Annotated in this window: 195 protein-coding genes, 1 tRNA gene and 2 pseudogenes (2 of these 198 only partly in view); 113 read left to right on the top strand and 85 right to left on the bottom strand. The window is 71.4% G+C overall.

Features of this window, described 5'->3' with window-relative positions:
* The 6 genes from AC4BEG_RS07075 to AC4BEG_RS07050 all read left to right on the top strand — a co-directional run.
* Positions 1-979, top strand: the 3' portion of a protein-coding gene (locus tag AC4BEG_RS07075; protein ID WP_490705050.1) for a protein kinase domain-containing protein. 1388 nt of this gene lie to the left of the window's left edge; only the last 979 of its 2367 coding nucleotides appear in the window; its start codon lies beyond the left edge, outside the window; the stop codon is at positions 977-979.
* 42 nt (positions 980-1021) lie between these two features.
* Positions 1022-3292 (top strand): protein kinase domain-containing protein, encoded by a 2271-nt coding sequence (locus tag AC4BEG_RS07070; protein WP_490705049.1) that lies wholly within the window; start codon positions 1022-1024, stop codon positions 3290-3292.
* A gap of 128 nt (positions 3293-3420) precedes the next feature.
* A complete protein-coding gene (locus tag AC4BEG_RS07065) occupies positions 3421-4167 on the top strand; it encodes an amino acid ABC transporter ATP-binding protein (protein WP_490705048.1) in 747 nt (248 codons plus the stop codon).
* 17 nt (positions 4168-4184) lie between these two features.
* A complete protein-coding gene (locus AC4BEG_RS07060; protein WP_490705047.1) occupies positions 4185-5102 on the top strand; it encodes a glutamate ABC transporter substrate-binding protein in 918 nt (305 codons plus the stop codon).
* Between the two features lie 9 nt (positions 5103-5111).
* Entirely contained in the window at positions 5112-5756 is a 645-nt protein-coding gene (locus AC4BEG_RS07055) for an amino acid ABC transporter permease (RefSeq protein ID WP_490705046.1), read from the top strand.
* Entirely contained in the window at positions 5753-6613 is an 861-nt protein-coding gene (locus AC4BEG_RS07050; RefSeq protein ID WP_490705045.1) for an amino acid ABC transporter permease, read from the top strand. The genes AC4BEG_RS07055 and AC4BEG_RS07050 overlap by 4 nt, the downstream gene beginning before the upstream one ends.
* A 32-nt stretch (positions 6614-6645) precedes the next feature.
* On the opposite strand, the gene AC4BEG_RS07045 is transcribed toward AC4BEG_RS07050, so the two are convergent.
* Together AC4BEG_RS07045 and AC4BEG_RS07040 are read right to left on the bottom strand one after the other, a co-directional pair.
* Complete coding sequence (locus AC4BEG_RS07045) at positions 6646-8292, bottom strand: CocE/NonD family hydrolase (RefSeq protein WP_490705044.1); 1647 nt, start codon at positions 8290-8292, stop codon at positions 6646-6648.
* Positions 8293-8515: 223 nt separating this feature from the next.
* On the bottom strand, positions 8516-9271 hold the full coding sequence (locus AC4BEG_RS07040; RefSeq protein ID WP_490705043.1) for a hypothetical protein: 756 nt from the start codon (positions 9269-9271) through the stop codon (positions 8516-8518).
* Between the two features lie 238 nt (positions 9272-9509).
* Here AC4BEG_RS07040 and ggt point away from each other — a divergent pair, with 238 nt between their 5' ends.
* From ggt to AC4BEG_RS06995, 9 genes are all read left to right on the top strand, one after another.
* Positions 9510-11309, top strand: a complete 1800-nt coding sequence (gene ggt, locus AC4BEG_RS07035) for a gamma-glutamyltransferase (RefSeq protein ID WP_490705042.1) — start codon at positions 9510-9512, stop codon at positions 11307-11309.
* 172 nt (positions 11310-11481) lie between these two features.
* Entirely contained in the window at positions 11482-12900 is a 1419-nt protein-coding gene (locus AC4BEG_RS07030; protein WP_490707006.1) for a hypothetical protein, read from the top strand.
* Between the two features lie 161 nt (positions 12901-13061).
* Positions 13062-13904 carry a nitrilase-related carbon-nitrogen hydrolase gene (locus AC4BEG_RS07025; RefSeq protein WP_490705041.1) on the top strand — a complete coding sequence of 281 codons (843 nt, stop codon included), beginning with the start codon at positions 13062-13064 and terminating at the stop codon, positions 13902-13904.
* On the top strand, positions 13901-15229 hold the full coding sequence (locus AC4BEG_RS07020; protein ID WP_490705040.1) for an aspartate aminotransferase family protein: 1329 nt from the start codon (positions 13901-13903) through the stop codon (positions 15227-15229). The genes AC4BEG_RS07025 and AC4BEG_RS07020 overlap by 4 nt, the downstream gene beginning before the upstream one ends.
* Entirely contained in the window at positions 15226-16629 is a 1404-nt protein-coding gene (hydA, locus tag AC4BEG_RS07015) for a dihydropyrimidinase (RefSeq protein WP_490707005.1), read from the top strand. The genes AC4BEG_RS07020 and hydA overlap by 4 nt, the downstream gene beginning before the upstream one ends.
* 22 nt (positions 16630-16651) lie before the next feature.
* Positions 16652-17653, top strand: a complete 1002-nt coding sequence (locus AC4BEG_RS07010) for a TIGR03842 family LLM class F420-dependent oxidoreductase (RefSeq protein WP_490705039.1) — start codon at positions 16652-16654, stop codon at positions 17651-17653.
* Positions 17654-17965: 312 nt separating this feature from the next.
* Complete coding sequence (locus AC4BEG_RS07005) at positions 17966-19492, top strand: NCS1 family nucleobase:cation symporter-1 (protein WP_490705038.1); 1527 nt, start codon at positions 17966-17968, stop codon at positions 19490-19492.
* A gap of 129 nt (positions 19493-19621) precedes the next feature.
* Positions 19622-20449, top strand: coding sequence for an inositol monophosphatase family protein (locus AC4BEG_RS07000; protein ID WP_490705037.1), 828 nt, complete (start codon positions 19622-19624; stop codon positions 20447-20449).
* A gap of 47 nt (positions 20450-20496) precedes the next feature.
* A complete protein-coding gene (locus AC4BEG_RS06995; RefSeq protein ID WP_490707004.1) occupies positions 20497-21906 on the top strand; it encodes a phytoene desaturase family protein in 1410 nt (469 codons plus the stop codon).
* A 39-nt stretch (positions 21907-21945) separates the two neighbouring features.
* Here the strand turns inward: AC4BEG_RS06995 and hemC are convergent, their stop codons facing one another.
* Both hemC and AC4BEG_RS06985 read right to left on the bottom strand, forming a co-directional pair.
* Entirely contained in the window at positions 21946-22881 is a 936-nt protein-coding gene (gene hemC / locus AC4BEG_RS06990; RefSeq protein ID WP_201879613.1) for a hydroxymethylbilane synthase, read from the bottom strand.
* A gap of 87 nt (positions 22882-22968) precedes the next feature.
* Entirely contained in the window at positions 22969-23364 is a 396-nt protein-coding gene (locus AC4BEG_RS06985; protein WP_490705036.1) for a CU044_2847 family protein, read from the bottom strand.
* Positions 23365-23505: 141 nt separating this feature from the next.
* Between AC4BEG_RS06985 and AC4BEG_RS06980 the strand changes: the two genes are divergently transcribed.
* Both AC4BEG_RS06980 and AC4BEG_RS06975 read left to right on the top strand, forming a co-directional pair.
* The gene (locus tag AC4BEG_RS06980; RefSeq protein WP_490705035.1) at positions 23506-24981 is read left to right on the top strand and encodes an AlkA N-terminal domain-containing protein; all 1476 of its coding nucleotides are present in this window, start codon (positions 23506-23508) and stop codon (positions 24979-24981) included.
* A gap of 155 nt (positions 24982-25136) precedes the next feature.
* Entirely contained in the window at positions 25137-25673 is a 537-nt protein-coding gene (locus AC4BEG_RS06975; RefSeq protein WP_490705034.1) for a methylated-DNA--[protein]-cysteine S-methyltransferase, read from the top strand.
* Positions 25674-25692: 19 nt separating this feature from the next.
* Here AC4BEG_RS06975 and AC4BEG_RS06970 read toward each other — a convergent pair whose 3' ends face one another.
* Entirely contained in the window at positions 25693-26439 is a 747-nt protein-coding gene (locus AC4BEG_RS06970) for an SIR2 family NAD-dependent protein deacylase (RefSeq protein WP_490705033.1), read from the bottom strand.
* Positions 26440-26638: 199 nt separating this feature from the next.
* On the opposite strand from AC4BEG_RS06970, the pseudogene AC4BEG_RS06965 reads away from it, so the two are divergent.
* Both AC4BEG_RS06965 and AC4BEG_RS06960 read left to right on the top strand, forming a co-directional pair.
* Positions 26639-27168 (top strand): annotated as a pseudogene (locus AC4BEG_RS06965) (helix-turn-helix domain-containing protein).
* A complete protein-coding gene (locus AC4BEG_RS06960) occupies positions 27165-27359 on the top strand; it encodes a DUF397 domain-containing protein (protein WP_490705032.1) in 195 nt (64 codons plus the stop codon). The pseudogene AC4BEG_RS06965 and the gene AC4BEG_RS06960 overlap by 4 nt, the downstream one beginning before the upstream one ends.
* Here the strand turns inward: AC4BEG_RS06960 and AC4BEG_RS06955 are convergent.
* Positions 27341-28429, bottom strand: coding sequence for an ADP-ribosylglycohydrolase family protein (locus AC4BEG_RS06955; protein WP_490705031.1), 1089 nt, complete (start codon positions 28427-28429; stop codon positions 27341-27343). The genes AC4BEG_RS06960 and AC4BEG_RS06955 overlap by 19 nt on opposite strands.
* A 201-nt stretch (positions 28430-28630) precedes the next feature.
* Between AC4BEG_RS06955 and AC4BEG_RS06950 the strand changes: the two genes are divergently transcribed.
* A complete protein-coding gene (locus tag AC4BEG_RS06950) occupies positions 28631-29761 on the top strand; it encodes a glycerate kinase (protein ID WP_490707003.1) in 1131 nt (376 codons plus the stop codon).
* A 358-nt stretch (positions 29762-30119) separates the two neighbouring features.
* On the opposite strand, the gene pssA is transcribed toward AC4BEG_RS06950, so the two are convergent.
* The 9 genes from pssA to AC4BEG_RS06905 all read right to left on the bottom strand — a co-directional run bounded on the left by pssA (position 30120) and on the right by AC4BEG_RS06905 (position 40904).
* Entirely contained in the window at positions 30120-30980 is an 861-nt protein-coding gene (gene pssA, locus AC4BEG_RS06945) for a CDP-diacylglycerol--serine O-phosphatidyltransferase (RefSeq protein WP_201879629.1), read from the bottom strand.
* Positions 30967-31623, bottom strand: coding sequence for a phosphatidylserine decarboxylase (locus tag AC4BEG_RS06940; protein ID WP_490705030.1), 657 nt, complete (start codon positions 31621-31623; stop codon positions 30967-30969). The genes pssA and AC4BEG_RS06940 overlap by 14 nt, the downstream gene beginning before the upstream one ends.
* 169 nt (positions 31624-31792) lie before the next feature.
* Entirely contained in the window at positions 31793-32998 is a 1206-nt protein-coding gene (locus AC4BEG_RS06935) for an acyl-CoA dehydrogenase family protein (protein ID WP_490705029.1), read from the bottom strand.
* Position 32999: 1 nt separating this feature from the next.
* Positions 33000-33506 (bottom strand): MaoC family dehydratase, encoded by a 507-nt coding sequence (locus AC4BEG_RS06930; protein WP_201879821.1) that lies wholly within the window; start codon positions 33504-33506, stop codon positions 33000-33002.
* 2 nt (positions 33507-33508) lie between these two features.
* A complete protein-coding gene (locus AC4BEG_RS06925; protein ID WP_490705028.1) occupies positions 33509-34486 on the bottom strand; it encodes an HpcH/HpaI aldolase/citrate lyase family protein in 978 nt (325 codons plus the stop codon).
* Complete coding sequence (locus tag AC4BEG_RS06920) at positions 34483-36501, bottom strand: protein meaA (RefSeq protein ID WP_490705027.1); 2019 nt, start codon at positions 36499-36501, stop codon at positions 34483-34485. The genes AC4BEG_RS06925 and AC4BEG_RS06920 overlap by 4 nt, the downstream gene beginning before the upstream one ends.
* Positions 36501-37838, bottom strand: coding sequence for a crotonyl-CoA carboxylase/reductase (ccrA, locus tag AC4BEG_RS06915; protein ID WP_490705026.1), 1338 nt, complete (start codon positions 37836-37838; stop codon positions 36501-36503). The genes AC4BEG_RS06920 and ccrA overlap by 1 nt, the downstream gene beginning before the upstream one ends.
* 422 nt (positions 37839-38260) lie before the next feature.
* Entirely contained in the window at positions 38261-39082 is an 822-nt protein-coding gene (locus AC4BEG_RS06910; RefSeq protein ID WP_490705025.1) for a TetR family transcriptional regulator, read from the bottom strand.
* An 85-nt stretch (positions 39083-39167) separates the two neighbouring features.
* Complete coding sequence (locus AC4BEG_RS06905) at positions 39168-40904, bottom strand: 3-hydroxyacyl-CoA dehydrogenase family protein (protein WP_490707002.1); 1737 nt, start codon at positions 40902-40904, stop codon at positions 39168-39170.
* Positions 40905-41379: 475 nt separating this feature from the next.
* Here AC4BEG_RS06905 and AC4BEG_RS06900 point away from each other — a divergent pair, with 475 nt between their 5' ends.
* Positions 41380-42021, top strand: coding sequence for a HEAT repeat domain-containing protein (locus tag AC4BEG_RS06900; protein ID WP_490705024.1), 642 nt, complete (start codon positions 41380-41382; stop codon positions 42019-42021).
* Between the two features lie 38 nt (positions 42022-42059).
* Here the strand turns inward: AC4BEG_RS06900 and AC4BEG_RS06895 are convergent, their stop codons facing one another.
* A complete protein-coding gene (locus AC4BEG_RS06895; RefSeq protein ID WP_490705023.1) occupies positions 42060-42641 on the bottom strand; it encodes a GNAT family N-acetyltransferase in 582 nt (193 codons plus the stop codon).
* A 3-nt stretch (positions 42642-42644) separates the two neighbouring features.
* A complete protein-coding gene (locus AC4BEG_RS06890; RefSeq protein WP_490705022.1) occupies positions 42645-43676 on the bottom strand; it encodes an Rv2578c family radical SAM protein in 1032 nt (343 codons plus the stop codon).
* Positions 43677-43845: 169 nt separating this feature from the next.
* Between AC4BEG_RS06890 and AC4BEG_RS06885 the strand changes: the two genes are divergently transcribed.
* From AC4BEG_RS06885 to AC4BEG_RS06870, 4 genes are all read left to right on the top strand, one after another.
* Complete coding sequence (locus AC4BEG_RS06885; RefSeq protein ID WP_490705021.1) at positions 43846-44301, top strand: SRPBCC family protein; 456 nt, start codon at positions 43846-43848, stop codon at positions 44299-44301.
* 237 nt (positions 44302-44538) lie between these two features.
* Positions 44539-47058 (top strand): MFS transporter, encoded by a 2520-nt coding sequence (locus tag AC4BEG_RS06880; protein WP_490705020.1) that lies wholly within the window; start codon positions 44539-44541, stop codon positions 47056-47058.
* Between the two features lie 251 nt (positions 47059-47309).
* Complete coding sequence (locus AC4BEG_RS06875; RefSeq protein ID WP_490705019.1) at positions 47310-49799, top strand: ATP-binding SpoIIE family protein phosphatase; 2490 nt, start codon at positions 47310-47312, stop codon at positions 49797-49799.
* Positions 49800-49933: 134 nt separating this feature from the next.
* Positions 49934-50668, top strand: a complete 735-nt coding sequence (locus tag AC4BEG_RS06870) for a class I SAM-dependent methyltransferase (RefSeq protein ID WP_490705018.1) — start codon at positions 49934-49936, stop codon at positions 50666-50668.
* On the opposite strand, the gene AC4BEG_RS06865 is transcribed toward AC4BEG_RS06870, so the two are convergent.
* A complete protein-coding gene (locus tag AC4BEG_RS06865) occupies positions 50571-52358 on the bottom strand; it encodes a glycosyltransferase (protein WP_490705017.1) in 1788 nt (595 codons plus the stop codon). The genes AC4BEG_RS06870 and AC4BEG_RS06865 overlap by 98 nt on opposite strands.
* A 128-nt stretch (positions 52359-52486) precedes the next feature.
* Between AC4BEG_RS06865 and AC4BEG_RS06860 the strand changes: the two genes are divergently transcribed.
* Positions 52487-53164, top strand: coding sequence for a response regulator transcription factor (locus AC4BEG_RS06860; protein ID WP_490707001.1), 678 nt, complete (start codon positions 52487-52489; stop codon positions 53162-53164).
* Positions 53154-54437 carry a sensor histidine kinase gene (locus AC4BEG_RS06855; RefSeq protein WP_490705016.1) on the top strand — a complete coding sequence of 428 codons (1284 nt, stop codon included), beginning with the start codon at positions 53154-53156 and terminating at the stop codon, positions 54435-54437. Before AC4BEG_RS06860 ends, AC4BEG_RS06855 begins: the two co-directional genes overlap by 11 nt.
* A gap of 108 nt (positions 54438-54545) precedes the next feature.
* Here AC4BEG_RS06855 and AC4BEG_RS06850 read toward each other — a convergent pair whose 3' ends face one another.
* From AC4BEG_RS06850 to AC4BEG_RS06840, 3 genes are all read right to left on the bottom strand, one after another.
* The gene (locus AC4BEG_RS06850) at positions 54546-55034 is read right to left on the bottom strand and encodes a carboxymuconolactone decarboxylase family protein (RefSeq protein WP_490705015.1); all 489 of its coding nucleotides are present in this window, start codon (positions 55032-55034) and stop codon (positions 54546-54548) included.
* A 150-nt stretch (positions 55035-55184) separates the two neighbouring features.
* Positions 55185-58178, bottom strand: a complete 2994-nt coding sequence (locus AC4BEG_RS06845) for a helix-turn-helix transcriptional regulator (RefSeq protein WP_490705014.1) — start codon at positions 58176-58178, stop codon at positions 55185-55187.
* A gap of 116 nt (positions 58179-58294) precedes the next feature.
* The gene (locus AC4BEG_RS06840) at positions 58295-58468 is read right to left on the bottom strand and encodes a hypothetical protein (protein ID WP_490705013.1); all 174 of its coding nucleotides are present in this window, start codon (positions 58466-58468) and stop codon (positions 58295-58297) included.
* A gap of 250 nt (positions 58469-58718) precedes the next feature.
* On the opposite strand from AC4BEG_RS06840, the gene AC4BEG_RS06835 reads away from it, so the two are divergent.
* The 6 genes from AC4BEG_RS06835 (at position 58719) to AC4BEG_RS06810 (ending at position 66763) form a co-directional block, all read left to right on the top strand.
* Positions 58719-59552: a M55 family metallopeptidase gene (locus tag AC4BEG_RS06835; RefSeq protein WP_490705012.1), complete on the top strand. Its 834-nt coding sequence runs from the start codon at positions 58719-58721 to the stop codon at positions 59550-59552.
* Complete coding sequence (locus AC4BEG_RS06830) at positions 59545-60900, top strand: M20/M25/M40 family metallo-hydrolase (protein ID WP_490705011.1); 1356 nt, start codon at positions 59545-59547, stop codon at positions 60898-60900. The genes AC4BEG_RS06835 and AC4BEG_RS06830 overlap by 8 nt, the downstream gene beginning before the upstream one ends.
* Positions 60901-60903: 3 nt before the next feature.
* The gene (locus AC4BEG_RS06825; protein WP_490705010.1) at positions 60904-62925 is read left to right on the top strand and encodes a S9 family peptidase; all 2022 of its coding nucleotides are present in this window, start codon (positions 60904-60906) and stop codon (positions 62923-62925) included.
* Between the two features lie 116 nt (positions 62926-63041).
* Entirely contained in the window at positions 63042-63782 is a 741-nt protein-coding gene (locus AC4BEG_RS06820; RefSeq protein WP_490705009.1) for a 4'-phosphopantetheinyl transferase family protein, read from the top strand.
* 101 nt (positions 63783-63883) lie between these two features.
* Positions 63884-64435 carry a GNAT family N-acetyltransferase gene (locus AC4BEG_RS06815; protein WP_490705008.1) on the top strand — a complete coding sequence of 184 codons (552 nt, stop codon included), beginning with the start codon at positions 63884-63886 and terminating at the stop codon, positions 64433-64435.
* A gap of 111 nt (positions 64436-64546) precedes the next feature.
* Positions 64547-66763, top strand: a complete 2217-nt coding sequence (locus AC4BEG_RS06810; RefSeq protein ID WP_490705007.1) for a DUF5107 domain-containing protein — start codon at positions 64547-64549, stop codon at positions 66761-66763.
* 54 nt (positions 66764-66817) lie between these two features.
* On the opposite strand, the gene AC4BEG_RS06805 is transcribed toward AC4BEG_RS06810, so the two are convergent.
* The 3 genes from AC4BEG_RS06805 to AC4BEG_RS06795 all read right to left on the bottom strand — a co-directional run bounded on the left by AC4BEG_RS06805 (position 66818) and on the right by AC4BEG_RS06795 (position 68769).
* Positions 66818-67171 carry a VOC family protein gene (locus AC4BEG_RS06805; protein WP_490705006.1) on the bottom strand — a complete coding sequence of 118 codons (354 nt, stop codon included), beginning with the start codon at positions 67169-67171 and terminating at the stop codon, positions 66818-66820.
* A 228-nt stretch (positions 67172-67399) separates the two neighbouring features.
* On the bottom strand, positions 67400-68209 hold the full coding sequence (locus AC4BEG_RS06800) for a class I SAM-dependent methyltransferase (protein ID WP_490705005.1): 810 nt from the start codon (positions 68207-68209) through the stop codon (positions 67400-67402).
* A 176-nt stretch (positions 68210-68385) separates the two neighbouring features.
* Complete coding sequence (locus tag AC4BEG_RS06795; RefSeq protein ID WP_490705004.1) at positions 68386-68769, bottom strand: DUF2795 domain-containing protein; 384 nt, start codon at positions 68767-68769, stop codon at positions 68386-68388.
* Between the two features lie 361 nt (positions 68770-69130).
* On the opposite strand from AC4BEG_RS06795, the gene AC4BEG_RS06790 reads away from it, so the two are divergent.
* Both AC4BEG_RS06790 and AC4BEG_RS06785 read left to right on the top strand, forming a co-directional pair.
* Positions 69131-69622: a phage holin family protein gene (locus AC4BEG_RS06790; RefSeq protein ID WP_490705003.1), complete on the top strand. Its 492-nt coding sequence runs from the start codon at positions 69131-69133 to the stop codon at positions 69620-69622.
* A gap of 41 nt (positions 69623-69663) precedes the next feature.
* Positions 69664-70239: a TIGR03086 family metal-binding protein gene (locus AC4BEG_RS06785; RefSeq protein WP_490705002.1), complete on the top strand. Its 576-nt coding sequence runs from the start codon at positions 69664-69666 to the stop codon at positions 70237-70239.
* A 74-nt stretch (positions 70240-70313) separates the two neighbouring features.
* Here the strand turns inward: AC4BEG_RS06785 and AC4BEG_RS06780 are convergent, their stop codons facing one another.
* The 5 genes from AC4BEG_RS06780 to AC4BEG_RS06760 all read right to left on the bottom strand — a co-directional run bounded on the left by AC4BEG_RS06780 (position 70314) and on the right by AC4BEG_RS06760 (position 77100).
* Complete coding sequence (locus AC4BEG_RS06780) at positions 70314-72413, bottom strand: catalase (RefSeq protein ID WP_490705001.1); 2100 nt, start codon at positions 72411-72413, stop codon at positions 70314-70316.
* The gene (locus AC4BEG_RS06775; RefSeq protein WP_490707000.1) at positions 72410-72958 is read right to left on the bottom strand and encodes a type 1 glutamine amidotransferase domain-containing protein; all 549 of its coding nucleotides are present in this window, start codon (positions 72956-72958) and stop codon (positions 72410-72412) included. The genes AC4BEG_RS06780 and AC4BEG_RS06775 overlap by 4 nt, the downstream gene beginning before the upstream one ends.
* Before the next feature lie 144 nt (positions 72959-73102).
* Positions 73103-74224: an enolase C-terminal domain-like protein gene (locus AC4BEG_RS06770; RefSeq protein WP_490705000.1), complete on the bottom strand. Its 1122-nt coding sequence runs from the start codon at positions 74222-74224 to the stop codon at positions 73103-73105.
* Positions 74225-74237: 13 nt separating this feature from the next.
* A complete protein-coding gene (locus AC4BEG_RS06765; RefSeq protein ID WP_490704999.1) occupies positions 74238-76130 on the bottom strand; it encodes a thiamine pyrophosphate-requiring protein in 1893 nt (630 codons plus the stop codon).
* Between the two features lie 4 nt (positions 76131-76134).
* Positions 76135-77100 (bottom strand): TIGR03557 family F420-dependent LLM class oxidoreductase, encoded by a 966-nt coding sequence (locus tag AC4BEG_RS06760; RefSeq protein WP_490704998.1) that lies wholly within the window; start codon positions 77098-77100, stop codon positions 76135-76137.
* Between the two features lie 234 nt (positions 77101-77334).
* On the opposite strand from AC4BEG_RS06760, the gene AC4BEG_RS06755 reads away from it, so the two are divergent.
* Positions 77335-78129: a SigB/SigF/SigG family RNA polymerase sigma factor gene (locus AC4BEG_RS06755; protein WP_490704997.1), complete on the top strand. Its 795-nt coding sequence runs from the start codon at positions 77335-77337 to the stop codon at positions 78127-78129.
* 106 nt (positions 78130-78235) lie between these two features.
* Here the strand turns inward: AC4BEG_RS06755 and AC4BEG_RS06750 are convergent, their stop codons facing one another.
* On the bottom strand, positions 78236-78772 hold the full coding sequence (locus tag AC4BEG_RS06750; protein ID WP_490704996.1) for a hemerythrin domain-containing protein: 537 nt from the start codon (positions 78770-78772) through the stop codon (positions 78236-78238).
* Between the two features lie 115 nt (positions 78773-78887).
* Here AC4BEG_RS06750 and AC4BEG_RS06745 point away from each other — a divergent pair, with 115 nt between their 5' ends.
* The 4 genes from AC4BEG_RS06745 to AC4BEG_RS06730 all read left to right on the top strand — a co-directional run bounded on the left by AC4BEG_RS06745 (position 78888) and on the right by AC4BEG_RS06730 (position 83464).
* Positions 78888-80105 (top strand): aminotransferase class I/II-fold pyridoxal phosphate-dependent enzyme, encoded by a 1218-nt coding sequence (locus AC4BEG_RS06745; RefSeq protein WP_490704995.1) that lies wholly within the window; start codon positions 78888-78890, stop codon positions 80103-80105.
* A 57-nt stretch (positions 80106-80162) separates the two neighbouring features.
* A complete protein-coding gene (locus AC4BEG_RS06740) occupies positions 80163-81248 on the top strand; it encodes an MBL fold metallo-hydrolase (RefSeq protein WP_490704994.1) in 1086 nt (361 codons plus the stop codon).
* Between the two features lie 72 nt (positions 81249-81320).
* Positions 81321-82409 carry a right-handed parallel beta-helix repeat-containing protein gene (locus AC4BEG_RS06735; protein WP_490704993.1) on the top strand — a complete coding sequence of 363 codons (1089 nt, stop codon included), beginning with the start codon at positions 81321-81323 and terminating at the stop codon, positions 82407-82409.
* Between the two features lie 11 nt (positions 82410-82420).
* Positions 82421-83464 (top strand): methyltransferase, encoded by a 1044-nt coding sequence (locus AC4BEG_RS06730; RefSeq protein ID WP_490704992.1) that lies wholly within the window; start codon positions 82421-82423, stop codon positions 83462-83464.
* 83 nt (positions 83465-83547) lie between these two features.
* On the opposite strand, the gene AC4BEG_RS06725 is transcribed toward AC4BEG_RS06730, so the two are convergent.
* The 15 genes from AC4BEG_RS06725 to AC4BEG_RS06655 all read right to left on the bottom strand — a co-directional run bounded on the left by AC4BEG_RS06725 (position 83548) and on the right by AC4BEG_RS06655 (position 96310).
* Positions 83548-84294: a class F sortase gene (locus AC4BEG_RS06725; protein WP_490704991.1), complete on the bottom strand. Its 747-nt coding sequence runs from the start codon at positions 84292-84294 to the stop codon at positions 83548-83550.
* Positions 84295-84390: 96 nt separating this feature from the next.
* A complete protein-coding gene (locus AC4BEG_RS06720) occupies positions 84391-84888 on the bottom strand; it encodes a hypothetical protein (RefSeq protein ID WP_490704990.1) in 498 nt (165 codons plus the stop codon).
* Between the two features lie 162 nt (positions 84889-85050).
* On the bottom strand, positions 85051-86439 hold the full coding sequence (accC, locus tag AC4BEG_RS06715) for an acetyl-CoA carboxylase biotin carboxylase subunit (protein ID WP_490704989.1): 1389 nt from the start codon (positions 86437-86439) through the stop codon (positions 85051-85053).
* A 5-nt stretch (positions 86440-86444) separates the two neighbouring features.
* The gene (locus tag AC4BEG_RS06710) at positions 86445-87074 is read right to left on the bottom strand and encodes an acetyl-CoA carboxylase biotin carboxyl carrier protein (protein WP_490704988.1); all 630 of its coding nucleotides are present in this window, start codon (positions 87072-87074) and stop codon (positions 86445-86447) included.
* A 2-nt stretch (positions 87075-87076) separates the two neighbouring features.
* A complete protein-coding gene (gene accD, locus AC4BEG_RS06705; protein ID WP_490704987.1) occupies positions 87077-88798 on the bottom strand; it encodes an acetyl-CoA carboxylase, carboxyltransferase subunit beta in 1722 nt (573 codons plus the stop codon).
* 12 nt (positions 88799-88810) lie between these two features.
* Positions 88811-89155, bottom strand: a complete 345-nt coding sequence (locus tag AC4BEG_RS06700) for a TcmI family type II polyketide cyclase (RefSeq protein WP_490704986.1) — start codon at positions 89153-89155, stop codon at positions 88811-88813.
* 3 nt (positions 89156-89158) lie between these two features.
* Positions 89159-89623, bottom strand: coding sequence for an SRPBCC family protein (locus tag AC4BEG_RS06695; protein WP_490704985.1), 465 nt, complete (start codon positions 89621-89623; stop codon positions 89159-89161).
* Between the two features lies 1 nt (position 89624).
* Complete coding sequence (locus AC4BEG_RS06690) at positions 89625-89882, bottom strand: acyl carrier protein (RefSeq protein ID WP_490704984.1); 258 nt, start codon at positions 89880-89882, stop codon at positions 89625-89627.
* Entirely contained in the window at positions 89882-91132 is a 1251-nt protein-coding gene (locus tag AC4BEG_RS06685) for a beta-ketoacyl synthase N-terminal-like domain-containing protein (RefSeq protein WP_490704983.1), read from the bottom strand. The genes AC4BEG_RS06690 and AC4BEG_RS06685 overlap by 1 nt, the downstream gene beginning before the upstream one ends.
* On the bottom strand, positions 91129-92388 hold the full coding sequence (locus AC4BEG_RS06680; RefSeq protein ID WP_490704982.1) for a beta-ketoacyl-[acyl-carrier-protein] synthase family protein: 1260 nt from the start codon (positions 92386-92388) through the stop codon (positions 91129-91131). Before AC4BEG_RS06680 ends, AC4BEG_RS06685 begins: the two co-directional genes overlap by 4 nt.
* Positions 92385-92792, bottom strand: a complete 408-nt coding sequence (locus tag AC4BEG_RS06675; RefSeq protein WP_490704981.1) for a cupin domain-containing protein — start codon at positions 92790-92792, stop codon at positions 92385-92387. Before AC4BEG_RS06675 ends, AC4BEG_RS06680 begins: the two co-directional genes overlap by 4 nt.
* A 56-nt stretch (positions 92793-92848) precedes the next feature.
* Complete coding sequence (locus tag AC4BEG_RS06670) at positions 92849-94030, bottom strand: SchA/CurD-like domain-containing protein (protein ID WP_490704980.1); 1182 nt, start codon at positions 94028-94030, stop codon at positions 92849-92851.
* 291 nt (positions 94031-94321) lie between these two features.
* The gene (locus AC4BEG_RS06665; protein ID WP_490704979.1) at positions 94322-94981 is read right to left on the bottom strand and encodes a DedA family protein; all 660 of its coding nucleotides are present in this window, start codon (positions 94979-94981) and stop codon (positions 94322-94324) included.
* A gap of 5 nt (positions 94982-94986) precedes the next feature.
* Positions 94987-95769, bottom strand: a complete 783-nt coding sequence (locus AC4BEG_RS06660; protein WP_490704978.1) for an MBL fold metallo-hydrolase — start codon at positions 95767-95769, stop codon at positions 94987-94989.
* Positions 95770-95830: 61 nt separating this feature from the next.
* Positions 95831-96310, bottom strand: coding sequence for a GNAT family N-acetyltransferase (locus AC4BEG_RS06655; protein ID WP_490704977.1), 480 nt, complete (start codon positions 96308-96310; stop codon positions 95831-95833).
* 218 nt (positions 96311-96528) lie between these two features.
* On the opposite strand from AC4BEG_RS06655, the gene AC4BEG_RS06650 reads away from it, so the two are divergent.
* On the top strand, positions 96529-96954 hold the full coding sequence (locus AC4BEG_RS06650) for an ATP-binding protein (protein ID WP_490704976.1): 426 nt from the start codon (positions 96529-96531) through the stop codon (positions 96952-96954).
* Between the two features lie 16 nt (positions 96955-96970).
* Here the strand turns inward: AC4BEG_RS06650 and AC4BEG_RS06645 are convergent, their stop codons facing one another.
* Positions 96971-97777, bottom strand: coding sequence for a thioesterase family protein (locus AC4BEG_RS06645; RefSeq protein WP_490704975.1), 807 nt, complete (start codon positions 97775-97777; stop codon positions 96971-96973).
* 165 nt (positions 97778-97942) lie between these two features.
* A complete protein-coding gene (locus AC4BEG_RS06640) occupies positions 97943-100312 on the bottom strand; it encodes a collagenase (protein WP_490704974.1) in 2370 nt (789 codons plus the stop codon).
* A gap of 205 nt (positions 100313-100517) precedes the next feature.
* Here AC4BEG_RS06640 and AC4BEG_RS06635 point away from each other — a divergent pair, with 205 nt between their 5' ends.
* Together AC4BEG_RS06635 and AC4BEG_RS06630 are read left to right on the top strand one after the other, a co-directional pair.
* Positions 100518-101462 carry a MurR/RpiR family transcriptional regulator gene (locus AC4BEG_RS06635; RefSeq protein WP_490704973.1) on the top strand — a complete coding sequence of 315 codons (945 nt, stop codon included), beginning with the start codon at positions 100518-100520 and terminating at the stop codon, positions 101460-101462.
* Between the two features lie 383 nt (positions 101463-101845).
* On the top strand, positions 101846-102238 hold the full coding sequence (locus AC4BEG_RS06630) for a hypothetical protein (protein ID WP_490704972.1): 393 nt from the start codon (positions 101846-101848) through the stop codon (positions 102236-102238).
* Positions 102239-102266: 28 nt separating this feature from the next.
* Here the strand turns inward: AC4BEG_RS06630 and AC4BEG_RS06625 are convergent, their stop codons facing one another.
* Positions 102267-104726: a SpoIIE family protein phosphatase gene (locus tag AC4BEG_RS06625; protein WP_490704971.1), complete on the bottom strand. Its 2460-nt coding sequence runs from the start codon at positions 104724-104726 to the stop codon at positions 102267-102269.
* Positions 104727-104952: 226 nt separating this feature from the next.
* On the opposite strand from AC4BEG_RS06625, the gene AC4BEG_RS06620 reads away from it, so the two are divergent.
* The 6 genes from AC4BEG_RS06620 (at position 104953) to AC4BEG_RS06595 (ending at position 112845) form a co-directional block, all read left to right on the top strand.
* Positions 104953-107478, top strand: a complete 2526-nt coding sequence (locus tag AC4BEG_RS06620) for a SpoIIE family protein phosphatase (RefSeq protein ID WP_490704970.1) — start codon at positions 104953-104955, stop codon at positions 107476-107478.
* On the top strand, positions 107475-108593 hold the full coding sequence (locus tag AC4BEG_RS06615; protein WP_490704969.1) for a substrate-binding domain-containing protein: 1119 nt from the start codon (positions 107475-107477) through the stop codon (positions 108591-108593). The genes AC4BEG_RS06620 and AC4BEG_RS06615 overlap by 4 nt, the downstream gene beginning before the upstream one ends.
* Before the next feature lie 38 nt (positions 108594-108631).
* Entirely contained in the window at positions 108632-109414 is a 783-nt protein-coding gene (locus AC4BEG_RS06610) for an ATP-binding cassette domain-containing protein (protein ID WP_490704968.1), read from the top strand.
* Positions 109411-110712, top strand: a complete 1302-nt coding sequence (locus AC4BEG_RS06605) for a sugar ABC transporter permease (protein ID WP_490704967.1) — start codon at positions 109411-109413, stop codon at positions 110710-110712. The genes AC4BEG_RS06610 and AC4BEG_RS06605 overlap by 4 nt, the downstream gene beginning before the upstream one ends.
* A 208-nt stretch (positions 110713-110920) precedes the next feature.
* Entirely contained in the window at positions 110921-112078 is a 1158-nt protein-coding gene (locus AC4BEG_RS06600; RefSeq protein ID WP_490706999.1) for a methyltransferase domain-containing protein, read from the top strand.
* A gap of 140 nt (positions 112079-112218) precedes the next feature.
* Positions 112219-112845, top strand: coding sequence for a hypothetical protein (locus tag AC4BEG_RS06595; protein WP_490704966.1), 627 nt, complete (start codon positions 112219-112221; stop codon positions 112843-112845).
* Between the two features lie 85 nt (positions 112846-112930).
* On the opposite strand, the gene AC4BEG_RS06590 is transcribed toward AC4BEG_RS06595, so the two are convergent.
* Together AC4BEG_RS06590 and AC4BEG_RS06585 are read right to left on the bottom strand one after the other, a co-directional pair.
* Positions 112931-113227 carry a DUF397 domain-containing protein gene (locus AC4BEG_RS06590; protein ID WP_490704965.1) on the bottom strand — a complete coding sequence of 99 codons (297 nt, stop codon included), beginning with the start codon at positions 113225-113227 and terminating at the stop codon, positions 112931-112933.
* Complete coding sequence (locus AC4BEG_RS06585) at positions 113224-114045, bottom strand: helix-turn-helix domain-containing protein (protein WP_490704964.1); 822 nt, start codon at positions 114043-114045, stop codon at positions 113224-113226. Before AC4BEG_RS06585 ends, AC4BEG_RS06590 begins: the two co-directional genes overlap by 4 nt.
* Positions 114046-114165: 120 nt before the next feature.
* On the opposite strand from AC4BEG_RS06585, the gene AC4BEG_RS06580 reads away from it, so the two are divergent.
* Positions 114166-114579: an ATP-binding protein gene (locus AC4BEG_RS06580; RefSeq protein ID WP_490704963.1), complete on the top strand. Its 414-nt coding sequence runs from the start codon at positions 114166-114168 to the stop codon at positions 114577-114579.
* A 97-nt stretch (positions 114580-114676) separates the two neighbouring features.
* Positions 114677-115135 (top strand): hypothetical protein, encoded by a 459-nt coding sequence (locus AC4BEG_RS06575; protein WP_490704962.1) that lies wholly within the window; start codon positions 114677-114679, stop codon positions 115133-115135.
* A 50-nt stretch (positions 115136-115185) separates the two neighbouring features.
* Here AC4BEG_RS06575 and AC4BEG_RS06570 read toward each other — a convergent pair whose 3' ends face one another.
* Positions 115186-115761 carry a hypothetical protein gene (locus AC4BEG_RS06570; protein ID WP_490704961.1) on the bottom strand — a complete coding sequence of 192 codons (576 nt, stop codon included), beginning with the start codon at positions 115759-115761 and terminating at the stop codon, positions 115186-115188.
* A gap of 204 nt (positions 115762-115965) precedes the next feature.
* Between AC4BEG_RS06570 and AC4BEG_RS06565 the strand changes: the two genes are divergently transcribed.
* From AC4BEG_RS06565 to AC4BEG_RS06505, 13 genes are all read left to right on the top strand, one after another.
* The gene (locus AC4BEG_RS06565; protein WP_490704960.1) at positions 115966-116376 is read left to right on the top strand and encodes a RidA family protein; all 411 of its coding nucleotides are present in this window, start codon (positions 115966-115968) and stop codon (positions 116374-116376) included.
* 34 nt (positions 116377-116410) lie between these two features.
* The gene (locus AC4BEG_RS06560) at positions 116411-116974 is read left to right on the top strand and encodes a GNAT family N-acetyltransferase (RefSeq protein WP_490706998.1); all 564 of its coding nucleotides are present in this window, start codon (positions 116411-116413) and stop codon (positions 116972-116974) included.
* Between the two features lie 255 nt (positions 116975-117229).
* Entirely contained in the window at positions 117230-118360 is a 1131-nt protein-coding gene (locus tag AC4BEG_RS06555; protein WP_490704959.1) for a methyltransferase domain-containing protein, read from the top strand.
* A gap of 104 nt (positions 118361-118464) precedes the next feature.
* Positions 118465-118836 carry a hypothetical protein gene (locus AC4BEG_RS06550; protein WP_490704958.1) on the top strand — a complete coding sequence of 124 codons (372 nt, stop codon included), beginning with the start codon at positions 118465-118467 and terminating at the stop codon, positions 118834-118836.
* Positions 118837-118897: 61 nt separating this feature from the next.
* Positions 118898-119284, top strand: a complete 387-nt coding sequence (locus AC4BEG_RS06545; RefSeq protein WP_490704957.1) for a hypothetical protein — start codon at positions 118898-118900, stop codon at positions 119282-119284.
* Positions 119285-119344: 60 nt separating this feature from the next.
* Complete coding sequence (locus tag AC4BEG_RS06540) at positions 119345-119878, top strand: hypothetical protein (RefSeq protein ID WP_490704956.1); 534 nt, start codon at positions 119345-119347, stop codon at positions 119876-119878.
* On the top strand, positions 119875-120345 hold the full coding sequence (locus tag AC4BEG_RS06535; RefSeq protein ID WP_490704955.1) for a GNAT family N-acetyltransferase: 471 nt from the start codon (positions 119875-119877) through the stop codon (positions 120343-120345). Before AC4BEG_RS06540 ends, AC4BEG_RS06535 begins: the two co-directional genes overlap by 4 nt.
* A gap of 757 nt (positions 120346-121102) precedes the next feature.
* Positions 121103-121933, top strand: a complete 831-nt coding sequence (locus tag AC4BEG_RS06530; RefSeq protein WP_490704954.1) for a S1 family peptidase — start codon at positions 121103-121105, stop codon at positions 121931-121933.
* A gap of 165 nt (positions 121934-122098) precedes the next feature.
* Positions 122099-123154: a permease gene (locus AC4BEG_RS06525; protein WP_490704953.1), complete on the top strand. Its 1056-nt coding sequence runs from the start codon at positions 122099-122101 to the stop codon at positions 123152-123154.
* Positions 123151-124074: a TIGR03943 family putative permease subunit gene (locus AC4BEG_RS06520; RefSeq protein ID WP_490704952.1), complete on the top strand. Its 924-nt coding sequence runs from the start codon at positions 123151-123153 to the stop codon at positions 124072-124074. Before AC4BEG_RS06525 ends, AC4BEG_RS06520 begins: the two co-directional genes overlap by 4 nt.
* Before the next feature lie 133 nt (positions 124075-124207).
* Positions 124208-126391 (top strand): phage holin family protein, encoded by a 2184-nt coding sequence (locus AC4BEG_RS06515; protein ID WP_490704951.1) that lies wholly within the window; start codon positions 124208-124210, stop codon positions 126389-126391.
* Between the two features lie 36 nt (positions 126392-126427).
* Entirely contained in the window at positions 126428-127828 is a 1401-nt protein-coding gene (locus AC4BEG_RS06510) for an amino acid permease (protein WP_490704950.1), read from the top strand.
* A 136-nt stretch (positions 127829-127964) separates the two neighbouring features.
* Positions 127965-128336 carry a nuclear transport factor 2 family protein gene (locus tag AC4BEG_RS06505; RefSeq protein WP_490704949.1) on the top strand — a complete coding sequence of 124 codons (372 nt, stop codon included), beginning with the start codon at positions 127965-127967 and terminating at the stop codon, positions 128334-128336.
* Here AC4BEG_RS06505 and AC4BEG_RS06500 read toward each other — a convergent pair.
* Entirely contained in the window at positions 128326-129129 is an 804-nt protein-coding gene (locus AC4BEG_RS06500; protein WP_490704948.1) for a helix-turn-helix domain-containing protein, read from the bottom strand. The two genes, AC4BEG_RS06505 and AC4BEG_RS06500, sit on opposite strands and share 11 nt — an antisense overlap.
* A gap of 117 nt (positions 129130-129246) precedes the next feature.
* On the opposite strand from AC4BEG_RS06500, the gene AC4BEG_RS06495 reads away from it, so the two are divergent.
* Both AC4BEG_RS06495 and AC4BEG_RS06490 read left to right on the top strand, forming a co-directional pair.
* Positions 129247-129558: a 4a-hydroxytetrahydrobiopterin dehydratase gene (locus tag AC4BEG_RS06495; protein WP_490704947.1), complete on the top strand. Its 312-nt coding sequence runs from the start codon at positions 129247-129249 to the stop codon at positions 129556-129558.
* Positions 129559-129666: 108 nt separating this feature from the next.
* The gene (locus tag AC4BEG_RS06490; protein ID WP_490704946.1) at positions 129667-130902 is read left to right on the top strand and encodes a class I SAM-dependent methyltransferase; all 1236 of its coding nucleotides are present in this window, start codon (positions 129667-129669) and stop codon (positions 130900-130902) included.
* 269 nt (positions 130903-131171) lie between these two features.
* Here AC4BEG_RS06490 and AC4BEG_RS06485 read toward each other — a convergent pair whose 3' ends face one another.
* From AC4BEG_RS06485 to AC4BEG_RS06475, 3 genes are read right to left on the bottom strand one after another with little or no spacing between them, the layout of a single operon-like run.
* Positions 131172-132548: a cryptochrome/photolyase family protein gene (locus tag AC4BEG_RS06485; RefSeq protein WP_490704945.1), complete on the bottom strand. Its 1377-nt coding sequence runs from the start codon at positions 132546-132548 to the stop codon at positions 131172-131174.
* A gap of 19 nt (positions 132549-132567) precedes the next feature.
* A complete protein-coding gene (locus AC4BEG_RS06480; protein ID WP_490704944.1) occupies positions 132568-133383 on the bottom strand; it encodes an anti-sigma factor in 816 nt (271 codons plus the stop codon).
* Entirely contained in the window at positions 133380-133964 is a 585-nt protein-coding gene (locus AC4BEG_RS06475) for a sigma-70 family RNA polymerase sigma factor (RefSeq protein ID WP_201879912.1), read from the bottom strand. Before AC4BEG_RS06475 ends, AC4BEG_RS06480 begins: the two co-directional genes overlap by 4 nt.
* Positions 133965-134147: 183 nt before the next feature.
* On the opposite strand from AC4BEG_RS06475, the gene AC4BEG_RS06470 reads away from it, so the two are divergent.
* A complete protein-coding gene (locus tag AC4BEG_RS06470) occupies positions 134148-135038 on the top strand; it encodes a class I SAM-dependent methyltransferase (RefSeq protein ID WP_490704943.1) in 891 nt (296 codons plus the stop codon).
* 7 nt (positions 135039-135045) lie between these two features.
* On the opposite strand, the gene AC4BEG_RS06465 is transcribed toward AC4BEG_RS06470, so the two are convergent.
* From AC4BEG_RS06465 to AC4BEG_RS06440, 6 genes are all read right to left on the bottom strand, one after another.
* Positions 135046-136221: a S1 family peptidase gene (locus AC4BEG_RS06465; RefSeq protein WP_490704942.1), complete on the bottom strand. Its 1176-nt coding sequence runs from the start codon at positions 136219-136221 to the stop codon at positions 135046-135048.
* Between the two features lie 249 nt (positions 136222-136470).
* Positions 136471-137304: an aldo/keto reductase gene (locus AC4BEG_RS06460; protein WP_490704941.1), complete on the bottom strand. Its 834-nt coding sequence runs from the start codon at positions 137302-137304 to the stop codon at positions 136471-136473.
* Between the two features lie 150 nt (positions 137305-137454).
* On the bottom strand, positions 137455-138132 hold the full coding sequence (locus tag AC4BEG_RS06455) for a hypothetical protein (RefSeq protein WP_490704940.1): 678 nt from the start codon (positions 138130-138132) through the stop codon (positions 137455-137457).
* Positions 138133-138231: 99 nt separating this feature from the next.
* The gene (locus AC4BEG_RS06450; RefSeq protein WP_490704939.1) at positions 138232-140055 is read right to left on the bottom strand and encodes an AMP-dependent synthetase/ligase; all 1824 of its coding nucleotides are present in this window, start codon (positions 140053-140055) and stop codon (positions 138232-138234) included.
* Between the two features lie 441 nt (positions 140056-140496).
* The gene (locus AC4BEG_RS06445) at positions 140497-142461 is read right to left on the bottom strand and encodes an exo-alpha-sialidase (RefSeq protein WP_490704938.1); all 1965 of its coding nucleotides are present in this window, start codon (positions 142459-142461) and stop codon (positions 140497-140499) included.
* A 253-nt stretch (positions 142462-142714) separates the two neighbouring features.
* Complete coding sequence (locus tag AC4BEG_RS06440) at positions 142715-143647, bottom strand: quinone oxidoreductase family protein (protein ID WP_490704937.1); 933 nt, start codon at positions 143645-143647, stop codon at positions 142715-142717.
* A 139-nt stretch (positions 143648-143786) separates the two neighbouring features.
* Between AC4BEG_RS06440 and AC4BEG_RS06435 the strand changes: the two genes are divergently transcribed.
* Entirely contained in the window at positions 143787-144263 is a 477-nt protein-coding gene (locus tag AC4BEG_RS06435) for a MarR family winged helix-turn-helix transcriptional regulator (RefSeq protein WP_490704936.1), read from the top strand.
* Between the two features lie 26 nt (positions 144264-144289).
* On the opposite strand, the gene fdhD is transcribed toward AC4BEG_RS06435, so the two are convergent.
* Both fdhD and AC4BEG_RS06425 read right to left on the bottom strand, forming a co-directional pair.
* Entirely contained in the window at positions 144290-145168 is an 879-nt protein-coding gene (gene fdhD / locus AC4BEG_RS06430; RefSeq protein WP_490704935.1) for a formate dehydrogenase accessory sulfurtransferase FdhD, read from the bottom strand.
* Positions 145169-145303: 135 nt separating this feature from the next.
* Positions 145304-145582 (bottom strand): hypothetical protein, encoded by a 279-nt coding sequence (locus AC4BEG_RS06425; protein WP_490704934.1) that lies wholly within the window; start codon positions 145580-145582, stop codon positions 145304-145306.
* A 333-nt stretch (positions 145583-145915) separates the two neighbouring features.
* Here AC4BEG_RS06425 and AC4BEG_RS06420 point away from each other — a divergent pair.
* Both AC4BEG_RS06420 and AC4BEG_RS06415 read left to right on the top strand, forming a co-directional pair.
* Positions 145916-146000: transfer RNA gene (locus AC4BEG_RS06420), tRNA-Leu, on the top strand.
* Positions 146001-146184: 184 nt separating this feature from the next.
* Positions 146185-148254 (top strand): phosphocholine-specific phospholipase C, encoded by a 2070-nt coding sequence (locus tag AC4BEG_RS06415; RefSeq protein WP_490704933.1) that lies wholly within the window; start codon positions 146185-146187, stop codon positions 148252-148254.
* A 397-nt stretch (positions 148255-148651) separates the two neighbouring features.
* Here AC4BEG_RS06415 and AC4BEG_RS06410 read toward each other — a convergent pair whose 3' ends face one another.
* The 3 genes from AC4BEG_RS06410 to AC4BEG_RS06400 all read right to left on the bottom strand — a co-directional run bounded on the left by AC4BEG_RS06410 (position 148652) and on the right by AC4BEG_RS06400 (position 151900).
* The gene (locus tag AC4BEG_RS06410) at positions 148652-149053 is read right to left on the bottom strand and encodes a hypothetical protein (RefSeq protein ID WP_490704932.1); all 402 of its coding nucleotides are present in this window, start codon (positions 149051-149053) and stop codon (positions 148652-148654) included.
* Positions 149054-149393: 340 nt separating this feature from the next.
* A complete protein-coding gene (locus AC4BEG_RS06405; RefSeq protein WP_490704931.1) occupies positions 149394-151394 on the bottom strand; it encodes an AAA family ATPase in 2001 nt (666 codons plus the stop codon).
* Between the two features lie 71 nt (positions 151395-151465).
* Positions 151466-151900 (bottom strand): ATP-binding protein, encoded by a 435-nt coding sequence (locus AC4BEG_RS06400; protein ID WP_490704930.1) that lies wholly within the window; start codon positions 151898-151900, stop codon positions 151466-151468.
* A 163-nt stretch (positions 151901-152063) separates the two neighbouring features.
* Between AC4BEG_RS06400 and AC4BEG_RS06395 the strand changes: the two genes are divergently transcribed.
* The 3 genes from AC4BEG_RS06395 to AC4BEG_RS06385 are packed head-to-tail and all read left to right on the top strand — an operon-like array spanning position 152064 to position 153303.
* Entirely contained in the window at positions 152064-152924 is an 861-nt protein-coding gene (locus tag AC4BEG_RS06395; protein ID WP_490704929.1) for a helix-turn-helix domain-containing protein, read from the top strand.
* A complete protein-coding gene (locus AC4BEG_RS06390; RefSeq protein WP_490704928.1) occupies positions 152921-153106 on the top strand; it encodes a DUF397 domain-containing protein in 186 nt (61 codons plus the stop codon). The genes AC4BEG_RS06395 and AC4BEG_RS06390 overlap by 4 nt, the downstream gene beginning before the upstream one ends.
* Before the next feature lie 11 nt (positions 153107-153117).
* Complete coding sequence (locus tag AC4BEG_RS06385; RefSeq protein ID WP_490704927.1) at positions 153118-153303, top strand: DUF397 domain-containing protein; 186 nt, start codon at positions 153118-153120, stop codon at positions 153301-153303.
* A 62-nt stretch (positions 153304-153365) separates the two neighbouring features.
* On the opposite strand, the gene AC4BEG_RS06380 is transcribed toward AC4BEG_RS06385, so the two are convergent.
* From AC4BEG_RS06380 to AC4BEG_RS06365, 4 genes are all read right to left on the bottom strand, one after another.
* Entirely contained in the window at positions 153366-153908 is a 543-nt protein-coding gene (locus AC4BEG_RS06380) for a hypothetical protein (RefSeq protein ID WP_490704926.1), read from the bottom strand.
* A gap of 16 nt (positions 153909-153924) precedes the next feature.
* Positions 153925-156105: a hypothetical protein gene (locus AC4BEG_RS06375; protein ID WP_490704925.1), complete on the bottom strand. Its 2181-nt coding sequence runs from the start codon at positions 156103-156105 to the stop codon at positions 153925-153927.
* A 59-nt stretch (positions 156106-156164) separates the two neighbouring features.
* Positions 156165-156626: a hypothetical protein gene (locus tag AC4BEG_RS06370; RefSeq protein ID WP_490704924.1), complete on the bottom strand. Its 462-nt coding sequence runs from the start codon at positions 156624-156626 to the stop codon at positions 156165-156167.
* Positions 156627-156866: 240 nt separating this feature from the next.
* A complete protein-coding gene (locus tag AC4BEG_RS06365; protein ID WP_490704923.1) occupies positions 156867-158336 on the bottom strand; it encodes an aldehyde dehydrogenase family protein in 1470 nt (489 codons plus the stop codon).
* Between the two features lie 316 nt (positions 158337-158652).
* Here AC4BEG_RS06365 and AC4BEG_RS06360 point away from each other — a divergent pair, with 316 nt between their 5' ends.
* On the top strand, positions 158653-162084 hold the full coding sequence (locus tag AC4BEG_RS06360) for a hypothetical protein (protein WP_490704922.1): 3432 nt from the start codon (positions 158653-158655) through the stop codon (positions 162082-162084).
* 52 nt (positions 162085-162136) lie between these two features.
* Here AC4BEG_RS06360 and AC4BEG_RS06355 read toward each other — a convergent pair whose 3' ends face one another.
* Entirely contained in the window at positions 162137-163657 is a 1521-nt protein-coding gene (locus AC4BEG_RS06355) for a helix-turn-helix domain-containing protein (RefSeq protein WP_490704921.1), read from the bottom strand.
* 563 nt (positions 163658-164220) lie between these two features.
* Between AC4BEG_RS06355 and AC4BEG_RS06350 the strand changes: the two genes are divergently transcribed.
* On the top strand, positions 164221-164904 hold the full coding sequence (locus tag AC4BEG_RS06350; protein WP_490704920.1) for a GOLPH3/VPS74 family protein: 684 nt from the start codon (positions 164221-164223) through the stop codon (positions 164902-164904).
* A gap of 90 nt (positions 164905-164994) precedes the next feature.
* Here the strand turns inward: AC4BEG_RS06350 and ssgD are convergent, their stop codons facing one another.
* The gene (gene ssgD, locus AC4BEG_RS06345; protein WP_490704919.1) at positions 164995-165414 is read right to left on the bottom strand and encodes a spore wall synthesis regulator SsgD; all 420 of its coding nucleotides are present in this window, start codon (positions 165412-165414) and stop codon (positions 164995-164997) included.
* Between the two features lie 229 nt (positions 165415-165643).
* On the opposite strand from ssgD, the gene AC4BEG_RS06340 reads away from it, so the two are divergent.
* Entirely contained in the window at positions 165644-167113 is a 1470-nt protein-coding gene (locus AC4BEG_RS06340; RefSeq protein WP_490704918.1) for an RNA polymerase sigma factor, read from the top strand.
* A 16-nt stretch (positions 167114-167129) separates the two neighbouring features.
* On the opposite strand, the gene AC4BEG_RS06335 is transcribed toward AC4BEG_RS06340, so the two are convergent.
* Entirely contained in the window at positions 167130-167573 is a 444-nt protein-coding gene (locus tag AC4BEG_RS06335) for a (4Fe-4S)-binding protein (protein ID WP_490704917.1), read from the bottom strand.
* Between the two features lie 127 nt (positions 167574-167700).
* Here AC4BEG_RS06335 and AC4BEG_RS06330 point away from each other — a divergent pair, with 127 nt between their 5' ends.
* A complete protein-coding gene (locus AC4BEG_RS06330) occupies positions 167701-168789 on the top strand; it encodes a WD40/YVTN/BNR-like repeat-containing protein (RefSeq protein ID WP_490704916.1) in 1089 nt (362 codons plus the stop codon).
* Between the two features lie 58 nt (positions 168790-168847).
* On the opposite strand, the gene AC4BEG_RS06325 is transcribed toward AC4BEG_RS06330, so the two are convergent.
* Positions 168848-169147 carry a YciI family protein gene (locus AC4BEG_RS06325; RefSeq protein ID WP_490704915.1) on the bottom strand — a complete coding sequence of 100 codons (300 nt, stop codon included), beginning with the start codon at positions 169145-169147 and terminating at the stop codon, positions 168848-168850.
* Between the two features lie 27 nt (positions 169148-169174).
* Here AC4BEG_RS06325 and AC4BEG_RS06320 point away from each other — a divergent pair, with 27 nt between their 5' ends.
* Positions 169175-169897, top strand: coding sequence for an endonuclease V (locus tag AC4BEG_RS06320; protein ID WP_490704914.1), 723 nt, complete (start codon positions 169175-169177; stop codon positions 169895-169897).
* 37 nt (positions 169898-169934) lie between these two features.
* On the opposite strand, the gene AC4BEG_RS06315 is transcribed toward AC4BEG_RS06320, so the two are convergent.
* Positions 169935-170462 carry a DUF1203 domain-containing protein gene (locus AC4BEG_RS06315; RefSeq protein WP_490704913.1) on the bottom strand — a complete coding sequence of 176 codons (528 nt, stop codon included), beginning with the start codon at positions 170460-170462 and terminating at the stop codon, positions 169935-169937.
* Positions 170463-170883: 421 nt separating this feature from the next.
* Here AC4BEG_RS06315 and AC4BEG_RS06310 point away from each other — a divergent pair, with 421 nt between their 5' ends.
* The 7 genes from AC4BEG_RS06310 to AC4BEG_RS06280 all read left to right on the top strand — a co-directional run bounded on the left by AC4BEG_RS06310 (position 170884) and on the right by AC4BEG_RS06280 (position 179834).
* Positions 170884-171822 carry a dihydrodipicolinate synthase family protein gene (locus AC4BEG_RS06310; protein WP_490704912.1) on the top strand — a complete coding sequence of 313 codons (939 nt, stop codon included), beginning with the start codon at positions 170884-170886 and terminating at the stop codon, positions 171820-171822.
* On the top strand, positions 171819-173312 hold the full coding sequence (locus AC4BEG_RS06305; RefSeq protein ID WP_490704911.1) for a sialate:H+ symport family MFS transporter: 1494 nt from the start codon (positions 171819-171821) through the stop codon (positions 173310-173312). Before AC4BEG_RS06310 ends, AC4BEG_RS06305 begins: the two co-directional genes overlap by 4 nt.
* A gap of 32 nt (positions 173313-173344) precedes the next feature.
* Positions 173345-173722: an MmcQ/YjbR family DNA-binding protein gene (locus AC4BEG_RS06300; RefSeq protein ID WP_490706997.1), complete on the top strand. Its 378-nt coding sequence runs from the start codon at positions 173345-173347 to the stop codon at positions 173720-173722.
* Positions 173723-173892: 170 nt separating this feature from the next.
* Entirely contained in the window at positions 173893-175119 is a 1227-nt protein-coding gene (locus AC4BEG_RS06295; RefSeq protein WP_490704910.1) for a CaiB/BaiF CoA transferase family protein, read from the top strand.
* Positions 175120-175130: 11 nt separating this feature from the next.
* On the top strand, positions 175131-176276 hold the full coding sequence (locus AC4BEG_RS06290; protein WP_490706996.1) for an acyl-CoA dehydrogenase family protein: 1146 nt from the start codon (positions 175131-175133) through the stop codon (positions 176274-176276).
* Positions 176277-176353: 77 nt separating this feature from the next.
* Complete coding sequence (locus AC4BEG_RS06285) at positions 176354-177568, top strand: acetyl-CoA C-acetyltransferase (RefSeq protein ID WP_490704909.1); 1215 nt, start codon at positions 176354-176356, stop codon at positions 177566-177568.
* Between the two features lie 76 nt (positions 177569-177644).
* Positions 177645-179834 (top strand): 3-hydroxyacyl-CoA dehydrogenase NAD-binding domain-containing protein, encoded by a 2190-nt coding sequence (locus AC4BEG_RS06280; RefSeq protein WP_490704908.1) that lies wholly within the window; start codon positions 177645-177647, stop codon positions 179832-179834.
* A 71-nt stretch (positions 179835-179905) separates the two neighbouring features.
* On the opposite strand, the gene AC4BEG_RS06275 is transcribed toward AC4BEG_RS06280, so the two are convergent.
* Positions 179906-180676, bottom strand: a complete 771-nt coding sequence (locus tag AC4BEG_RS06275; protein ID WP_490704907.1) for a MerR family transcriptional regulator — start codon at positions 180674-180676, stop codon at positions 179906-179908.
* A 203-nt stretch (positions 180677-180879) separates the two neighbouring features.
* Here AC4BEG_RS06275 and AC4BEG_RS06270 point away from each other — a divergent pair, with 203 nt between their 5' ends.
* The gene (locus tag AC4BEG_RS06270) at positions 180880-184698 is read left to right on the top strand and encodes a glycoside hydrolase family 2 TIM barrel-domain containing protein (protein ID WP_490704906.1); all 3819 of its coding nucleotides are present in this window, start codon (positions 180880-180882) and stop codon (positions 184696-184698) included.
* A 216-nt stretch (positions 184699-184914) separates the two neighbouring features.
* On the top strand, positions 184915-185772 hold the full coding sequence (locus tag AC4BEG_RS06265; RefSeq protein ID WP_490704905.1) for an oxygenase MpaB family protein: 858 nt from the start codon (positions 184915-184917) through the stop codon (positions 185770-185772).
* Positions 185773-185830: 58 nt separating this feature from the next.
* On the opposite strand, the gene AC4BEG_RS06260 is transcribed toward AC4BEG_RS06265, so the two are convergent.
* Positions 185831-187321: a M1 family metallopeptidase gene (locus tag AC4BEG_RS06260; protein WP_490704904.1), complete on the bottom strand. Its 1491-nt coding sequence runs from the start codon at positions 187319-187321 to the stop codon at positions 185831-185833.
* 187 nt (positions 187322-187508) lie between these two features.
* On the opposite strand from AC4BEG_RS06260, the gene AC4BEG_RS06255 reads away from it, so the two are divergent.
* The 3 genes from AC4BEG_RS06255 to AC4BEG_RS06245 all read left to right on the top strand — a co-directional run bounded on the left by AC4BEG_RS06255 (position 187509) and on the right by AC4BEG_RS06245 (position 192847).
* Positions 187509-189530 (top strand): Xaa-Pro dipeptidyl-peptidase, encoded by a 2022-nt coding sequence (locus AC4BEG_RS06255; RefSeq protein ID WP_490704903.1) that lies wholly within the window; start codon positions 187509-187511, stop codon positions 189528-189530.
* Between the two features lie 71 nt (positions 189531-189601).
* Positions 189602-190948 carry a M14 family metallopeptidase gene (locus AC4BEG_RS06250; RefSeq protein WP_490704902.1) on the top strand — a complete coding sequence of 449 codons (1347 nt, stop codon included), beginning with the start codon at positions 189602-189604 and terminating at the stop codon, positions 190946-190948.
* Between the two features lie 123 nt (positions 190949-191071).
* Positions 191072-192847: a BCCT family transporter gene (locus tag AC4BEG_RS06245; RefSeq protein WP_490704901.1), complete on the top strand. Its 1776-nt coding sequence runs from the start codon at positions 191072-191074 to the stop codon at positions 192845-192847.
* 345 nt (positions 192848-193192) lie between these two features.
* On the opposite strand, the gene AC4BEG_RS06240 is transcribed toward AC4BEG_RS06245, so the two are convergent.
* Positions 193193-194140 (bottom strand): FAD-dependent oxidoreductase, encoded by a 948-nt coding sequence (locus AC4BEG_RS06240; protein ID WP_490704900.1) that lies wholly within the window; start codon positions 194138-194140, stop codon positions 193193-193195.
* 160 nt (positions 194141-194300) lie between these two features.
* On the opposite strand from AC4BEG_RS06240, the gene AC4BEG_RS06235 reads away from it, so the two are divergent.
* From AC4BEG_RS06235 to AC4BEG_RS06225, 3 genes and pseudogenes are all read left to right on the top strand, one after another.
* Positions 194301-195341 carry an oxidoreductase gene (locus tag AC4BEG_RS06235; protein WP_490704899.1) on the top strand — a complete coding sequence of 347 codons (1041 nt, stop codon included), beginning with the start codon at positions 194301-194303 and terminating at the stop codon, positions 195339-195341.
* A 119-nt stretch (positions 195342-195460) separates the two neighbouring features.
* Positions 195461-195646 (top strand): annotated as a pseudogene (locus tag AC4BEG_RS06230) (helix-turn-helix domain-containing protein); the annotation flags it as partial.
* A 220-nt stretch (positions 195647-195866) separates the two neighbouring features.
* A complete protein-coding gene (locus AC4BEG_RS06225; protein ID WP_490704898.1) occupies positions 195867-197504 on the top strand; it encodes an ABC-F family ATP-binding cassette domain-containing protein in 1638 nt (545 codons plus the stop codon).
* A gap of 81 nt (positions 197505-197585) precedes the next feature.
* Here AC4BEG_RS06225 and AC4BEG_RS06220 read toward each other — a convergent pair whose 3' ends face one another.
* The 3 genes from AC4BEG_RS06220 to AC4BEG_RS06210 all read right to left on the bottom strand — a co-directional run bounded on the left by AC4BEG_RS06220 (position 197586) and on the right by AC4BEG_RS06210 (position 202069).
* Positions 197586-200003 (bottom strand): Tex family protein, encoded by a 2418-nt coding sequence (locus tag AC4BEG_RS06220; RefSeq protein WP_490704897.1) that lies wholly within the window; start codon positions 200001-200003, stop codon positions 197586-197588.
* 375 nt (positions 200004-200378) lie between these two features.
* Positions 200379-201242: an SCO6745 family protein gene (locus tag AC4BEG_RS06215; protein ID WP_490704896.1), complete on the bottom strand. Its 864-nt coding sequence runs from the start codon at positions 201240-201242 to the stop codon at positions 200379-200381.
* Positions 201243-201307: 65 nt separating this feature from the next.
* The gene (locus tag AC4BEG_RS06210) at positions 201308-202069 is read right to left on the bottom strand and encodes an enoyl-CoA hydratase/isomerase family protein (RefSeq protein ID WP_490704895.1); all 762 of its coding nucleotides are present in this window, start codon (positions 202067-202069) and stop codon (positions 201308-201310) included.
* 264 nt (positions 202070-202333) lie between these two features.
* Between AC4BEG_RS06210 and AC4BEG_RS06205 the strand changes: the two genes are divergently transcribed.
* Positions 202334-202840, top strand: coding sequence for an ATP-binding protein (locus AC4BEG_RS06205; protein ID WP_490704894.1), 507 nt, complete (start codon positions 202334-202336; stop codon positions 202838-202840).
* Here AC4BEG_RS06205 and idi read toward each other — a convergent pair.
* The 3 genes from idi to galE all read right to left on the bottom strand — a co-directional run bounded on the left by idi (position 202815) and on the right by galE (position 205510).
* Positions 202815-203426 carry an isopentenyl-diphosphate Delta-isomerase gene (idi, locus tag AC4BEG_RS06200; RefSeq protein ID WP_490704893.1) on the bottom strand — a complete coding sequence of 204 codons (612 nt, stop codon included), beginning with the start codon at positions 203424-203426 and terminating at the stop codon, positions 202815-202817. The two genes, AC4BEG_RS06205 and idi, sit on opposite strands and share 26 nt — an antisense overlap.
* An 86-nt stretch (positions 203427-203512) precedes the next feature.
* Positions 203513-204436 carry a cation diffusion facilitator family transporter gene (locus AC4BEG_RS06195; protein WP_490704892.1) on the bottom strand — a complete coding sequence of 308 codons (924 nt, stop codon included), beginning with the start codon at positions 204434-204436 and terminating at the stop codon, positions 203513-203515.
* Between the two features lie 90 nt (positions 204437-204526).
* Positions 204527-205510 carry a UDP-glucose 4-epimerase GalE gene (galE, locus tag AC4BEG_RS06190; protein WP_490704891.1) on the bottom strand — a complete coding sequence of 328 codons (984 nt, stop codon included), beginning with the start codon at positions 205508-205510 and terminating at the stop codon, positions 204527-204529.
* 270 nt (positions 205511-205780) lie between these two features.
* Here galE and AC4BEG_RS06185 point away from each other — a divergent pair, with 270 nt between their 5' ends.
* From AC4BEG_RS06185 to AC4BEG_RS06155, 7 genes are all read left to right on the top strand, one after another.
* Positions 205781-207676, top strand: a complete 1896-nt coding sequence (locus tag AC4BEG_RS06185; protein ID WP_490706995.1) for a DUF5941 domain-containing protein — start codon at positions 205781-205783, stop codon at positions 207674-207676.
* The gene (locus tag AC4BEG_RS06180; protein ID WP_490704890.1) at positions 207673-208425 is read left to right on the top strand and encodes a phosphocholine cytidylyltransferase family protein; all 753 of its coding nucleotides are present in this window, start codon (positions 207673-207675) and stop codon (positions 208423-208425) included. Before AC4BEG_RS06185 ends, AC4BEG_RS06180 begins: the two co-directional genes overlap by 4 nt.
* A complete protein-coding gene (locus tag AC4BEG_RS06175) occupies positions 208413-209486 on the top strand; it encodes an iron-containing alcohol dehydrogenase family protein (RefSeq protein WP_490704889.1) in 1074 nt (357 codons plus the stop codon). Before AC4BEG_RS06180 ends, AC4BEG_RS06175 begins: the two co-directional genes overlap by 13 nt.
* On the top strand, positions 209452-210243 hold the full coding sequence (locus AC4BEG_RS06170) for a CDP-alcohol phosphatidyltransferase family protein (RefSeq protein WP_490704888.1): 792 nt from the start codon (positions 209452-209454) through the stop codon (positions 210241-210243). The genes AC4BEG_RS06175 and AC4BEG_RS06170 overlap by 35 nt, the downstream gene beginning before the upstream one ends.
* Before the next feature lie 11 nt (positions 210244-210254).
* Positions 210255-211127 carry a glycosyltransferase family 2 protein gene (locus AC4BEG_RS06165; RefSeq protein WP_490706994.1) on the top strand — a complete coding sequence of 291 codons (873 nt, stop codon included), beginning with the start codon at positions 210255-210257 and terminating at the stop codon, positions 211125-211127.
* Between the two features lie 79 nt (positions 211128-211206).
* On the top strand, positions 211207-212139 hold the full coding sequence (locus AC4BEG_RS06160) for an ABC transporter permease (protein WP_490704887.1): 933 nt from the start codon (positions 211207-211209) through the stop codon (positions 212137-212139).
* Positions 212132-212983, top strand: coding sequence for an ABC transporter ATP-binding protein (locus AC4BEG_RS06155; protein WP_490704886.1), 852 nt, complete (start codon positions 212132-212134; stop codon positions 212981-212983). Before AC4BEG_RS06160 ends, AC4BEG_RS06155 begins: the two co-directional genes overlap by 8 nt.
* Before the next feature lie 475 nt (positions 212984-213458).
* On the opposite strand, the gene AC4BEG_RS06150 is transcribed toward AC4BEG_RS06155, so the two are convergent.
* A complete protein-coding gene (locus tag AC4BEG_RS06150) occupies positions 213459-214178 on the bottom strand; it encodes an RNA polymerase sigma factor (protein WP_490704885.1) in 720 nt (239 codons plus the stop codon).
* A 514-nt stretch (positions 214179-214692) separates the two neighbouring features.
* Between AC4BEG_RS06150 and AC4BEG_RS06145 the strand changes: the two genes are divergently transcribed.
* From AC4BEG_RS06145 to AC4BEG_RS06090, 12 genes are all read left to right on the top strand, one after another.
* Positions 214693-215433, top strand: a complete 741-nt coding sequence (locus tag AC4BEG_RS06145) for a TetR/AcrR family transcriptional regulator (protein ID WP_490704884.1) — start codon at positions 214693-214695, stop codon at positions 215431-215433.
* A 435-nt stretch (positions 215434-215868) separates the two neighbouring features.
* Positions 215869-216732: a squalene synthase HpnC gene (gene hpnC, locus AC4BEG_RS06140; RefSeq protein WP_490706993.1), complete on the top strand. Its 864-nt coding sequence runs from the start codon at positions 215869-215871 to the stop codon at positions 216730-216732.
* Positions 216729-217694: a presqualene diphosphate synthase HpnD gene (gene hpnD / locus AC4BEG_RS06135; RefSeq protein WP_490704883.1), complete on the top strand. Its 966-nt coding sequence runs from the start codon at positions 216729-216731 to the stop codon at positions 217692-217694. Before hpnC ends, hpnD begins: the two co-directional genes overlap by 4 nt.
* Positions 217691-219190: a hydroxysqualene dehydroxylase HpnE gene (gene hpnE / locus AC4BEG_RS06130; protein ID WP_490704882.1), complete on the top strand. Its 1500-nt coding sequence runs from the start codon at positions 217691-217693 to the stop codon at positions 219188-219190. The genes hpnD and hpnE overlap by 4 nt, the downstream gene beginning before the upstream one ends.
* Complete coding sequence (locus AC4BEG_RS06125; RefSeq protein WP_490704881.1) at positions 219187-220284, top strand: polyprenyl synthetase family protein; 1098 nt, start codon at positions 219187-219189, stop codon at positions 220282-220284. The genes hpnE and AC4BEG_RS06125 overlap by 4 nt, the downstream gene beginning before the upstream one ends.
* A gap of 107 nt (positions 220285-220391) precedes the next feature.
* Positions 220392-222335 carry a squalene--hopene cyclase gene (gene shc / locus AC4BEG_RS06120; RefSeq protein WP_490704880.1) on the top strand — a complete coding sequence of 648 codons (1944 nt, stop codon included), beginning with the start codon at positions 220392-220394 and terminating at the stop codon, positions 222333-222335.
* Positions 222335-223072, top strand: coding sequence for a phosphorylase family protein (locus AC4BEG_RS06115; protein ID WP_490704879.1), 738 nt, complete (start codon positions 222335-222337; stop codon positions 223070-223072). Before shc ends, AC4BEG_RS06115 begins: the two co-directional genes overlap by 1 nt.
* Positions 223023-224045, top strand: a complete 1023-nt coding sequence (gene hpnH / locus AC4BEG_RS06110; RefSeq protein ID WP_490704878.1) for an adenosyl-hopene transferase HpnH — start codon at positions 223023-223025, stop codon at positions 224043-224045. Before AC4BEG_RS06115 ends, hpnH begins: the two co-directional genes overlap by 50 nt.
* Positions 224046-224049: 4 nt before the next feature.
* On the top strand, positions 224050-225216 hold the full coding sequence (ispG, locus tag AC4BEG_RS06105) for a flavodoxin-dependent (E)-4-hydroxy-3-methylbut-2-enyl-diphosphate synthase (protein ID WP_490704877.1): 1167 nt from the start codon (positions 224050-224052) through the stop codon (positions 225214-225216).
* 22 nt (positions 225217-225238) lie between these two features.
* The gene (dxs, locus tag AC4BEG_RS06100) at positions 225239-227176 is read left to right on the top strand and encodes a 1-deoxy-D-xylulose-5-phosphate synthase (RefSeq protein WP_490704876.1); all 1938 of its coding nucleotides are present in this window, start codon (positions 225239-225241) and stop codon (positions 227174-227176) included.
* Positions 227173-228573, top strand: coding sequence for an aspartate aminotransferase family protein (locus tag AC4BEG_RS06095; RefSeq protein WP_490704875.1), 1401 nt, complete (start codon positions 227173-227175; stop codon positions 228571-228573). Before dxs ends, AC4BEG_RS06095 begins: the two co-directional genes overlap by 4 nt.
* Positions 228574-228592: 19 nt before the next feature.
* Positions 228593-229359 carry the 5' portion of a serpin family protein gene (locus AC4BEG_RS06090; RefSeq protein WP_490704874.1) on the top strand. Its footprint extends 472 nt past the window's final position, so only the first 767 of its 1239 coding nucleotides appear in the window; it begins with the start codon at positions 228593-228595; the stop codon falls past the right edge of the window.

The following is a 229359-nucleotide window of genomic DNA, read 5'->3' as shown; positions in this document are numbered from 1 at the left end:
CACCGCCCGGGAGCACCCGAGGGCGAAGGCCTCGTACAGCGCCCGGGGCACGCTCACCATCCCGGGCGACGGCACCAATCCGGTGCTCCTCGACGGGCTGGTGGTCTCCGCCGAGTCCGGGTGGCTGCGCGCCCGCGGCACCGAGGACGGCTCGGTGCGGTGGGAGCGACGGCGGACCGCGGACAGCGGGGGAGGGCGGGGACGGATCCTCGCGGCCGACGGACGGGTCTTCCTCACCACCACCGGGAACGACGGGAGCACCGAGGTCCTGGCGTACGACGTGCGCCGTGGGCGCCGGCTGTGGTCGCACACCCTCCCGGCGCAGGACGTCGGGGAGGCGGCCCGGGTTCCCGTCACGGTCCAGGCGTTCAGCACCGGGCTGGTCTATGTGCTGGCCCAGGAGGGTCTGACGGCGTATGACGCCAGGACCGGGAAGCGGGTGGCCGTCTCGAAGCTGCCCGCCGAGCGCTGCCAGGGGGCGCGGCTCAGCGGTGGTGAGGTGCTGTGTCCGGGCGGCAACGAGGGGGTCGCCGCCCTGGACTCCCGGACGCTGGAGCGCGCCGACGACCCGGCCGACCCGCGCTATCCGGGGGTGGCCCCGGGCCGGGGCGCCGTGGGCGCGTTGGGGACCTACGGGGCACTGACCACGGAGGCCGACGCGGTCATGCTGCGTCGTACGGACGACACGGCGCGCAGGGTCGGCCCGGTGGCCCGGACGCCCGACGGAGAGCCGACGGCCGTCTCGACGGCGGTCTTCGTCGGAAGCACGGCTGTCTACGCGGACAACGCCGCGCTGTACACCCTGCCGTCGGGCGGCACCGCGCACCGGACCCCGGTGAAGGGCGCTCCCGGCATCCGGTCCGACCCGGGCACGCGGAACGTCAGGAAGGCCGTCCGGGCGCCCGAACTGCTGTCGGTCGGAGGAACCGTCGTCCTCGTCTACTACGACGGCACGGTCCGCTCGCTCGACCTGCCCTGACCGAAACGCCCCACACCCAGCAGGAGAGGAGACGAGGGAGCGGTGCTGCGACCCCTCGACGAGCACGCCCCGCGCCGGATCGGCCCGTACCGAGTGCTGGCCGGACTGGGGTCGGGCGGCATGGGAACGGTGTACCTCGCCGTCCCCCAGGGCGCTGCGCACGGCTCGGCCGGTGACGCCTTCTCCTCCTTGGTCGCCGTCAAGACCATGCGCCAGGATCTGGCGGGGGACCGGGAGTTCGGCATCCGCTTCCGGCGCGAAGCGGAGGCGGCCCGCGCGGTGCGCGGCCCCCATACCGTGGCGCTGGTGGACGCCGACCCAACCGCCGCCCCGCCCTGGCTGGCCACCGAGTACGTGGTCGGCCCCTCGCTGCACGAGGCGGTGGCCCGGTGCGGCCCGCTCCCGGCGGCGGCCGTGCGGGCCATGGGCGCGGATCTGGCACGGGGCTTGCGCACCATCCACGGCGCGCGGGTGCTGCATCGCGATCTGAAGCCCGCGAACGTGCTTCTGACGGCCGATGGGCCGAAGATCATCGACTTCGGCATCGCCCAGGCGTACGACGCCACGGCGCTGACCACGGCCGGGGTGGCGATCGGCTCGCCAAGCTTCATGTCGCCCGAGCAGTTGATGACCGGCCGGCCGGTGACGGCGGCCACGGACGTCTTCGCCCTCGGCGCGCTGCTGTGCCTCGCCGCGCGTGGCGCGGGCCCGTTCGACGACGAGGAACTGGCCGCCGTCATCCACCGTGTGGCCCGGGGCGAGGCCGACCTCGACGGCGTACCGGACGATCTGCGCGAGGTCGTCGCGACCTGCCTGGACCGGGATCCCGGGGCGCGGCCGACGCCGGACGCCCTGATCCGCTCCCTCGACGCCTCGGCCGCCGACAGCAGGCCGGGGCGGGAGCCGGCCCGCAGGACCGGGCCCTTCCTCTGGCCCGAGGGGATCGCCCGGCTCATCGAGAGCTATGGCGAAGAGGCGGACCGGGTGCTTCAGGCGGCCCCGCCCTCGGCTCCGCCGTGGCACGGGCCGACCATGCCCGCTGTGCCGCCGCCGGATCCCGCTCCGGACGAACGGCGCAGGCCGCGTGCGATCGTCATCGCCCTGGCCGGGGCGGCGGCGCTGACGGCCGGGATACTGATATCCGCCCTGCTTCCCGGATGGCTGGACGACGACCGCGGCAGCTCCGATGCGGCTGCCGCCGCGCCGCCCGCGGCCGGGCCGGTGGTGACGGGCCGTACGGACATCGGCGCCCGGGCCGTGGAGCTGGCCGATGATCACAAACGGCGGCCCGCGGACTGGTCGCCCTGGCACGCCCGGCTGTCGGACGGCTCGCCCACCGCATGCCAGCTGTCGGGCGCCTTCCTGATGTGCGGCGTCTCCGGGGGAGTGGAGGTGCTGGAGGCGGCCACCGGCAAGCGGGTTTGGCGCTATGAGGACAAGGGCGGACGCACGGAACAGGGCACGAGCCTTTTCTACCCCGTCATCGGCGGTGACGTCGTCTACACCGCCGAGGGCGACGGCATCGTGGGCCTGCGGCTCACCAACGGCAAGCCCGTGTCCCACTGGCCCGGCGCCGCCGGATACGAGCCCGCGAGGGCGGCCGCGGCGAACGGTGTGGTGTACGTGGTCTACGAGGGGCCGTCGGGCGCGGGCACCAGCTCCAGCATGCTCTTCCGCGCCTACCGGGCCGCCGGCGGACAACGGCTCTGGGAGAAGGTCCACCGGGGTGTCTTCCCACAGAGCATGGAACTGGCGGGTGACCGGCTGTACGCCCAGGGCAACACCCATGGAGTCGCGCTCGACATCGCCGACGGCCGGGAAACGGGCGAGGCGGCGCCCTGTTCCCCGCTGGTGGTGAGGGGCGACCGGCTCTACTGCGACACCTTCCAGGGCACCACGACGGTGCGCGACGCCCGCACGCTCAAGACGCTGCACACCGTGCCGGGCGCCATCGTGACGGCGAGCGCGCGCGGGACCGCGGTCACCCGCACCGCCGACGCCGGTGGCACCGACGACAGGGTGACCCTGCGCGGTATCGACCTGTCGACCGGGAAGACACGCTGGACCAGGCGGAACGGCACCGGGCAGGACACGGTGCTGATGCACGGGAACCGGTTCCTGGTCATCGACCGGACGGGACTGCGCGCCTTTTCCGCCGCTGATGGACGGCCGGCCGGGGCACCGATCAGCTACCCGGGCTGGCCGTCGCCCGAGGACCCCCTGAAGGCGACCCAACCCCTGGTGCTCGGCAGCGGCGGGGTGCTGTATCTCGTCTTCGACGACGGCACGGTGGTCTCCGGCGCGATGCCTTGAGGCGCCGCTCCCCACCGGTCTCGATCGAGGGTTATCCACCCTTCGGTTTGCGTGTCATCAGCGAAGTGCCGCTTTTGTCTGGATAGCTTGCGCTGACGCGACACAGGCGAAAGTGGGTGGGGCCGGGTATGGCCGTCGGCGAACCGTTGATCGAGCTGCGTGAGGTCAACAAGTACTTCGGCGCGCTGCATGTGCTCCAGGACATCGACCTCACCGTCGGCCGCGGTGAGGTGGTCGTGGTCATCGGGCCCTCCGGCTCCGGGAAGTCGACGCTGTGCCGGACGATCAACCGGCTGGAGACGATCCAGTCCGGCGCCATCGCCGTGGACCGCAGACCGCTGCCCGAGGAGGGCAAGGAGCTGGCGCAGCTGCGGGCCGAGGTGGGGATGGTCTTCCAGTCGTTCAACCTCTTCGCGCACCGCACCGTGCTGGCCAATGTGATGCTCGCCCAGCAGAAAGTCCGCAAGCGCGGCAGGCAGGAGGCGGAGCGCCGGGCGCGGGAGTTGCTGGAGCGGGTGGGGCTCACGGATCAGGCCGACAAGTATCCCGCGCAGCTCTCCGGCGGTCAGCAGCAGCGGGTGGCCATCGCGCGGGCGCTGGCGATGGATCCGAAGGTGATGCTCTTCGACGAGCCGACCTCGGCGCTGGACCCGGAGATGATCAACGAGGTGCTGGAGGTCATGCGCCAGCTCGCCCGCGAGGGCATGACGATGGTGGTCGTCACCCATGAGATGGGCTTCGCGCGCTATGCCGCGAACCGGGTGGTGTTCATGGCCGACGGCCGGATCGTGGAGGACCGCAGTCCGGAGGAGTTCTTCGCGGCACCGGCGACCGAGCGGGCCCGGGACTTCCTCTCCAAGATCCTCAAGCACTGAGCCGGGTGGTGACGGAGATGAGGCGCATCCGCCGGGCGATCGCCGCCCTGGCCCTGGCTCTCGCCCTGCTTCCGGCGGCGGCCGGGTGCGGGAAGGAGGGCAGCCCGCCCGCCAAGGGGCCGAAGGCCGGGCAACTGCCCACGTACGAGGTGAACACCGGCTTCCGGCTGCCGGCGTCGCCGACCTGGCGCAGGGCCGAGCGGCGTGGCCATCTCACCGTCGGGGTCAAGGAGGACCAGCCCTATCTCGGCGAGAAGGACCCGGCCACCGGCCGCTACTCCGGCTTCGATATCGAGATCGCCAAGATGATGGCGGCGTCGCTGGGCTTCAAGCCCAGCCAGATCCGCTTCCGCACCGTCGCCTCGGCCAACCGGGAGACCGCGCTCCAGAACGGCCAGATCGACTACTACGTCGGCACCTACACCATCAATCCGCTGCGCAAGCGCCTGGTGGGCTTCGCCGGGCCGTACTTCATGGCGGGACAGTCGCTGCTGGTGCGCACCGACGAGCACGACATCCACGGCCCCCAGGACCTGGCGGGCAAGGCCGTGTGCTCGGCGGCCGGTTCGACCCCGCTCCAGCGGATCCAGACCGACTACCCCAAGGCCCGCGCGGTGGCCTACGACACCTACTCGGTCTGCGTGGACAACCTGCTGAGCTATCAGGTCGACGCGGTCACCACCGACAACGTGATCCTGCTCGGCTACGCGGCCAAGGTCCCGGAGGAGCTGAAGGTGGTGGGCAAGCCGTTCTCCAAGGAGCCGTACGGCATCGGGGTGCCGCGGGGGGACAACGCGCTGCGCTTCGCGCTGGACGAGGCGCTCCTGATCCATGAGCGCAACGGCGACTGGAAGAAGGCGTACAACGCGACCCTCGGGCTGTCCGGGGTGCCCGCCCCCAAGCCGCCGCCCATCGACCGCTACCAGACGCGCTGAGGCCGCCGTATGTATGTGCTCACCGAAAACTTCGCCCTCTACGGCAAGGGGTTCCTCGGCACGGTCGAACTGACCGTGTACGCCTCGCTGCTCGCCCTGGCCGTGGGCATCCTGATGGCCGCGTTCCGGGTGGCGCCGGTGGCCTCGCTGCGGACCTTCGGCACCGTATGGGTGACGGTGCTCCGCAACACCCCGCTGACCCTGCTGTTCTTCGCGGTGATGCTGGGGCTGCCGCGCTTCGGCCTGGTGCTGCCGTTCACCACCTTCGCGGTGCTGGCACTGGGCTGCTACACCTCGGCGTTCATCTGCGAGGCGGTGCGCTCGGGCATCAACACGGTGCCGGTCGGACAGGGCGAGGCCGCGCGCAGCCTGGGGATGACGTTCGAGCAGACGCTGGGCGCGGTGGTGCTGCCGCAGGCGTTCCGCTCGGTCATCCCGCCGATCGGCTCGACCCTGATCGCGCTCGCCAAGAACTCCGCGATCGCCGGGTCGTTCAGCGTCACCGAGCTGCTGGGCACCTACAAGCCGCTCAACGAGATGGGCTACAGCATCATCTGGACCTTCATCTGGATCGCCGTCGGCTATCTGATCGTGACGCTGGCCATCAGCGCGATCTTCGCCGTTCTGGAGAAGCGCTGGGGAGTGCCGCGATGACCACCACCGCCCTCTACGATGTGGCCGGGCCGCGGACGCGGCGCCGCCACCGCATCTACGGGATCGCGGCCACGGCCGTGCTGCTGGCGCTGGTCGCCTGGATCGTCCATCTCCTGGTCGAGACCGGCCAGTTCGCGTACCAGAAGTGGATGCCCTTCGAGTACAAGGGCATCCAGGAGCTGTTGCTGCGCGGGCTCGCCAACACCCTCAAGGCGTTCGCTCTGGCCGCGGTGTTCTCGCTGGCATTGGGCGCCGTGCTGGCCGCCGGGCGGCTGTCGGAGCACCGTCCGGTGCGCTGGCTGTCCACGCTGGTGGTGGAGTTCTTCCGGGCGATGCCCGTGCTGGTGATGATCTTCTTTGTGTTTGTGGCGCTGAAGGTGCAGCCGCTGCCCGCGCTGGTCACCGGGCTGACGCTGTACAACGGCTCGGTGCTGGCAGAGGTGTTCCGCGCGGGGGTCAACGCGGTGGACCGCGGCCAGCGCGAGGCGGCGTACTCCCTCGGCATGCGGAAGACGGCGGTGATGACGTACGTGCTGGTGCCCCAGGGCGTACGCGCGATGCTGCCCGCCATCATCAGCCAGTTGGTGGTGGCCCTGAAGGACACCTCGCTCGGCTTCCTCATCACCTACGAGGAGTTTCTGCACGCCGGAAAGCTCATCGCGTCCAATCTCGACTACGACCTTCCGTTCATTCCGGTGGTGATGGTGATCTCGCCGATCTACATCGGGATGTGCATGCTGCTGTCGTGGTTCGCCAACTGGGTGGCGAAGCGGGAGCGGCGCAGTGTGAAGACCGGTCAGGTGAAGGTCGCCGCCCCCGAACCGGCCGCCCCCATGCCCGGCGACACCCGCACCTGACACGGGGGCGGCACCTGATCAGGGGAGCGGGATCACTCGCGGACCGGTACCGACAGCGATGACGGGTCGTCCGCGGGCGAGGAGAAGGTGAGCCGTGCCCCGTCCGGGTTGTGTTCGTTGTAGAGCGGGTCCTTGGCGTCGACGACCAGGGCCAGCCGGTGTCCGGCCGGGAGGTCGTAGGCGGTCGAGAACAGCTCCAGGTCCACGCCGAACGGCGTTCCCGGGGTGCGGTCGTGGAAGGTGACGGGGGCGTGGGTGATGAGCTTGCCGACGCCGAGCGCGCCGACGTCGTAGAGGTACGCCACCGCCGTACCGCTGGACTTGTTGCTGCTCACGGTGGTGTGCAGGGTCACGGTGCCGCGGATGCGCTGCTCGGTGGCGTAAGCCGCGCTCTGCCAGACGGCCGCGTAGGAGCGGGGCAGCAGCGGGATCGAGGCGAGCGGCGGGAGTTTGAGGAACTGGTCCAGGGCGCCGCTGAGGATCGCGGTGCCGCCGTCGGCGCCGGAGTTGTGGTCGGCGCTGATCTGCTCGGTGCTGTCCAGGGCGAGCCGGCGGTGGCCGGTGGGCACGGCCGACCAGCTGGGATAGCCCTCGTAGCCGTCCTTGGTCCGCGAGGCGAGCTGGACCGGCTGCTCGCGGTCGATGCCGTTCCGGTCGCCCTTGAGATAGCGGTCCAGCCAGCGGCGGGAATGGTCCCAGGTGTCGTTGGGCAGGCCCAGCAGCCCGGTGAGCTCGGGGGTGGCATGGTCGCCGGGCCGCAGCTCCAGCCGTTTGGGCCCGGTGAGCTTCTCGTAGAAGCGGGCGTAACTGTTGGGCGGGAAGATGGAGTCGCCCCAGGCGTTGCCCAGCATGACGGCCGCGCCGTTGGCGTTGATGCGGTCGAGGTAGGTGGCGGGGGAGCGCTTACGGCCCCACTCGATCAAGTCCTTTTCCCTGGCCATGTTGGAGCCGAGGAAGTCCTTGAGCATCTGCTGCATCTCTTCGCTCGGACGGCCGGTCAGCGTTCCCAGCCCGCCGAGCAGACCGGCGGCCTGGCGGTGCTGGGTGCGCTCGCTGTAGATGGACTCGATCAGGTCCGCCCAGCCGCTCATCGCCACAACGGCCTTGACACGCGGGTCGAATGCCGAGGCGAGCAGGCTGATCCCGGCGCCGTAGGACACCCCGGCCATGCCGATGCGGCCGGGGTCGGCGCCGGTGTGGGCCAGTGCCCAGTCGATGACCTTGGAGGCGTCGGCGACATCGGGCGGCCCGGCCGTCTCGATCCGTCCGCCGGACTGCCAGAAGCCGCGGGGGTTGTAACTGAGCACCACATAGCCGGACTCGGCCAGCTTTCTGGCCTGGGCGAGATATTCCACCTGGGGCATGGCCCAGCTGGTGGGCAGGACCACCAGCGGATAGCGGTGCCCGGCGCCGGCGTCGGCCGGGGCGACCACATTGGCGGCGAGGGACACGCCGCCGTCGCCGGGGATGTCGACGAAGCGTACGGATGTCGAGGATGCCGACGACCCGGACGAGGCAGCCGAGGCGGACGAGGCCGACGAGGCGGCCGCGACGGCGCTCGCCGGTTCGGCGGCCGCGGCCGGTGCCGTGGCGGCGGGGCCGAAGGTGGCACCGGCCAGCACGGTCGCCGAGACGGCGGCGGCCGCCGCCGCGCGCAGGTATTTGCGGGCAGGGGTCACTTGTCGCTCCTGTGGGGAATGCCGTGGGGGGCAAAGGGAGCGCGCGCTCAAGTGACTTGACGGTAACCCGGGTTGTTACCTCTGGTAATGGTGCGATAAGTTACGCCTGGGTAACGATAGGAGCCGCTCCTGGCTGCCGGGGCCGGGAGCGGTTCGGGGCGTTGCCCGGGGGCCGGACCCCGTCCGGGTCCGGCCCCGCGAAACTTCCTCGGGTGGGCCGCGCTCAGCCCTCCTTGGCGGCCTTGGCCGCGGCCCGCGACCCCACCGGCGCGGAGGTCGCGGCCTTGGTGACATCGGCCACCAGCTCGACCACATCCGGGCCGTACGCCTGGGAGTTGACCACCTTCAGCAGCAGACAGAACGAGCCCTGCGCCCCGTACTTACGGGCCAGCCGGGCGCGGTTGCGCACCAGATGGTTGACCGCCGCGCGATGGGTCACCGGGCGCTGCCCGGCGGCCAGGAACACCGGACGCTCGCCCTCGCCCGCCGTCAGCCGGGCCAGCAGGACGTACTCGACCGCGCCCGGTTCGGGGCGGTAGGCGGTGCCGCCGATGGTGAAGGTGCCGCGGTCCGCCCCGGACTCATCGCCCGGACGCACGGTCACCCCCGGCAGCAGATTCGACAGATGGGCGGCCAGCCTGCGGTGTGCTATGGGGTCGCCGATGCAGAACTCCGTCCGCGCGCCGAACCCCTGCAACCCGGTGTCATGCGGTGCGACCTCGGGGTGGGCGCCGCAGATCTCCACGACGGAGGCGAGTCCGAGCAGCGCGAGCGCGTCATGGCGCGGAATGCTCCAGTGCGCCGAGGTGCTGTCCCGATGAGTGACCAGCACACACTCCGAGCCGTCCGGCAGGCCGAAGAAGCGCTGCTCGCGGGCGCGCTTACGGCGCACCAGCGCCGAGTGCACGGCCCAGCCGAGGGCCAGGCCCACGATCAGAGCCGCCGCGGAGGCGATCAGGTCCTGCAGGGTGTCGTTCATGGCCGCGCATCGTAGCGGCGAACCGGGTGGGTGTTCGAGGCCGGGGTTATGGGGGACCCGTCGTCCGTCCTGACCGGCGGGGACGAGCGGCCCCCTGTCGTGACCACGTCGGGCACCGGTAGGCTCCGGCCCTGTCGTCCGCTTGGAGGTATGGATGGGGCCCACCGCGCGACCAGCCGCATCGTCAACCACGTCCACCACGTCCGGCGCCGTACCGCCCCGGCGTCGGCTGCCCGCGATGGCCGCAGCGGCCGCGCTGGCCGCGGTGCTCGGCATCGCCCCGGCCGGGGCGGCGCAGAGCGGTCCGGCGGACGCCGCGAAGCCCGGCACCCCCGCCAAGACCCCGGTGGCCGAGGGCTACGGCGGCGCGGTCTCCAGCGTGGACGCCGACGCCTCGGCGGCCGGGATCGACGTGCTGCGGCACGGCGGGAACGCGGTCGACGCGGCGGTCGCGACCGCCGCCGCGCTCGGGGTCACCGAGCCGTACTCGGCGGGTGTCGGCGGCGGTGGGTACTTCGTCTACTACAGCGCCAAGAAGCACAAGGTGTACACGCTGGACGGCCGGGAGACCGCACCGCTCAGCGCCGACAAGAGCCTGTTCCTCGACAAGGACGGCAAGCCGCTGCCGTTCGCCGACGCGGTCACCAGCGGACTGAGCGTCGGCACCCCCGGCACCCCCGCCACCTGGGAGGACGCCCTCGGCGCCTGGGGCACCGAGCCGCTGGCGCAGGTGCTGAAGCCCGCCGAGCGGCTGGCCCGCGACGGCTTCACCGTGGACCCCACCTTCCGTCAGCAGACGGCCGACAACGAGGCCCGCTTCAAGGACTTCCCGGCCTCGGCCGAGCTGTTCCTGCCCGGCGGCAAGCTGCCGGTGGTGGGCGCCACCTTCACCAACCCCGATCTCGCCCGCACCTACGCCCTGCTGGCCAAGAAGGGCACCGGCGCGGTCTACAAGGGCGAGCTGGGCCGCGACATCGTCGACACGGTGCGCAAGCCCCCGGTGGACCCGAAGGCCGAGCGCACCGTGCGGCCCGGCGATCTGACCGCCCGCGACCTGCGGGCGTACACCACCAAGCGGCAGGCGCCCACCCGCACCGGCTACCGGGGCCTGGACGTCTACGGCATGGCGCCCTCGTCCTCGGGCGGCACCAGCGTGGCCGAGGCGCTCAACATCCTGGAGAAGACCGACCTCTCCCAGCTCAGCGAGCGCGACTACCTGCACCGCTACATCGAGGCCAGCCGGATAGCCTTCGCCGACCGTGGACGGTGGGTGGGTGACCCCGCCGCCGAGGACGTCCCCACCAAGGGACTCACCTCGCAGCGGTTCGCGGACTCCCGCGGCTGCCTGATCAAGCCGGACGCGGTGCTCAAGAGCCCGGTGAAGCCCGGCGACCCGAACCGCCCGGCCGGGCCCGGTGCCTGTGACACCCGTGGCCACGCCGCCCCCACCACCTACGAGGGCGAGAACACCACCCATCTCACGGTGGCCGACAAGTGGGGCAACGTCGTCGCCTACACCCTCACCATCGAGCAGACCGGCGGCAGCGGGATCACCGTCCCCGGCCGCGGCTTCCTGCTCAACAACGAGCTGACCGACTTCTCCTTCGCGCCCGCCGACCCGGCCGTCCACGACCCGAACCTGCCGGGCCCGGGGAAGCGGCCCCGCTCGTCGATGTCGCCGACGATCGTGCTCGAGCACAACAAGCCGGTGCTGGCGCTCGGCTCACCCGGCGGCGCGACCATCATCACGACCGTGCTGCAAACCATGCTCAACCATCTCGACCGGGGAATGCCGCTGGTCGACGCCATCGCCGCACCGCGCGCCAGCCAGCGCAACGCCGACCGGACCGAACTGGAACCGGGGCTGTGGAACAGCCCCGAGCGCGCGGAACTGGAGGCGCTCGGCCACTCCTTCAAGCAGAACCCGGAGATCGGCGCCGCGACCGGCGTCCAGCGGCTGTCCGGCGGCCGCTGGCTGGCCGCGGCCGAGACGGTACGCCGGGGCGGCGGCTCGGCGATGGTGGTCAGCCCCGGCTGACGGCCCCCGGCTCCGCTTGGCCTGCCGTGCGGCGGCGATCGCGCGCCGGCACGTTCGGCTGCTGTGTGCGCACCCGGAAAACTGTCCGTAGCACGCCCGTAACCGGTTCCGTAACACGCGGGGTGTCGAATGCGGGCCATGGGGTGAAGGGTGCGAGGGGAGAGGGGTGGCGATGTCGGGCGGGCAACTCCCAGCCGCGATCGGGGAGTTCGCGGACTTCCTGCGTGCGCTGACACGGCGGCTGGACCGGGAGGCGGGGTGGTACGGCGTCTTCGCGCGGCGCGACCCCGAGGGTCTGCAAGCCTGTCTGGACGGTCATGAGGTGCCGCCCTGGGATGTGGTCCAGGCGCTGCTCCAGGACCTCTCCGCCCGGCACGGCCCGGAGGCGGCACGGGAGGCCGCGGCCCGCGCCGCCACCCTCTACCGGGCGTCGGTCATCGTCTACGACGTCGAGGTCGGTGGGCGCGCGGCGCTCCAGGACCGGCTGGAGGCGATGCTCGGCGAACAGCGGCGCGCGGCCCGGCGGGAACGCCGTCTCCGGGAGGCCGTGCACACCGCCGGGGACACCACGGCGCGGGAGGGCCTCGCCGCCGATCTGGCGTGGGCGCACGACGACTGGGAGCGGGCGACCGCCCGCTGCGAGGAACTGCGCGCCCGCCTCGACGCACTGCCCCCTGCCGCCGGGCCCGACCGTCCCCCGGGGCCGGAAGGGGCGCGCGCCGGTGCCACGGGCGAGGCCCAGCCCGTGCCACCGGAGCCACCCGCCGAGCGCCCCGCGTCCGCCCCGCCCGCACCTCCGCCCGCCCGTACCCGCCGCCCCCGTGGCGCACGGTTCGCCGGGGTGGAGCCCGACGCCGACGCGGCGGGAGCCGGGGGAGCGGCCGGGCCGCTGCTCCCGGACCCGGCCCCCGTGGCGGACCCCGGGGCACAGCCCGTGGCCGACGCGCCGGCGACACCCCGGGGCGCCAGGTTCGCCGGGGCGTACGGCGCCGTGGACGGCCTCCGGCGCCACCGCCGCGGCCGCCGGGAGGAGAGCGCCGCCGTACGGGAGGCGGCCCGGCGCGGCGAGGCACACCGCGCCGCCGCCGAGGCCGTGACCCGGCTCGGCGGACTGCGGGCGCAGGGGCGTGGCGGCGAGGCCCATGTGGTGCTGTGCGAAACCGCCGCCTGGCCCGCCCCGCGGCTGCCGGTGCTCGCGGCGGAGCTGGAGCGCGCCGGACTCGGCGCGGATGTGGCCACCCTGCTCTGGGAAATGGCGTGTCTGCCGCCCCCGAGGCTGGCCGCCGCCGCGGAGGCCCTGATGAGGGCGGGTCGTCAGGCCGACGGTGAGCGGCTGCTGCGGCAGAGCGTCTCCCGGCCGGTCGAGGAGATCGCGCACACCGCGCTGGCGCTGCTCGAGGCGGGTGCCGACGATGAGGCGGGCCTGCTGCTGCGGGCGCTGGTGCGGGCCCGGAGCCCGGAGGACGCGGCGGGCGCGGCCGGTGCGGATCCGGCCATTCTGGTGCCGCTGCTGCTCGACGCCGCGGACCGGGTGTCCTCCAGCAGTCATCACGATCTTGCACTAGCACTTCGTGTGGCCGGTCTGGCCTGACACAACGCGAAAACTGAACGTCTTCGTTGAGTAACGGCGGCGGTATTGCCAGAGTGGTCAGTGCGCTTCTACGTTCTTCAGCACAGCCGGATTCTACGTGCGTAGACACAGGTTGACGACGGGGATACACCCTCCGGAGCACTGCTGTGAAGGAGCTGATCATGGCCAATGTCGTACGTGCCGCGCTCGTCCAGGCCACATGGACCGGCGATACCGAATCGATGATCGCGAAGCATGAGGAGTACGCCCGGCAGGCGGCCGCCCAGGGCGCCAAGGTGATCGGCTTCCAGGAGGTGTTCAACGCCCCGTACTTCTGTCAGGTGCAGGAGGCGGAGCACTACCGGTGGGCCGAACCGGTGCCGGACGGGCCGACCGTCCAGCGGATGCGGGAGCTGGCCCGGGAGACCGGGATGGTGATCGTGGTGCCGGTCTACGAGGTCGAGCAGTCGGGCTTCTACTACAACACCGCGGCCGTGATCGACGCGGACGGCAGCTACCTCGGCAAGTACCGCAAGCACCACATCCCCCAGGTCAAAGGCTTCTGGGAGAAGTACTACTTCAAGCCCGGCAACATGGGCTGGCCGGTGTTCGACACCGCCGTCGGCAAGGTCGGCGTCTACATCTGCTACGACCGGCACTTCCCCGAGGGCTGGCGGGAGCTGGGGCTCTCCGGTGCCCAACTGGTCTACAACCCCTCGGCGACCTCCCGCGGTCTGTCCGCGTATCTGTGGCAGCTGGAACAGCCCGCCGCGGCCGTCGCCAACGAGTACTACATCGCGGCGATCAACCGCGTGGGTGTGGAGGAGTACGGCGACAACGACTTCTACGGCACCAGCTACTTCGTCGATCCGCGCGGCCAGTTCGTCGGCGAGGTGGCCAGTGACAAGGAGGAGCAGCTGATCGTCCGGGACCTCGACTTCGATGTCATCGACGAGGTGCGCCAGCAGTGGGCCTTCTACCGCGACCGACGGCCCGACGCCTACGAGGGGCTGGTGAAGCCATGAGTGAGCAGCCCTCGGGCGTCCACGCCGCGCTGCACCGGCGCCACCGGGCCGTGCTGCCCGACTGGCTGGCCCTGTACTACCAGCGGCCCATCGAGATCACCCACGGCGAGGGGCGGCACGTCTGGGACGCCGAGGGCAACCGCTACCTCGACTTCTTCGGCGGCATCCTCACCACGATGACCGCCCACGCCCTGCCCGAGGTCACCAAGGCGGTCAGCGAGCAGGCGGGCCGGATCCTGCACAGCTCCACGCTCTACCTCGACCGCCCCATGGTGGACCTGGCCGAGCGTGTCGCCGCCCTGTCCGGCATCCCCGACGCGCGGGTCTTCTTCACCACCTCCGGCACCGAGGCCAATGACACCGCCCTGCTGCTGGCCACCACCCACCGCCGCTCCAACCAGATCCTGGCGATGCGTAACAGCTACCACGGCCGGTCGTTCTCGGCGGTGGGCATCACCGGCAATCGCTCCTGGTCGCCGACCAGCCTGTCCCCGTTGCAGACCCTGTACGTCCACGGCGGGGTGCGCGGCCGGGGACCCTTCGCCGACCTCGGCGACGCCGAGTTCATCCAGGCGTGTGTGAACGACCTCGAGGACATCCTCGGCCAGGCGCACGGCAATGTCGCCGCCCTGATCGCCGAACCGATCCAGGGCGTCGGCGGGTTCACCTCGCCGCCCGACGGACTGTTCGCCGCCTTCCGCGAGGTGCTCGACCGGCACGGCATCCTGTGGATCACCGATGAGGTGCAGACCGGGTGGGGCCGCACCGGTGACCACTTCTGGGGCTGGCAGGCCCATGAGGGATCCGGGCCGCCGGACATCCTCACCTTCGCCAAGGGCATCGGCAACGGCATGTCCATCGGCGGAGTGGTCGCCCGCGCGGAGGTCATGAACTGCCTGGACGCCAACTCCATCTCCACTTTCGGCGGCAGCCCGGTCACCATGGCCGCGGGCCTCGCCAACCTCAACCACCTGGTCGAACACGACCTCCAGGGCAATGCGCGGCGCGTCGGCGGACTGCTCATCGAGCGGCTGCGGGCCGCGACCGTCGGTCTCGACACCGTCCGCGACGTACGCGGCCGGGGTCTGATGATCGGCATCGAACTGGTCGAGCCGGGCACCGACCGGCCGTCCCCCGAGGCCGCCTCCACCGTCCTGGAGGCCGCCCGCGAGGGCGGACTGCTCATCGGCAAGGGCGGCGCGCACAACAGCAGTGTGCTGCGTATCGCCCCGCCGCTCAGCCTCACCGTCGCCGAGGCGGAGGAGGGCGCGGAGATCCTCGAGGCCGCCCTCCAGGCCACCCAGTCCGGAAGGAGTGCGAGCTGATGCCCCGTACCGTGATCCGTGGTGGGCTTGTCATCACCGCCGCCGAGGAGACCCACGCCGACGTCCTGATCGAGGACGAGAAGATCGTGGCCCTGGCCGCGTCCGACAGCGAGTGCGCCCGCGGCTGGACCGCCGACCGCACCATCGACGCCACCGGGAAGTACGTCATCCCCGGCGGGGTCGATCCGCACACCCATATGGAGATGCCCTTCGGCGGCACCTTCGCCGCCGACACCTTCGAGACCGGCACCCGGGCCGCGGCCTGGGGCGGCACCACCACCATCGTCGACTTCGCCATCCAGACCAAGGGCCACGCGCTGCGCGAGGGCCTGGACGCCTGGCATCTGAAGGCGGGCGGGAACTGCGCCATCGACTACGGCTTCCACATGATCCTCTCCGATGTCGACCAGGGGTCGCTGAAAGAGATGGATCTGCTGGTGGAGGAGGGCGTGACCAGCTTCAAGCTGTTCATGGCCTATCCGGGCGTCTTCTACAGCGACGACGGCCAGATCCTGCGCGCCATGCAGCGCGGCGCCCACAACGGCGGGCTGATCATGATGCACGCCGAGAACGGCATCGCCATCGACGTCCTGGTCGAACAGGCCCTCGCCGAGGGCCGGACCGACCCCCGCTACCACGGTGAGGTCCGCAAGGCGCTGCTGGAGTCCGAGGCCACCCACCGCGCCATCCAGCTCGCCCGGGTGGCCGGCGCCCCGCTGTACGTGGTGCACGTCTCCGCCGAGGAGGCCGTCGCCGAGCTGACCCAGGCCCGGGACAAGGGGCTGCCGGTCTTCGGCGAGACCTGTCCGCAGTACCTCTTCCTGTCCACCGACAACCTCGCCGAACCGGACTTCGAGGGCGCCAAGTACGTGTGCTCCACTCCGCTGCGGCCGCGGGAGCACCAGGCGGCGCTGTGGCGGGGCCTGCGCACCAACGACCTCCAAGTCGTCTCCACCGACCACTGCCCCTTCTGCTTCAGCGGTCAGAAGGAGCTTGGCCGCGGGGACTTCTCGAAGATTCCCAACGGAATGCCGGGTGTGGAGCACCGGATGGATCTGCTCCACCAGGCCGTGGTGGACGGCCATATCTCCCGCCGCCGCTGGATCGAGATCGCCTGCGCCACCCCGGCCCGGATGTTCGGCCTCTACCCGAAGAAGGGCACCATCGCCCCCGGGGCCGACGCCGATGTGGTCATCTACGATCCGGGCGCCGAACAGACCCTCTCGGTGGAGACCCACCACATGAACGTCGACTACTCGGCGTACGAGGGCAAGCAGATCACCGGACAGGTCCGGACCGTGCTGTCGCGCGGCACCACCGTCATCGACCAGCGGGAGTACACCGGCCGCGCCGGACACGGCCGGTATGTGCCGCGCGCCACCTGTCAGTACCTCTCCTGAACACCCCGAACCTGGAGCAAGCATGGACTTCGGACTCGTCCTTCAGACGGATCCGCCCGCGTCAGGGGTGGTCGACCTGATGCAACGCGCCGAGAACAACGGCTTCCGCTACGGCTGGACCTTCGACTCCGCCGTGCTGTGGCAGGAGCCCTTCGTCATCTACAGCCGCATCCTGGAACACACCGAGCGGCTGATCGTCGGCCCGATGGTCACCAACCCCGGCACCCGCACCTGGGAGGTGACCGCCTCCACCTTCGCCACCCTCAACGACATGTACGGCAACCGCACGGTCTGCGGGATCGGCCGCGGCGACTCCGCGATGCGGGTGGCGGGCCGCAAGCCCAACACCCTCGCCCGGCTGGGCGAGGCCATCGACACCATCCGCGATCTGGCCGAGGGCCGCGAGGCGGTCGTGGACGGCAACCCGCTGCGCATCCCGTGGATCAAGGACGGCCGGCTCCCGGTGTGGATGGCCGCCTACGGCCCCAAGGCACTGGCGCTGACCGGGCAGAAGGCCGACGGCTTCATCCTCCAGCTGGCCGATCCGTTCCTGACCGAGTGGATGGTCAAGGCGGTGCGGGACGCCGCCGCCGAGGCCGGGCGCGACCCGGACGCGGTCACCATCTGCGTCGCCGCGCCCGCGTACGTCGGGGACGACATCGCCCACGCCCGTGAGCAGTGCCGCTGGTTCGGCGGGATGGTCGGCAACCACGTGGCCGACCTCGTCTCCCGTTACGGCGCGCACTCGGCGGCCGTCCCCGAGTCCCTGACCGCGTACATCAAGGACCGGCAGGGCTACGACTACAGCCACCACGGCCGCACCGGTAACCCCGACACCGCGTTCGTCCCCGACGAGATCGTGGACCGCTTCTGTCTGCTGGGCCCGGCGGAGGCGCATATCGAGAAGCTGGAGCGGCTGCGGTCGCTGGGCGTCGACCAGTTCGCCATCTACGCGATGCACGACGCCAAGGAGTCGACCATCGACGCCTACGGCGAGCGGATCATCCCCGCCCTCGCCGGATAACTCCTTCCGCGGGCCGGTCGGTTCAGGCCGGTCCGCGGTTCTCTCCCCCTTGTCCGGCCGACCGTGGCCTAGGTCCTGTCCTGTCGATCTTCGTGGATCAGGCCGCGGCGTCTGGTGCCGTGGATCGCAAGGCGGAGGGTCGTCCTCGTACTGGGCGTACTCGGAAGATCCCGACAACGCGGCGAGGCGCGGTGCCAGGCGTCGCGGGCCCGCGAAGATCGGCAGGACAGGGCCTAAGAGCCGCGCACGGCCGCGTTCCCTTCTCCGCGCCCCGCGTTTCCCCTCTCCCCATCTCGAACGAACAGGGTCGTCATGACCGGTACCGCACCTCCCCCCGCCCAGACCACCCACCCCGACGGCCGCGTCGAGCTGCTGCCCGGCACCTCCCTGGCCGACAGCCGCTTCAGCAACGAGGATCTGCGCCCGGTGCCGGTGGCCGAACGCCGCTGGACCACCTACAACTTCACCGCGCTGTGGGTCGGCATGGCCCACAACATCCCTTCCTGGACCCTCGCCTCCGGTCTGGTCGCCCTCGGCATGGACTGGAAGCAGGCCGTCTTCACCATCGCCCTGGCCAATGTCATCGTGCTGCTGCCGATGCTGCTCACCGGCCACGCCGGGCCCAAGTACGGCATCCCGTTCCCGGTGCTGGCACGCGCCTCGTTCGGACTGCGCGGCGCCAACCTCCCCGCGCTGATCCGGGCCGCCGTGGCCTGCGCCTGGTTCGGGATCCAGACCTGGATCGGCGGACAGGGCATCTACGTCCTGCTGGGCAAGGTCTTCGGCGGCGGCTGGGCGAAGGCCGGGGAGATCGGTGGCTACCCCTGGACCCTGTGGCTGTGCTTCATCGTCTTCTGGGCGCTGGAACTGGCCATCATCTACCGGGGCATGGAGACCCTGAGGCGGTTCGAGAACTGGGCCGCGCCCTTCGTGCTCGTCGGGGCCGTGGTGCTGCTGGTCTGGATAGCCGTCAAGGCGGGCGGTTTCGGCTCGCTGCTCGACCAGCCCTCCAAGCTGGGCTGGGGCAGCGACTTCTGGCCCGTCTTCTTCCCCGCCCTCATGGGCATGATCGGTTTCTGGGCCACCCTCTCCCTCAACATCCCCGACTTCACCCGCTTCGGCGCGGGCCAGCGGGCACAGGTGTGGGGCCAGTCGCTGGGCCTGCCCACCACCATGACGGCCTTCGCCCTGCTGTCGGTCCTCGTCACCTCGGGCTCCGAGGCCGTCTACGGCGAGGCCATCTGGGACCCGGTGGCACTCGCGGGCAAGACGGACAATGTCTTCGGTCTGCTCTTCGCGCTGGTGACGGTGCTGATCGCCACCATCTCGGTGAACATCGCGGCCAATGTCGTCTCGCCGGCCTACGATCTGGCCAATCTGGCGCCGAAGCTCATCACCTTCCGCACCGGGGCGCTGATCACCGGCATCGTCGGTGTGGTGATCTTCCCGTGGAAGCTCACCTCCACCCCGGAGCTGTACATCTTCACCTGGCTCGGGGTGGTCGGCGGCCTGCTCGGCACGGTCGCCGGGGTGCTGATCGCCGACTACTGGATCATCCGTCGTACGGTGCTGGACCTCGCCGATCTCTACCGGCCCGGTGGCCGCTACTGGTACACCTCCGGCTGGAACTGGCGGGCCGTGGTCGCCTTCGCGGTCGGCGGGGTGCTCGCGGTGGGCGGCTCGTACTCCCAGCCCGGGAAGGGCCCGTTCCCGCAGGACGGGATGATTCCGTTCCTCCAGCCGCTGGCCGACTACGGCTGGGCGGTCGGGCTCGGGGCGTCCCTGGTGCTCTACACCGCGCTGATGCTGCCCGGAGCCGCCCGGCACCGCACCGGCTGACGCCCGAATCCCCCGGGTCTCCGACGGGCGGTCAGGGGCGGTCAGGGGCGGTCAGGGGGTTCACCTGGGTGTCACCGTCCGGCCGCCGCCGGTCCACCGGCTGTCGGAGCGACATGGTTCGATGAGCGCATGATCGAGCAATTTCTCGCGGGTGATCTCTCCGCGGTCGAGGAGGCGGTCCGCAAGGCGGCCGCCGCCGAGATCATGCCGCGCTTCCGGCAGCTCGGCGATCACGAGATCGTCGAGAAGAACGGCCCGCACGACCTCGTCACCACCGCCGACCGGCTGGCCGAGGAGCATCTGGCGGCATCCCTGACCAGCCTGCTGCCCGGCTCGGCCGTCGTAGGCGAGGAGGGTGTGCACGCCGACCCCTCGGTCCTCGACGCGCTCGGCGGAGACGCCCCGGTGTGGATCGTCGACCCGGTCGACGGCACCCGGCAGTTCGTCCACGGGGACCCGGGCTTCTCGACCCTCGTCGCCCTCGCCCACCACGGTGAACTGCTGGCCTCCTGGACCTTCGCCCCGGCCCTGGACGAGATGGCCGTGGCCCGGCGCGGCCAGGGTGCCTGGCTCAACGGCGAGCCGATACGCTCCGGCTCCCCGGAGCCCGGCACGGTCCTCGAAGTGGCCATCTCCCACTACGACTTCACCACGGACGCGGAGAAGCGTGCCCTGTCCGGTCTGGCCACCCCGGGCGCCCGGCCGCGGCCCTGCGGTTCGGCCGGTCTGGAGTATCTGAAGGTGGCCCGCGGTGAGCTCGACGCCCTCGCCTTCACCTGGGAGAACGCCTGGGACCACGCCGCGGGGCTGCTGCTGGTCGCCGAGGCGGGCGGCGCCAGCGCCACACTGACCGGCGAGCCGTTCCGTATCACCGGCGGAAACGCCCTTCCTTTCGCAGCGGCCCGGGACGAGGCGACCGTACGGCATATCCTGGGCCTGCTGGCCACGGCCGGCTGATCGTTTCACTGATCCTCACAGGCGAGGAGGAGGCCGACGTGCCGTCGATGCTCGACGCGGTTGTGGTGGGTGCCGGACCGAACGGGCTGACCGCGGCCGTCGAACTCGCCCGCCGCGGCTGTGCGGTGGAGGTCTTCGAAGCGGCCGACACGATCGGCGGCGGCTCCCGCACCGAAGAGCTCACCCTCCCCGGCTTCCGCCACGACCCCTGCTCCGCCGTGCATCCCCTCGCGGTCGGCTCCCCGGCCTTCGACCGGATGCCGCTGGCCCGGCACGGCCTGGAGTGGCTGCACCCCGAGCTGCCGCTGGCCCACCCCTTCCCGGACGGCTCCGCCGCGGTGCTGGCCCGCTCGGTCGGCGAGACGGCCATGTCGCTCGGACCGCGCGACGCCGGGACCTACCGGCGGCTGATCGCGCCCTACCTCGGCACCTGGCACACCTTCGCCCCCGACATCCTGCGCACCCAGTGGGACGGGGTGCCGCGCGACCCGGTCACCTGGGTCCGCTTCGGGCTGCACGCCCTCCAGTCCGTCGCCCTCCTCACCCGCCGCTTCCGCGACGAGAAGGCGAAGGCCCTGTTCAGCGGGCTCGCCGGACATGCCATCGCGCCGACCAGCGCCCTCACCACGGCGGGCCCCGCGCTGATCTTCGCGATCGCCGCCCATGAGGTCGGCTGGCCGGTGCCGCGCGGCGGCTCCCAGTCCATCGCGGACGCCCTCGGCTCGTATCTGCGGGAGCAGGGCGGCGCGATCCATGTCGGCACCCCCGTCAAACGGCTCGACGAGCTGCCGCCCGCCCGCGCGTATGTCTTCGACACCTCGCCCACCGCGCTGGCCCGGATCGCCGGACTGGGCAACGCCTTCGGCCGCTACCGCTACGGGGCCTCCGTCTTCAAGATCGACTACGCGCTGGACGGCCCGGTGCCGTGGACCGCGCCCGACGCCCGCCGCGCCGGGACCGTCCACATCGGCCCCACCGCGGGCGAGATCGGCGCGGCGCTTCGGGCGGCCACCGAGGGCCGCGATCCGAGCGTGCCATTCTTGATCAGTGCCCAGCCCTCCCTGCTCGACCCCTCCCGGGCCCCCGAGGGCAAGCACACCTTCTGGGTCTACGGCCATGTGCCCAGCGGCTGGAAGGGCGATGCCACGGAGGTCATCGAGCGGCAGATCGAGCGCTTCGCGCCCGGCTTCCGCGATCTCGTCCTGGCCCGTGCGGTGGCCGGACCGCCCGAACTGGCCGCGCGCAACGCCAACTACGTGGACGGCGACATCGCCTGTGGTGCCTTCGAGGGCATCCAGGCGGTGATACGGCCCCGGCTGGCCCGCGTTCCGTACGCCACCCCGCACCCCGCCGTCTTCCTGTGCTCCTCGGCCACCCCGCCCGGTCCGGGCGTCCACGGGATGTCCGGGCACCATGCGGCGCGGGCGGTGTGGCGGAGGCTGCGGCAGCGGCGGTAGCACCGTCCGCACGGCGATGACCGCCGTGCCCCCGGTCCGTCAGTGCGGAATGGTGTCGATGACCTCGCGGGCGCCCTGGCGCAGCAGCGCCACCGCCACCGAGGTGCCCAGGGTGGCCGGGTCCAGCGGGCCCGCCCACTCATGGGCGTCCAGCACCGTCTTGCCGTCCGGGCTGAACACCCGGGCGCGCAGCGACAGGCGCCCGTCGCGCTCGGCCTTGGCGAAGCCCGCGATGGGGGAGTTGCAGTGCCCCTGGAGGACATGCAGCAGCATCCGCTCCGCGGTGACCTCCTTCCACGCGTCGGTGTCACCGAGCCCGGAGACGGCCTCGATCGTGGCGGTGTCGTCCTCCCGGCACTGGAGTCCGAGCACCCCGGCCCCGATCGGCGGGCACATGGTGTCGACGGAAAGGATCTCGCTGATCCGGTCGGTACGGCCGATGCGCTCCAGCCCGGAGACGGCCAGCAGCAGCGCGTCCGCGTCGCCCGCGTCCAGCTTCTCCAGCCGGCGGTTGGCGTTGCCGCGCATCGGCACGCACTGGACATGCGGGTGGGTGACGGCGAGTTGGGCGACCCGCCGCACCGAGGAGGTGCCGATCCGGGCGCCCTCGGGCATCTGGTCGAGGGTCAGCCCCTCAGGGTGGATCACGGCGTCGCGGATGTCGTCCCGCTTGAGGTAGGCGGCGAAGACGGTGCCCGCGGGCAACGGCCGGTCGGCGGGGACGTCCTTGATGCAGTGCACGGCCAGATCGGCCTCGCCCGCCAGCAGCGCCGCGTCGACCTCCTTGGTGAACGCGCCCTTCCCGCCCAGCTTCGACAGATCGCCCATCCACCGGTCGCCGGAGGTGGTGACCGGCACGACTTCGGTACGGATTCCGGGGTGGAGGGCCGCGAGCTCGGCGCGGACCCGCTCGACCTGGGCCAGGGCCATGGGGGAGGAACGGGAGACGATGCGGATGAGGTCGGTGGACGACATGGCGTACACGATAGGGCGTCCGGGCCGACTGCCTGACCACGATGCGGACGGGGTGACGAGCCGCACGTCCGTGCCGGACTGCGGCGGTCAGGCCGTACGGGGCCGCGAGAGCTGCCAGGTGGCGGAAATCGTCATGCTGGCCTGTCCGTTGGCACCGACGATGCCCAGTTTGAGGTCCTGGCCGACCTGCACCCCGAACTGCACCTGGATCTCGTCGGGCGGGTTCGGCGCGGCGGACACCGCGTCATGGACCTCCTGCAACAGCGGGCCCAGCGGCCGCAGTACGGTCCGCAGCCCCTCCGTCACCAGCACCGTGGTCGGACGCCGGGCCCGGGACACCGGTGTCACCCCGCCGAACCCGCCGGGCAGCGGGTCCGCCGCCGTCGTACCGGCTTCGGGGCTGCCGTTGGCGGTGGCCACGGGGGTCAGCTCGAGGCGTACGGGGGTGCCATCGGGAAGCGGGATCTCGGCGTAGTCCGTCACATGGCCATGATGCCGACCCCGGCGCCCCCGGTCTGCCCGTTTCACACAACATCCCTCGTCGGACGGGCGGCTCCGTCCCCGGCCGACGTCCATGTCGGATTTCCGCGAGCACCGTCCCATCCGTCGGCGGATGCTTGAGACATGCACACCGACACCGACCGGTGCCTGCGCGCGGCGCAGGCCAAAGACGCCCGCTTCGACGGGTGGTTCTTCATCGCCGTCGTCACCACCGGTATCTACTGCCGTCCGAGCTGCCCGGTCGTCGGTCCGAAGCCCGAGAACATGCGGTTCTACCCCAGCGCCGCCGCCGCCCAGCAGGCCGGATTCCGGGCCTGCAAACGGTGCCGTCCCGACGCCAGCCCCGGCTCTCCGCAGTGGAACGAGCGCGCCGACCTGGTGGCCCGCGCCATGCGGCTGATCGCGGACGGCGTGGTGGACCGGGACGGGGTGCCGGGTCTTGCCGCGCGGCTCGGCTACAGCACCCGCCAGATCGAGCGCCAGCTCCTCGCCGAGCTGGGCGCGGGGCCGCTGGCGCTGGCCCGCGCCCAGCGGGCGCAGACCGCGCGGCTGCTCATCGAGACCAGCCCGCTGCCGATGGCCGACATCGCCTTCGCCGCCGGGTTCGCCAGCATCCGTGCCTTCAACGAGACCGTGCGCGAGGTCTTCGCGCTCACCCCGACCGAGCTGCGGCAGCGGGCCAGAAGCGGTCCGCAGTCCGCCGTCCCCGGCGCGCTGACCCTGCGGCTGCCCTTCCGGGCGCCGCTGTGCCCGGACAACCTCTTCGGACATCTGGCCGCCACCGCGGTCCCCGGTGTGGAGGAGTGGCGCGACGGCGCCTACCGGCGCACGCTGCGGCTGCCGTACGGGCCCGGGGTGGTCGCCCTGAGCCCGCGCCCGGACCACATCGCCTGTCAGCTCTCGCTCGCCGATCTGCGGGACCTGGCCGGGGCGATCAACCGCTGCCGCCGCCTGCTGGACCTCGATGCCGACCCGGCCGCCGTGGACGAACTGCTGCGCTCCGACGAGCAGCTCGCCCCGCTGGTCGACAAGGCCCCGGGGCGGCGGGTGCCGCGCACGGTGGACGCCGAGGAGTTCGCGGTGCGCGCCGTCCTCGGCCAGCAGGTGTCCACGGCGGCGGCCCGTACCCACGCGGGCCGTCTGGTGACCGCCCACGGCGAGCCCGTGGCGGACCCGGCGGGCGGACTGACCCATCTCTTCCCGACCGCACGGGCCCTGGCCGGACTCGACCCGGAGGCACTGGCCATGCCGCGCACCCGCCGCGCCACGCTCACCGGTCTGATCGACGCCCTCGCCGAGGGCCGTGTCGCGCTCGGCGTCGGCACCGACTGGGACGAGGCCCGTGCCGGTCTCGCCGCGCTGCCCGGCCTCGGCCCGTGGACCGTCGAGGTCATCGCGATGCGCGCGCTCGGCGACCCGGACGCGTTCGTCCCGACCGACCTCGGGGTACGGAGGGCGGCCGGGCACCTGGGCATGCCCGCCACCCCGGGAGCCCTCACCCGTTGGTCCACGCGGTGGCGGCCGTGGCGGGCGTACGCCGTCCAGTACCTGTGGGCGACGGACGAGACGCATGCGATCAACCGGCTGCCGACGCCCTGAGGCAGGGAAGGGCAGGGGATCCCGAGCTCCCGGCGCGCCCGGGGGATTCCACCACCCCCCGGGAAGCTTGCGGGAAGCCCTCGCGAACGCCCTGAGAAGGCCCCGGATCAGCCCTCAGGAACAGCCCCAGCAACCACCCGAGGAAGACACCGACCATGACCACGACCACCCGCACGACGGCGATCACCCACACCGTCATCGACAGCCCCTGCGGCCCGCTCACCCTGGTCGCCACCGGCGCTGTGCTCAGCGGTCTCTACATGACCGAGCAGCGGCACCGCCCGCCCGAGGAGAGCTTCGGCGCGCCCGGCGACCCCGACGACGCACCGTTCACCGAGACCGCCCGTCAGCTCGCCGCCTACTTCGCGGGCGACCTGACCGACTTCGACCTGCCCCTGAAGCTGACCGGTACGCCTTTCCAACGGCGCGTCTGGGAGGAGCTGTGCCGTATCCCGTACGGCGAGACGCTCTCCTACGGGCAGCTCGCCGACCGCATCGGGCAGCCCACCGCGTCCCGTGCCGTCGGTCTGGCCAACGGCAAGAACCCGGTGGGCATCATCGTCCCCTGCCACCGTGTCGTCGGCTCCTCCGGCAGCCTCACCGGCTACGGCGGCGGCCTCGACCGCAAGCGCCGGCTCCTGGACTTCGAGAGCGGATCCGGACTCGTCGGCATCTGGGACCTCGTGGGCTGACGCGGCGCGGCGCGCCGCGTCAGCCGCCTGCCGCGATCCGGTCCAGCAGGGCCGGAAGCGCCTCACCGATGGGGTCGCGGACGACCTCGTCCGCGATTTCGTCGTACGGGGTCGGCTCGGCGTTGACGATGATCAGCCGGGCGCCGCTCTCCGCCGCCATCCCGGCGAGGGAGGCCGCGGGCTGCACCTGGAGGCTGGTGCCGACCGCGATGAAGATCTCGCAGGCCCGCGCCACCGCGACCGCCTCGGTCAGCACCTCGGGGTCCAGGCTCTGCCCGAACATCACCGTCGCCGACTTCAGGATCCCGCCGCACTCCTCGCACGCCGGGTCCGGATCGCCGGACTCCACCCGCTCCAGCGCGTCCGCCATCGCCGAGCGCGCGTGGCAGACCGTGCACTGGACGACCCGTGCGGTGCCGTGCAGTTCGAGCACCTTGCGCGCGGGCAGCCCGGCGAGCTGGTGCAGTCCGTCCACGTTCTGGGTGATCACCCGGACCGGCACCCCGGACCGCTCCAGCCGCACCACGGCCTCGTGCGCCCCGTTCGGCCGGGCGTGCATCGCCTTGCTGCCGCGCCGCATCTGCCAGGAGCGGCGCCGGATCTCCGGGTCGGTCATGTAGTAGTCGTACGTCACGAGCTTCTCGGCCTCCGGGTCTTGCCGCCACAGCCCCTGCGGGCCGCGGTAGTCGGGGATCCCGGAGTCCGTGGAGATGCCCGCCCCGCTCAGGATCGCCACCAGGGGCCGGTGCTGTGTCTCGCTGCTCATGCCGCCGAGCGTACGCAGCCGACGCGACCAGCGGCGACCGCGTTTGCCGGTAAACCGGAAGCGGCGTTCACCCACGCGGTGGGGATTCGCCGATTCCGGTCACATGGCGTGACCGGCCAGTCCTACGCTGCCCGAAAATCATTCCGACGCAGCGGAGGGGACCTATGGCGGATCCGCACGACGAGGACGCGGGCGCGCGGTGGACCTGTTCCGCGCGCTGGGACGGCAGATCAAGGTGTTACGGGAGCGGGCCGGGCTGAAGCAGAAGGAGTTGGGGGAGCGGCTCGGCTACTCGGAGGCGACCATCTCGTCGGTCGAGCGGGGGCTGCGGGTTCCGCAGCCGGAGCTGTTGGAGGCGGTGGACGACCTACTGGACGCGGGCGTGAGCGCGATCATCCAAGAGGCCGTACTGAGCCATCCCTTCGGGGGCCGGGACGTTCAGCGTGGCCAGTTGGAACGCTTGCTCGAGACAGCACGGATGCGTAACGTCGAAGTGCAGATCATGCCGACGGACAGCGAAGAGCACGCGGGAATGGGCGGTCCGTTCACGCTTCTCACTCCCAAAAGACGTTCGCAGGTTGCCTACTTGGAAGTGCAGAACCTCAGCCGACTGATCACAGACGCCGAGGAAGTGCGCATCCTGGCAGCGAAGTAGGAAGCATCCGCTCGCAGGCACTCACACCACGTGAGTCTCTGCTCTTGCTCGAGAAGATGCTGGGGGAGCTATGAACATCGAGAACGGCACGCCGCTCGACTGGTTCAAGAGCAGTTACAGCGGTGACGAGGGCGGTGAGTGCGTCGAGGTCGCTGTCAGCGAACGAATAGTCCACGTGCGGGACTCCAAGAACGTGAGGCGCCCTCATCTCACCGTCGGCCGAGCCGACTGGACCCGCTTCGTGCGCTACGTCGCGACGAGCTGAGCGCCCGCCACCGCCAGGCGGTGGGTGCGGGCCGCCAGGTCGCTGATGCGGGCGTTGTCGAAGCCGAAGACCGCGCTGCGCAGGCGGTCTTCGAGCGGGTCGGTCCACTGCCGTGGGATCGCCTCCGCACCGCACAGGACGCCCGCGACCGAGCCCGCCGTCGCGCCGTTGGAGTCGGTGTCGAGGCCGCCGCGGACGGTCAGGGTGATCGTGGAGGTGAAGTCCCCGGCGCCGTAGAGCAGTCCGGCGGTGATGACGGCGGCGTTGGGGACGACATGGATCCAGGGGAGGCCGATCGTCTCCCGTTCCAGCTGGTCCAGGGCGTCCGCCCAGCTCACGCCCGCGTCGTACAGGGACGCCGCGCGGCGGACGACGCGGGCCAGGCGGCAGCGCGGGGGGATGGGGGTCAGGGCCTCCTCGACGGCGGCGCGGGGGCTGTCGGCGGTGAAGGCGGCGGCGATCAGGGCGGCCGCCCACATCGCGCCGTACACCCCGTTGCCGGTGTGGGACAGCACGGCGTCTCGTCGTGCCATCCCGGCGGCGCGGCGCGGATCGCCGGGGTTGGCCCAGCCGTGGATGTCGGCGCGGATCAGGGCGCCGATCCACTCCTGGTACGGGTTGTCGAGCGTGGCACTGAGCGGCGGTTTCACCCCGGCCGCGAGATTGCGGTACGTGGCGCGCTCGGCGGTGAACGTCTGGAGATACGGCAGGCACAGCAGCCACACCTCGCCGACCTGCTCGGTGGTGAAGCCGAAGCCGTGGGTCTCCAGCAGATGCAGCCCCAGTACGGAGTAGTCCACGTCGTCGTCGCGGCAGCTGCCGTGGATCCGGCCGCGGGTGCACTCCTGCCACTCGGGGCGCAGCTCGAACTCCACCGGGTCCGGTGGCGGCTCCAGCGCGGGCAGGTAGTCGGTCAGCGGCAGGGCTCCGGCGCGGCGCAGATAGCGGTCGATGCGGTCACGGGTCCAGTGATCGCCGCGCTCGACGGGTTTGCCGAGCATGTTCCCGGCGACGCGGCCGAGCCAGCCGCCATGGATCCGGTCCGCGAGTGCGCTGCCGCTGAGGCCCATGTGTCAGGTGTACCGGAGTCCAGGGCGAAGCGCTCGGGAAAGGCGTCCGGGAAAGCGGTGGTGGGCAAGGGGCTTGGCGGCGGATAAGGTCGCAGCGGCGCGACTGCCTGTTCGGAAGCAAGGGGTTACCACGTGACGGACGAGGATAAGGCAGAGCCGACGAAGACATGGGCCGAGGGGCAGGCCACCCGGCCGACACGCGTGCTGATCGCCGCGGACAAGTTCAAGGGCTCGCTCACCGCCGTGCAGGTCGCCGAGCATGTGACGGCCGGGCTGCGCCGGGGCGCGGCGGACGGCGCCGAGCTGGAGATCGTGTCGCTGCCGGTCGCCGACGGCGGTGACGGCACGGTGGACGCGGCGGTCGCGGCCGGATTCCAGCAGCGCGAGGTGACGGTCACCGGGCCGCTGGGCGCCCCGGTGACGGCCGCGTACGCGCTGCGCGGGTCCACGGCCGTGGTGGAGATGGCCGAGGCGTCCGGGCTGCGGCACCTCCCGTCAGGGGTGTACGCACCGCTGACCGCGACCACCCACGGCAGCGGTGAGCTGCTGCGCGCGGCCCTGGACGCGGGGGCGCGCCGCATCGTCTTCGGCGTCGGCGGCAGCGCCACCACCGACGGCGGCGCGGGCATGCTCGGCGCGCTGGGGGCGCGGCTGCTGGACGCCGACGGCGCGCCCGTCGCCCCGGGCGGCGGCCCGCTGCGCGACCTGGCCACCGCGGATCTGACCGGTCTCGACCCGCGGCTGGCGGCCACCGAGATCGTGCTGGCCAGCGATGTCGACAATCCGCTGACCGGTCCGAAGGGCGCCGCGGCGGTCTACGGCCCGCAGAAGGGGGCGGGCGAGGAGGACGTCGAGGCGCTGGACGCCGCGCTCGCGCACTACGTACGGGTGCTGGAGCGCGCGGTCGGCTCCCGAGCCACCGACTGCGCCCAGGCGCCCGGCGCGGGCGCGGCGGGCGGCGTCGGCTTCGGCGCGCTCCTGGGCCTGGGCGCGGCCTTCCGCCCCGGTATCGACGTGATGCTGGAGGTGCTCGGCTTCGCGGCGGCGCTGGAGGGCGCGGACCTGGTGATCACGGGCGAGGGTTCGCTCGACGAGCAGACCCTGCACGGCAAGGCCCCGGCGGGCGTGGCCACGGCGGCGCGGGCCCACGGCGTCGAGGTCGTGGCGGTCTGCGGCCGCCTCGCCCTCTCCCCGTCGGCCCTGGGCAACGCGGGCATCCGCCGCGCCTACCCACTGACCGATCTGGAACCGGACCCGGCCCGCTGCATCGCCCACGCGGGCCCCCTCCTGGAACGCACCGCGGAACGCCTGGCGGCGGACTTCCTGGTCTGACTCCAGCGTTCCGGCGGAATTGGGTACGGGTACGGGGACGTACGCCCCGGGACGGCTGAGCACATCGCTGCCCTGCCCAGCCTGACGGTCCTCGACCTGGACCTGCCTGCTGTCCTTTCGGTGGCGCGCGACACTGCCGGATGGGCGATTGCCCACGCCGCCTACGTGGCCCACCCAACCCTGAGCGCCCTGATGGGACGAGGGTCGCGACGGCTGCGGCGGACGAGTGGAAGGGACGGCCGGTGCGCATCCTCGACGTGGGGCCGTAACGTGGGCCGTGACCCAAAACGCCGTGGGGCCCGAGCGGGAAGCTCGGGCCCCACGGCGTTTTGCCCAAGGGCGGGTGGCCTGGCGGCCGCTACGGAACCTGCGCCGCCCTGGCCTCGCGGCGGTTGTCGCGGAAGGCGTTGACCCGGCGGGCGGTGGCGAAGAGCGGGATCACCGCGCCCATGACCACCTGGAGGGCGCAGGCCGACTGGAGCAGCAGCTCGCCGCCGGGGGCCTCGAAGGCCCAGGCCGCCAGGAGGGCCATGCTGGTGACGATCCAGCCGAGCATGGCCACCGCGAGGCGGCCGCGGGGCTTGGGGTACTCCACCCGGCTCACCATCAGCCAGGCGACACCGATGATCGCCAGCAGGGTCGGTACGAAGGGCAGGCCCAGCAGGACCACCGAGACGACCGTCAGCGCGCCGAAGGGGCTCGGCATGCCCTGGAACACTCCGTCACGGAGTGTGACACAGGAGAATCTCGCCAGCCGTAGCACCACCGCCAGCAGCACCACGATGGCGGCCACCGCCGACACCCGCTGATAGGCGTGATTGTCGACCATGCCCCAGACCAGCACGAAGTACGCCGGGGCGAGACCGAAGCTGATCAGGTCCGAGAGGTTGTCCAGCTCCGCGCCCATCGCCGAACTGCGCAGCTTGCGCGCGACAAGCCCGTCGAAGAGGTCGAAGACGGATGCCAGCAGCATCAGCATCACCGCCGAGGCGGCGCTGTGGCGCGTCATACCGCCGTCCTCGCTGCCCGTCAGATGCGGGATGAGAACGCCGGTGGTGGTGAAGTACACCGCCAGGAAGCCACAGGTGGCGTTGCCGAGGGTGAGGGTGTCGGCTATCGACAGTCGTGTCGACAGCGGCATGTCGTCCGTCTCGTCGATGTCGTCCACCTCGGCTTCGGGAACCCAGGAAGCCTGTGTATCCGGATCAATCACGGTCAAGGCGAGTCACCCCCGCGGTGGTGGCCTGGCCGACCTCGACCGCTACGTCGACACCTTCGGGGAGGTAGATGTCCACGCGCGAGCCGAAGCGGATGAGACCGATCCGCTCACCCTGTTCGACCTTCGTGCCCTGTGGCACATAGGGCACGATACGCCGGGCGACGGCACCGGCGATCTGGACCATTTCGATGTCACCGAGCTCGGTGTCGAAGTGCCACACCACGCGCTCGTTGTTCTCGCTCTCCTTGTTGAAGGCGGGAACGAAGCCACCGGGGATGTGCTCGACCGAGGTCACCGTGCCGGCGAGCGGGGCCCGGTTGACATGGACATTGAGCGGGCTCATGAAGATCGCGACGCGGGTGCGTCCGTCCTTCCAGGGCATGATGCTCTGCACCACACCATCGGCGGGGGAGATCACCCGGCCTTGGGCGATCTCCCGCTCCGGGTCGCGGAAGAACCACAGCATGCCCGCCGCGAGCGCGGTGGCGGGCACGGCGGCCGCCGCCCAGCGGCCGGAGCGGCGAGCGCGGGTGAGACTGACCGCCGCGGTGGCGACGGTCGGGAGGAGCCACGGCGATGCTCCGCGTGCGAGGCGTACACCGGCCAGGCTGTCGCGATGTGCAGAGGAATGGCTGTGGGGCATGGATGACCTTCGTAGCGGAGGATGCCGCGACGCAAGACTGGGGACGGCGGCTTTCCGGGATGGTATCGGTTGCGAGCGGTAACTGGGCAAGCGCCAGGGCCTGTCGGTGGCCGAAGACCCCTGGCGCGGTGTGACCTTCTTCTCTCGGATACCACCCCAAAAGGGACGTTCAGCCTTGGGTTCGGTATTCCTCCAGGAGTCGTCGGCCAATAATCATTTTCTGGATCTCAGCGGTACCTTCGCCGATGAGGAGCATCGGCGCCTCCCGGTAGAGGCGCTCGATCTCGTATTCCTTGGAGAAGCCGTAGCCCCCATGGATGCGGAAGGCGTCCTCTACGACCTCTTTGCAGTACTCCGACGCCAGGTACTTCGCCATTCCCGCCTCGAGGTCGTTGCGTGCGCCCGCGTCCTTCTTGCGGGCCGCATTGACCATCATCGCATGGGCCGCCTCGACCTTTGTTCCCATTTCGGCCAGTTTGAACTGGATGGCCTGGTGCTGAGCGATCGCCTTACCGAAGGTATGCCGTTCTTGTGCGTATGCAACGCCCAGCTCAAATGCGCGTTGTGCCACGCCACAGCCACGGGCGGCCACATTGACCCGGCCGACCTCGACTCCGTCCATCATTTGGTAAAAACCGCGATTGGGGGAGCCGCCGAGGACCCGATCGGCCGGAATGCGCAGTCCGTCCATGATCAGCTCGGTGGTGTCGACGCCCTTGTAGCCCATCTTCTCGATCTTGCCGGGGATGGTCAGACCCGGCCTGACCTCGCCGAAGCCCGGCTCCTTCTCGACCAGGAAGGTGGTCATCGACTTATGCGGGGCGGCGCCCTCCGCGGCCCCCTCGGGGGTCCGGCACAACACCGCCACCAGCGTTGAGCTGCCGCCGTTGGTCAGCCACATCTTCTGCCCGTTGAGGACGTAGTCGTCGCCGTCCCGCACCGCCTTGCTGGTGATCGCGGACACATCGGAGCCCAGCCCCGGCTCCGACATCGAGAAGGCGCCCCGGATCTCGCCCAGCGCCATCTTGGGCAGGAAGTAGTCCTTCTGCTCCTGGGTGCCGTGCTGCTTGAGCATGTACGCCACGATGAAGTGGGTGTTGATGATGCCGGACACGCTCATCCAGCCGCGCGCGATCTCCTCCACACACAGTGCGTAGGTGAGAAGCGACTCACCCAGACCGCCGTATTCCTCCGGGATCATCAGCCCGAAGATGCCGAGATCCTTCAGGCCCTCGACGATCGCGGTCGGGTATTCATCGCGGTGCTCCAGCTCGGTGGCGACCGGCAGGATCTCCTTGTCGACAAAATCCCTGACCGTGGAGAGGATCTCCCGCTGGATGTCGGTCAGGCCCTCGGTCTGCGCGAGACGGCTCATGTCACTGCTCTCCCAGCTCCGGGCGGCCCGGCTGCTCGCCGCCGCGCTCCTTGATGTACGTCGCGGTGGGCACCATCACCTTGCGGCGGAAGACACAGACGAGCGTGCCGTCCTGCTTGTAGCCCTTGGTCTCCACATACACGATGCCCCGGTCGTTCTTGGACTTCGACGGCGTCTTGTCCAGCACCGTGGTCTCGCCGTAGATCGTGTCGCCGTGGAAGGTCGGCGCGACATGCTTCAGTGACTCGATCTCCAGATTGGCGATGGCCTTTCCGGAGACATCCGGCACCGACATGCCCAGCAGCAGCGAGTAGATGTAGTTCCCGACCACGACGTTCTTGCCGAAGTCGGTCGTTTTCTCGGCGTAGTTGCTGTCCATGTGCAGCGGGTGGTGGTTCATGGTGAGCAGACAGAAGAGGTGGTCGTCGTACTCGGTGACGGTCTTCCCGGGCCAGTGCTTGTAGACCGCCCCGACCTCGAACTCCTCGTAGGTGCGCCCGAACTGCATGCTCACGCCTCCGGGATCTCGAACGTGCTGGTGCGCTTCATCCCGGCGGCGCGGCCCTTGCCGGAGATGACCAGGGCCATCTTGCGGCTGGCCTCGTCGATCATCTCGTCGCCGAGCATCGCCGAGCCCTTCTTGCCGCCCGCCTCGGACGTGTAGTAGTCGTACGCGTCCAGGATCAGCTCGGCGTGGTCGTAGTCCTCCTGGGAGGGCGAGAAGATCTCGTTGGACGCCTCCACCTGGCCGGGGTGCAGCACCCACTTGCCGTCGAAGCCCAGCGCCGCGGCGCGCTGCGCCACCGCGCGGTAGCCGTCGATGTTGCGGATCTGGAGATAGGGGCCGTCGATCGCCTGGAGGTTGTTGGCGCGGGCGGCCATCAGGATCTTCATCAGGATGAAGTGGTACGCGTCCGCCGGGTAGCCGGGCGGCTGCTCACCCACGACCAGCGACTTCATATTGATGGACGCCATGAAGTCGGCCGGGCCGAAGATGATCGTCTCCACCCGCGGAGAAGCCTGCGCGATCTCGTTGACGTTGTTCAGGCCCTGCGCGTTCTCGATCTGCGCCTCGATGCCGATCCGCCCGACCTCGAAGCCCATCGTCTTCTCGATCTGGGTCAGCAGCAGATCCAGCGCCACCACCTGCTGGGCGTCCTGCACCTTCGGCAGCATGATGCAGTCGAGGTTCGGGCCCGCGCCCTCGACGACGGTGACGACATCGCGGTACGTCCACTCGGTCGTCCAGTCGTTGACGCGCACCACGCGCGTCTTGCCGGTCCAGTCGCCCTCGTTGAGGAACTTCACGATCGTGTGCCGCGCCTCGGGCTTGGCCAGCGGGGCACAGGCGTCCTCCAGGTCCAGGAAGACCTGGTCGGCCGGGAGCCCCTGCGCCTTCTCCAGGAAGCGCGGGTTGCTGCCCGGCACGGCCAGACAGGAGCGGCGCGGACGCAGCCGGTTGGGCGCGGAGCCGTCGGGGGCGGTCATACGGGAACCTCCAGAGCGGGAAGCGTGTTCGCGGTACGGATTTCATCGACAATACGGCCGATGATCTCCGTGATACCGAAGTCCTTGGGAGTGAATACGGCGGCGACACCCGCCGCGCGCAGCGCCGCGGCGTCCGCGGCCGGGATGATGCCGCCGACGATGACGGGGATGTCCTGGGCGCCCGCGGCGCGCAGCCGCTCCAGGACGTCCGGTACCAGCTCGGCGTGCGAACCGGACAGGATCGACAGACCCACGCAGTGCACGTCCTCGGCGACCGCCGCCGCCACGATCTGCTCCGGAGTCAGTCTGATCCCCTGGTAGACCACCTCGAACCCGGCGTCCCGGGCCCGTACCGCGATCTGCTCCGCGCCGTTGCTGTGGCCGTCCAGACCGGGCTTGCCGACCAGCAGCCGCAGCCGCCCGCCGCCCAGCTCCGCCGCGGTCTTGCCGACCTTCTCGCGGACGGAGGCGAGCAGGGAACCCGCCTCCGCCGCGACCGCGAGTGGCGCGCCCCCCACCCCCGTGGGGGCGCGGAACTCGCCGAACACATCGCGCAGCGCCCAGGACCATTCGCCCGTGGTGACGCCCGCGCGGGCGCATTCGAGGGTGGCCGCCATCAGGTTCTCGGTGCCCGCGGCCGCCTTCCGCAGCGCCGAGAGGGCCTCCTCGGCCCGGGCGGTGTCGCGCTGTTCGCGCCAGGTGTGCAGGGCCGAGACCACCCGCGCCTCGTTGGCCGGGTCCACCGTCATGATGGCGGTGTCCAGGTCGGCGGTGAGCGGGTTGGGCTCGGTGCCCTCGTAGCAGTTGACGCCGACGATCCTCTCCTCGCCGGTCTCGATCCGCGCCCGGCGCTCCGCGTGCGAGGCCACCAGCTGCGCCTTGAGATAGCCGGACTCCACGGCGGACATCGCCCCGCCCATCCCCTGGATCCGCTCGATCTCGGCCTCGGTCTCCTCGACCAGCGCGGCGACCTTGGCCTCGATCACATGGGAACCGTCGAAGACATCGTCGTACTCCAGCAGATCGCTCTCATGGGCGAGCACCTGCTGGATGCGCAGCGACCACTGCTGGTCCCAGGGGCGCGGCAGCCCCAGGGCCTCGTTCCAGGCCGGGAGCTGGACCGCGCGGGCGCGGGCGTCCTTGGAGAGCGTCACGGCCAGCATCTCCAGCACGATGCGCTGGACGTTGTTCTCCGGCTGCGCCTCGGTCAGCCCGAGCGAGTTGACCTGGACGCCGTAGCGGAACCGGCGCTGCTTGGGGTTCTCGATCCCGTACCGTTCCCGGGTGACGCGGTCCCAGATGCGGCCGAAGGCGCGCATCTTGCACATCTCCTCGATGAACCGGACACCCGCGTTCACGAAGAAGGAGATGCGGGCGACCACATCGCCCTTGCGGTCCTCGGGCACCTGTCCGGAGTCGAACACCGCGTCCAGCACCGCGATCGCCGTCGACATCGCGTACGCGATCTCCTGGACCGGGGTGGCCCCGGCTTCCTGGAGGTGGTAGCTACAGATGTTGATCGGGTTCCACTTGGGGATGTGGTTGACCGTGTACGCGATCATGTCGGTGGTCAGCCGCAGGCTCGGCCCCGGCGGGAAGACATGCGTCCCGCGCGACAGGTACTCCTTGACGATGTCGTTCTGGGTCGTCCCCTGGAGCTTGGAGACATCGGCGCCGTGCTCCTCGGCGACCACCTGATACAGCGCCAGCAGCCACATGGCGGTGGCGTTGATGGTCATCGAGGTGTTCATCTGCTCCAGGGGGATGTCCTGGAACAGCCGCCGCATGTCCCCCAGATGGGAGACGGGGACCCCGACCCGGCCCACCTCGCCACGGGCGAGGATGTGGTCGGGGTCGTAGCCGGTCTGGGTCGGCAGGTCGAAGGCGACCGAGAGACCGGTCTGGCCCTTGGCCAGATTGCGCCGGTACAGCTCGTTGGAGGCCTCGGCCGTGGAGTGACCGGCGTACGTCCGCATCAGCCACGGGCGGTCCCGTTCGCGAGGTGAGCCGCTCATCAGATGTCCCGGAAGCGGTTAATGGCGTCGATGTGCTTGGCCCGCATCTCCGGGTCGCGCACCCCCATGCCCTCCTCGGGCGCGAGGGCGAGCACGCCGACCTTGCCCTGGTGCAGATTGCGGTGCACGTCGTACGCGGCCTGGCCGGTCTCGTCGAGCCGGTAGGTCTTGGACAGGGTGGGGTGGATCTTGCCCTTGGCGATCAGGCGGTTGGCCTCCCACGCCTCGCGGTAGTTGGCGAAGTGCGAGCCGACGATCCGCTTCAGCGACATCCACAGGTAGCGGTTGTCGTACTCGTGCATATAGCCCGATGTGGAGGCGCAGGTGGTGATGGTGCCGCCCTTGCGGGTGACGTAGACGCTGGCGCCGAAGGTCTCCCGGCCCGGGTGCTCGAAGACGATGTCGATGTCCTCGCCACCGGTGAATTCGCGGATGCGCTTGCCGAACCGCTTCCACTCGCGCGGGTCCTGGGTGCGCTCGTCCTTCCAGAACTTGTAGTCCTCGGCGTTGCGGTCGATGATCGCCTCGGCGCCCATCTTCCGGCAGATCTCCGCCTTCTGCGGCGAGGAGACGACACAGATCGGGTTGGCGCCACCGGCCAGCGCGAACTGCGTGGCGTAGGAGCCGAGTCCACCACTGGCGCCCCAGATCAGGACGTTGTCGCCCTGCTTCATCCCGGCGCCGTTGCGGGAGACCAGCTGTCGGTAGGCGGTGGAGTTGACCAGCCCCGGCGCGGCCGCCTCCTCCCAGCTGAGGTGTCCGGGCTTGGGCATCAGCTGGTTGGACTTGACCAGGGCGATTTCGGCGAGGCCGCCGAAGTTGGTCTCGAAGCCCCAGATGCGCTGCTCGGGGTCGAGCATGGTGTCGTCGTGGCCGTCGGCGCTCTCCAGCTCCACCGACAGACAGTGGGCCACGACCTCGTCGCCCGGCTTCCAGGCGTTGACTCCGGGGCCGGTGCGCAGCACCACGCCCGCGAGGTCGGAGCCGATCACGTGGTACGGCAGGTCATGCCGCTTGGCGAGCGGGGAGAGCTTGCCGTACCGCTCCAGGAACGCGAAGGTCGAGAGCGGTTCGAAGATGGAGGTCCACACCGAGTTGTAGTTGACCGAGCTGGCCATCACGGCGACGAGGGCCTCACCGGGGCCGAGTTCCGGCACCGGGACCTCGTCCACGTGCAGCGACTTGCGGGGGTCCTTCTCCTTGGTGGTCAGGCCGGCGAACATGTCGGCCTCGTCCTTGCGCACGGTCACCGCGCGGTACGACTCGGGGATGCGCAGTGCGGCGAAGTCCTCGGGTCCTGTGTCCGACGCCAGGATCGCGTCAAGTATTTCGTTCATCGGTGCCTCCGGCGAAGCGTCGCATGGGGACGCTTGAGGGAACGCTGGGCTCGTGACGGGTGATGCTGCTGCTGTGCCGTCGGTTCGGCGGAGGTGCTGCTCGATGGGCGCGGGTAGCGCCGGGGACGCCTGGTGACGCAGACGCTGTCCGGACGCGCAATACGGTTTGCGGGGACAGCCGGCGCGCGGGGTGTGCAGCACGCCGGCCGTCCGGACACCTTCACCGTATGGCACCCTGTGCCACCCCGCAAGACACTGCGTGCCAACAATTTCTCTCAGTTGTCATCCGTGGTGCACGCATGAGCAAGAACGGCCGCCCCGGATGGGGCGGCCGTTGCTGATGGTGTTCGGTTATGTGCGTTTGGTGAGGGCGACGCGGCCGCGGACGAAGGGCGACACCTCGCGGCACGTCCCGCGGAGCGTCAGCGCTTCAGAGCCCGCTCGATGGTGCGCATGACCTCGTTCAGCGGCGCGTCGGTGCGCGCCACCATCACCACTACGTCGTCCTCCTCCTGGGTCGTCACCGCCGCCGACTGGCGCCCCGGGGCGGGGCGTCCGGCGCCGATGCCGGTGCCGAAGGTCTCCCGGACGATGGCGAAGGCGTGGTCGAGCTGGGTCTCCACATCCCCCTCGCCACCAGCCCGCAGCCAGCGCCGCAGTACGTGGTTGTGCGCCGTGACCACCGCAGAGGCGGCCACCTCCGCCAGCAAGGGGTCGTCATCGCCGTCGTGGTGGGCGCCCTCGTCGAAATGGCCCAGCAGATAGCGGGTGAACAGCCGCTCGTAGCGGGCCACCGAGGCGATCTCCCGCTCCCGCAGCGCGGGTACCTCACGGGTCAGCCGATAGCGCTCCACGGAGACCGCGGGGGAGGCCGCGTACATCCGCATGACCTCCTTGATCCCCCGGCACACCGTGTCCAATGGGTTCTCGTGCGGCGGGGCCGCGTCCAGCACGGCCGCGGCACGCACCAGCGTGTCGTCGTGGTCCGGGAAGATCGCCTCTTCCTTGGAGCGGAAGTGACGGAAGAAGGTACGCCGGGCCACGCCCGCTCTTGCCGCGATCTCATCGACCGTCGTCGCCTCGTACCCCTGCGTCGCGAACAACTCCATCGCCGCCGCGGCCAGTTTGCGGCGCATGGTCAGACGCTGGGCGGCGGCGCGGCGGCTTCCCGCGCTCTCACCGCCCTCGGAGGAGTGCGACGAATGCGCGGGCTTGCTACGAGCGGCCTTCACGGGCTGGGACATGTGGGGAACGTAACACGCTTGTGAGTGCCGGTGCGGGGGCGGACTGACAGAGGGCTCCAGCAGGCCGCCCCACCCCGGGTCGTACTCAGCGCCTCGCATACTCGCGGAAGCCGCGCCCGGTCTTGCGCCCCAGGCAGCCCGCCGCGACCAGATGCTCCAGCAGCGGCGCCGGGGCCAGGCCCGGATCACGGAACTCGCGGTGCAGCACCTTCTGGATCGCCAGCGAGACATCGAGGCCGACGACGTCGAGCAGTTCGAAGGGGCCCATCGGATAGCCGCCGCCGAGCTTGATCGCGGCGTCGATGTCATCGGGGGTGGCGTAGTGCTCCTCGACCATCTTCACGGCGTTGTTGAGGTACGGGAACAGCAGGGCGTTGACGATGAATCCGGCCCGGTCGCCGCAGTCCACCGGGTGCTTGCGCACCGCCTTGCAGACCGCGTGCGCGGTCGCCCGGACGTCGTCCGCGGTCAGGACCGTACGCACCACCTCGACCAGCTTCATCGCGGGCGCCGGGTTGAAGAAGTGCATACCGATCACGTCCTGCGGACGCGAGGTGACCCGGGCGCAGGCGATCACCGGAAGCGAGGAGGTGGTCGTGGCGAGCACCGCACCGGGCTTGCAGACCTTGTCCAGCACCCGGAACAGCTCCTGCTTGACGTCCAGGTCCTCGGCGACGGCCTCGACGGCCAGATCCACTTCGGCGAAGGCGTCGAGCGCATCGGCCGGGGTGATCCTGGCCAGCGCGCCGTCCCGGGCCTCCTGGGTCATCCGCCCCTTGCTGACCGAGCGGTCCAGGGACTTGGCGATCCGGGCCTTCGCCTTGTCCGCCTTCTCCTGGGTACGGGCGGCCAGCACCACATCGAGCCCCGCCTTGGCGAAGACCTCGGCGATCCCGCTGGCCATCGTGCCCGAGCCCGCGACGCCGACCGCGCGCACCGGGCGCGCGCCGTCCGTGGCGTGCTCCTCGTCCGCCGTCGCGGCGTCCGGGACCACGGTGCCGCTGCCCGGCGCCTCGTAGGTGTAGAAGCCGCGGCCCGCCTTGCGGCCGGTCAGCCCGGCCTCGGAGAGCTGCCCCAGGATGGGCGCGGGCGCGTGCAGCCGGTCGCCGGAGGCGGCGTACATCGCCTCCAGGACGGTCCGGGCGGTGTCGACGCCGATCAGGTCCAGCAGCGCCAGCGGGCCCATCGGCAGCCCGCAGCCCAGCCGCATCGCCGCGTCGATGTCCTCGCGCGCCGCGTACTTGGCCTCGTACATCGCGGCGGCCTGGTTGAGATAGCCGAACAGCAGCCCGTCGGCCACGAAGCCGGGCCGGTCGCCGAGCGCCACCGGCTCCTTGCCCAGCTCGCGGGCGAGTTCGGTGACCGCCGTGACGGCCGCGGGCGCGGTCAGCACGCTGGAGACGATCTCGACCAGCTTCATGGCGGGTGCCGGGTTGAAGAAGTGCAGGCCCAGGACCCGTTCCGGACGGGCGGATTCGGCGGCCAGCCGGGTCACCGACAGCGCGTTGGTGCCGGTCGCCAGGATGGTGCTCGGGCTGACGACGGCGTCCAGCTCGGTGAAGACCTCGTGCTTGATGCCGTAGTCCTCGGGCACGACCTCGATCACCAGCTGCGCATCGGCCGCGGTACGCAGATCGGTGGAGACCCGGAACCGGGACAGGATGCCGGTCCGCTCCTCCTGGCTGATCCGCTCGCGCTCGACGGCGCGTGACGTGGCGACCTCCAGTGCGGTCACCGCCCGTTGACAGGCGTGCTCGCTGATGTCGATGCCGATCACCTCGCGCCCCGCACGGGCCAGGATTTCGGCGATGCCGGTGCCCATCGTGCCGAGACCGACGACGGCGACAGTAGTGAGCGGGGCCGCAGAGGGGGAGAGATCAGAGGACGGCGTGGTGCTGACGCCGGTGTGTGGGAGACGGTCCATCGCGGACTCCAGAGGGTGTTCCCCGCGGAAGCGGGGATGAAGTGACGACTTGAGGGGAGCTGGCGGTCATGCCGCTGATGCGCTGGGCTCAGGAACGGATGACACACAACTCCGACGGAAGGGCTTGCACGCTCCCTGGCGGACAGCGCCGCACGGAGGAAACTGCCCGTGGGAGACACATGGCGGGCCCTGTCCCGGGGCCATGCCGTGCTGCTGGTACTGCCGAACCGACGTCACACAAGGCGGCTGCGTCACCAGGCCGCCCGAGCAGGGGTACTGCTCGTGTCGTCATATTAACTCTCGGGTAACCAAGATGCCAGAGCGGATGACGAGTCGTTGCGGTGGCGCGGCTCACGGGGAGGGGAGACCTCGCATGGACGACGAATTCCGGACGCTGACCGAGCGGGTACGGGCCTCGCTCACCACACCGCAGGAGGCAGCGGCCCATGCCTCACTGCTCTCGCTGGTACGCAAGGGCACCCCCGCCGCGCGGGAACAGCTCGCCCGCATCCTGGTCGCGCCGGAGCAGCCGCTGTGGGCGCGGGAGACCGCGGCCTTCGTCCTCGGCAGCGCGGGCGACCGCCGGGCCTTCGAAACGCTCGTCCTGCTGCTCAACTACCGTGAGCCCGCCCGCTGTGCGACCGCCGCCCGGGTGCTGGCCCGGCTCGGCGATCCGCGCACCGCGCGGGCCGCCGCCGCCCTGGCCACCAACCCGCTGCGCACCGCCTACTCCCTGCACCCCATCCGGCTGCTGGTCGAGCTGCGCGCCCCCGAGTCGGTGCCCGCCCTGGTCGCCGCGCTGGAGCGGCAGTTGGCCGCCCGGGATCGCCACTGGCCGATCGCCCGGGCCTGTGTGGAGGGGCTGGGCGCGATCGGCGACGAGCGGGCCATCCCGGCCCTGACCGCCGCGGGCACGTACATACGGCTCAGCGCGGCGGCGGCCGCGGCGCTGGCCCGGATCAGCGGGGGAGGGGGCGGACCGGCCGGTGCGGCGGACAAGGCGCACGCACGATGACGGCGTGGCGTGGCTCCGCGTTCCCGCTCCGGCGGCCCTCAGCCGGCCGCCGGGTCCAGCCGCAGTGTGTAGCGCACCTCGGGTACGGACACCCCGTCCACCTCGTACGCCTCCGCTCCGCCGTCCGGTGCGAACCCGGCCCGCTCGTAGAAGCGGCGGGCGCGGGCGTTGTCCCGCAGCACCCACAGCCGCAGCCGGGGGAAGCCCCGCTCGCCGACCCGGTCCAGGGACTCACCGAGCAGGGCGCGGCCGAGACCGGTGCCCACCAGCGCGGGGCGTACGTAGAGCGCGTACAACTCGGCGTCCCCGGTGGGCACATCGCCGTCCCGGTACGGGCCGAAGCAGCACCAGCCCACCACCGCACCGCCGTTCGCCTCCGCCACCAGGTTGACCACGTCCCCCACACCCCGTGAGAAGAACTCCCGCCGCCGCTCGGCGTCCTCCTCGACGCTCATTCCGTCCAGATACGACTGCGGCATCAGCCCCGCGTACGCGTCCTGCCAGCCCCGCACCCGTACCGCCGCCACGGCGTCGATGTCCGCCTCGGTCATCTCCCGTACCCGTACCCCGTTCATGGCGTCCACCGTAGGCGGCATGAGTGCGTCGTTCACCGGGACCATCGCTCACAACAGGGTCAGCTGGGCCGGTTCCGGTGCGGCGGGCGGCTCGGGCTCATGTGCGGGGAGATTGCGGTGCGCGCCCGGTTCGTAGGGCCCGATGCCGTACTCGGCGGCCAGGTCGTGGACCATGCCGGTGATCCGCCGCTGGTACCACTTCGGGGCGTAGGCGCCGCCCTCGTACAGGGCGTCGTACCGGCGCAGCAGCCGTGGGTGGTGCTCGGTGAGCCAGGCGGTGAACCACTCGCGGGCGCCCGGCCGCAGATGCAGCACCAGCGGGGTCACCGAGGTCGCCCCGGATTCCGCGATGGCCCGCACGGTGGCGCGCAGCTGCTCGGGGGAGTCGCCGAGGAACGGGATCACCGGGGCCATCAGCACCCCGCACGGGATGCCGTGGGAGGTCAGGGTGCGCACCACGTCCAGCCGCCGCTCGGGGGAGGGGGTGCCGGGCTCGACGGTGCGCCACAGCTCGCGGTCGGTGAAGCCCACCGAGACCGAGACGCCGATGTCGGTGACCCGCGCGGCCCGGCGCAGCAGCTCCAGATCGCGCAGGATCAGCGTGCCCTTGGTGAGGATCGAGAACGGGTTGGCGCGCTCGGCCAGGGCCGAGAGGATGCCGGGCATCAGCTGATAACGGCCCTCGGCCCGCTGATAGCAGTCCACATTCGTGCCCATGGCGATGTGGTCGCCGCGCCAGCGGGGCGAGGCCAGCTCCCGGCGTAGCAGCTCCGGGGCGTTGACTTTCACCACGATCTGGGAGTCGAAGCCCAGCCCGGTGTCGAGATCCAGATAGCCGTGGGTCTTGCGGGCGAAGCAGTAGACGCAGGCGTGGGTGCAGCCGCGGTACGGATTCACCGTCCACTCGAAGGGCATCCGGGAGGCGCCCGGCACCCGGTTGACGATCGAGCGGGCCCGGATCTCGTGGAAGGTGATGCCGCGGAACTCCGGGGTGTCGAACGTGCGGGTGGTGACCGCGTTCGCCGCGAACAGGGCCGGAGCGCCCGCTTCGGTGTCGTTGGTCAGGTTGTCCCAGCGCATGGCACGCACCTCCGGGTCTCGCTCGTACCGTAATAGAACACATGTTTCATTCGGTTCCGTCAACCCTGGATTTGGGTGGTCGCCCCGGAGGTGGTTGGCTTGCCGCAGCCAGGGGCGCGGCGGTCAGCCGGGCGCCGCACCGGTTCACGGTCGACACGGAGGAAGAGCAATGGGGCAGGTCGAGGCCACCACGGAGCGCATCGTCACGGGCAAGCCCGAGGATGTGTTCGACGCACTCGCCGACTACCGCGAGACCCGCCCTCGGCTGCTTCCGCGGCACTTCAGTGAGTACGAGGTGCGCGAGGGCGGCGACGGCGAGGGCACCGTGGTCCACTGGAAGCTCCAGGCCACCAGCAAGCGGGTGCGCGACTGTCTGCTGGAGGTCTCCGAGCCCACCGACGGGCAGTTGGTGGAGAAGGACCGCAACTCCTCGATGGTGACCACCTGGACGGTGACCCCGGCGGGCGAGGGCCGCTCCCGGGTCGTTGTCACCTCGGTCTGGAACGGGGCGGGCGGCATCGGCGGCTTCTTCGAGCGGACCTTCGCCCCCAAGGGCCTCGCCCGTATCTACGACGAGCTGCTGGAGAAGCTGGCGGCGGAGGCCGTCGCCCAGGGCTCCGAGTAACGCCCCGCTTTCACGCCTGGATTCATGTGGCCGCGGCCGGTCCGCCTCGTCAGGGGACGGCTGCCGCGGTCACCGGTTCGGGTGGTTTCCCCCTCGGTGCGGCATAACGCCCGCACACACTCTCACCGGGGAGAATGTCCCCTCATCCCCCTCATCGACGATTCGTCGTGGTTTGCCGGTTGTGACGCGTAATGCGAGAAATGGGCGGCGGCGCAGGCGTGATGAGGGGAGCAGGACGTGGGCCAGACCACCGGGACCACCTTGGCGAAAGGGGCGGGCGGGGCCGGGGAGGCCGACGGGCACGGGCCCGCGGACACTCCCGCCTCCGGCTACGCGCCCGCCCCGGTCCTCGAGGCGGACGGCCCGCCGCCCCCCGCGGCTGATGGCCCTGCCGCGGCGGCCCCGCTCAGTCCGGCCCGGGTCCGGACGGTCTTCTTCGGGCTGATGCTGGCGCTGCTGCTCGCGGCGCTCGACCAGACCATCGTGGCCACCGCCCTCCCCGAGGTCGTCGGTGAACTCCACGGTCTGGACAAGATGTCCTGGACCGTCACCTCCTACCTCCTCGCCGTCACCATCGTGCTGCCGCTTTACGGCAAGCTGGGCGATCTCATCGGCCGCAAGAGCGTCTTCATCTTCGCGATCGTCGTCTTCATCGCCGGGTCCGCGCTGGCGGGCTGGTCGCGCACCATGGAGGAGCTGATCGTCTTCCGCGCGGTCCAGGGCGTGGGCGCGGGCGGGCTGATGATCGGTGTTCAGGCGATCATGGCCGATATCGTGCCGCCGCGGGAACGCGGTCGCTACATGGGGCTCATCGGTGCCGCGTTCGGCCTCGCCTCGGTGGCCGGACCGCTGATCGGCGGCTTCTTCACCGACCATGCCTCCTGGCGCTGGTGCTTCTATGTCAACGTCCCCTTCGGCCTGGTCACTTTGGCCGTGGTGGCCATGGTCCTCCGGGTGCCCGAAGCGCCCCGCCGGGCCCGTTTCGACTTCCTGGGCGCGCTGTTCCTGTCGGTGTTCTCCACCTGCGCGGTGCTGCTGACCAGTTGGGGCGGTACGGAGTACGCCTGGGGCGACCGCGTCATCCTCGGGCTCGCGCTCGGCGCCCTCGGCTCGGCGGTCCTCTTCGTCGTCGTGGAGTGCATCGCCCCCGAACCGATCATCCCCATGCGGCTGTTCCGCGATGCGGTCTTCTGCGTCAGCGGGCTGATCGGCGCGGTCATCGGGGTGGCCCTGTTCGGCGCCGCCAGCTATCTGCCCACCTTTCTCCAGATGGTCGACGGGGTCTCGGCCACCGAGTCCGGTCTGCTGATGGTGCCCATGATGGGCGGCATGGTGCTGGCCTCGATCCTCTCCGGCCAGCTCATCAGCGCCACCGGTCGGTACAAGGTCTTCCCCGTCCTCGGCGGTGCGATCTCGGTGGGCGGCATGTGGCTGCTGTCCCGGCTGGACGAGGACACCTCCCGGCAGGACTACAGCCTGTGGATGGGCATCCTCGGACTCGGCATCGGGCTGGTGCTGCCGGTGCTGGTGCTGGCCGTCCAGAACTCCGTGCCCGCCGCCGACCTCGGCTCGGCCACCAGCGCCAACAACTACTTCCGGCAGATCGGCGGCAGTGTCGGCGCGGCCGTCTTCGGCACGCTCTTCGCCAACCGCCTCGCCGACCGGCTCACGGTCGAGCTGCCCTCCGGGGCGGCATCCGGCCGGGGCGGGGACGCGGCCGGACTGCCCGACCCCGAGTCGGTCACCCCGCAGGTGGTGCACGCCATGCCGGGTCCCCTCCGCGACGGGTACATCGCGGCGTACGCCCACGCCATGCCGCGGATCTTCCTCTATCTCGTGCCGGTGCTCGTCCTGGGCTTCCTGCTCGCCTTCCTGCTGAAGGAGAAACCTCTGGTGTCCCACACCGACTTTGCCGTCCAGCCAGACCCCGTCGTACCGGCGGCGCGCACGGGCACGGCGCCGCGGCACGCCGCCGCCTCCGCCGCGCCGCCGCCCACCGCGGGCGTCCCGGTCTGCGGCACCGTCCAGCACCACGACGGCACAACGGTTCCGCGGGCCGCCCTCACCCTCATCGACGTGGGCGGCCGTCAGATCGGGCGCGGTGCGAGCGGCGAGGACGGCCGGTACGCGCTGAGCACACCGGGCAGCGGTTCGTACGTCCTGATCGCGGCGGCCGGCGGGCACCAGCCCCGGGCGGTCAGTGTCACGGTCGGCGAGCGCCCGGTCGAGCTGGACGTGGTGCTGGGCGGCGCGGGACGGCTCGCCGGGGCCGTACTCACCGCGGACGGCACCCCGGTCCGGGAGGCCACGGTGACCCTGACCGACGTACGCGGCGAAGTGGTCGCCTCCACCCGCAGCGGCCGCGAAGGCGGCTATGTGATGGCCGAGTTGGTGGCGGGGGAGTACACCCTCGCCGCGAGCGCCCCCGCGTTCCGCCCGGCGGCCCTGCCGGTCACCGTGCAGGCCGCGCGGGAGACCCGGCAGGACATCGAGCTGGCGGGCGGTGCGGTGCTGCGCGGTGTGGTCCGCGCGGGCGGCGGCCGCCCGGTGGAGGACGCGCGGGTCACGCTGCTGGACGCGGCGGGCAATGTCGTCGACACGGCCACGACCGGAACCGACGGCGCCTTCCGCTTCATCGACCTGTCGGCGGGCGAGTACACGGTGATCGCCGCGGGCTATCCGCCGGTGGCGACGGTGCTCCAGGTGGCGGGCGGCGGCCGTACCGAACGCGACCTCCAGCTGGGTCACGAGGACTGACGTCCCGTCTTCGACGGCTCGTCGGCGCCGCCGGGAAGCGACCCCCGACCGGGGTGCCCCGGCGGCGTTCGCGTTCCCCGGATGCCGGGGCCCCGCGCGGACCGGGTCCGTATTCCGGGCACGGCGCCGGACGGTCCGGGGCGCTCCCCCGCACATGACACCTATTCGGGTATTGCCCCCCACGGGCGGCCATCACGGTCGTACGGTGAGGAGCGGTGTCGGAGATCTTGCGTGCGAAGGAGCTTGCGCCGATGGAGCATGGCACGTCGCACGGCGACGACGAGCGGGGCGGCGCGCCCGCCGTGCCGCGGCGGCGTGGCGCCGTACCGGGGAGGATGCCGCTCGCGGTGGTCGTGGTGGACACCGAGGGGCTGGTCACCCACTGGAGTTCGGGGGCGCGCAGGCTCTTCGGACGCGCCCGTGACCAGGCCGTCGGCCGTCCCGCGGCGGATCTGATGCCGGTCTCGGGCGCGTTGCGCGGCGTGGACGTCCCCGGTGACCACCCCGGTCTCGAGGAATCGCGACACGGACCGGTCCGCTATCCGACCGCGGGCCGCGCCCGGATGGGGGACCCGGCGCGGCATCGGGCCGATCTGCTGTGGTGGGCGTATCCGCTGGTGGGGCCGGGGCCTGAACGGCTGCTGGTGCTGGCGGCCGACACCGCCGCGCTCGGCGCGGAGGCGGCGGGATCCGGCGCGGACACGGCAGGGGAGCAGCAGCGGTTCACGCCCGGCTTCGCGCTGCACACCGAGTTCCCGGACGCCGAGCGGCTGGCGGGCCGACTGCCGGACATCCTGCCCAATATGGGCCCGGCCGCGATCGGCCGGATCGTGTCCCAGGTCCTTGACCTCGGCTATCCCGTCCTGGAGATCAGCCACCATGAGCGGGTGCCGGTGACCCCGGACTGGGGCATGCCCCGCTACCGCGAGCGCCAGGCGCGCCAGGAGGCGGTCCGGCAGCGCGTGGAGATCACGGACGGCGCACGGCCCCATCCACACAGCCTCGTTGACTCCCAGGCGCCCGCCCCGCTCGCCGAAGCCGAGGAGATCGACCTCGAACACGCCGCGGTCCGCGAACGGTTGGAGTTCCTCAACGAGGTCAGCGGCCGCATCGGCAGCTCCCTGGACCTCTCCCGTACCATCCGCGAGGTCACCAGCGCCGCCGTCCCCCGCTTCGCGGACTTCGCCGGGACACATCTGCGTGCCCAGGTGCTCGCGGGCGAGGGCTTCCCCGACGGCCCGCCCGACGTCACCACCGTCTGGCACCGCGTCTGGGTCGAGCACAACGACGAACCGGGCCGCTGGGACGACACGGTGCCGGTCGGCGAGAGCATCGCCTTCCCCGAACACACCCCGTTCTTCCAGTGCATGGTCACCGGTGAGCCGGTGCTGATCCCGCACCTCGGCGAGGAGATCGGGGACCGGATCGCCGGACAGTTCGAGAAGCGCGATCTGCGACCGCTGATCAACGGCCGATCGGTGCTGATCGTGCCGCTCAAGGCGCGCAATGTGGTGCTGGGCTTCATGGTGCTGCTGCGCCGTCCCGGGCGGGAGCTGTTCGACGACATGGACCGGACGACCGGCGCCGAACTCGCCGCCCGCGCCGGTCTTGTGCTGGACAACGCCCGGATGTACACCTTCCAGGAGAACGTCGCCGAGACACTCCAGGACAGCATGCTGCCGCAGGTCACCCCGCGGATGGCGGGCTGCGACACCGCCACCCGCTATCTGCCCGGCACCCGGCTCGGCCGGGTCGGCGGTGACTGGTTCGACAGCATCAAGCTGCCCGGTTCGCGCACCGCCCTGGTGGTGGGCGACGTCATGGGACACGGGCTGAACTCGGCCGCGATGATGGGCCAGTTACGCACCGCCGTGCAGACCATGGCCGCCCTCGACCTGCCGCCCGCCCAACTGCTGCGCAACCTCGACGACCTGGCGCAGCGGCTCGGCGAGCACTATCTCGCCACCTGTCTGTACGCCGTCTACGACCCGATCCGCTCCGAGCTGCTGATCGCCAACGCCGGTCATATCCCGCCGGTGCTGGTGCGCGCCCGGGACGGCCGCAGCGAGCTGCTGGAGCTGCCGACCGGGGCGCCCATAGGGGTCGGCGGAGTGCCGTTCGAGACGGCGCGGGTCACGGTGGCGCCCGGCGACCGGCTGGTGCTGTGCACCGACGGGCTGGTCGAGGTGCGCGGCCAGGACATCGGGGCGGGGCTCGCGGCGCTGTGCGAATCCGCCGCGCATCCGGCCGCGTCCATGGACGACGCCTGCGACACCATCATCCGCGCCCTCAACCCCCGCGATGGCCGCAAGGACGATGTGGCGCTGCTGATGGCCCGGTTGAACGGCATCCCGGCCGACCATGTCGCCCAGTGGCGGCTGGCGCTGGATCCCCAGGAGGTCGGGCGGGCCCGTCGGCTGGTCCGGGAGCGGCTGGACCGCTGGGGGCTCGGCGAGGCCGCGGGGACGGCCGAACTGCTGGTGAGCGAGGCGGTGACCAATGCGATACGGCACGCCCACACCCACCATGTGGTGCTGCGTCTGGTGCGTACCGAGGCGCTGCTGTGCGAGGTCTCGGACGACGACCACGAACTGCCCACGCTGCTGAGCGCGGGCCGCGAGGACGAGTGCGGCCGGGGGCTGCGGGTGCTCAGCGCGCTGGCCCGGGAGTGGGGCACCAGCCGTTCGGGGCGCGGCAAGACCGTGTGGTTCGAGCAGGCGCTGCCGCGCCCGGCGGTCTGAGCGTGCGGACATGGCGTGAAGGATTCCGGGGGAGCGGACCGTTGTGCGCCGCAACACTTGTCCGCTCCGGGCGGTGGGAGTAGGCAGCGGGCAGCACGTCATGGTGTCGGCCGAGTCGGACCCGGGGAGCGGCGATGAGCGTGTCGGAGCGCTACAGGCAAGCGTGGGAGAGCTACTGGAAGGAGACCTCGCAGGAGCCGGGGGAGGCCATCTGGGACGCGGATCCGTCGCTGAGCGCGGCCCCGCACATGGAGCTGCTGGAGCCGTACGCGGACCTCTCGCTGCCGATCGTCGACCTCGGCTGCGGCAACGGCACCCAGACCCGCTATCTGGCCACCCGCTTCCCCCGCGCCATCGGCGTGGACCTGTCCAGGGCGGCCATCGAACACGCACGGGGCGCCGATACGGAGCAGGTGGCGGAGTTCGACCAACTCAACCTGACCGACACCGAGCGCGTACGGGAACTCCACGAGCGGCTGGGCGACGTCAACGTCTATATGCGCGCCGTCATCCACCAGAGCGACCCGCCCGACCGGCGGCCGGTCGCCGAGGCGGTGGCCACCCTGCTGGGGCGGCGCGGCCGGGCGTTCGTGGCCGAGCTGACCGAGGAGTCCAAGACCGTTCTGCGGAAGGCCGCGCAGGCCCCCGGCGGCCCGCCGACGAAGCTCCGCCGGGTGTTCGACCACGGCCTGCGCCCCGCCGACGCGCGAACCGCGGAGATACCGGAGCTGCTGCGCGAGGCGGGCCTGACGGTGCCGGCCCACGGGCTCACTACCTTGCCGCAGACCGAGTACTGGCCGGACGGGACACGGATCGACCTGCCGGCGCAGTGGTTCGTGGTCGCCCCGGCCGCTCGGCGCGCAGGGTGATGACCGTGGCCGCACCGAGGGAGCCCTCGGTGGGAATCTCACGGACCGTGGTGGCACGCCCGCCGATGAGGCGCCGCAAGGAGGCCGGGCCGGGCTGTAGCCGACCCCGCTCGAACAGGATGAGGCTCACCTCGGCCCCGGAGGCCGGCGCCATCCGCCGGTACTGGCCGAAGGTGACCGCGTCGCAGCCGGAGTACCAGCCCATGTCGGGCTCGTAGCCGGTGACCAGCAGACAGGGGCGGTCATCGGCGAGCTGCCGGGCCACGGCGAGGGTCGAGACGCGTTGGGCGGTCGGGCCCGGCATCGCTTCGTGCGCCACGTACTGGGCGGTCGCCGGCACGGTGACGGCGGCGAGGGCGGCGAGGGCGGTGAGCAGGGTCGCGGACCAGCGGCCGGCCGACTCGGCGAGGGTCTGTACGCCGAGGACGGTCAGCAGGACGACGGGCAGGTAGACGAAGCGGGGCTCGCCGTCCGTGGCCAGGCCGAGCAGTACGAAGGTGAGGACCGCGGCCAGGCCGAGAAACACCCGGCGCCGGTCGCCGGGCCGCGACGTGGCCGCCCCCGTACGCCGGGCGCCGCGACGCCGCCGGATCGCGGCGCCCAGGCCCCACAGCCCCGCGGCCATGACGACGCCGCCGAGGTCGCCGGCCAGCCGGTACGGGAAGACGGCCAGGTAGTACACGAGACCGTCGCCCACATAGGCCCGGCCGGCATGCTCGGTCGCGGAGAAGATCAGGCCGAGGGGGCTGCCGGTGACCTCGGTGGCGTAGATGAAGTGCGGTACGAGCCCGGCGAGCAAGACGCCCGCGCCCAGGGCCAGTCGACGCCCTTGGGCCAGCCAGGCCCGGGGACCGTAGGCGAGGACCGCGGCGACGGCGACGGCCGCGAGGGTGCCCACCACGCCGTACCGCAGATAGAAGGCCGCGAGTGCGGGGAGGGGCACCAGCGCCAGTGCGCGTGAACCGGGCTTCTCCTGTGCGCGGACGAGCAGCCAGACCACGATCAGGAGCAGGCCCGTGGCGCCGATGTCATTGAGGAACAGTGGGACGCGGCGCAGGAAGCCCAGCCCGCTGAGGAGCAGCAGCGCCACCACCACGGCCCGTCGGGGAGTGGTCAGCCGAGCGGCGACCACATACGTCGTGGTGAGGGTGAACAGGGTCAGGAGCAGTGCCGTCACCCGCAACGCCCCGACGTCGTGGTGCACGGCCAGGGCGATCCGGCCGAGCGCGGGGAGCCCCACCGGGCGGTAGCTGCCCCAGCCCGCGTCCGGGGTGCCGTCGAGCCAGGAGCGGGCCTTGTTCGCGTACACCGCCTCCTCGTGACCGATCAGCGGCTCGTGGTCCTGAAGACCGGCCCACACGGCGGCGGCCAAGGCCAGGACCGCGGCGGCACCCGCCCACGCGGGTATCCGCCTCAGCCGGTCGATGGCCCGAGTGACCACGGGCGGTGGATCGTTCGCCGCCCGCGGGCCCCTTCCGACGAGCAGCCACGCCGGGGCCGCGACCGGCAGCCAGGGCCAGGGCTGCCCGCCGGCGACGCCCACCGCGTGCAGCACCTGCTGTACGACGGCGGCGAGCGTCGTCACCACGGCCACCACCAGAGCCACCCGTCGGCCACGGGGCCGCGGCCGCACGGAGGTCTCCGGAGCGCCGCGGACCGAATCGGGGCTGAGGACAGGGGCGGTGGTCATAGGTCACCTCAAGGGCCGTAAGGGCAGGCGGGGAACGGCCCGATGCTCACCCGGAGCTGCTGAGACGACGCTGAAGGATCCTGAAGTCCTCTTCAGGGACGGCGGGAACGGCTGTGGATACTGAGGCGGTGCGGCTACTGGTGGTGGAAGACGAGGAAGGGCTCGCGGTCGCCCTGAAAAGGGGCCTGGCAGCGGCCGGATACGCGGTGGACGTGGCCCATGACGGCCTGGTCGGCCTGCACATGGCGCGCCAGAACCCGTATCAGGCGATCGTGCTCGACATCATGCTGCCCGGCCTGAACGGATACCGGGTCTGCGCCAGGCTCCGGGCGGAGGACATCGAGACGCCCATCCTCATGCTGACCGCCAAGAACGGCGAGTACGACGAGGCCGAGGCGCTGGACACCGGCGCCGACGACTTCCTGGCCAAGCCCTTCTCGTATGTGGTGCTCGAGGCCCGGCTGCGGGCCCTGCTCCGCCGCGGAGGAGCCCGGACCCGCACCGTGCTGCGCATCGGCGACCTGTGGATCGATCCCGCCAACCGGTCCAGCGGCCGCGGCGATGTCCGGATCGCACTGACCGCCAAGGAGTTCGCGGTGCTCGAATGCCTCGCGCGGCGGGCCGGTGAAGTCGTACCCAAGATAGACATCGTCGATCAGGTCTGGTCGGCGGATTTCGAAGGCGATCTCAACATTGTCGAGGTGTATGTGAGCGCCCTGCGCCGAAAGATCGACACACCCTTCGGCCGCGCGTCGATCGAGACGGTCCGGGGCATCGGCTACCGGATGACCGGCCATGGCGTCTGAAGCGCCGGACAGCCGGGCGGCACGCCCGCGGCGCAAGGCGATCACGCCGCGGGTACACGCCGCCGTCCGGGCCGGACTCACCGCGACCTGGCTGCTGATCGCGGCCACCGTGTGTCTGCCGTCCGTGGATGTCATGGAGCTGGTACGGAGGCCCGAGGTCGGGGGTCCGGCCGTCATGCTGATCGTCGGTGCCGCGGTGTGGGCGTTCACGCGGCCCGCCCGACGGGCGCTGTCCCTGCGACTGCGCTTCGCGCTCGTGGTCGCCGCCGCCACGGCCTTCCTCTTCGCCGCCGAACTCTGGTGGTCGGTCGAGACCGGCGGATCCGCGTTCGGGTACCTGGCCGGCCTCGGGTGGGGCCTGGCGTTCTGGGGATCCCTCGTCGTCGTGACCCTTGCCGTCACCGCGTGGACAGCGGCGGACCGGGCGCTGCGCCCCGTCGAGGCCATCCGCCGGGATCTCGAGGACATCACGGCCCGGTCGCTGGGCCGTCGGGTGCCGGTCTCGGATTCGGCCGATGAAATCGCCCGGCTCGCCCGCAGTATCAATACGACCCTGGACCGGCTGGAGCGGGCGGCCGAACTCCAGCAGCGGTTTGTCGCCGACGCCTCCCACGAACTGCGCAGCCCCCTCGCCGGGCTGCGGGCCTCCCTCGAATCGTCCCTGACGCACCCGGACGGCGTCGACTGGGAGGCCCGGGTACGCGACGCCCTGCGGGACATCGTGCGGCTTCAGAACCTCAGCCACGACCTGCTGCTGCTGGCCCAGTTGGACGGCGGCGCGCCCGCCGCCGACATGAAGGTGAACCTCACCGACCTCGCCCACGATCTGGTCGTGGAACACCGGCATCTGCGCCACCCCCGCCCGCTCGACATCCGCTGCGCCGTCGACGACCCGTCGGCCTGGGTCCGGGGCAGCGACCCCCAGCTCGAACGGCTGCTGCGCAATCTGCTGGGCAACGCCTGTCGTTACGCCCGCACCACGGTCGAGGTCACGGTCGGTACCGAGTGCCGCGAGGGCGGGGAAACCGTTGTGTTCGAGGTCCGCGACGACGGCCCCGGAATCCCCGCGGCGGACCGGGAACGGGTCTTCAAGCGCTTCAGCCGGCTGGAGGACGCCCGCACCCGGAAGTCCGGCGGAGCCGGGCTCGGCCTGGCCATCGCCCGCGAGATCGCGGTCCGCCATGGCGGCACCCTCCACTTCGCGGACACCACGCACGGGGCATGTGCCGTCGGGCGACTGCCGTCGGCCACGGCCCCGAGCGGCGACACATGAGTCCGGTGTCTGCGCGGGCCGCAACCATGGCGAAGGGCGTCTGTTGGTTCGTCGACGACCATGTGGCCCCCCGCGTCGCCGGATCGGCCGACCCCGCTGACGGTCAGGTCAGTCCCACTGCTCGTCCGCGAGGGAGCTGACCGGCTGCGGCTTGCCGATGACGGCCAGGGCGATGAAAAAGTTGATCTGGCCGATCGCGATGGTCAGGGTGGCCAGCGCCTTCTCGTCGTAGTGCTTCGCCACCTCGGTGTACAACTCGTCGGAGACGCGCTCCTTGCCGTGCGGGGCGGGCTGGAGCGTGGCCTCCACCAAGGCGAGGGCGGCGCGCTCGGCGTCGGTGAAGTACGGGGCGTCCTGCCAGGAGGACACGGCGGTGATGCGCTCCTCGAACTCTCCGGCCTTGCGCAGGAAGCCGGTGTTCAGGATCGTCAGGTAGGTGTTGCCGACGATCTGTCCGGCGCGCAGGTGGACGAGGTTCATCGTGGTGCGCGGCACCGACTGGTTGCCCGTGGCCCGGAAGAGGGCGGCGCTGATGTCGTTCAACTCGGGCACGAACTCGGCCGGGTTGGGCATCCGGGAGATGGAGGTGTTCGTCATGGCTGCGCTCCTTCGTTTCCGCCTGGTTGGCGTCTTCACCACACTGACGGAGCGGCGTACGCAGATGTGACAGGAATCCGGAAGAGTTCTCCGGCGTGCTCCGGACCTGGTGACAACCCGTCCTTCTCGGGGAGAGAGCGTCCTGCGCGGCTACTCGAAGGCCCCCAGCCGGTGCGCGATGGCCGCGGCCTCCCCTCGGCCTGAAGCGCCCAGCTTGGCCAGGATGTTGGAGACGTGCACGCTCGCTGTCTTCGGTGAGATGAACAGCTCCTCCGCGATCTGCCGGTTGCTCCGCCCGGCGGCGACCAGCCGCAGCACGTCCCGCTCCCGGGCGGTCAGGCCCAGCGCCGCCGCCGGCGTCGGGGGCGGGGCCGTCTCCGCGTCGGCCTGCCGCAGCGGGATCCGGGCGCGGCCGGCCAGCGTGGTGATCTCCGCCTCGAGTGGCGCTGCGCCCAGCTCGCGCGCTACCGCCTCGGCCTGCCGCAGCAGATCACCGGCCGTTTCGCGGGACCCGGTGCGGCGCTGGGTGATCAGGGCCTCCGCGAGTCGCAACCGGGCGGTGGCCAGCAGCAGCGGGGCCTCCAGCTGCTCGGTGGCGGCGACGGCCTTCGTCCAGCGGGCGGTGGCGTCCCGGCCCTCGGCGGTGAGCAGCTCGGCCTGGATCATCAGGGCCTGCGCGGCCCACAACGGTACGAATTGGGGCTGGCCTTCCATCGCCTTGCGGATCCGCTCCACCGCCGCCTCGCGCCCCGGCTCGGCCACCGTGAGCCCGCGGGCCCGCGCCTCCGCCGCCGCAGCCTCGTACAACAGGGGCCAGCCGTAGCGGTGATGGCCGAAGGGGATGGCCTCGCCGACCGCCGTCTCCAGCAGGGAGCGGACGTCGAGAATCCGGCCGTCGGCGGCCGCCAGCGCGATGGCCATGCGGCCGACGGCCAGGGTGTGCTGTGGCTCCGGGTAGGGGCCGGTGGTGCTGCTGCCGGCCTCCTCCATCCGGCGCCGGGCTTCGTCGTAAGCACCCCGGGCCAGAGCCAGTTCGGCCCTCCGCTCGGCGATCAGCGCCCGCATGCGGACGCTCACCCCACGGCGGCCGAGGGCCCGCTCGACGACTTCGTCGGTGTCGGCCCAGCGGCCGAGGTGGATGAGGGATTCGGCGAGGTTGCTGTCGATGTACGAGGCGGTGTTCGGCAGCCCGTGCCGCTCGGCCAGGCCACTGCCCTCCTCGGCGGTCTCGACGGCCTCTGCGTAGCGTCCGAGGCCGTGCAGTGCCGTGGCCAGGTTGCCGTAGCCGCGCAGCAGGACGTTGGCGTTGCCCGGCTCCAGGTCCCGGGCGCACACCTCGCGGGCCCGCTCGAGCCCGGCCTCGACGTTGCCCGAGTGGATGGTGAGCCAGGCCAGGGTGTGCTGGGCGGCGAGTCCGATGATGTCGGCGCCCGTTATCCGGCAGAGCTCCACCGCCTGTTCCGCGGTCTCGAGGGCGCTCGGCGCCGGCTGGTGCACGATGTACCAGTGCGCCGCATACGTCAGTACCTCGGCGTGTACGACGGACGGCGGCAGGTCTTTGACCAGCTTCTGGGCCTGGGAGATCTCGTCCCAGCCGTCGGAGCGGGACAGGTCTCGCACCAGCTGGTACCGCTCCATCCAGAACCAGGCCGCCCGCAGGGGGTCGCCCTCCAGCTCGCGCAGCGCCCGCTTGCCGAGGGCGAGCGCCCGCTCCCGCTCGCTCGCGAGGCGCGCGGCGACGCTGATCGCGGCGAGCAGGTCCACGAAGTCGCCCGGCATGTCCGGGTAGCTGGCCGACGCCAGCCCGTTCTCGATGCCCTGCCGCATCGTCTCGCGGCGCAGCTCCTCGGGGACGTCGTCCCACAACTCCATGGCCCGCTCCAGCAGCTGGTGCTGCTCGGCGAACGCGTGTCGGCCGCGGGCGGCGGCCGCGGCGGCGATCACGGCGGGCAGCGCCCTGGCGGGGTCGCGGGCGTCGAACCAGTAGCCGGCCAGCCGCCCGGCCCGCTCCTCGGACCGTACGAGCGTGGGGTCGGCCTCCAGCGCCTCGGCGTAGCGGCGGCTGAGCCGGGAGCGCTCGCTGGGCAGCAGGTCGCCGGCCACGGCCTCGCGCATCAGGGCGTGCCGGAAGCGGAAGGACTCGCCCTCCTCGGAGGGCTGGAGGACGGCGGCGCCCACAGCGGTACGCAGGGTCTCGATCAGCTCGTCCTCGGTGAGGCGCGTGACAGTGGCCAGCAGCCGGAATTCCACCTCGGAGCCGCCCTCGGCGGCGATCCGCACCACGCGCTGCACCTCGTCCGGCAGCGCCTCGACGCGGACCAGCAAGAGGTCGCGAAGGGAGTCGCTGATGCCGCCCGGTGAGCCTTCGAGGATGCCGTAGGCCAGCTCCTCGACGAAGAACGCATTGCCCTCGGAGCGTTCGAAGACCCGGTCCAGCACCTGCTCGGGCGGGGCCTCGCCGCGGATGGCGGCGAGCTGGCGACGGACCTCGGTGCGTTCGAAGCGGGGCAGTTCGAGGCGGGTGACGGTGCGCAGCCGCTCGTACTCGGCGAGGGCGGGGCGCAGCGGGTGGCGGCGGTGCAGGTCATCGGCGCGGTAGGTGGCGACGATGAGCAGGCGGCTGTGGGTGAGGGCGCGCAGCAGATAGCTGAGCAGCTCGCGGGTGGAGCGGTCGGCCCAGTGCAGGTCCTCCAAGGCCAGAACGAGGGTCCGGTCCGCGGCGAGGTGCTCGAGGAGGCGGACGGTGAGCTCGAAGAGCCGGGCACGGCCCTCGGTTTCGGGGCGTCCCCGGTCCATCTCGCCGAGCTCGGGCAGCAGCCGGGCCAACTCGCCTTCCTGGCCGGCGATGGCGGCGTCAAGCTCCGCGCCGAGCCGGCGGCGCAGGGAGCGCAGGGCGGTCGAGACGGGGTGGTACGGCAGGGCGTCGGCGCCGGTTTCCACGCAGCCGCCCAGGGCGACGACGGCCCCGCCCGCGGCGGCCCGGCCGAGGAACTCCTGCATCAGCCGGGTCTTGCCGACGCCGGCCTCGCCGCCCACGAAGAGGGCGCGGGGCTCTCCGGCGTTCGCCCGGGAAAGGGCCTCGTCGAGAGCGGTGAGTTCGGCGCTGCGGCCCACGAAAACAGGGCTTGTGTGACTGCTGTGCACGGTGCCGAGCATCGCATGTCGTACGAGGTGAGGGACAGTGACCGCCGCAGCATCCGGGTGCTCGGCCACGCGATGCCCGTGCTCCGTCACACGGCGCGGGGTCGGCGACGGACGTCTCACGCGCGTCGCCAGAGTCGGAAGTAGTGCTTGCGGCTGTCGGCACCGCAGGTGCTGTCGGCGGTGGTACGTACCGCCTTCGCGGCCTGCTGGGCCGCACGGACCAGGCAGCGCTGCCTGGCGCGGGCGAGGACGGCGGCCTGGCGGGCAGCCTGGAATTCGTGGTGCAGCATGACGGTCTCCTTGGACGAGCTGGTCTCTTGCTGTGCTGCTTCCAGCGTCGTGTCCAAGGTGGGGGTGCCACATGGGGAGGCTTGCGCATCTTGCCGCCCAGGAGGGGCCTTAGGTCCGAGGTAAGGAGACCTTAGGAGTTCCGTGATCATGACAAGAAGACACAGGGAGCAAAGTTGGCAGCGTGCCCCGGGCATGTTGGGGGGCAGGTGAGAAGGTGAGCGCAGTGACCTGGGAGGAGCGGGGACAGTCGTGAAGATCCTCATCAGCGCCGATATGGAGGGCGCCACGGGCGTGACCTGGCCCGCGGATGTGCTGCCCGGCACCCCGCAGTGGGAGCGCTGCCGCCGTCTGTTCACGTCCGATGTGAGCGCAGCGGTCGCCGGGTTCCTCGACGGGGGCGCGGACGACGTCCTCATCAACGAGGCGCACTGGACGATGCGCAATCTGCTGCTGGAGGAGCTGGACGAGCGGGCCCAGATGCTCACCGGCCGGCACAAGAGCCTGAGCATGGTCGAGGGGGTGCAGCACGGCGATGTGGACGGGATCGCGTTCGTCGGCTATCACACCGGCGCCGGCACCGAGGGCGTCCTCGCCCACACCTATCTGGCCAACTCCATCACCGGGGTGTGGGTGGACGGTGTGCCCGCGAGCGAGGGCCGGCTCAATGCCCTGGTCGTCGCCGAGTACGGGGTGCCGGTGGTGCTGGTGACCGGGGACGACCGCACCTGCGAGGACGCCAAGGGCTATGCGCCCGCGGCCCGTTCGGTCGCCGTCAAGGACTATGTGTCGCGCTATGCGGCGGTGTGCCGCACCCCCGCCCGCACCGCCGCGGACATCCGGGAGGCGGCACGGGAGGCGGCGGCGCTGGCGGTGCGCCATGTGCCCGTGCGCGGTGGTCCGTTCACGGTGGAGCTGGAGTTCGACGCCGCGCATCTGGTGGGCGCGGCCAGTGTGGTGCCGGGGGTGGAGCCCAGCGGTGAGCGCCGCGTCGCCTACACCTCACCCACCATGTACGAGGGCATCCGCTGCTTCAAGGCGGTCACGACGGTCGTCTCGGCCGCGGTGGAGGAGCAGTATGGCTGACACCGACCGTCCCCAGGCGATCGAAGCGATCGATGCACAGGCGCTCGAGGAGGTGGTGCGGTTCACCTCCGAGCTGATCGCGATCGACACCACCAACCGCGGTGGCGGCGACTGCTCCGAGCGCCCGGCCGCCGAGTACGTGGCGGAGATGCTCAGCGATGTGGACATCGACCCCACCCTGCTGGAGCGCTCGCCGGGGCGCACCAATGTGGTCGCCCGGATCGAGGGCACCGACTCCGCCGCGCCCGCGCTGCTCGTCCACGGCCATCTGGACGTGGTGCCCGCCGAGCCCGTCGACTGGACCGTGCACCCCTTCTCCGGCGAGGTCCGCGACGGGGTGGTGTGGGGCCGCGGCGCGATCGACATGAAGAACATGGACGCGATGGTGCTGGCGACCGTGCGCGCCTGGGCCCGGTCGGGGGTGCGGCCGCGCCGGGACATCGTGCTGGCCTTCACCGCCGACGAGGAGGACAACGCCGTGGCGGGCTCCGGCTTTCTCGCCGATCAGCACGCCGAGCTGTTCGAGGGCTGCACCGAGGGCATCAGCGAGTCGGGCGCCTTCACCTTCCACGCCGGATTCGGGATGCGGCTCTACCCCATCGCGGCGGGCGAGCGCGGCACGGCCTGGCTCAAGCTCACCGCACACGGCCGGGCCGGACACGGTTCGAAGGTCAACCGGGCCAACGCGGTCAGCAGACTGGCCGCGGCCGTGGCCCGGATCGGTGAGCACCAGTGGCCGGTACGGCTGACGCCCACCGTGAAGGCCGCGCTGGCCGAACTGGCCGCGCTGCGGGGCCATCCGGCCGATCTGGACGCGCCGGATCTCGACATCGACGCGCTGCTGGCCGCGCTGGGCCCCGCCGCGGCCCTGGTCGAGCCGACCGTGCGCAACAGCGCCAACCCCACGGTCCTGGAAGCCGGTTACAAGATCAATGTGATCCCGGGGAGCGCCACCGCCTATGTGGACGGCCGGACGCTGCCGGGCGCGGAGGAGGAGTTCCGCACCACCCTCGACCGGCTCACCGGGCCGGAGGTGGACTGGGAGTTCCATCACCGCGAGGTTCCGCTCCAGGCGCCGGTCGGACCCGGCGCCCCGACGTACCAGGCGATGCGCGCCGCCGTGGAGCGGTTCGACCCGGGCGGCCACGTGGTGCCGTACTGCATGTCGGGCGGCACCGACGCCAAGCAGTTCTCCCGCCTCGGCATCCTGGGCTACGGTTTCTCACCGCTGCGGCTCCCCGAGGGCTTCGACTACCAGGCGCTCTATCACGGCGTGGACGAGCGGGTGCCGGTGGACGCCCTGCACTTCGGCGTCCGGGTGCTCGACCACTTCTTGCAGAGGGCGTGAGCGATGCGGCAGCAGCAGACGACGACCGTGTCCGCCCCCTACGGCACCTGGCACTCCCCGGTGGACGCCGCGCTCGCCGCCTCCCACGACGGTCATCCGGAGTATCTGGGCAGCGTCGGGGAGGAGGTGTGGTGGACCGCGCCGCGCCCGGCGGAGGGCGGCCGCCGCACCCTGGTGCGGCGGCGGACCGACGGCACGGAGCGCTCGGTCCTGCCCGCGCCGTGGAATGCGCGCAGCCGGGTCATGGGGTACGGCGGCACCCCGTGGGCCGCGGTGCCGCGCTCGGCCCGGGGCCCGCTGGCGGTCTTTGTCCACTTCGCCGACCAGCGGCTGTACGCGTTCGAGCCCGATGCCCCGGAGAGGGCGGCACCGCGCCCGCTGACCCCGGTGTCGCGGGTGGGCGGCGGGCTGCGCTGGGCGGATCTCCGGATCCACCCCGAGCGCGGCGAAGTGTGGGGAGTGCTGGAGGAGTCCACCGGCGAACGGCCCGGTGAGGTACGGCGGGTGATCGCCGCCGTACCGCTGGACGGTTCGGCCGCCGGGGACCGCGCGGCGGTGCGGGAGCTGACCGACGCCCGCCATGACTTCGTCACCGGCCCCCGGCTCTCGCCCGATGGGCGCCGGGCCGTCTGGATCGCCTGGGACCATCCGCGGATGCCCTGGGACGGCACTGTCGTGATGCTCGCCGACATCACCGCGGAGGGCGTGTTCACCGCGGTACGGCCGGTGGTCGGCGGGACCGGGGAATCGGTGCCACAGGCCGAATGGGCGCCCGACGGCTCGCTGTTGTTCGTCTCCGACCGCAGCGGCTGGTGGCAGCTCCAGCGCATCGACCCCGACGCGGTGGGCGGCGGCGCCCCTGCGCGCACCACCCTCTGCGACCGGCAGGAGGAGTTCGCCGGTCCGCTGTGGAAGCTGGGCCACCGCTGGTTCGCCCCGCTGCCCGACGGGCTGATCGCCGTCACCCACGGCCGGGGCGCCGCCGTGCTCGGCATCCTCGACCCCCGCACCGGCGAACTGGCCGATGTCCCCGGGCCATGGACCGAATGGGAGCCGACGCTCGCCGTGGCCGGCACCCGGGTGAGGGGTGTCGCCGCGAGCCCCCGCAGCGGCTATGAGGTGGTCGAGCTGGACGCCCGCACCGGTCACGCCCGGGTCATCGGCAGCCCGCACACCGACCCCGTCGACCCCGCCTACTACCCCCAGCCGCGGGTCCGCACCTTCACCGGGCCGGACGGCCGGGAGGTCCACGCCCAGATCCATCCACCGCACCATCCCCACCACACCGCGCCCGAGGGCGAGCTGCCGCCCTATGTGGTCTGGGCCCACGGCGGCCCCACCTCCCGCGCCCCGCTCGTCCTGGATCTGGAGATCGCCTACTTCACCTCGCGCGGTATCGGGGTCGCCGAGGTCAACTACGGCGGTTCCACCGGCCACGGCCGCGCCTACCGCAACCGGCTGCACGGCCAGTGGGGTGTGGTCGATGTCGAGGACTGCGCCGTCGTCGCCCACGCCCTCGCCGACGAAGGCACCGCCGACCGCGCGCGGCTGGCGATCCGCGGGGGCAGCGCGGGTGGCTGGACCGCGGCCGTCTCCCTCGCCACCACCGGGCTCTACGCCTGCGGCACCATCAGCTACCCCATCCTCGACCTCACCGCCTGGGCCACCGGCGGTACCCATGACTTCGAGTCCCGCTATACGGAGTCGCTGGTCGGACCGTTGGCCGAGGTCCCCGAGCGCTATCGCGAGCGGTCCCCGATCCATCGCGCCGACCGGATCCGCGCGCCCTTCCTGCTGCTCCAGGGGCTGGAAGACACCATCTGCCCGCCCGAGCAGTGCGAGCGCTTCCTCGAGGTCATCGCCGGGAGCGGCATTCCGCACGCCTATCTCTCTTTCGAGGGCGAGGGCCATGGCTTCCGGCGCTCCGACACCATGATCCGCGCCCTGGAGGCCGAACTCTCCCTCTACACCCAGACCTTCGGGATCGCCCGCACCGATGTCCCCACTCTGGATCTGAAGACATGACGCCGGCCCACGCCCCATGACTTTTCCGGGGCTCCGCTGCCCCGGGCCCCGCGGTCCCGGTAGCGTGATCACCGCAACACCGGGCATTTCGCCATCACCCCTTCTGGAGGAGCGAGTTGACACCCCCACGGGCCCCGCGCATCGTCGGCCGTGAGCCGCTGCCCGCCGCCCTGTCCGGCACCTGGCCGCACGGCGGGCCCGAGACCTGGCTGCTCAGCGTCTCCGCCTATACCTCCGCCCCCGAGATGGAGGCACCCGACAAGATCCTGGACGCCGAGGAGCGGGAGCGGGCCGCGAAGTTCATGCGCGAGGAGGACCGCCTGCGCTACACCGCTGCCCATATGGGGCTGCGTCAGCTGCTCGGCGGCTATCTCGACCTGGAGCCCGCCGCCGTGCCGTTCACCCGTGAGGCATGCCCCGGCTGCGGCGGTCCGCACGGCCGCCCCGCGGTGCCCGGCCACCCCCTGCACTTCAATATGTCCCACGCCGGTGATCTGGTGCTGTTCGCCTTCGCGGGCTCCCCGGTCGGGGCCGATGTGGAGCAGCTCCAGCCCGCCTCCGTGGTCGAGACGGTCGCCGGGAGCCTGCACCCCTCGGAGCGCGCCGAGCTGGACGCGCTTCCGCCGGGGGACCGGCCCGCGGCCTTCGCCCGCTGCTGGACGCGCAAGGAGGCGTATCTCAAGGGCATCGGCACCGGGCTGTCCCAGGACCCGTCGATCAGCTATGTCGGCACGGGCCCCGAGCCGGTGCCGGTCGGTCCCTGGACACTGCTCGACGTCCCCCTGGCCGACGCGGTCCCCTCCGGCTCCGGGTACGCGGCGGCCCTGGCCCTGCTGGACCCGACGCAGCCGGCCTGACCCCGCTCGGCGGCCGCCACCGCGGACCCGGCGGGGCCGGTTCCGCGGTACGGGGCGGTGAACCGCTGGCGCGGTCCACCGCCCCGTACCATCATGAGCCCATGCCTGATCATCCGTATGTCGCCGAGGGCGCCCGCGTGGCCATCCGGCCCCACCGGCGCGAGGACCGCGCGGAGTTCATCCGCCGCGCCCGCGAGAGCGCCGGTTTCCACCGCCCCTGGCTGACCCTGCCCACCACCGAGCAGGCGTACGAGCCCTTCATCTCCCAGCTGGAGCGCGAGGACCGCGAAGGCTTCCTCGTCTGTGTCCGGGAGACCGGCGCCCTCGCCGGATTCATCAACATCAACACCATTGTGCGCGGCGCCTTCCAGTGCGGATCGATCGGCTACGGGGCCTTCGCACCCCATTCCGGACAGGGCTATATGTCCGAGGGGCTCGGACTGGTCCTGCGGCACGCCTTCGGCCCGCTCGGACTGCACCGCATCGAGATCAACATCCAGCCCGGCAACAAGGCGTCGCTCCGGCTGGTGAAGCGGCACGGCCTCCGGCTGGAGGGCTTCTCGCCCGACTTCCTCTACATCGAAGGGGCCTGGCGCGACCACGAGCGCTGGGCCATCACCAGCGACATGCTGGACGACGCCCGGGGCGAATGAGCCATCCGCGGTGTGCGGCCGCTCTGTTCACCGGGCCCGCGACGCGGTTCCATGGTCATCGGACGGTCGCCACAGCAGAGGTGACCCGAGGCAGTCGGAACGAGGCAGCCAGTGGCCGCGACCGTGCGACGTACCACCCTGACCCTTCCCGCCGCCCCGCTCGGGCTCGGGAACCCCCTGCCCGCGCTGCGCCCGCGCGACGAGACCCACCGTGTCGACGAGCGGGTCCGCGCCACCCTCCCCGCCGATATGGCCCGTCAGGTCGCCTACCGCCCGCTGCGCTCGGTGCTCCCGGTGCGGCTGCGCGACGGCTACGGCCGTGACCGCGTGCCCACCGCACTCGACGCCCTCATCCTCGAGAACGACCACCTCCGCGCCACCGTGCTGCCCGGTCTCGGCGGCCGGGTGCACTCCCTCCACCACAAGCCCACCGGCCGTGAACTCCTCTACCGCAACCCGGTGTTCCAGCCCGCCGACTTCGCGCTCAACGGCGCCTGGTTCTCCGGCGGCATCGAGTGGAACATCGGCGCCACCGGCCACACCACCCTGTCCTGCGCGCCCCTGCACGCCGCCCGGGTACCCGCGCCCGACGCCGCCGACGGGGGCGCGATGGTGCGGCTGTGGGAGTGGGAGCGGCTGCGCGACCTGCCGTTCCAGGTCGATCTGTGGCTGCCGGCCGACTCCGCGTTCCTGTACGTGGGCGTACGGATCCGCAATCCGCACCACCACCCCGCCCCCGTCTACTGGTGGTCCAACATCGCCGTCCCCGAGGACGAGCGCACCCGTGTCCTCGCCCCCGCCGACGAAGCCTGGCACTTCGGTTACACCCGCACCCTGACCCGGGTCCCGGTCCCGGAGTGGAACGGCGCCGACCGCAGCTATCCGCTGCGCGGCAGCCATCCCGCCGACTACTTCTACGAACTCCCCGAGGGCGCCCGGCGCTGGATCGCCGCGGTGGACGACCGGGGCCATGGCCTCGTCCAGACCTCCACCGATCTGCTGCGCGGCCGCAAGCTCTTCCTGTGGGGCGCCGGGCCCGGCGGGCGTCGCTGGCAGCGGTGGCTGACCGAACCCGGCACCGGTGGCTACGCCGAGATCCAGGCCGGACTGGCCCGCACCCAGCTGGAGCACGTACCGCTGGGCGCGGGGGAGGAGTTCGCCTGGCTGGAGGCGTACGGACCGCTGTCCGCCGACCCGTCCGCCGCGCACGGCGAGGACTGGGCGGCGGCCCGGCGGGCGGTCGAGGAGCGGCTCGAAGCGGAGCTCCCGCGCGCCACCGTCGAGGCCGCGTACGACGACTGGCGTCCGTACGCCGACGCCGAACCGGAACAGCGCCTCTGCACCGGTTCGGGATGGGGCGCGCTGGAGGTCGAGCGCGGTGGCCACCGGCTGCCCGGCACCCCCTTCGACCCGGACACCCTCGGCGCGGAACAGGAGCCCTGGCGACGGCTGCTGCGCACCGGCGCCCTCCCCGCCTGGGAGCCGGGCCCCTGCCGGGCCGACCCCGGCCCCTCCCTGGTGGCCCCGGCCTGGCGTGATCTGCTGGAGGCCGCACCGGCCACCGCCGCCGCCGAATACCACCTGGGTGTCGCCCAGTGGCATGCGGGCGACCGGGCCCAGGCCGAGCGCAGCTGGGAGCGGTCGCTGCGCTGTGCGGAGTCCCCCTGGACGCTGCGCTGTCTCGCCGTGGCCGACAGCGAGGCGGGCCATCCGTCCCGTGCGGCCGAGCGGCTGCTGCGCGCGGTACGGCTGGTGCTCGCCGCCACCGACCGGGCCACCGAGGCGGCGGCCGTCGAGCCAGTGGCCACCGAACCGTCCACCGGACCGTCCGCCGCCCCGACTCCGGCCGTCCCGACCCTGGCCGGCCCGGCGCTGGATGCCGCGGGTGCGCCGGGCGCGCGCGCCGCCGTTTCACTCGCCGCGCCGCCCGCGCCCGCCGACCCCGAGCCAAGCGCCATGGAGGCGGCCGAAGCGGCACTGGGCCGTGAGGCGGTCGTCGCCCTCCTCGCCGTCGATCGCGCCGATGACGCCCGCGCGGTGCTCGACGCACTGCGCCCGGCCGTCCGCGCACGCGGCCGCTTCCGACTGCTGCGGGCACAGGTGCAGCTCGCCCAGGGCGACCCCGAAGCCGCCCGCGCCGTCTTCGACGAGGGGTTCGAGGTCTGCGATCTGCGCGAGGGCGACGAGGCGTTGAGCGATACGTGGTACGCGATCGCCGAGGCGCTGACCGCGCGGCCGGGCGAGCCGCGGACGGAAGCGACGCGGGCTCGGGCGAGGGCGGAACATCCCCTGCCCGAGCCCTATGAGTTCCGTATGCGCCCCGCCTAGGCTCAGGGCCGCCGGGCCGGAACGGACCCCGCGGAGCGCAGGGTTACGGCGCCGTCAGCCCGTCGGGTTGCGGTCGACGTATTCGAAGACCGATCCGTCAGGGTGACGGGCCACCAGGGTGCGGCCCACGGGGGCGGGCAGGGGGCCGGCGACGATCTGCGCGCCCACGGCGGTCAGATCGGCCGCCGCCTCGTCCACATCCTTCACCGCGAGTGTCGCCTGGATCTTACGGAGGATCGACAGTTCCGACTCCGGGCCGCTCATCAGGAAGAAGCAGCCGACCGCCGCGACCGAGACCCCTCCCCGCTGGAAGCGGAACGCCTCGGCGCCGGTCAGTCGTTCGTAGACGGGGATCGCCGAGTCCAGGTCGTCGACGCACACGCGCAGGGAAGTCCCGAGAATGTCCATGCGGGCGAGCCTAGTTGACCTGCCGAGCCCAGGCCCTGTCCTGCCGATCTTCGCGGGCCCGCGACGCCTGGCACCGCGCCTCGCCGCGTTGTCGGGATCTTCCGAGTACGCCCAGTACGAGGAAGCCCCTCCTGCGATCCTCCCCCAGCTACCGCTGGGAGGTGCCCCCTCACCAGACGCCGCGGCCTGATCCACGAAGATCGACAGGACAGGACCTAGTTGAACTGCTCAGCCACGGCAGAGGAGTTCACCGTGCAGCACACTGAACCACCCGTCGGCGCACTCCCCCCACGCCCGCCACGCGTCCGCGATCCCCCGCAGTTCGGCCTCGGTCGCATGGCCGCCGTCCACCGTGAGACGGGCGTAGGAGGAGGCGACCGTACGGTCCGCCCACAGCCCGCTCCACCAGGCCCGCTCCTCGGGGGTGGCGTAGCACCACGTGCCGGCGGTCGCGGTGATGTCGGTGAAGCCCGCCGCCAGCGCCCAGGAGCGCAGTCGGCGCCCGGCGTCCGGCTCACCGCCGTTGGCACGGGCGACCCGGCGGTACAGATCCAGCCACTCGTCCATCCCGGGCACCGACGGATACCAGGTCATGGCGGCGTAGTCGCTGTCCCGCACCGCCACCAGCCCGCCCGGACGGCATACCCGGCGCATCTCGCGCAGCGCCCGCACCGGGTCACCGACGTGCTGGAGCACCTGGTGGGCGTGGACCACGTCGAAGGAGTCGTCCGGGTGGTCCAGCTCGTGGACGTCGGCGACCGCGAAGCGGACATGGGACAGCCCCCGCTCCTCCGCCACCGCCCGCGCCCGCTCCAGTACGCCGCTGTCGGCGTCGACCGCGATGACCTCGCCTCCCGGGACCAGTTCGGCCAGATCCGCGGTGATCGTGCCGGGGCCGCAGCCGATGTCCAGGATCCGCATCCGGGGTTCGAGATGACCGGTCAGATAGGCCGCGGAATTGGCCGCCGTGCGCCAGGTGTGCGAGCGCAGCACCGATTCATGGTGTCCGTGGGTGTAGACGGCGGTGTCCTTCGGCATGGCGGAACTCCCCTTCGAGCCCTGGAGGTTGATGAGCCGACCGGTGGCCGGCAGTGGTTCCACCCTAGAACCGCATCTCGTATTGCGAGAGTGGCGTCTCACTATGCAGAACGTCGTGCGCCCGCGCAAAAAAAGGGGGGAGGGGTCGTCGCCCCTCCCCCCCCAGCCCCGCGGCTCTACGTCTCCGGGTGCAGACCGAGCGCCGAGACCACCTCCCCGACCGTGTGGTAGGTGCGGTCCGAGGGCAGCTCCTCGGCACGGGCGATCAGCCGATCCGGGGCGTGCCGCTCCCGCAAGGTGCGCAGCACGGTGCCGCGGTCCGCGGGGAACGTCGTACGTCCCAGACGCCGGGCGAACTCGAACCGCAGGGCCTCCGCCTCGCCGCCCGTCCCGCGAGAGGGCACCGGTCCGGTCATGACCGGCGGGTCGTCGTCGGCGGCGGGTTCCGGGTCGTGCCACTCCTCGACCCGCGTGGGGTGGCCGGAGCGGATCAGTCCCTGGAGTTCGTGCTTCATCTCGTCGTCCCTGCGGACGCTCACCCGGTTGCTGCCTCGCTGCATGTCGGTCCCCTTCCTGGCGGGTCCGTCGCACCTCGGGATGGTCGGTGGCCCCGAGGTCTGTTCTTTCCTCTTTCACCCCCGTTGCGGCGGTACGGCCGGTTCCGGCCGACCCGCCGTCCCCCTTGCGTACCCGCCGCCGCGTCATCAACACGAGGTTTCCCTGATCGGGTGCGACGACCGTTCGCGGCAGGTTTGGCGGTCGCCGGGCGGGGCACCCGGAGGCTGGCCGAGCGGCCCGCAGGGAGTGAGGAGCGGCGCCGGGCGCGGGAAATCAGGGGCCCGCGTCCGGTGCCGCGGCCCTGCACACGCGTCGGGGCCCGGCCCGGTGTTAACAGCGGTGGCGCACGGGTACCCGGCGCGCATGACTGATAAATCGGCCTATCCGAGATCGGGCGACCAGGGAGGCGGGCCGTCGGCCGGGGAGTCCGGGCCGGTCGCGCGGGCCGTCCGCGAAGAAGTCCGCAAGGAACTGCGCGTCCTGCGGGATGAGATGCGGGACGAGCTGTGCGCGCAGTCCCGGAGCCGTACCGTCCGCCTGTGGGGCGGTGCGGCGGCGATCGCGTTCTACGCCGGGGGTGTGCTCACCGCGTGTCTGGTGCTGCTGTTCGCCCTCGTGATGCCGGGCTGGGCGGCGGCGCTGATCGTCGGCGCGATGCTGATGGTGCTGGCCGCGGTGGTCAAGAACGCCGCGGGCCAGCCACCGCACGCGCCGCACTGGCCCACCTGGCCCCCGCGGGGACCGAAGGCTCCGTCGTCGGCGCCCTCCGCTCCCGCCGCCCCGTCGGCCCCGTCGGGCGCACCGACACCGCCCGAGCCGCCCACCGAGCCACCGGCCCCGCCCCAGCGCGGATGACCGCCGCCAGACCGCCGGGGACGGCACGATGAGGGAGCACCATGGCTGATCAACCGCTGCTGGCCCGCTACGCCGAGGCGCTGGAGCTGTTCACCGAGCGGGTGCACACGATCACCCCCGATCAGTGGGACGCCCCGACGCCCTGCACCGAGTGGACCGTACGCGACCTGGTGAACCACCTGGCCGTGGAGCAGATGTGGGTGCCACCGCTGGTACGGGAGGGGGCCGGTCTCGCCGAACAGGGCGACGCCCTGGAGGGCGATCTGCTCGGCGACGACCCCGTGGCCACCTGGGACGCGGCGGCGGCCGCGGCCCGCGAAGCCTTCCGCGAGCCCGGTGCCCTCGACCGGACCGTCGACCTCTCCTTCGGTGAGACCCCGGCCGCGCACTACTGCGCCCAGATGACGGCGGACGCCGCCGTGCACGCCTGGGATCTGTCCCGGGCCATCGGCGCGGACGAGCGGATCCCGAAGCCGCTGGTCGACTTCTCGGTGCGGGAGGTCGCGCCGTACGCCGCCGATCTGGAGGAGAGCGGTCTGTTCGCCGCCCCGGTGGAACCCCCGCCCGGCGCCGACGCGCAGACCAAGCTGCTGGCACTCCTCGGCCGCGAGGCATAGCCGACGGCACAGGCGTGTGGGGCACGGCCCGTGCCGTGCCCCACACGCCTGCGACGACGCCCCGCCGCCGTGGCTCAGCAGCGCACCGAGGGCCGGTCCCAGTACCGGTGGTTCGCGACGGCCTCGGCGAAGGCCCGGGTGAACTCCTCGCTCGCCGCGCCCGTCGTGGTGTCCGTGACCACCCCGCGGTCCGCGCACACATGGCCGTGTCCCGAGGCGATGTGCAGCCCCTCCGGCTCCAGTGCCGCCAGGATCCCCACGCCCGAGCCCAGCGCGCCGATCGGCTTGCCGTGCCGGTACGCGTCCCGGACGAACCGCATCGCCGTGCTGTCGGACGACAGGTCCGGGGTCCCGACCGGGCCGCCGGGCAGCAGCACCGCGTCGTAGAGCACCGAGGCGACGGTCGGCAGCGCACGGTCCACCGGACAGTCGTCGCCGTCGCTGCTCCGCACCGTGCCGTCGTGCGGGGCCAGGGCCTCCACCACGGCGCCCTGGGCGGACAGCGCCTCCTTCGCCTGGCCGAGCTGGACGGTGTCCACCCCGTCGGTGACCAGCACCGCGATCATGCGGGTGCGGATGGAGTGGTCACCGCGCAGATTGTCGAGGCTGAGCGCGGGGGAGGCCACCGGCTTGTGGTCGTTCCCACCGGGGCTCGGCATGGCGACCCCGATGCCCTCGGCGACCGAGGTCGCCAGGCTGTAGTCGATATGCGCCAGCTCGCCGACCGTCCGTTCCCGGATCTCCACCGCCCCGACCTTGCCCAGCTCGAAGCGGAAGGCGTCGACGATATGCCGCCGCTCCCAGTCGCTCATGCTGTTCCAGAACAGCGCCGCCTGACTGTAGTGGTCCTGGAAACTGGCGCTGCGCTTACGGATCTTGGCGCCGTCGACCCGTTCCGCGTAGTGGGTGAAGGCATAGCCGTCCGGTCCGGCGATGGCCGGGCAGCCGCCGCCCAGCGAGTTGGGGGAGTAGTTGGTGCCGGTGTGGATCGCGGTCTGGTGGTAGCCGTCGCGCTGGTTGGTACGGACCGGGGCGATCGGCTGGTTGACCGGGATCTGCGCGAAGTTGGGGCCGCCCAGACGGATCAGCTGGGTGTCCAGATAGGAGAAGTTACGGGCCTGGAGCAGCGGGTCGTTGGTGAAGTCGATGCCGGGGACCACGTTCCCGGTGTGGAAGGCGACCTGCTCGGTCTCGGCGAAGAAGTTGTGCGGATTGCGGTCCAGCACCATCCGGCCGATCGGCCGCACCGGTACCTGCTCCTCCGGAATGATCTTCGTGGCGTCGAGCAGATCGAAGTCGAAGCTGAACTCCTCTTCCTCCGAGACCAGTTGGACGCCCAGCTCGTACTCCGGGAACTCGCCCGCCTCGATGGCCAGCCACAGATCGCGCCGGTTGAAGTCCGGGTCCCGGCCCTGGCACTCCTGAGCCTCGTCCCACACCAGCGAGTGCACCCCCAGCTTCGGCTTCCAGTGGAACTTGACGAACGTGCCCTTGCCGCGCGCGTCCACGAAGCGGAAGGTGTGCACCCCGAACCCCTGCATCATGCGGTAGCTGCGCGGAATCGCCCGGTCCGACATCAGCCACATCATCATGTGCATGGTCTCGGGCTGGAGCGAGACAAAGTCCCACAGGGTGTCATGGGCGGACGCACCGGTGGGCATCTCGTTCTGCGGCTCGGGTTTGAGCGCGTGCACGAAGTCGGGGAACTTGATGCCGTCCTGGATGAAGAAGACCGGCATGTTGTTGCCGACGAGGTCGTAGTTGCCCTCCGAGGTGTAGAACTTCGTCGCGAAGCCCCGGACGTCTCGGACGGTGTCCGCCGATCCGCGCGGCCCCTGCACGGTGGAGAACCGTACGAAGACCGGGGTGCGCACGGACGGGTCCTGGAGGAAGGCGGCCCGGGTGAACTCCGCGCAGGACTCGTACGGTTCGAAGTAGCCGTACGCGCCCGCGCCCCGGGCGTGCACCACCCGCTCGGGGATGCGCTCGTGGTCGAAGTGCATCAGCTTTTCGCGGAAGTGGAAGTCCTCCATCAGCGTGGGGCCGCGTTCACCCGCCGACAGCGAGTCGTCGGTGTGGTCCACCGCCACGCCCTGGTCAGTGGTCAGCGGGCCCTCGGCCGGATCGGCGGCCCGGTACGCCTCGCGCTGACGCTCCTTGCGGTCGTCCGTCATGGTCCGGCTCCCTTCTTCGTGAACTCCTCCAGGAACGCCTCGTCGAAGGCCTTGAGGTCATCCGGCTTACGGCTGGTGATCAGCGTGTTGGGGCCACTGGTGCAGACGCTGACCTGCTCGTCCACCCAGGTCCCGCCCGCGTTGGCGATGTCGGTGCGCAGGCTCGGCCATGAGGTGAGGGTGCGGCCGCGCACCACGTCCGCCTCCACCAGCGTCCAGGGGGCGTGACAGATGGCGGCCACCGGTTTGCCCGCGTCCACAAAGCCTCTGACGAAGGCCACGGCCTTGCTGTCCAGCCGCAGCAGATCGGGGTTGGCCACCCCGCCGGGCAGGACGAGCGCGTCGTACTCCCCGACCGCCGCGTCCTTCACCACCTGGTCGACCTCGAAGGTGTCCGCCTTGTCGAGGTGGTGGAAGGCCTGGACGCGGCCGGGCCTGGTGGACACCAGCCGGGGGGTGCCGCCGGCATCGCGGACCGCCTGCCAGGGATCGGTGAGTTCGACCTGCTCGACACCCGCCGGGGCGACGAGAAAGGCGACCTTCATATGTGTCACGTCCTTCCCTCTTCTCCCTCGGAACCGTTGCGCCCGGCTGAGCGGGTAGCCAGCGGGGCAGGGGGCGAAACCGGGAATACCGGATGGGTGAGGGGGAGGTGATCAGCGGGTGCGGGACGAGGTGGTGGGCCGTGGTCACAGGACGCGGTACGGCGCGGCGGTCTGGTGCCGGAAGCTCATCCCGTGTCCCGGTTCGCCGCCCGCGCCCGGACGCACCGACCCACCGGTCGGGACCAGAGCGCCCGCGAAGAGCGTGGACTCGATACGCGCATGATCGTGAAACCATTCTAGGTGGCGCAGATTGGGCACGCACGCGGCGGCGTGGGCATGCGCGTGGGGCGCTCCCTGGCCGGAGATCTCCAGGCCCATGGCCTCGGCGAGGGCCGCGGCGCGCAGCCAGACGGTGAGCCCGCCGCAGTGGGTCGCGTTGGCCTGGAGGCAGTCCACCACCGGGATCAGCCGGGCGAAGTCGGACAGCACGGAGCCGTGGCCGCCCGCCGCCACATCGCAGACCACCAGATCGCGGACGATCCGAAGCCCCTCCGGATCGTCGGCGGGGACCGGCTCCTCGAACCAGCCCACCCCGTGCTCGGCGGCGGTATGGCCCACCCGTACCGCCTGTTTGCGGGTGTACGCGCCGCCCGCGTCCACATAGAGCTCGGCATGCGGGCCGATGGCGTCCCGGGCGTGGCCCACCCGCCTCAGATCGTGTTCCACGGCCCGTCCCCGCGCCTCCCCGATCTTGATCTTGACGCGTTCGATGCCCTGTCCGTGCACCCAGCCGCTCAGCTGGCCGGCCAGATGGGTGTCGTGGTAGGTGAGGAAGCCGCCGGAGGCGTAGATGGGCACCGTCTCGCGTACGGCGCCGATCAGCCGGGCCAGCGGCAGCCCCAGCAGCCGCGCCTTGAGGTCCCACAGCGCGATGTCCACGGCGGACACGGCGCGGGCGACCAGACCGGGGCGGCCCGCGGTGTACGCGGCGTGGCCCATGGCCTCGTACGCCCCCGCGATGTCCAGCGGGGAGCGGCCGACGACGGCGGGGCGCAGCAGATCGCCGGCCACCGACCCGGCGTCGGCGGGCGCGTAGGTCCAGCCGAGGCCGGTGGCCCGCCCGCTGCGGGCCTCCACCACGACCACGGTGGTCTCGTGCCAGGCGAGTCCGGCGTCGGCCTCCGGAGCCTCGGTCGGCACCGTGTACGCCGTGACATCGAGCCGGTCGATCAGCGGGTCGGCGGTCATGCCGCGCGCGCCCTTCATGGTGCACACACCGTCATAGGCCGTCTCCCTCGGGTGTGGTACCGCGGTCCGGGTGGTCCGGGTGGTCGGGGTGGTCGGGGCCGTCGGAACGGTCCGAGGCGTCCGGGCGGTCCGGGCGATGCCCCCGGTGCGGCAGGAACTCCCGCGCCCTGGCCCCGAACCCCCGGCGGACCGTGCCCTCCCGGTCCGCGCCCTCCTCGGCGACCGGCTCCACCGGGGCCTCCATCCGCTCCCAGCCGGTGTCCGGCGGGAGCAGCGGCACCCCCGGGTCGGTGACGAACTCCACGACCACGGGGCCGTCCGCACCCAGCGCCTCGCGCCACGCCGGTTCGACGCGCTCGGGCTCCGCCACCCGGATACCGGTCATCCCGAGGGACTCGGCGAACCACGCGTAGGGCACCTCCGGCAGCGTCCGCGGGGTCGGGAACCGCGATGTGTCGCCCAACGCGCCCGTCCCGCATGCCGGTTCGTCTACGTCATGGTCGCGCCAGACGCCGATGACCAGCCGCGGATTCTCCCAGACGTCGCGGTACGCGGCGGCGGTGATCAGCTCGGCCATGCCGTTCATCCGCATCGCGCCGTCCCCGGCCAGCGCCACCACCGGCCGCTCGGGCCGGGCGAACTTCGCCCCGATCGCGTACGGGACGGCGCAGCCCGTGGCGCCGAGCGTGCCCGACAGCGAGGCGCGCAGCTCGCCGCGCATCCGCAGATGGCGTGCGTACCAGTGGGTGACGGCCCCGGAGTCGCAGGTGACGATGGCGTCCGGGGGCAGCAGCGGATCCAGGCAGTGGGCCACGTACTCGGGGTTGACGGGATCGGCGGGCAGCCCGGCACGGTACTCCAGCACCCGGCGCCACCGCTGGACGCCCGCGATGATCTCCTCCTGCCAGTCGCGGGACTCGGTGCGGTGCAGCAGCGGCAGCAGCCGCAGCAGGGTCTCCCGGGCGTCACCGACCAGATTGACCTCGTACGGATAGCGCAGCCCGATCCGCTGGGGGTCGAGGTCGATCGATACGGCGCGCACCGTGCCGAACTCCGGGAGGAACTCGGCGTACGGAAAGCTGGAGCCGATGGTCAGCAGGGTGTCGCAGCCCCGCATCAGCTCATAGGAGGGGCGGCTGCCCAGCGGTCCGATCGGCCCGGTGACATAGGGGAGTTCATCGCTGAGCGCGTCCAGGCCGAGCAGTGCTTTGGCCACGCCCGCGCCGAGCCGTTCGGCCACCCGCTGGACCTCGGCGCGCGCTCGGGCGGCGCCCTGGCCGATCAGCACGGCCACCCGCTCGCCCGCGTTCAGCACCTCCGCGGCCCGCTCCAGGGCGGTGGCGGACGGCACCGCCGACCAGCCGCTGCGGTCCAGGCTGGAGGGCACGTTCCCGAACTCCTGGGCGGGCGGGGTGTACTCCAGCTCCAGTACATCGGCCGGGACGATCACCGCGGTGGGGGCGCGGCGGGCATACGCGGAGCGGATCGCCCGGTCCAGGACGTTGGGCAGTTGCCCGGGGACGGTCACCGTCTCCAGGAACGCGGAGGCGACGTCCCCGAGCAGACTGTGCAGATCCACCTCCCGCTGGTACGAGCCGCCCATCGCGGTGCGGGGGATCTGCCCGACCAGCGCCACCACCGGGACATGGTCCAGCTTGGCGTCGTACAGCCCGCCCAGCAGTTGGGCCGCACCGGGGCCCGAGGCCGCCGCGCACACCCCCAGCCGCCCGCTGAACTTGGCGTAGCCGACGGCCTCGAGGGCGGACATCTCCCCGTGCCGGGACCGGATGAACCGCGGTTCGCCCGCGGCCCGGCCCCAGGCAGCGAGCAGTCCGCCGATGCCGTCGCCGGGGCAGCCGAAGACATGCGACACGCCCCACTCACCGAGCCGGGCGAGGAGATGGTCGGCCACATTCCCGGTCATGGCCTCAACCCGGCAGCTGCGGCAGCACTTTGGTGCGGTAGAAGTCGAAGAAGCCTCGCTGGTCGGGGCCGATCTGGTTGACGAATACGGTGTCGAAACCGGCCTCCGCGTAGGCGGCGAGCGCCTGGGTGTGCCCTTCCGGATCGTCGCCGCAGGTCACCCGGGACGCCAGATGTTCGGCGGTGACCAGCTCGACGGCCTGCTCGAAATGGGCCGGGGTGGGCAGCAGTTGGACGAGTTCCCCGGGGAGAGCCAGATTCGGCCACAGCCGGTGGGCGGTGCGCAGCGCCTCGTAGGAGTCGGTCGCCCAGCACACCTTGAGCCCGCCGCGCACCGGCTTGGAGTTGCCGCTCGCACCGCTGCCGCGCCGGAACCGTGCCACGATCTCCGCGTCCGGGACCATGGTGATGAAGCCGTCGCCGACCCGTCCGGCCAACTCCGCGGCGGCCGGTCCGGAGGCGGCGATGTCGATGGGCACCGGCTCCTCGGGCAGGGTGTAGAGCCGGGCGTTCTCCACCGTGTAGTGCTTGCCGTGGTGGGTCACCTCCTGCCCCACCAGGAGCCGGCGCATCACCGAGACGGCTTCCTCCAGCATCTCCAGCCGCATCGAAGCCTGGGGCCACCGGCCGCCCAGCACCTGTTCGTTGAGCGCCTCCCCGATGCCCACCCCCAGCCGGAACCGGCCCTCCAGCAGCACCGCGCTGGTCGCCGCGGCCTGCGCGACGACGGCGGGGTGGATGCGGGCGGTGGGGCAGGTGACCGCGGTCTGCACGGGCAGGCTGGTGGCCTGGGCCAGGGCACCGATGACCGACCAGACGAAGGGGCTCTGGCCCTGGGCACCGGTCCAGGGGTGGTAGTGGTCGGAGATCCACAGGGCGGTGAATCCGGCCTGCTCCGCCATCCGTGCCTGTTCGACGAGTGCGGCGGGTCCATGTTCTTCGGTGGCCAGGAAGTAGCCGTACTCGGTCATAGGCCCTCCTCGAGGCGGGCAGCCGGTGCGACGGATGTCCGGGGTGCCGGGAAGAAAACCTGGTTCGGGCTTGTTTGGCAGGGCTCGTGACGGGCAGGCGCCCGGTGTGCTTCGGACCGGAGGCACGCCATGGGAGCAGCCTGGCTGCTGGAGGCGTGACTCGAATGGTCGCCGATTCTGTCCGGTTCTGCTCCTTTTGGTGATCCGACCATAGCTCAAGGGAGAGATCGGCGCATGACATCCGTACGAGCACAGCCCCGGCATTCGCACGACGACGCCCCCGACACCAGGGCCGCCTTCCGCCGGATCGCCGACCTGCCCGACGGCGCGTCCAAGGACGCCCTGCGGGATGAGGTGGTCCGGGCCTGGATGCCGATGGCCGAACGGCTGGCCCTCCAGTTCCGCAACCGCGGCGAGGCGACCGAGGATCTGCGCCAGGTCGCCATGGTGGGCCTGGTCAAAGCGGTCAAGCGGTACGACCCCGACCACGGTTCGGCCTTCGAGAGCTATGCCGTGCCGACCGTCGTGGGCGAGGTCAAACGGCACTTCCGCGACCATCTGTGGGGACTGCACGTCCCGCGCCGGGTCCAGGAGCTGCGCAACCGGGTGCGTAGCGCCGTCCAGGAGCTGACCCGCACCCCGGACGACCGCGTCCCCGGCGCGGCCGAGATAGCCGCCCACACCGGGATGAGCGAGGAGGACGTCCGCGCCGGGCTGGAGGCCCTGGGCAGCTTCACCACCCTCTCCCTGGACGCCGAACTGCGCGGCACCGACGGCGGATACGCGCTGGTGGACACCCTCGGCTCGACGGAGCCGTCGTACGAGCGGGTGGTGCAGCGCGAATCCCTCAAACCCCGGCTGCGGGCACTGCCCGAGCGCGAGCGGGAGATCCTGTATCTGCGGTTCTTCTGCGATGAGACCCAGAGCCGGATCGCCGACCGGATGGGCATCTCCCAGATGCATGTCTCCCGGCTCATCTCCCGCACCTGTGCCCGGCTGGGCGAGGAGGTCGGGGCCGACGCGGCCTGACCGGCCCCGGGACCGGCTCCGGCCTCGACTGGCGTCCCCGGCGGCCTCAGGACCCGGCCGGCCGGGACGGTGGTGCGCACCCGGGGCCGCGGTCTGGAGCAGAAACTCATCGCCCTCGGCCGGTCAGCTGCTTCCGGACGCGATCGGCGAGGGTCCGCCCCGGACCCGGACCCTCCGCGGCGCCGAGCGACGGCGCCGCCCGCGCCGCGGCCGTCGTCTCCCCGACGCGCAGGCCCAGCGCCAGCAGCTCCTCGGGGGTGAGCCGCTCCCGCAGCTCGGGGAAGACCAGGTCCTCCTCGCCGCGGATATGCATGGACACCACGTCCATCAGCCGCCGCACCAGCGGGTCGAACTCCCGGTCCCGGGGGTCCAGCGCGTCCAGGTCGGCCAGGATCCGTTCGGCCTGGATCAGCTCCTCGATCTCCTCGTCGGCGACCTGGTCGCCGTCCGGCAGGGCCGTGCGCACCGTCGGATACAGATGGGCCTCCTCGGCGACGGAGTGCCGCACCACCTCCACGGTGATCCGCTCGACGAGCCGCCGCCGCTGCCCCGGGTCCCCGGCGGCCCGGTAGCCGTCGAAGAGCTCCTGTACCTGACGGTGGTCCGCGGTGAGCAGCTCCACCACATCGTGCTGTTCGGGCATCGCTGTCATGGTGCCCGGGTCCCCCGGCCCGGTCCCGCGAAACGATGCCGGAGATCTGCGAAGGTGGACGGGTCAGCACGGTTACCCGGGGGCAGCCAGGTGGAGGTGTGGACGAATGCAGCGGCAGTGGACCGCACCGGCTCCGGCGGACCGGGAGGACGGCGGTCTGCCCGTCCTCCCCGAGCTGGCCGAGCGCTTCGCCGGGGCGGTGGACCGCACCGCGCCGGAGCCGGTCGGCGGTTCGGCCGAACTGCGGGACGCCGCCTGCGGCTACTGGTCGCGGCGCGGACTGTGGACCGACCCCGCCCATGTGGTGGTCGCCCCCGGCGCCGAGCCGCTGCTGCTGGCGCTGCTGGCGTCGGCCTCCGGCGGCGATGTGCTGCTGCCCCGGCCCTGCGCCGCCTGGTACGCGCCGCTGGTGCGGCTGGTCGACCGGCGCGCCTACCACGCGCCCGTCCCGGCCGAGTGCGGTGGACTGCCCGATCCGTTCGCCCTGCTGGAGACCGTCCGCCGGATCCGCGCCGAGGACGGGCGGCCGCGGATGCTGCTGCTGTCGGTGGCCGACGACCCGACCGGTACGGTGGCGCCGCCGGAGCTGATGCACGAGGTGTGCGAGGCGGCCGTGGCCGAGGGACTGCTGATCGTCAGCGATGAGACCTGGCGCGACACCGTCCACCATCCGCACGGCACGGTGCTGCTCAGCCCCGCCGAGATGCGCCCCGATGACGTCATCGTGCTCTCCGATCTGGTCGGCGCGTTCACCCCGGCCGGCTGGCCCTCCGCCATCGCCCGGTTCCCGGCCACCGAGCGCGGGGTGGAGCTGCGGGCCCGGGTGCTGTCCCTGCTCACCGCCGTACGCTCCGGGCTGCCCGCCCCCGTCGCCGCCGCCTCCGCCTACGCCCTGGACGAGCCCCCACCGGTGAGCGCCCGCATGGCCGCCGCGGCCCGGACGCACGGCGTGGTGGCCGCCGCGGCCTACCGCGCGCTGACCGCCGTGGGCGCGCTGTGCCGCCCGCCCCAGGCCGGACGCCATCTCTACGCCGATCTCGACGAGCTGCGCGGAGTGCTGGCCGCCCGCAACATCACCGACTCGGTGGAGCTGGAGCGTGCACTGAGCGGGCGGCTCGGCCGGGGCGTGGCGGGTGGCCACCGGTTCGGCGACCCTCCGCACACGCTGCGGGTGCGGCTGTCGACGCTGCCGCTGCTCGGGGCGGCCGACGCGCAGCGGCAGCGGGCGCTGGACGCCCCGGACCCGCTGGAACTTCCGCATGTGAAGGAGGCGTTGGCCGCCTTCGACACGGCCTTCCGGGCGCTGATCGAGGACGGCGGCTGAAGCCCTCGCGGCGGTGCCGCGGAGGTTGTCCCACCGAGGGAAGGGAGAGTCCACGCCATGACCGACCACGCCGAGCAGGCCGAGCCCACGGAACCGGCCGAGCGGCGCCGTACCGGGTCCGCCGCCTCCGGCCGGCCCCGTCCGGCCCCGGTCCCGGCCGCGCCCGTACTGCCCGCGCCGCGCCCGCTCGGCGAGGTGCGCACCTGGCCGCGGTCGTTCGTCCACCGGCTGACCTCCCCGCTGCCCGGGGTGCGGGCCATCGCCCGACTGGCCCGTGAGGGGCGGCTGCGGCCGCCCGTCGAGGCGCTCCGCGAGATCCCCGAACTCCCCTTCGCCCCGGGCCCGCTGCCGCTGACCGGCCCCGGGCAGACCGCGCTCACCTGGGTCGGCCATGCCAGCTGGGTGGTCCGGATCGGCGGGCTCACCGTGCTGACCGACCCGGTCTGGGCCCGCAGGATCCTGGGCACCCCGGTCCGGGTCACCCCGCCCGGGGTCCGCTGGGAGGATCTGCCACCGGTGGACGCCGTGGTCATCAGCCACAACCACTACGACCATCTGGACGCGCCCACCCTCAGGCTGCTGCCGCGCGCCACTCCACTGTTCGTCCCCGCCGGTCTCGCCCGGTGGTTCCGCACCCGCCGCTTCACCCGGGTGACCGAGCTGGACTGGTGGGAGGCGGCCGAACTCGACGGCGAGGGCGGCCCGGTCCGCTTCGACTTCGTCCCCGCCCACCACTGGAGCAAGCGCACCCTCACCGATACCTGCTGCTCGCTGTGGGGCGGCTGGGTGCTCACCGGTCCGGACGGACAGCGGGTGTACTTCGCCGGGGACACCGGCTACGGCCACTGGTTCGCCGAGATCGGCCGCCGCTACCCGGGCATCGATCTGGCGCTGCTGCCCATCGGCGCGTACGACCCGCGCTGGATGCTGCGGACGGTGCACACCGATCCGGAAGAGGCGGTGCGGGCGTTCGGCGATCTGGGGGCACGGGCGCTGGTGCCCATGCACTGGTCCACCTTCCTGCTCTCGGCCGAACCGCCGCTGGAACCGTTGCACCGGGTGCGGGCCGCCTGGGAGGCCACCGGCGCTCCGCGCGAGGCGCTGTGGGATCTGCCGATTGGCGGCTCCCGGGTGCTCGAATGAGGGAGAATCAGGCATATCTGGAAAATGGATCATAAGTGGCGAATGGTGCGGGGCCCGCCTAGCTTCCTGTTCATGCGTACACGAAAACTGTGCTGTCTCACGGCCCTCACCGCGGCCGCCCTTGCCCTTGAACTCGCCGCCCTGCCCAGCGCCCAGGCCACCGGGTCGGTGGCGAGCGGCGGTCCCGACCCCGTCCATGTCGTCCAGCCGGGCCAGTCGATCCAGGCGGCCCTGAACACCGCCCGGCCCGGGGACACCATCGAGCTGCTGGCCGGTGTCTACCGGGAGAACGTCCAGATCACCACCTCCGGGGTGACCATCCGCGGCGTGGGCTCCCGCACCGTGCTCAGACCCGCCAAGAAGGCGGCGGCCAACGGCTGTGGCAAGGCGGGCCACGGACTGTGTGTCACCGGGACGGCCGAACAGCCCGTCACCAATGTCCGCATCCAGTCCCTGAAGGTCAGCGGCTTCGCCAAGAACGGCATCTCGGCCTCGTACACCGACCGGCTGCGGGTCCGCAGAGTCACCGCCGCCGACAACGGCCAGCAGGGCATCGGCCAGGAGATGTCCACCCGCGGGGTCTTCGTCCGCAACGTGCTGCGCGGCAACAAGGAGTCGGGCATCCACATCGTCAACACCAACACCCACGAGGCCGGGTCCATCGACGCGCGCGGCACCGAGGTGGTGGGCAACCGGCTGAGCGAGAACGGACTCGGTGTGGTGATCCGGCGGATGCGGAACCTCACCGTCGAGCAGAACGTCATCACCGACAACTGCGGCGGTCTCTTCGTCATCGGCGACGAGAACAAGCCCCGCGCCGGTGCGCTGACCCTCCGGCACAACGCCGTGCTGGAGAACAACCGGCTCTGCCCGGCCAGCGACCGGCTCCCGGTCATCCAGGGCGCGGGCATCGTGCTCACCGGATCCGAGAGCAGCCGGGTGACGGGCAACCAGGTGTACAACAACGTGGGCAAGTCCCCGATGTCCGGCGGGGTGGTGCTGTTCAACAGCTTCGTCGGCGTACCGAACACCCAGAACGCCATCAGCCAGAACGTGCTGACCGGCAACAGGCCGACCGATCTGGCCGACCGGGACAAGGGTCCCGGGAACACCTTCACCGACAACGTCTGCGGGACCTCCGTGCCCGCGGACCGGTGCTGAAAGGCGGCGTCATGACCACCACGGGGACCACCCCTTCCGCCCCCGCTCCACCGCAGGCGACCCGGCAGCTGCGCGAGATCGCCTTCGGCGCCGCCCGCGCCGCCGCCGTCCGCGCCGCCGCCCGGCTGGGTGTCGCCGACGCACTGGGGGAGCGGCCCGCCACCGTCGAGGAGCTGGCCGCCGCCGTGGCCGCCCAGCCCGATCCGCTGCGCCGGCTGCTGCGCGCCCTGGCCTGCTGCGGGATCTTCGCCGAGACCGAGGACGGCCGCTTCACCCACACCGACATCTCCCGGCTGCTGCGCGAGGACGCGCCGCACAGCCTCCGCTACATCTCCCTGTGGTGCACCGAGCCCTGGACCTGGGAGGCGTGGCCACGCCTCGACCAGGCGGTCCGCTCCGGCGGTGTCCTCTTCGACGAGATCTTCGGCAAGGACTTCTTCCGCTATCTCCACGAGGACGCCCCGGAGTCGGCCGAGGTGTTCGACAAGGCGATGACCACCTCCAGCAGACAGTCCGCCGAGGACGTCGCCGCCTTCCTCGACCTCGACGGCATCAAGGACGTCGTGGACATCGGCGGCGGCCAGGGGCATGTGCTGGCCGGTCTGCTGGAGCGGCATCCGGCCCTGCACGGTACGCTCCTCGATCTGCCGCCGGTGGTGGCGGGCGCCGACCCCCGGCTGCGGGACGGCGGTGCGCTGGCCGACCGGGCCACGCTACTGCCCGGCGACTGCCGTCAGGAGGTCCCGGTCCAGGCCGATCTGTACATCATCAAGAACATCCTGGAGTGGAACGACGAGAGCACCCGTCGCACCCTGGCCAATGTGGTCAGGGCCGCGCGGCCGGGTGCCCGGGTCGTGGTCATCGAGAACCTCGTCGACAACAGCCCCGCGTCGTTCACCACGGCGATGGATCTGTTCCTGCTGCTCAACGTGGGCGGCCGCAAGCACACCACGGACAGCATGACGGAGCGGATGACCGCCGCCGGACTCACCGTCACCGACATCCGCCCGGTCAACGGCTATCTGCACGCCTTCGACAGCACGGTGCCGGGCTGAGCCGCCCGCCGCCGACCGTCACACCAGGGTGCCCGCGCTGTCCACGACAGCGCGGGCACCCTGGTGTTCTCAGGCCGGTGCGCTCAGGCCCACCGGTAGGTGGTGAGATGGGCGAACGCCACCACGTTCGCGGTGTAGTCCTTGACGTTGTGGTCGTAGGCGCCACCACAAGTGATCAGACGCAGCTGGGCGTTGGGGGTCTCCCCATACACCTTCCGGTCCGGGAAGTCGTTCTTCTTGAAGGTCTTCATCTTGTCGACGGTGAAGGTCGCGACGATCCCGTCCTCGCGGGTGATGTTGACCTGGCTGCCCACCTTCAGGTTGCGGAGCGTGTAGAACACGGCAGGGCCGATCTTGGTGTCCACATGTCCCGCCACGATGGCGTTGCCGCGCTCCCCGGGGGCGGGGCCGTCCTTGTACCAGCCGACCAGGTTGTTGTCGGTGTCCGGAGGCGGGATCAGGGTGCCGCCCGAGTCCAGCGACAGCTGGGTGAACGGAGCGCTCACCCCGATCGAGGGGATGTCCAGATGGGTCGCGGGGGAGCGGGAGAGCGCGGGGCCGGGCCGGTAATGCGGGGTGGCCGCCGACTCCTCGGAGGGCTCCTGCTGCGGCGGTGTCCGCGGTTCCGTGTCCATGTCCGGAACCGACTCCGGCTCCGGCCGGTTCGCGGGGGCGGAGGCGGCGGCGGTGGGTGGGTCCGACGGAGTGTTCTGGGAGGCCGCGTCGACGGAGTTGTAGATCAGGAAGACACCGATGAGGGCCGATGCCGCGGCCCACCGGAGCACGCGGGTGTTGCCGTCGGCGCCGCCCTGCTTGCCCTGCTTGCTCATGGAGGTGTGTGCCTTTCTCGCAAGCCGCGTAGCGCTGCCGTGGCACCACCGCTGGGCGGAGGTGCCACGGCAGCACGGAATACGAAAGAGTCAGGCTCAGATCGCGGTGCCCGCGGAGTTACGGCGACGCAGGGCGTAGGCGCCGGCGCCGAGGCCACCGAGAAGCAGAACGGAGCCCGCGGCCATGCCGCTGCCCGTGGATGCCATGCCGCCACCGCCGGTGTGGACGCCGCCCTTCGGCTTCTCGGACTTCCAGGAGCCGCCGTCCCAGTCGCCCTTCTTGCCGCCGGACCAGTCGTGCTCGCGGCCGTGGTCCTCCTTGCCCTCCTCCTTGCCGCCGGACCAGTCTTCCTCCTTGCCTTCCTCCTTGCCTTCCTCCTTGCCCTCCATCTTGCCTTCCATCTTGCCCTCGGGCTCCTCGTGCTGCCTACGGTCGCCCTCCCGGCCGCCGTCCTCGGAGGACTCCTGGCTGCTCGAGTACCCACCGTGACCGCCCGGGTCCGAGACGTCGGCGGCAAACGCGGCGGCAGGGGCGCCCAGGGTCAGGGTGGCGGCAATCGCCGCCCCGGTGAAGAGTGCGCGAGTCGATCGCATGAGTCATTCCTTCCGGCGCCTGCACGATTACTGACCAGTTGCCAGACAAAGGGATCGCGTAGGCGTCTTATCCACCGTCAGCGAAGAATGCGTCAGGTGCCACCTGACGCGGCCTACAATCGGCCCGGTGTTAAGCCCTCCGAGTGGAGATAAGCGCAGTGATCACTCTTTTGCCGCGCGAACGGGCTGATGCCCCGTCACCGATTCAGCCGACATCGTTCCGATAAGCCCAGTGCTGTGTGTCGCCAAGCGGAAATCCGGGTGCGCGAGTACGCGGCGCAGAAAGCCGAGGGTGGTCCGTACGCCCTCGCCGGTGACCCGGAACTCGCCCAGAGCCCGGTCCATGCGCGCCAGCGCCTGCTCCCGGTCGGGCGCCCAGACAACGGTCTTGGCCAGCAGCGAGTCATAGTCCGGCCCCACCCGCCAGCCGGGGAAGGCATGGGTGTCCACCCGGACGAAGGGCCCGCCGGGCGGCGTGAATTCGGTGAGCAGTCCGGGGGCCGGGATGAATTCCCGGTCCGGATCCTCGGCATTCACCCGGCATTCGATGGCCACCCCGCGCCGCACCACATCCTCCTGGCGGACGGAGAGCGGCTGTCCGGCGGCGATGAGGATCTGCTCCCGGACGATATCGATTCCCGTGACCATCTCGGTGACCGGATGTTCCACCTGGAGGCGGCAGTTGATTTCCATGAGATGGAATTCATGGGTGGGGGAGAGCACGAACTCGAAGGTGCCCGCACCCACATAGCCCACCGCCTCGGCGCCGCGCACCGCCGCCGCGCACATCTCCTCCCGCCGCTCCGGCGGGAGATTCGGCGCCGGGGCCTCCTCCACCATCTTCTGGTGGCGCCGCTGCACCGAGCAGTCGCGTTCGCCGAGATGGACCGCCCGGCCGTGCCGGTCCCCGATCACCTGTACCTCGACATGGCGGGCATCATCGACGAACCGCTCCATGTAGAGGCGTTCGTCCCCGAATACCGCGCGCGCGTGCGCGCGCGTCTCGTTGAACGCCCTTACCAGGGCGTCGGGTTGGCGCACCACCGCCATCCCCCGGCCGCCGCCGCCCGCCACCGCCTTGAGGATCAGCGGATAGCCGATCCGCTCGGCGATCTCCCGTGCCTCCACCGGAGTCGCCACCGCGCCGGGGCTCCCCGGCAGCACCGGCAGCCCCGCCTTCTCCATCAGGGCGCGGGCCGCCGCCTTGTCCCCGAGCCGCTGCATCACCGTGGCCGGGGGACCGATGAAGGTGATCCCGTTGTCCTCGCAGATCTCCGCGAAGTCGGGGTCCTCGGAGAGGAATCCGTAACCCGGGTGGACGGCCTGGGCACCGGTGCGCCGCGCCGCCTCGATGATCGCGGGGATGGCGAGATAGCTGCGCTTGGACTGCGCGGGCCCGATATGCACGGCCTCGTCCGCGAGCCGGACGACGGCCGAGTCACGGTCCGCGGTGGAGTACACCGCGACCGTGCGCATGCCCAGTTCACGGCAGGCGCGTACCACCCGGATCGCGATCTCGCCGCGGTTGGCGACGAGAACGGTGGAGAACACCGTCCTCACCCCGGTCCGGTGCCGGACAGCGGCTCCACCGCGAGCAGCCGCTGCTGGTACTCCACGGGCTGGCCGTTGGGCACCAGGATCTCCACCACCCGTCCCGCGCTGTCCGCTTCGACGGTGCTCATCATCTTCATGACCTCCAGGACACCCACCGGCTGCCCCGGCTTGACGAGGTCGCCGACGGCGACGAACGGCGGGGCTCCCGGTTCGGGCGCGTGGTAGAAGGTGCCGACCGTCGGTGCCTGTACGTACCGCAGCGCCGGCGCCGCGTCCTGGGGCGCCGGGGCGGTGTGCGCCGGGTGTCCGGGGTGCGCGCCGTCCACGACGGCGGGCGGGGCCGCGGGGGCGGCCGTGGCCACCGGGCCCGCGGTGCCCTCCGCCGTGGGCCCGGCCGGGGCCGGTGGCGACGCGCCCGGACGGGTCCCGGCCGGGTCCGGCCACTCCATCTCGACCGTCGTCTGTCCGTGCCGCAGGGTGATCCGGCGCGGCTGCTGATCGGCGGCCTTCGCCAGCTCGGTCACACTGCGGCACAGGGAGTCCAGGGTGGCGTGCGGGGGCAGCACGACCGGACCGGGCCGGTGGTGGCCGTTCTCCCGGTGCTCCGCGGTGTTCGTCACAGGACCGTCCATGGTCATGCACCTCTTCCGTCGTCTGCCTCTGCCGTGGTGGCGACCGGGTCCGCGTCGGTGGCGACGCCGACCCGCTGGAAGCGGCGGACACGCTCCTGCCGCAGCCGGTCCGGGTCCCACGGGGTCAACTCGCCCAAGCACGTGGTGAGTGCGTCACCGAGCAGCGCGGCCGCCTTGGCGTGGTCGCTGTGAGCGCCGTCCGGCGGCTCCGCGACCACCCCGTCGACCACCCCCAGGCGCAGCAGCTCCCGCGGGTCCATCCGCAGCGCCGCCGCCGCGGTGGGCGCGGCCTCCGGGTTCTTCCACAGGATGGCGGCGCAGCCCTCGGGGCTGATGACCGAGTACACCCCGCCCGCGCTGATCAGCACCCGGTCGGCGACGGCCAGGGCCAGGGCCCCGCCGCTGCCGCCCTCCCCGGTGACGACGGCCACGATGGGCACCGGCAGTACGGACATCAGCCGCAGGTTCTCCGCGATGGCCAGTGCCTGGCCGCCGCGTTCGGAGTCGGTGCCGGGGTCGGCGCCGGGGGTGTCCACCAGGGTGATGACGGGCAGCCCCAGCTTGGCGGCCAGCCGCATCAGCCGGGCCGCCTTGCGGTAGCCGCCGGGGGTGGCCATCCCGAAGGCGCACGCCTCGCGCTCGGCGAGGGTGGGTCCGCCCTTGTGGGTGCCGATCACCATCACCGGCATGCCGTTCAGCCGCCCCGGCCCGCCGAGCACCGCCGGGCAGTCCTCGGCCAGCCGGTCGCCGTGCAGCGGGTGGAAGTCGTCCAGAAGATGGCCGATGTAGTCCCGGGCGGTGGGCCGCCCGGGGTGCCGGGCCAGCCGTACCGCCTCCCACGGCTCCCGTTCCGCAAGCTCCTCGGGGTTCCGCAGCAGCACCTCGGCGGGGGCGAGCGGGGCGTGCTCCGGGACGGGTTCCGCGCCGGAGCCGGGGGCGGGGCCGGGGCGCCCGAGACCCAGCAGACGGGCGAGGGCGGACCGCAGTCCCGGGCGCGGCACGATGCTGTCCACCATGCCGTTCGCCAGCAGGAATTCAGCGGTCTGGAAGCCCTCCGGAAGCCGCTCCCGGGTCGTCTGCTCGATGACCCGGGGCCCGGCGAAGCCGAGCCGCGCACCGGGCTCGGCGATGATCACGTCGGTGAGCGTGGCGAAGGAGGCCGCCACGCCCCCGTACGTCGGATCGGTGACCAGTGAGACGGTGAGCACACCCGCCGCGTCGAGCGCGGCCAGCGCCTGCGCGGTCTTGGCCATCTGGAGCAGGGACAGCACACCCTCCTGCATCCGCGCCCCGCCCGAGGCGGTGACCAGCAGCAGCGGAACGCGGTGGCGCAGACTGGTCCGGGCCGCCTCGGTGATCAGCTCACCGACCGCGCAGCCCAGACTGCCGCCCAGGAAGCGGAAGTCCATCACGGCCACCACCACCGGGCGGTCCTCGATCCGGCCCCGGACACAGACCACGGCCTCGTCAAGACCGGTCTCCGTGCGCGCCTCCGCCAGCCGGTCCGGGTACGGCCGGGTGTCGGTGAAGCGGAGCGGGTCGTCCACCGTCCGCACCGTGTCGAGCGGCTCGGCGCTGCCCGGGTCCAGCAGCTGGTCCAGCCGCTGCGGTGCGGACAGGGGGCTGTGCCGGCCGCAGTCCGGGCAGACCCGCAGACACCGGGTGAACCGCTTGCCGTAGATCAGCCCGGCACAGCCCGCGCAGCGCACCCAGTCGGCGACCACGTGGTGCTCCCTTCAGCTCCGGGCCGGGCCGCTCCGGTCCCGTTCCCAGCGGTAGAACTCGCGGGCCATCGCGTCCTTCGGCTCCCGCCAGGTCTCCGGGTCGTACGCCTGGACGTACGCGCCCAGCCGGTCGCTGATGTCGCGGAACTCCGGATGGCCGGCCAGCCGCGCGACCTCGGGTCCCGGCGGGCGGTCGGCCTCTATCAGATGCAGATACACATCGCCGAACTGGAACAGGCTGCGGCCGGTGACCCCGATCAGCCGGGGCAGTTCACCGCGGTCCGACTCCTCGAAGACCGAGGCTATGTCCGCGGCCGAGTCGTCCTTCATCCGGGCGACGATCAGTGATCGGTACATGGCTCACGCACCCACCCGCGCGCGGGCGCGCTGCTCGATCTTGTCCCGGATCAGCTCCATCTGGATCTTGGAGTTGCGGTTGATGTGCTCCGTCATCCCGGCGTCGTCGACCGGGGCGTCGGGCTTCATCTCGAAGTCCTGGGTCCAGCGCATCCGGGTGCCCTCGGGCTCCTCGTCGTACTCCCAGCGGATGTTCATGAACGCGAAGGGGCCGGTCTCGACCCGGCGCGCCCAGACGGTCCGCACATCGCGGGCCGTCTCCCGCTCGGAGACCCAGCTCCAGATCTTGCCGTTCTCGTCGGGGTGCATCGTCAGCCGGAAGGTGGTGGTGTCACCGGTGCGCTGGAGCACCTCCACCGAGGCGTACTCGCTGAACAGCTGCGGCCAGTTCTCCAGATCGTTGGTCATCTCCCAGACCAGGTCCAGGGGAGCCGCGATCACGATCTCGTTGTCGGTATGGGCGGCCATCTCATGCTCCCGTGGTGATTGAGGTGTTGATGACGTCGAGGAAGTCGCCGGGGGTCTTGGAGCTCTCGGCGCCCGGTTCGATCGGGGTGCCGTAGCGGTTCTCCAGCTCGCCGACGATGGCGAGCAGACCGAGCGAGTCCAGCCCGTACTCCTCGAAGGGGGCGTCCGGGCGGGTTTCGAGCAGCTGGGGGTCGACGGTGAGTCCGGCGCAGCTCTTCATGAGCGCCGCCAGTTCGCCGTAGGACAGTTGACTGGGCATCAGATATCTCCTTCCGGGCCGCGGAGCACGAGCGCCGCGTTACAACCCATGAGCCCTCGGCTCAGCACCAGCGCCGTCCGCAGCTCGGCCGGACGGGAGGTGCGGGTGACGAGGTCGAGGTCATGGCATACGTCGGTGACGTACGGGGTCGGGGGGACCACACGGTGCTCCATGGCGAGCACCGCGGCCGCCACGTCCAGGCACGGAGCGGCGCAGTACGCCCGGCCGAAGCCGGTCTTGGGGGCGGTCACCGGGACCCGGGTGCCGTGCGCGCCCAGCGCGTCGGCGAGGGCGAGCGCCTCGGCGCGGTCCGCCGCCGGGGTGCCGAGGGCGTCCGCGAACACCACGTCGACCTCCTCCGGCGCACAGTCCGCGTCCGCCAGGGCGACCCGGATCGCGTGGGCGAGCCCCTCCCGGGAACGCTCCCACTGGGACGGTCCGGTGAAGGTCGCGGCATGGCCGAGGATCCGGCCGCGGATCCGCGCCCCGCGGCGCAGCGCGGCGCCCTCCTCCTCGACCATCAGCATGGCCCCGCCCTCACCGGGGGCGAATCCGCGGGCGTCCTCAGTGAACGGCAGGTAGGCCCGGCCCGGTTCACGGGCCAGGCTCATCTCCTGGTAGCCGAGCTGGCAGACGATCGAGTACGGGGCGAGCGGCGCCTCGGCGGCGCCCACCACGATCGCGTCCGCGCCGTGCCGGATGGACCGGCAGGCGTGGGCGATCGCGTCCAGGCCGCCCGCCTCGTCGTTGGCCACCACCCCGCAGGGGCCCTTGAAGCCGCCGCGGATGGAGATCTGGCCGGTGCTGGCCGCGTAGAACCAGGCGATCGACTGGTACGGGCCCACATACCGCGGACCCTTGCCCCACAGCTGCTGAAGCTCGCGCTGGCCGAACTCACCGCCACCGGAGCCCGCCGCGGTCACCACGCCCACCGCGAACGGCGACATCTCCCCGGCCGGCAGCCGGGCGTCCTCCCGCGCCAGATCGGCCGCGGCCATCGCGAAGTGGGTGAAGCGGTCGGTCTGGACGAGGAAGCGCTCCTCGATCACCGCGCCCGGTTCGAAACCGCGGACCTGGCCCGCGACCCGCAGCGGGAAGTGTTCACAGCCCTCCCGGGAGAGCCGGTCCAGGGCGCTGATCCCTTCCCGTACCGCCTTCCAGTAGGCGTCGGTGCCCACCCCGTTCGGCGCCACGATCCCCAGCCCGGTGATGACCGCGCCGCGGTCGTGTCCGCTCTCCCGGGCTCTCATGACGCACCCCCGTGGCTGAGGACCACCGCCGACTGGAAGCCGCCGAACCCACTGCCCACCGAGAGCACATGGCGCAGCGGCAGCGAACGTGCGGTGCGCGGTACGTAGTCGAGGTCGCACTCGGGGTCGGGGTTCTCGTAGTTCGCGGTCGGCGGCACCACACCGTGGGCCAGGGCCAGGGTGCAGGCCACCACCTCGATCGCCCCGATGGCGCCGAGGGAGTGGCCGACCATGGACTTGATCGAGCTCATCGGGGTGCGGTATGCGTGCTCGCCCAGCGAGCGCTTGACCGCGGCGGTCTCATGGCGGTCGTTCTGCTGGGTGCCGGAGCCGTGTGCGTTGACGTAGTCGATCTCGGAGCTGTCGATACGCGCATGTCCCAGCGCGTGGTCGATGGCCTCGGACATCTCCAGGCCCTCCCGTGTCAGACCGGTCATGTGATAGGCGTTGCCGTAGGTGGCGAAGCCCTTCATCTCGCAGTAGATCCGGGCCCCGCGGGCGCGCGCGTGCTCCAGCTCCTCCAGGACGAGCACGGCGGCGCCCTCACCCAGGACAAAGCCGTCGCGGCGGGCGTCGAACGGCCGCGAGGCGTGCGCCGGGTCGTCGTTGTTGGCCGAGGTGGCCTTGATGGCGTCGAAACAGGCCACGGTGATCGGGGAGATCGGCGAGTCCGCGGCGCCCGCGAGGCACACATCGGCGCGGTTCTCCTCGATCGCCTGGAAGCCGTAGCCGATGGCGTCGAGGCCCGAGGTGCAGCCGGTGGAGACGGTCTGCACCGGGCCCTGTGCGCCGATCAGCTCCGCGACACCGGAGGCCAGCGCGCTGGGGGCGAACGCACGGTGCAGATGCGGACCGGCCCGCCGGTGGTCCACGTCCCAGTGCTCGCCCCCGCTGCTGACCTTGACGTAGTCGTGCTCCAGCCGGGTGGTGCCGCCGACCGCGGTGCCCAGCGACACCGCGGTGCGCCAGCTCTCCGGCTGCGGGGCCAGGCCCGCGTCCCGGGTCGCCTCGATCGAGGCGGCGATCGCGAACTGCACGTACCGGTCGGAGTGTTCGATCTGCTCCGCGGTCAGCCCGGCGGCCACCGGGTCGAAGTCGCACTCGGCGGCGATCCGCGACCGGAATCCCGCCGGATCGAAGAGCGTGATCCCGCGCGTCGCCGTACGCCCGGCGGTGAGCATGTCCCAGAAGGCCGGGACGCCCACGCCTCCCGGCGCGACCACACCGATCCCGGTGACCGCCACCCGTCGGGTCACGACGATGCCTCTGCCGGTTCGGTGGCCTCGGTGTCCACATGCCCGAGCTCGGGACGCGGGGCCAGCGGACCGAGGTGGAAGACCATGCGGGCCTCGGTGTCCCCCACATTGCGGAAGCGGTGGCGCATATCGCGGGGGATCAGCAGACCCTGGTCGGGCCGGAGCGGGTGGGTGGCCCCGTCCAGATCCACCTCCAGATCGCCGCACACGACGAACACGAACTCCTCGGAGTACGGGTGGTAGTGCTCGCCGATGCGTTCACCGGGCCCCATGATGGCCAGACCCATGAAGCCGCTCGTGGCGCCCACGGTGCTCGGGGTGAGCATGGCGCGCAGGTCGCCGCCGCGCCGACGGTTGTGCGCGATGTCGGCGAGGTCGACGATGCGGGAGGACTGCGTGGTCATGATCGGTACCTTCCGGATGTGGGGACGAAAGGGGACGCGGGCAAGCGGGAACGACGTCAGTAGTCCGCCGCACGGCGGTCGGTGATCGGGGTCATGTCGCAGTCGGCGAGGAAACGCCGCAGCCCCGCCTCGTCCGAAAGATCCCGCCCCGGACCGACCTCGACCAGCCGGCTGAGCATGGCCGCGGCACGTTTGCCGCCGACCCCGGCGAAGAGCGCGGGGTCCTGGTCCAGCGAACCGGTGATATCCACCAGCCGGACGACGGTGTCCACGTGGTGGAAGATCGTGCTGGTCACCAGGGCCGGTGCGCCCTTCTTCCCCCGGCCCTTCCGTCCGCCCGCCCCCTCGCCGCCGATGGCGAGCTCGTCCTGGCGGGCCAGCAGCCGGGCGACCGCCATCCCGTTGCCCTCCCGGACCGGGTAGAGCAGCGCATGACGCCGTATGTCGGCGGACGAGTGTCCCGCACCCTTCACCGACAGGTGGTGCACGGCCGTCAGCGCCGCCCGCATGAAGAACTCCCGCGCCGACTCCGGGTCGTCCAGATCGCGCGCCTCCTCCAGATACGGGTTGATGGCCTCCTCGACCTCGCGGATCTCCGGCTGCCGGGACACATGGCGCAGCGCCGCCATCAGCTCGCCCTGGACCTCGACGGCGCGCACCACCCGATTGCCGCTCATGAACAGCGAGGTGCGGCACAGCCGGGTGGTGTCGTCCACCCGCGACTCGGGCGAGGCGTAGTTCGCCAGGATCGCGGCGACGTCCTTCTCACTGCCGGGCTTGACGGTGAAGGTCAGGGCGTGCCGGACCACCCCGTCACCGATCCGCGGGGCGGGCTGGAGCCGCCCCCGGTTCGCCGCCGGGCCCGTGCCGTGGTCGGTCTCGCGCAGAATGCCGAACCGCAGCGACCGGGTGTCCTTGACGCAGCCGTGCATCGGCTTGACCATCTCGCGGTGGGCCGCGCTGTCCACCCAGGCGAGGAACGGCGGAGCGCTCTCCCACTCACTGGTGATCAGCCACTTGGACGGGTCCTCGATCGACTGGCACAGCTGGTCGCTGAGATGGCCCGGTACCGAGGCCACCTGCTGGCACAGCTCGTCGTACGCACGCAGAAAACGCTCCTCGGCACCACTGCGCACATCCAGCAGCAGCACCACGCGCAGCCGGGTGTCGGTCAGCGCCGACTGCGTGGTCATCGATGGCGTCGTGGTGGTCTGTGGAGCCTGGGGCAGGGTGCTCATGTTCCACTCCTCCTTGGGGGCTTGCGACCTTCCTGGAATGCGCCGCCCGCAAGGACGATCGTGGAGCGCTCCCATGTATGGCGCGAGATTTGTGAGCCATCTGAGCGAAGGCCGGATCACACCGTGTGGCGCGGCCGCCGACCGGCCCGGCACGGTCCGCCGCGCCGGGCCCGGGGGCGCGTGCCGGGTGTCCGCGGGGACGCCGGAAGGACGCCCGCAGCCGCCCGTGACGCGTCGGCCGCCGTGGCCGCGCCGGCCGTCAACGGCGCGGCCGCGTACGGAAGATGGCGGTCAGCCCGCCGTTTCGTGCTCGGCGTCGCGCCGTGCCCGTACCCGGCGCCAGACGGCCGGGACGACGCTGATGACGAGCGTCAGCAGCACCGCCGCGGCCACGCCCTGCCACGGCTCCGCGAACAGCGAGCCGCCCAGGATGCCGATCAGCTGATACGTGGCGGCCCAGGCCAGCGCCGCGGGCCCGGCGCCCCGCATGAACTTCCGCAGCGGCATCCCCGACAGCAGACACGCCACCATCACCGGGATCCGGCCCGCCGGGATCAGTCGGGACAGCACCAGCACCGCCACCCCGTGCTGGTCCAGCCTCGCTTCCGCCTGGGCGATCCGCTCCGGGGCCGCGTGGTCCTGGATCCGGGCGAGCCAGCGGGAGCCGCTCAGCGAGCGCACCCCGCCCCGCCCCAGCCAGTACAGACACAGGTCCCCGACGAAGGCCGCGAACGCCGCCACCAGGAAGACGAACAGCAGCGAGAACGGCGTGCTCTGGTGCACGGCCACCACTGCCGCCGAACTCACCACCGCCCCGGTCGGCACCACCGGCACCAGCGCGCCGAACACCACCAGCAGGAACAGCGAGGGATAGCCCACCGCCTGCTGGGTCGACTCCGGCGGCACACCGCGCGCCAGCTCGCCCACCCCGTCCAGCACGCGATGGATCACCGGGATCACCTGGCGGGTTCCAGGCGGACGCACTCCCCGTGCCCCAGCCGGTGCACCGCCGCTCCGGGGGCCAGCCGCCCGGCGTGGCGTACGAAGTCGTCACCGGGTGCGTGGAACTCGTGCGGCCGGACCGCGTCCATACCGATCGGCCAGTAGGTGCCGTAGTGCACCGGCACCGCGTTGTGCGCCCCCAGCCGGGCGAGCGCCTGGGCCGCGCGGTGCGCGTCGAGATGGCCGTGGCCGAGGTAGGGGCCCCAGCCGCCCACCGGCAGCAGTGCCACCTCACACGGGCCCACCGCCTCGGCCATCCGGTCGAACAGCCCGGTGTCGCCCGCGAAGTACGTCGTGGCCTCGCCGCGCAGGACGTAGCCGAGGGCGGGCACCCGGCTTCGGCCGTACGGCAGCCGTCGTCCGTCGTGGGCGGCGGGTACGGCCCGGATCCGGACCTCGCCGACCGCACACTCCTCGCCCGGCCGCATCTCGGTGACCCGCAGCTTCCGCGCCGCGACCACCCGCCGCAGCCCCGGCACCGCCCGCCCGGCGCCGTACGGGACCACCAGCCGGGTGTCGGGTCGCAGCCGGGCCAGTGAGCCGAGGTGCAGATGGTCGGCGTGCAGATGCGACACCAGCGCCACATCGGCGACCGCGGCGTCCGGCGGCGGCACGGGGCCGCGGCGGCGCCGCAGATGGGCCAGCCGCTGTACGAAGAGGGGATCGGTGAGCACACGGACGCCCGAGTCCCGCACGGTCGCGGTGGCATGCCCCCACCAGGTGATCTCGACCGACACGCAACGCCTCCCGTCGCCGCTGGACGTCCCTCGATCCTCTCACCCCGCCGGGCCGCCGACGTCAGACGAGGACCAGGACCAGTTCGTCGATCTCGGTGCCGCGCGCGGACGCGTACCCCCGCTCCTCCCCGGCCACGGTGAACCCGCACTTCTCCAGGACGCGCAGCGATCCCGTGTTGTCCTTGGCGATACGGGCGTAGAGCGGGCGGTCCGCGACCAGTTCCAGGAACGCGGTCAGCGCCCGGGTGGCCACCCCCTTGCCCCAGTGCTCCCGTCCGATCCAGTAGCCCACAGACGGTTCGCCGAACTGCTCGAAGCTCATGACGTTCCCGGCGACCCGGCCGCCGTACAGCACCGTCCGCTTGACCACCGCGTCGTCCCCGAGGATCCGCTCCCACTGGGCGTCGAACGCCTCCCGGTCGCCCGGGTCCTCGACGGTGAAGGCCGCCATCCGGACCGCCTCCGCGTCCCGGTGGTGGTCGAAGAAGACGGGAAGGTCGTCCGGTCGCACCTCACGCAACTGCACTCTCGGTCCGGTCATGGCGCCCAGTGTGCACCGCATGACACGGCCCGCGTCCACCGGGGCGGACGGCTCAGGGCGGCGGGCTCATCAGGAATCCGGACCCGGACACATGTCCCGCCGATCGACGGGAAGAAGGCGGAAGAAGCCACCCGGTGGCTCCCCCGCACCCCGGGGGACCCCGCCTTTCGCACCGCACTCGGAGGCGGACGGAACCGGAGTTGGGAGGTAGGAGAGCCATGTCGGCTGCTCATGAGCTGACCGAGGCCGTCACCACCGTCAGTGCCGATCTGACGACCGGCCCCGACGCTGCCGTCCGGGCACGGCGCGTGGCCCGCGGCTTCCTCGGAAGAGCCGCCCTGAGCGGGGCGTCCGAGATGTCCGACGCCGTGGAACTGGTGGTGTCCGAGCTGGTCACCAACGTGGTCCGGCACACCGACGACCGGGTGTGCCATGTGGAGCTCACGCACGTCGGGGACGGCCTGGAGATCGCCGTCACCGACAGCGACCCCCGCCCTCCCCGATGGCGTTCCCCCGACCTCTCCGGCGGCGGTGGCTTCGGCTGGCCGCTGGTCCACCGCCTGGCCGACTCGGTCCGTGTCTCCAGCCGCCCCACCGGCAAGACGGTGCACGCCCGGCTGACCCCGCGCCTCATGCCTGCCTAGTCTTCAAAGCGGGCGTTCAGCCGGTGGGCTTGCCGTCCACGAACAGGCTCTGCACACTCCGGCCTATCGGGCCCGCCGAGTCGTGGAGGGCGCCGTCGGCCACGCCGATGCCGTCGGGGGCGATGGTGGTCCGGGCATCGAGGCAGACCCATTCGCCTGCCGGGTGACGGTGCAGATGGACCGTCAGATCGGCGTTGACGAAGATGTGGGACGCGAAGTCCAGGACGTTGCTGACGCCGTTGATGGAGTCCGCGGCGGTGAGGACGCGGTCCAAGGGCGTGATCTTCTCGCCCGCGACGAGCGGCACCCGCATCCGCATCCAGCAGGTCGCCGGTCCCGGGTTGAGACAGGACCCTTCGGTGAAGCGCATCTCCATGGCCGTGTGGTAGCCGGTCTCCCAGGGGACGGGGAAGAAGGGCTCGGAACGGGTGGTGCCGGGCCCCGCGAGGGTGAGCGGGGCGGCGACCTCGGGGGCGGTGCCGGGGGCGGTGCGGATGCGCAGGGCGCGGGCGCGCATCACCGCGTCGGCGCCGTCGGGGGTGAGGGAGACCTCGACCAGTTCCAGGCTGCGGCCTTCCTTGAGGACGCGGGTGGTCACGGTCAGCGGGCGCAGCGGGACCGGGCGGAGGATCTCGAAGGTGATACGAGTGAGGCGCATGTCCTCACGGGAGCCGGGGCGGAGCTGGACCGCACGGCCCAGGAGGGCCGCGGGCGGGCCGGCGTGCTGGCTGTCGGGGTTCCAGGGGCCTCGGGTGAGGGGCGTGGGGACAAAACGCTCCTCGGCGACCTGTTCGAAGAACGCCTCGGCGTCGCTGGCAGGCATGGCCACGGTTTCGCCTCCCGTCTCACCGATGGCACTCACCGGTGGAAACCCACACGTTACCGACCGGTAGTTTCCCTGTCACCCCTGATCGCGGCGATGGCCCGGGGCGCAATGAGCGCCCCGGGCCATGCCGTTCAGCGGTGGTCAGGCAGTGACGGTGGCGCCTTAGGCGCGCAGCGGTCCCTCACAGGTGTAGGGCGCGGTGCCCGCCTTGCCGTTGGACCAGGGCTCCACCGCTCCGAAGGAGCAGTTCATGTCCTTGAAGTTGTTCCCGCCACTCAGGCTGCGCTCCAGGATGAAGTAGTCCACGGTCTTGGACATCTCCTGGAACACCTTGTCCGGGTTGTTGGGGTCGGTCAGGTTCGCGGTGATCCGGCCGGTGCACACGAACCGCGGCCTGTCGGCCCGGTTGCCCTTGGAGCCCTTGCCCAGACTCTTCTTGCACTGCGGAGTGTTTTGCGTGGCGGAGGCGAAGGCCTTCTGGACCTCCTCCGGGGTGGCGAATTGCAGGGACCCGACGGGCTCGTACGTGGTGTTCGGCACGAACAGGTCGTCCACCTTCGCGATCTGCTCGTCCAGGAAGGTGTTGTACGCCTGCTGGAGCCCGGCGTCCGAGCTCATGCGGTTGCGCCAGTCGTCGAAGCCCTGCGGGTTGTCGGCGCGCAGATAGCCGTACATCTCGCGCAGCAGTGAGGGACGGTCCCGCCACAGGAACTCGAAGAACGTCCCCGCGTAGTTGTAGAAGCGGAAGCCGTCGCCGGCGTATGTGGCATGCAGCAGCTGGCTGACGGACATCCGGGGGCCGCCGTTCGCGGTGTCGTTGATGATGCCGCGCACCAGGGACTTGCGGACCAGAATCCCGTCGCCGCGGGTGCCGCCGTCGAAGAACTCGCCGGTGCCCTCGTCCATGGCGGTGGTGCGGTCACCCTCGTACCAGGGGCCCTCCCCGAAGTAACCGGGCACGGCGAAGCGGCCGTTGAGGTAGTGGGTGTACTCGTGCCGGAAGAGCTCCTCGAGGGTGAGGGTGGAGTCCTCGGGGACCCGGCGCTGATAGGTGTAGAAGGTGGCGCCGCGCTCGATGTACATGCCGCCGTTGTTGGTGTCCAGGCCGGTGAGGATGGGCTGGTAGTTCTCGTAGTCGGCGCGGGAGGCGTACAGCACGGTGGTGAGCGTGGTGTTGGTGTCGTCCTTCAGCGGCTCCTCGGTGCCGAGCACCCGGTGAAACTGCGTCTTGACCTGCTTGCTCGCGTAGTAGAGCTGGTCGACGGTGGCTTCGTCCAGAGCGGTGCGGACCTTCATGCCGCTGTTGTCGTAGACGTAGGTGTTCGGGAAGAGCCGCTTCTCGATGTCCTCCTTGCACACGTGGTACGGGGCGCACGCCTCGTAGACGTTGAGCCAGCCGACGATCTTCGCCCAGGGCGGGCTGCCGTCACCGAAGTTCTGCTTCGCGGTGTCCAGCAGCGGACCGAGGTCGGCCACGATCTGCGTCTTCAGGGCGTCGATCTGGCCGAAGCGGCCGTACTCGAGCATCGCGTCCCGGACCACCCAGGCGTTGTCGGTGTCCTTGAGGTGGACGTATCCGGAGAACGCCTTGAAGGCGTCGCGGTATCCGGCGTCGGCGGCCACCGCCTGATGGAAGGCGGTGTCCTGGTTGCCCGGGTAGACGCCCAGGTAGTTGACGGACAGGGCGGACAGGGCGGCGTTCCCCCAGGACCGGTCCTTGTTGGTGTCGGGGTGGTCCTTGTCCATGGTGGCCAGGACCTTCGGTATGAGCTTGAGTTGATGCTGCCGCAGACCGGGGGCGCTGCCCGCGATCAGCGCCTCGCGCAGGGTGTCGGCGTTGGTCCGGGTGACGTCGAAGGTGCGGGCGGCGGTGCCGAACGCGTCGATGCCACGCACCATGGCATCCACGGTCGTCGGCTCGGTGAGGTCGATCTCGTTGTGCGAGAAGTCGTGGTACACGGCGGCGTGGAGATAGGTGAACATCTCGTACAGATGGCTGCCGTTGGTGCCGTCGTGGGACGGGGCGAGTGAGGCGATGCGTCGGGAGACCGCCTGGACATGGGCGGGGGAGAGTATCCGGGCGAGCCGGGGGTCCCAGTTCCAGATGAGACCGCGCAGACAGTCGTCGGCGGTCACCGCCGGATCGGCGAGGAAGTCCGCCAAGCGCTCCGGGTCAAGACCGCTGACCGCGTCCAGGGTGCAGGGCACGGCGCCGCCGAGGGCTTTGACCTTGGAGCGGTGCACTGCCTTCCCGGTGGCCTTGTCACCGGGGATACGGGCGTGGGGGTTGCGTCCGGGGCCGTCGGTCGGATTGGGCGCCCGTCCGATCCGCTCGACCCCGGTGCTCCGGTCGAGCGTGGAGCCGGGGTCGGCGGCGGGGCCGGACCGGAAGGAGGTGGCGGGGGCCGTGGGGTTGGTGGGGGAGTGGGTGGCGGCCGAGGCCGGGGCGCTCGGCGCGAGGGGCAGGGTCAGTACGGCCGCGATGGCCGCCGCGAGCAGCGTCGCCCGCGGTGAAGGTCTTTTGTGGAGCACCTGATCTCCCGAATGAGTTGGGGGGTGGAAGCAGGTGGTTCTGCTGTGTGATCTGTAACATAGTAATATGAAATAGCACTGACAAGGTGTCAGTAAGAAGTTGTTCGCCCCCGCGTGCGGCCTGCCGCGCGTGAATCCACGTTTCCCGAGATGAGCCGTTCCCCGCTATGTTGAGCGGGGGGATGGGACGAGAAGGAGCACACCGGTGCCATCTGGGCAGCAGGCACGCGCACAGGCGTCCGCGATCACACCGGGAGGCCGGGCCCCCGAGGCGTCCGAGGGGTCCGAGGCGCTGGAGCAGCCTCCCGCGGCCCAAGTCCGCGCTCTGTTCGGACGGCAGCGGCTGTCCCCGGCGCAGCGGCGCATCGTGCAGTACATCATCGACCACCTCACCGAGGCCGCCTTCCTGTCGATCACGGAACTGGCGGACCGGGTGGGCGTCAGCCAGCCGTCGGTGACCCGGCTCGCCACCTCCTTCGGCTTCAGCGGCTATCCCGCGCTGCGCGAGGCGTTGCAGCCCATCGCGCTGCGGGCGGTCGCCGCTTCACCGCGCACCCGGGAGGAGATCCGCCGCAATGAACTCCAGGCGGCGGTGGACAACGAGATCGCGAACCTGGAGAACCTGCGCCGGGTGTTCGTCGACACCGACCGGGTGCTGGAGATCGGCCGCGAGCTGGCCCGCTCGGTGCCGCTGACCATCCTGGGGCTGCGGATCTCCGTCTGCCTGGCGGAGTACTTCGCCTACGCGGCCCGGCGGATCCACCCCGATGTGCGGCTGGTGTCCCGTGGCGGCAGTGTGGCCTACGACGCGCTGCTCCAGTCCCGCGAGGCGGGCGGCACCTGGGTGCTGGCGTTCGGGATGCCCCGGCACGCCAAGGAGACCCTGGCCGCGCTGCGGGCGGCGCACCGCTCGGGGCTGCGGGTGGCGCTGATCACCGACCTCACCTACGGACCGCTGGTCGAGGAGGCCGATCTGGCGCTCACCGCGGCCACCGGCTCGCGTCTGGTCTTCGATTCGTACGCGGCGCCCATGATGCTGTCCGCGGGCATCCTCCAGGCCATGGCCGACGCCGAACCCGAGCGCACCCAGTTCCGTCTCCAGAAGTACGAACAGGCCGCCGAGCAGCACGACTTCTTCCTCGAGTACTGAGCCGCCGCGGCCCCGTCACCCCCGGGCCGGCATCGCACACCCCACCCCATTCGTCCGGATTCCGGAGCGGGGCGTTCGCATAACCTCACATGCATGAAACTTTTCATGCCCTTGCTTACTTCGCGGTAAATATATTTACTGCACATGGCACCCGGGCCCCTTCAGGGGCTGAGCCGGAACCAGCGCTTGCGGCCGCGAGCCCCGGGAGTCATGTGGGCGAACACCCAAGGGACGGCACCCTCCTCGTCGGCCCCCACCGTGTTCCGTTCGGGTAGTCCGCTCCCCTCGGGCACCCCCGGCGGCCCGGGCCTACCCCTGGGCCCAGGGCCGCCGGATACCCACTGATCCCCGCGATCAGGACCCTCTGCTCGAAGGCGACGACGATGTCCCAGACCTACTCTCCGATCAGCGCGGACTGGCCCTGTCAGGTCAACCCTCCGGGCAGCCCCTACTGGGAGCGCACGGCGGCCCGGTGGCTCCGGGACCTCCTGCCCGCCCGGTACGCCGGCTATTCCACCCTCACCCGGCATCCCATCCTGCTCGCCCGGCATGCGCGGCTTCAGCTCCAGAACGAGATCCGCACGGTGCGGGCCGCCCTCCAGACCTGCCGTACCGAACTGCCCGCCCTGGGCTTCTCCGAGACGATGATCGAGTCCACCATCAAGCTCTACGCCGCCGAGCTGGCGCAGCTCAACCGACTGGCCGGCGGGGTGCGGCTGATCACGGAGGCGCTGCTGAAGGAGAACCGCCGGACCCCGGTCGGCTCCCGGCACTGATCACCGGGCCCCGGGGCGGGATCGGGGTTCACGGCTCCGAGGGCATCGCCTCCATCGGGCCGTTCCCGTTCTCGAGCAGCTGCTCGCACCAGATGGTCTTGCCCTCGCGCGCATGCCGGGTGCCCCACCGCTGGGTGAGCTGGGCGACCAGCAGCAGCCCGCGGCCGCCCTCGTCGGACAGCCGGGCGCGGCGCATATGCGGGGCGGTGTTGCTGGCGTCGGACACCTCGCAGATGAGGGTCCGGTCCCGGATCAGCCGTAGCTGGATGGGGCCGTCCGCGTGCCGGATGGCGTTGGTGACCAGCTCGCTCACCACCAGCTCGGTGACGAAGGACGCGTCCTCCAGGCTCCAGGCGGCGAGTTGGCGCGTGGCCCAGGAGCGGGCGGTGGAGACGGTCGCGGGGTCGGCCGGCAGGTCCCGTACGGCGAACTGGTCCCGGTTCAGCGCCCGGGTGCGGGCGATCAGCAGCGCGGCATCGTCGGCGGGGTGCTCAGGGAGCAGATCGCCCAGCACCCGGTCGCACAGGGCGTCCAGGGACGGGGCGGGTTCGGCCAGCACCTGGCACAACTGGTGCAGCGCACCGTCGAGTTCCCGCTCCCGGAAGCCCAGCAGCCCGTCGGTGTAGAGGGCGAGCAGGCTGTTCTCCGGGAGCCGTACGTCGACGGCCTCGAACGGCAGGCCGCCAAGACCCAGCGGCGGCCCCGCGGGCAGATCGAGCAGCCGGGCCGCGCCGTCCGGGGTGACCGTGGCCGGGGGCGGATGCCCGGCCCGAGCCAGCGAACAGGTCCGCGAGATCGGGTCGTAGACCGCGTAGGTGCAGGTGGCCCCCAGGACCGCCGGGTCGGTGGGGGAGCCGGTGCCCTCGCCCTCGGCGGCGAGCCGGAGCACCACGTCGTCGAGGTGGGTGAGCAGTTCGTCCGGCGGGAGATCGACATCGGCGAGGGTGCGCACCGCCGTCCGCAGCCGGCCCATGGTGGCGGCGGCGTTGATGCCGTGGCCGACGACGTCGCCGACGACCAGGGCGACCCTGGCCCCGGACAGCGGGATCACATCGAACCAGTCGCCCGCCAGCCCGGTCTTGCCGCCGGCCGGGAGATAGCGGGACGCGGTCTCGACGGCCGCCTGTACGGGGACCCCCCGCGGAAGCAGGCTCTGCTGGAGGCTGAGCGCCGCGGTGCGTTCGCGGGTGAAGCGGCGGGCGTTGTCCAGGCACAGCGCGGCCCGCGAAACCAGCTCCTCGGCGAGCAGCCGGTCGTCGTCGGTGAAGGGGTGTTTGGTCCGCCGGTAGAACATGGTGATGCCGAGCGTCATCCCGCGCGCCTGGATCGGCACCCCCATGATCGACTGGAACTCGTAGATCCGGAACTTCTCCGCCCGCGCCGGGTCCTGGGCCAGCCAGACCTTGATGTCGTGGTCGGTGACGTGGTGGAGGACCGACCGGCCGGTGGCCATACAGCGCACGGTGGGCGAGAACGGCGGATAGAAGTCCACCTCGCCCGGCTGGTACACCGCCTCCGGCGTGCCCTCCAGCACGGACTGGTTGGCCGCCCTGCGCAGTGCCACCGCCCCGGTGAACGGACCGGGCTCATCCCCGACGAGCAGGGTGTCCAGCAGGTCGACGGTGACCCAGTCGGCGAGCTGGGGGACGACCGAATCGGCCAGCTCCTGCGCGGTGCGCATCAGGTCCAGGGTGCTGCCGATCCGGGTGCCCGCCTCCGTCAGCAGCGTCAGCCGCTCGCGGGACTGGTACTGCTCGGTGACGTCCGCGACCGTGGTGCACAGGCCGAGGGTGTGCCCGTCGAGGTCGCGCAGTGCGGAGGCCGAGGCCATGAAGACGGCGTCGCGCTCCGGGTCCGCGGGGACGCGGCCGTGCATCTCCCCGCTGAAGGCGGACTCACCGGTCTCGATCACCCGGCGCAGCCGCCGCTCCCACACCGTGGCGTCCGGTCCGGAGAGGATCTCCGGCAGCCGCTTGCCCCGCCGTTCGGCCTCCGTCATCCCGCTGAGGCGGACCATCGCCTCGTTCTGCCAGCGGCAGCGCAGATCCGTGTCATAGATGGTCACGGCGACCGGGTTCCCGGCGAACAGCCAGTGCACCACGGCCCGCTCGATCTCCCGCGGCAGCAGGTGCTGCCCGGCCGCGGGCGCCGCCGCGGCCACCAGGATCCACTGGGCCCGCTCACCGCCCTCCTCGCAGCGGTGGGCGGTGCCGCTCAGGGCGAGCGGGCGGCCGTCCGCTCGGCGCGCGGTCAGCTCGCCCAGCCAGTCGTCGCCCTCCGACCGCCGGGTCCAGAACGGGGCTCCGGCATCCGGGGTGAGGAAGTCCACGGCCGGGCGGCCCACGGCGTCCTGGGTGGTGCGGCCGAGCAGCCGTTCCGCCCCGGTGCTCCAGCCCGTGACGACGCCCTGCTCATCCACCATGATCACGACGGCCCGCGAGCCCTCGGCACGCAGCTGTGACAGCGGCAGGGCATGGTCGGCGTCCATGGCGCCCCTTCTCGTTCAAGGGATCGTCCTGTGTGCATGCCGGACCCCGCGACCGCACTATGTTCCGAGCATGCGCCTCCCGCCGCGCGGGTTCAAATGAGCCCCGATCGGCCGTGGCCCGTGCGGCGGCGACTGAGATGCCCTGTTCATCCCTGATGTGCCATCCTCGTGGTATGAGCGCTTTCCCTATGAAGGGGGCGCGGCTCTGAAGGCCCCGACGCCAGCCATGAGCGGTTGCCGCGCGGAGGCGGATGAGGAGCTCGGGTACGCCCACGAGACGACCGGCGGCCCGCGCACGGAGGCGGTGCAGGCGGCTGTGACCGGGCATGTCCTGACGTTCACGGGGACCGCGTTGGTCGCCGTGTACGCGTTCGACGCGGACGGCGGCGAGCTTCGGCTGGCCGAAACCGTCCGTAGCCCCGGCGGTCCGTACGCCCTGCCCGCGAGCTACCCCCTCACCGGACGCTCACCCGTCGCCGACGCCTTCCGCTCCGGCCGCCCGCTGTGGCTGAGCCCCGCGGAACTGGCCGAGTACGGCCCGTCCGCGCCCGGCCACGAGTCCGCCGCCGGCCTCTCGCTGGGGGTGCTGCCCCTGGGCGGGGACGGCAAGGGGCTGGGCGCTCTGGTGGTGGTGGACGAGGCCCCCAACGGGATCGACGCGGACCGCCGCGCCTTCCTCGAGCTCTACGCCCACCATGTCGCCGCGGGCCTGGAGGCGTCCGGACCGCACGCGCCGGGGCGCCCGGAGCAGCGGTCGCTTGCGGGCTCCACCCTGGACCGGCTCCAGGTCGGCGCCTTCGTACTCGAGCTGAGCACCGGGCGGATGACCGCCGACCCCCCCACGCTGGAGCTGTTCGGCATCCCCCTGGAGGACTTCGACGGACGGGTGGAGACCCTCCTCGCGAGCACCGTCCCGGACGATGTGCCCGCCCTCATGTCCATCGTGGAGCCCGGCCGGCTGACCCCCGGCAGCTCACAGCTGGCGTTCCGTATCCGCCGCCCCAACGGCGAGCTGCGCTGGCTGGGGCTGCGCTCCCGGTTCCAGGCCGGGGCGGACGGCACCCCGGAACGGATGCTGGGCGTGGTCGCGGAGGCGTCGTATCTGCGGCCCACCGCCGACGAGGTGTCCATGGTGCAGCGGCTGTCCGCCGCCCTGGCCGGTGCCACCACCATCCGCGACGTGGGCCAGGCCGTGGTCAGCGCGCTCCGCGATCCGCTGCGGGCCCGCCGGGTCGCGGTCGCCGAGCTCCAGGCCGACCAGCTCGTGGTCAGCATCCTCGCCCCCGCCGAACCCACCGCCTGGCCCGAAGTGTGGCGCAGCCAGTGGCGGTCGGAGTTCCCGGACGCGCCCACCCACGCCCTGCCCACCCTGGCCGAGACGATGCGCGCGGGACACGTCAGCTTGTGGCCCCCCGGTGCCGATCTCGAACCCGGCCTCTCCGGCATCGGCCCCGGGGGCCTCGCCGTGCTGCCGCTCCCCGCGAACGGCCGAATCGTCGGCGTCTGCCTGATCGGCTGGGAGGAGCCGCATGAGTTCGGCCCGGAGGAACGCTCCCTGCTGACCGCGACCGCGGGCCTGGTCGGGCAGGCCCTGGTGCGCGCCCACGCGCTGGACGCCGAACACGAGCTGGCCACGATGCTCCAGCGCAGCCTGCTGCCCCGCAAACTGCCGGTGCTGCCCGGCGGGGTGGCCGTCACCCGCTATCTGCCCGCCACCATGGGCCTGGAGGTGGGCGGCGACTGGTACGACGTCATCCCCCTCTCCGACGGCCATGTGGCACTGGTCATCGGGGACGTCCAGGGCCACTCCGCCGCCGCGGCCACCATCATGGGCCAGATGCGCACGGCCATCCGCGCCTACGCCGTGGAGGGCCATCCGCCCGATGTGGTCGTCAGCCACGCCAACCGGCTGCTCGTCGACATGGAGACCGACCTCTTCGCCACCTGCGCCTATGTCGACCTGGACATGGAGGAGGGCGAGGCGTGGTTCGTCCGCGCCGGACATCTCCAGCCGCTGCTGCGCCGCCCGGACGGCGCCACCGAGGAGTTGACCATCGAGGGCGGCCCCCCGCTGGGCGTGGTCGCGGAGGCCGAGTACCCGATGACCGCGATCGGTCTGGCCTCCGGCACCCTGCTGGTCCTGCTCACCGACGGTCTGGTGGAGTCCGCCCAGCTCGATCTGGACGACGGCGTCCAGCAGGTGCGCGAACGGCTGGCCCGCGCCGACCCCTCCGACCCCGGCCGGGTGGCCGATGAACTGCTCGGCAGCGCCGCCCGCCGCCATGACGACGTCGCGCTGCTCCTCATGCGCTACGACGGAATGCGGGTCCGCCCCATCCGCGCCCGCTGGACCGTGTGGCGGCTGCCCGACGCGGTGATGCACGCCCGCCGCTTCGCCGCGCGCACCCTGCGCACCTGGGGGCTGGAGGGCGAACTGGACGTGGTCCTGCTGGTCACCTCCGAGCTGGTCACCAACGCCATGGTGCACACCACGGGCGAAGTGCATCTCAACATCACGCTCACCGCGGACCGGCTGCGGATCGCGGTCAGCGACCACTCGCCCCGTACGCCCACCAAGCCGACCAGCGTGGACTGGGAGGCGACCGGCGGACGCGGGCTGCTGCTGGTCGAGGCGGTGTCGCACTCCTGGGGCTCGGTGCCGCTCAGCGGAGGCAAGCAGGTCTGGAGCGACATCACGCTGTCCTCCCCGAGGGAGAGCGGCCACAGTGCCGCCGGAGGGCAGGAGCGATGACCTCCCTCCCGGGGCGCAACCGGCTGCACACCGCCGTCGCCGTCACGGCCGGACTGGCCCTGGCCATGACCCTCGCCGCCTGCGGCAAGGCTGCCGAGGTGGAGCAGTCCGGCGGCACCGCCCACCGCGGAAGCCTGCGCATCGGCCTGCTGCTCCCGGACAACGAGATCGCCCGCTTCGGGTTCGACAAGTCCCTGATCATGAAGAGGATCAAGGAGCTGTGCCCGAAGTGCACCGTGGACTACGCCACCGCCCAGCACGACGCCCCCACCCAGCAGCAGCAGGTCGACTCCATGATCGCCAACGGGGTCGAGGTGCTGATCCTCGACGCGGTCGACGGCCGCGCCATCCGCTCCTCGGTGCTCAAGGCGCGCCAGGCCAACATCCCGGTCGTCGCCTACGACCGGCTCGCCCAGGGACCCATCTCCGGCTATGTCTCCTTCAACGGCGCGGAGGTGGGCCGCCTCCAGGGCGAGGCGCTGCTGAAGGCCCTGGGGCCGCACCGGCCCGGCCACCGGGACCAGATCGTCATGATGAACGGCTCCTCGACCGACCCCAACTCGGGCTGGTTCAAAGGCGGTTCCCTGGCCGTCCTACGCGGCAAGGTCAAGATCGGCAAGTCCTACGAGACCATCGGCTGGCGGCCGGAGAACGCCAACCTCAACATGAACGGCGCCATCGCGACCCTGGGCGCCGGCAACATCGACGGGGTGCTGTCGGCCAACGACGGCCTCGCCTCGGGCATCATCGCCGCGCTCAAGGCCGCCAAGATCCAGCCGCTGCCCCCGGTCACCGGCCAGGACGCCGAACTCGGCGCCGTCCAGCGCATCGTCGCCCGCGAACAGCTCATGACCGTCTACAAGCCCTTCAAGCCCGAGGCCTACGCCGCCGCCGAGATGGCTGTCGCGCTCGGCCGCGGGAAGTCGCTCGCCCCGATCGCCAAGCAGCGGGTCAACAGCGGATCCAGCAGGTCCATCCCCGCCGTCCTGCTGCATCCGATCTCGGTCAACGTCCACAACGTCAAGATCCTTATCCGGGACGGGATGTACACCACCGACCAGATCTGCACCGAGAAGTACGCGGCCGCCTGCCGGCAGGCCGGACTCATCACCTGACGGGCCCGCGGAGCCCCGGGTGGCGAAGGGAGGAGCAGATGACCGACACATCAGCCCCGCCTCTGCTGGCGCTGCGCGGTGTCTTCAAGCGGTTCGGCGCGGTCCAGGCGCTCGCCGACGTCGACCTGGAGATCCGCGCGGGGCAGGTCATCGCCCTCGTGGGCGACAACGGTGCCGGGAAGTCCACCCTGATCAAGGTGATCGCCGGGGTGGACCCGGCCGACCAGGGCGTCATCGAATGGAAGGGCCACTCCGTCCAGATCAACCGCCCCCATGACGCCCAGCACCTGGGGATCGCCACCGTCTACCAGGACCTCGCGCTCTGCGACAACCTCGACGTCGTCGGCAATCTCTTCCTCGGCCGCGAGGTCCGCCGCTTCGGCGTGCTCAACGAGGTGGAGATGGAACGCCGCACCCTGGAACTGCTGAACACCCTCTCCATCAGCATTCCCGCGGTACGGCGCCCGGTCGCCTCGCTCTCCGGCGGCCAGCGCCAGACCGTCGCCATCTCCCGCTCGATGCTCGGCGAACCCCGGCTGGTGCTGCTGGACGAGCCCACCGCGGCCCTCGGCATCGAGCAGACCGCCCAGGTCCTCGACCTCGTCGATCGGCTGCGCGACCGCGGCCTCGGCATCCTGCTCATCAGCCACAACCTGGGCGACGTCAAGGCCGTCGCGGACTGGGTGGCGGTGCTGCGCCTCGGCCGCAACAACGGGTTCTTCGATGTGACCACCACATCCCAGGAGCAGATCGTCTCCTCCATCACGGGTGCCTCCGACAACGCCGTGACACGCCGCACGGTGCGGGAAGGGGAGTTGTGAACAGAACACGGATCACCTCAGGGGAGTCCGGGGCTCCGCGCAAGGCGGAGGCCGCGGAGGCGGACCAGCGCGGCGCCCGCACCGCCGCCGCCCGCCGCGCGGGCGCCCCCGCCCATGCCGTCAAGCGCGGTGTCGAACTGCTCAAACGCCGCTACCACAGCGGTGAACTGGGCTCCGTCCCCGTCGTCCTCGGCCTCTTCCTCATCTGGGCCGTCTTCCAGACGGTGAACCCGCACTTCCTCTCCCCGCGCAACCTCTCCAACCTCAGCGTGGACATCGTCGGCACCGGCATGATCGCCGTCGGGGTCATCTTCGTGCTGCTGGTCGGTGAGATCGATCTGTCGGTGGCCTCGGTCAGCGGACTGGCCGCCGCCACCTTCGCCGTGCTCAGCGTCAACCAGGGCATGCCCGAACTGCCCGCCCTCATCCTGGCCGTACTCTGTGGAACCGCGGTCGGAGCGGTGCACGGTTTCTTCTTCGCCAAGGTCGGCGTGCACGCGTTCGTGGTCACCCTCGCCGGACTGCTGGGCTGGTACGGCCTGATGCTCTACATCATGGGCACCTACGGCACGATCAACATCGACGACCGGGGCCTGGTCGCCAAGCTGACCAACTTCTACTTCAACGACATCGCCGCCGCGTACGGCCTCGCCGCGCTCGGCGCGGCCGGATACTTCCTCGCCTCCTGGCTGGGCGCCCGACGCCGTCACCGGGCCGGGGTGCCGTACCGCCCCCCGGCAGAGATCGCACTGCGCACGGGCGTCCTGGCCGTCGTCGGCTTCGTCGCCGCCGCCCTGCTCAACCAGTTCCAGGGCCTGCCGCTGGCCCTGCTGATCTTCCTTGTCGTCCTGGTCGGCCTCGACTACGTACTGCGCCGCACCGCCTACGGACGCATGATCTTCGCCCTCGGCGGCGGTGTCGAAGCGGCCCGCCGCGCCGGACTCAATGTGGCCCTGGTGCGGATCTCCGTCTTCATGATGTCGGGGACCATGGCCGCCATCGGCGGTCTCTTCCTGGCCTCCCGCATCAGCTCCGTCAGCCAGACCTCCGTCTCCAACTACCTCCTGATGAACGCCATCGCCGCCGCCGTCATCGGCGGCACCAGCCTCTTCGGCGGCCGTGGCAGCACCTGGTCCGCCCTGCTCGGTGTGCTGGTCATCCAGTCCATCGCCTCGGGCGTCGCCCTCATGGGCATCCAGGCCGCCGTGCAGTTCATGATCACCGGCGGTGTGCTGCTGATCGCCGTGGTCATCGACTCGCTGTCGCGGAGGGCGCAGAAGGCACACGGGCGGGTGTAACGCCGAAGGGGGCGTGCGGTTGATTTCTCCGCAATCACGTGCCTTGACCGAGAGTTGAGAGTCCGCTGCTAGCTTGGCCGACTCCCGGGCCCGTTTGCGGGGCTCGTTGCCGCAGGAGGGGGCACGACATGCGCGATGCCCAGATCATCACCGCGGTCGACAAAGGACACGGCGGAGGCCATCGCAAGTGACGCTGGACGCACGCCGGATGGACCGCCCCAGCCGCAAGGAACTGGGGCGCGTCCTCCTCGAGACGCGTGCGATGACGCCGGACTGGGCCCCGGCCTTCGCGGCTGTGGACCGGGCTGCTTTCCTGCCGGACCTGATGTGGCCGTTCGACATGGACGCGGGCAAGAGCGTCGCCGTGGACCGGGCGGACGACCCGGACGCCTGGTACGCCGCGGCGGACAGCAACGCCCCCATCGTGACGCAGTGGGATGACGGCGAGCACGCCGGCAGCGAGCCGGGAAGGGTATCCACCAGTTCCTCATCCATGCCCTCCGTCGTCTACGCGCTGCTCCAGACGACAGCGGTGGACGAGGGCATGAACGTGCTCGACATCGGCACCGGCACCGGCGAGACGGCCGGAGCCCTGACACACCGGCTCGGCCGCAGGAACGTCACCACGATCGAGGTGGACCCCGCCGTGTCGCTTCGGGCCCGCGAACGGCTCCGCGCGGCCGGGCTGTACCCCACAGTGGTCGTGGGCGACGGGGGCTGGGGGCACCCGGTGAGGGCGCCGTACGACCGCATCCTGGCCACCGTCGGAGTCCGGGAGATTCCCGGGGCATGGCTCGAGCAGACCCGGCGGGGCGGCCTGATCGTCGCCCCGTGGGGCACGCACTACAGCAACGCGGACGCGGTCGCCCGGCTCGTCGTCGGCTCCGGGGAGGCGTCCGGGCACTTCACCCGCCCCGTGGAGTTCATGAAGCTGCGTGCTCAGCGGCTGGCGCTGCCAAGACATGGCGAGTACGTCCCGGCGGAGGGTGTGGCGGGGGCCCACATATCCGCCACGGAGATCACCGAAGCGGAGTTCGTCACCGGGAGGTACACCGCCCTTCCCTTCGCTCTGGGCCTCCGCGTACGGGACTGCGTCCAAGCCGTGGCCGACAAGCGCGACGGAGCCCGCCCGGTGTGGTTCTACGGGCTGAGTGACCGCTCATGGGCGTGCGTGATGTTCCGTGACGGGGAGGAAGAGGCCCGCGTCTGGCAGTCAGGACCCCGCCGCTTGTGGGACGAGGTGGAGGCGGGCCATCGGTGGTGGGTCGGTCGTGACAAGCCGGATCACACCCGCTTCGGCCTGACAGTCACCGCCGGGGGACAGCGTGCCTGGCTGGACGACCCAGCCGATTCCTGGGCCGTCTGAGGTGTTGCCTTCTCCCGGCGGCCGGGTCGGCCGACCCGGCCGGAGTTCGTCCAGGGCTATGGGGACGTGTCCAGGACATATGCCGTTGTGGAAGACTCCCTCGAAGACGAGTGACGGGGGTGGCGGTGAGCAAACGGCCGGTGCGCACGATGCTGCGGGATATGGCGAGTGGTGAGCCAGTACAGGTCACCAGCGCCAATGCGTCGGCAAAGAAGCTCGCCCGACTCGCCGCAATCGCCCAGCAGTTCGGCTACGAGTACGCGGACATCCGGCAGGGCGGTGGGGTACAGGGCAACGGGCTCGTGATGCTGATCGTGCCCGACCTCAGCCCGCAGGCCAGGGAGCGCGCGGCACGGAACCGGGCCCGGTATCCCGACGCGAGCGACGGGGTCGCGCCGATCCCCCTCGATCCCGACGCGGTCGCACTCCTCAAGACCCGCATCGCGTTCGATCTCTCCACCACGTACACCGAGAAGCAGCGCGTGACGATCGGGATTATCGGCCTGACCGTGATGGCCGTGGTGATCGGCTTCAAGGCCGCCGCACACCCCACCGCCCTCCTCGTCATCGGCATCGTCTGGGCCGTGCTGATGGCCCTCATGCCGGTCGCGTTCATCGCCAACCGACGCTACCGGGCCAAGTACGCCGCCCGTCTCGAGGCCGCCGGGTTCACACGGGTGACCGACCAGGGCGGGCGGCCACGGTATGTGCCGCCGGGCGGGCAGCTTCCCGGCCACGGCAATCCGTTCGCCGCCGGAGGCGCGTAGAGACACCCCACTCCCATGCCGCACCAGCGGGGCGTGCGGGATGGGAGCCCACGTCCCGTTGCGGGGGCGCCGCCCGCGCCCGGCGTCAGCGGGTGGCGTAGTCGAGGAAGGCCGACCAGGCCGTGGCGGGTATGCAGAGGTTGGGGCCATTCGGGTCCTTGGAGTCCCGGATGTGGACGGCGGCGGGGGCCGTGGCGACCTCGACGCATTCGCCGCCGCCGGAGTCGCTGTGGCTGGACTTGTGCCAGTTGCCAGCGACCTCGATGCACTCGCCGCCGCTGGAGTCGCTGTAGCTGGACTTGCGCCAGTCGTAGGCGACCTCAAGGCACTGGCCGCCGCCGGAGTCGCTGTAGCTGCTCTTGAACCACATCAAGTCGCTCATAGCTCACCCATCAACTGCTCGATGAAGCTTACGGTTTCCTCTGGCCCGAGAGCCTGCGTCCTGATCATGGCATAGCGGCGGGACAGTTCACCTACTTCGTCGGGCTTGGTGGTGAGGACGCTCTTGCCGTGGCTCTCCATGTAGACCATGGCAGTCTGGTCCTGGGTTTCGAGCACTGTAAATGGCCCTCGCAGCCCGGCATGCTCCGCACGACTCATCGGCATGATCTGGATGGTCACGTGGGGGAGCTCGCCGCGCTCGATCAGGTGCTTGAGCTGTGCGCGCATCACTTCCGAACCGCCGATCTTCCGACGCAATGCGGCCTCCTCCAGCACGGTGTGAACCAGCGCCATCGGCTTCCGATCGAATAGTGCCCTGCGGTCCAATCGAGCTTCGACGAGCTGCTCCACTTCCTCCGCCTCGAACGGCGGGTAGTTGCTCTTGAGCAGCGCGCGGGCGTACTGCTCGGTCTGTAGAAGTCCATCGATGACCTGCGTGCAGTACGACGAGACGCTCACCGCTTCCTGTTCCAGCTGAACGAAACCCTGGAAGTACACCGGGTAGCGCTCAAGCCTCAGGTACTTGATGGCCGACCTCAGTAACCCGCCCGCGTCCAGTGCCTTCTCGGCCGCATCGATGAACTCGTCCGTCGGCGGCTTCGCGCACGTCTCCACCGCACTCACCGCCGACCCCGTATAGCTCATCAGCGCACCCAGCTCGTCCTGCGTCAGGCCCGCCCGTTCGCGCAGAAGCCGCAGCACAGCGGCGAAATACTGCACGGTCGGCGGTGCGGAGTCCTTCTTCTTCGACTGTGACATCTCGGCCCACCCCTCAACGCGGCTCAACATCAATCAACGGGCGTTCGACCGCAGTTGCCGGTCGCCGCCGTCGACGCTCTGTCACTAGTGAAGCTAGCCTCCTGCACCGACAGTGGGTCCATGAACGCGGAAAGTCACAACGTAAACCCACTCCATGGCTGGAACCAGAGGTTTACTCCCGTCCCATCATCTGTCCACCACGCGCGGCACGCGGCCGGAATCGCGCTCTTCGCGTGGGGCGTTGGCGCAGGTCAGGCGGCTGTCGTGCAGCTCATCCTCTCCGAGCTGGCGACCAACGCGGTACGGCATGGCCGTGTACCAGGGCGGTACTTCGAAGTGCGTATCGCATATGACGCAGAAAAATTGGTCGGGCTTGAGGTGTCCGATCCGCGCGAGGGTTTCCCCGTGATCGCGGAGGCCGCGCCGGACGACGAGTCGGGGCGCGGACTCGCGATCGTGGACGCGCTCGCCGAGGCGTGGGGTGTCAGGGAACGGGTCGTCGGCAAGACGGTGTGGGCGCGGCTACGGCTGTAGGTGGCCGGACGGAGCGGCGTCGGCGGGCCGGGGGATGCGCCAGGGCTGAGCCGGGGCCCTCCTCGGGGCGGATCGCTGATGCCATAGGGTCCGCCTCATGCCAGAACAGATGTCCACGCACCAGCGATCCGCGCTCAGCCAGTTGGCGCCGGAAGAGCAACTCCTCACTTTCGGCCTCGTGGTGCCGGCCAAGAGTGCCAAGGGCGTGAAGATGAATTACCACGGGCACGGAAAGCTCGGTGGAAAGCTCGGTGACCACCTTGTGCAATCCGTCGGCGCCGAGTCCGCCGGCGCCGGCACCATCGCGTCGGGTATGCCGGGGACGTCGGGCGGGCTGCTGCTGCGCGTCACTGACCAGCGCGTTGGGCTCGTACGCCCCCTGGACGGCACCCCCGTCTGGGAAATACCCCGCTCCTGGGCCGCCCGCGTGGAACGCCGCCCGCGTCTCCAGCTGATGGCCCGCTTCCGCCTGCACTACGCGGACGGCTCCTGGCTCGCATTCCTGACGATGCGGCGGCGGACGATCGAGACGTTCAAGGACGTCATAGGCGGCTAGAACGGTCAGTTGAGGGTGTTCGGGTCGGTGAGGACCCGGTGTGGGCGCGGCTACGGCTGTAGGTGGCACCGGACGGAGCGGCGTCGGCGGTAGTAGTGCACCGTCAGGATGCCGAGCAACGGACCCCACGCGGCCAGTGGCAGATACGCGACCCAGAAGGCGACGACCTGCCAGCCGTGCGCGACCATCGCATTGGGTTCCCCGGTGATCTTCAGGCCGAGTGCGGACATGACCATCGCGTACGGGAAGACCAATAGCCCCAGCGAGCCGAGGCCCGCCGGAATGACGGCTGCCAGGACCGGCACCCGGCGCCCGCGCAGGCCGGGGATCCAGCGCGGCCACACCTCACCCCACTGGGCGACCAGCCCGACCGCGAGGAACGCCAGCGCCTCGCTGGCGACGCTGAGTCCGATGATGTACCACCACTCCCCGTCGAACGTCTCCGGGGCAGCCGGGGCCCTCGCGTCGTGTTCCAGCAGCGGGGCGTTGAAGTTGACGGCGGCGATGCGCCAGACGCAGGAGGGCAACGCGACCAGGGTGATGGTGTAGGCGGTCCACGCGGCCCAGCGGGGCACGCCCGGCACCGTCCGGCCATGCAACTTCATGAGGATGGTGCGAGTGGTCATGGTCAATTCCCCATGTTCAACGGTGAGATCGGTGCGGAGATCGGGTGCTCTCTCAAGTTCGCAGCCGCACGTGGACTGACACATCGACCGCAGGAAGGACCGGCTCACCCGTGCGGCGGAGGCGGCCCGGAAAATACGTCGAACACAGGGCCGGTCTTTGAGAGGGTCGTGCGCGACTCGTATCCGCCGCCAGAGGAACCGCCCGTGCGCCGCTCTGTCACACTGATCCGCTCCGCGTCCCTGTCCGACGTCGCCGAGTACGCCTATGCGGCCACGGCCCCGGCCGAATCGCGGCTGATCTTCCTCGCCGGAGCCTGCCCGTTGAACGAGGACGGCTCCACGGCGGCGATCGGGGACGTCGCGGGGCAGGCGGCCAAGGCGGTGGAGAACATGAAGACAGTGCTGGCGGAGGCCGGTGCGTCGCTGGAGGACATCATCAGCACCCGTGTCCTCGTCGCCTCCTCCCGCCGGGAGGACCTGGTGGCGGCATGGGAGGTGTACCGGGACGCACTCGGTGACCACGACGTGCCCAGCACGCTGATGGGGGTCACCGTGCTCGGCTACAACGACCAGCTGGTGGAGATCGAGGCGGTCGCGGCCGTGGTGGATTCCTGACATGCAGGACCGGTGCGTAGGGGCGAGGACCTTGGTGAATCTGACGTTACGGGTGGACGCGACGCCGTCCGCCGCTGCGCTCCTTCTGCGCCCTTGGCGCGATGACGACGTCGAACCGCTGGTCAGGGCCTATCGCGATCCCACGTTGCGTCGGCGGACGCGACACCACGTCCAGAGCGTCGAGGACGCGATGGAGCGGCTTGAGCTTCGGAGGCGTGGTTGGGAGACGGGCGAACTGCTGAGTTTTGCCGTACAGGAGGAACAATCCGGCACGGGTGGAGGCCGGTTGGCCGGCGAGGTGGTCATGAAGCGCACCGGTCCGAGCCACGAATCCGCCGAGGTGGGCTACTGGACGGCGGCGCATGCCCGTGGCCGGGGCGTGGCCCCTCGTGCTCTCGACGCCCTCACCATTTGGGCCTTCGACGCCTTCGCGGCCGAAGGTCTGCGACGTCTCGAACTGCTTCACCAGGTGGACAACTTCGCGTCGTGCCGGGTCGCGCAGAAGGCCGGATACCGGTTCCACGAGGTCCTTCCTGCCCGGCCACCCTTCCCCAGGGACGGTCACCTGCATATACGACGGGCCGACGCTCCGGCCTGATGCGGAACGATGTTGCTGGGGTCGCAGAATCGATCAGGAGCAGTGCCGCGCGGGCGACCCGACGCACACCCGTGCGCCCTACCCGCCACCCTGCCACTCACGTCACGATGGACTCAGCCCGTCTCGTGAGGGGGAACCATGGGCAAGCACGAGAAGCCACCGCCCGACCCGGGTCAGGGCAAGCCGCCGCCGGGCAACAGCGACGGTCAGGTCCCGCCTCCGGAGTCGGGCAACGGCAAGCACAAGAAGTAGCCGATGGCGTTCGACGATCATCGCGCCGCGCTGGCGGCCGCCATGGATCAGCGCGGTGCCTGGCCTGCCCGGTCCCCCTGGATCCGCCGGGCCGTTGCCACCGTGCCACGGGATTCCTTCGCGCCGGACCGGCTGTGGTGCTGGGACGGTGACGCGTACGTGCCCCTCGACCGCTCCGTCGATCCCGAGCGGTGGGCCGCCGAGGTGTACGCGTCGCCGGACGCGGCGGCGGTCACCCAGGTCACCGGTGGTGTGCCGTCGTCCAGTCTGTCGGCGCAGGGCATCGTGGTGGACATGCTGGACTCCCTGCTCGCCGAGCCCGGCCACCGTGTGCTGGAGCTGGGCACCGGCATGGGCTGGAACGCCGCCCTGCTGGTCCAACGGGTCGGCGCCGACGGGCGGGTGGTGAGTGTCGAGGTGGACCCCGAGCTGGCGGGGCGGGCCGCCGAGCGGCTCAAGGCCGTGGGCGCGGAGGTCGCCGTCCACGTCGGCGACGGGGCGGCGGGCTGCCCGCCCGGCGGGCCGTACGACCGGGTCATCTCCACCTACGCGGTGGACGCCGTGCCATGGGCCTGGGTGGAGCAGACCCGGCCCGGCGGCCGGATCGTCACCCCCTGGGGTCACTTGGGCCATGTCGCCCTCACGGTCGCCGACGACGGCCGCTCCGCCAGCGGCTGGGTCCAGGGCCTCGCCACCTTCATGCCCGCCCGTGGCACAGGCCCCGTCCGGGACTTCGCCGAGGTGCGCGGCGACGGCCCGCCGACCGACGAACGTCCGGTCACCCGGGACATCGCGCCCCTGCGCGATGACTGGCACCTGATCTTCGCGCTCCGGGTCGCCCTCCCCGACGTGCGGATCACGACGGCGATCGACGAGGACGGCGTCAACGCCTGGCTGCACGACGGCGCCACGTCCTGGGCGACCCTCGCCGCCACCGGGGACGGCGGAACCACCGCCTACCAGGGCGGGCCACGCCGCCTGGCCGACGAACTGGAGGGGGTGTGGGCCGCCTGGCTCGCCTTGGGCGGCCCGTCGCTCTACGACTACGGCCTGACCGTCGAGCCCGAGCGCCAGTGCGCCTGGTGCGGGGACCCGGCCACCGGGCCGAGGTGGCCCGTGCGGGGTCGCTCGTAGCGACAGCGGGCTGCTCGAACACCACGTATCAGAGTCATCACACCCCTACCCAGAGTGCTCCGCATGCGCTGAAATGCGCTCACTGTATGTGTGGGGGGAATTTCATGAGTAACTCGCAGTCGCCCGGCCTCAGACCGTATGTCACCACCACGTTGCTGCCCGCCTCTCGCCCGAGGATGTTCGACACCAAGACCGCGCAAGTCCTCTGGACCCTGCTGCCGATCCTGACCGTCGCCTTCGCCGCCGCCGTCCCGTTCGTGGCCGCTGCCGTCAAAGGCGTGGTGAAGCCCTGGATCGCAGGGGTCTACATCTGTGCTGAGATCGCCGTCTTCGGAGTCGTCCTCGGGGTGGCCGATGGCAAGAGCCCGGTTCCGGGCTTTCTGCTCGTCCTGTTCATCACGGTCGCGGCCACGCACACCTCGCTGCTGGACAGCGAGCGGGTCGCCGTCGGCAAGTTGCGCTGGGAGGGGCGGTGACGCGGGCTGTCCGCAGGTCGTCCGATGCCGGGGCGAGGAACGTTTCATTCAAGGGGGGCACATGTCTGGACTGAGCCGGATGTACGACGAAGCAGTGGCCCACGACGGGCTCGTGGAGACCACGCTCGGGCAACTCCGGGAAGAGCTCGGCTACACCAGGCTGGGGAGGGGCGTCCTGGAAGGGATCGTCGTGGCCTTGGGCAAGCATGAGTTGGGGTACTTCCCGCGAGAGGTTCTCGACCCCCGCTGCAACACCGAACCGCGTCAGTGGAACAAGGTGTGGGTCTATGTCCGGGACAACAGCACCCGTGCCCGCGTGCTCGATGCCGTCCTCTGCCCGGAGCAGGCGAATGTACGGAGTGTTCTCGACGGCCTGGTGTCGAGGGCTCCGTCCGCTCTCACGGCCGAAGAGAAACTCCAGCGGATCCGCGAGATCGCCAACTCCTAGGCACGGTCTGGGGAATGGCGCCCCCGTCGGTCGTGTAGCGCACGTGTGCACCATGGTCGTATGACCAATCTTGGAGAGTCCCAACTCGACCAGCCTCTGACCGCTGTCGATTCGTCTATGTTGCTGGCGCTGGCCGATGGCTACCACGCCCGCACGGTACGGCCACTGGGCAGCCGCGCGGTTGCTGGACACCTGGTGAAGCCCTATGCGATCGAGGCGCCGGGGCGGAGGGTGACGGACAAGGACCTCCAGACCGCGCTGCGGGTCGCCGCCGATCACCTGTCATCGGCGCATCTACGGGGTTCACTTGGGCTCGCCGTGCTGCTCGTCCATGCCGGTGGTGACGGTGACTACGTCCTCGTTCACACATGGATCGAGGGGTATATGTCCGACCTCGCCGTCTTCGTCGGTCCGGCCGGCGATGCTGCCCAGCTTCGCCCCGGCCGGTCGGGCCTTGCTCCGTGTGTGTGGGAAGCGGCGGTCCTGGCTCACGAACGGGATGCCGTCACCCGGCACGTACTGGACGGCCGGGGTGTGCTCGACGAGCGGCTTGTGGCCTGGCGCGGTGATGTGCTGGAGGGTGAGGTCCGGTGACGGGCACCGGTTTGGCCAGGGTGCGCCGCGCACGCGTTGCCGATCTTCCTCACGTTGTCCAGCTCGTGTCCGAGCACGCCGCGTACGAGAGGGCGGCGCCCCCGCCGACTGGCTTGGCTCGGCGGCTGGAGGCGTTGTTGTTCGGTTCGGAGACTCCGCGATTGCGTTGCTTCGTCGCGGAGTTGAACGACGGCGAGATCATCGGGTACGCCACGTGCGCTCCGGAGGTGTCCACGTGGGACGGGGCAGAGTATCTCCACATGGACTGCCTGTTCCTGCGCGATGGCCATCGGGGTTTGAAAGTCGGTCCCCTGCTGGTGGAAGCCGTGGTGGCCGAAGCGCAGGAGCTGGGGCTCGGGCAAGTCCAGTGGCAGACCCCGCCCTGGAACACGGACGCGATCAGGTTCTACGACCGGCTGGGCGCGCAGGCGAAGGAGAAGCTGCGGTATCACCTGCCAGTCGGCTGAACTCTGGTGGCCCAGGAGTGCGGCCGGGCCACGGTCCGCGAGGAGGACGCTCCTCGCGGAGTCGCGCAGGCGTACCAGGTGATTCCAAAAAGCCCTGGACAAAGCAGAGTTGGGGAAGATGGGATACGTGGTACGTGCTGTGCAGCATGTAACGGGGAGATATTTGTGTCATCTAGTGAGGCGGGCGGTGCCGACGGCGCCGCCCAGGTACCACCCCCTGGACGCGGCGTCCGGCAGTCTGCTGATGTCGGCGGCCGGTTGAGCGTGGCCGTCGGCTTCGGCCCGCTCGCCGTCGGCGACCCTGCCGTCGACCTACTCCCGCCGGTGTTGCTGCCCGCCGCGGTAGGGGCACCTTCTGCGCGGCGCTCGACATCGACGATGTGATCCGGGCGCGGGGCTGGGCCCTCGGCTCGTCTCTCCCGTCCCCGACGACTCCTGCTTCCGCCAGAACCCGGCGCGTGCCGCGAGCGCGCTGCCGCGCCTGGCGGAGATCGTCGCCGACCTCTGAGCAGTGGCGGTTGCTCAGAGCGGCGGCTTCTCGATGGCGGGTGGGGTCAACGGCGACGCGTCGTCGTGCGCCCGTGGCGTGTCACCGCCTCCCCCTGACGGGGCCTCCGCCCAAGAGACCAAGCACCCCGCCGCCTCCCCTCGGCAGCGGGACGGATGAAGAAAGGAAAGGCTCATCAAGGACAGCCAGGAAAACCCGGAGAACCTCGGCAACGGCCTCGCCCGTGGAAAGCGGAAGGCCGCGCACGCGGTGTTGGTAACGGCTCTCTCCCTCGGCCTCGCCACGGCGGGCACGGTCGCCTACGCGGCCCAGGGCTCGGGGACGTCCGGGAGCTCCGGAAACCAGACGCGGATCATCGGCGGTCAGGAGTCCACCGAGAACTACTCGTTCGTCACGTCCCTCCAGAAGCAGCGCGGCGACGACCCCAACGGCCACTACTGCGGCGGCACCCTCGTCGCCTCCGACTGGGTGCTGACGGCGGCCCACTGCGTCACCGCCGACGGCGGCGTGAACGACCCGACCCCCTACCACGTGCGGATCGGCTCCCTCGACCGCACCAAGGGCGGCGAGGTCGCCAAGGTGAAAAAGTTCGTGGTCCACCCGGACTACAAGATCTCGGACGACGAGGGCAGCGCCCATGACCTCGCGCTGATCCAGCTCGCCTCCAAGGTCTCGAAGAAGCCCGCGCCGCTGGCGACCAAGACGCCCGCACCCGGGGAGACCATCAAGGCGACGGGGTGGGGCTACACCAAGGCGACGGGCAACGACCCCTCGCAGCTCCCTGTCAAGCACCGCGAGGTCAACCTGCCGGTGCTGGCGCCGGACACCGCCAAGTGCATCTCCAACCAAACGGACGGGGACGCTTGGGGCATCCGCGAGGGCGACTTCTGCACCGACAACCCGGGCGGCAAGGCCGGGACGTGCGGCGGCGACTCGGGCGCGCCCGCGCTGGCCAAGGCGAACGGTCGCTGGCGGCTCACCGGCGTGACCAGCCGGTCCGTCGGTGACTGCGCCTCGACGCCCGACATCTACCCGAGTGTCGCGGAGCACCAGAAGTGGATACACAGCCACATCGGCTGACGTCCCACCTCGGATGACGGGCGGGGGCTCCCACACCGGCCAGGTGTGGGAGCCCCCGCCTTTCTGCCGGTTGTCCCGGTGTTCCGCGGCGCATGAGCAGTCTGGCCACGGCGGGCGTACTGGAAGGCGAACAGCCACACCGCCCGAGCCGGAGGTATCCCACCCGTGGCCATCATCAAGGCAGCCCCGCCCAAGGAGGCCCCGCCCAAGGAGGCCCCGCCCAAGGGGGAGCGGCCCAACGGGGAGCGGCGCGAGGCGGACGGGGCGCGGGGGCGGCAGGCGGCGTCCCCGCTCGTACTGACCATGCTGCTGCTTCTGGTGGTCGTGGCGCAGGGGCCGATCCGGCGGGGGCTGGCCGCGCCCGCGATGGAGAGCTGGATGACCGTGTTCGTCGCGGTGGTGGTCCAGGCGCTGCCGTTCCTGGTGCTCGGGGTCCTGCTGTCGGCGGCCATCGCGGTGTTCGTCCCGCCGTCGTTCTTCGCCCGCGCTTTGCCGAAGCGGCCCGCGCTGGCGGTGCCCGCCGCCGGAGTGGCCGGGGCGGTGCTGCCCGGGTGCGAGTGCGCCTCGGTACCGGTGGCGGGGGCGCTGGTGCGACGGGGGGTCACCCCGGCCGCCGCGCTGGCGTTTCTGCTGTCCGCACCGGCGATCAACCCGATCGTGCTGACCGCCACCGCCGTCGCGTTTCCCCGTGAACCGCGGGTGGTGCTCGCCCGGTTCGTGGCGAGTCTGCTCGTGGCGTGTGCGATGGGCTGGTTGTGGCACCGGCTGGGGCGGCCCGACTGGCTGCGGCCACCTGCCCGTCCGTCGGCCGAGGGGCTCGGCAAGGGCGCGGCGTTCTGGGCGTCGGTACGCCATGACGTGATGCACGCCGGTGGTTTCCTCGTCGTGGGCGCGATGGTCGCGGCCACCCTCAAGGCCATGGTCCCGGCGGCCTGGCTGCGCGACGCGGCCGACGGACCCGTGGTGTCGGTGCTGGTGCTGGCCGTCCTCGCGGTGCTGTTGTCGATCTGCTCCGAGGCCGACGCGTTCGTGGCCGCGTCGCTGTCGCAGTTCTCGCTCACCGCCCGGCTGGCGTTCCTGGTCGTGGGGCCGATGATCGATCTGAAGCTGTTCGCCATGCAGACCGCCACTTTCGGCCGCGGATTCGCGCTGCGGTTCGCGCCCGCCACCTTCGCGCTGGCCGTCGTGGTGGCGGCCCTGACCGGGGCGGTGCTGCTGTGAACCGGCAGGCACAGGCGGCCGTGCTGTTCCTCACCGGCGTGGCGCTGCTGCGGGCCGGTTTCACCGATCTGTATCTGCGCTACGTCAAGGCGGGGTTGCGGCCGCTGCTGCTCGCGGCCGGGGTCGTGCTGATCGCCGCCGCCGTCGCCACCGTCTGGTACGAACTGCGGCGGCCACGGGTGTCGGCGGAGCCGCACGTGTCCGCGGAGCCGCACGTGTCTGCGGAGCCGCGGGACACCGGGAGGGCCCAGGCGGCCACGGCGGTCCAAGAAGCCGAGCTCGTCCGCGAGGTGGCGGAGCCTCGCGAGGCGAAGGCGGCCCGCGAGGCCGAGGGGGCTCGCGAGACCGGCGCGGCTCGCGACGACGGCGCGACCGGCGAGGGCGGGCCGCCGCACTCCCACACGCACCGCGAACCCCGTGTCTCCTGGTTGCTCGTCCTGCCCCTCGCCGCCCTCATCCTCGTCGCCCCGCCCGCCCTCGGCTCGTACACCGCCATGCGCAGCGGTACCGCACTGCAACCGTCCTGGGGCTATCCCGACCTCCCCACTGGCGGCACCGGCGGCTCCGTGCGGCTCGGCCTCGCCGACTACGGCGGTCGCGCGGCCTACGACCACGGGCGCACCCTCGGCCACCGCCGGATCACCATGACCGGCTTCATCGCGCTCGACCGGGGCGGCGCACCGTATCTCGTCCGTATGGTCCTCAGCTGCTGCGCCGCCGACGCCCAGCCCGTCAAGATCGGGCTGACCGGGCGGATTCCGCCCGTACTGCAACCCGACTCCTGGGTCGAGATCACCGGCAGTTACACCGCGCGGCGGGCCAAGGACCCGGTCAACGGGGGTGTTATCCCGTATCTGAAGGTGAACCGGGTGCGGCCGGTTCCGGTCCCGCACGATCCGTACGAGAGCTGGGGCGGCTGAACACGTATCTCCGGCCCCGTTCCGGCGCCTCGCCGGCCCCGCTCCGGCCCCGCGTGGTCTCCCGCCCTGTGCGACGCTGGAAGCCGGTCCGCGCGTGCGGTGTGCGGCGGGTACACGAAGTGAGGCTTTCGGCGTGCACAAGCCCCGATGGAAGACCGCGGGGGGAGCCCTGCTGCGGGTGACGACGGTGTGGGCGGTGTCCACGCTGACGATGCTGGCGCTGGCCGGGATTCTGCCGGACTTCCGCCTCCAGTCCGGCGACGGTGACAGCACCACCCGGATCGCCATCACGGCCGCGAGCGGGGCGGGCGCGTTCGGTGTGCTGAGCGCGCTGGTCTGGCCGCTGCTGGTGCGGGCGTTGCTGCTGATGCCCGCGCTGGTGCTGGGGCTGCTGGTGTTTGTGCTGAACGGCTCGATGCTGCTGCTCGCGCTGAGTGTGATCCCCGACGGACGCGGTGCGGTGGAGCCGGAGACCGCGGTCGTGGTGGCGGCCGTGATGTCGGCCGCGTCCTCGGCCACCAGCACATTTCTGACCGTGCGGGACGACGGTGCCTACCGGCGGCGGCTGGCGCGGCTCGCGGACCGAAGACGGCGGCGGCGCGGTGAGGACGGCGGCCGGGCGCTGCCGCCGGGGACGGTCTTCCTCCAGCTCGACGGGGTGAGCCACGCCGTGCTGCGGGAGGCCCTGCGCGCGCGGGACGGCAGACCGCCGGTGATGCCCACGGTCGCCGGGTGGGTGGGGGACAGCCACCGGGTGACGCCCTGGCGCACCGACTGGTCCAGCCAGACCGGCGCCAGCCAGCTCGGCATTCTGCACGGGTCGAATGAGGACGTGCCCGCCTTCCGCTGGTACGAGAAGGAGACCGGGGAGGTGAGGGTGAGCAACCGGCCGACCAGCGCGGCCGAGTTGCAGCGCAGAGCGGCGGCCAGGGCGGGGCACGAGGGACTGCTGACGGTGGACGGCGCCAGCCGGGGAAACCTGTTCACCGGGGGCGCGGACCAGCTCGCGCTGGTGCTGTCGGTAGCGGCCCGGCGCGGTAAGCACAATCGCTCCCGGTCCGGCTATTTCGCGTACTTCTCCGACCCGGCCAACGCCACCCGTACCGCCGTGTCCTTCCTCGCCGAGGTTGTCCGGGAGCTCGCCCAGTCCACCCGGGCCAAGCTGCGCCGGGAGCGGCCGCGGGTGAAGCGTGGCGGGACCTACCCCTTCATCCGGGCGTTCGCCACGGTCGTGGAGCGGGATGTGGTAGTGGCGGCGGTGATCGGGGACATCCTCTCCGGGCGCTCCGCCGTCTACGCCGATCTGGTGGCGTACGACGAGGTGGCGCACCACTCCGGGCCGCGCAGCCGGGACGCCCGGCAGGTGCTGGCCCGGCTCGACCGGTCGATCGCGCTGATCGCCAAGGTGGCCGAGCGGGCGCCGCGCGCGTACCGGATCGTGCTGCTGTCGGACCACGGGCAGAGCCCCGGCGCCACCTTCGCGGGGGCGTACGGGCTCACGCTGGAGGACCTGGTGCGGGCCGGCTGCGGACTGCCGGTGTCCCGGCGGGCCGGGCGTACCGAGAGCGGTACGGAGGCGCGCGGCGCGGAGGCGCGTGAGGCGGCGCGGGTGGCGCTGCGGCGGCCGGAGAAGGACGGGGAGGGGCGGGGGAGGGACGGCCACCGGCCGTCCGAGCCGGTGGTGCTCGCCTCCGGCAACCTGGGGCTGGTGTCCTTCCCCGACGTCCCCGGCCGGATGACCCGGGAGCGGATCGACGCCCGCCACCCGGCGCTGCTGCGGACGCTCGCCGACCACCCCGGGGTGGGGTTCCTGCTGGTGATGTCCGAGGAGCACGGGGCGGTGGTGCTGGGGCGCGGCGGTGCGGAACACCATCTGGACAGCGGGCGGACCCTGGGGACCAGCCCGCTGACGCGCTTCGGGCCCGGGGCGGTGGCGGCCGTACGGCGCACCGCGCACTTCGCCAACACCCCCGACATCATGGTCAATTCCGCGTACGACCCGGAGACCGGTGCGGTGCACGCCTTCGAGGGCCAGATCGGCTCGCACGGCGGGCTCGGCGGGGAACAGGGCCATCCGTTCCTGCTGTGGCCCGCTGACCTGAGCCCGCCGGTGGGGGACGGGGACGAGCTGGTGGGGGCCGAGCGGGTGCACACCGTGCTGCGGCGCTGGCTGGTGGAGGCGAACGGTCCGCAGATCCCGCAGATCCCGGAAGTTCCGGAGACAACGGCGGGAGCGGCGGAGAAATCGCGGTTGAATGGTGCCACAGCCGCACCATTTCCTGTGGTCAGCCGGGTGTCGCCGAACAAAGCCCGGTGATTTGGTGCCCCGTACATCGTCCCTGACGATGTTCACATGCCCGACCAGCACCACCAACGCCGCTTCGGCCTGCCCACGGCGACCGCTCTCGTCATGGGAAACATCATCGGCGGCGGCATCTTTCTGCTGCCCGCCTCCGTCGCCCCGTTCGGCACGCTCAGCCTGCTCGCCTTTGCCGTCCTGACGGTCGGCGCCATCGCGCTCGCGCTGGTCTTCGGACGGCTGGCCGAGCGCGATCCGCGCACCGGCGGGCCGTATGTGCACGCCCGCGCGGCGTTCGGCGACTTCGCGGGCTTTCTGTCGGCCTGGTCGTACTGGACGATGACCTGGGTCAGCAACGCGGCGCTCGCGGTGGCGGCGGTCGGCTATGTGCATGTCCTGGCGCCGGGCCATGACAGCAAGGGTGTGAACCTCGGGATCGCGCTGCTGGCGCTGTGGCTCCCGGCGCTGGCCAACCTGGCGGGGACCCGCTGGGTGGGCGCGGTGCAGATCGTCTCCACGGTGCTCAAGTTCGTTCCGCTGTTCTTCGTCGCCGTCGTCGGGCTGTTCTTCTTCGACCCGGACAACCTCGGCGCGTTCAACGAGACCGGCAGCGGCGCGGTCGGCGGGCTGTCGGCGGCGGCCGCGATCCTGCTCTACAGCTATGTGGGCGTGGAGTCGGCGTCGATGAGCGCGGGCGAGGTCCGCGACCCGGAGCGCAATGTGGGGCGGGCGAGCGTGCTGGGCACGATCGGCGCGGCCGTGGTCTATCTGCTCGGCACGGTGGCGGTGTTCGGCACTGTCGCCCATGACGACCTGGTGAACTCCACCGCCCCCTTCTCCGACGCGGTGAACGCGATGTTCGGCGGCTCGTGGGGCGGCACGCTGATCGCGGCGGCCGCGGTCGTCTCGATCGTCGGCGCGCTCAACGGCTGGATCCTGATGAGCGCGCAGGCGCCCTACGCGGCGGCCCGGGACGGCCTCTTCCCGGCGGCCTTCGGCGTCAAGCGGCGCGGGGTGCCGACCTTCGGGGTGTTCGTGGGCGTGGTGCTGGCCACGCTGCTGACCGTGGTCAACTACGCCTCCGGCTCGGGCGGTCTCTTCGAGATCCTCGTTCTGATCACCACCTTCTCGGCCACGGTCCCGTATCTGCTGGCGGCCGCCGCCCAGGTGTACTTCCTGCTGTCGGGGCGGCGCGAGGAGGTGCGGACGGGGCGCTTCGTCTGGGACATGACCCTGGCGCTGGCGGCCTTCGGCTTCTCGTTCTGGCTGGTCGCGGGGGCCGGGTACGCGGCGGTGTACCAGGGTGTGCTGTTCCTGTTCGCGGGTGTGCTGGTCTACGTCTGGATGGCGGCGCGCGGCCGTCGCGAGGCCGTCGCGGCGCCCGGCGCCCCGGCGCGGCCCGCCGTCGCGGCGACCCCCGAGGCCGCCCCGGTCGCCGCCGACCCCGTCGGCTGACCCCCGCCATGACCTCAGAGGTCATCGACCCTCCCGGAGGCCCTGCGGCAAGGTGAGGGCAACGGATCCCGGGCCGGCGCACTCCGGCCCGGTATCCGCCCCTGACCAGCCGCATTCCATTGAGGAGCGTGACCTGATGACCTTCGACTACAACGCCGCCGTCGCCCGCTACTTCGAGGCGTGGAACGCCACCGACGCCGACACCCTCACCAAGAATGTCGCCGCCGCCTGGACCGAGGACGGCAGCTACACCGACCCGCTGTCCGAGGCCCGTGGCCACGCTCAGCTCGCGGCCGTGATCTCCGGGACCCATCAGCAGTTCCCCGGCTTCGAGTTCCGCCACACCGGCACGGCCGACGGCCACCACGACATGGTCCGCTTCACCTGGGAGATGGTCTCCACCGCCGACGGTTCGGCGCCGGTCGCCGGATCCGATGTGCTCACCCTGGCCGAGGACGGCCGGATCCGCTCCGTCCTCGGCTTCCTGGACCGCGTCCCTACGGCGTGATGAGCTCCCCCAGGGCGGCGGCGGTCTCCCGGTCGGCCGGGATGAACGTCTCGATGGCCAGCTCCGAGACGGTCACGTCCATGGGGGTGTTGAAGGTGGCGATGGTGGAGATGAAGGAGAGCACCCGGCCGCCGTGCTCGATCATCATCGGGAGGGCGAACGGCGCGTGGGACCCGGCCGTGGCGCTCTCCCGGCCACCGCTCTCCGGCAGCGGATAGGCCGACACCTCCTCGTAGAGCGCCCGCAGCGCGGGGGAGCGCATCACCGAGAGCTGGCGGTCCATCTGGTCCAGCAAATGGGCTCGCCACTCACGGAAGTTGCGGATACGGGGCGCCATGCCCTCCGGGTGGAGGGTGATGCGCATCGCGTTGAGTGGCGGAATCAGCAGACGCCTCGAGATGCCCTCCATCAGCAGGGCGATCCCGCGGTTGGCCGCCTGCACCTCGTAGGTGCCGTTCACCACCAGCGCGGGATAGGGCTCATAGCCGGTCAGCAGCCGCTCCATCCCCTCGCGCAGCGTCTCCATCGACGGGTCGTCGACCGCCCGCTCCGGATAGAGCGGGGCGTAACCCGCGGCCAGCAGCAGCGCGTTGCGCTCGCGCATGGGCACCTCGAGATGGTCGGAGAGCCGCAGCACCATCTCCTGGCTGGGCCGTGAGCGGCCGGTCTCGATGAAGCTGATGTGCCGGGAGGAGGAATCGGCGCGGAGCGCGAGCTCCAGCTGACTGATGCGCCGGCGGGTCCGCCATCCGCGCAGCAGCTCGCCCACCCCGGACGACGTGGCAGTTGTCATGGACCGAAGGTAACCGACCCCGGAGGACGGACGTGGCAGGGTGGGACGGGCCGACCCGTCACACGGGACGAGCCGGACCGTCACCCAGGACCGTCACCCAGGACGAAGGGATCCGCCATGGCAGTCGAGCCGCTCGGCCAGCAGGAGATCGAGGACCGCCTCGAAGCGCTTCCCGGCTGGTCCTACGCCGACGACCTGCTCGCGCGCCGCTACGCCTTCGGCGGCCATCCGCAGGCGGCCGCACTGGTCGCGGAGATCGCCCGGATCCAGGAGGAGCTGGGCCACCACTCCGATCTGACGCTCGGCTACAACACGGTCGCCGTCACGGTGAACACCCACAGCGTGGGCGGCAAGGTGACCGAGCTGGACTTCGGTCTCGCGCGGCGGATCGAGGCGGCGGCCTCGGCGCACGGCGCACGCTCGGCGTGAGCTGACCAATCCGCTGCCCGGACGGCCCCGAATACCCGGTGGAAGGTACACCGGTGGCCGGTCGGTGCGGTGAGGGCGCCGTCGGCCCTGCTTGCGGGAGTGAGACCGATGAGCGATGTGGCCGCTGCCCTGGCCCCCTTCGCGGAACGCCTGCTCGGCGCCCCGCTCCCGGTGCGGCTGTGCGCCTGGGACGGCAGCGAGGCGGGGCCGCCGGGTGCGCCCCGGGTGCGACTGCGCTCCCGCCGGGGGCTGCGCCGGCTGCTGTGGCGGCCCACCGGATCCGGTCTGGCCGAGGCGTACATCAGCGGTGACCTCGAGGTCGAGGGTGAACTCACCGAGGGCTTGCGCGCCTTGTGGCACGCGGTGCGCGGTCGCCGCGCGCCCGGACCCGGACCCGTCCTGGCCACCCGCGCCAGAGCCGCCGCCACCGCCGCCCGGCTCGGCGCCCTCGGCCCCTGGCCACCCGCCCGCGCGGTGTCGGGGGGCCCGGACGCCACGGCCGAGTTCCACGAACGGCTGCTGGACCCGTCCATGGCCCTGTCCTGCGCCTACTGGACCCGCCAGGACCCCGCGTACCGGCTCGCCGACGCCCAGCGCGACAAGCTGGACGTCATCTGCCGCAAGCTGAACCTGGTGCCCGGGGCGCGGCTGCTGGACCTCGGCTGTGGCTGGGGAGCGCTCGCCCTGCACGCCGCCGACCGCTACGGCGCGCAGGTCACCGCCGTCACCACGGTCCGCGAGGAGCGCGACCTGCTGTCCGAGCGGGTCCGCGAACTCGGCCTGGACCATCTGATCGACGTCGAGCTGAGCGACTACCGCGCGCTGCGGGGCGGCCAGTACGAGGCCGCCGCCTGTGTCGAGGCGGGCGAGTACGTCGACGACGAGCAGTACCCGGAGCTCGTGCGCACCCTGCACCGGATGCTGCGCCCCGGCGGCCGGGCCCTGGTCCAGCAGATCTCCCGCCCGTCCCCGGCGGCCGGCCCGGGGCCGTCGCTCATCGCGTACCTCGCCCCGCGTCTGCGGATCCGCCCGCTCGGCGAGACCATCGGCCTGCTGGAGGCGGCCGGACTCGAGATACGCGCCGCGGAGTCGCTGCGCGAGCACTACGTCCGCACGGTCACCGCCTGGCGCGCCACTCTGGAGGCGGACTGGGACGACTTCCGCCGTCTGGTGGGTGAACGCACCGCCCGCACTTGGCGGTTGAGGCTCGCGGGGGCCGCCCTCGCCCTGGAGGAGGGCCGGATGGGTATCGACCAGATCCTCGCGGTCCGCCCCACGGACCGCGGCGCCAGCGGTATGCCGGTCACCCCGGAGACGTGGTACCCGGCGGGCACCGCCGCCTGACCACCGTGTCCCGGACCTCGGCTGCGAACGGGGCCCGGCGGGCGGCGTGACCCCACGGGAGCGCCATGGCCCCGAGAGGCTCCCGTGGGTGTGGCCCCCGAACCGCCGGTCCACCGCGGGTCAGCGCTGCGCGGCGGCCGAGCCGAGCCGGGCCGGGTGTGGCGGCGCGGGCCAGGTGGCTGCCCCGGCCCGGCCCGGACGGGCAACCCGTGGGTGCTCACGGCGCACCGGGCGGGACGGGGTGTGGGGCGGAGCCCCGACAACCCTCCTCAGTCGCGCCCTCTGGCCCGCCGGAAGCGGGCCAGGCCCGCTTCCAGGTCGACGATGGGGCCCGGGTAGTCCAGGCGGGAGCGTTCGTCCTCCGGCAGGCGCCAGGGGGTATGGACGCGCGGGCCGCGCACTTCGGCCAGTTCCGGGACCCAGCGGCGCACATACGCGCCGTCCGGGTCGAAACGTTTGGCCTGGGCAAGGGGGTTGAGGACGCGGTGGGGGCGGGTGTCGGTGCCGGTGCCCGCCACCCACTGCCAGTTGAGCTGGTTGTTCGCCACGTCGCCGTCCACCAGCAGTTCCAGGAAGTGCCGAGCGCCGATCCGCCAGTCCGTGTACAGCGTCTTGGTGAGGAAGCTCGCCACCAGTAGCCGGGCCCGGTTGTGCATCCAGCCCTCGTGGCCGAGCTGCCGCATCCCGGCGTCCACCAGCGGATAGCCGGTGCGGCCCGCCTTCCAGGCGGCGATCTCCGCGTCATCGGCGCGCCAATGGTCGTGGCGGGTGCGGTAGTCGGTGTGCGCGGCGTCCGGGCGGGCGGCGAGCACCTGGTGGTGGAAGTCGCGCCAGGCGAGCTGACGGACGAACGCCTCGGCACCCGCACCGCCCGACTCCCGGGCCCGGCACACCAGTTCCACCGGGGACAGACAACCGAAGTGGAGATACGGCGAGAGCCGGGAGGTGGCATCGCCCGCCAGGTCGTCGTGGTCGTCGGCGTAACCGTCAAGGCCCGATCGCCGCCAGGCGTGGAACCGCCGCCGCCCGGCGGTCTCGCCGCCCTCGGGCAGTCCGGGGGAGGGAGTGCCCGGGGCGAGCGAGGTCACCGCGGACAGTGGTTCGGAGCGCAGGCCCGACAGCTCCGGCAGCGGCACGGCGCGCGGGGCGGCCAGCACCCGGCGCTGCCCGATCCGCTGCCAGGCACGGAAGTACGGGGTGAACACGGCGAAGTGGTCCTTGCCCGCCGGGACCACCTCGCCCGGTTCGACCGCCGTCACCACCGCGCCGTGCACCCGTAACGTCCGCCCGTCCGCGGCCAGCGCCGCCCGAAGCCGCGCTTCGCGCCGCCCCGCGTAGCCGCTCACCCCGCCCGCGATGTGGACCTCCGCGGCGTCCACCCGGTCCGCCACCCGGCGGATCTCCGCCACCGGGTCACCCTTACGGAGGACCAGAGCGCCGCCGCGCGCCCGCAGCCCCGCGTCCAGGTCGGCCAGGGCATCCGCCAGGAACGCCACCCGGTTGGGTACGGCGAATCCGGTGCGGGCCAGTGCGCGGTCGGCCACGAACAGCGGAACGACCTGGTCGGCGGCGCGGAGGGCGGCATGGAGCACGGGGTTGTCGCGCAGCCGCAGATCCGAGGTGAAGACGGCGATCGAAGTGGTCACCCTGTCCGTTTACACCGGCTCAGCCGGACGGGAACGTCATCAGCGCGACCGGGTCGGTCGTCGGTGCCTTCGACCCCCCGGCCGGTTCCACCGTGAGCCCCATGGCCGACGCCTGTCCGACCGGCCCGTGCAGCAGCGTCGCCGTACCCCCGCCGGAGGTGTGCAGCAGCCCCGCCGAGCGCATCGTGCCGTTGTCGCTGAACCACAGCTGGTAGACCCGGCCCGCGGGCGGCTCGGGCAGCCCGGAGGCGAGGAAGGCCGCACGGTCCAGACCGCGGGAGACCACGACCGCGCCGGTCGCGCCGTCCTTGAAGCTGCCGGTGCGGGTCCGGGCGTCCGGCGCGGCCAGCACCCGGGCCAGCGTCTCCACCTCCGCGACCCGCCGCTCGGCGCGGCCCGCCGTGTCCCGCGCGTCGGACGCCTGCCGGTACTGCCACACCGCGGCCCCGCCGAGCGCGGCGGCCGCGGCCAGACAGGCCGCCAGGGCGAAGCCGAGGGCACGGCGCCCGCCGCGCCGCCGGGGTCCGGCATGGGACTCGCGGGCCCCGGGACCGCCCTGGTGGGACCGGCGGTCATCACGGCCGTCATGGCCCGCCACCCGCGGCGGCTCCTGACGGACCGTGGCGATCCGTCTCATCACCTCGTCCTTCATCAGCGGGGACGGCGTCAGCGAGGTGGCCACCGCCAGCCGCCCGGCGGTCTCCCGCAGCTCCCGCACCTCCTGTGCGCACGCCTCGCACACGGCGAGATGGCGCTCGAACTCCTCCAGCTCCCGGCCCGACAGCGCGTGCACCGCGTACGCCCCGGTCAAGGTGTGCAGATCGGCCCTGGTCATGCCCCGACTCCCATACAGTCCCGGAGCCGGATGAGCCCGTCCCGAAGTCTGGTCTTGACGGTCCCCAGCGGCAGCGACAGCAGCTCCGCCACTTCCCGGTAGGTACGGCCCCGGTAGTAGGCGAGCGTCACCGACTGCCGTTGCAGCTCGGTCAGTGTCCGCATGCAGCGCCGTACCTGCTCCCGCTCCAGTCTGGCTTCCACCTGCTCGGTCACCTCGTCGAACGCGGGGGTACGGGCCAGCAGCGCGGCGCGCGCCTCACGGTCGGAGGCGGCCTGTGCGGAACGCACCCGGTCCACCGCGCGCCGGTGGGCCAGCGTCATGATCCACCCCATGGCGCTGCCCCGGCCCGGTTCGAAGCGCGCCGCCGTCCGCCACACCTCGACCAGCACCTCCTGCGTGACCTCCTCGGCCTGGGCGGGGTCGCGCAGCAGACTGCGCGTCAGCCCGAGGACAGGCCCGCTGACCGCGTCGTACAGGGCGGCGAACGCGTTCTGGTCGCCCCGGGCCACCAGGTGGAGCAACTCCTCCAGGGCCGGGCCGCGGGCGGCCGGTCCGCCGATGTACACGGGTTCTCTCACAGGCCGTCCTTCCGGGATGAGCGATGCGGTGCACACGCAGGTGTCGTATCTCATTCGTCGCCCGCGGGGGCGCGGATTGGTGAAGCTGTGCCGAAGATGCGCACGCAGGGCGCGGACCGGGGACATTGCCGTTCCGGCAACATTGGTTGGCGTCTCGCCGTGGTGCGCGGGACGCTCGGCACCATGACCGGACATCAGGGCGGACACGCCCACACCCACGGACATGACCACACCGATCTCGACTGGAACGTCCTCGGTCCGCACCTGGAGCACGGCGCCGAGCTGAGCGGTCCCGTCCACCGTCAGGCGGGAGAGTGGATGCGGGAGCGGACCGGCCGGGCCGTGCGCCGGATCCTCGATGTCGGCAGCGGCCCCGGTGTGGTCACCTGCCTGCTCGCCCAGCTCTTCCCCGAGGCCGAGGTGGTCGCGGTGGACGGCAGCCAGGAGCTCCTGGAGCGGACCCGGGACCGCGCCGTGCGCATGGGGCTCGCCGACCGCGTCACCACCCGGTACGCCGAACTGCCCGGCGACTTCGCCTCGCTGGGCGAGGCGGATCTGATCTGGTCCAGCAAGACCGTGCACCACCTGGGCGACCAACGGGGCGCGGTGCGCGAGCTCGCCCGGCTGGTGCGTCCGCGGGGAGTGCTGGCCCTGGCCGAGGGCGGGCTGCCGCTGAACTGTCTGCCGTACGACGCGGGGCTCGGGCGGCCCGGACTGATGGCCCGGATCGAGGTCGTCAACCGGGAGGCGTTCACCGAGATGCGGCAGGCGCTGCCGGACTCCGTGGAGACGGTCGACGACTGGCGCGCGATGCTGACCGAGGCCGGTCTCGACGGGGCCACCAGCCGTACGTTCCTGCTCGATCTGCCCGCCCCGCTGGACACCCCGGCCCGCCGCTGGCTCCAGGCCGAGCTGGGCCACCGGCGCGAGGCCGCCGCCGACCGTCTGGCCGGCGACGACCTCGTCGTGCTGGACCGGCTGATCGATCCCGATGACCCGGCCGGGATCATGCGGCGGTCCGATGTGTTCGTGCTGAGCGCCCAGACCGTCCACAGCGCGGTGCGGACGGGATGAGACGGGGTCAGTCGGTGGTGAGGGTCAGGTTGTAGGCCGCGAGGATCGGATTCACCGGCTGGTAGTACGTCGTACCGCCCCGGGTGCAGTCGCCGGAGCCGCCGGAGAGGACACCCTGTCCCTCGCTGCCGGAGATGTACGGGCCACCGGAGTCACCGGGCTCGGCGCACACATTGGTGCGGGAGACGCCGTTCACGGTGCCCTCGGTGTAGCGCACGCTGGTGTTGTGCTGGAGGATCGTGCCGCAGTGCCAGCCGGTGGTCGAGCCGGAGCGGCAGACGGACGAACCGACCGGCGCCTGCTGCGAGCCGCTGACGACCACATTGGTGTTGTCGGCGCCGACCACCCACGGCTGCGGGGTCCAGTTGTTGTTGGTCTCCACCCACGCGTAGTCGTTGCCCGGGAAGGTGGACCCCTGGAAGGAGCCCTGGGCGACCCGGTTGTACCCGGTGGTGGTGTCCCCGGGATCGCCGCAGTGTCCGGCGGTGACGAAGCCGTTGCGGTCGCCCTGGGTGACCGAGAAGCCGACCGAGCAGCGTGCGGAGCTGTTGATGTAGTACGCGTCGCCGCCGCGCAGATCGTAGAGCGGACGCGGCCGTTCGGCCGACTGCACGACCCGGACCACATCGCGGTCCGCACCGCTGGCGGCGACGAAGTCCGTCGCCCCGGCGGTGTTGGCCGCCTGGACCACCACGCTGTTGCTCTTGACGTCGATGTACCAGGCGGAGGCCGCGTCGACGGCCGGGGCGCGCTGTTCGGCGGCCTGGTCCAGGGCCTCCTTGGCGCTGGTGAGTTCCCTCAGGGTGTGGTCGACGACCGCGGCCTGGGCACCGCTGGCGGTGATGGTGCCCTCCTGGCCCCGGTCGGTGGTGGCGACCGTGAGCTCGGCGGTGTTGCCACTCACCCAGGCGCCGCCGTAGGAGCCGCCGAGGCTCTTGCGCAGACCGGGCTCGGCGGCACCGGCCTGGTACTCGTTGTTGATCCGGGTCTTCGCCTCGTCGGCCGTCAAGCCGAGGTCACGCTGCATGGCGGCGAGCATTCCGGGCGGGATCTCCCGCCGAGGTCCGTGGGTGGGATCTCCCGGGTCGGCGGCGGCGGGGGTGCCGGTGCTCAGGAAGAGGGCGGCTATGGCGATGGTGCAACCGGCGATCAGATCAAGGCCATGACGGCGTCTGCGGGGCATGTTCTGTCTCCTCAGGCGTAAAGAAGGCGGTCACAATGTGTGCCTTACTGATCGCCAAGCGTAATTGTGGGTGTCGAGGACCGCTCGGTGGACGCCTGAGGCCACCAGTGACGCGACACCTGAGGATCCCTGAGGGCCCCTGAGGAGGCGCGCGGGAGAACGCCGCTGAGGGGGGTGACCACAACAACGCCCCGCCGCGTCGTGCGCGGCGGGGCGGTTGAGCCGGTCGGCCGTCCGGCCGGTGCCGGGTCAGGCCACGTTGAAGGTCTCGGGGTCGGGTCCCAGCCGGTTGCCCGCGTCCATCGCCCCGAGGGTGGACAGGTCCTCCGCGTCCAGCTCGAAGTCGAAGACGTCGATGTTCTCCACTATCCGCGACGGGGTCACGGACTTGGGGATCACCACAGTGCCGAGGTCGAGATGCCAGCGCAGCACCACCTGGGCCGGGGACTTCCCGTACTTGGCGCCGATCGCCGCCAGCTTCGGGTCGTCCAGCAGCCCCTTGCCCTGGCCGAGCGGGGACCACGCCTCGGTGGCGATGCCATGACGGGAGTTGAACGCCCGCAGCTCCGCCTGCTGGAGCTGCGGATGCAGCTCGACCTGGTCGATGGCCGGGGCGACCGAGCCCTCGGACAGCAGCTGCTGGAGATGGGTGGGGTGGAAGTTGGAGACCCCGATGGCCTTGGCCCGGCCGTCGGCGTAGATCTTCTCGAGCGCCTTCCAGGTGTCCACGAACCTGTTCGCCTCGGGCAGCGGCCAGTGGATCAGGTACAGATCGATGTAGTCCAGGCCCAGCTTGTTCAGTGAGGTGTCGAAGGCGCGCAGGGCGGCGTCATAGCCCTGGTCGGAGTTCCAGAGCTTGGTGGTGACGAACAGCTCGTCGCGCGCGATGCCCGACGCGGCGAGCGCCTTTCCCGTGCCCTCCTCATTGCCGTAGACGGCGGCGGTGTCGATGCTCCGGTATCCGGCCTCCAGCGCGTGCCGCACCGCGACCTGCGCCTCGGCATCCGGAATCTGCCAGACACCGAAACCGAGCTGCGGCATCCGGACGCCGTTGTTGAGGGTGATGAAGGGGGTCGTGCTCACGAGCGGTCGATCCTTACGTTGCATGCGGATACGTCCTTCCACTGTCAACGATCAACGGCTGCGGCACATTCCCGCCGCTTGTTGAGCCCCCGGTCCGCCGCGGATGGCCGGCCGGGTTTCATACCGTGCGCCGGTGGGGCGAGGTCCAGGTCACCGAGGTGCCATGAGCGACAGCGGATCCGCGATCTCCTCCCGGAAGCGGTGCAGGGTGTGGCCCTCGCGCACGGTGGCCCCCACCGCCACCGCCACCCGCGTCATCGCCTCGCGCGGCGCCCGGACCACCATGGCCAGCCGGTACGTACCGCCGATCCGCAAGTGGGTGTGGCGGATCTCCCAGCCCGGGTCGGAGCGCAGCTCCCGCCGCGCTTCCAGACAGATCCGCGTCCCCGGGTCGGCCCGGCCGTTGTCGAAGAACCCCAGCCGCGGCCCGAGACGGGCGGCTGGGGCGAACGGCGCGTCATCGGCGGCCTCGGTGCGCTGCCGCGGGGTCATGGCCCAGGCCACCGGCTGGAAGGCGGTGGCGCCGTCGCGCATCGGCTCGGCCGACAGGCTCAGATCGAGGTTCACGGTGTGCAGCTCGGGCTCCGGCGCGTCCCGGGCGCAGGTCACCGAACAGTGCAGCAGGTGGTAGACGGTGCTGTGCGCCTCGGCCCGCAGAAAGGCGGCCAGCTCCGGATCTCCGCCGACGAGCTCCGCCGTCACGGGTACGGAGACCGGCCCGCCCAGGATGACGCGCCCGGTCAGCGCCGGGACGGGAGGCAGGGGTGTTTCCTCGGACGGCAGGGACAAGGTGCGTTCGGGAAGGTCGGGGAGAATGACATCGATCATTGCGTGCCCCCTCAAGCGGCTGAGTTCGGACAAAGCGGCTCAGGTTGTGCATCGGGTCGTGCTCGAAAAGTGGCTCATCGGTGGGTCATCGGTGGCTCGTCAGTGGTACAGCGCCTCGACCTCGACGGCGTACGCCTGCTCGATCGCCTTCCGCTTCAATTTCAGCGAAGGCGTCAGCAGACCATGCCCCTCCGAGAACTGCGCGGCAAGTATCCGGAACGTACGAATTGACTCGGCCTGGGAGACGGCGGTGTTCGCCGCGACCACCGCCCGCCGGATCTCGGTCTCCAGATCCGGGTCCCGGACCAGCTCGGTGGGCGGCAGCTCCGGCTTGCCGCGCATCGCCAGCCAGTGCGCGACCGCCTCCGGGTCCAGGGTGACCAGCGCCGCGATATATGGGCGGTCATTGCCGACCACGATGCACTGGGCGACCAGCGGATGCGCCCGGACCCGCTCCTCCAGGCCCACCGGCGACACCGTCTTGCCGCCGGAGGTCACCAGGACCTCCTTCTTCCGGCCGGTGATGGTGAGATAGCCGTCGTCGTCCAGCGTGCCCAGGTCACCGGTGGCGAGCCAGCCGTCGCGCAGCACCGCGTCGGTGCCCTTGGGGTCGTTGTGGTAGCCGGTGAAGATCTGCCCCCCGCGCAGCCACACCTCACCGTCGTCGGCGATATGCACCGAGGTGCCGGGAATGGGCACCCCGACCGTGCCGTAGCGGGTGCGCTCGGGCGGATTGGCGGTGGCGGCGGCGGTGGACTCGGTGAGGCCGTAGCCCTCGTAGACGGTGACGCCCGCGCCCGCGAAGAACAGCCCGAGCCGCCGCTCCATGGCGGAGCCGCCCGACATGGCGTGCCGGATCCGGCCGCCCATCGCCCCGCGCACCTTGCTGTAGACGACCTTGTCGAAGAACTGGTGCTGCATCCGCAGCGAGGCACCGGGCCCCGGCCCCGTGCCGAACGCCTTGGCCTCCTGCGCCTCCGCGTACCGCACCGCGACATCCACGGCCTTGTCGAACGGCCCGGACCTGCCCTCCGCCTCGGCCTTGCGCCGCGCCGCCGCGAAGACCTTCTCGAAGATGTACGGCACGGCGAGGATGAAGGTCGGCTGGAAGGTCTGAAGGTCGGGCAGGAGCGCCGCGGCCGACAGATTGGGCTGGTGGCCGAGTTTGACCCGGCCGCGGATGGCGGCCACCTCGACCATCCGGCCGAAGACATGCGCCAGCGGCAGAAAGAGCAGGGTGGCCGCCTCGTCGCCCGGCTTGGAGTGGAACGCCGTCTCGAACCGCTGGACGATGTTGTCGCACTCGGCCATCAGATTGGCGTGCGTGATCACACAGCCCTTGGGGCGGCCGGTGGTGCCCGAGGTGTAGATGATGGTCGCGGGCTGGTCGGGGGTCATGGCCCGGCGGTGCCGCTCCACCGTCTCGTCCTCGACCGACTCCCCGGCCGCGAGCAGGTCCTCCAGCGCTCCGGCGTCCAGCTGCCACAGCCGGGCCAGCTGCGGCAGCCGTCCCACCACCGAGCCGACCGTCATGGCGTGGTCCTCGTGCTCGACCACACAGGAGGAGACCCCGGAGTCATAGAGCATCCAGAAGACCTGCTCGGCGGAGGACGTGGGGTACAGCGGGACGCTCTGGGCGCCCAGGGTCCACAGCGCGAAGTCGAAGAGTGTCCATTCGTAGCGGGTGCGGCACATGATCGCGACGCGGTCGCCGAACCGTACCCCCTGTGCCAGCAGCCCCTTGGCGAGCGCCATCACCTCGTCCCGGAACTGGCCCGAGGTCACGTCCTGCCAGTGGCCGTCCGCCGTCTTCCGGGCGAGCGCCACCCGGTGCGGATCGTCGTCCGCGTGGTCGAAGACGGCATCCGCCAATCCTCCGGCCTGGGGCGTCGTCGCCAACGGGGGGACGGTGAACTCGCGCAATACCTGCTCCTTGAAGCCGCTCCGCACAGCGCCGCGACGCTACCGGATCAGGCCACCGATGCGGGAGAGGCCCTATGTGCCCGGAACATGCGGAATGCGCCGCGCCCGGTGAGGTGAAGGGCTGTCAACCGGGGCCTGCGGAGGCGTTATTGCTGTGAGTCGCGTCCTATGCACCGCAGGTGTGGCTCATATGTAACGGATTTCTGCACGGAATCTCTCCGATGGTGGCACACGGCCCACCGGAAACGTGTCGACGGGACGCTTCGCCGATGTCCGCACAGCGGCGTCACAGGGCCGATTTCCGTACAGCGATGCGAAGTCGGGAGGTCCGGACACCGGTCGCCGCGCGCGGCCCGGGGCCGGTGCCGGACCCATCGCGATCAAGCCAGGTGTGGTCACCGTCACACCGGCGGGATCAGGGGATGCACGGGACCAGGGGGCTCAGCGGTGGGCCGACCGTACGCGGTCCAGGGGCAGACGGATCAGAGCGCCCGAGCCAGGGCCGTCGAGCGGGGCGTTGAACTCACGGATCCGGCGGAGTTCGGTATCGCTCAGCGCCCGGTCGTAGAGCCGGAACTCATCGAGATCGCCGGTCATCCGGGACCGGCTGTCCACGGTCTGGCCGAGGTGGACGGCGAAGGGGGCGGTGCGGCTGACGGTGCCGGGGGCGTCGGGCGCGGTGGCGGAGGCGCCGCCGTCCACGCTGAGGGAGAGCCGCCCCCCGGAGCGGGTCAGGGCGAGATGGTGCCACTGTCCGTCGTTGTATGCCGTGCTGGTGCTCACCGACGCGCTGGTGAAGGTGGCGAAACCGTTGACCGTGGTCATCAGCGCCCGGATCCGGTTGCCCGCCGGTTCACCGCGCAGCCAGACCTGAGGCTGCTTGCTGCCGATGCCGCCCATCCAGAGGAAGGGGTGTTGCCCGGAGGTGGCGGAGTAGCGGAACCACAGGCTCACGGTGAAGTCACGGGTGCCCAGCGGCAATGCGTCCCGGTAGGGCAGACGTACGGCGTCGTCGGTGCCGTCGAACGCCAGCCCGCGGCCGAAGCGGCCCTCGGTACCGGACGCTCCGCCGAGCACCGTCGCGGGCCGGGTGCCGGGGGCGCGGTCCTCGGTGGTAGGGGCGGGGGCGCGGCGCGGGCCGAGCCAGTCCTCGGTGAACCGGGCGAAGCGGATCTCGTCGCGTGCGTCGACCGCGCCTCCCTCGTAGAGCAGGCCGACGGTGTCATGGGAGATCGCGGTCATGTCCGAGTAGCCGGACCAGTCGGTGGTGACCACCGCGCCGTCCTCGACACCGTCCCAGCTGCGGCCCTCGTCCCAGGAGGAACGGATCATCATGGTGCGGCGCCGGTCGGGGTCGGCGGGGGCGGAGAACAGCAGTCTGCCGTGGCCGCCGTCGCGCCCTGCGTCGCGGCCCGCGTCGCGCAGCGGCAGGATCGAACCCTGCACCTGCGGGACGGGCAGGTCGGGCAGGGTGCGGAAGGGCGCGCTGAAGCTCTCGCCGCCGTCCCGGCTGATGGCGTAGTCGCGGTGGCCGAGGTCGGTGCCGTCCTGCTCGCGCCCGCTGACGTAGACGGATCCGTCGGAGCGCTCCACGAGCGTCATCTCGGACGGCTTCTGCCGGAAGGTGCCGTCCGCCGCGATCGGGAAGGTGTCCACCGCGCCGATCTTCCAGTGCTTGCCGCCGTCGTCGCTGTAGGCGAGGGCCGCGTGATTGTGGGTGATGCGGGTGCCGTCGTGGCTCTCGGTGTTGACGGTGAAGAGGAGACGGCCCTTGTGACGGCCGTGCCGGAGTTGGATGCCGTGGACCGGGCCGGTGGCGTACCAGGAGTTCCAGGACGGCGGTAACAGGGAGGGACTGAGGTCCTCCGGGGCCGACCAGGTCGCGCCGTCGTCGTCGCTGAACTGGAGGTGCGGGGTGCGGTCACAGGGCACATCGCAGCTCTGGGAGTCGTCCCGGCCCGTGTTGTAGGTGCTGGCGAGCACGATCCGGCCGGTGCGCAGGTCCACGATGGGGGCCGGGTTGCCGTGGGTGTCCCCGCCGCCCTCGTTGATCACCTGGAGCGGGCCCCAGGTGCGTCCGCCGTCGGTGGAGCGCTTCAGCACCAGGTCGATGTCCCCGGCGTCACCGCAGTTGTCCACCCGGCCCTCGGCGAAGGCCAGCAGGGTGCCGTCCTTGGACGTCACCACCGCCGGGATCCGGAAGCACGCGTACCCCTGCTCCTCGGCTGCCTTGAACAACACCTGCTGCTCCAACCCGGAACCGGTACGGGCCGCGGACTCGGATTCCCCCGAGTCCGCGGCCCGTACCGGAAGCGGGGTCAGGGCCAGCGCCGCGGCGGCGAGCAGCACTGCCGCGCGGCGTCGCCACGGTCTGGTGCCGGGGCGGGAACGGGGAATTGACGCCATGGTCACGACCTGCCCTTCGAACGGTCCGCCGGCGCCACCTGGACGGTGGGCGGTAGCTGGACGGCATCGGCATCTGGACATCAGGACGTCAAGACATCCCATGTCTCAGGGGTGACTGCGGCAGAAGTTTCTCGTCTCACGGCCACCCGCCACAAGGACCCTGCGTCATATCTCTGTCGCACAGAGTGGGTTGGGGCCGTCCCGGAGCCGTCCCGGAGCCGTCCCGGGGGGCCGTCCGGAAGCAGGCCGGGGGTCAGCGGGGGAGCAGCACGACCTTTCCGAGGTTGCCGCGGGACTCGATGATCTCGTGGGCCTTCGCGGCGTCCTCAAGGGGAAGCTCGGCGTGCACGGCGGGCCGCAGCCTTCCCCCGGCGAAGAGCCGCCACAGCTCGGCCCGGTGACGTTCATACAGCTCGGGGCGGGTCTGGGCGAACCGAACCATGGTCAGTCCGGTGATGGTCCGCGAACCGGACAGCAGTTCCCAGGCGGGCACCGTGCCGCCGCCGGAGTTGAAGAAGATCAGCCGTCCGCCGGGGGCGAGGGCCGTCAGGGCGCGGGGCAGAACCTCACCGCCGACCCCGTCGAGCACGGTGTCGACCGGCTTGCCCCAGGACTCGTCCCCGTACACCACCACCTCGTCCGCGCCGAGGCGGCGCAGGAAGTCTGCCTTGCCGGAGGAGCCGACGGCGGCGACCACCCGGGACGCGCCCTGGATCCGGGCGAGTTGGACCGCGAGATGCCCGACGCCGCCGGCGGCGCCGGTGATCAGCACGGACCCGCCAGGGGCGAGTTCGGCGGTGGCGAGGGCGGCCAGCGCCACATGGCCGCTGCGGACGAGGGCGACGGCGTCCACGGCGGTCGCGCCGTCGGGGATGCGGGACGCCGTGAAGACGGGGACGGTGGTCACCTCGGCGTAGGCGCAGGAGAACGAGATCCCGACGACCCGGTCGCCGACCGCGAACCCGGTCACGCCCTCGCCGAGCGCGAGCACCTTGCCCGCCACATCCCCGCCGAGCACCCCGGGCAGCGGCGCCGTGCCCTCCCGGACCCGGCGCACCCCGGGCAGGGAGACGCCGATCGCCTCGGTGCGGATCAGCAGTTCACCGGGGGCGGGGACGGGCGGCTCGGCCTCCTCGACACACAGCACCTCGGGCCCGCCGTAGGCATGGAAACGGACACGGCGCATGGATGCCTCCAGGGATCGCCAGGAATCATTGGGTGCCCCAACGGTATCCCATATTCGTGGGTCCCACCAACGTTGGGTGCGCCAAGGTTGGATGGCCCAAGGTTGGTGTCCCCCATGAATTGGCGAGTAGGCTGACGCCATGCCCGAGACCTCGTTCGCCCCCTCCTCGATCCGTGCCCTGCCCAGCTGGCTGCTGGGCCGCGCCGCCGCGCGCGGCCACCGGCTGGTGGCCGAGGCCCTGGCCCGTGAGGGGATGCGGATGATGCACCACGCGGTGCTGTCCGCCGTCGCTGAACTGGGACCGGTGTCCCAGGCGGACTTGGGGCGCAGCCTCGGTATCGACCCCAAGGACATGGTCGGAATCGTGACCGACCTGGCGGGGGAGGGCCTGGTTACCCGCACCCCCGACTCCAAGGACCGCCGCAAGAACGCGATCGCGATCTCGGAGGAGGGGGAGCGGCGGCTGTGGCGCACCCGGCGGCTCGGGGACGAGGCGAACGAGGAGCTCACGGCGGGGCTCAGCGCGGCCGAACGGAAGCAGCTGGTGGCGCTGTTGCGACGGATCGTCGAACCGGGCGAGCCATGCGCACCGGACGGGGACGCGCGGAAGGGCTGACCGCTCAGCGGCCCATCGCCCGGCCTTCAGGCCCCGTCGACCGCGCTCCGCAGGGCGATGCGCTCCTCGCCCGCGTAGATATTCATCGACGTGCCGCGCAGAAAGCCGACCAGGGTCAGCCCCGTCTCCGCGGCCAGGTCCACGGCCAGCGACGACGGCGCCGAGACCGCCGCGAGGACCGGGATCCCCGCCATGACCGCCTTCTGCGCCAGCTCGAACGAGGCGCGCCCGGAGACCAGCAGCACCGCCCCGGACAGCGGCAACAGCTCCTGCTGGAGTGCGCGTCCGACCAGCTTGTCCACCGCGTTGTGGCGGCCCACGTCCTCCCGTACGTCCAGCAGCTCGCCGTCCGGGGTGAACAGCGCCGCCGCGTGCAGTCCACCGGTCCGGTCGAAGACGCGCTGCGCCGCGCGCAGCCGGTCGGGCAGGGCGGTGAGCGTCGCCGGCTCGATCCGCACCGCCGCCGCGTCCGCCGCGTCCGCCGTGTCCTCGCCGTCTGCTGCCAACGACCAGCGCGCGGTGGTCCGCACGGCGTCCAGGCTGGTCTTTCCGCACAGCCCGCACGACGACGTCGTATAGACGTTCCGCTCCAGTGTGATGTCCGGGACGGCGACACCGGGCGCCAGCGTCACATCCACCACGTTGTAGGTGTTGGAACCGTCCTCGGTCGCGCCCGCGCAGTAGACGATGTTCGCCAGCTCGTCCCGGTGTCCGAGCACTCCCTCGCTGACCAGAAAGCCCGCGGCGAGGGCGAAGTCATCACCCGGTGTCCGCATGGTGATCGCCAGCGGTTTGCCGTTCAGTCGGATCTCCAGCGGTTCCTCGGCCACGAGGGTGTCCGGCCGCGCGCTGACCACTCCGTCCCGGACGCGGATGACCCGGCGCCGCTCGGTGACCCGTCCCATGTCGATCAGTCCCGCTTCCGTGTGGGGTTCCGTACTGTTCCATTGTCCGGTACGGGTCCCGTCCGGCAGCGGCCCCGTCGGACACCGGTCGTGGAAGGCCGTGAACACGGCCCCGAGCGGCGTCCAGGGTTCCTCTCAACGCGCGATGCGCTCCACCGCTTCCTTGGCCTCCAGCAGGTCGGCGTCGGTGAGCCGCCGGTAGACCTTGATGGCCTCGATCTTCTTGTCCTCCCGCACCAGCCTCGTCACCTCATCCATGCCGGGCTGGTCCATGGTGATCCCCAGGTGGTCCATGACCAGATCGACCTTGCGCTCGATCCGCGCGGCCCTCCGGTCCAGGCGCCGGATCCTGCTCTCGAAGGCGGGGTAGAGCAGGGCGACGCCGAAAAGCATGACGTACACAGCAATTTCCATGGTCGGCAAGGGTAACTGCACGTCTTCCTCGGAGAAATGAGGAGACACCCAGTACCGGGCCGATCCGCGCGCCCACCACCCGGGGCATCTCCGCGCCACGGGACAGTACCGCCCTTGCGTACGGAACTCGCACGTCACATCACGCTCCGTGGGGAAGACGCATCGACTACCGTCTGGTTCCGCTTTGGCGCTGAGCGTGACAACCGCCCCGCCCCGGGCCCGTGTCATCCCAGGTCGGCGCCGCCCGGGGCGGTGCGCATACGCAGGTGAAACGCACTCCAAAACCTTGGTATCGTTGTCCATGTCGCCGCGGGGGGCCGCGGGACACACCTTGTCCGGGTGGCGGAATGGCAGACGCGCTAGCTTGAGGTGCTAGTGCCCTTTATCGGGCGTGGGGGTTCAAGTCCCCCCTCGGACACTTACCATCTCCCCACGGTCGCTTGTTGACCGTGGGGATTTGTTGTACTTCGGGTCGAGCGTGACCTCGGCAGTCGCGTTCGCTGGGAATTTCGGTTCGGTTCTCCGAGTTGTCGCGGGGGGTCCTGATTCGCTGCGGACACTGTCTCGCTGCCCCCTCAGCGCACTAGGAGACAGGCCCGTTCATGAGCAGCCTCAACCGTCGTCGATTCATTCAGCTGGCGGGCGCCGCAGGTGCTATGTCCGCTCTCTCCGCCAGCATTGCCCGTGCCGCGGAGATCCCGGCGAGTCGGCGTACCGGCACGCTGAAGGATGTCGAGCACATCGTCGTCCTGATGCAGGAGAACCGTTCGTTCGACCACTACCTCGGCACCATGCGCGGCGTACGCGGATTCGGCGATCCGCACCCCGTGATCCTCCCCAGCGGCAAGTCCATCTGGCACCAGTCCGACGGCACGAAGGACATCCTGCCGTTCCGTCCGGAGTCTGCTGACCCCGGCATGGAGTTCATCGAGGACGTACCCCACGACTGGAACGACGGCCACCAGGCGCGGAACAACGGCAAGTGGGACCAGTGGGTGCCGGCCAAGACTCCCGCCGCGATGGCCTACTTCACCCGTGAGGACATCCCGTTCCATCACGCGCTGGCCGAGACCTTCACCGTCTGCGACGCCTACCACTGCTCGCTGAACGGCCCCACGGACCCGAACCGGTACTACATGTGGACCGGCTTCACCGGCAACGACCGCAAGGGCGGTGGCCCGGACCTCAACAACGACGAGCTCGGATACTCCTGGACGACCTATCCCGAGCGGCTGGAGAAGGCCGGGATCTCCTGGAAGATCTACCAGGACATCGGCGACGGCCTCGACGCCGACGGCAGCTGGGGCTGGATCGAGGATGCCTACCGGGGCAACTACGGCGACAACTCACTGCTGTACTTCAACCAGTACCGCGATGCCAAGCCGGGCAGCCCGCTCTACGACAAGGCCCGCGCGGGCACCAACGTCAAGGCCGGCGACGACTACTTCGACATCCTCAAGGCCGACGTCAAGGCCGGAAAGCTCCCGCAGATCTCCTGGATCGCCGCGCCCGAGGCCTTCTCCGAGCACCCGAACTGGCCCGCTCGAACCGGCGCGTGGTACATCGCCCAGGTCCTCGACGCGCTGACGTCGAATCCCGAGGTGTGGAGCAAGACGGCGCTGTTCATCACCTACGACGAGAACGGCGGCTTCTTCGATCACATCGTGCCGCCCTACCCGCCGTCCTCCCCTGCCCAGGGCAAGTCCACCGCGGACCTCACCTGGGAGCTCTACACCCCCTCCGGCGACGAACCGTTCGTACCCGGTCCCTACGGCTTGGGCAACCGTGTCCCGATGTTCGTCGTCTCCCCCTGGAGCAAGGGCGGCGCGGTCTGCTCGCAGACCTTCGACCACACCTCGATCCTCCAGTTCATGGAGCAGCGCTTCGGGGTCCGGGAGCCGCAGATCTCGCCCTGGCGCCGCGCGATATGCGGCGACTTGACCTCCGCGTTCGACTTCGCACAGACCGACACCGACGTACCGGCCCTCCCCGACACGACAACCGGCTACCTCCCGCCGGACAAGGACCGCCACCCCGACTACGTCCCCACGCCTCCGAAGGACCCGGCCCTGCCCAAGCAGGAAAGGGGGCTGCGCATCGCCCGACCGCTCCCGTACGACCTGGCCGCCGACGGCCGCGTCGGCAACGATGGTCGACTGCGGATCGACTTCGCCAGCCACGGCAAGGCCGGTGCCCACTTCTACGTAGCCTCCGCCACCCAGCCGGACGGGCCGTGGACCTACACCGTCGAAGCAGGGCGGCGACTGTCCGACAGTTGGAGCCTGGCACCGAGCAACCAGGGCGCCTACGACTTCTCGGTGCACGGCCCCAACGGCTTCCTGCGACAGCTCAAGGGCCGCATCCGCAGCACGGGACCGGAAGTGTCCGCGCGTCATGGCGGGCGCAACGGCCAACTCCAACTGGTCCTCACCAACAACGGATCCACATCCGTCCGGCTCACCATCACGGACGCCTACGGCAACGACGACCCCGCCACGCACCTGGTCCGGCCGGGCGCGAGCGTCGTCCACACGGCGCGCCTCGAGCACAGCCACGGCTGGTACGACCTGTCGGTGGCCGGTGACCACGATGCCGCCTACCTCCGCCGCCTGGCGGGCCACGTCGAGACCGGCCGAGCCAGCACGAGCGACCCGGCGATCGGCACCGTCTGAGACACACTCCTGACGGCCTGTGCCGTTCGCTCCGAAGCGGGCGGACGGCACAGGCCATCGGCTGCACGGCGGAATCGCGGCCTCTGGGTGTCGGCTCGTGGAGGCGGCGGCCGGAAAGGCAAATGAAGAAAGCAGCGCAGGAATTCCGGACGGGCGGGGAAGGGTCCGCGTCCGGCAATTTATGCTCAAGATTCAATGGGCGCATCCACTGACGCGCCAACGCATGTGCCCTCGGTGGCCTCCGGCTGTTCTGTGGTGACGTACTGGGCCGCCGTGCTAATGGCGGTAATCCCTTCAGCGTCCGAGGGGTGGATCGTGTTACCCGCCCGCGTGGCGGCGGCCGGTATCCCTTCCAGGAGAAGGGGTACCGGCCGCGATCCCGGTGGTGGAGCGGGTGTCAGAGGCGCCGCACCCATGCCGCGGCGCCGTGGCCGATGGCCAGGTAAATCGCTGCGGGCAGAGCGTAGTTGAAGAAGACCCGCACGTTCTCCGTGTCCATCGTGAAGATGTCCTGCGACCACCAGGCGAGCCAGTCGGCCGTACCGTGAACGAAGTCGACGAAGACATTCGCCTGATTCGCGTCGAGCAGGTACAGCAGGATCCACAACGCCAGAAAACCCGCGGCGATGTCCGTGACGGTGTGAATGACCAGCGCTGTCCTGTCTGCCCCGAGACCCCTCCCATTGCCTGTCCGGCGTCGAGGGGCGGTATGGGGAGTGCTGGAGTTGTCGGGGTATGGGTGATGTGCATTGCTGTGGTGCGGACCGTTTTCCGCTCTGTAGTCATGGGGATAACTCATGAGCCTCCTCTTGCCGGACCGGCCCCGCCGAAACCTTCTTCACAGTCGTTTCACACTGGCTTTCTCGGCGCGTTATCAATTCTTCTCAGGTGGACACCCGCCGGCCGGTCGGGGTGATTTTTTGAGGCAACGTCAGCTATTAAATATCTGCGGGTAGTTGTCGTTTCGCGGTGTGGACCGGATGAGCCCTAGTTGTCCGTCACGGAGAACCCGCCGCGGATACCGTTACCGACCACGCCCGGTTTGCGGGCGTTGGTGCCGCGCGGTCTGGTATTCCGGTCGGGAGCCACCGCTGCCATCAGCCAGCTCGGCTGGTGGGGCGCCACCCTGATCGGCCACCTCAACAGCCAGTCATGACCGGCATGACTCGGACCACGGAGTTGGCCTGACGGGACACCTGCTTGATAGTCGCCTTGATGCCGAGGCGGCGGATGGCCTCCTCCAGCCGGGTGTCATGGGTGAAGACAACCACCTGCCGGTGCTGTGCGTAGAGGTCCAGAAGCCGGGCCAGGCCGTCGACCTTCTCCGGGTCCATGGACTGGACCGGGTCGTCGATCAGCAGGAACTTGAACGGGCTGCTCTCATGCGTGGCTCGTGGCACGAACAGGGACAGCGCCAGTGAGTGCAGCTCGCCCTGGCTCATGACGCCGAACGCGGGCGCGTCCACGGCGTCGACCGCGACATCCAGCACCACCTTGCGCGCGTTGGCCGTCCCCGCGAGGCTGACCGAACCCAGCGAGACATTGCTCCGCTCGCACAGCAGCTTCCACACCGTCTGCGACTGGTCGGCGATCGGCCCGAGACGCTCCTCACGCAGCTCGTCCGTGAACTTCCGCAACCACGCCCGCGCGGCCTTGATCTGCTTGATCCGGGGCAACGCCCGCTCGGCGGCCTCGGCGTGCCGCAGCCACTCGGTGAGGCGGCCCACGACGCTCTGCCAACGACCGTCCTGCTCGTCGAGACGCCGTGCGGCGTCCTCGCTCACCCGGCGGCAGGCATCGCCGAGCGCTGCCTCGGCACGCTCCGCCCGGTCCGCCAGCTCCCGCGGCTCCAGCACCGCACGGCACGCGACCCAGTCGCGCCAGAGGGCGGCGAGCGACGGTTCGTCGCCCTGGATCCATTCCGGAACGGGGTGCACCGTGTCATGGACCTCTTGCGTCGCGGCCGTCAACTCCCGTTGTGCTCCCTTGGCCTGGGCCGCCTCCGCCTGGAGTCGCTCGACCTGCGCGCGGGCGCCCTCCGCCCAGCCCCCGTCGAACCGGTCACCGCTGCCGCACACCGGGCACTCGGTGGCGTCGGGGTGGCGGTGGTGATGGTCCAGCGCCTTTTCCAGCAACTCGATCAGCTGCCGTGCGTCCTCCGCCGAGCTGTACCGCAATCCCTCCGCGTCAGCGGCCGCCTTCCGGAGCCGGGCCACGGCGGCGGCCACGGCCACTCGGTCGGGACCCTTGAGGTCGGCCAGGCGGCGCAGCCGGGCGAGCGCGGTGTCGTCGGCCACGGCGGTTCCGTTGAGCAGCAGACGCACCCGGTCGATGTCGGGCCGACGGCCGCTGAGCGCGGTGACCACCTCGGCGGCACGCGGGTCGTCATGGTCGGACAGCTCGCCCACGACGGTCTCCGTCAGCGTCGTGAACGCCGTGACCTCGTCGTTCAGCGACTTGAGCAGGACACGCGCCTGCTTGTCGGTGTCGCTCAGCAGCTCAAGGCCCAGGAGCTGGGCGAGCGCGTCGTGCAGCGCGGTGAGTGGCCCGCTGATCGTCGCCCCGAGCTCGCTGTACGGAAGGAACGGCCGGTACAGCGATATCTGTTCCGGGTCGACGACCTCGTGCAGCGCGGAGGCCGCCCCCTCGACCTCGATGTGGCAGTCGTCCAGACCCGTGCCCGCGGCGGCCGAGCCGCTCCAGCGGCGACGAACGGTGATCGGAGCGCTCTCGCCATCGGCACGCAGCTGGACGGCCACCTGCGGATCGACGTTGTCGTGCAGATTGCGCCAGCCCTGCTTCCAGATCTGAGTCCGGTCCTGCCAGCGGTAGTTGCTCCCCGTCAGCGCCATCTCGGCCGCTTCGGCGAGGCTGGACTTCCCGGAGCCATTGCGTCCGGCGATAACCGTCAGCCCCGGCTCGGGCTGGAGGTCGAGGGTGACAGCGGGCCCGATGCCACGCCATCCGGCCGCCGTGATCGACTGGAGGTAGAGGAGACGGCTGCGCCCCTCGCCCCTGACCGGCGCCTCCGGTACGAGGTCCCGCAGCACCTCCTGCGCCTCGGGTGCGAGGCGGGATGCGGACAGGCGGCCGAGCAGGGTGTCCCGCAGGGACACGGGGGTGGTGATTCCGTCAGGCATCGCTCTGCTCCTTGTGCGGGACGGGAGTTGGCGGGCGGGCCCGGACAACTCAACCGCACTGCTTGCTCCACTTATGAGCCGGGGTCCAGTTCGGCCCATACGGTCTTGCCCACGGACTCGTGGGGTTGCGTACCCCAGCGGTCGGCGAACGCGGCGACCAGATGCAGACCGCGCCCCGTTTCGCTGTCCGGACCCGGGACCGGTCCCAGCGTGGGCAACTTCTCACCGCGTGTGTCGGCGACTTCGATGCGGAGCGTCCCCGTTGCCTCGTGGTGCGTGAGGGTGAGCCGGAAGTCGCGGCCCTGGACGCGCCCGTGCGATGCCGCGTTCGCGGCCAGCTCGGCGACGACCCCTTCGGCGCGTCCCGCGAGGCTCGGCGACACCGGCCAGGTACGGAGCTGTTCCACGGCGAACAGTCGCGCGAGCCGGGCCCCGCGCCGGGTGGAGGACAGGCGCTGGGTGAAGAGTCGTGGGGTGGGAGGGAGTTGGGGCGTGCTGACGTTCATGGGGTCACGGTGGCGGCTGTGCGATGGCCCTCGCTAGCGGCGCGCTGCGTACGCTGCGTCAGCGTACATGCGCGTTCGGTGGACGGTACGCCGGTGGTGCCGTCACGCTGGGTGAGTCGAGCGCGGGGGCCTCGTACATACGCATATGGAGGTGGCCGCGGCCATGACAGCTGACAACGCCCTTGGGGTGACCGGAGACGGTGACGGGGAGCGGGAACCCGATCCCTCGGACAGTCTGCGGACCTTCGGGGCTGTCGTCCAGGCTCTGCGTGAGCACGCGGGCCTGAGCCGGGTGGAGTTCGGGGAGTTGGTCCGGTTCTCGAAACACACGGTGGCCTCGGTGGAGCTGGGGCGTCGGATGCCGGACGAGTCGTTCGTGGAGCGGGCGGAGGAGGTGTTGGGGAACACGGGTGCGTTACGGAAGGCGGCGGCGTTTCTGACGCGGGGCCAGCCGGGGCTTGCCGTGTGGTTCCGGCAGTGGGCTCGGCTGGAGAAGGTGGCGGTGAGCCTGTGCACGTACGAGTGCAGGTTGGTGCCGGGGTTGTTGCAGTCGGAGGGGTACGCGCGGGCGGTGTTCGACAACAGCATCCCGCTCCTGACGGAAACGCAGTTGGAGGAGCAGGTGACGGCTCGGCTGGAGCGGCAGAAGATGCTGTACGAGCGGCCGAGTGTCCCGTTCAGCTTCATCGTGGAGGAGGCAGTCTTTCGGAAGCGGCTCGGCGGTGCGGAGGTGTTACGGGGGCTCTTCGACCACGTGCTGGAGCTCAGCGCTCGGCGCAATGTGATCCTTCAAGTCATGCCGGTGGACGCGGAGTTCCATGCTTGCCTCGACGGCCCGGTTCAGCTGTTGGAAAACTCAGAGGGACGGCGGCTCGCGTACTCCGAAGGGCAGCAGAACGGACGGTTGATCACTGGCCCGAAAGAGGTGAGCCTCCTGCATCAGCGCTATGACACACTGCGGTCGCAGGCCCTCAACCCCAAAGACTCCCGGGGCCTACTGGAGCGACTGCGAGGAGCGCTATGAGCAGGTCCGAACTCGCCTGGTTCAAGTCCAGCTACAGCGGTACCCAGGGCGACAGCTGCGTGGAGGTCGCCGTCACGGAACAGGCCGTCCACGTACGCGACTCCAAGGACGTGAGTCGCCCCGACTTCGCCGTCGGGCGCGAGGGCTGGGGCCGCTTCGTGCGGTACGTGGCTGGCGAGTAGCGAGGAGCGCTATGAGCAGGTCCGAACTCGCCTGGTTCAAGTCCAGCTACAGCGGTACCCAGGGCGACGACTGTGTGGAGGTCGCCGTCACCGAACAGGCCATCCACGTGCGCGACTCGAAGGATGTGAGCCGCCCAGCCCTCGCGGTCGGGCGCGAAAGCTGGCGCCGGTTCGTGCGATACGCCGCACGCGGCTGAGGCCGCCCCTCCACCGGCGGCGAGGGGGCCGGGCAGAAGCCCGGCCCCTCTCTCTGCCTCAGCTACTTACATCCGTGCGCCTTGGCCGCCGTGGGCAGATACGAGCGCAGGAAGCGCTCGAGAGCCTTTCGGCGTTCGGACACGTCCTTCGGGGTGGGGGAGTCGAGATAGACCTCCAGTGCCAGGGTCGTGTCCTTCCCCTCGGGCGGACAGGATGTGGCCACAAGCGCCCCCCTGTCCGCGAGTCGGGCATCGTCTCCGATGTCCACCTTCTTCGGGTTGCCGTACCGGATCAGGGCGTCCTTCTTGACCTTCAAGGGGTCATAGCCGTCGGTGACGGAGTCCCGTTTGATGGTGAGCGCATACACGTAGCCGCTCTTCCCGTGGGGCACCACGGTGACAATGCACTCCTGGCCGATGTCCGAGGTGATGGTCTGCGTTTTCATCTTCTCGCCAGCAGGTAGCAGCGGAGCGAGCAGATCGGAGTCGACCATTGTGCCGCAGAGCTTCTTGGGTACCGCGTAGTCGCGGGACTCCCCGCCGCCACAGGCGACGGCGCCCACCAGAAGCGTGCCGACGAGCACAAGGATGGAGCTGCGTTTCAACGGGGTGCCCCCTGGATCAGTGCGCGGGCTGGCGGCCAGGGAGGCCACGGGCCGTCGCGTTGCCGCTCAGCGCCGACCTGTCGATGTCCTCGCGGGCGGTGTATTCGTCGAACGGGTGGTCGGGGTACTGCTTGTTCCAGAGCTCTGCGAGCTCCCTCAGCTGGTGGGACCGTCCTTCGAACGCCTCGCCGTTCTGCTGACGGTTCACCTCGCCGATCCGTGCCTCCTCGTCCAAGCGCCAGTCGTACGAGACCAGGTACAGTCCGCGGTCCACAGCACCGGCGAGATGTCCCTCCGGGATGAAGCTGGCCACTGTTCCGGCGCCATGGTAGGCCCAGGTCTGCTTCCATGCGGCGTCCTGTTTGTCCGCCGCCACCTTGTCCGCCAGCGCCTGGTACCGCGCCTCTTCCAGGAAGCCCACCGTGTGCCCGGCGCGCTGGAGGGTCTGCTTGGGGTCCTCGGGCCTGTCGTGGCGGATGTCGTGGACCATCTCGCGGTGGATGCCGTCGTTGAGGAGGCCGTACGCATCCTGGTCACGGGACACCTGCTTGCTGACCTCCAGCAACTGCTTGCGGTCCAGCTGCCGGGGATCTCCGGGGTCATCGTCCTTGGCGGAAGCGGTCTGGTGGAACTCGTCCCCGTGATTGACCAGGATCTTGGCCATGTCGTCGCGCATCTCCGGAGGGAAGTCGTCCTTCTTGGCGGAGAGGTAGTCGAGCGACCTGTCCAGGATCTGCCGGTGCTCCGGGATGTGCGGGGGCGCCTTCGCCGAGGGGTCGCCCGGGTCGATTCCGGTGGCCGCGGCGGTGAGCGCGGCACCGGTGGACTCCCAGTACGGCCGGGGGGTCTTCTGCTCGTGCACCACGCCGTAGCCGCCGTCCGGAACCGAGTCGTCGAGCACCGGCCGGTCCTTGAGCACCCACTTCAGGTTGTCCTCCGGCTCGTGAGAGCTGAAGAAGTCGGTGGAGGCGTCGGGGGTCCTGGACAGCGCCTTCATGAACCCGGTCATCGGGTCCGTGCCGGCGTCCTTGTCGTCACCGAAATGCAGTGGGTCGGACTGGTCCAGGGCGTCCTGCTTGTCCCAGGGCAGCACGTTGTGGCGCGTGGGGTTGCCGATGCCCCCCAACTCGTCATCCCCCGTGTGCTTCTTCTCGTAGGCCACGAGGTGATTGCCGTAGTTGGTCAGGAAGTCCTTGTCGTAGGTGCCGTTCCGCATCAGATTGCTCATCAGCTGGAACCCGTATCCACGCTTCTTGCCGTCGCCGTCGGCGAATTGTTGGCCGCCGAGCGCGACCATCTGGTCCTTCCACTGGTGGATGGACTCGCCGTCCTGCCGCGAGGCCAGACCCAGGGTGGTGCCAAGGCGCTGCTCCATGGTGCTGAGCAGCTTCATCCGGGCGTCCGCCTCGTCCTTGTGGGAGGGGGTGCCGTAGCCGTCCGGGTACACGGCGTCGATGTTGGTGGCTCCCGACCAGAACTTCAGCATGCCCTTGGCGCCGAGTTCCCCCGCCACCCGCTCGGCGAAGACCGGGTCCCCCTGGTTCGCCTTCAACAGGTCGTTGAGCTGGGTGAGTTGCTTGTTGCTGAGCTTGGTGGGGTCCGTCTCGGCCAGCTTGACGAACGTGTTGGAGTCCTTGATGACCTTCTTCGCCTCGGCGAGGCTCTTGAAGCCCGTGGAGCCGAAGTCGTACTTGTCCTTGGCGTGGAAGCGGAGCGCCGCGGCCACCGTGCTGTCGGTCTCGGCCGCCTCGCTCAGCAGGGTCTTGATCTCGGTCGCGATGGCGTCGATCTCGTCCTGGGTCGGTGGTTTCACGAGGCAGTCACGGGCCTTGACCGTGCCCTGGGCGGTGACATGGATGTCCTGCTTGGCCGCCCGCTCGACGATCTCCTTGAGCTTCTTCTTGTGGCTGGTGAACTTCGTGTGGGCGCCTTCGAGCACCGTGTGCACACTGCGCGCCTCGGTGAGGATGTCCTGGAACTGGTCCGCCGTCTTGGTGGTGAACGCCTTGGTCACCGTGGCGTTGACACCCTTCCAGCTGGCCCCCTTGGCCTTCTTCTCCAGGTCGGCCGCGCTCAGGTCCCCGTCGCCGCCGTTGGCGAGCTTGTCGAGCTTGTCCACCATCTTCTGCCAGTCGGTCACGGCCTTCTGGAGGGTGCCGAGTCGTAGATCGTGGAGTTCCTGGTACGTCAGCCCCATGCTGCCGTTCCCCCGTTCTCTTCGCTGGACCGTATTTCCGTGCTAGCGAGTCATCATGGTCACTTGATGTATTCGTATATGCGCGAAACGGTCATGCGCTTGCCGTCGAGAGTCTCCATCTCCGTGATGATCTTGTCCTCGTCCTTGCGGTGCGCGGAGCGCGTGTAGTCGAGGTGGTTGGAGATGAGCGCACACGCTTCCTTGAGCGTCTGCAACTTCGTATTCCAGGCGTCGTGCAGCTCGGTGAGTGCGGAACCCGCGTCCAGGCCGTCATTGAACAGCTCGATGGACGCGTTGAAGGTGTTCTGCCGGGCGTGATCCCCGTACGTGGACAGACGTTCACGCAGATCCCGGCCCATATCGCCGATTTTGCCCAACTCGTCGTCGTGGACGACGAGGTCACCGTCCGGACTGCCCTTGCCGTGCCGGCCGCCCGTTCCCTTTGTCTGATTCAGCTGCATGTGTACGGGCTCGTCAGCGGCCCGGGTCTTCTGCTGATTCCACTCCTGCTCAAAGGACATGCCGTGTCGCCCCCTGTCTTGGTGAAGCCTCCGTGAAGCTACGGCTGCATTGAGTAAAAAATCTTACCAAGGGGCTCGGTAAATGGCTGTAACAGCGATGCAATGAACAGGAGTTGGCGAGGCATCCGGGGGACTATTTCCGAAATAGCTGACTCGCTGGACCCGACCGCCTACGCGGTGTTGTCCCACGGATGGCGACGCTCGATCGCGGGCCCATCCGCACCGTGCGGGACGGCAGTGTCATGCGAACCACCGCTGCGGGCGGGGCGCGGTGTTGCGCCAGATGTGCTTGGCCTCCTGGTACTCGGCCAGCCCCGCCGGGCCCAGCTCGCGCCCGATCCCGGACTGCTTCATCCCGCCCCATTCGGCCTGCGGGACATACGGATGGAAGTCGTTGATCCAGACGGTGCCGGCGCGCAGCCGGGAGGCCACCCGGTGCGCCTTCTCCGCGTCCTGTGTCCACACCGCCCCGGCCAGGCCGTACACCGTGTCATTGGCCAGCGCCACGGCCTCGTCCTCGTCGCGGAACCGCTCCACGGTGAGCACCGGGCCGAAGGACTCCTCCTGGACCACGGACATGTCCGGGGTGCAGTCGTCCAGCACCGTCGGCAGATAGAAGTAGCCGCGCTCCAGCGCCGGATCGTCCGGCGTTGTCCCGCCGCAGCGCAGCACCGCCCCCTCATCGATTCCGGACGCCACATAGGCCGCCACCTTCTCCCGGTGCGCCGCGGAGATCAGCGGGCCGCTGCGGGCGTCCTCGTCGAACGGGCCGCCCAGCCGGATCTGCCGGGCCCGGTGCGCGATCTCGTCGATGAACGCGTCGTGCAGCTGCTCCTGGACCAGCAGCCGGGCCCCGGCCGAACAGACCTGTCCGGCGTGCAGGAACACGGCCATCAGGGCGTAGTCCACGGCCGTGTCGAAGTCGCAGTCGGTGAAGACGATATTGGGGTTCTTGCCGCCCAGCTCCAGCGCGATCTTCTTCACCGTGGGCGCGGCGGCCGCCATGATCCAGCGGCCGGTGACCACTCCGCCGGTGAACGACACCAGGTCCACCCGCTCGTCCGTGGCCAGTGGCGCGCCCACGGTCGATCCGGCGCCCAGCACCAGATTGGCCGTGCCCGGCGGCACTCCAGCCTCGGCCAGCAGCCGCATCAGCCCGATGGCGCTGTGCGGGGTCAGCTCGCTGGGCTTGAGGACGAAGGTGTCCCCGGCGGCGAGCGCGGGGGCGACCTTCCAGGCGGTCTGGAGCAGCGGATAGTTCCATGGCGTGATCAGGGCGCAGACCCCCACCGGCTCATGCACCACCGTGCTGTCCACTTCCGGGCTGCCCACGTCGATGACCCGGCCCGGACCCGTGGAGGCGACCAGATTGCCGAAGTAGCGGAAGCAGTTCGCGATGTCGTCGAGGTCGTACTCGCTCTCCACCAGCCGTTTCCCGGTGTCCAGGGACTCGGCGCGGGCGATGTCGGCCTTGTCCCGCTCCAGCAGCTCCGCGATGCGCAGCAGCAGCCTGCCGCGCTCGGCGGCCGGGGTGCCGGGCCAGGGGCCGCGGTCGAAGGCGTCACGGGCGGCCGCGATGGCCGCGGCCGTGTCCTTCGGCCCGGCCTCGTCGACCGTGGCCACCAGGGTTCCGTCCGCGGGGCAGCGGATGTCGCGGGTGTGTCCGTCGAGGGCGGCTGTCCAGCGGCCGCCGATGAAAAGCTCCGGCATGGATCGCCTCCGGGCTCGGACGACAGTGGCCGACCCCCGTGGTGACACCTCGCTCGGTGATCCTTCGCCGTCCCTCGGTCCCTTGGTGCGTGATCCTCCGCCGTTCCTCGGTCCCTCGGTTCCTCGGTGCGCGAGGCCGGTCCACACACCGAGCGTAAGTGGCGCCGGTCCGCCTCGCACGGCGTAACCGGAAGGCCGCTGATCGGCGGGGTTGCGCGGTGTCGGCGGGGGCGTGACGCGGGCCGGTGGGCGGGTCCGGGGGCCTCGGACAGACACTCCTACGGGCGGTACATCTTCACCGTGCACAATCCTCGTCATGGTCCACGAGCCCGAAGCCCCCCGTGCCCTCGCCGATGAGCTGCTCACCGCCCTCGACCCGTTGCCGCATCCGCGCCGGATGCACGAACTGGCCGTACGGACCAGGGCGGCGACCGCGCGCGGTGAACTCGGCGCGCTGATCGATGAGTTGGAACGGCGCGGGGTGTACGAGCGGCGGCTCGCCGCCGCGGCCGCGGCGGTCGGCGGACGGACCGGCCACCTTCAGGGGCGGCTCCTGGACCCGGACCCCGTGGTGCGCCACCACGCCCTCGCGGCGGCCCGTGACGGGGGCGGGATCGACGACGAGGCCCTGGCGGCGGCGTTCCAGGACGCGCCCGCCGCCGTACGGCGGGAGCTGGCGCGTACCGTCGTCGCCGGGCGGCGCACCGCGCTGGCCGAACGGCTCATCGACCCGGTGCGGGAGCGGTGGGGCGACGCCGAGGCGGCCCGGCTGCTGCCCGGCTGCGGAGCGGACACCCTCGCCCGGCTGCTGCCCGCCCTCTTCCACGCCGTCGGCAGCTGGCGCCCGCTCGTCCCGCGCCACCCCCTCGCCTTTCTCGACGAGGCCGAACGGCAGCTCACCGCGCTGCCGCAGGCCCTGCGCGACGCGTGGTGGGCGCGGTACGCACACGCTGTCGCGCTCGCCGTGCCCGTCGCGCCGCACCGGGTGCTGGACCTGCTGGAGGACGTGTGCCACGGGGCGCTGCCGCTCCCGGTGCGGCACCGGCTGTCCGCGCTGGTGGCCGCCGACCCCACGCGTACGCTGCGGCTGCTGCTCACCCCGGCCCAGGCGCCCCTGTTGCACGGCCGCGGTCTGGAACGGGCGGTGCTGCGCCGCCTCGTACGCGCCGACCCGCCCGAACTCCCCGAACTGGCCCGCGCCCTGCGGCACGACGCGTGCGCGCTGGCGCGGCTGCTGGCCATGCTGCCGCCCGGCCGCCGCGCCGATGTGTTCGCCCGCGCCACGGCGGGACGCGACCCCGACCACGCCGCCGTCGACCCCGCTGTCCTCGAGGTCCTGCCGCGCGCCGTCCGTCAGGACGAGGCGCGCCGGATGGCGGCGCGGGCGCGCGAGCGCGGGGCCCCCTGGACGGCGGTGCTGGAGGCCGTGGCGTATCTGCCGGTCGACGAGGCGCGCGAGGAACTGCTGAGCGCGACCCGCCGATCCCCGGCGGAGGACCGTGCCCTCGCCCATCCGCTGCTGATCCGCAACGCCGCCCACTCCGGCGACCCCGGTGCCGTCACCTCCCTGCTGGCCCTTCTGGAGGGGCTGCGCAACGAGCAGGACCCGGTACGTTGCGCCGCGCTCGGCGCGCTCGCCACCGTTCCCCCGGCCCTGTTCACCGACGACGCAGCGGACCATCTGGACCGGGTCGCGGGCGACGCGATCCAGGCCCGGGACTCCTCCCCGGCCACCCGGCGGGCGCTGCGCGGCCTCGCCGTCGCGCTGCTGCGGGAACACGCCGTCACCGGACAGCGGGAGCTGCTGGGCTGGGCGTTGCGCACCGTGACCCGGCTCGCCGGGCGGGTCGGCGCCGCCGACCTCGGCAGACTCGACCACACCCTGCGGCGCGGTCAGGAACACACCGTCTTCGAGGCGCTGCGGCCCTGGCTGGAGGCGGGTGCCGACCGGGTCGACCACGAGCTGACGTTCGCCCTCGTCCGTTCGCTCGGACGACGCGCCCACGCCATGCCCGAGCTCCAGGAACTGCTGCGCCAAGCCATCCAGTTCGGCAGTGACACCACCGCGCGTACCGCCGTCGGACTGTGGCTCGAACCGCCCGGTGAGCGCGACGCGCGGGTCGCGGAGATCCTCGCGCAGGACCCTTCGGCGGCCGTACTGCCGCCCGTAATGGCCGTGTTGACCCGCCGACGCACCGATCTGCTCGATCTCGTCCTGGCCGACACACCGCCGTACGGCCGGTTTCTGGCCCCCGGTACTGCCTGGACCCCGCCCACCACCCATGACGCCCTGCGCTGGGTGCCCCGCCAGCAGGCCGCCGCCGCCCGCCTGTTGGAGCGGACGGCCGCCGACACCTCGCGCCCGGCCCATGAGCGCACCTCGGCCATCGCCCGCGCCGCGTTGATCCCCGGCACCGGCGCCGCCGCCGTACGGACCTGGACCCGTGACGGTGACGTGGTGCTCGCCGAGGCCGCGCTCGCCGCCCTCGCCCACACCGACCGGCCCGGCGACGCCCTGCCGGCGTTGCTCGCCCACGCGGGCGACGACCGGGCGCGGGTGGCGGTGTACGCGGCCACCCGGGCGGCCCGTTACGCCGACCCCGCACGGCTGGAGGCCCCGATCCGCGGTGTTCTCGCGCCGGACGGCGTGGCGACCGCCGTGCCGTCCGTGCCCGCGAAGGTCACCAGCCGCAAGGCGGCCGCCCGGCTCGCCGCCACCCTGCTGCCCGTGCCCGACGCCGCCACCCTCCTCGCCGACGCCTGCGCGGTGCCCGGCCAGCACCATGACGTCCAGGCCGCCTGTGTGGCCTTCGCGGCCCGGCTGCTCGACGCCAAGGGCGCCTGGGAGATACTCACCGCCGCCGCGAACGGGCGGCGCGAACTGCGCCACGCCGTACTGCGCGTCCACCCGCTGGACCTGCCCGAACCCCACCGGGCGCGCTATGCCCAGCTCATCCGGGTCGTCTGCGACACCGAAGACCCCGAGGTGGCCGCGGCGGGCCACGCCGCGCTCGCCCTCTGGTCGCCCTGGGCACCGGACGTGGCGGCCGTCCTCGTCGCCGCCGTCACCGATCTGGACAACCGGGCGGGCTGGACCTCCGCCGCCGACGCGCTGCTGACCCTGGTGGCCACCGCCCCCGACGGCACGCCCGAGGACAACCCCCTCGCATGGGCGCTCGCCGCCCTCGCCACCGCCGACGCCAGGCCCGGCACACCCGACGCCGCGCCCGGCCGGGACCGGCCGGCGCGCCGCCGGATCCGCCATATCGCCACGCGGCTCGCCGGGCGGGCACCTGGCGGCACCGCGAGCCGCCCGATGCGCCGCGCCGCCACCGCCGCGGCCGAACTCCTCGCCGGATACGAGACGTTCATCCCCGACGCCGCCCATGTCCTGATCCATGTCCTGGACCTGGACTCCCGGCCCGCCCCGCTGACCGCCGCACTCGCCCGCCTCAGCCGACTGCACTCCGCCCGTCCCGCGCTCGCCGCCCGCACCACCGACGTACTGCGGAAGCGACTGAACGCGGGGACGCGGCCCGGGTCCGACGAGGCGCTGCTGCGCGCGGCGCGGGAGCTGAACGAGGACGGCGGACACGCCGCCGGGCTGTTCGCCACCACCCTCACCGAAGCGGGCGGCGGCCGCACCGACTGGCCGGAGTCATGGCGTGAGCAACTGCGCGCGCTGCGCGGGCATGCGCACCCGGACGTACGGGACGCGGCGCTGCTGCTGACCACGGCGGAGGAGTAGCCGCGGTCGGGCCGGGAAAGCGCTGGGTCCGGGTGGCGCCGGCCGGGGGCGGTCAGCCGTTCTTGCGCCAGGCGCCCTCGCCGTAGTCATAGCCGTACTCGGGACGGCCCTTGGCCCCGCTGGTGCGGAACGGCACGCCCCGGTCGTCGATCCGCACCGTCCCCTCGCGCCCGCCGCTCGACCAGTCCAGCTCCAGATACCAGCGGCAATCGCAGCCGGAGGTACGGGCGTTGATCCGTAACACCTCCGGATCCGTGGCCGACACGCGGTACGGGAAGCGGACGGCGGGGAGCGGTGTGCCCGAGTCATTGCCGTCGGTGGGGCGGGCCAGCGGGCGGGAGGCGTCCAGGTCGACCGAGAACGCGCGCGGGGTGAGGGAGCCGCCGCAGCCGTTGTCCATCGCGAACGACGACCACCGCAGGGGATCGCGCCGTCCCACGACCCGTACGTGCAGCGCCTGGAGGACCACCGCGGACGACGCCCGGCCCTGCACCGTGACCTCCACATTGGTGGTCCCGCCGTGCACGGCGCCGTGGGCCGAGGCCCAGCCGGGCGCGTCCTGCTCGGTGGGCGGTGGGGCGACGTCGGTGGGCGGCCGGTCGATGAGATAGCGGTGATCGCAGCCGTTCTCCCAGATGTGGGAACGGGTGCTGAGGGTGAGCGGGGCGCGGGAGCCGCCGTTGCCGGGCGCGTCGCCCGGCCGGTCGGACGACGCGCCCGGGGAGGGCGAGGCGGATGCGTCGTGGTCCCGCTTGCCGGCACGGGGCGACGCGCCGGAACGGTGCTTGCGGTCGTCCGTATCCGCCCGGTCCAGCTGTCCGCGTGCCGTCGGCCCGGCGGGCGCGGCGGACCGCGGGTGGGCGGTGCCGCGGGGCGAAGTCGCGGTGTCCTTCCGCTTGTCGTCGCCGGGCGGCCGTACCTGCACCGCCGTGACGGCGAGCACGACCATGGCGGCGGCCCCCGCCAATAACGCCCACGGCCGCCGTCGCCAGGCCCGGCGCGGCTCGGCACCCTCTCCCGCGGGCACGGCCCGCAGCCGCCCCCGCGCCACGGAGCCGCTCCCTACGGGGGTCCACCGGACCCCGGCCCCGGCCCCGGCCCCGGCCTCCGGCCGCGCGGGCCGTAACGCCCGCGGCACGAACTCGGGGGAGCGGGAGGACGGTTGAGGCGTGGGGGCCACCGGGGCCGAGGGGGCGGCCGGTTGTGTGTCGTCCGCCGTACCGTCAGGGGTGTCCCCTGGGGTGTCTCCAGCGGCGTCCCCTGGGGCGTCTCCCGCGGTACGGCCGGGTCTGCCCGGGGTGCCGCCCCGGGTGGCGGCGCGGTGTCTGGCCGCGTCGGCCAGCATCCAGCGGCGGTGGAGGGCGATCAGCTCCTCCGGTGTGGCTCCGCACATTCGGGCGAAGCGTTCCACCGGCGCGTAGTCCGCCGGGACCGCGTCGCCGTTGCAGTAGCGGTGCAGCGTGGACGTGCTGACGTGCAGCCGCGTGGCCAGCGAGCCGTAGCTGCGGCCCGAGCGTTCCTTCAGGGCCCGCAGGCTCTCCGCGAAGTCCGCGACCTCATTGGCGCTCCCCACGGAACCGTCCCCCTTCTCCCCGTGTCCCCACCCGTTGCGCATCCCGCGGGTGTCCCGCGTACGCGTTCCAGGAAGATGTCATACCCCCAAGTCAGCGTACGTGCAGGCATTCCAGCGTCCCGGATACCTCGCCTTTTCTGGCGCCCGCCCCCGGCGGCCCACACGCTGGGGCCCTGTGAACAGGACCGAAGAGACGGGGAATCACCTGATGCGCATGATCAAGCACATACTCCGCACCGCCGCCGCGGGCGCGCTGGCCGCGGCCGCCGTCGTGGGGGCGGCCGGGGCCGGTCCGGCCCAGGCCGCGGCCCTGGGCACGCCCGCCCACCTCGTGCCGAGGGAACTTCCGCCGCACCCCGGCTCGGACTGGTACGCGAGTGATGTCACCAAGGGGCTGCCGGAGAACATCCTCGGCCGCGGGCGGCGGTCACACGCGCGCAAGGGGGGTGCGCGTGGCCGCCGTCCCGGCGCGGGCTCCGGCGGTTATGGTCGGGACACGTCGCACCGACCGGAACGACACCGACCGGAACGACACCCACCGGACGACACCGACCGGAGGTCCCGTGCCGAACGGCTCGCTCTCCCTCGCCGCCGCGCTCCATCTGCTCGCCTTCGACCCCGGGACCGGCAAGCCCGTCGGTGCCCACACCGCGCTGCTCGTCCGAGCCGGAGCCCTCACCGAGCTGGCCCAGCGCGGACTGCTGACCGACTCCGACGGCAGGCCGTGCCCGGTGGCCGACGCCGTGACCGGGGACAGCGCGCTCGACGGGCTGCTGGAGCTGATCGGGGAGTCCCGGCCGCGTACCTGGGCGACCTGGGTGGAGTATCAGCCGCGGCTGACCGAGCACGCCGTGCGCGACCAGCTGGTGGCGCACGGCTATCTGGGCGTGGAGGTGCGGCGCGTGCTGGGGCTGTTCCCGCTGAAGCAGTACCGGCTGGAACGGACCGACCTGGTGGCGGGGATGCGCGAGGACGCGCTGCGGGTGCTGCACGGCGACCAGCCGGTGTCCGAGGTGTCCGAGCGGGACGCGGCGCTGGTCTCACTCGCGGCGGCGGGGGAGCTGCGGACCGTGGTGACGCTCAAGGACGCGAAGCTCCACAAGAAGCGCATTACGGAACTGGGGGAACGAAGCGGGGGAATGGGGCCGGTGCTGGAGAAAGTGATCGCACAGGTGCGTACGGCGCTCGCCGCGGCGGTCACCACGGCGATCCTCGTGGCGACCACGTCGTCGAGCGCACCTGACTAGAGCGGCACCTGACTCGAGCGGCGCCTGACTCGAGCGGCGCCTGAGGGGCCTGACGGCCCCCGGCGCGGGAGGTGAGGCGGAGCCGTCGGCTCAGGCGGGGGCGTCGCCCAGCAGGGACGCCAGTCCGTCGTCCAGGTTCAGCGCCCCGCTCTCGCTGCCCTCGGGGACCGCGGTGTAGGAGCGGCTGAGGAACCTGAGCAGGTCGCCGGTGTCGAACTGGACCATGGCCATGCCCTCGGGGGCGTGGAACTCCAGCACCGTGCGCTGCGTACCGCACGGCCACATCTGCACATCGCCGCTCCCCGCGGGGCCGCGCAGCCCCGCTGCGAGCAGCTCGCGCCCGAAGGTCCACTCCACCGAGGACCCGTCGAGGGAGGCCGAGGGCGGGAAGGAGATGCGGACGGCGAACGGGTCGTCGGGCTCGTAGCGCAAAGAGGCCGGAATGGCGCGTGCCTCGGGCGTCGACGCGATGAGATGGGCCTGGACGGCTTGGTCGATGACTGTGGACAACGCCGGCTCCCTCGTGATCGGTGCGGGGTCCTCGCCTCGCTTACGTCGGTTAAGACGTACGGGCAATCACGCCAGTGCACCCATGGTTGCTGTGACGTGTGTCACGAGGGATTTTTCCAGGGGACATAGGGCATTTAGGCTTGCGAAAACCATGCACGGTCTCGGGCGCCGTACGGAGCTGTTACAAAACTCCGCCGCGACGAGGCACCACCCCAGGGGTTGTTCCACCATGCACCAAGGTCCCGCGGCGCTCGACGCGGCCGCCTACACCCGACTCTACGAAGCCGAATATCCGCGTCTTGTCGCATACGCCCGGACCCTCACCGGTAACCCCTGGACCGCGGGTGACCTCGTCGCCGAGGCCCACTACCGGGTGTGGCGGCGAGTGCGGACCGGGCCGCCGCTCGGTGCCGCCGCCGCACCCGCCGAACTCACCGGTGCGGTGCGCGGGCTCTCCGCGGCGGCCGCGGGCTGGGGGCCGCCGCAGCGAGCCTCGTATCTCGAACCGCTGGTGGAGGTCCTGGGCGAACTGCCGCAGCGGTGGGTGACGGCGCTGTGGCTCGCGGAGGTGGACGGGCTGGCGCCGGAGGGTGTCGCCCGGCGCCTGGGCACCCACGCCGCCGGTGCCGCCGCGCTGGTCGAACGGGGGCGGGAGAGCCTGCGCCAGGAGTATCTGCGCGCCCAGCCGGGCGCCCCGGCGAGTGCGGCGTGCGGTGCGCACTGGGAGCGGATGCCCTCGCATGTGCAGGGTGTCGACACCCCGCACCAGGCCGAGCAGATAGCCGTGCACATAGAGGGCTGCCAGGACTGCCGGGCCCGGATGGAGCAGCTGGTGGCGGCCGACGACCGGCTGTCCGCGCTCACCGGACCGGCGCTGCTGGCGCTGCTGGACCGGGGTACGGCGACGTGGCTCGCGCCGCTCGCCGCCGTCGGCGGCGCGGCCGCCGCGGTCGCGGCCACGCGCGCGCTGCCGTTCGGCGGTGCGCACGCGTCCGCCGCGGGCGGCACGCTGGTGTCCACCCGGCGTTCGGTGCGCCATCTGATGCGCGGGCAGGTGCGGCAGGCCGGACCGGTCGCGGCCACCGTGGCCGGAGTCGGTGTGCTGGTCCTCGCGAGTGCGGCGGTGGCGGCCGGGCTGGCGCTGACCGACGGTGATCCGGCGGAGCCGGGACAGCCCGCGGCGGCGTCGGCGCCGTCGCACCCGGGTGGTGCCGGAGTGCCGCCACAGGGGCACAGTCCGTCCGATTCGTCGGAGACATCCGGTACGTCGCCGCGGAAGCCGGACGAGCCGAGGTCGGACACCCCGCGTGAGGCGTCCCGGAACCGGCCGTCCAAGGATGTGCCCGTGGGGCAGTCGCCGTCGGACGTGCCGTCGAGCGCGGTCGCTCCCGCGAAGGAGGCGTCGTCCTCCGCCGGGCCGTCGTCGCCGTTGTCCTCTTCGCCCTCGTCGCGGTCGACATCTCCCGGTTCGTCGCCTTCGTCCCCTGCGGGTGAGCCGTCCGATCCGTCCTCACCCTGGCCGACCGACGACCCGACGGGTGACCAGGCCGACGGTGGTACGGCTCAGCCGTCCCGGCCCGGAGAGCCGAGCGGCACGCCGAGCAAGAAGCCGGCCGCCGGGCCGACCGCCTCGTCCGACCCCAGCTCGAAGGACTGTGTGTCGCTGGTGGTCCAGCTCTGCGTCGACAACAACGGCTGACGCCGCGACGCCGGGGTTACGGCCGCCGCTCCCCGCAGCCGCCGGGCCCCGGCCCCGCTCCGCAGGGCCCGGACGCATCGCAGTACGGGGCGTTGCGGGTGGCCCCGCAGCCGCAGAGCGTCGCGCGGGTTTCCTTGCGGGCGCCGTCCGGGGTCTCGATCAACAGATCCCCGCGGACCAGGATCTGACCCGAGGATGTACGGGCGAGCGCGGTGGGGCGGATGGGCTGCTCCGTCTGGCCGTTGGCCATCCGGTACCGCAGCGCCCCGGAGGTGCAGCGCCGCACCACCTCGGCGACAACATCGGCGGGCGCGCCGTCGGCCTGGATCCACGGCCGCTGCTCGGGGTCGAACACCTGCGGCAGGGCGCGGGCGCACGCACCGGCGTGGAGACAGCGCTCCGCTTCGTAGCTGACGGTGACCATGGCGCCCACGTACGGCTTTCCACGTTCGTTGTCCATGGCGGTCACCTTAGGAAGGCCGAGCCGGTCCCGCGATTCGGAGTTTCTCCCTCTCACCGGCTCACTCGTCCGTGGACGGCGTCCCGCGGATGGGCTAGCTTCCAGCTCCATGAGGGCCATGGGGATCATGAGCATGATGCGACGCGCGGTGGCGGCCGGACTCTGCGGGGCGGCGCTCGCCGCCGTGACGGCCGCGCCCGCGCACGCTCAACCAGTGGACGGCGAGGGCCGGTTGGGGGTGGGGTGGCGACTCACCGAGAGTGGCACCGACGCCCGGTTCCGCGGACTCGCCGCGGTCAGCCGCGGCACGGCGTGGGTCGCGGGCACCAAGGGCACGGTGCTGCGGACGCACGACGGCGGGCGCACGTGGCGCAATGTCTCGCCGCCCGGCGCGGAGGGGCTGGAGTTCCGCGATGTCGAGGCGTTCGACGCCCGGCGCGCGGTGGTGCTGGCGATCGGCGAGGGCGAGGCGTCCCGGGTCTTCCGCACCGATGACGGGGGCGCGACCTGGCGCGAGAGCTTCCGCAACGACGATCCGCGCGCCTTCTACGACTGCATGACCTTCTTCGACTCCCGGCACGGGATCGCGCTGAGCGATCCGGTGGACGGCCGCTACCGGATCCTGTCGACCGGCGACGGCGGCCGCAACTGGCGGGTCCTGCCCGCGGACGGTATGCCGCCCGCGCAGTCGGGCGAGGCCGCGTTCGCGGCGAGCGGGCAGTGCCTGGTCGCCTCCGGTGGGCGGAACGCGTGGTTCGCCACCGGCGGGGCGGCGACCGCCCGGGTGTTCCACACCACCGACCGCGGCCGCAGTTGGACGGTGGCCGACACTCCGGTCCCCGCGGGCGATCCGGCGCGCGGGGTGTTCGCGCTCGCCTTCCGCGACGCGCGGCACGGCCTCGCCGTCGGTGGCGACTACCGGCCCGATCAGCCGTCCCCGCGCGCGGCGGCCGTCACCGGGGACGGCGGATCCCGCTGGACCACGGCGGAGCAGCCGCCGTCCGCCTACCGCTCGGGTGTCACCTGGCTGCCGTACAGCCGCCGGGCGGCCCTGGCCGTCGGCCCCAGCGGTACGGACCTCACCACCGACGCGGGCCGCACCTGGCGCACCGTCGACACCGGCTCGTACGACACCGTCGACTGCGCCCCGGACCTCGGCTGCTGGGCCGCGGGGGAGAAGGGCCGGATCGCCCGGCTGGGCCCAACCGCGCGGTGACGCGGGTGTCCGCCGGACCCCGCCCCCGTACGGGGTCCGGCGGAAGCGCGCGGGTCGCTCAGACGGTCGGCTGCTGCCGGTAGGGCTCCAGCGCCGGGGCCGTCTTGGTGGCGATGAACTCCGTGATCGTGTACTCGCCCACGCCCTCGATCGTGAACGGATCGGTGGTCAGCAGCTCTTCGATCGCCGCGCGGTCGTCGCCGACCGCCAGGATGACCCCGCCCTCGCGTGGCTCCTTGCGTCCGGAGGCGATGAAGACGCCCGCCGCGTACTGCTCGTCCAGCCAGGCGATGTGTGCCGGGAGCAGGGCCTCGACGCGGTCGAGCGGGGCGTTGTAGGTGACGTCCAGAACGAACATGATCGGGATAGTAGCGTGGTGCCCACGATGACCAGCGCCGACGTTCCCCGCTATGACCTGCCTCCCGACTGGCCGACGAGCGAGGCCGAGGCGACCGCCGTTCAAGAACGTCTGCGGGCGTCCGTCGTGACCGCCGGAGAGGTCGCCCCGCCGGGCGCGGGCACGGTGGCCGGGGTGGACGTGGCGTACGACGACGAGCGCGGGGTGGTCGCGGCCGCCGCCGTGGCGCTGGACCCCCGCACCCTGGCGGTCGTCGGGGAGGCGACGGCGGTCGGCCCGGTCACCTTCCCCTATGTGCCCGGACTGCTGGCGTTCCGTGAGATACCGGCCGTCCTGGACGCGCTCGGCGCGCTCGACCGGGCCGGTCACCGCCCGGATCTCGTGGTGTGCGACGGCTACGGACTGGCCCACCCCCGCCGCTTCGGATTGGCCAGCCATCTGGGGGTGCTCACCGGACTCCCGGTCATCGGCGTCGCCAAGAACCCGTTCACCTTCCGCCATGCCGACCCCGGACCGCACCGCGGCGACTGGTCACCGCTGCTGGACGGGGAGGAGGAGGTCGGCCGGGCGCTGCGCACCCGGGACGGGGTGAAGCCGGTGTTCGTCTCGGTCGGCCACCGGGTCGACCTCGACAGCGCCTGCGCCCACACCCTCCATCTCGCCCGCGACTACCGGCAGCCCGAGACCACCCGGCGTGCCGACGCGCTGTGCCGCCGGGCGCTGGCCGAGGTACGGGCCGCTCGGAGCTGACCTAAGACCCACCGGACAGCGCCTAAGGGCCCGGCCGTCACAGGCGCCGGGTCTCGGCCAGGAAGCAGCCGAACTCCACGGCGCGCACATGGACCGTCGCCACCCGCGGATCCCGGTAGAGCTGGTCGAGCCCCTCCTCGATCGTCGGTGTGCCGCCGTCCAGCAGCAGTCCGCCCAGGATGGAGCCGTCGGCGGAGTACGCCCGCAGCACCCGCCGGTCGCCGCGGAGGCCGTCGGGTACGCCGGTGCCCGTCCAGCCGCCGCACGGCTCGCGGTGGACGAAGACCGGACCCGTCTCGTTGTACGGACCCGGATCGGCGCCGGTGTCCAGCGCCCAGCGCAGCAGCGGGGAGTACGCGATGAGCGCGATGGTCTCGTGCGGTCCGCTGCGTCCCAGACAGCAGCGCAGCGGTGAGCCGCCGTTCTCGTCCTCCACCACGACGCGCGGCGGACGGTCCGCGTCGTCCATGGTCCGCAGCCGCCGCAGCGCTTCGGGCGCGATGGGCCGGATCTCGTACCGCGGTGTCTGGTGTTCCAGGGTCTCGGGAGTGCTGTGCTCGTTCATAGGTCTCATGCTCACCGGGGGACACGGCCGGTGCTGGCGGTATTCGGACGCCGCGCTGGAGGGTGGGGAGCCGTGGCCGGGAGGTTACTTGACAGTGGTGTCGGCGCTGAGCGAGATTCAGCCCCGATATAGGACATCCCACCTCCCTATTGCCTGGCTATTCACCTGGATATGGCGGGACGTCAGGTGTTGTATGGGGCATCTCAGCGCTCCAGGCCCTGTCGTCAAAGTAGCGTCGTCCGCCCGGAGGGCGGGCCCCGCGGCGTCTGGTGCGTGCGATCGCAAGGCGGAGGGTCGTCCTCGTAGTGGGCCTACTCGGACGGGCCCGACAACGCAGCGAGCGTGCGTGCCAGGCGTCGTGGGGCAGGCGGGACTTTGACGACAGGGCCTGGGCCGCCCGCGTTCAGAAAGCTGGTTTGTGATGAGTCTTCCGGTTCCGCTCACCGGTGTTGTACCGCCCCTGTGCACCCCGCTCACCCCCGGCGGCGTGATCGACACCCGTTCTCTGGCCGCCCTGGCCGAGCGGCTGATCGGCGCGGGGGTGAGCGGGCTGTTCGCGCTCGGCTCCAGCGGCGAGGCCGCCTATCTGGACGACCGTGCGCGCCGTACCGTCCTGGAGACGGTGATCGGGGCGGCGGACGGCCGGGTGCCGGTGCTCGCCGGGGCGATCGACATGACCACCGCGCGGGTGCTGGACCACGCCCGCACCGCCGCCGGGCTGGGCGCGGACGGCATCGTGGCCACCGCGCCGTTCTACACCCGCACCCATCCGGTGGAGATCGCCGACCACTTCCGGCGGCTGCGCGACGGCGCCGGGCTGCCGCTCTTCGCGTACGACATCCCCGTCTCCGTCCACGCCAAGCTGACGTCCGGGACGGTGCTCCCGCTGGCCGCCGACGGCACTCTCGCCGGGCTCAAGGACAGCAGCGGGGACGACGGCGCGCTGCGCAGGCTGCTGGTGGAGGTCCGCCGCCGCGGTCTCGACGCGGGGTTCTCCGTGCTCACCGGATCCGAACTGGCCGTGGACGGCGCCCTGCTGGCGGGCGCCCACGGGGTGGTCCCGGGGCTGGCCAACGTCGACCCGGACGGCTATGTCCGGCTGTACGCGCACGCCCGCGCCGGGCGCTGGGACCTGGCCGCCGCCGAACAGGACCGGCTGGCCGCGCTGTTCGCCCTCACCGACGCCGGTGATCCGGCGGCGATGGGCGGAAGTTCATCGGCGCTGGGAGGTTTCAAGGCCGCGTTGCATCTGATGGGTGTCATCGACTGCCCCGCGACGGCCGCGCCCCAGGTGCCGCTGGGTGACGAGGCCGTCAAGACCGTCCGTCATGTCCTCGAGCAAGGGGGACTGTTGCCATGACCGCCGCCGCACCTTGGTATCGGGAGGTCTCCCGAGGCCAGTGGAGGTCCCTGGCCGCGGCCTGGATCGGCTATCTTCTCGACGGTTTCGACTTCGTCCTGATCACCCTCGTACTGACCGAGATCGCCGAGGAGTTCGACCTCAGTGCGGCCTCCGCGGCGAGCCTGGTCTCGGGCGCGTTCATCACCCGCTGGCTCGGCGGGGCGCTGCTGGGCGCGATGGGCGATCGCTACGGCCGTAAACCGGCCATGATCGCCAGTATTCTGCTCTACTCGCTGGGCACCTTCGCCTGCGGCTTCGCCTGGAACTACCTCAGCCTCTTCACCGCCCGGCTCTTGATTGGCATGGGCATGGCCGGTGAGTGCAGCGCCAGTGCCACCTATGTGCTGGAGAGCTGGCCGGCCCGGCTACGCAACCGCGCCTCCGGCTTTCTCATTTCCGGCTACGCGGGCGGCACCATCCTCGCCGCCGAGCTCTACAAGTGGGTGGTACCGCACTGGGGCTGGCGCTGGATGTTCTGGATCGGGGTGCTCCCGGTGTTCGTCGCGCTGTGGATGCGGCGCGCGCTCCCCGAGGCCGCCGACTGGCACCAGGAGGTGGGGGCGGGCGAGGGCGTGCGGCCCAACCCCTTCGCGCCGCTGTTCACCGGGCGGTGGCGCGCCTGGGCCAACACCGCCCTGGCGGCGGCCGCGAGCGCGGCGCTGTTCTGTGTCTTCACCCCGGTGGGCGCCGGGTGGCGGTGGCCGCTGTCGCTGCTGGCGACGGGGTGTCTGGTCGCCTTCGCCGCACAGCTCGGCGGGCGGCGCGGATGGCTGTTGCACACGGCGCTGACGGCGACGGTCTTCTGCGCGTTCCTCTACAGCTGGCCCATCCAGGCGCTGCTGCCGACCTATCTGAAGTCGGAGCTGGGCTATGCGCCCGGCGAGGTCACGGATGTGATGTTCTACGCCGGGTTCGGCACCATGGCGGGCTGCTGGCTCGCGGGCTTCGCGGGCGACTGGCTGGGCACCCGGAAGGCGTACGCCTGCACCCTGCTGGCTTCGCTGGCCTTCGTCTTCCCGGTGTTCGCGGTGCGGGACAGCCTCGTCGGCCTCGGCGTGCTGCTGTTCTTCCTGCTCGCCCTGAGTCAGGGGATCTCGGGCATCCTGCCCAGGTACATCGCGGGCCACTTCCCGACCCGGACCCGGGCCGCCTCGCTGGGCTTCGTCTACAACACCGGGGCGCTGGGCGGCGCGGTGGCCCCGGTGCTCGGCGCCGATCTGGCCGAGGGGATGCCGCTGGGACGGGCGCTCGCGGTGCTCACCTTCGGGCTGACGCTGGTGGTGATCGTCCTGGTGGGCGGCGATGTGCCACGGCGTCTGGGGCGGCTGGCCGATCCGTCGGGCGGCGCGGACCATCTGGTGCCCGAGGGGCCGTTGTCGGTGGCGGAGGCTAGCGTGGAGAAGGCCGGTCGGGGGCCGTGGGAGCACGGGCCCCCGGCCGCTTCATGACAGCCGTGGACCGCGCAGCGCAGGAGGAGCCGATGGCCGTATCGAAGGACCCGCTCCGGGTGCGGGGTGCGGTGCGCGCGTTCGCGCTCGGCCTCCCCGGCGCCTGGGAGGACTTCCCCTGGGGCAGCGGCGTGGTCAAGGTCGGCAAGAAGATCTTTGTGTTCCTCGGGCCGGACGACGGCGACCGTACGCCCGGTATCACCGTCAAGCTGCAAAACAAGGCAGCACACGCCCATGCGATGTCCCAGCCCGGCTCCGCCCCGACCGGCTATGGCCTGGGCCGGTCCGGCTGGGTGTCCATACCGCTCGCCGAGGGTGCGCCCGGGGCCGACCTGCTGTGCGACTGGGTCGAGGAGAGCTATCGGACGATCGCCCCCAAGCGGCTGATCGCGGAGCTCGACGTGGGCTGACGGCGCCACCGGACTCATCACTGTCCGACCCTCCGTGGCCCCGCCGGCCAAAGACCGGCGGGGCCACGGTCTTTCGCCGTCCGCCGCCCGGCCCGGGGGCTTGTGGAATGTGGCACGCCTTCTTAGCATCAGCAGTGTTACAGCAAAATTGTCACAAGGTTTGGGGTCGGATGGTGGCGACAGGGGACGGGGCGGTGCCGGGCGGTCCGCTGTCCGGGGTGCGGGTGGTGGAGCTGGCGGGGATCGGACCCGGCCCGTTCGCGGCCATGGTCCTCGCCGACCTCGGCGCCGATGTCGTCCGGGTGGACCGGCCGAGCGGCACCGGGGGGTTGCGGATCGACCCCGACTACGACATCGCCAACCGCAACAAGCGTTCCGTGCTGCTCGACCTGAAGTCCGACGGCGGCCGGGCCGCCGTGCTCGACCTCGCCGAGCGCGCCGACATCCTGATCGAGGGCTACCGCCCGGGGGTCGCCGAGCGGCTCGGTGTGGGCCCCGAAGCGTGTCTGGCGCGCAATCCCCAACTGGTCTACGGCCGGATGACCGGCTGGGGCCAGGACGGCCCGCTCGCCCCGACCGCCGGACACGACATCGGCTATATCGCCGTCGCCGGGGCGCTCGGCATGATCGGCACGGCCGACGGTCCGCCGGTGGCCCCCGCCAACCTCCTCGGGGACTACGCGGGCGGTTCGCTCTACCTCGTCATCGGTGTCCTCGCCGCCCTCCAGCACGCCCGCGCGGGCGGCCCCGGCCAGGTCGTGGACGCCGCGATCGTGGACGGCACCGCCCATCTGACCGCCGTGATCCACGGCATGATGGCCGCGGGGGGCTGGCGGGACCGCCGCGGCGCCAACCTCCTCGACGGCGGCTGCCCGTTCTACGGCACCTATGAGACCTCCGACGGTGGCTACATGGCCGTCGGCGCCCTGGAGCGCAAGTTCTACGCGGAGTTCGCCGAGCGGCTCGGCATCGCCGATCAGGCCCCGCCCCGCGAGGACTTCGACGCCTGGGGCAGGCTGCGCGCCGTCATCGCCGCCCGCTTCAAGGAGCGCACCCGCGAGGAGTGGACGGCGGTGTTCGACGGCTCCGACGCCTGTGTCGCGCCCGTGCTGTCGCTGCGCGAGGCCCCCGCACACCCCCATCTCGCGGCCCGTGCCACCTTCACCGAGCACGGCGGCATCACCCAGCCCGCGCCTGCCCCGCGCTTCTCCGTCACCCCCGGCGCGGTGCGCCGCGCGCCCGCCCGCCCCGGCGCGGACACCGCGGAGGTGGCCCGCGACTGGGGCCTCGCCCTCCCGCGGGACGCAAGCGGCACCGCCGCCGAGAGCGCCACCGAGAGCGCCACCGAGTCCACCGCAGAGACCGACGAGACCGCCACCGAGGAGAACCCGTCGTGACCCGCGCTCCCCTGACGCGCCAGATCTTCACCGCGGAGCACGACGCGTTCCGCGAGACCGTCCGCACCTTCATCGAGAAGGAGGTGACCCCGCATCACGAGCGCTGGGAGCAGGACGGTGTGGTCGACCGCGCGGTGTGGCGCGCGGCCGGACGGCAGGGGCTGCTCGGCCTCGCCATGCCCGAGGAGTTCGGCGGTGGCGGAAGCGACGACTACCGCTACTCCGCGGTGATCTCCGAGGAGCTGGCCCGCGCGGGCGCCTCCGGGTTCGCGATCCCGCTGCACAACGACATGATCGGCCCGTATCTGCGCACCCTCGCCACCGAGGAGCAGAAGCGCCGCTGGCTGCCCGGCTTCTGCTCGGGTGAGATCATCACCGCCATCGCCATGACCGAGCCCGGGGCCGGCTCCGACCTCCAGGGGATCCGCACCACCGCCACCGACGCGGGCGACCACTGGGTGCTCAACGGGTCCAAGACCTTCATCTCCAACGGCATCCTGGCCGACCTGGTGATCGTGGTCGCCCGGACCACCCCCGAGGGCGGCGCCAAGGGGCTGAGCCTGATCGTCGTCGAGCGCGGTGCGGAGGGCTTCGAACGCGGCCGCAACCTCGACAAGATCGGCCAGAAGGCGCAGGACACCGCCGAGCTGTTCTTCAACGACGTCCGGGTGCCCAAGAGCAACCTGCTGGGTGAGTTGCACGGCGGCTTCGGCCATCTGATGACCAATCTGGCCCAGGAGCGGCTGACCATCGCGGTCTCCGCCATCGCCGCCGCCGAACACGTCCTGGAGCTCACCACGGCGTACGTCAAGGAGCGCGAGGCGTTCGGACGGCCGCTGGCGAAGCTCCAGCACATCCGCTTCGAGATAGCCGAGATGGCCACCGAGTGCGCCGTCACCCGCGCCTTCCTGGACCGCTGCATCACCGACCACACGGCGGGCGGACTGGACGCCGTGCAGGCGTCCATGGCCAAGTGGTGGGCGACCGAGCTCCAGAAGCGGATCGCCGACCGCTGCCTCCAGCTCCACGGCGGCTACGGCTATATGACGGAGTACCCGGTGTCCAAGGCGTTCACCGACGGCCGGATCCAGACGATCTACGGTGGCACGACCGAGATCATGAAAGAGATCATCGGCCGCTCCCAGCTCGCCGACTGAGCCTCCCGCCTCAGGCCCTGTCCAGCGAAGATCCATCGCACAGGACCTCACCCCCACCCCCTCGAAAGGCTGCTGACGTGAGCACCGAAGCGTACGTGTACGACGCCATCCGCACCCCGCGCGGGCGCGGCAAGGCCGACGGAGCCCTGCACGGCACCAAGCCCGTCGACCTCGTCGTGGGCCTCATCCACGAGATCCGGCGCCGGTTCCCCGACCTCGACCCGGCCGCGATCGACGACGTCGTGCTCGGCGTGGTCAGCCCGCTCGGTGACCAGGGCTCGGACATCGCCAAGGTCGCGGCCATCGCGGCCGGGCTGCCGGACACGGTCGCGGGCGTGCAGGAGAACCGCTTCTGTGCCTCCGGTCTGGAGGCGGTCAACCTGGCGGCGGCCAAGGTCCGTTCGGGCTGGGAGGACCTGGTGCTCGCGGGTGGTGTGGAGTCGATGTCGCGAGTGAAGATGGGCTCCGACGGGGGCGCCTGGTTCGCGGACCCGATGACCAACTACGAGACCGGTTTTGTCCCCCAGGGCATCGGCGCCGACCTCATCGCCACCATCGGCGGCTGGAGCCGCCACGACGTGGACACCTTCGCCGCGCTCTCCCAGGAGCGGGCGGCCAAGGCGTGGAAGGACGGGCTGTTCGACCGCTCGGTGGTCCCGGTCCGCGACCGCAGCGGGCTGACCGTCCTCGACCGCGACGAGCACATCCGCCCCGGCACCACCCCCGAGACGCTGGCCGGACTCAAGCCCTCGTTCGAGACCATCGGCGAGGCGGGCGGCTTCGACGCGGTGGCGCTCCAGAAGTACCACTGGATCGAGGCCATCGACCATGTCCACCACGCGGGCAACTCCTCCGGCATCGTGGACGGCGCGGCCCTGGTCGCCATCGGCAACCGCGAGGTCGGCGAGCGTCACGGGCTGACCCCGCGCGCCCGGATCGTCTCCGCCGCCGTCTCCGGCTCCGACCCCACCATCATGCTCACCGGCCCGGCCCCCGCCTCCCGCAAGGCGCTCGCCAAGGCCGGGCTGACCATCGACGACATCGATCTGGTCGAGATCAACGAGGCGTTCGCCGCGGTGGTGCTGCGCTTCGTCGAGGACATGGGCCTCAGCCTGGACAAGGTCAACGTCAACGGCGGCGCGATCGCGCTGGGCCACCCGCTGGGCGCGACCGGCGCCATGATCCTCGGCACCCTGATCGACGAGCTGGAGCGGCGCGAGCAGCGCTACGGCCTCGCCACGCTGTGCGTGGGAGGCGGCATGGGCATCGCCACGGTGGTCGAGCGCCTCTGACCACCCCCGACGCCCGTCAGGGCCCGTCGTGACGACGGCCCCTGGACCGACCTCCCTTCCCCTTGGAGACCGCGCCATGACCCAGACCACCACCGCGTCGACCATCCGCTGGGAGCGGGGCGACGATGACGTCGTCACCCTCGTCCTCGACGACCCCGGCCAGTCCGCCAACACCATGAACGCCGCGTTCATCGACTCCCTCGACGCGGTCGCCGACCGCGCCGAGGCCGAGCGGGAGTCCATCCGCGGCATCGTCATCACCTCCGCCAAGAAGACCTTCTTCGCGGGCGGTGACCTCAAGGACATGATGCGGGCCGGGCCCGACCACGCCCAGGAGATGTTCGAGGTCAACCTCCGCATCAAGCGGGGCCTGCGCCGGCTGGAGACCCTCGGCAAGCCCCTCGTCGCCGCGATCAACGGCGCGGCGCTCGGCGGCGGTCTTGAGATCGCGCTCGCCTGCCACCACCGCATCGCCCTCGACGCCCCCGGCTCCCGGATCGGCTTCCCCGAGGTCACCCTGGGCCTGCTGCCGGGCGCCGGCGGTGTCGCCCGTACCGTCCGGCTGCTCGGGGTCACCGACGCCCTGCTCAAGGTGCTGCTCCAGGGCCAGCGTTACGCCCCGAAGCGCGCCCTGGACGCGGGTCTGGTGCATGAGGTGGCGGACACCCCGGAGGACATGTTCACCCGGGCGCGGGCGTTCATCGACGCCCACCCCGAGTCGATCCAGCCCTGGGACGAGAAGGGCTACCGGATCCCGGGCGGCACCCCGGCCCATCCGAAGTTCGCCGTCAACCTGCCCGCCTTCCCGGCCAATCTGCGCAAGCAGCTGAACGGCGCCCCCTACCCCGCGCCGCGCAACATCCTCGCCGCGGCCGTCGAGGGCTCACAGGTGGACTTCGAGACCGCGCAGGTCATCGAGGGCCGCTACTTCACCGAGTTGGTGATCGGCCAGACCGCCAAGAACATGATTCAGGCGTTCTTCTTCGATCTCCAGGCGGTCAACTCCGGTGCCAACCGGCCGCAGGGCATTGAGCCCCAGCAGGTCCGCAAGGTCGCGGTGCTGGGTGCCGGGATGATGGGCGCGGGCATCGCCTACGCCTGTGCCAAGGCGGGGATCGAGGTCGTGCTCAAGGACGTGTCCACGGAGGCTGCCGCCAAGGGCAAGGCGTACTCCGCGGGGCTGCTGGCCAAGGCGCTCGCCAAGGGCCGCACCACGGAGGCCGAGCGGGACCGGCTGCTGGCCCGGATCACCCCGACCGGCGATGCCGCCGACCTCGCGGGCTGTGACGCGGTGATCGAGGCGGTCTTCGAGGACCCGGCGCTGAAGCACAAGGTGTTCCAGGAGATCGAGGGTGTGGTGGCACCGGACGCCCTGCTGTGCTCCAACACCTCCACGCTGCCCATCACCGTGCTCGCCGAGGGGGTGCAGCGCGCGGACGACTTCATCGGGCTGCACTTCTTCTCGCCGGTGGACAAGATGCCGCTGGTCGAGATCATCAAGGGCGAGCGGACCGGCGAGAAGGCGCTGGCCCGCGCCTTCGACCTGGTGCGGCAGATCAACAAGACCCCGATCGTGGTCAATGACTCGCGCGGCTTCTTCACCTCGCGCGTCATCGGGCACTTCATCAACGAGGGTGTGGCGATGGTGGGGGAGGGCATCGACCCGGCCTCCGTGGAACAGGCCGCCGCCCAGGCCGGATACCCGGCCAAGGTGCTCTCCCTGATGGACGAGCTGACCCTGACCCTGCCGCGTAAGATCCGCGAGGAGACCCGGCGGGCCACCGAGGAGGCGGGCGGCACCTGGCGGCCGCATCCGGCCGACGCGGTCATCGACCGCATGGTCGAGGAGTTCGGGCGCCCCGGCCGCAGCGGTGGCGCGGGCTTCTACGACTACGACGAGACCACCGGCAAGCGCGCCGGACTGTGGCCGGGGCTGCGCGAGCACTTCGGTGGTGACGGCGACAGCACCCGCATCCCCTTTGCCGACATGCAGGAGCGGATGCTCTTCTGCGAGGCCATCGACACCGTGCGGCTGCTGGAGGAGGGGGTGCTGACCTCCGTCGCCGACGCCAACATCGGCTCGATCCTCGGTATCGGCTTCCCCGGCTGGACCGGCGGTGTGCTCCAGTACATCAACGGCTACGCGGGCGGTGTCGCCGGATTCGTGGCGCGCGCCCGGGAGTTGGAGGCGGCGTACGGTGAGCGGTTCGCGCCGCCCGCGCTGCTGGTGGAGAAGGCCGAGCGCGGAGAGCCGTTCGCGGACTGACGGCCGCGACGGAGAACCACGACCGCCGGTGGACCGGGAGGGCCCGGTCCACCGGCGGTCGTGGTGTCACGTCACGCGTCGTCCGCGCGCTCGTCCCGCTCCGCGAGGTCCTGCCCGTACCAGGCGCGCAGCTCCTGCTTCATCGACCGCTGGAACGCGATCACCAGCGCCTGCACCACCAGCGGCTGCATATGGGCCGACAGCGACTTCTTCGCCTTCACCCGCTCCGGACCGGCCTCCGACTCCCGGTCCCGCTGCGGCCCCCACACCTCGTCGCGGAACAGCCTCCCCAGCTCCCGCGCGGCGGAGCGGGTGTGGTCCACCACCACGGCGTGGGCCGCCAGTATCGTCTCCAGCTCGATCGGCACGTCCAGCAGCCGCATCCCCAGGTTCAGCACCCGGGGATCGATCCGGAAGACCTCCGGGTCCTCGGTGGGCTCCAGGGCGTCCAGCGCCGCCAGCCGGTCGATGTCCTCCTCGGTCAACTCCCGCCCCGCGCGCCGGGACAGCTCCTCCCGGCTGATCTCCTCGGGGGCGTCCGGGGCCCAGGAGGCCACCATGGCACGGTGGATGGCCAGATCGTCCGGGCTGATGTCCTCCGGGAGCCGGCCGAGATAGCGCTCGATGGCGGCCAGGGTCATCCCGTGGTGCTGGAGTTCCTCGATCAGCGCCAGCCGCGAGAGGTGCTCGGCGCCGTAGCGGCCGACCCGGCGGGGGCCGATCACCGGCGGCGGCAGCAGCCCGCGGGTGCCGTAGAAGCGGACCGTGCGGACGGTCACCCCGGCACGCGCCGCCAGTTCATCGACGGTGAGAGTCGGTTCCTCGGTGTCGGGGGTGGTCATCGGGGCGCGCCTCGCTCTCCGCTGTGCTGCTGCTCCATCGAGTTCATCAGTATTGCTGTCTCATCACCACTGTGAAACCTCTCGCCGCAACCTCGCCACCAGAGGCCGCTGTGAGAACGGTTGACGCCCCATACCTCCGTCAATACTGTGCGACGCCGTTCATCTCTGTTTGATTTCTTCGGAATCTGTGAGGTGGGTGGGAATTGAGCACGGCAAACGGCAGAACCCACAGCGGCCCCCGCGGCCCGTTCCGGCGGCTGATCGCGGTGGCGCTCGCGATGACCACCGCCGTCGGCCTCGGTCTCACGGCCGCGGACACCGCCACCGGCCGGGCACCGGCCGCCGACGGCTTCCCCGCGGATGTGCACAGCTATCTCGAGGACCCCGAGCGCACCGGCGAGGGCCAGGAACCCCCGCACGCCCGGCTGCGGCCCGACGGCCCCGACCGGAGGAAGTGGGAGCGCAGCCTCGACGGCCGATGGCGGTTCGCCCTCGCCGACCGTCCCGAGGACGCCCCGCGCGGCTTCTGGAAGGAGGGCTACAACACCTCCGGCTGGAAGAGCGTCCAGGTGCCGCACACCTGGCAGACCGACGACCTCGACCATCCGCTGTTCCGCAACGTACAGAGCGAGATGGCCCCCGACGCCCCGCCGAAGGTGCCGCGCGACATCAACCCCACCGGGGCGTACGTCCGCACCGTCGAGCTGCCCCGGGACTGGGACGGCCGCCGTCAGGTGATCCGCTTCGACGGGGTCACCTCCGGCTGGTTCCTGTGGATCAACGGCCGGTACGTCGGCTACGACCAGGGCGGCTATGTGCCCGCCGAGTTCGATGTGACCGACTATCTGCGTCCGGGCAGCAACCGGATCGCCCTCCAGGTGCACCGCTGGAGCGCCGGGTCCTATCTGGAGGACTACGACCAGTGGCGCTACGCGGGCATCTTCCGCTCCGTGACGCTGTACTCCACGCCCACCACCCGGATGCGGGACGCGTACGTCACCACCGACCTCGACGACTCCTACCGGGACGCCACCCTGCGCACCGCGGTGGACATCGCGCGCACCCCGGGCGACAGCAGCGGTCCGCACCGGGTCACCGGGGTGCTCTACGACCCCCGGGGGCGTGAGGTACGGCGGCTGAGCGCCGAGGAGCACGACGGGAAGGCCGAGCTGACCGGGAAGATCACCGATCCCGCCAAGTGGTCCGACGAGACGCCGAACCTCTACGCGCTGGTGCTCACCCTGCGCGACCCCGGCGGCAGGGCGGTCCAGACCGTCCGCCAGAGCGTCGGCTTCCGTGAGATCGAGGTCAAGGACAAGCTGCTGAAGCTCAACGGCAAACGTGTCCTGATCCGCGGCGTCAACCGCGCCGAGACCGACCCGGCCACCGGACGCCATGCCACCCGGGCTCGGATGGAACAGGACATCCGGCTGATGAAGCGGCTGAACGTCAATGCCATCCGCACCTCGCACTACCCCTCGGACCCCTATCTCTACGAACTCGCCGACCGCGAGGGCATCCTGATCGACGACGAGATGGAGATCGAGACCCACAGCCACGAGAGCTGCCCGCAGGACTGCCTCGCCGAACGCCCCGAATGGCAGAAGGCGTTCCTCGACCGCCACCGGGGCATGGTGGAACGCGACAAGAACCATCCCAGCGTCATCCTGTGGGACACCGGGAACGAGGCCGGGCTCGGCAAGGCCCACTACGCCATGGCCGAGTGGACCAAGAAGCGCGAGCCCACCCGTCCGCTCTACCACCAGTCCAACTGGCCCGACGGCGACGCCCCGTTCGCCGATGTGGCCGGACCTCGCTATCCGACCCCGGCCTCCCTGGAGTCCAAGGCCAAGAGCTTCAACAAACCCATCGTGATGGGCGAGTACGCCCACGCCATGGGCAACAGCCTCGGCAACTTCCGGGAGTTCTGGGAGGTGATGCGGTCCCAGCCGCGCGCCCAGGGCGGCTTCATCTGGGACTGGGCCGAGCAGAACATCCGCCGTCCGCTCCTCACCACCCCCGACTCCTCCGGCAACCACATCGCGGCGAGCCTGTCCGGCAAACCGGAGGTCGTCGACGGCAGCACCGGGGCCACCGGCGACCGGGCCCTGTATCTGTCCGGTCTTGACGACTTCGTGGAGGTCTACCGCGATCCGCGGCTGGACCTCACCGGCACCGCCGTCAGCCTCGACGCCAGGGTCAAGCCCGCCGACCCCTGGACCGGTGACTCCACCATCGTCAGCAAGGGCGATCAGTACGTGCTGAGGATGAAGGACAAGGACACCCTGGAGTTCACCCTCACCAGCCAGGGCAAGCCCCGTACCGTCACCGCCCCGGTCCCCTCCGGCTGGACCGGCGCCTGGCACCGGGTCACCGGCACCTACGACGGCACCGCCCTGCGGCTGTTCGTGGACGGTGCGCGGCTCGCCGAGACCGCCTGGCGCGGCCGGATCGACTACACCGGCTTCGACCTCGGCATCGGCCGCAACAACGACGCCATGGAGGACGGCTGGACCGGGCGCACCGCCAAGGGCACCATCGACCGGGTCCGGGTCTACGACACCGCCCTCGACCCGGCCCGGCTGGCCGCGGACGAGGACCCGAAGCACAGCGCCCTGATCGCGCTGGACTTCGACAAAGTCACCCGTGGAGGCAGCTATCTCTCCTACGGACTCTACGAGTCCGGGGTCGACGGACTCGTCACCGCCGACCGCCGCCCCGAACCCGAAACCGCCCAGCTCGCCTGGGTGCAGTCACCGATCCGGATCACCGAACCGTCCTCCGGCGGCGGCGCCCGCTCCGGCGCGGTCACGGTCACCAATGAGCGCGCCTTCACCGGCACCCCGGACCTCACCCTGCGCTGGAAGGTGACCGAAGGTGCCAGAACCGTGGTCGACGGCAGCCACGCCCTGGACGTCGGCCCCGGCGCGAGCGAGCGGATCCAGCTCCCGGCCCCGCCCGCCAACCCCGGCGGATACGAGCGCCACCTCACCGTTCAGGCCGTCACCACCCGTACCACCGACTGGGCGAAGGCCGGACATGTGGTGTCCTTCGGCCAGTTCGCGGTCGGCGGCGACAAGGTCCCCGAACCCGCCGCCCGCCCGGACGGCGGCCCGGCCGAGGCCACCGGGAGCGGGGACACCGTCCGCGTCACCGGCAAGGGCTTCCGGTACACCTTCGACAAGAAGCGGGGCGCTCTCACGTCGATGCGCGCCGACGGCCGCGAACTCCTGCGCTCCGGGCCCGAACTGGACGCCTGGCGCGCCCCGATCAGCAATGAGCGTTCCGACTGGGGCACCGCGGAGGGCAAACGCTGGCGCGCCCTGGGCCTGGACCGGCTGCGCACCACCGTGGACGGGGTGGAGGTGGCACCCGGCGACGACGGCACGGTCACCGTCACCGTCCGCTCCACCGCCGCCGCCCCCGACGTCAGCGGCGCTTCCTTCGGCCAGACCGTGACGTACCGGATCGACGGCTCCGGCGCGATCCGGGTACGGCACCGGGCCGAGGCACACGGTGACTTCCGCACGCTGTCCTATCTGCCGCGGATCGGTCTGAAGCTGCGGGTGCCCCAGCGGTACGACACCTTCCGGTGGTACGGCCGCGGCCCGGTGGAGAGCTTCAACGACCGCAAGGACGGCACCTCCATGGGGGTGTGGTCCTCCTCGGTGAAGGACCAGTACGTGGAGTATCTGAAGCCGCAGGACCACGGCAACCACGACGATGTGCGCTGGGCGTCGCTCACCGACCGCCGCGGCGGCGGACTGCTGGTCTCCGGTGATCTCGAGGTGGCCGCCACCGCGTACGACGATCTCGACCGCGCGGCCTATCCGCACTTCCTGAAGCGCAACGACGGCTGGCACACCCTGCACGCCGACCACGCGGTCACCGGCGTGGGCGACACCCCCAACCCGGTCCGCGATCCGTACCGGGTGAAGGCCGACCGGGCCTACGACTACACCCTGACCCTGCGCCCGCTCGGCCCCGGCGCGGCGGCGCATACTGGAAGGAGCAGCGACTAGGCCCTGTCCTGCCGATCTTCGCGGGCCCGCGACGCCTGGCACCGCGCCTCGCCGCGTTGTCGGGATCGTCCGAGTACGCCCAGTACGAGGACGACCCTCCGCCTTGCGACCACGGCACCAGACGCCGCGGGCTGATCCACGAAGATCGACAGGACAGGACTTAGACGCATCCGCGCGGGCCGGGTGCGTCCCGGCCCGCCGTCCCCCCGATCGACGATGACCGAGCACGGACCCCGCCCCACCGGCGTGGACCACCGGCCGCCACCCGTCGGTGGCATCCTGTGGTCCATCGCGGGGGAGGTGCGCAGTGTGCTCTCCTTCCCGGCGGCGCTGACCATGCAGGTGGCGTATCCGGCCGTCGGGGCGGGCGTGGACCAGCACTCCGTCTTCCGCACCGACCCCTGGGGGCGTGGTGAGCGCTCCCTGCGCTCACTACAGCAGTGGATCTACGGCGGGGACCGGGCCGCGGCGGAGGGCCGCAGACTGCGCGTCCTCCACCGCGATATCCAGGGCGTGGACGCGTCGGGCCGCCCGTACCACGCGCTCGACCCCGAGCTCTACCGCTGGGTGCACGCCACCGGGTACCCGGTCTATCTGCGTGCCCAGCGCTATCTGGGCGCCCGCCCCTTCACCGTCGCCGAGGAGCGCGCGCTGTACGCAGAGTGGCGATCCGTCGGCCGGGTGCTGGGCATCGCCGACCACGAGCTGCCGCGCGGCGTCGAGGAGTTCTGGACGTACTACCGGGCGGTGGTGCGCGAGCGGCTGGAGCCCACACCGGTCGCCCGTGAACTGGCCGCCCCCGACGCGTCCGTCCCCGCCCCCGGCCCGCTGCCGCTGCGGCTTCTCTGGCCGGGTCTGCGCCCGCTGTTCACCCGCTTCCGCGCCTTCCTCACCGCCGGGCTGATGCCGCCGGACGCCCGGTCGGCCATCGGCCTGGAGTGGACGGATGGCCAGGAGCGCAGGCTGCGCTGGTTCGGCCGAGTGGTGCGGGTGACCGTACCGCTGCTGCCCGAGCGGCTGCGCTATCTGCCGGTCGCGCGTGCGGCGCGGGCCGGTGCGCGCCGGGCGGGCTGAGCTCTCCCGCCCGACGCTGGTGTCCGTTCCGGTGTCCGTTCCGGTGTCAGTGCCGGTGTCAGTGCCGGTGGGCGCTGTGCGTGGCCTGGATCCGGTCCCACGACTTCGGCTTCGCCACGGCCTTGGCCGGGCTGACCGCCGCCGCCTTCGCCGCCGACGCGGCGGGCTTGGCCGGGGTGTACAGCCAGGTCTCGAAGAGCTCGTCGAGCGGCTTGCCGGACACCTTCTCGGCGAAGGTGATGAAGTCCCGCACCGAGGCGTTGCCGTACCGGTTCTTCGCCGTCCAGCCCTTGATGATGGCGAAGAAGTCCTTGTCGCCGACCTTGTTGCGCAGCGCCTGGAGGGCCAGCGCGCCCCGGTCGTACACCGCGCCGTGGAACTGGTTCTCCGCGCCCGGGTCGGCCGGCTTCACCGTCCAGAACGGGTCGTCCGCCGGGTAGGAGGCGTAGGTGTAGTCCGCCAGCTCCTGCGCGGTGCCCTCGCCCTCCTTCTCCGACCACAGCCACTGGGCGTAGGAGGCGAACCCCTCGTTGATCCAGATGTCCCGCCAGTCCTTCAGCGAGACGCTGTCGCCGAACCACTGGTGGGCCAGCTCATGGACGACCACCGAGGCGTTCGCGCCCCGGGAGAACTGGCGGGGGCTGTAGAACGGCCGGGTCTGGGTCTCCAGCGCGTACCCGGTGGGCACGTTCGGCACATAGCCGCCCAGCGCCTCGAATGGGTACGGCCCGAAGACGGTGGACTCCCAGTCCACGATCTCCGCCGAGCGCTCCACGCTCGCCCGCGCCGCGCCCGCGTTGTCGCCGAGGTCCTTGCTGTAGGCGTTGATGACCGGCAGGCCGCTCGCGGTGGTGTCCTTGGTGATGTCGAACTTGCCCACCGCCAGCGTGGTCAGATACGTGGCCTGCGGCTTGGCGGAGCGCCAGTTGTACCGGGTCCAGCCCAGTTTGGAAGAGGTCGACTGAAGGGTCCCGTTGCTGATGGCCTGCGTCCCGTCCGGGACCGCCACCGAGACGTCGTACGTGGCCTTGTCCAGCGGATGGTCATTGCTGGGGTACCACCACCACGCCGACTCCGGCTCACCGGCCGCCACCCCTCCGTCGGGGGTGCGCAGCCAGGCGGTGAACCCGCTCACCTGCACCTTCGACGGGGTGCCGTGGTAGCGCACCACCACGGTGAAGGGGCGGCCCTTGTCCAGCGGCGCGGCCGGGGTGATCTCCAGCTCGTGGTCGCCGGTCGCGGTGAACGCCGCCTTCTTCCCGCCCACCAGCACCTCGCTCACATCCAGCGCGAAGTCCAGGTTGAAGCGCGACAGGTCCTGGGTGGCGGTGGCCAGGACGGTCGTCGTGCCCTCCAGCCGGTCCGTCGTCGGCTGGTACTTCAGCCGCAGGTCGTAGTGGGAGACGTCGTACCCGCCGTTGCCGTACGAGGGGTAGTAGGAATCCCCGAGGCCGGGGGCGCCCGGGGTGGCATCGGCCGCTGACGCCGGGATCGCCAGCAGCAGGCAGGCCGCGGCCGCACCCGGGACGAGAAGTCTGTGGTGACGCACGAGTCCTCCAACTCGTAGGGGAGAACGATCACTCGCGACTCTATGTACTCCCGGCCGGCTTCGCCCGTCCATCCCGCTTTCTGACATGTAATCGACATTCGGCCGACACGTCGTCAGGTGTGCGGAAGCGTCAGTTCCGGTGCGCGCCTCTTCTGTCCGGGAGTTGACTCGCGCTACCGTCCGGCCCGTGCTGCTACCGAGGCGGAAATCCCGCATCCACTGGACCACGCTGATCCTGTTGTCGGTCACCGCACTGCTGGCCGCCGCCGTCACCCTGCTGCCCCCGCTGGGCGCCCAGGCCGCCCACGCGGCCACCGCCGGAGCCCGGGAGACCGGAGCCCAGGTGACCGGAGCCCGGGAGAGCAGACCCGTCTACTCCTACGAACACGCCATACGTGAGTCCGTATGGGTGGACACCAGGGTCGACGGCGACGCGGACGGGAAGACCGACCGCGTCGCCGTCGACATCGTGCGGCCGCGCGAACCCGCCCAGGCGGGCCGCCGCATCCCCGTCATCATGGACGCCAGCCCGTACTACGCCTGCTGCGGACGCGGCAACGAGAGCCAGACCAAGACCTATGACGCGGCCGGGAAGCCCGTGCGGTTCCCGCTCTTCTACGACAACTACTTCGTCCCGCGCGGCTACGCCACCGTCCTGGTCGACCTCGCCGGAACCAGCCGCTCCGACGGCTGTGTGGACATCGGCGGCCGGTCCGACATCCAGTCCGCGAAGTCCGTCGTCGACTGGCTTAACGGCCGGGCCCGCGGCTACGACGCCCCCAGCGGCGGCAGAGCCGTCCAGGCCACCTGGTCCAACGGCGCCACCGGCATGATCGGCAAGAGCTACGACGGCACCGTGGCCAACGGAGTGGCCGCCACCGGTGTCAAGGGGCTCAAGACCATCGTGCCCATCGGCGCCATCTCCTCCTGGTACGACTACTACTTCGCGCGAGGCGCGCCGCTCTTCGGCTCCGGCCCCGACGCCCTCGCCGCCGCCGTCGAGAGCGACGCCGCCCACGGGCGCTGTGCGGCCGTCCAGCGGCGGCTGGTCGAGGGAGCGCCGCGGACCGGCGACTGGACCGGGCTGTGGAGCGCCCGCGACTACGTACCCGACGCCCGCAAGGTCCGCGCCAGCGTTTTCGCCGTCCACGGCATGCAGGACCTCAACGTCCGCACCAAGCACCTCGGACAGTGGTGGAACGCGCTGTCCCGCGCGGGTGTCGAGCGCAAGATCTGGCTCTCCCAGGCGGGACATGTCGACCCGTTCGACTTCCGGCGCGGGCACTGGGTGCGCACCCTGCACCGCTGGTTCGACCACTCCCTCATGGGCATCGACAACGGCATCGAGCGCGAACCGATGGCCGATGTCGAGCGCGTCCCCGACCAGTGGTCCACCGATCGCGTCTGGCCCCCGTCCGGCACCCGGCAGACCACCCTGCGCCCGCGCGGCGGGGACACCCCCGGCGTCGGCGTCCTCGGCACCCGGCGGGCCGCGGACGGTACGACCGAGACCTTCACCGACAACCCCGCGATGAGCGAGGCCGACTGGGCCGCGCAGCTCGGCCGGTCCACCCCGGACAAGGCGGGCTTCACCACCGGTCCGCTGCGCAGACCGCTGCGGCTGTCCGGCTCGGGCACGGTGACCGTCACCGCCACCCCCTCCACCACCAGCGCCCATCTCTCCGCGGTCCTGGTCGACGTCGGCCCGGCCACCATCCGCGACTACACCGGGGACGGCGAGGGGATCGTCACCCACGACCGGCGCACCTGCTGGGGGAGCAGTACGGAGGGCGACAGCGCCTGCTTCAAGGAGACCGCGGCCGATCCCGCCCAGGTCGACCACACGGTCGTCAGCCGAGGCTGGGCCGACCTCGGCACCTACGCCGGTGACGGCAAGGGTCGCCCGCTGACCCCGGGCGAGCGCTACACCCTCACCCTCGATCTGGCCGCCACCGACCACATCGTCCCGGCCGGACACCGGCTCGCCCTCATCGTCGCCGGGACCGACGCGGGCCTCATCGAACCGCCGGACACCACCCCGAAGCTGACCCTCGATCTGCACCGCACCTCCGCCCGGCTGCCGCTGGTCGGCGGAGCACCGGATGCCACCACCGGATCCCCGCCCGCCGGGCCGCTGAAGAAGGGTGTCGCCGAGCCGGAGCCGGGGCGGCAGGGCGACCGTATGCCCGCCGCGCACACCACCGGCTGAACCCCTGCCACGCGGTGCCCGGCGCCCGCCGGGCACCGCGTTCCCCTCAGGCTGCCGAGGAGGCACCGTTCATGCCCTCGAGCTCTCTTGTACTGCGTGCCGCGATCTGCGGAACCATGGGTGCGGTTCTGACCGGATCCGGATTCATCGCCCCCGCACACGCACAAGCCTCCCCTCCCCGCACCGGTTTCGAGACCAGCAATGGCGCCCGTTGGACCTCCGAGGCGGAGGAGACGGACTTCCTGGCCACGGTCGACAAGGCCAGTCCCCGTATCGCCATCGACCGGATCGGCACCACCGCCCAGGGCCGCCCGCTGCGCCTGGTCCGGATCGGGGCGGCCACCGCTCCCGCCGACCCCGCCCACGCCACCCGCAACACGATGCTGCTCATCTGCTCCCAGCACGGTGACGAACCCTCCGGCCGTGAGGCGTGTCTGTCCACCGTCCGCCGCCTCGCCTACGCCAAGGACTCCGCGACCCGCCGCTTCCTTGAGCGCACCAATGTCCTGGTGCTACCCACCGCCAACCCGGACGGCCGCGCGGCCGACACCCGCACCAACTCCCAGAACACCGACATCAACCGCGACCACATCGAGCTGACGTCGGCCGAGGCCCGGACCATGGCGGCCCTGCTCCGTGACTGGCAGCCCGACACCGTCTACGACCTGCACGAGTACACCCCCACCGCCCCGTACTACATGAAGGACGTGCTCACCCTGTGGCCGCGTAATCTCAACACCGCGGACACCGTGCACGACGAGGGCCGGGCCCTGTCCAACTCCTATGTCCGGCCGAGTGCCGAGGCCGCGGGCTACCCCGCCGGGGACTACGGCATCTGGACCGACCCGGAGACCGGCGACCCCATCAAGCAGACCGCCGGAGACGGCCAGGAGCGGATCCTGCGCAACACCCTCGGGGTCAAGAACACCGTGGGGCTGCTGGTGGAGACCCGCGCCGAAGCCCTCACCGACGAGGAGGAGGCCGACCCCGCGCTCAACAACGGGCGGCGGGTCGCCTCGCATCTCGCCTCCCTGGACGGTGCCTTCGACTATGTGAAGGAGCGGCGCGGCCGGATCGAGGCCGCCACCACGGCCGCCCGCCTCGCCGGATACGCCGACCGCGGTCCGGTGTACTTCGGCGGCGCCGACAACGACCCGGCCGAGGAGAGCGAGATACTCAAGGACCCGCCGTGCGGCTACCGGCTGGACGCCGCGCAGTACGGCGAGTTCAAGGACGAACTGGCGCTCCACGGAGTGCGGGTCCGCCCCGATTCCGGCTCCGATTCCGGCCCCGATTCCGCCTCCGGCGGGGGCGCGCTCGTACCGCTGCGCCAGCCCGCGCGTGCGCTGGTGCCACTGCTGCTGGACGAACGCGCCGCGTACCACCTCACCACCGGACGGCCCGCGGACCAGTGCTGACCGCTTGACCTACCGATACAGGACATTTCGCGGCGATTGAAAAAGGGCATGCGTCCCCACCTACTGGGTAGCCGCAAAGTCGTTGATCAAAACGTCGTTGAACATCCTGTGAAAGGTTTTTGCGTGACGGAGACAGGTAAGACCACGGGGGACGCCAAGGGCGGTCCTCCGGGTACAACAGGTAAGACCGGAAGTCCGGGGAGCCCGGAGCAGTCCCCGGCCCCCCAGACGGACCGCGTGGTATTCGGCGTCTCCGCCGCGCTCACGCTCGCCTTCGTCGTCTGGGGTGCGGCCGCCACCGACACCCTGGAGGACGCGTCGGCGGACCTGCTGTCCGGGCTGATCCACAACGGCGGGTGGGCTTTTGTCCTCGCCGCGTCGGGCTTTGTGATCTTCGCGCTGTGGCTGGCCATGAGCCGCTACGGCAAGATCACCCTCGGCGAGGAGGGCGAGGAGCCCGAATTCCGCACCGTCTCATGGGTCGCGATGATGTTCAGCGCGGGCATGGGCATCGGGTTGATGTTCTACGGCGTGAGCGAACCGCTGTCGCACTTCGTGAGCCCGCCGCCGGGCACCGACCCCAAGGGCGCGGCCGAGGCGATGGAAACCGCCATGTCGACCACGCTCTTCCACTGGACACTGCACCCGTGGGCGATCTACGCGGTGGTCGGTCTGGCCATCGCGTACAGCACCTTCCGGCGCGGCCGTCGCCAGACCATCAGCGCCGTCTTCACCCCGCTCATCGGCCGGCGCCACGCCAACGGCGCGGCCGGCCGGGTCATCGACATCCTCGCCATCTTCGCCACCCTCTTCGGCTCCGCCGCCTCGCTGGGTCTGGGCGCGCTCCAGATCGGCAGCGGTGTCGAGGTGCTGGGCTGGAAGAGCGATGTGGGCACCTCGCTGCTCGTGGCCGTCATCGCGATCCTCACGGCGGCGTTCATCGCCTCCGCGGTGTCCGGTGTCGCCAAGGGCATCCAGTGGCTGTCCAACATCAATATGGTGCTGGCGCTGTTCCTGGCCGTCTTTGTGTTCGTCGCGGGCCCGACGATCATCATCCTCGATCTGCTGCCCACCTCGATCGGCAGTTACCTCGGCGATCTGCCCCAGCTCATGGGCCGCACCGAGGCTACCGGCGGCAAGTCGGTCGCCGACTGGCTGAGCAGCTGGACGGTCTTCTACTGGGCCTGGTGGATCTCCTGGACGCCGTTCGTCGGCATGTTCATCGCCCGCATCAGCCGCGGCCGCACCATCCGGCAGTTCGTGGGCGGTGTGATCCTGGTGCCGAGCACCGTCAGTCTGCTGTGGTTCGCGATCTTCGGCGGTTCGGCGATGAAGCTGGAGGCCGCGGGCCGGCTGGGCAAGGAGACCACCCCCGAGGGTCAGCTCTTCGGGGTGCTCGACCAGTACCCGATCGCGGGTGTGATGAGCGTCCTGGTGATGGTCCTCGTCGGCATCTTCTTCGTCTCCGGCGCCGACGCGGCGTCCATCGTGATGGGCACGCTCTCGCAGAAGGGCGCCTTCGAACCCACCCGGTTCGTGGTGGTCTTCTGGGGTGTGGTCACCGGTGGCGTCGCGGCCATCATGCTGATGATCGGCGGTGGCGGCGACGACGCGTTGCAGGGGCTCCAGAATCTGACGATCCTGGTGGCCGCGCCGTTCACCCTGGTGATGGTGGGGCTCTGTTGGGCCCTGATGCGGGATCTGCGCAGTGACCCGCTGATCGTCCGGGGCGAGAAGGGCGAGGCGGCGGTCGAGATGGCCGTCATCGCCGGACACGAGAAGTACGACGGCGAGTTCGAGCTCCGGATCGGCCCGGCCACCCCGACCGACCCGGCGCAGGACGGCGACGTCGCGGACGTCCCGGTCGACCCCGCCCCCGCCCCCGCGGGCAAGGTGTAACCCCGCCCGCCGCCACGGGCGGCAGGTCCCGTACGGCCCGTCCCGGTATGACACCACCGGGACGGGCCGTACGCATGTCCCGCCCACCACCGGCCGGTTGACGCCGACGGCGGCTTGGCGGGGCATGGGCCACGTCCTCCACCGAGTCGACGGCAGGGCGACGTCCGGCAGTTGCTCGCTCTCCAGCCGCACCCGCGCGTTTGCCACCCGGGGATGCACACGGGCGCGGCGGACGGGCGGCGATCGCCTCGGCCGGTCCCGGGCCGCGAGGCCAGGGTGCGCGCCGCCCGGTGGCTGCCGGTTGGGGCCACGGCCCGGCGCGCGGGACCAGGCAGCCCGATCCGGTCAGGCCAGGCGGGCGGCCTCGTGGGCGCAGCCCCAGGACACGGTGATGCCCGCGCCGCCGTGTCCGTAGTTGTGTACGACGCGGGCCCCGTCCGGCAGTTGCTCACTCTCCAGCCGCACCCGGGAGCGTGCCGGGCGCAGGCCCACCCGGTGGGCCAGCACCCGCGCGTCCGCCACCCGCGGGTGCACACGGGCGCAGCGGGCGACGATCGCCGCGGCCGTCGCCGGGTCCGGCTCCAGGCCCCAGGCGTTCTCGCGTGCGGTGCCGCCGAGCACCAGCCCGTACGGCTGCGGCAGGGCGTACAGGGTGTCAGGGGAATCGTCGTCCGCGGCCACCAGCCACTCCTCGACCCCCGGGTTCTCCACGACCACCAGCTGCCCCTGCACCGGGTGCACCCCGGTGTCCGGCACCAGCTCCCGCGCGCCCAGGCCGGTGCAGTTGACCACGAGCGGGGCGATGGCCGTGGCCTCGGCCGGGGAGGTCACGGTGCGCTGCTCGACCGTGCCGCCCGCCGCCTCCAGACGCCGTCCCAGATAGCCGAGGTATGTCGGCATGTCGACCAGCGGAACACGTGCCCGCAGCCCCGCCGAGAAGCCCTCCGGCAGCTCGTCGGGGCGCGCCGGGCGGAGCCCCGGCACCTCCGCCGCCCAGGTCCCCAGCTCCTCGACGCCGATCCCCGCCTGTGTCCCCTCGGCGAGCCGGACCCCGGTCTCCTCCGGCCGGGCGGCCAACTCGGTGAACGTATGCAGCGCGTCGACGGACCAGGCGGCCACCTGCTCCTCCGGCTCGATGCGGTACGGCCACCACAGCCCTCCGGCTACCGCCGAGGTGGTGCGCCCGGCCGGGTCGCGGCTCCACACCGCCACCCGGCGGCCACCCTCGGCCAGCACGATGGCGCTGGTCAGGCCAATGACCCCAGCGCCGATGACAATCGCGTCGCATGGCATGCCCCGGAGGCTATCTCCGGGGTGGGGGTCCGGCGCCAGGCCGTGCCCCGCCGCGTCCCGCGCGCCCCTCCTCATTCCTCCCTACTCCGGATATATCCCTGATCGGCCGCTATACAGGCGAGTCGCGGTCTCCATGCTCCGATGAGGGAATACTTGGGCCATGACCTCCGAGTACGTGACCTTCGGACTGACACCGGCCGTCCGCCCCGGCGGTGTCCTGGCCGACGGCGCGTATCAACTGCACCGTGATTTCGTGGACTTCACCGTGGACGGCAGCTCGCTGCTGTCGTGCCTCGACGACCTCGACGATCTCGATACCGTCTCGCCGCTCACCTCCGACCTCGACCCCGCCGTCTTCACCGAGCGGGTCCGCGGACTGCTGCTGGAGACGGACCCACCGCTCGACGGGGGCCGGTCCGTGATCTACGGCTGTCCGGAGTGCGAGGCCCTGGAGTGCGGAGCGGTCACCGCCGTCATCGAGCGGGATGGACCGGACGTGGTCTGGCGGGACTTCGCCTGGCAGACGGCCCACACCGCCCCCGACGCCGAACGCGACGGCTTCCACGGCGTCGGCCCCTACCGCTTCCACGGCGACCAGTACCGCACCGAGCTGAAGCGGCTGCTCGCCGACGACGGCCCGGACAGCCGTCCGGCGCCCCGGGTGCTGCTCGTCGGCCGCCGCGCCGCCGTCCTCGCCAAGCTGGCCGCCGCGCTGCGGCGCATCGGCATCGGCGCCGAGATCACCCTCGACGCGGCGGGGGCGCACCCCGACGAGCTGCGCAAGTACGGTGCGGTGGTCTTCTGCCGCACGGTGGGCCGGGACCAACGCGACGCGGTGCGGGACGCCTGCGCGGCGGCGCGGGCCGACGTGGTCTTCCTGACCGGGCTCGCGCCCATCGTCCCGCTGCTGGTCGCCCAGGTGGAACAGGCCCTGGACCGCAGGCCGTTCGACCGCCGCAGGCTCACCGGTGTGCATGCGTCGGGCACCGAGGCGGTCGTCGAGGTGGCGTCCCCGTGCCGGGTCCGGCTGGTGGCCCACCGCCTGGACCGTTTCTCCCGCCCGCGGACGCGCGAGGTGTTCGACGGCCCGCTGGGGCCGGGCACCCATCGCCTCACCCTGGACGCCCGCGCCGTGCGCGGCGAGGCGTACGTCGTCGCCCGTACCCGGGACGCGGTGCTGGTGACTCCCGTGGTGCGCTAGGTGTGTGGTCCGGGGACGTTGGTGACAGGTGACACGCCCTGAGTGGTCCTTGAACGAGGCGAGGGCCTCTGGTTTCGGTGTGGATTGCGACATCTACCACCGGCACGCAGGAGGCCCTCGTGATCCACCGTAACGCCCCGCTGACTCCGACCGGCAGGCTGCGTCTGGCCCGGTGCGTCGTCGACGACGGCTGGCCTCTGCGGCGAGCCGCCGAACGGTTCCAGGTCAGCCACACCACCGCCGCCCGCTGGGCCCACCGCTACCGCCGTCACGGCACAGCGCGCTCCGCGGGACGTGCCGCGAGGTGCCGTCATGCGTCTGCGGCCGCGTCGTGGCCGGTCGCCCACGCGGCGGAGCCGCACATCGACAGAGCCGCGGCGGAGCCGCACATCGACAAGCCCCGCGCCCCTTCGGGGCGCACCCGAACCGCACCGGACTTCAGCGAAGCCGCTCAGGCGGTCCCGCGGCGCCGGGGGCGGAAAACCCGGCGGCAACGCCCCGGCCCGGCGATTAGGATCGCCGCTTGTGACTGCCACCCTCGTCGCCAAGGACCTCGCCGCGGGCCACGGCGACCGCACCCTCTTCTCCGGTCTCGACCTCGTCGTCGCCCCCGGCGATGTCATCGGCCTCGTCGGGGTCAACGGCGCCGGGAAGTCCACCCTGCTGCGGCTGCTGGCCGGGCTGACCGACCCCGAGGGCGGCGCGGTGCGGCTCAGCCCGCCGCATGCGACCGTGGGCCATCTGCCGCAGGAGCCCGAGCGGCGCCCCGAGGAGACCGTACGGGCCTTCCTGGCCCGCCGTACCGGGGTCGCCGCCGCGCAGGCCGAACTCGATGCCGCCACCCAGGCGCTGGTCGACGGCGCGTCCGGCGCGGACGACGCGTACGCCGTCGCCCTCGAGCGCTGGCTCGGGCTCGGCGCCGCCGACCTCGACGAGCGCGCGGACGAGGTCGCCGCCTCGCTGGGCCTCGACATCTCCCTGGAGCGGCCCATGACCGCCCTCTCGGGCGGGCAGGCCGCTCGCGCCGGACTCGCCTCACTGCTGCTCAGCCGGTACGACGTCTTTCTGCTCGACGAGCCGACGAACGACCTCGACCTCGACGGACTGGGGCGGCTGGAGAGCTTCGTCACCGGGCTGCGCGCCGGGACGGTGCTGGTCAGCCACGACCGCGAATTCCTCACCCGCACCGTCGACAAGGTCCTGGAACTCGACCTCGCCCAGCAGGTGGTGAACCTCTACGGCGGTGGTTACGCGGCCTATCTGGAGGAGCGCGAGACCGCCCGGCGGCACGCCCGCGAGCGCTACGAGGAGTACGCGGACACCCGCGCCACGCTGGAGGCACGGGCCCGCACCCAGCGCGCCTGGATGGAGAAGGGCGTCAAGAACGCCCGCCGCAAGGCCCCCGACGGCGACAAGATCGGGCGGAACGCCCGCGTCGAGGCCACCGAGAAGCAGGCGGCGAAGGCGCGTCAGACCGACCGGCTCATCGAGCGTCTGGAGGCGGTCGAGGAGCCGCGCAAGGAGTGGGAGCTGCGGATGGAGATCGCCGCGGCGCCGCGCGCGGGCGCGGTCGTGGCGACCCTGCGCGGCGCCGAAGTGCGGCGCGGCGACTTCCACTTCGGCCCGGTCGACCTCCAGGTCGACTGGGCGGACCGGGTCGCGGTGACCGGGGCGAACGGCTCCGGCAAGTCGACCCTGCTGGCCGCCCTGCTCGGCCGGCTCCCGCTGGACGCGGGGGCGGCGGCGCTCGGCCCGGGTGTGGTGGTCGGCGAGGTCGACCAGGCCCGTGCGCTGTTCTACGGCGGGGAATCGCTGCTGGACGCGTTCGGCGCGGCGGTGCCGGAGCTGGAGCCCGCGGCCGTACGGACCCTGCTGGCCAAGTTCGGGCTGAAGGCGGCCCATGTGCTGCGGCCCGCCTCCACGCTGTCTCCGGGGGAGCGGACACGTTCGGCGCTGGCCCTGCTCCAGGCCCGCGGTGTGAACCTCCTGGTCCTGGACGAGCCCACGAACCACCTCGACCTCGCGGCGATCGAACAGCTCGAATCGGCCCTCGCGTCGTACGAGGGCACGCTGCTGCTGGTCACCCACGACCGCCGGATGCTGGACGCGGTGCGGGTCACGCGCCGCGTGGAGGTCGTGGCGGGACGTGTGACGGAGCGCTGAACCCGGGCGAACTCGCGTGATCCGCCCGGCGGCCGACGGAGAGGCTGTGGGCGGCGGGGAGGAAACCCCGCCGCCCACACGTCACTTGCCGTCCGGGCCCAGCAGGCCCGCCCGCCGCAGCGCGTCGGCCATCGCGCCGTTGACCGGTGCGCCGCCGCGGTTGCCGCCCTGGCGCTGCTGCGGTGCACCCCGGCGCGGCCGGTCCTGACGGCGGCCCTGGCCGCCCTCGCCACGTCCGCCGCCCTGCCTGCTGTCCCCGCGTCTGCCGCCGCGCTGGCCGTCCCCGCGTCCGCCGCCCTGTCGGCCACCGCCGGACTGCGCCTCGTCGTCCAGCCGCAGCGTCAGCGAGATCCGCTTGCGCGGGATGTCCACATCCAGGACCTTCACGCGCACGATGTCCCCGGGCTTCACCACGTCCCGCGGGTCCTTGACGAACGTCTTCGACATCGCGGACACATGCACCAGACCGTCCTGGTGGACGCCGACGTCCACGAACGCCCCGAACGCGGCCACGTTGGTGACGACCCCTTCCAGGACCATCCCCGCCGAGAGGTCGCCGATCTTCTCGACGCCCTCCTTGAACGTGGCCGTCTTGAACGCCGGTCGAGGGTCGCGACCTGGCTTCTCCAGCTCCTTGAGGATGTCGGTGACCGTGGGCAGACCGAAGGCGTCGTCCACGAAGTCGTCCGGGCGCAGGCTCCGCAGCACCGCGGTGTTGCCGATCAGCGAGGTCACCTCGCCGCCCGCCGAGCCGACCATCCTGCGCACCACCGGATACGCCTCGGGGTGCACGCTGGAGGCGTCCAGCGGGTCGTCGCCGCCGCGGATCCGCAGGAAGCCCGCGCACTGCTCGTACGCCTTCGGGCCGAGCCGGGACACGTCCTTGAGGGCGGTACGGCTGCGGAAGGGGCCGTTGGTGTCGCGGTGGGCGACGATGTTCTCCGCGAGCCCGGCGCCGATCCCGGAGACCCGGCTGAGCAGCGGGGCGGAGGCCGTGTTGACGTCCACCCCGACGCCGTTCACACAGTCCTCGACCACCGCGTCCAGCGAGCGGGAGAGCTTCACCTCGGACAGGTCGTGCTGGTACTGGCCGACCCCGATCGACTTGGGGTCGATCTTCACCAGCTCGGCCAGCGGGTCCTGGAGGCGGCGGGCGATGGAGACCGCGCCGCGCAGCGAGACATCGAGGTCCGGCAGCTCCTGGGAGGCGAAGGCCGAGGCCGAGTACACCGAGGCGCCCGCCTCCGAGACCATGACCTTGGTGAGCTTCAGCTCGGGGTGCTTGGCGCACAGCTCGCCCGCCAGCTTGTCGGTCTCGCGGGAGGCGGTGCCATTGCCGATCGCGATCAGCTCGACGTCGTGCTGACGCGCCAGCCGGGCCAGCTTGTCCAGGGCCTCGTCCCACTGGTTGCGCGGCACATGCGGGTAGATGGTGTCGGTGGCCGCGACCTTGCCGGTGGCATCCACGACGGCCACCTTCACACCCGTGCGGAAGCCGGGGTCCAAGCCCATCGTGGCGCGGGTGCCCGCCGGGGCGGCGAGCAGCAGATCGCGCAGATTGGTGGCGAAGACGCGCACCGCCTCGTCCTCCGCGGCCTGCCGCAGCCGCAGCCGCAGATCGATGCCGAGGTGGACCAGGACCCGGGTGCGCCAGGCCCAGCGGACCGTGTCGAGCAGCCACGCGTCGGCCGGCCGGCCGCGGTCCGCTACGCCGAAGCGCGCGGCGATGGCCTGCTCGTACGAGGTGCGGCCGTCCTCCGGCTCGTCGCCCGGCGCGGCGGGCTCCAGCGCGAGGTCGAGGACCTCCTCCTTCTCACCGCGGAACATCGCCAGCACCCGGTGCGAGGGCAACTCGGTGAACGGCTCGGCGAAGTCGAAGTAGTCGGCGAACTTGGCGCCCGCCTCCTCCTTGCCCTCCCGCACCTTGGTGGCGACCCGGCCGCGCTCCCACATCCGCTCGCGCAGCTCACCGATGAGGTCCGCGTCCTCCCCGAACCGCTCGGTGAGGATGGCCCGCGCGCCCTCCAGCGCGGCGGCGGGGTCCGCGACGCCCTTCTCGGCGTCCACGAAGGCGGCCGCGGCGGCGGTGGGCTCCACGGACGGGTCGCCCAACAGTCCGTCGGCCAGCGGCTCCAGACCCGCTTCCCGCGCGATCTGTGCCTTGGTGCGGCGCTTGGGCTTGAAGGGGAGGTAGATGTCCTCCAGCCGCGCCTTGGAGTCGGCGCCGCGGATCTGCGCCTCCAGGGCCTCGTCCAGCTTGCCCTGGGACCGCACCGATTCGAGGATCGCGGTGCGGCGCTCCTCCAGCTCCCGCAGATAGCGCAGCCGCTCCTCGAGGGAACGCAGCTGCGCGTCGTCGAGCATCTCCGTCGCTTCCTTGCGGTAGCGCGCGATGAACGGCACGGTGGAGCCGCCGTCGAGCAGCTCGACGGCGGCCTTGACCTGCCGTTCCCGTACGCCGAGTTCCTCGGCGATCCTGCCTTCGATGGACGTCGTCACGATCACGCTCCGCTTTCGGTCTGCACTGCCTCTGCATTGTGGCAGGTGGCACCGACGAAGCGGTCGCGGCCGAGGGATTACGGCGGGGCGGGGGATCGGCGGCCGCAGCCGGGCGCCGTACGCACGCGGAGCACGGGCACTCGCCGGCGTGCGCGGCGCGCGGTTGAGCACCCGGTTCCGGGCGACCGATCGCGCACGGTCCCCGGGTATCCCGGCCCGCTCACGACAAACCCCCGCTCACCACAAACCCTGGCTCACGACAAACCCCCGCTCACCACAAACCCTGGCTCACGACAAACCCCCGCTCATCACAAACCCCGGCCGCCCACGACCAGAGGGTCGCGGGCGGCCGGGGCGTCCGCCGTCGTGGGTGGGTCAGCGCTTGCCGAGAAGGTCGGCCGGGAAGGCGCCGCGCTCCAGGGCGGTCGTGGTGAAGGCCCCGGCCAGCTCGGTCAGCCGGGCCACCCCCGCCGCGCCCAGGTGCTCGTACGGCGCCGCGTCCAGGCGGTCCGTCTCGTCCTCCAGCGTGGCGCGCAGCTGCGTGCCCGCGTCCGTCAGCTCGTTGTCGGCGGTCAGCAGACCCCGCTCGCGCAGCCGGCCCTGGGCCGCCGTCCACTCCTCCTCGCTCCAGCCGCGGGTGCGCAGGATCCACTGGGGGGACATGCCCTTGCCGGTCGCCGTATGGCTGGCCAGCGCCTCCAGTCCGTCGAGCCCGGCGCCGACCAGGGTCATCAGATGGCTGTCGCCGCGGTGCTCGCGCAGCAGCGTGGCGGCGTGCCAGAACGCCAGATGCGGGGCGTCCGGAGTGGCCAGATCGGCGTGCGCGGAGTACAGGGGTCGTGCGGCGCGTGAGCACGCCTCCGTGGCGCGCAGGGCCAGCTCCGCCGCCTCGGCCATCTCCTTGGAGGCGACGGCCTCGTCGCCGAGCACCCGCCGCAGCACCGAGTCGGCCGCGCGCAGCCGGGCCTCCAAGGCGGCCTCGGGGGAGACCACATCCCATACCTTGGGGAGATGACGGGCGATCAGCTCGTGCTTGAAGTTGAAGAAGGTGGCGGTGACGGTCCCCGCGCCGACCCGGCCGAACGCCGCCGCGCGGCCCACGAAGTAGACGGCCCCGCGATCCTCCATGCCCAGCCGGGCGAGTTCGTGGCCGTAGTCCGGGGCGAAGTAGACGGCCGAGTGGAGCGGGTTGACAACGGAGTGGCAGTGGCGTGCGGCACGCTCGGGCAATGAGGTCATGTGCCGCACGTTACCCGCAGGTAAGGGGAGCCGGAAGGCCCGATTTCACCCGGTGGACGCCCGCTTCATTCCACCGGGGGCAGCCAGCGGAAACGCGGTGCGCGGCGGCCGAGGAACGCGGCCACGCCCTCCTCGGCCTCACCGCTCGTCCGCGCCTGCTCCCGCCAGTACGCCGCCCGCTCCGGAGCCACCGGACCGGGGGCCGCGAACTCCTTCGCCGCCGCCTGGGTGAGCTGCGAACGAGAGATCAGCACCTGGGCGAACTCCGCCACCCGCTTGTCCAGACCGCCCACCGGAAGCACCTCGTCCACCAGCCCGGTGCGCAGCGCCCGCTCGGTGCCGATCAGCTCGCCGGAGAACAGCAGGTACTTCGCGGTCGCGGGTCCGACCAGCTCCACCAGCCGCCGGGTGGAGCCGGGGGCGTAGACGATCCCCAGCTTGGCCGGGGTGATCCCGAACCGCGCGCCCTCCTCCGCGAACCGCAGATCGCAGGCGGCCGCGAGCTGACAGCCGCCGCCCACACAGGAGCCGCGCACGGCGGCGAGGGTCGGCTTCGGGAAGGCGGCGAGGGCCTCCTCGGCGGGCAGCGCGGCCCCGGTGGTCTCCTCGAAGGTCGTGCTCAGCGCGCCGATGTCGGCGCCCGCGCAGAAGGTGTCCCCGTCGCCGGTGAGCACCAGCGCCCGGACCTCCGGGTCGACGGCGAGCCGGGTCAGCAGCGGGGGGAGGGCGTGCCACATGCCGGGGGTCATCGCATTGCGCTTGGCGGGGTTGCTGATGACGACGGTCGCTATGCCGTCGGTGACACGGTGGTGCAGACAGGGCTCCATGCGGCGGATCGTATCCGGGCCGGCCCCCGCCGCTTCGGCGTACCGGCATCGCCCGCACCCCGGCTTCGGGTCCGGTTGAGGGATGTTCACCAGGGTGGCCCCTCAGCTGGGCGGGAACGATCCTTCCTGTGACGCTGGCATACGCCAACGATCAAAACCGGTCGATAGACGTTAACTTCTGGTCAGTTCGCCGGTCCGTACCAAAGCATTCCCAACACTCGACGGGAGTGGTGGTCGGGCCGTGGCGATGGGTGGGTATCGGACATGGAGATCGTCGGAAGAGTCCCCTCGGAGCAGGGACATGCGCCACCGCGCAGACCTCCCGTCTACGACGGGGTGTGGCGGTTCACGGCCCCGGCCCTCGACTCCTCCGTACCGCAGGCCCGGCACGCGGTGCGCGAACTGTTGACCCGTCAGCGGGTGCCCGCCTACGGCGAGTTGATGCCAGATCTGCTGCTGATCGTCTCCGAACTGGTCACCAACGCGGTCCGGCACGCCGCGCTGCTCTCACCGGAGATCGCCGTCGAGGTGTCCATCGGCCAGGACTGGGTCCGCATCGCCGTCGAGGACAACCATCCGTACCGCCCGGTGGCGCTCGCGGCGGACCAGGGCGGCACCGGCGGGCGCGGACTGCTGCTGGTCCAGGCGATCGCCGAGGAGGCGGGCGGGATCTACGACGTGGACCACACCGCCGGCGGCGGCAAGGCGGTCTGGGCCGCCCTGCCGCTGCTCGGGGCCGGGGCCGCTACCAGCCCGCGGCCGCCCCGGTGAGCTCGCGGATCGCCGGACGGGCCGCGTCCAGCACGGTCGGGAACCAGGCCGAGAACGGATGGTCCGCACGCAGCCGCGCCAGCTCGTCCGGGGTGACGAAGGCGGTCTCGCCGATCTCCAGCGGATCCGGGCGGGGAGCCGCCCGGACCAGCCCCGCGAAGAGGTGGTTGTACTCCTGCTCGACCAGGCCGGAGGCCGGGTCCGGGTGGTTGTAGCGGACCGTGCCCGCCTCGCTCAGCAGCGCGGGCCCGATGCCCAGCTCCTCACCGGTACGCCGGGCCGCCGCCACGAACGGCGGCTCACCGGGGTAGGGGTGGCCGCAGCAGGTGTTGGACCAGACACCGGGGGAGTGGTACTTGCCCAGCGCCCGCCGCTGCAACAGCAGCCGCCCGGCCTCGTCGAAGAGGAAGACCGAGAAGGCCCGGTGCAGCCGCCCCGGGGGCAGATGCGCGGAGAGCTTCTCCGCGGTGCCGATCGTCGTGCCGTCCTCGTCGACCAACTCGAGCATGATCGGGTCGGCGGAACCGCTCGGCGCGGGGGGCGCTGCGGTCTCGGCGGAGCGGCCGTTGGGCGGTGTGATCGGCATGACCATCCTCGTAGTTCCGACTCGTGAGCGTCCAAGTCTGCCGCATCTGCGCCTCAAGATCGCGTCAGTGGCACAGCAAGATCGCGTCAGTGGCACAGCTTGGCTTCATGGTCAGCATGCCCAACCGGTTCCAGCTGGAACGTGCAGTGCCCGACGTCGAAATGCTGCCCCAGGCAGCCCTGGAGGGCGTGCAGCATGCTCTCGTGGCCCACCGTGCCCAGCGCCCGCCGGTCGACCACCACATGGGCGGAGAGCACCGGCATCCCCGAGGTGATCGTCCAGACATGGAGATCGTGCAGCCCCTCGACACCAGGGAGGGCGAGGATATGAGCGCGGATCGCGTCCATGTCGACATCCCGCGGCGCCGCCTCCAGCAGGACGTTCAGGGTCTCCCGGAGCAGTGCGACGGTACGCGGGACGATCATGAGCGCGATCAGCAGTGAGGCGATCGGATCGGCCGTCCGCCAGCCGGTGGCCAAAATGATCCCGGCCGACACCAGGACCGCCACCGAACCCAGCGCGTCCGCCAGCACCTCCAGATACGCGCCGCGGACGTTCAGGCTCTCCCGCCGTCCACCGAGCAGCAGCGCCAGCGACACCGCGTTCGCGGCCAGGCCGATGGCGCCGAAGACGATCGTCAGCCCGCCGTCGGTGGGCACGGGGTGCAGAAACCGCAGCACCGCCTCGTAGAGGATGTAGCCGCCGACACCGAACAGCAGCAGACAGTTGCCGAGCGCGGCCAGGATCTCCGCGCGGGCATAGCCGTACGTACGGCGCGGGCTCGGCGGACGGCCCGCGAAGTGGATCGCCAGCAGCGCCATCGCAAGACCGAGCGCGTCCGTCGCCATGTGCCCGGCGTCCGCCAGCAGCGCGAGCGAGTCCGCGAGCAGCCCGCCGACGACCTCCACGGCCAGCACCGCCAGGGTGATGGCCAGCGCGATCCGCAGCCGCCACCGGTGCGCGGCGCCCGCGGTGGCGAGGCCGCGGCCGTGGTCGTGACCCGCGCCCATGTGTCGACGGCCCTCCTCCCGCACCGCGGTCCCTTTTCACCAGTGAACTACGGCCGCGGGCGGGACCGGCGGTCAGCCGCGCCGCACGGGTCAGCCGCGCGCCTCGGGGTGGTGCAGACACCACCCTTCCCATGCCGACTCCACCATCGCGCGGACCCCGTGCCGGGCGCTCCAGCCCAGCTCCTTGGCGATCAGTTCGGTGGATCCCACGACCCGGGCCGGATCGCCCGCCCGGCGCGGCTCCACCACCGGGCCGAGCTCCGGACGGCCGGAGATCTCACCGATCAGATCGGCCATCTCGCGCACCGAGACCCCCTGACCGGTGCCGATGTTCACGGTCAGATCGCCCGGCTCCGGCTGGGCGGCCAGCCGCCGGGCCACCGCCAGATGGGCCGAGGCCAGATCCTCGACATGGATGTAGTCACGGACGCAGGTGCCGTCGGGGGTGGCGTAGTCATCGCCGAAGATCCGCGGAGCCTCGCCATGGGTGATCCGCTCGAACATCATCGGGATGATGTTGAACACCCCGGTGTCCGCCAGCTCGGGCCGGGTGGCACCCGCCACATTGAAGTAGCGCAGACAGGCGGTGTTCAGTGCATGCGCCTGGCCCACCGCTCTGACCAGCCACTCTCCGGCCAGCTTGGTCTCCCCGTACGGGTTCATCGGCGCACAGGGCAGGTCCTCGGTGACCAGTTCCACATCCGGCATGCCGTAGACCGCGGCGGAGGAGGAGAAGAGGAAGTTGCGGATCCCGGCCGCGACCACCGCCTCCAGCAGCACCGTGAGTCCGTGCACGTTTTCCCGGTAGTAGCGCAGCGGCTGCTCCACGGACTCCCCGACCTGCTTCTTCGCCGCGAGATGCACCACTCCGGTCACCTCGAGCTCGGCGAAGGCGGTGTCCAGCAGCTCACGGTCGAGCGTGGACCCGTGCACCACGGGCACCTCGGCGGGCAGCCGGTCCCGGACGCCGCTGGACAGGTCGTCGAGCACGGCCACCGGCTCACCCGCCTCGGCCATGGCCCGCACAACATGCGACCCGATATATCCGGCACCACCTGTGATCAGCCATGTCATGACCGCACCCTATCCACCGTCGCCGGGGCCGGGCGTTTGTCGCGGACAGCCGCCATCCACCATGATGATCGACGGCGGGGTGGAAGCGGTCGTTCCCCCGATCGGGCGATGAATGTGCGGTGAACGGGCGCTTCCCTCGATCCGATAGCCTCTGCCGACGTGCCGCCCGCCCCACCCGGGGCCGGGGCGTGCGATGCCCGTTGCCCGGAGGGCCCCCGGCCTGTGTCAGACGGCACGGCCACCATGTCAGCTGCCAAGGAGTGAGTTCGTCTGTCGACCGCGATCCTCACCGGTGATCCGGTCGCGGGTTCGTCCCTCGAGGACGACCTGCGGTCGCTGGGCTTCGACGTGCGCGGGGCGACCGACGCGGCCGGAGTGGCGGCGGAGCTCGCCGCCGTCCCGGTGCGCGAGCGGGTCGCCCTCGTCGACGCCCGCTTCGTGGGCCACGTCCACGCGCTGCGCCTGGCGCTGACCGACCCCCGCTTCCCCGCCGCCGCCGTGCCCGGCGCGCTCGCCGTCCAGGCCGAGGCCCGTACCGCGCTGACCCGCGCGGTGACGGCCGCCGCGCCCGCCCCGGAAGCCGCGGCCGTCCCGGCCCTGGAGCCCGCGGCCCCCGGCCCGGCCCCCGCCGACGGTGAGCCGCACGACGCCCAGGCCGCCGGTGTGACACCGGCCACCGGCGCGGTGCTGCCCGATGACCTCGCCATCGCCCTCGGTGCCGAAGGCATCACCCCGCACCGTCCCGAGCTCGGTGTGCTCGTCGCCGCCGTACCCGGGGACGCGCTGGAGCGCGCCCGGACCCGGGACGCCGTGGACGCGGTGGACGACGAGCGCGTCCGGCTGCGCACCGCGGTGAAGTCGCGGGACGGCTTCTTCACCACCTTCTGCATCAGCCCCTACTCCCGCTACATCGCCCGCTGGTGCGCCCGGCGCGGACTGACCCCCAATCAGGTCACCACCGCCTCCCTGCTCACCGCCCTCATCGCGGCGGGCTGCGCGGCCACCGGCACTCGGCCCGGCTTCATCGCGGCCGGGGTGCTGCTGATCGCCTCGTTCGTCCTCGACTGCACCGACGGCCAGCTGGCCCGCTACTCGCTCCAGTACTCCACGCTCGGCGCCTGGCTGGACGCGACGTTCGACCGGGCCAAGGAGTACGCGTACTACGCGGGGCTCGCCCTCGGCGCCGCCCGCGGCGGCGGCCATGACGATGTCTGGGCGCTCGCCCTGGGCGCGATGGTCCTTCAGACTTGCCGCCATGTGGTGGACTTCTCGTTCAACGAGGCCAACCACGACGCCACCGGCAACACCAGCCCCACCGCAGCCCTCTCCGACCGCCTCGACAGCGTCGGTTGGACGGTCTGGCTGCGCCGGATGATCGTGCTGCCGATCGGTGAGCGCTGGGCGATGATCGCCGTGCTCACCGCGTGCACCACCCCTCGCATCACCTTCTGGGTCCTGATCGCCGGCTGTGCGCTGGCCGCCTGCTACACCACCGCGGGCCGGGTGCTGCGTTCGCTCACCCGCCGCGCCGAGCGCACCGAGCGCGCGGCGCGCGCCCTCGCCGAGCTGGCCGACTCGGGCCCGATCGCCGAACTGATCGCCAAGGCGGCGGCCCGCCGCCCGCGCGGCTTCCTGGCACCGCTGTTCGCCGCCCTCGGGGCCGCGCTGCTGGTGTCCTGCGCCGCGGCGGCTCCCGGCGGCTGGCTGCCGGTGGCCGCGGCCGGCGGGTACGCGCTCTGCGCGGGCCTGGCCGTGTCCGCGCCTCTCACCGGCCCGCTGGACTGGCTGGTGCCGCCGGTCTTCCGTGCCGCCGAATACGGCACCATCCTGGTCCTGGCCGCCCGCTCGGAGGTGAACGGCGCCTTGCCGGCGGCTTTCGGGCTGGTGGCCGCGGTCGCCTACCATCACTACGACACGGTGTACCGCATCCGCGGCGGCACCGGGGCGCCGCCGCACTGGCTGGTGCGGGCGATCGGCGGGCACGAGGGGCGGATCCTGGCGGTCACGGTCGCCGCCGCCCTGCTGCATGACCAGAACCACGGTTTCACCATCGCGCTGACCGCACTCGCGGCGGCCCTCGCGCTGGCGGTGCTCATCGAGAGCATCCGCTTCTGGGTGTCCTCCGGAGCACCCGCTGTACACGACGAAACAGGAGAACCCGCATGATCGGCCTCGTGCTGGCGGCCGGCGCCGGACGGCGTCTGCGCCCCTACACCGACACCCTCCCCAAGGCCCTGGTGCCCGTAGGCCCCGAAGGGAAGGAAGGCGAGACGACCGTCCTCGATCTGACCCTCGGCAACTTCGCGGAGATCGGTCTGACCGAGGTCGCGATCGTCGTCGGCTACCGCAAGGAGGCCGTGTACGAGCGCAAGGAGGCCCTGGAACAGCGGTACGGCCTCAAGCTCACCCTGATCGACAACGACAAGGCCGAGGAGTGGAACAACGCCTACTCCCTCTGGTGCGCCCGTGACGCCATCAAGCACTCGGTGATCCTCGCCAACGGCGACACCGTGCACCCGGTCTCCGTCGAGAAGACCCTGCTCGCCGCGCGCGGCAACGGCCAGAAGATCATCCTCGCGCTGGACACGGTGAAGCAGCTCGCCGACGAGGAGATGAAGGTCGTCGTGGACCCCGCCAAGGGCGTCCAGAAGATCACCAAGCTGATGGACCCGGCCGAGGCGACCGGTGAGTACATCGGCGTCACCCTGATCGAGGGCGACGCCGCCGCCGATCTGGCCGACGCGCTGAAGACCACCTTCGAGCGCGACCCCGACCTCTACTACGAGGACGGCTACCAGGAGCTGGTCAACCGCGGCTTCAAGGTCGACGTGGCCCCCATCGGCGAGGTCAAGTGGGTCGAGATCGACAACCATGACGATCTGGCGAAGGGCCGTGAGATCGCGTGCCAGTACTGACGAGGCTCATCCCCTCGCCGCTCGTCGTCGACATCCGCCGGGGCGCGCTGGACGACCTCGCGGGCGTCCTCGCGGACCAGCGGATCTCGTCCTCCGGCAAGCTGGCCGTCGCGATCAGCGGCGGCTCCGGCGCCGTACTGCGTGAGCGGCTGGCCCCGGCCCTGCCCGGCGCGAGCTGGTACGAGGTCGGCGGCGGCACTCTGGACGACGCGATCAAGCTCGCCGACGCCATGAAGTCCGGCCACTACGACGCGGTCGTGGGGCTCGGCGGCGGCAAGATCATCGACTGTGCGAAGTTCGCCGCGGCGCGGATCGGCCTCCCGCTGGTCGCCGTCGCCACCAACCTCTCGCACGACGGTCTGTGCTCCCCGGTCGCGACCCTCGACAACGACGCCGGCCGCGGCTCGTACGGGGTGCCCAACCCGATCGCCGTGGTCATCGACCTCGATGTGATCCGTGAGGCGCCCGTCCGCTTCGTCCGCTCCGGTATCGGCGACGCCCTGTCCAACATCTCCGCGGTCGCGGACTGGGAGCTGTCCAACCGCGAGACCGGCGAGCAGATCGACGGCCTCGCGGCCGCGATAGCGCGCCAGGCGGGCGAGGCCGTACTGCGCCACCCGGGCGGCGTCGGCGACGACGGCTTCCTCCAGGTGCTGGCCGAGGGTCTGGTGCTCACCGGTATCTCCATGTCGGTAGCGGGCGACTCCCGTCCGGCGTCCGGTGCCTGCCACGAGATCAACCACGCCTTCGACCTCCTCTTCCCCAAGCGCGCGGCGAGCCACGGCGAACAGTGCGGACTGGGCGGCGCGTTCGCGATGCATCTGCGCGGCGCACACGAGGAGTCGGTGTTCATGGCCGAGGTGCTGCACCGGCACGGACTGCCGGTGCTGCCCGAGGAGATCGGCTTCACCGTCGACGAGTTCGTGCAGGTGGTGGAGTTCGCTCCGAAGACCCGCCCCGGGCGGTACACCATCCTCGAGCACCTCGACCTCTCATCCGACGCGATCAGGGACGCATACGCCGACTATGCCAAAGCAGTCAGTCAAGCCATCAGTGGATGAACTCCGTCCGGTCGTTCACCCCGCTGGGGTGAAGGACCGGCGGAGCGGTGAGCACTGGGCCGGGCGCCTCTACATGCGCGAGATCTCGCTGCGCTGCGACCGGTACCTGGTGAACACGCGGGTCACGCCCAACCAGCTGACCTATCTGATGACCGTCTTCGGCGTCCTCGCCGCCCCGGCCCTGCTGGTGCCCGGGGTGGCGGGCGCCGTGCTCGGGGTACTGATGGTCCAGCTCTATCTGCTGCTGGACTGCGTCGACGGCGAGATAGCCCGCTGGAAGAAGCAGTTCTCGCTGAGCGGTGTGTATCTGGACCGCGTCGGCGCCTACCTGTGCGACGCCGCGGTGCTCGTCGGCTTCGGTCTGCGCGCCGCCGACCTGTGGGGCTCCGGGCGGATCGACTGGCTGTGGGCCTTCCTCGGCACCCTCGCCGCGCTCGGTGCCATCCTGATCAAGGCCGAGACCGACCTCGTCGGTGTCGCCCGGCACCAGGGCGGTCTTCCGCCGGTCAAGGAGGCGGCTTCCGAACCGCGCTCGTCCGGTATGGCGCTGGCCCGCAAGGCGGCCGCGGCGCTGAAGTTTCACCGGCTGGTCCTCGGGGTCGAGGCGTCGCTGCTCATCCTCGCGGCCGCGGTCGCGGACCAGGTGCGCGGCGACCTGTACTTCACCCGCCTGGGCGTTGCCGTACTGGCGGGAATCGCCATCCTGCAAACCCTTCTTCACCTCGTGTCCATCCTCGCGTCGAGCAGGCTCAAGTGAGCGGCGCCACGATGTCGGTCGGAGCGGTTGTCCTGACGATGGGCAACCGCCCCGAGGAGCTGCGTGCGCTGCTCGACTCGGTCGCCAAGCAGGACGGCGATCCGATCGAGGTGGTCGTCGTGGGCAACGGATCGCCGCTGCCCGAGCTCCCCGAGGGCGTACGGACCGTCGAGCTGCCCGAGAACGTGGGCATCCCGGCGGGCCGCAATGTCGGTATCGAGGCGTTCGGACCGGGCGGATCAGAAGTCGATGTACTGCTCTTCCTCGACGACGACGGGCTGCTGCCCGGTGTCGACACGGCGGAACTGTGCCGTCAGGCGTTCACCGCGGATCCGGAGCTCGGGATCATCTCGTTCCGGATCGCCGACCCCGACACCGGTGTCACCCAGCGTCGTCATGTACCCCGGCTGCGCGCCTCGGACCCGATGCGGTCCTCCCGGGTCACCACCTTCCTGGGCGGTGCCAATGCGGTCCGCACCGCGGTGTTCGAGCAGGTCGGCGGGTTGCCGGACGACTTCTTCTACGCCCATGAGGAGACCGACCTCGCCTGGCGGGCGCTGGATGCCGGCTGGATGATCGACTACCGGTCGGACATGGTGCTGCACCATCCGACCACCGCCCCGAGCAGGCACGCGGTCTACCACCGGATGGTGGCCCGCAACCGGGTCTGGCTGGCCCGGCGTAACCTTCCTGCCCTGCTGGTGCCGGTCTATCTGGGCGTCTGGCTGCTGCTCACCCTGGCCAGGCGGCCGTCGAAGACCGCGCTCCGTGCCTGGTTGGGAGGGTTCCGTGAGGGCTGGAAGACACCGTGCGGTCCCCGTCGCCCCATGAAGTGGCGTACGGTATGGCGCCTGACCCGACTGGGCCGCCCTCCGGTCATCTGACAAGCTCGTACTGATACGCATCGGGCGCGACCCGGGGCGCCGCCCCGGTCAGCGCACCCTGAGGACGAAAGTGTCAACTGTGAGCGAGATTACGCACGACAGTGCGGTCGCCGTGAGTCCCACCTCACCCGACGACGGCCTGTCCCCGGCCGAGCTGGCCCGGAAGCACGGGCTGTCGGTGAGCGGTGCCCGGGTGGGGCTGGGCGATTACATCCGGCAGATGTGGGGCCGGCGCCACTTCATCCTGGCCTTTTCGCAGGCCAAGCTCACCGCCCAGTACAGCCAGGCCAAGCTGGGCCAGCTGTGGCAGGTGGCGACCCCGCTGCTGAACGCCGCGGTGTACTTCTTCATCTTCGGCCTCCTGCTGGGCGGCAGGGGTGAGATGAAGAACGACATGTACATCCCGTTCCTGGTGACGGGCGTGTTCGTCTTCACCTTCAGCCAGAACTCCGCCATGGCCGGGGTCCGGGCGATCTCGGGGAACCTGGGCCTGGTACGGGCCCTGCACTTCCCACGGGCCTCGCTCCCGATCTCCTTCTCGCTCCAGCAGCTCCAGCAGCTGCTGTTCTCGATGATCGTGCTGCTGGTGGTGCTGCTGGGCTTCGGGCACTTCCCGGCGCTGTCCTGGCTGCTGATCATCCCGGTGCTGGCGCTCCAGTTCCTCTTCAACACCGGGCTGGCGCTGATCATGGCGCGGATGGGGGCCAAGACGCCGGACCTGGCGCAGCTGCTGCCGTTCATCCTGCGCACCTGGATGTACGCGTCCGGTGTGATGTACCCGCTGGAGCACATGCTCGCCAAGGCCGGGGCGCACTCCTGGGTCTCCGACCTGCTGCTGGCGAACCCGGCGGCTGTTTACATGGATCTGATGCGGTACGCGCTGATCAACGACTACTCCTCGGCGAACCTGCCCCCGCACGTCTGGGCGCTGGCGCTGGGCTGGGCGGTGCTGGTCGGTGCCGGTGGCTTCGTGTACTTCTGGAAGGCAGAGGAGCAGTACGGCCGTGGCTGAGCAGATTCTTGACAAGGCCGCCAAGGACGGGACGGCGGACAAGGCGGATGCGGTGAGCGGGACCACGTCGACGACCGCGGCCGGGGCGCGCATTCCCACCGTCGTCGCCGACGATGTGCACATCGTCTACCGGGTCAACGGCGGCCCGCGGGGCAGGGGCAGCGCCACCGCGGCCCTCAGCCGGATGCTCCGCCGGAAGAACGCCCCGGGGATGCGCGAGGTGCACGCGGTGCGCGGGGTGACCTTCGTTGCCTACCGTGGTGAGTCGATCGGTCTGATCGGCTCCAATGGCTCCGGGAAGTCCACCTTGCTCAAGGCCGTCGCGGGGCTGCTGCCCACCGAGCGCGGCAAGGTCTACACCGACGGCCAGCCGTCGCTGCTCGGTGTGAACGCGGCGCTGATGAACGACCTGACCGGCGAGCGGAACGTGATCCTCGGCGGACTGGCCATGGGCATGTCGCGGGAGCAGATCCGCGAGCGCTACGAGGACATCGTCGACTTCTCGGGGATCAACGAGAAGGGTGACTTCATCACCCTGCCGATGCGCACCTACTCCTCCGGTATGGCGGCCCGGCTGCGCTTCTCGATCGCCGCGGCCAAGGACCACGATGTGTTGATGATCGACGAGGCGCTGGCCACCGGTGACCGGAAGTTCCAGAAGCGCTCCGAGGCCCGGATCCGCGAGCTCCGCAAGGACGCGGGTACGGTCTTCCTCGTCAGCCACAACAACAAGTCCATCCGGGACACCTGTGACCGGGTGCTGTGGCTGGAGAAGGGCGAGCTGTTGATGGACGGCCCGACCGACGAGGTCATCAAGGCGTACGAGAAGGAGACGGGCAAGTAGTCCCGCCCGCCCTCGGCCTGTTGACGGGGCCCCGCCGGACTGATCCGGCGGGGCCCCGTCGTACGCCGGGGTGTCCAACTGCCTTCGTCTTGAATCCAGTTGCCCTCGAACATCCAACCGATGTATCCAGGATGTCGCATGACGTATCTGTAGGGGTGGGCACGCAGGCTCGTGCAGGTCCGCCCAACGGGAGGAGCAACCATCACCATGAGGACACTTCGCAGTGTGCCGCACGTGCCCGTATCAACTCGACCGAGTCGTACAGACGCTGACGCGCCATGGTGAGGCGACATGGATTGTTGTAGATTGAACAGCTGAGTGATCGGAAGCCGACAGGTGCGGTGAGGGACCCACTCGCCCGTCGTGCAGTTGGGAGCCGTAGCGATGGATCATGAGCAAGCGGAATTGATGGGACGACTGTCCGATGCTCTCGGTCCGGTGCCGCGCGAAGTGATCGAGAATGCGCAGGCGCTCTTCAGAGAAAACGTGGCTCGTCGCGATGCGGGCGAGAATGCGGAAGATGTGACGGAGGGCTCGAAGGACGAGGTCCACGAGAGCCGTTCGGTCCATTCTCAGGCATAGTCCGGCGGTTCACGGCGTATGCCCGTAGCCCGGCGGCCCGAATCTGGGAGACAAGGGCGGAATCGCTTTTCGCCATCCGTCCTTGTTCCTGGAGGATCTTTTTCAAATGTGCGAGACAGCGTGACCTGATCGGCCCGATGGAACCGCGCGGCATGGCAAGCGTCTCGCTGATCTCGTCATAGGACAGCGGCGGATCCGTCACCAGCAGCCCCAGCAGTGCCTGGCATTTCGGGGTGAGTGCGCAGAAGGCCGTTAAGACCTCGTCGTCGCGCTCCCGGGCCAGTGCGGCGTCCTCGGGCTGCTGTCCCGAGGTCTCGGGCCGGTCGAATGCCTCGGCGCCGCCGACCGGGATGTTCCGCCCCGACTTCTCCAGATGCTTGAGGCTCTCCCGGCGTGCCGCGGTGGAGATCCACTGGGCCAGGCGCTCGGGCGAGCGCAGCGTGTCCAGGTGCTGGACGACCTTCAGCCAGGTGGCCTGGCTGACGTCCGAGCAGTCGGCCGGGCTGAGTCGATGAGAGCGGGCAATGGCCCAGATAAGCGGCGCATACCGCTCGACGATCTGATTCCAGCAGCCCTGATCCCCATCAAGGCAGCCGTCGACCAGATCGGGCAATGATCGCGTGTGCACGTATCCCCCCGTGTCTTCACTTTGCTCCTGACGTCACGGCGCGGAACGAATTGGAGCCCCCCATTCCGTTGCGCCCGTCAGGTGTCGCGAGATGAGCAAGAATCAAATTCACCTCAGCTACGAGTGTTCACTATAGAGCGGCGCCAATGGCGCCTGTCAACTGCTTACATGGCCGGTCACATACGTTGACTGGCGGGTAGCCAGTCTTGCCCTGGTGAACTGGGGGAGGGAACCCCTGAACGCATGTCCACGGTGTGGATTCTGTCTCTCGAACTGATTGACTGTGGATGGATGTGGGAGGCGCGGAGGAGGTGCCGGAAGATGTCCGACCGGCCGTCAGACGAGCCCGGCGGCCGGTCCGGAGCGGTCACCGGGACGCCATCGTCCTCATGTGTGAACCAGCGGCACCGCCGCTGCTGCTGTTCACTAAACAGAGGCGCTGTATCGTGTGCCTGGACGCCGGTTTGCCGAGCGGCGGGGGCATCAGGGAGGGGGACGCGTGTCGCCAGGGGAAGCGCACGTCGCACCGTACTCACGGCGCGAGCGGCTGCGCATCGCGACCATCCGTGAGATCAAGGACGTGGCCCGGACGCTCCTGGTCCAGGAGGGTCCGGAGAATGTCACCATCCGGGCCATCGCCCGTGAGATGGGCATGACCGCGCCGGCTGTCTACCGCTACTTCAGTAGCCGTGACGCGCTCATCCTCCAGCTGCGGGTGGACATCTTCGAGGAGATGGCCCGCTTCATGCGCGGGGTCCTCGGCAAGCTCCCGGAGGACGAGCCCGGCCGCAGGCTGATCAGCGGCTCCCGGGCGATGCGGGTCTGGGCGATCAAGCACCCCCATGAGTTCGGTCTCATCCTGGGGCCGTGGGCCCCAGGGCTCGGCCGGGGGGAGACCAAGCCCGAGCGCCATATGGGGCTGGTCCTCGGCTCCGTCTTCTCCGATCTGGTCTCCGACCTGTGGCGGCTGCGCGGCTTCCCCGCCCCCGAGGGCGAGGAGCTCGACGCCGGGCTCGCCCGCCAGCTGGCCACCCTCAGCGAGGACCAGGACGTCGACATGCCGCCCGGCGCCATCGCGGTCATGCTCCGCTGCTGGGTGCGGCTGTACGGGGTGATCTCCATGGAGGCGCTGGGCCATATGTCCTTCGCCCTGGCCGAGGGGCAGTCCTTCTTCGAGTTCGAGCTGCGCAGCCTCTGCACGGTGCTCGACATCGACGAGTTCTACGAGGACGTGGCCTGAACCGGTCACCCCGCGCACCCGGCCCGGCGCCGGGCCGGGTGCGCGCCCGCGTCGGGGCATGAAGCGGGCACATGGGGGTGTACTCCCGTACATCTGTACACCAGGAGGCGTAAGCTGGAGCAATGCCCATCCGGATCATGTCGGACCCGGGCCGTTGTCCCCTGTTCGGGGGCTCCGGGCCGGACGGCCTTGACCTGGTGGCGCGGCGTGTCCGGATCGTGCCGACCCTGGTAACCGGTGTAGAACGGGGGATGTGACGGCATTGGCTACACGGCCCCTCTCCAGCGCTCCCACGGGCCCCGGTCGCCGGGATCCGCAGGGTGTCCTGGTCCTCACCCGTACGCCTGGCTGTCCACGGTGACCGTCGAGGGCGAGCGCAGCCGTTCCTTTACCACGTCGAGCAGCCCGACCGTCGAGCAGCAGGCCGCCCGCGCCGTGCTCGCCAAGGCCGCGCACGAGAACTTTCCGGTGGCGCCCTTCTTCCTGCCGCGCGCCTGGCGCACCGACCTCATGGCGATCTACGGCTACGCCCGGCTGGTCGACGACATCGGCGACGGCGACCTTCCCCCCGGCGGTGCCGACGCCGCGCTGCTCGGCCTCGACCCCGGCCACGCGGACGACACCCTCGCCCTGCTCGACGCCTTCGAGGCGGATCTGTACCGGGTCTTCGACGCCACCGCCACCCCGCGCCATCCGCTGCTGCGCGCTCTGCGCCCCACCGTCCACCGCCATGGCCTCACCCCCGGGCCCTTCCTCGGCCTGATCGAGGCCAACCGCCAGGACCAGCGGGTCCGGCGGTACGCCGGCTACCAGGAGCTCTTGGACTACTGCGAGCTGTCCGCCAACCCGGTGGGGCGGCTCGTCCTCGGCATCACCGGCACCGCGAGCCCCGAGCGGATCCGCCGCTCCGACGCGATCTGCACCGCTCTCCAGATCGTCGAGCACCTCCAGGACGTGGCCGAGGACCTCCGCAGGGACCGCGTCTACCTCCCCGCCGAGGACATGAAACGCTTCGGGGTGACCGAGGCCGATCTCGCCGCCCCCAGGGGCGGCACATCGGTGCGTGCCCTGGTCGCGTACGAGGCGGAACGCGCTGAGGCCCTGCTGAATGAAGGCACCCCGCTGGTGGGTAGCGTCCACGGCAGGCTCAAGGTGCTGCTGGCCGGATTCGTGGCCGGGGGGAGGGCCGCCTTGCGGGCGGTCGCGGCCACGGGACATGACGTACTCCCTGGACCGCCCAGGCCCACCAAGCTCAGCCTGCTGCGCGAGGTGGGGGCGACACTGCGAAGAGAGGGGTGAGCCGGACCGTGAACGGATCTCCGCACGCGTCCGCGCCAGTGCTTGCGGCGTACCGCTACTGCGAGGCCGTGACCGGGCACCAGGCCCGCAACTTCGCCTACGGCATCAGGCTGCTGCCCACCGACAAGCGGCACGCCATGTCGGCGCTCTACGCCTTCTCGCGCAGGATCGACGACATCGGCGACGGCACCCTCGACGCCGACGCCAAGCGGGCCCGGCTCGCGAGCACCCGCACCCTGCTCGGCCGGATCAGGAACGGCGGGATCGACGAGGACGACACCGATCCGGTCGCCGTCGCGCTCGCCCACGCCGCCCACCGCTTCCCCATCCCGCTCGGCGGGCTCGAGGAGCTGATCGACGGCGTGCTGATGGACGTGGCCGGGCAGACCTACGAGACCTGGGACGACCTCAAGGTCTACTGCCGCTGTGTGGCGGGCGCCATCGGGCGGCTCTCGCTCGGTGTCTTCGGGACCGTGCCCGCCGCCGGACACAGCGAGGACGAGCTCGGGCGCGCTCCCGAGTACGCCGACACCCTCGGCCTCGCCCTCCAGCTGACCAACATCCTGCGGGACGTCCGGGAGGACGCCGCCGCCGGGCGGACCTATCTGCCCGCCGAGGACCTGGCCAAGTTCGGCTGTTCCGGCGCGTTCCGCCGCTCCACCGCCCCGCACGACGCCGACTTCACCGGCCTGGTCCACTTCGAGGTGCGACGGGCCAGGGCGCTGTTCGACGACGGCTTCCGGCTGCTGCCGCTGCTGGACCGCCGCAGCGGGGCGTGCGTGGCCGCCATGGCGGGGATCTACCGCAGACTTCTGGACCGTATCGCCCGGGACCCCGCGGCCGTCCTGCGCGGCCGCGTTTCGCTGCCCGCCCACGAGAAGGCGTATGTCGCCGTGCGCGGGCTGGCCGGACTCGACGCCCGCGCGGTCGCGCGCCGCCGGGCCGGGGGGACGGTCTCATGACGGCCCCCCTCACCCACCCCGGCCACCGGGGCGGGCCCCTGGCGGAGGGCACCGCGCGCGGCCGCGGCGCCCTGGTGATCGGCGGCGGTCTCGCCGGTACGACGGCGGCGCTCGCCCTCGCCGACGCCGGGATGCGGGTGACGCTCCTCGAGGGGCGCCCCCGCCTGGGCGGCCTGGCCTTCTCCTTCCGCCGCTCGTCATCCGCGGGCGAGCTGACCGTCGACAACGGCCAGCATGTCTATCTGCGGTGCTGCACCGCCTACCGGTGGTTCCTCGACCGGCTGGACGCGGCTCAACTCGCCCCGCTCCAGGGCCGGTTGGACGTACCCGTACTGGATGCCTCGGGCCGCCCGGGGCGGCGGCTCGGGCGGCTGCGCCGCACCGCCCTGCCGGTGCCGCTGCACCTCGCCGCGAGCCTCGCCTCCTATCCGCATCTCACCTTCGCCGAGCGCGCCCGGGTGGGCCGCGCCGCGCTCGCCCTGGGACGGCTGGACCCCGAGGACCCGGCCCTGGACGGCGAGGACTTCGCGAGCTGGCTGCACCGCCACGGCCAGTCGCCGCGCGCCGTCGAGGCGCTGTGGGACCTGGTCGGCGTGGCCACGCTCAACGCCACCGCCCGCCACGCCTCGCTGGGTCTGGCCGCCATGGTCTTCAAGACCGGGCTGCTCTCCCGGCCCGGCGCCGCCGACATCGGCTGGGCCCGCGCCCCCCTCGGTGAACTGCACCACACCCTCGCCCGTGCCGCGCTGGACACCGCGGGCGTCCGCACCGAGCTGCGCACCCGGGTGACCGCCGTCATCCGCACCCCCGAGGGCCGCTGGCGCCCGCACCTCGCCGACGGGACCGTCCCCGCGCGGCCGCTGGAGGACGCGGACACCGTGGTGTTCGCCGTACCGCAGCACGACGCCCACGCCCTGCTGCCCGACGGCTCCCTCGACGACCCGGACCGGCTGCTGCGCATCGGCACCGCGCCCATCCTCAATCTGCATGTGATCTACGACCGCACCGTGCTGCGCCGCCCGTTCTTCGCCGCCCTCGGCAGCCCCGTCCAGTGGGTCTTCGACCGCACGGACGCCTCCGGGCTGCGGCAGGCCCCCGGGGCCGGGCAGAGCCAGTACCTGGCGGTGTCGCAGTCCGCCGCCCACGACGAGATCGACCGTCCGGTGGCCGAGCTACGCGTCCGCTATCTGCCCGAACTGGAGCGGCTGCTGCCCGCCGCCCGCGGCGCCGGGGTGCGGGACTTCTTCGTCACCCGGGAGCGCACCGCCACGTTCGCCCCCGTTCCCGGCGTCGGCCGTCTGCGGCCGACCGCCCGTACGAACGCGCCCGGCCTCTACCTGGCCGGTGCGTGGACCGCCACCGGCTGGCCCGCGACCATGGAGGGCGCCGTGCGCAGCGGGCTGTCCGCTGCCCGCGCGGCCCTCTCCGACATCGGCCGCCAGCATGTGAATCAGCTCCCCGCCCCTGGCGGGGGGCCGCCCGAGGAGGCGGCATGAGCATCACCACAGAAAACAGAGGAGAGACCGTGACCCCGGCGACCCCAGCTGTCGACACAGCGAGCGTGAACGCGCTGCTGGAGCGCGGCCGTACGCTTGCCACGCCGGTGCTGCGCGCAGCCGTGGGCCGGCTCGCCCCACCCATGGACACCGTCGCCGCCTACCACTTCGGCTGGATCGACGCCGAGGGCCGCCCCACCGCGGGCGACGGCGGCAAGGCCGTCCGCCCCGCGCTGGCGCTGCTGTCGGCCGAGGCGGCGGGCGCCGCCCCGGAGACCGGCGTGCCCGGCGCGGTCGCGGTCGAACTGGTCCACAACTTCTCGCTGCTCCACGACGACCTGATGGACGGCGACGAGCAGCGCCGCCACCGCGACACCGTATGGAAGCTGCACGGACCGGCGCAGGCCATCCTCGTCGGGGACGCGCTGTTCGCGCTGGCCAACGAAATACTGCTGGAGCTCGGCACCGCGGAGGCCGGGCGGGCGACCCGCCGGCTCGCCTCCGCCTCCCGGGATCTGATCGACGGCCAGGCCCAGGACATCTCCTTCGAGCACCGCGAGCGGGTGACCGTCGAGGAGTGCCTGGAGATGGAGGGCAACAAGACCGGCGCGCTGCTCGCCTGCGCCGCCTCCATCGGCGCCGTCCTCGGCGGGGCCGACGACCGCACCGCCGACGCCCTGGAGCGCTACGGCTACCACCTGGGGCTGGCGTTCCAGGCCGTCGACGACCTGCTCGGCATCTGGGGTGACCCGGAGGCCACCGGCAAGCGCACCTGGAGCGATCTGCGTCAGCGCAAGAAGTCCCTGCCGGTGGTCGCCGCCCTGGCCGCGGGCGGACCCGACTCCGAGCACCTGGCCCAGATCCTCGCGACCGACGCGCACAAGCCGGACGCGGAGTTCGCCGACTTCTCCGAGGAGGAGTTCGCCACCCGCGCCGCGCTGATCGAGCAGGCCGGGGGCCGGGACTGGACCTCGAAGGAGGCCCGCCGCCAGCACGCGACCGCCATGGAGGCGCTCGACAGGGTGGACATGCCCGCCGCCGTCCGCGCCCAGTTCGTGGCGCTTGCCGACTTTGTCATCGTACGAGAGAGATGATCGCCTTTCGCCGCGCCTAGCTCGCAGTCGCCGGCCGGCCCCCAGCCGGGGTCGGCCGACTCGAGGCCCCAACGACGGCAGAGATCGCACACTGCAGAGGGGAAGCCATGACAGCGACAACCGTCCAGTCCTCCGAGTCACCCGAGTCCGAGACGTTAGAGGCCGCACGGAAGGCGACGGCCCGAGCGGTCGACCATCTGCTCTCCCGCCAGGACGAGCGGGGCTGGTGGAAGGGCGACCTCGAGACCAACGTCACCATGGACGCCGAGGACCTGATGCTCCGGCAGTTCCTGGGGATCCCGGACGCCCGCCTCCTCGACGCCGCGGCCCGCCATCTGCGTGCCCAGCAGTGCGAGGACGGCACCTGGGCCACCTTCCACGGCGGCCCGCCCGAGCTGTCCGCCACCATCGAGGCGTATGTCGCCCTCCGGCTGGCCGGGGACGAGCCGGACGCCCCCCATATGGCCGCGGCCTCCGCCTGGGTGCGCGCGGAGGGCGGTATCGCCCGCAGCCGCGTCTTCACCCGCATCTGGCTGGCCCTCTTCGGCTGGTGGCGCTGGGAGGACCTGCCCGAGCTGCCACCCGAGATCATCTACTTCCCGAAGTGGCTCCCGCTCAACATCTACGACTTCGGCTGCTGGGCCCGGCAGACCATCGTCCCGCTCACCATCGTCTCCGCCCACCGCCCCGTGCGCCCCGCCCCGTTCCCCCTCGATGAGCTGCACACCGATCCCCGGCGGCCGAGACCACCGCGCCGCCCCGCCCCCATCGCCTCCTGGAACGGCGCCTTCCAGCGGCTGGACCGGGCCCTGCACGCCTACCGCAAGGTGGCCGTCGGACCGCTGCGCCGGGCCGCGCTGCGCTCCTGTGCCCGCTGGATCGTCGAACGGCAGGAGAACGACGGCTGCTGGGGCGGTATCCAGCCGCCCGCCGTCTACTCCCTGATCGCCCTCCACCTCCTCGGCTACGACCTCGACCACCCGGTGATGCGCGCCGGGCTCGCCTCGCTGGACCGCTTCGCGGTGTGGCGGGAGGACGGCAGCCGCATGATCGAAGCCTGTCAGTCCCCGGTCTGGGATACCTGTCTGGCCGCCATCGCGCTCGCCGACGCCGGACTCGAGCCCGGTCACCCGGCGCTGGTCAAGGCCGCCGACTGGATGCTCGCCGAGCAGATCGACCGGCCCGGCGACTGGTCGGTGCGGCGGCCCGGACTGCCCTCCGGCGGCTGGGCCTTCGAATTCCACAACGACAACTACCCCGATATCGACGACACCGCCGAAGTCATCCTGGCGCTGCGCCGGGTCGACCACCCCGAGCCCGAGCGGATCGAGGCGGCGGTGCGGCGCGGTATGCGCTGGACGCTCGGGATGCAGTCGAAGAACGGCGCCTGGGGCGCCTTCGACGTCGACAACACCAGCCCGCTGCCCAACCGGCTGCCGTTCTGCGACTTCGGGGAGGTCATCGACCCGCCGTCGGCCGATGTCACCGCGCATGTCGTGGAGATGCTCGCCCACGAGGGCCGGTCCTACGACGCCCGCACCCGGCGCGGCATCGCCTGGCTGCTGGCCGACCAGGAACCCAGCGGGGCGTGGTTCGGCCGCTGGGGCACCAACTACGTCTACGGCACCGGGTCCGTCGTCCCGGCGCTGATCACCGCCGGCGTCCCCGCGTCCCACCAGGCCGTCCGCCGCGCGGTGCGCTGGCTGGAGAGTGTGCAGAACGAGGACGGTGGCTGGGGTGAGGACCAGCGCTCCTACCCCGACCCGGAATGGATCGGCCGGGGCGCCTCCACCGCCTCCCAGACCGCGTGGGCGCTGCTGGCGCTGCTGGCGGCGGGGGAGCGGGAGAGCAAGGCCGTCGAGCGCGGGGTCGGCTGGCTGGCCGCCACACAAGCGGCGGACGGCTCCTGGGACGAGCCGTACTTCACCGGCACCGGCTTCCCCTGGGACTTCTCCATCAACTACCACCTGTACCGGCAGGTCTTCCCCCTCACGGCACTCGGGCGATTCGTCCATGACGAGGCCACCGGGGCGCGGCCGCGGAGATCCTGATGTCCGCCGGACCGGCCCCGGACCCCGCGGGCCCGCCGCTGCTGATCGCCTGTGCGCTCGGCATCGAGCGGTTCGCCCTTCGGGGAGGCGACGCGGACGGGGCCGCCGGACCGGTGACCGTGCTGCGCACCGGGATGGGGCCGCAGGCCGCCGAGCGGGCGGTGGCCCGAGCGCTGGCCGGGACCTCCGACGCCCCCGCGGTCCCCACCGCCGTTGTCGCCACCGGCTTCTGCGCCGGACTCGCCCCCGGGATGCACCCGGGGGATCTGGTGGTCGCCGACGAGACCCGCGACCCGGCCGGGCGCACCGTGTGCGCCGGCACCGCGTTCCTCGCCGACGCCCTGTCACATCTGGTGCCGTCCGAGCCCCCGCGCGGCCCGCGGCGGACCGTGCACATTGGCCCGGTGGCCGGATCCAACCATGTGGTGCGGGGTGCGGAACGGGCCGCGCTGCACTCCACCGGCGCCATCGCGGTGGACATGGAGTCCGCCGCCACCCTGCGCAGCGCCGTGCGCCAGGGCGCCCGCCCGGTTGCGGCCGTACGGGTGGTCGTGGACGCCCCGGAACATGAACTCGTCCGGATCGGCACGCTGCGCGGTGGAATATCTGCCTTCCGGGTACTACGGACCGTTCTTCCCGCATTTTTCGACTGGCACCGCAAATCGCTGCTCCCAGGAGGTGAGCTAGATGGCCATGCCTCTCCGACAGACCATCCGGGTCGCGACGTATCTCTTTGACCAGAAGGTGATCAAGCGCCGGGACAAGTTCCCGCTGATCGTGGAGCTCGAGCCGCTCTTCGCCTGCAATCTCAAGTGTGAGGGCTGCGGAAAGATCCAGCACCCGGCCGGGGTGCTGAAGCAGCGGATGCCGGTCGCGCAGGCGGTGGGCGCGGTGCTGGAGTCCGGGGCGCCCATGGTCTCCATCGCGGGTGGTGAACCGCTGATGCACCCCCAGATCGACGAGATCACCCAGCAGCTGGTGGCCCGGCGGAAGTACGTGTTCCTGTGCACCAACGCGATGCTGCTGCGCAAGAAGATGGATCTGTTCACCCCCTCCCCGTACTTCGCCTTCGCCGTGCACATCGACGGGCTGCGGGAGCGGCACGACGAATCGGTGGCGAAGGAGGGGGTGTTCGACGAGGCGGTGGCGGCCATCAAGGAGGCGAAGCGGCGGGGCTTCCGGGTCACCACCAATTCCACCTTCTTCAATACCGACACCCCGCAGACCGTCATCGACGTGCTCAACTACCTCAACGACGACCTCAAGGTGGACGAGATGATGATCTCGCCCGCCTATGCCTATGAGAAGGCGCCCGACCAGGAGCACTTCCTCGGTGTCGAGCAGACCCGAGAGCTGTTCAGAAAAGCGTTCGCGGGCGGCAACCGCCGCCGCTGGCGGCTCAATCACAGTCCGCTGTTCCTGGACTTCCTCGAGGGCAGAACGGACTTCCCGTGCACCGCGTGGGGCATCCCCAACTACTCGCTCTTCGGCTGGCAGCGCCCCTGCTATCTGATGAGCGACGGCTATGTGCCCACCTACCGTCAGCTGGTGGAGGAGACCGACTGGGACAGTTACGGCCGCGGCAAGGACCCGCGCTGCGAGAACTGCATGGCTCACTGCGGCTACGAGCCCACCGCCGTCCTGGCCACCATGAGCTCGCTCAAGGAGTCGCTGCGCGCCGCGCGGGAGACCGCCACAGGGGGCCGGTGACGCCATGAGCGCAGGGGAGCCCGTCTCACTCGGCCTGCCCGCGGTACCGGGCAGGCCGCTCGCCCCACGCCGCCGCTCACGCCGCCTCCAGGTCGGGTCGGTGGCGGTGGGCGGTGACGCTCCGGTGTCGGTGCAGTCGATGACGACGACGGTGACCGCGGACATCGGCGCCACCCTCCAGCAGATCGCGGAGCTCACCGCCTCCGGCTGCCAGATCGTGCGGGTGGCGTGCCCCTCGCAGGACGATGCCGAGGCGCTGCCGGTGATCGCGCGGAAGTCGCAGATCCCGGTGATCGCCGATATTCACTTCCAGCCGAAGTACGTGTTCGCGGCGATCGATGCCGGGTGTGCGGCGGTGCGGGTGAATCCGGGGAACATCCGGCAGTTCGACGACAAGGTCAAGGAGATCGCCAAGGCGGCCTCGGACGCCGGGGTGCCGATCCGGATCGGGGTGAACGCGGGGTCGCTGGACAAGCGGCTGCTGGAGAAGTACGGCAAGGCCACGCCGGAGGCGCTGGTGGAGTCGGCGCTGTGGGAGTGCTCGCTGTTCGAGGAGCACGGTTTCCGGGACATCAAGATCTCGGTGAAGCACAACGACCCGGTGGTGATGGTCAATGCCTACCGTCAGCTGGCCGCGCAGTGCGACTACCCGCTGCACCTGGGGGTGACCGAGGCCGGTCCGGCGTTCCAGGGAACGATCAAGTCGGCGGTGGCCTTCGGCGCGTTGCTCAGCGAGGGCATCGGCGACACCATTCGCGTCTCCCTGTCGGCGCCTCCGGCGGAGGAGGTCAAGGTCGGCATCCAGATCCTGGAGTCGCTGAACCTGCGCCAGCGCCGTCTGGAGATCGTCTCCTGCCCCTCCTGCGGCCGCGCCCAGGTGGATGTCTACAAGCTCGCCGACCAGGTCACCGCGGGTCTGGACGGCCTCGAGGTGCCGCTGCGTGTCGCCGTGATGGGCTGTGTGGTCAACGGTCCCGGTGAGGCGCGGGAGGCGGACCTCGGTGTGGCCTCCGGCAATGGCAAGGGCCAGATCTTCGTCAAGGGCGAGGTCATCAAGACCGTGCCCGAGTCCAAGATCGTGGAGACCCTGATCGAGGAAGCCAGGAAAATCGCGCGGCGCATGGAGGACAACGGGGATCCCTCGGGTACCCCGGACGTCACCGTGAGCTGACACACGAGGAGGGGATCCAAGCATGTCGTTGTTGGAGAACATCCGGGGCCCGCACGACCTCACCGCGCTGACCGGAGAGGAACTGGCCGCGCTCGCCGAGGAGATCAGAGCGTTCCTGATCACCGCCGTGGCCAGGACCGGAGGCCATCTCGGCCCCAATCTGGGCGTGGTCGAGCTGTCCATAGCACTGCACCGTGTCTTCGACTCACCGGCGGACCGCATCCTGTGGGACACCGGCCACCAGAGTTACGTCCACAAGCTGCTCACCGGCCGCCAGGACTTCTCCAAGCTGCGCCACAAGGGGGGCCTCTCCGGCTATCCGTCGCGCGCCGAGTCCGAGCACGACGTCATCGAGAACAGCCATGCCTCCACCGTGCTGGGCTGGGCCGACGGGCTCGCCAAGGCCAACGAGGTGTACGGCAGGACCGACCGGCATGTGGTCGCCGTCATCGGCGACGGCGCGCTGACCGGCGGGATGGCCTGGGAGGCCCTCAACAACATCGCCGCCGCCCGGGACCGGCCGCTGATCATCGTGGTCAACGACAACGAGCGCTCCTACGCGCCCACCATCGGCGGCCTCGCCGACCACCTCGCCACCCTCCGCACCACCGACGGCTATGAACGCGTGCTGGCCTGGGGCAAGGACGTCCTGCGCCGCACCCCCGTGGTCGGCCAGCCGCTGTACGGATCGCTGCACGGCGCCAAGAAGGGGCTCAAGGAAGCCGTGGCGCCGCAGGGCATGTTCGAGGACCTGGGGCTGAAGTACGTCGGACCCATCGACGGACACAACACCGAGGCCGTGGAGTCCGCGCTGCGCCGTGCCAGGCGGTTCCACGGCCCGGTCCTGGTCCACTGCCTCACCGAGAAGGGCCGCGGCTACCGGCCCGCCCTGGAGGACGAGGCCGACCGGTTCCACACCGTGGCCGCCATGGACCCGCTCACCTGCGCGCCCCTCATCCCGTCCGGCGGGTGCTCGTGGACCTCGGTGTTCGGCGAGGAGATGGTGCGGATCGGGGCCGAGCGGCCCGATGTGGTCGCCCTCACCGCCGCCATGCTGGACCCGGTCGGCCTCACCGGCTTCGTCGAGGCGTACCCGGAGCGGGTGTGGGACGTGGGCATCGCCGAGCAGCACGCCGCGGTCTCCGCGGCCGGGCTGGCCACCGGCGGTCTGCACCCGGTCGTCGCCGTCTACGCCACCTTCCTCAACCGCGCCTTCGACCAGGTGCTGATGGATGTCGCTCTGCACCGCTGCGGGGTCACCTTCGTGCTGGACCGGGCCGGTGTCACCGGCACCGACGGGCCCAGCCACAACGGCATGTGGGACATGTCCGTGCTCCAGGTGGTGCCGGGGCTGCGGATCGCCGCCCCGCGCGACGCCGACCGGCTCCGCGCCCTGCTGCGCGAGGCGGTCGCGGTGGACGACGCGCCGACCGTCGTCCGCTTCCCCAAGGAGTCGGTGGGCGCGGCGATTCCGGCGCTGGACCGGGTCGGCGGGATGGACGTGCTGCGGCGCGACGCGCCCGACGGCGGCGATGTGCTGCTGGTGACGGCCGGAGTCATGGCCGCCACCGGGCTGCGCGCCGCCGAGCTGCTGGCCGAGCGCGGTATCCACTGCACGGTGGTGGATCCGCGCTGGGTCAAGCCGGTCGACCCCGCGCTCCCCGGGCTCGCGGCGCGCCACACGGTGGTGGCGGTCGTCGAGGACAACGTGCGCAGCGGCGGGGTGGGCGCGGCGGTGACCCAGGCGCTGAGCGACGCCGATGTCGACCTGCCGGTACGGACGTTCGGCATCCCCGAGGAATTTCTGCCGCACGCCAAACGCGCCGAGGTGCTCGCCGAGATCGGGCTGACCCCCGCCGAGATCGCGGGCCGGATCGGCGCGGCCCTGGCCCGTACCGACGCACCGCGCGGCGCCCGCCGCGCCATCCGCCGCACCGCCGCCAAGGAGAGCCGGGCATGACAGCAGCCGAGCAGCGCACGGGCTTCGACCTCGGGCGGCTCCTGGCCGAGCGCGCCGGTGAGCGCTACGACCTGCACGCCCGCTATCTCAACCACCAGCTGCCGCGGATGCTGCACACCATCGGCTTCGACAAGGTCTACGAGCGGGCCGAGGGCGCGTACTTCTGGGATGCCTCGGGCCAGGACTACCTGGATATGCTCGCCGGGTTCGGGGTGATGGGCCTGGGCCGTCACCACCCGGTCGTCCGCAAGGCGCTGCACGATGTGCTGGACGCCTCGCTCGCCGATCTGACCCGTTTCGACTGCCAGCCGCTGCCCGGACTGCTCGCCGAGAAGCTGCTCTCCCACGCCCCGCATCTGGACCGGGTCTTCTTCGGCAACAGCGGCACCGAGGCGGTGGAGACGGCGCTGAAGTTCGCCCGCTTCGCCACCCGCAGGCCGCGCGTTCTGTACTGCACGCACGCCTTCCACGGGCTGACCGCCGGCGCGCTGTCGGTCAACGGCGAGGGCGGCTTCCGCGAGGGCTTCGCCCCGCTGCTGCCCGACACCGTGATCGAGCTGGGCGATCTGGCCGCGCTGGAACGGGAGTTGGCGCGCGGGGACGTGGCCGGGCTCATCGTCGAGCCGATCCAGGGCAAGGGGGTGCACGCGTCACCGCCGGGCTTTCTGGGCGCCGCCCAGGAGCTGCTGCGCCGCCACAAGGCCCTGCTGATCGCGGACGAGGTGCAGACCGGGCTGGGCCGCACCGGGGACTTCTTCGCCTACCGCCACGAGGAGGGCGTCGAACCGGACCTGGTGTGCGTGGCCAAGGCGCTGTCGGGCGGCTATGTGCCGGTCGGGGCGACCCTGGGCAAGGACTGGATCTTCAAGCGGGTCTATTCCTCGATGGACCGGGTGCTGGTCCACTCCGCCAGCTTCGGGTCCAACGCCCAGGCGATGGCGGCCGGGCTCGCCGTCCTGTCGGTGATGGAGGACGAGCAGATCGTCGCCAACGCCCGGCGCACCGGCGATCTCCTGCGTGAGCGGCTCACCGCCCTGGTGGACCGCTATGAGCTGCTGCACGATGTGCGCGGCCGTGGCCTGATGATCGGCATCGAGTTCGGCAGGCCCTCCTCGCTCGGGCTGCGCAGCCGCTGGGCGATGCTCCAGGCCGCGCGCAAGGGGCTGTTCGCGCAGATGGTGGTCGCTCCGCTGCTCCAGCGCCATCGCATCCTCACCCAGGTCTCCGGTGACCATCTGGAGGTGATTAAGCTGATCCCGCCGCTGATCATCGGCGAGCGGGAAGTGGACCGTTTCGTCGGGGCGTTCACGGCGGTCATGGACGACGCACACGCGGGCGGCGGTCTGATGTGGGAGTTCGGGCGGACTCTCGTCAAGCAGGCGGTGGCCCACCGCTGAACCGATGGGGGAACGGGCGATGCTGGACACGACCACGGTGGGGGCCGTCAACACCCTGACCGCGCGCTGGGCGGGTCGCGCGGTGGCGGGCGAGGGCACCGTCTTCACCGGGGCCGGGGTGTGGACGCTGCTGGCGCTGCTCGCGGGCGGGTCCGGCGGCCCGGCCCGCGCCGAGCTGGAAGGCGCGCTGGGGGTGAGCGCGGACGGCGCGACGGCGCTGGGCCGCGAACTTGTCGGGGCGCTGGCCGCGATGGACGGCGTGGACGCGGCCACCGGGCTGTGGACCAAGCAGAACCTCGCCATCAAGCCCGAGTGGGAGGCGGAGCTGCCGCCGGGTGTACGCGGCATGCTGACCGGCGACTGCGAGCGGGACCGCAAGGAGCTGGACGCCTGGGCCGCCGGGCAGACCCGGGGCGAGATCGCGCGGATGCCGGTCCCGGTGACCTCGAGCACCGTGCTGGTCCTGGCCGGTGCGCTGATGCTGAGGACCACTTGGGTGCAGCCGTTCGAGACGGGGTGGATGTGCCCCTCCGGCGGCCCCTGGGCCGAGCGGTCGCTCGCCGGACTCACCCGCCGTACCACCGATCTCGACGGAACCCTCAAGGTTGTCCAGGACACCCCGGCCGGACCGCTGACCTTCTCCGGGGTCGCGGGCGACAACGGCCTGGACGTCCATCTGGTGCTCGGCGGCGAGGACGTCGGAGGTGCCGAGGTCCTGGAGGCGGCGATCACCGCGGTCGGCCGACCCGGCCTGTCCGGTTCGCAGCTGCCGCTGGGCGACGCGGC

The organism is Streptomyces sp. JLBJ103 (assembly GCF_058215575.1).
Note: the sequence above shows the minus strand (reverse complement) of the source record. Positions and strands in the feature narration are given on the sequence as shown.

What these genes read in the sequence shown, in the direction of transcription:
- AC4BEG_RS06585 (WP_490704964.1), bottom strand. Translation starts at nt 114,045, where the DNA reads ATGTCACAGTCGAAGAAGAAGGACTCCGCACCGCCGACCGTGCAGTAT.
- AC4BEG_RS06805 (WP_490705006.1), bottom strand. Translation starts at nt 67,171, where the DNA reads ATGGACATTCTCGGGACTTCCCTGCGCGTGTGCGTCGACGACCTGGAC.
- AC4BEG_RS06865 (WP_490705017.1), bottom strand. Translation starts at nt 52,358, where the DNA reads ATGACCACCGCCCCTGTCCTCAGCCCCGATTCGGTCCGCGGCGCTCCG.
- AC4BEG_RS06790 (WP_490705003.1), top strand. Translation starts at nt 69,131, where the DNA reads ATGACTGATAAATCGGCCTATCCGAGATCGGGCGACCAGGGAGGCGGG.
- AC4BEG_RS06505 (WP_490704949.1), top strand. Translation starts at nt 127,965, where the DNA reads ATGACCTTCGACTACAACGCCGCCGTCGCCCGCTACTTCGAGGCGTGG.
- AC4BEG_RS06400 (WP_490704930.1), bottom strand. Translation starts at nt 151,900, where the DNA reads ATGAACGTCAGCACGCCCCAACTCCCTCCCACCCCACGACTCTTCACC.
- AC4BEG_RS06210 (WP_490704895.1), bottom strand. Translation starts at nt 202,069, where the DNA reads ATGGAGCCCTGTCTGCACCACCGTGTCACCGACGGCATAGCGACCGTC.
- AC4BEG_RS06340 (WP_490704918.1), top strand. Translation starts at nt 165,644, where the DNA reads ATGCACCAAGGTCCCGCGGCGCTCGACGCGGCCGCCTACACCCGACTC.
- AC4BEG_RS06240 (WP_490704900.1), bottom strand. Translation starts at nt 194,140, where the DNA reads ATGCCATGCGACGCGATTGTCATCGGCGCTGGGGTCATTGGCCTGACC.
- AC4BEG_RS06780 (WP_490705001.1), bottom strand. Translation starts at nt 72,413, where the DNA reads ATGACGGACGACCGCAAGGAGCGTCAGCGCGAGGCGTACCGGGCCGCC.
- AC4BEG_RS06730 (WP_490704992.1), top strand. Translation starts at nt 82,421, where the DNA reads ATGACCACCACGGGGACCACCCCTTCCGCCCCCGCTCCACCGCAGGCG.
- AC4BEG_RS06695 (WP_490704985.1), bottom strand. Translation starts at nt 89,623, where the DNA reads ATGGCCGCCCATACCGACAACGAGATCGTGATCGCGGCTCCCCTGGAC.
- AC4BEG_RS06755 (WP_490704997.1), top strand. Translation starts at nt 77,335, where the DNA reads ATGACATCCGTACGAGCACAGCCCCGGCATTCGCACGACGACGCCCCC.
- AC4BEG_RS06455 (WP_490704940.1), bottom strand. Translation starts at nt 138,132, where the DNA reads ATGATCGATGTCATTCTCCCCGACCTTCCCGAACGCACCTTGTCCCTG.
- AC4BEG_RS06875 (WP_490705019.1), top strand. Translation starts at nt 47,310, where the DNA reads ATGGAGCATGGCACGTCGCACGGCGACGACGAGCGGGGCGGCGCGCCC.
- AC4BEG_RS06300 (WP_490706997.1), top strand. Translation starts at nt 173,345, where the DNA reads ATGGCCGTATCGAAGGACCCGCTCCGGGTGCGGGGTGCGGTGCGCGCG.
- shc (WP_490704880.1), top strand. Translation starts at nt 220,392, where the DNA reads ATGACAGCGACAACCGTCCAGTCCTCCGAGTCACCCGAGTCCGAGACG.
- AC4BEG_RS06870 (WP_490705018.1), top strand. Translation starts at nt 49,934, where the DNA reads ATGAGCGTGTCGGAGCGCTACAGGCAAGCGTGGGAGAGCTACTGGAAG.
- AC4BEG_RS06900 (WP_490705024.1), top strand. Translation starts at nt 41,380, where the DNA reads ATGGACGACGAATTCCGGACGCTGACCGAGCGGGTACGGGCCTCGCTC.
- AC4BEG_RS06720 (WP_490704990.1), bottom strand. Translation starts at nt 84,888, where the DNA reads ATGCGATCGACTCGCGCACTCTTCACCGGGGCGGCGATTGCCGCCACC.
- AC4BEG_RS06385 (WP_490704927.1), top strand. Translation starts at nt 153,118, where the DNA reads ATGAGCAGGTCCGAACTCGCCTGGTTCAAGTCCAGCTACAGCGGTACC.
- AC4BEG_RS06970 (WP_490705033.1), bottom strand. Translation starts at nt 26,439, where the DNA reads ATGAGCAGCGAGACACAGCACCGGCCCCTGGTGGCGATCCTGAGCGGG.
- hemC (WP_201879613.1), bottom strand. Translation starts at nt 22,881, where the DNA reads ATGTCGTCCACCGACCTCATCCGCATCGTCTCCCGTTCCTCCCCCATG.
- AC4BEG_RS06405 (WP_490704931.1), bottom strand. Translation starts at nt 151,394, where the DNA reads ATGCCTGACGGAATCACCACCCCCGTGTCCCTGCGGGACACCCTGCTC.
- AC4BEG_RS06775 (WP_490707000.1), bottom strand. Translation starts at nt 72,958, where the DNA reads ATGAAGGTCGCCTTTCTCGTCGCCCCGGCGGGTGTCGAGCAGGTCGAA.
- AC4BEG_RS06760 (WP_490704998.1), bottom strand. Translation starts at nt 77,100, where the DNA reads ATGACCGAGTACGGCTACTTCCTGGCCACCGAAGAACATGGACCCGCC.
- AC4BEG_RS06725 (WP_490704991.1), bottom strand. Translation starts at nt 84,294, where the DNA reads ATGAGCAAGCAGGGCAAGCAGGGCGGCGCCGACGGCAACACCCGCGTG.
- ccrA (WP_490705026.1), bottom strand. Translation starts at nt 37,838, where the DNA reads ATGAACGAAATACTTGACGCGATCCTGGCGTCGGACACAGGACCCGAG.
- AC4BEG_RS06650 (WP_490704976.1), top strand. Translation starts at nt 96,529, where the DNA reads ATGTCGGCTGCTCATGAGCTGACCGAGGCCGTCACCACCGTCAGTGCC.
- AC4BEG_RS06995 (WP_490707004.1), top strand. Translation starts at nt 20,497, where the DNA reads ATGCTCGACGCGGTTGTGGTGGGTGCCGGACCGAACGGGCTGACCGCG.
- AC4BEG_RS06440 (WP_490704937.1), bottom strand. Translation starts at nt 143,647, where the DNA reads ATGCGCCGTGTCCGTTTCCATGCCTACGGCGGGCCCGAGGTGCTGTGT.
- AC4BEG_RS06445 (WP_490704938.1), bottom strand. Translation starts at nt 142,461, where the DNA reads ATGGCGTCAATTCCCCGTTCCCGCCCCGGCACCAGACCGTGGCGACGC.
- AC4BEG_RS06960 (WP_490705032.1), top strand. Translation starts at nt 27,165, where the DNA reads ATGAACATCGAGAACGGCACGCCGCTCGACTGGTTCAAGAGCAGTTAC.
- AC4BEG_RS06235 (WP_490704899.1), top strand. Translation starts at nt 194,301, where the DNA reads ATGACCTCCGAGTACGTGACCTTCGGACTGACACCGGCCGTCCGCCCC.
- AC4BEG_RS06555 (WP_490704959.1), top strand. Translation starts at nt 117,230, where the DNA reads ATGGCGTTCGACGATCATCGCGCCGCGCTGGCGGCCGCCATGGATCAG.
- AC4BEG_RS06910 (WP_490705025.1), bottom strand. Translation starts at nt 39,082, where the DNA reads ATGTCCCAGCCCGTGAAGGCCGCTCGTAGCAAGCCCGCGCATTCGTCG.
- AC4BEG_RS06250 (WP_490704902.1), top strand. Translation starts at nt 189,602, where the DNA reads ATGCCCTCGAGCTCTCTTGTACTGCGTGCCGCGATCTGCGGAACCATG.
- AC4BEG_RS07050 (WP_490705045.1), top strand. Translation starts at nt 5,753, where the DNA reads ATGACCACCACCGCCCTCTACGATGTGGCCGGGCCGCGGACGCGGCGC.
- AC4BEG_RS06375 (WP_490704925.1), bottom strand. Translation starts at nt 156,105, where the DNA reads ATGGGGCTGACGTACCAGGAACTCCACGATCTACGACTCGGCACCCTC.
- AC4BEG_RS06685 (WP_490704983.1), bottom strand. Translation starts at nt 91,132, where the DNA reads ATGAGAGCCCGGGAGAGCGGACACGACCGCGGCGCGGTCATCACCGGG.
- AC4BEG_RS07065 (WP_490705048.1), top strand. Translation starts at nt 3,421, where the DNA reads ATGGCCGTCGGCGAACCGTTGATCGAGCTGCGTGAGGTCAACAAGTAC.
- AC4BEG_RS06275 (WP_490704907.1), bottom strand. Translation starts at nt 180,676, where the DNA reads ATGACCACCCCCGACACCGAGGAACCGACTCTCACCGTCGATGAACTG.
- AC4BEG_RS06390 (WP_490704928.1), top strand. Translation starts at nt 152,921, where the DNA reads ATGAGCAGGTCCGAACTCGCCTGGTTCAAGTCCAGCTACAGCGGTACC.
- AC4BEG_RS06115 (WP_490704879.1), top strand. Translation starts at nt 222,335, where the DNA reads ATGTCCGCCGGACCGGCCCCGGACCCCGCGGGCCCGCCGCTGCTGATC.
- fdhD (WP_490704935.1), bottom strand. Translation starts at nt 145,168, where the DNA reads ATGGGACGGGTCACCGAGCGGCGCCGGGTCATCCGCGTCCGGGACGGA.
- AC4BEG_RS06675 (WP_490704981.1), bottom strand. Translation starts at nt 92,792, where the DNA reads ATGACCACGCAGTCCTCCCGCATCGTCGACCTCGCCGACATCGCGCAC.
- AC4BEG_RS06215 (WP_490704896.1), bottom strand. Translation starts at nt 201,242, where the DNA reads ATGACCTCATTGCCCGAGCGTGCCGCACGCCACTGCCACTCCGTTGTC.
- AC4BEG_RS06410 (WP_490704932.1), bottom strand. Translation starts at nt 149,053, where the DNA reads ATGAGTTATCCCCATGACTACAGAGCGGAAAACGGTCCGCACCACAGC.
- AC4BEG_RS06205 (WP_490704894.1), top strand. Translation starts at nt 202,334, where the DNA reads ATGGAGATCGTCGGAAGAGTCCCCTCGGAGCAGGGACATGCGCCACCG.
- AC4BEG_RS06495 (WP_490704947.1), top strand. Translation starts at nt 129,247, where the DNA reads ATGGCAGTCGAGCCGCTCGGCCAGCAGGAGATCGAGGACCGCCTCGAA.
- AC4BEG_RS06310 (WP_490704912.1), top strand. Translation starts at nt 170,884, where the DNA reads ATGAGTCTTCCGGTTCCGCTCACCGGTGTTGTACCGCCCCTGTGCACC.
- AC4BEG_RS06465 (WP_490704942.1), bottom strand. Translation starts at nt 136,221, where the DNA reads ATGCCCCGCAGACGCCGTCATGGCCTTGATCTGATCGCCGGTTGCACC.
- AC4BEG_RS06325 (WP_490704915.1), bottom strand. Translation starts at nt 169,147, where the DNA reads ATGTTCGTTCTGGACGTCACCTACAACGCCCCGCTCGACCGCGTCGAG.
- AC4BEG_RS06940 (WP_490705030.1), bottom strand. Translation starts at nt 31,623, where the DNA reads ATGCCCCACAGCCATTCCTCTGCACATCGCGACAGCCTGGCCGGTGTA.
- AC4BEG_RS06180 (WP_490704890.1), top strand. Translation starts at nt 207,673, where the DNA reads ATGATCGGCCTCGTGCTGGCGGCCGGCGCCGGACGGCGTCTGCGCCCC.
- AC4BEG_RS06570 (WP_490704961.1), bottom strand. Translation starts at nt 115,761, where the DNA reads ATGACCACTCGCACCATCCTCATGAAGTTGCATGGCCGGACGGTGCCG.
- AC4BEG_RS06600 (WP_490706999.1), top strand. Translation starts at nt 110,921, where the DNA reads ATGGACCGCCCCAGCCGCAAGGAACTGGGGCGCGTCCTCCTCGAGACG.
- AC4BEG_RS07040 (WP_490705043.1), bottom strand. Translation starts at nt 9,271, where the DNA reads ATGAACGACACCCTGCAGGACCTGATCGCCTCCGCGGCGGCTCTGATC.
- AC4BEG_RS06700 (WP_490704986.1), bottom strand. Translation starts at nt 89,155, where the DNA reads ATGTACCGATCACTGATCGTCGCCCGGATGAAGGACGACTCGGCCGCG.
- AC4BEG_RS06490 (WP_490704946.1), top strand. Translation starts at nt 129,667, where the DNA reads ATGAGCGATGTGGCCGCTGCCCTGGCCCCCTTCGCGGAACGCCTGCTC.
- AC4BEG_RS06735 (WP_490704993.1), top strand. Translation starts at nt 81,321, where the DNA reads ATGCGTACACGAAAACTGTGCTGTCTCACGGCCCTCACCGCGGCCGCC.
- AC4BEG_RS06905 (WP_490707002.1), bottom strand. Translation starts at nt 40,904, where the DNA reads ATGGGCACCGGCATCGCCGAAATCCTGGCCCGTGCGGGGCGCGAGGTG.
- AC4BEG_RS06830 (WP_490705011.1), top strand. Translation starts at nt 59,545, where the DNA reads ATGGCTGACACCGACCGTCCCCAGGCGATCGAAGCGATCGATGCACAG.
- AC4BEG_RS06895 (WP_490705023.1), bottom strand. Translation starts at nt 42,641, where the DNA reads ATGGTCCCGGTGAACGACGCACTCATGCCGCCTACGGTGGACGCCATG.
- AC4BEG_RS06625 (WP_490704971.1), bottom strand. Translation starts at nt 104,726, where the DNA reads ATGGACGCCGACCATGCCCTGCCGCTGTCACAGCTGCGTGCCGAGGGC.
- AC4BEG_RS06765 (WP_490704999.1), bottom strand. Translation starts at nt 76,130, where the DNA reads ATGACCGGGAATGTGGCCGACCATCTCCTCGCCCGGCTCGGTGAGTGG.
- AC4BEG_RS06330 (WP_490704916.1), top strand. Translation starts at nt 167,701, where the DNA reads ATGAGCATGATGCGACGCGCGGTGGCGGCCGGACTCTGCGGGGCGGCG.
- AC4BEG_RS06955 (WP_490705031.1), bottom strand. Translation starts at nt 28,429, where the DNA reads ATGGGCCTCAGCGGCAGCGCACTCGCGGACCGGATCCATGGCGGCTGG.
- AC4BEG_RS06745 (WP_490704995.1), top strand. Translation starts at nt 78,888, where the DNA reads ATGCAGCGGCAGTGGACCGCACCGGCTCCGGCGGACCGGGAGGACGGC.
- AC4BEG_RS06435 (WP_490704936.1), top strand. Translation starts at nt 143,787, where the DNA reads ATGCCCGAGACCTCGTTCGCCCCCTCCTCGATCCGTGCCCTGCCCAGC.
- AC4BEG_RS06980 (WP_490705035.1), top strand. Translation starts at nt 23,506, where the DNA reads ATGCACACCGACACCGACCGGTGCCTGCGCGCGGCGCAGGCCAAAGAC.
- AC4BEG_RS06265 (WP_490704905.1), top strand. Translation starts at nt 184,915, where the DNA reads ATGACCGAGCACGGACCCCGCCCCACCGGCGTGGACCACCGGCCGCCA.
- AC4BEG_RS06750 (WP_490704996.1), bottom strand. Translation starts at nt 78,772, where the DNA reads ATGCCCGAACAGCACGATGTGGTGGAGCTGCTCACCGCGGACCACCGT.
- AC4BEG_RS06170 (WP_490704888.1), top strand. Translation starts at nt 209,452, where the DNA reads ATGCCAAAGCAGTCAGTCAAGCCATCAGTGGATGAACTCCGTCCGGTC.
- AC4BEG_RS07005 (WP_490705038.1), top strand. Translation starts at nt 17,966, where the DNA reads ATGACCGGTACCGCACCTCCCCCCGCCCAGACCACCCACCCCGACGGC.
- ggt (WP_490705042.1), top strand. Translation starts at nt 9,510, where the DNA reads ATGGCCGCAGCGGCCGCGCTGGCCGCGGTGCTCGGCATCGCCCCGGCC.
- AC4BEG_RS06395 (WP_490704929.1), top strand. Translation starts at nt 152,064, where the DNA reads ATGACAGCTGACAACGCCCTTGGGGTGACCGGAGACGGTGACGGGGAG.
- AC4BEG_RS06710 (WP_490704988.1), bottom strand. Translation starts at nt 87,074, where the DNA reads ATGGACGGTCCTGTGACGAACACCGCGGAGCACCGGGAGAACGGCCAC.
- AC4BEG_RS06920 (WP_490705027.1), bottom strand. Translation starts at nt 36,501, where the DNA reads ATGAGCGGCTCACCTCGCGAACGGGACCGCCCGTGGCTGATGCGGACG.
- AC4BEG_RS06540 (WP_490704956.1), top strand. Translation starts at nt 119,345, where the DNA reads ATGACCAATCTTGGAGAGTCCCAACTCGACCAGCCTCTGACCGCTGTC.
- AC4BEG_RS06470 (WP_490704943.1), top strand. Translation starts at nt 134,148, where the DNA reads ATGACCGGACATCAGGGCGGACACGCCCACACCCACGGACATGACCAC.
- AC4BEG_RS06630 (WP_490704972.1), top strand. Translation starts at nt 101,846, where the DNA reads ATGTCCCAGACCTACTCTCCGATCAGCGCGGACTGGCCCTGTCAGGTC.
- AC4BEG_RS06305 (WP_490704911.1), top strand. Translation starts at nt 171,819, where the DNA reads ATGACCGCCGCCGCACCTTGGTATCGGGAGGTCTCCCGAGGCCAGTGG.
- AC4BEG_RS06740 (WP_490704994.1), top strand. Translation starts at nt 80,163, where the DNA reads ATGACCGACCACGCCGAGCAGGCCGAGCCCACGGAACCGGCCGAGCGG.
- AC4BEG_RS06590 (WP_490704965.1), bottom strand. Translation starts at nt 113,227, where the DNA reads ATGAGCGACTTGATGTGGTTCAAGAGCAGCTACAGCGACTCCGGCGGC.
- AC4BEG_RS06575 (WP_490704962.1), top strand. Translation starts at nt 114,677, where the DNA reads ATGCCAGAACAGATGTCCACGCACCAGCGATCCGCGCTCAGCCAGTTG.
- AC4BEG_RS06800 (WP_490705005.1), bottom strand. Translation starts at nt 68,209, where the DNA reads ATGCCGAAGGACACCGCCGTCTACACCCACGGACACCATGAATCGGTG.
- ispG (WP_490704877.1), top strand. Translation starts at nt 224,050, where the DNA reads ATGAGCGCAGGGGAGCCCGTCTCACTCGGCCTGCCCGCGGTACCGGGC.
- AC4BEG_RS07020 (WP_490705040.1), top strand. Translation starts at nt 13,901, where the DNA reads ATGAGTGAGCAGCCCTCGGGCGTCCACGCCGCGCTGCACCGGCGCCAC.
- AC4BEG_RS06415 (WP_490704933.1), top strand. Translation starts at nt 146,185, where the DNA reads ATGAGCAGCCTCAACCGTCGTCGATTCATTCAGCTGGCGGGCGCCGCA.
- AC4BEG_RS06580 (WP_490704963.1), top strand. Translation starts at nt 114,166, where the DNA reads ATGAACGCGGAAAGTCACAACGTAAACCCACTCCATGGCTGGAACCAG.
- AC4BEG_RS06815 (WP_490705008.1), top strand. Translation starts at nt 63,884, where the DNA reads ATGCCTGATCATCCGTATGTCGCCGAGGGCGCCCGCGTGGCCATCCGG.
- AC4BEG_RS06320 (WP_490704914.1), top strand. Translation starts at nt 169,175, where the DNA reads ATGACCAGCGCCGACGTTCCCCGCTATGACCTGCCTCCCGACTGGCCG.
- AC4BEG_RS06770 (WP_490705000.1), bottom strand. Translation starts at nt 74,224, where the DNA reads ATGAAGGGCGCGCGCGGCATGACCGCCGACCCGCTGATCGACCGGCTC.
- hpnE (WP_490704882.1), top strand. Translation starts at nt 217,691, where the DNA reads ATGACGGCCCCCCTCACCCACCCCGGCCACCGGGGCGGGCCCCTGGCG.
- AC4BEG_RS06315 (WP_490704913.1), bottom strand. Translation starts at nt 170,462, where the DNA reads ATGAACGAGCACAGCACTCCCGAGACCCTGGAACACCAGACACCGCGG.
- AC4BEG_RS06335 (WP_490704917.1), bottom strand. Translation starts at nt 167,573, where the DNA reads ATGGACAACGAACGTGGAAAGCCGTACGTGGGCGCCATGGTCACCGTC.
- AC4BEG_RS06365 (WP_490704923.1), bottom strand. Translation starts at nt 158,336, where the DNA reads ATGCCGGAGCTTTTCATCGGCGGCCGCTGGACAGCCGCCCTCGACGGA.
- AC4BEG_RS06550 (WP_490704958.1), top strand. Translation starts at nt 118,465, where the DNA reads ATGAGTAACTCGCAGTCGCCCGGCCTCAGACCGTATGTCACCACCACG.
- AC4BEG_RS06195 (WP_490704892.1), bottom strand. Translation starts at nt 204,436, where the DNA reads ATGGGCGCGGGTCACGACCACGGCCGCGGCCTCGCCACCGCGGGCGCC.
- AC4BEG_RS07055 (WP_490705046.1), top strand. Translation starts at nt 5,112, where the DNA reads ATGTATGTGCTCACCGAAAACTTCGCCCTCTACGGCAAGGGGTTCCTC.
- AC4BEG_RS07025 (WP_490705041.1), top strand. Translation starts at nt 13,062, where the DNA reads ATGGCCAATGTCGTACGTGCCGCGCTCGTCCAGGCCACATGGACCGGC.
- AC4BEG_RS06610 (WP_490704968.1), top strand. Translation starts at nt 108,632, where the DNA reads ATGACCGACACATCAGCCCCGCCTCTGCTGGCGCTGCGCGGTGTCTTC.
- AC4BEG_RS06165 (WP_490706994.1), top strand. Translation starts at nt 210,255, where the DNA reads ATGTCGGTCGGAGCGGTTGTCCTGACGATGGGCAACCGCCCCGAGGAG.
- hpnH (WP_490704878.1), top strand. Translation starts at nt 223,023, where the DNA reads ATGGCCATGCCTCTCCGACAGACCATCCGGGTCGCGACGTATCTCTTT.
- AC4BEG_RS07030 (WP_490707006.1), top strand. Translation starts at nt 11,482, where the DNA reads ATGTCGGGCGGGCAACTCCCAGCCGCGATCGGGGAGTTCGCGGACTTC.
- AC4BEG_RS06795 (WP_490705004.1), bottom strand. Translation starts at nt 68,769, where the DNA reads ATGCAGCGAGGCAGCAACCGGGTGAGCGTCCGCAGGGACGACGAGATG.
- AC4BEG_RS06690 (WP_490704984.1), bottom strand. Translation starts at nt 89,882, where the DNA reads ATGCCCAGTCAACTGTCCTACGGCGAACTGGCGGCGCTCATGAAGAGC.
- AC4BEG_RS06785 (WP_490705002.1), top strand. Translation starts at nt 69,664, where the DNA reads ATGGCTGATCAACCGCTGCTGGCCCGCTACGCCGAGGCGCTGGAGCTG.
- AC4BEG_RS07060 (WP_490705047.1), top strand. Translation starts at nt 4,185, where the DNA reads ATGAGGCGCATCCGCCGGGCGATCGCCGCCCTGGCCCTGGCTCTCGCC.
- AC4BEG_RS06840 (WP_490705013.1), bottom strand. Translation starts at nt 58,468, where the DNA reads ATGCTGCACCACGAATTCCAGGCTGCCCGCCAGGCCGCCGTCCTCGCC.
- AC4BEG_RS06425 (WP_490704934.1), bottom strand. Translation starts at nt 145,582, where the DNA reads ATGGAAATTGCTGTGTACGTCATGCTTTTCGGCGTCGCCCTGCTCTAC.
- AC4BEG_RS06855 (WP_490705016.1), top strand. Translation starts at nt 53,154, where the DNA reads ATGGCGTCTGAAGCGCCGGACAGCCGGGCGGCACGCCCGCGGCGCAAG.
- AC4BEG_RS06925 (WP_490705028.1), bottom strand. Translation starts at nt 34,486, where the DNA reads ATGACCGCCCCCGACGGCTCCGCGCCCAACCGGCTGCGTCCGCGCCGC.
- AC4BEG_RS06545 (WP_490704957.1), top strand. Translation starts at nt 118,898, where the DNA reads ATGTCTGGACTGAGCCGGATGTACGACGAAGCAGTGGCCCACGACGGG.
- AC4BEG_RS06360 (WP_490704922.1), top strand. Translation starts at nt 158,653, where the DNA reads ATGGTCCACGAGCCCGAAGCCCCCCGTGCCCTCGCCGATGAGCTGCTC.
- AC4BEG_RS06825 (WP_490705010.1), top strand. Translation starts at nt 60,904, where the DNA reads ATGCGGCAGCAGCAGACGACGACCGTGTCCGCCCCCTACGGCACCTGG.
- AC4BEG_RS06500 (WP_490704948.1), bottom strand. Translation starts at nt 129,129, where the DNA reads ATGACAACTGCCACGTCGTCCGGGGTGGGCGAGCTGCTGCGCGGATGG.
- AC4BEG_RS06510 (WP_490704950.1), top strand. Translation starts at nt 126,428, where the DNA reads ATGCCCGACCAGCACCACCAACGCCGCTTCGGCCTGCCCACGGCGACC.
- AC4BEG_RS06280 (WP_490704908.1), top strand. Translation starts at nt 177,645, where the DNA reads ATGACCCAGACCACCACCGCGTCGACCATCCGCTGGGAGCGGGGCGAC.
- AC4BEG_RS06975 (WP_490705034.1), top strand. Translation starts at nt 25,137, where the DNA reads ATGACCACGACCACCCGCACGACGGCGATCACCCACACCGTCATCGAC.
- AC4BEG_RS06890 (WP_490705022.1), bottom strand. Translation starts at nt 43,676, where the DNA reads ATGCGCTGGGACAACCTGACCAACGACACCGAAGCGGGCGCTCCGGCC.
- galE (WP_490704891.1), bottom strand. Translation starts at nt 205,510, where the DNA reads ATGACATGGCTGATCACAGGTGGTGCCGGATATATCGGGTCGCATGTT.
- AC4BEG_RS06930 (WP_201879821.1), bottom strand. Translation starts at nt 33,506, where the DNA reads ATGCAGTTCGGGCGCACCTACGAGGAGTTCGAGGTCGGGGCGGTCTAC.
- AC4BEG_RS06295 (WP_490704910.1), top strand. Translation starts at nt 173,893, where the DNA reads ATGGTGGCGACAGGGGACGGGGCGGTGCCGGGCGGTCCGCTGTCCGGG.
- AC4BEG_RS06615 (WP_490704969.1), top strand. Translation starts at nt 107,475, where the DNA reads ATGACCTCCCTCCCGGGGCGCAACCGGCTGCACACCGCCGTCGCCGTC.
- AC4BEG_RS06850 (WP_490705015.1), bottom strand. Translation starts at nt 55,034, where the DNA reads ATGACGAACACCTCCATCTCCCGGATGCCCAACCCGGCCGAGTTCGTG.
- AC4BEG_RS06620 (WP_490704970.1), top strand. Translation starts at nt 104,953, where the DNA reads ATGAGCGGTTGCCGCGCGGAGGCGGATGAGGAGCTCGGGTACGCCCAC.
- AC4BEG_RS06655 (WP_490704977.1), bottom strand. Translation starts at nt 96,310, where the DNA reads ATGACCGGACCGAGAGTGCAGTTGCGTGAGGTGCGACCGGACGACCTT.
- AC4BEG_RS06095 (WP_490704875.1), top strand. Translation starts at nt 227,173, where the DNA reads ATGACAGCAGCCGAGCAGCGCACGGGCTTCGACCTCGGGCGGCTCCTG.
- AC4BEG_RS07000 (WP_490705037.1), top strand. Translation starts at nt 19,622, where the DNA reads ATGATCGAGCAATTTCTCGCGGGTGATCTCTCCGCGGTCGAGGAGGCG.
- AC4BEG_RS06370 (WP_490704924.1), bottom strand. Translation starts at nt 156,626, where the DNA reads ATGTCCTTTGAGCAGGAGTGGAATCAGCAGAAGACCCGGGCCGCTGAC.
- AC4BEG_RS06645 (WP_490704975.1), bottom strand. Translation starts at nt 97,777, where the DNA reads ATGCCTGCCAGCGACGCCGAGGCGTTCTTCGAACAGGTCGCCGAGGAG.
- AC4BEG_RS06670 (WP_490704980.1), bottom strand. Translation starts at nt 94,030, where the DNA reads ATGAGCACCCTGCCCCAGGCTCCACAGACCACCACGACGCCATCGATG.
- dxs (WP_490704876.1), top strand. Translation starts at nt 225,239, where the DNA reads ATGTCGTTGTTGGAGAACATCCGGGGCCCGCACGACCTCACCGCGCTG.
- AC4BEG_RS06885 (WP_490705021.1), top strand. Translation starts at nt 43,846, where the DNA reads ATGGGGCAGGTCGAGGCCACCACGGAGCGCATCGTCACGGGCAAGCCC.
- AC4BEG_RS06935 (WP_490705029.1), bottom strand. Translation starts at nt 32,998, where the DNA reads ATGAGCCGTCTCGCGCAGACCGAGGGCCTGACCGACATCCAGCGGGAG.
- idi (WP_490704893.1), bottom strand. Translation starts at nt 203,426, where the DNA reads ATGCCGATCACACCGCCCAACGGCCGCTCCGCCGAGACCGCAGCGCCC.
- AC4BEG_RS06125 (WP_490704881.1), top strand. Translation starts at nt 219,187, where the DNA reads ATGAGCATCACCACAGAAAACAGAGGAGAGACCGTGACCCCGGCGACC.
- AC4BEG_RS07010 (WP_490705039.1), top strand. Translation starts at nt 16,652, where the DNA reads ATGGACTTCGGACTCGTCCTTCAGACGGATCCGCCCGCGTCAGGGGTG.
- AC4BEG_RS06480 (WP_490704944.1), bottom strand. Translation starts at nt 133,383, where the DNA reads ATGACCAGGGCCGATCTGCACACCTTGACCGGGGCGTACGCGGTGCAC.